We start from the raw sequence: 162979 nt of genomic DNA, 5'->3' as shown, positions 1-162979 counted from the left end.
ATCAATAATGTTTCGAGATTCACTGGCGGACGCTGCGCAGCGCCCGCCACGCGCACGGACACGTCGAGCGGTGACGCCGGTACCTGGAACGAGAGGGGTCCGTCCGGCGTGCAACCGTCGATGTCGATCCGTTCGCCGCCCTCGAGATAGCGGTCGAACGCGAACTCGGGAGCGGCGCACTGCAGGAAGCGGTGATCGAAATCCGCAGGCAGATAGGGTGCGCGCGTGCGCTGCCAGTTCTGATCGTAGGTACCGGCGAACGAACGGCGCGGCAGCCAGGACGCAGAGGTCGGCGCCAGGCAGGTCGGAGTCGCCAGCTGGCCAAGTTTTTTCAAAGGAGCCGCCGGATCCTCCAGGTTGGGAACAGGCTGCTGTTTCATTTCGCCGCTGCTGCGCTCGCCGACGAAGCCGCAGCCGACGGGATTGCGCTCTTCGGCCAGCGTGCGATCGGCGGTGCGATGAAAGCCACCGAAGGCGCGTTCCCAGACCAGCGGCATGGCTTCGAAGGGTTGCGGAGCGCTGGGTGTGCCATCGAATTGCCAGGTCCGATCGCCGCTGACCAGGATCTGCTTGCGGCGATCGCCGACCGACATCGACACATGCATGCGCTGCACGCGTGTTCCGGCCGGCGCATGCGCATGGCCGACCAGCAGCACGTCGGTGCCGGGCTTGCCGATGTGCATTTCAGAGCAGCTGCGCAGGCTGGAAAGCGCCGGCTCGCCGTAGTACTCGTCCGCCATCGTCACCGGGACCTGCTCCGGCGCGAGCGACAGATTCGGTCGCAATGTGAGGGTCGCCTTGATGACGACGTACAGCGTATCGATGCCGTCCTTGTTCGGCAGCACCGCGATGCTGGCTTTGAAGGGCGTCTGATTGTCGAGCTGCAGCATGCTCAGCGTGCTCCCGCAGCCAGCGCGCTGCGGCCGCGTGCCATCATGATCCGCTGGCGCGCAGCGAACGCACGCGTCTCGACATCGTAGGCGCCCCGCGTACGGGCAGCGAGATTCAGCACCAGATCGGGACGTCGCAGCATGGGGCCTGCTTCGATGGCGTTGAGCAGTGTTTCCGCATTCACGGCGCGGCCGCGAACGTAACGCACATCGGGCTGGAACGCTCCCTGATGGGCTTCCCAGTGTCGACGCACGGCGTCCGCGTCGGGCAGCGGCCACAGCGACTCCGGCGTCGGCACCAGGTCCGCTTCGAGATCGTCCTCTTCGAACGATGGGGCGTCCTGAGGCGAGTCCGCCGCGGCCAGATGATCGCGTGCGAGATCGGCGCCGGTGATGTGGCAGTAAGCTTCGCTGGCACTGCGTGCCAGCGTCTCGTGGTTCATTCCCTGCAAACACACTTCGATGGCCTGGCGCGTTCCGACATGACCCAGCGCCCACAGCGCCTGAGCCTGAAACTGCGGCACGCGTAGCGAAGAGTAAATCAGCGAGTGCTGCTCGGCGTCGCCGAGCAGGGCGATCAATCGCAGCACCGGGGCGAGCACGGGGTTGGCGCTGCCGACGGCATCGATCGCCGCTGTCCATGCACTCGGCGCGTTGCGGGTGATGCCCGTTTCGATGGCGGCCAGACGCGCCTGCGGATGCGCGCTGCGCAATCCGGCAGTGAGCCAGTCATCGAGGTATTCATCGGCGATGTAGCGGGCGGCGCGCAGCGCGGCGACTTGCAGGTCGGGTTCGCCTGATTCAAAGGCGGCTGCCATTTCAGGCCCCGGCCTGGCGCTGCGCGCAGTCTTGATGCGACACAGTGTCGCCTTGTGCGCAGTCGACAGATTGATCAGCACACCGGCCGTCGAACCCAGGACCGATGCGGATCCCGTGACTTCCAGCCCGCGCGCCAGCGCTGCGAGCGTTGCGCCTTCCGCCCGGGAGAGTGCATCACTCAGCAGGTCGATGACGTCCGTCGAGTTGCGTGAGGCGAGCAGGGCGCTCGCAACGGTCACGCGGCGCGGATCGTCGCAGGCCAGATGAGGCCGACAGAACTCGATCAGGCCGTCGCCCGTCACCTGGACGCCGGCGAGTGCGCCGTGCAGGCGATCCTCGGTCCAGCTCCATACTTCATCGAGATTGCGGGTGAGGCTGGCGAGTTCCGTTTCCCATCGATGCCATAGGAACGTGGCCTCCTCGAAACTTTCTTCGATGAGGTCGGGCAGAGGGGAACGGGCGGGTGACGCCGGTGACATGAGGATCGAGGACTCGTGTCAGGTCAGTTGATCTGAACCTGGCCGCCCTTGATGCGGTTCGTTCCTTCGGAGTGCGTTTCGACGTAGGTGCCGCGGATGACGATCCGGCCGTTGCGTCGCAGGGTGACAGAGGCCTGACCGCACTGAAGCACGATCTCGTCCTGCCCGACCACTCGCACGCGTTTGCCGTCGACGTCGGCTTCGACAATGGTTGCCTGGCTGGACTCCTGCAATGGCGCCTGGACGAGTCCGATGACGATGGGCAGCAGCGGATCGCCGTTCTCGAACACCAGCACGGCGGGCTGCTGCCGGGATACTGCAGCGTCGACTTCGTTTGCAGTGAGCGTGATTGCCAGCCGTGCCGGTCGAGCGCCATGAGGGGATCCGGCGTAATCGATCAGCACGGTGGTGCGGTCTTGCCCTTCACCGTGGGCGGCAACGATCCGCCCGAGGGTCGTCGGCATCGCAGCGGCGGGGAGCGGAACAGGCGCCGCACCGGGAACGACGCTCCTTTCGCGGCGACGCTCCGGAAACAGTGATGCCACTTTCATCCCTCTTTTACGCATTGTTGTCCCCAGTCGAGTTCTCGTTCGATTCAATACTACGGTTGCGTGAACGGTCAAGGCACCGTTTGGCCGATCGGTGCATCGTCCACACATGCGGACCACATCGCACTCGCAGAGTCCTCGAAGTGTGACCTGGCGCGCGCCACGCAGCCCCGCAGGTCGCAAGTCTGGTCTATCATCCCGCCCTTGTCCCATCGACCGTTGCGACCAAAGCAAGCAGGGCGTTACAGTCCTCCACCTGGTCTGCAGGTGATTGTTTTCCTACGACAAACCAACCGATGCTCCTGACACTCGAAGTCATCAGTCCGAACGGCGATCTGCTGGGCAGCAGCCGTCGCAAGACCGTGGGGCCGGAAGGTGCACAGATCGGGCGCTCGAAAGAGAGCGATTGGGTCATCAACGACCAGTACATCTCGCGCATACATGCCCGGGTTCGCTGCGTGAATGGCGCTTTTTACGTTGAAGGACTGGGACGCAATCCGCTCGCGATCAACGATCCCGAGCAGACCATCCCCAACAACGAGCCGCACCTGCTGCGCAACGGCGATCGTTTCTTCCTCGATCAGTACGAGATCAGGGCGACGCTGTCGGGCGCCGCCGCGGTGACCTCGCCGACGATTCCCGATGATCCCTTTGCGCCGGTCGGCGGCGCACCGTCGCGTGCCGCCGTCCCGCAGAGCTGGGGCAACGACGGCCTGGAACTGCGCATTGCCGACGGCATGCAGGAGGAGGCGTCGAATCTCGATCCGCTGGCGGCGCTGGGCGGACCCGCGAAAACACAGGCGCCGCTGATTCCGGTCAATCTGAATCAGCGCTCAGTGCTCGAAGACAGCTTCACCGCACCGACGCCCGTCGCACAGACACCGTTCGTACAGACGCCTTCCACGCCACCGCCCGCCGTCCGTCCTGGCGGCAGCAAGATTCCCGACAGCTGGGAGATCTCTTCCGGCTTCACGCAGATGGGGCAGCAGCCACCCGCAGCGGCTGCGCCGCCGGTGCGCCGTCCAGTGCCGCCTGCACCACCCGCACAGCGCCCGGTCACTCCGTCGCCGGCGGAATCGCTGCGGACGAAAGCGCTGCGAGACGATTCCATTCCCGATACGTGGGAGAAGTCGCGTACCCGCATGGAGTCGCCACCGGCAGCGAAACCGTCCGCACCGGGCGCATTCGCGTTGGGCGATCTCGTGCAGGACGCCGAGGCCCCGCAGACGGTGCAGTCGGACTCGCAGATAGACACGGTGCCGCAGGCGCCGCGCACGATTCGTCGTCCGGCGGAAACGCCAGCCGTCATGCCCGCTGCGGCTACGGTTGCGCACGCGCCTCGTCCTCCTGTCGAAGCGCCGCGGCCGCACGCGCAATCGCCCGGACAGGGCAGTCTGGAACTCGAAGAGATCCTGCGTGCCGCCGGCGTGTCCGCGGCGCAGATGTCGCCGGAAATGGCGCGTGAGCTGGGCCAGGTCCTGCGCATCGTCGTGCAGGGGCTGATGGAAGTTCTGCAATCGCGCGCCGAGATCAAGTCGCAGCTGCGCATGTCGATGACGCGCATGCAGCCGACCGAAAACAATCCGCTCAAGTTCTCGCCGAATGTGGAAGCGGCGCTGCACACGCTGCTGGTCGAACGCAATCGCGGCTACCTGCCGACGGTCCGCGCCTTCCAGGAGGCACTGACCGACGTCCGCAATCACCAGATCGCAGTACTGCAGGGGATTCGCACGGCCTTCAATTCGATGCTCGAGCAGTTCGATCCGGAAAAGATCGAAGCCGAACTGGACAGGCCCGGCAAGCGCGGCCTGCTCAACATCGGCGGCAAGGGTGGCAAGTTCCGCGAGCAGTACGTCGAGCAATACGAGAACATGACACGCGATCCGGATGAAGCCTTCAAACGCCTGTTCGGCGAGTTCTTCGCCCAGGCCTACGAAGAGCAGATGGATCGTCTGAAGATGACCGGCCGCACGGTCGGCGACGGTCAGTAGGCCGGTTCGACAACACAGCCAAGAACGCGGAGAGCGCCATGAGATTGCGATGGGTGTCCTGGAGTCTGATCGTCATTGCCGCACTGGCCGGTGCGGGCTGCGGCTCCGCACCGGCGAAACCGGCCGTGGCCAAGGCGCAGATCGCAGCATCAGCCGATGTGAATCCGAACCAGGACGGTCGCGCGTCGCCGGTGCATGTGCGCATCTTCCAGCTCAAGGAAGACGGCGCCTTCATGGGTTCGGACTTCTGGGCACTGGTCGACAAGGAGCAGGAAACACTGGCTGCCAGTCTCGTGCAACGCCTGGAGTTCGATCTATCGCCAGGCGAGTCCAGGGAATTCGAACTGAAGGTCGATCCCGACGCCCGGGTGCTCGCGGTGATGGCCGAATACGCGGACTATCGCAACGCGCAATGGCGCGTGGTGGCACAGACCCCGAACAAGTCATTGCTCGATCTCGTGAAGAAGGACCGCGTGTCCTTCGGCATCGAGAAGAGCAAGGTGAGCATCACGGTCGGCGATTGATCCGCACGCTTCGCGACTCCTTTTCACGCCAATCCTCGACGCGCATCCGACATGTCCAACAATAAAGTCGTCTGGTCCGAAGGCCTGTTCCTCAGGCCGCAGCACTTCCAGCAACATGATCGCTATGTGGAGCGACTGGTCGAGGGGCGCACTGCAGCGCTGCGCGGCAACTCCTGGGGACTGACTGAAATCCAGATCGAGCGCGACCTGCTGGCCATCGGCAAGCTCGGGCTGAAAAGGGCGAGCGGCGTGTTTCCGGACGGCACTCCTTTCTCGATGCCGGACGATGAACCGCTGCCATCGCCCATCGAACTGACTCCCCAGATTCGTGACAAGGGCGTCTCGCTCGCGATCCCCGTTCGCAAGGCGGGAGCGCGCGAATCCGATCGGCGCGATGTCGTCGACGGCGTGATGCGCTATCACGCGCGCGATGTCGAAGTGAAGGACGTCGCGGGCGATTCGACTGCCCAGCACTCGCTGGAAGTCGCGGTTCTGCGCTCCAGGTTGTTGCTGTCCGACGAACCGCACGAGGACTACGCGACCATCCCGGTGACACACATCATCGAATGTCGCGCCGACCGCATGGTGGTGCTGGAAGAACGCTTCATTCCGACGGTACTGAATGCCAGGCACGCGTCCATCCTCGCCACGTTCATGACCGAAGCGCAGGGCTTGCTGCATCAGCGTGGCGAAGCGCTGGCAGCGCGCGCGGTGGCGAGCGGTCGCAGCGGCTCGGCGGAAATCGCCGACTTCCTGATGCTGCAGGCGATCAACCGCTATGAACCGCTGGTCACGCACTGCGCGCAGAGCGGACTCACGCATCCCGAAGATTTTTTTCGGCTCTGTCTCGAAATCATCGGCGATCTGTCCACGCTGACCACGGAGTCGCGTCGCCCGCCGAAGCTGCCGCACTACGAACACACGAACCTGCGCGCCTGCTACGAACCCGTGATGGCGGCATTCCGCGCCTGCTTCGCGGTCGTGTTGAAGCAGAACGCCGTGCAGATCCCGCTGGAGAAGAAGCGGTTCAACATCTCGGTGGGCGTGGTTGCCGACCGCAGCCTGTTCGAAGACGCAGCGTTCATTCTCGCTGCGCGCGCCGACGTCGCTGCTGAATCGATCCGCCGCGATTTTCCGGCGCAGGTCACGCTCGCGTCGGTCGAGAAGATCGCCAAGCTCGTGAACGAACACATTCCGGGCATCCCGCTGCAGCCGCTGTCAGTGGCGCCGCGCCAGATTCCGTTCCACGCCGGCTTCACCTACTTCGAACTCGATCGCGGCAGCGCGCTGTTCCGCGAGTTGAAGTCGGGTGGCGGCATCGCGTTGCACATTCCGGACTCGTTCCCGGGGCTCGGGCTGGAGATGTGGGCCATCCGCGGCAGCTAGCTAGCACAAGAATTTCACACGGAGTTCACGGAGACCACGGAGATTCTGGAGAATCAGACGCTCGCTCCGTGTGCTGCGTGAACTCCGTGTGATGTCTCGATCCAACCAGGCGAGCAGAGAGGGCCTGTGGCAAACGATTTCGATGATCCCTTCGCACCGGCCGATGGCACGGTCATGCGTCCGCGTCCGGGTGGTCCGCGCCGTCCGGCGCCGGAAGCACAGAATCAGGCGCGTCCAGCGCCGCCCAGGGGCGGGCAGGAATACGGGCCGGCGCCCACGCCTGGCAATCTGGCGGTCCAGGATTTCATTTCCGGCGGACGCAACCCGATCCTGCAGGCGGCCGGTCCGCTGCTCTCGGTCGCGTCGCGCTTGCAGTCGACCGTCGCCAATGCCGACATCACGGCGTTGCGCACGCAGGCCATGCAGGACGTGCGGCAGTTCGACGAGCGTCTGCGTACGGCGGGCGTCGCGCCGGAAGACGCACTGGTCGCGCGCTACGTCATCTGCACCTTCTTCGACTCGGCCGTGCTCAACACGCCCTGGGGCGCGCAGAGCGACTGGTCGGGTCAGTCGCTGCTGATCATGTTCCACAAGGAGAAGTCGGGCGGCGAGAAGTTCTTCCAGATTCTCGATCGTCTGTGCGCGCAGCCGGCGCGCTACATCGATCTCATCGAACTGCAGTACGTCTGTCTCGCGCTCGGCTATGAGGGCATGTATCGCATCGACGAACGCGGCGCGGTGCGTCTGGCGGATCTGCAGCACAAGCTGTCCGTGCAGATACGCGATGCGCGACAGATCAAGGACGAAGAACTCTCGGTGCACTGGCGCGGCGTCGAGGACAAGCGCAATCCGATCTTCCGTTACATCCCGTGGTGGATCATCGCCTGCATCGGGCTGGCGATTCTGGTCATCGCTTTCGTCATCTATGTCGCGCGACTCAACAGCGCGGCGGCACCGGTGATGGCGGCCCTGGCGCAGCCAAGCGTGCAGGTGGAGTACACGGCGCCGGTCAGCCGGGCGAATCGTCTCAAGCAGCTGCTGGCTCCACAGGAGGCGGCCGGGCAACTCACGGTCGAGGACTTCGGCGACAAGACGGTGGTGACACTGATCTCGAGCAACCTGTTCCGCTCCGGCAGCGCGCAGCTGAATACGCAGTATCACGAAACGATCGCCGCCATTGCGAACGGGCTCAATCAGGTGCCGGGCAAAGTCGTGATCGTCGGCCACACGGACGACCAGCCGGTACGTTCGCTGCAGTTCGCCGACAACTTCGAGCTGTCGCGCGAACGGGCGGTGGCCGTCGCCAACCTGCTCAAGCAGTCGATCAACAACTTCGGTCGCGTGGAATGGGTGGGCGTCGGCTCCACGCAGCCGCGCTACCAGCCAGTCAATACGGCAGAGAATCGCGCGCGCAATCGCCGTGTCGAGATCGTCAGTGTCGATGAAGGTGCCGCGCAATGAAGGCGATTCTCGGATTGTTCACCAGGCGCTGGTTCCTGATGACCCTGGTGATTCTGTTCCTGTCGCTGGTCATCTGGTTCGGCGGTCCGTACCTCGCGTTCGGCAGCAACCATCCGCTGGATTCGGTCACGGAGCGCCTGGTCGGCATCGGCATCCTGGTGCTGATCTGCGTGCTGTGGACCGTCATCGGCAAGTTCAAGGCGCAGCGCTCCGCGAATCAGATCGCCAAGGACATGAGCGCGGGCTCCGACAAGCAGCCGCGCGGCGCGCAGGATGCTGCGCAATTGCGCGCTCGCTTCGATGAGGCGCTCGGAGCGCTGCGCGAATCGAAGGGCAAGTCGGTCAATCTGTACGAACTGCCCTGGTACATCATCATCGGTCCGCCCGGCGCCGGCAAAACCACGGTCATTGCCAATTCGGGACTCAACTTTCCGTTGTCGAAGAAGTTCGGCAAGGAAGCACTGCGCGGCGTCGGCGGTACACGCAATTGCGACTGGTGGTTCACGGACGAAGCCATCCTGCTCGATACCGCAGGTCGCTACACCACGCAGGATTCGGACAGCGAGGCCGATCAGGCAGGCTGGATCGAGTTCCTCACGCAGCTGCGCAAGCATCGCGGCCGCCGGCCGATCAATGGCGTCATCGTCGCCATCAGCGCACCCGATCTGCTGGCGCTCAATGACGGCGAGCGACGGCGGCATGTCGAGGCCGTGCGCCGGCGCGTCGAGGAGTTGAATCGCGAGCTGAAGATCAGCCTGCCGCTGTACTTCTTCCTGACCAAGCTCGACCTGATCGCAGGCTTCACGGAGTTCTTCGACGACCTGAATCAGGAGGGCCGCGCCCAGGTCTGGGGCATGACGTTCCCGATCGAGGATTCGCGTTCCGGCGAGGCGGCATCGAAGATCCTCAGCGAGTTCGATCTGCTGACCGATCGGTTGAACTCGCGCCTCATGCTGCGCCTGGAAAGCGAGCGTGACGTGCGACGCCGCTCGCTCATCTTCACGTTCCCACGCCAGTTCGCGGCGTTGCGCCGCGCGCTCAACGACTTTACGACGGAGGCATTCGGTTCGGGCAACCAGCAGAAGGCACAACTGCGCGGCGTCTACTTCACGAGCGGCACGCAGGAAGGCACGCCCGTGGATCGCATGCTGGGCGCATTGGCGCGGCAGTTCGGGCTCAACGTGCGTGGCGCGGTGGTGCAATCCGGTCAGGGACGCGCGTATTTCATCCAGAGGTTGCTGAAGGAAATCCTGTTCAAGGAAACGGGACTCGCCGGCGTCAACAAGTCGATGGAAGTCCGGCAGGCGCTGGTCAACGGTGCGATCTACATCGGCGTCGTGCTCGCGATCGTGATCGGCATCGTCATCTTCTCGGTCAGCTACCAGCGCAATCGCGCGTACCTGGAAGAGGTCGCGAAGGCGACGGAGGAGCTGAAATCCGTGCCGGCGCCGGCGCCGATGAGTCCGTTCACGGCGAGCCTCGATCGCCTGGATGCGCTCGACCGTGTCGTCTCCGTGGCCGATCAGTATCAGAAGGATGTGCCGCTCAGCATGCGCTGGGGGCTGTACCAGGGCAGGTCGGTAGCCAATGCCGCGCACGATGCATACACCCGCGAGCTCAACTCCGGATTGCTGCCGGGCGTGGCGGATCATTTCCGCAACCGTCTGGCGAGCTTCGCGGGCGAACCCGACAAGCTCTACGAGTATCTCAAGGCCTACCTGATGCTCGGCATGCCGCAGCATCTGGATTCGACGCAACTCGGCTTCATCAGTCGCTACGAATGGCAGCGCGAATTCGCCAACGATCCGCTGACGCTGGAGCGCGTGACCAGGCACTTCAACGCATTGATCGCGGACGAGGATCGTCTGCAGCCGGTCAAGCTCGATGACGGTATCGTCGACCGCGCCCGCAATTCGCTGAAGCAGGCGTCGCTGCCGGTGCTCATGTACAGCCGCCTGAAGCTGAGCTATGCGGATGACACCGAGAATGCCATCGACATCGCACGCGAGATCGGCCTCGGTGGCGACGACGTGTTCGTGCGCAAAAGCGGCCGCGATCTGTCCGAGCCCGTGCCGGGTCTGTTCACCAAAGCAATGTTCAAGCAGATAAGCACGTCGGGTCAGCTGGAACTGGTGAAAGGCTTCGTGACGGACGGCTGGGTGTTCGGCGGCGATATCGCCGATGCTGCACGTTCGCCGCAGCTCATGTCGCAGTTCATGAGTCTCTACGAAGACGACTACATCCGCACCTGGGATGCCCTGGTGGCCGACATGACGCTGCGTCCCACGACGAGTACGCAGGATGCTGCGCAGCTCTGGGGCCTGCTCGGTGCGCCGACATCGCCGCTGAAACGACTGCTCGAAGTCGTCGCGACCAATACGACGCTGATCGAGCCGCAACAGCAGCCGGGCGCTGCCGACAAGGCGAAGTCGGCGCTCAATAGCACACTGGGGACCCTCGGCAAGGTGTTCGGCAATGCGCAGCCCACTGGTGCTGCTGCGCCTCCCGGAACACGCACGACCAAGCATTTCGAATCGCTGCACAACCTCGTTGCCGGTTCGCCGGCGCCGATCGACATGACGTTGCAGAAGTTCGCAGCCCTGCAGGGCATCCTCGCGGAGATCAACTCGCTGGGTGGCCCGCCGCCACTCGAAACCGCAACGCGTCTGTCGATGGCGGTGAGGGATCTGGAGACGCACGCTAAGACGTTGCCGGGTCCGATGGATGGCGTCGTGGCTCGCGCCACCAGCCGGGGCGCGTCGGTCGCGACGAGCAGCATCGGCAGCGATTTTTCGGCGCGCTATCGTCAACAGGTCGTTGCCGAGTGCCAGGAACTCGCGGCAGGCAAGTATCCGCTGGTCTCGACCAGTACGACGGATCTGCCGCTGGCGGACTTCGGGCGCATCTTTGCGCCGAGCGGTACTTTCGATGGGTTCTTCAAGAGCACCATGCTGCCGTTCGTCGATACCAATCGACCCGCCTGGCGCTGGAAGCCGGAAGCGACGTCGCTCGGCGGCGGCGCCATGGTGCCGGCGCAGTTCCAGCGTGCTCAGCGGATCGGGCTCACGTACTTCCCCGCAGGCACGGCCATGCCGGAGGTACGCTTCACGGTGACGCCGGATTCGCTGGATGCCGGGGCGACCCGCATGACGTTCGAAGTCGATGGTCAGACCCTCGAATATCGTCATGGTCCGCAACGCGCGGTCGCGATGGTGTGGCCGGGGCCGTCGCCGGGTCAGGCGTCGATCACGATGGAAGAAAAGGACGGTGGCCGGCAGAACCTCGTCGAGCAGGGGCCGTGGGCGCTTTACCGGATTCTCGGCAAGGCGGAGTTCCAGGCGCAAACGGAAACACGCTTCCTTGCGACCTACACGCTCAACGGCAAGACCATCCGGCTGATCGTGCAGGCGAACTCGTCGCGCAATCCGTTTGCGCGCGATGTGCTGCACGGATTCAACTGCCAGGGCTGACGCATGTCCGGATCGCGCATCGGCTGGTTCGGCAAGCTGCCCAGTCACGGTGACTTCCTGCAGCGGCGCGCGCCGCAGGCGTTCGTCAACGCCTGGGACCCCTGGCTGCAGGAATGCATCGCGCAGAGCCGTGAGCAACTGGGCCACGGCTGGCTCGATGTGTATCTGACGAGCCCGGTGTGGCGGTTCTTTCTGTCGGGTGGCGTGGTCAGCGCCTCGAGTTACGCGGGCATCCTGCTGCCGAGCGTCGATCGCGTCGGTCGCTATTTTCCGCTGACGATCTTCGCTGAGCTGCCCGCCGATCTGCCGCCGATGGCCGTCGCGATCCACGGTCGCGAATGGCTCAAGACCATCGAGGGGCTGGCGCTGCACGCGCTGCAGTCCGAGGACTTCGATGTCGAGCAGTTCGACGAGGCCGTGCAGGCCAGCAGCGAATCGCTGTCGAACGTCGAGCAGTACTACGGCGTCAACCTGGGCGATGGGTTTCCCAATGCATCGACCCACTGGCGCGTCCCGATGATCGCGGTCGATCGTGTCGCGGCGGCGCTGATCGATCCGCTGATGGAGCTGGCGGGGCGGCATCTGCAGCCGCTCACACTGTGGTGGACGGAAGGGTCGGAGGATGTAGGCGCGAGCTGCCTGGTGGTGAAGGCGCTGCCGGAACCGCAGCGTTTCTCGTCGATGCTGGACGGCAACTGGGCGGCGGGTGGCTGGGCGGGCGACGATGGTGATCTGGTCCTGCAGCCCAAAGCACAGTTCAACTACGCGATCGCGTCCGGCGGCGTGACCGACACCGGGCCGGTTCGCAAGATGAATCAGGATCGCTTCCTCGCGCGCGCCGAAGATGGTTTGTGGGCCGTTGCGGATGGCATGGGCGGACACAGTCGCGGCGAGTACGCGAGTCAGCTCGCGGTTGATTCGCTGGCCTCCATCGAACCTGCGGCCACTGTCAGCGCGGCGCTGCAGTCCGCGCGTACTGCGCTCGGTCGAGCCAATGATGATCTCGTCCGTTCCGCGCTCAGCACCTCGGCCTCGGATCGCAGCGGCAGCACCGTGGTCGTGCTGTGTATTCGTCAACAGGAATGGGGCGTACTGTGGGCGGGCGACAGCCGCGTCTACCTGCTGCGCGATGGCGCTTTGCGGGGCCTGACGCGCGATCACGCCGTCGGCGTCAATGTCCACGATTTCGACGAATTGAATCCTGGTCTGAGCGGGGGCGAGCTGACGCGAGCGCTCGGCGGGCACGAGACACTGCTGCTCGATCACCGCACGGGTCACATCCATCCCGGCGATCGCTTCCTGTTGTGCAGCGATGGCCTGCATGGCGTCGTCGACCATCAACGGCTCACTCAGGTCCTGTCGTCGAACAGCGATCCGGACGCTGTCGTGAAGGCGCTGCTCGACGCCGCGATCGCTGCCGGCTCGCGCGACAACATCACGGCAGTCGTCATCGACGTCATCGCCGCGTAGATCATCGCGCGGGGCGACCAAGCCGTGCTTCGTGAGGTTTCTTCAGGGTCCGCCCTTTTGTACGGTTGATCCGCCCGACAGGCGGGTATGAAGTCGGGCAGGCTCGGCGAAGGGGTCTGTTCCAGCAGATCAGCGCAAGAGTGGCGCCGGTGACAGATCGTGGGGAGGGACAAAAAAATGACAGCGTATGCGCGAGTGGCTGCGGCCGTTGCGGCGACCTGCGTCGCAGGTATTCCCGCTGCGGCATGGAGTCAAACGGCCCCCGGCGGCAGCCTGGTCGACATTGCGGAGGCAGCGGACTTCAATGCGCTCGAACGTGCGGCCGCTCGCGCCAACCAGGCAACCTATAACCAACTGGTTGGCGTTTGCGGTAACGGCATCGGCGCGGGATGCAGCGAGGGCGACCTGATCGTCTTCCAGAACACGCGCGAGCTCGTCGAAACGGCGAACGAGTTGCTCGGCAGCGGTTCGACCCGCTTCAGTCTCGGGCTGGATGCGGAGGGACTGGGATTCGCGCTGCGCTGGACCGCGGCGGAAGAAATGGCAGGGCAGGGCTCCGCCACGACACGATTCGCGGCGAGCCAGCTGTCGGCGCTCGCAACCCGGTTGTCCGTGTTGCGCTGGGGCGTATCGGGGCTGCGCACGGTTCAGAACAGCGGTGACGAACGCGATATCCGGCTGGCCGGCGTTGCGCGGGCGCTGGGCGCGGGGGCAGGCGCCGATGTTCCCGACGACTTCAACCGGTGGGGTTCGTTCATCGATGCGAGTTATGGCTACGGCTCGAAGGACCCGACCGATCTGGAAGATGCGTTCGATTTCGACGGTGAGGAAGTCACTGTCGGTATCGACTATCGCTTCACGCCCGCCATCGTCGCGGGCGCGATCTTCGGCTACTCCGCCAAGGAGATCGATTTCGATTCGTCGCTCAGCATCGTCGATGGCGGTATCGAATCCGACGGCGTCAGCGGCCTGGTGTACGGGTTGTGGGAGGGCGCCAACCTCTATGCATCGGTGTCGGCCGGATACCAGGTGCTGACGCACGATACGACCCGGCGCATCACGTACCCGTCGCAAAACCCATCGGTGGGCGCGGTCGATAGCACCGCGCGCAGCAAGGCGGACAGCGGCACCGTGATGGCTACGGCCAACGCGGGCTACTCGTGGCGCATGGGCGCCTTCTCGATCGATCCCACCGTCGATGTCGTCTACTCCGATACGACCATCGACTCGTTCACGGAGACCTCGATCGACAATATCTCGGGCTCCGGCACCGATCCGTTCAATCTGCGCATCGGCAAACAGTCCATCGAGTCGCTGGACGTGGCGCCGTCGATCAAGTTCCAGTACGTCTTTACGCCGTCGTTCGGCGTCATCATTCCGTACGTGGTGGGGCGCTATCACTTCGAACTCTCGGACGACGCTCGCACGATCTCGGCGCGCTATGCCGATGCGCTGGGACAGTTGTTCGGATCCGCCACTGACTTCGCCGTCAGCACCGACGTTCCCGATGACGAGTACTACACCGTCGCCGGCGGGTTCACCGTCGTGCTGCCGCATGGCCTCAACGGCTTCGTGCAATACCTCGAGGTATTCGATTTCGACGCCTACACCGATTCAGTGATCACGGCCGGATTCCGCTTCGAATTCTGACCAGTCAGCCACCGCTGCAAACGGGCGCAGAACCATGAAAATCACCATCCCGGGCGCTTTGATTGGGTTCCTTTGCGCGTGCGGCTTCTCCGCCTGTGGCGGGCTGAGCGATGTCGGGGACCAGGAAAGAGCCGATACCCCGCCCGATGCAGTGGTCACGGTCATCGGGCAGCCATCGACGCTGAGTGGTCAGACGATCACCGTGAAGGCGCGAGCGGGAAGCGAGCTGCTGTTGAGCGGCAAGGACAGCAAGGAGACGATTCTTCCGATCGTCACGTTCGACTGGCAGCCTCGCAACGCAGCGGCCGAGCGCCTGCCCATCATCAAGCGCAACAACAGCACGATCGCGTTCCAGGTTCCTGCGGATGCAGCGGCGATCGAGCTGCGGCTGGTCGTCAAGGACTCGGACGGCCGCAGCGATCAGCAGGATGTCACCATCCAGGTCGACTCCGTTCCGGATCCAGACCAGTTTCTGACCTACTTCGACGCACCTTCGACGTTCACTGTGGTGGCCGCGACGGCCGTCGACTATCCGCCCTGCACGACCTCCACGCAGACGGGTTGTCTGCGGACCGATGCGCCGTTCACGATCGATGTCGAAGCGCGCGCCAACTACTGGGACATCGCGGGTCGACGCAACGAGGGTACGACCGGCGTGGTCGTTTATTCGCGGTCCTTTACCGGGTCGTGGCTGGGCAATCTCGGCAGCAGCCGCGATTGCAATGCCATCGCCAATCCCGCCTTCCCGGTGCCGATGCCTCCCTTCGATGCGGACCAGGTGGCGGCGCTGGTGCAGAAAGCCGATCCGGATCGAATCGTCGATGCCTCACGCATCGACGAGGCGCTCGTCGCGGTATCCATCCGGATTTCCCAGCCCTCTGCCGGCCAGTTGGCTGCAGATGAACCGCAGGTGTGCGTCCGGGAGTTCGGTGCTACACCCGTTGCCTTCGCGGGCGCTGCCAGAGTGCTGAAGGTCACACCGCGCGGACACCAGGCCCCGGCTGAGCCTGCTCCCGCGCTCGATTTCACGACCCGCGAGCTGGCCGCGGCAATGGCTGCGGCAGCAGCCGAGCCCGACGTAGCGCTGACCCACGACACGTTCGATACCGCGACGGCGTACTACGCGACGATCGATCCGGCAGGCGCCAGGGCCACTTTCCTTGGCTGGCTCAAGGCGAACGGGTTTTTGCCAGCGTCAGCGACGGCGATCGATTGGGCGGCCGTCGCCAGCGGCTCCGATGCGCATGCGATCTACGTCAACAACTTCGATCTCGGTTTCGGACGCGACATGTACGCACGCAAGCGCTGCGGCAATGCGTCGAATCCGCAGCCCGGCGACTGCGATGTCGCCTCGGTGGTCGTGAACTACGGCAGCCTCGAAGCGGCGGCGAAGAAGCTCGGGCCGCAGCTTGCGGTAGCGATGGAGTACAGCCGCAACGGCGATGCCGGCGCCCGCTTCGTGAAGTTCTACACATTTGCGCCGGATGCACGCTGCAATCCAGCCAACCCGCCGAGTGGCGGATGCACGCAGTTCAAACGGGTTCTGAGCGCGAATCTGGACGGACGCGGCGAGAAGTTCATGCCTGGCGGATGCACGGTCTGTCACGGCGGCACACCGCTCGGGCCCGATCCCCAGGATCGTTCGCTCTATGCTGCCGGTGGCGATGTCAACGCGACCTTCCTGCCGTGGGACAGCAAATCCCTGCTGTTCTCGGACGATCCCGAGGCCGGTTTCATCGATGATCCGGCCAACGCCACGCATCACCGGCTGTGGCAGGAGACGCGCGAAGCCAGTCAGTCAGCGCAGATCCAGGCGCTCAACAGGCTGGCCTACCTGACGTATGTCGACCCGGAGGGGCAGGCCAACCGCTTCGAACTCTCGCGCCAACTGGTGGACGGTTGGTACTCGGGGCCGGGCGGCGCACATACACCGGACTTCGTGCCCCCGCAATGGAGCGTCGACGCGCGACATGTCTCGCTGTATCGCGACGTCTTTGCGCAGAACTGCCGTATGTGCCACGTCGCCCAGGTGCCAAATCCGGCGGCTGCGGGCGTGTCTGGTCTCGATCCATTCGACAAGTGCGGGCCGGAGAGCGCGGCGTTGCCGTATACGGGCCGCAACCACCAGATCGCCTTCGGCTGCTACGAGCAATTCGTGAACGCCGGTAACCTCGCGACCCGCGTAGCTGCGGGTCAGATGCCGGATGCGCGGCTCACGATGGACAGATTCTGGGTCGGCGCCGGGAAACCTGCGGCGGAGATACTGGCGGAGCATCTCAACGCGCCCATCGGCAATCTGCGACCGGCCATCCGTCCTTCGATCGTCGATGCCGAAGTGCTGCTCGCCGGTGCGACGATCGGCACTCAGCAAGCCTTCGATGCGACGGGTCAGCTGCGTGTCGCGCGTCGGCACTCGCTGGTGCGGCTGCGTGGAGCGATTTCAGGCGGGCAGGGCGACTTCAGCTGGAATGTGCAGACCCCATCGGGCGAGGCGGCGAAACTGTCATCGCCAACGGGTCTGCTGCCATCGTTGAGCCTCGACACGGCGGGCCGCTATGAGGCGACATTGAGCGTCGGTGGCTCGACAGCGACTCGCAGCATTCTCGTACCCGATTGGTCGCCGCTGGGCACGGCGCAATCCGCAACCATCGCACCGGGTACACCGAGCATGGATCTGGATGTCATCAGCGACGCTACCGTCATTCCAGATGGTGACACATCGGTACCGTTGCCCATGCGCGCCACCACGGTCGGCGAAAACGGCGACGGACCGCATGTGCTCACCATCTGCGCCAGTGACGCCGCGGCGGAGTCCTGCACGTCGACGTCACTGCAGACTTCACTCGGCGGGCAGGTGGCGGTCGTGGCGGACGTGTCGTTGGGCCGCAACGTCGTGCGCTACGTGCCGGGTTCACCGGGTACTGACACCTTCAGATACCGGCTCGCCGATGTCGATGGCGACGGCAACACAGCCACCTACGTGGCGTCGATGCGTGTCGTTCCCGAGCTGACGGCGACCAGTCAGTGCAACGACTCCACGCCGGCCCTCGGACAGTCCGGTGTCATTGCGCTGAATGTCAGCGGCGGCCTGGCGCCTTTGCAGACGACATTCGCTGACCCGACGGGTCTTGCGCAGAGTGGCGGCAGTTCATTGAGCTGGATCTTCACCGCTCCGGCCGAGCGGACCACGGGCAGCCCGAAGATCGTGACCGGTCGACTCTGCAAGCCCTATACGGTCAGTGATGCCACTTCGCCCGTTGCGCAGAATGCGCAGGCGGTGCTCACGCTACTGATCAGGCCGCGCGAATTCTGGATCGACGATGCGCAGTCGGATGGCATCAGCGACCTGCTGGCGGTCAATCCCCGCTGCATCGGCTGCCACCACGTTGATCAGGGTCCTCCGGTCGTACCGGCGGCCGGCAATCTGGATCTGGTAGGGACTCCTGAGGAGATCTGGCAGCGATTGAGTTCGCGGGTCGACACATCGAATCCGTTGTCGAGCAGCCTGCTGCAGTGTCCGGGCGGCGCGGGGGGGTGCAACAGTCACCTGGACTTCTTTGCCGATACGCCGTCCGATGACGATGATGTCTTCAGCCGGGTTCTGCGCTGGATCAAGGAAGGTGCGCAGAACAACAATGCCGCGAGCATGACTTGCGCCGTCGCGACACAATGCCCTCAACCGTAACGATTACTCGCGGTTGCGTTACGCATGGCACCGCAATGGTGAGATAGGCATGCAGCGTCGCTTGTCATATGCTCGCGGCATCACGATGTGGCCGACCTTGCCGCATTCATGTGACACACGTAACAGCACGAGCAGGCTGCGTCCGTTACAAAGCCTGTCTGTCAGCACGACAGCGCACGAGCGCCCACAAGAGCATCAAGACGCATGGCAGTCCTCGATATCGAAACCCTGCTGAAGCCCATTTCCGACGACGCACCTTGCGGTCGCGACATGGAGTACGACGCACCGTTCCTGTCACTGCAGGAGTTGGCGCGCGGCAAGCCTGAGCAGGTAATCGGCGACAAAGTTCGCCCGGCGCAGGATCCGCCGTGGCCGAAGGTGCGCGAGGCTGCGGAAGAGCTCTTCGGTTCGACCAAGGATCTGCGCGTTGCCGGCACCCTCTATCTGTCGTTGCTCAAGACGTCCGGGATCGCCGGGTGCGAAAGTGGTCTCGGAATTCTGCGAGCGCTGCTCGAACGCTATTGGGACAACGTGTTCCCGATGCTCGATGCCGATGACAACAACGATCCGACCTTCCGCGTGAACACGCTGGTCGCGGCTCTCGTGAGCGATGACGCTCTGGCGACATTGCGCCTGGCGCCGCTCGTGGAGTCCCGCCAGTTCGGCAGACACTCGCTGCGAGCCCATCGCTTCGCAACGGGTACGCTCAATGTCGAGGTGCCTGAAGGCACCGACCTGGCGCAGGAACTGGCCAAGATCGAAGGTGCGTTCGGCGATGTGGCGATCGAGGCACTTACAGCGACCGCTGCGGTGATCAGCGCCGCCAGCGATCACCTCAACGCCATTCAGCATGTCCTGCTGGACAAGGCGGACGGCATTCCTGACGACCTGAAGTCGTTGTCGAACGATCTGCGCGAGATGAAGGGACTGTTCGAAGCCCAGCTTGCCCGGCGCGGCGTTGGCGATGCAACGGCCGACGATGCCGGAGCAGAAGAAATCGGCGGCAGCGACGCAGGCAGCACCCAGGGCAGTCAACCGATCAGCGGCACGATCCGCAATAGGTCCGATGTCATGACGACCATCGACAAGATCTGCGATTACTATGCCAAGGCCGAGCCCTCCAGCCCGGTCCCACTTTTGCTGCAGCGGGCGAAGCGGCTGGTGGACAAGGACTTCATGGAAATCCTCCGCGACCTCACAACGAGTGGCGCGTCAGAGGCGGAAGTCGTTGTTGGTCTTGAGAAAAGGGATTAGTGCGGCGTAGAGTACCCGCCGACTCGGTCGGCGGTCTGGGCGTTCGCGTCATGCAATGGTCATGATGCAACTTCCCGCAACAAATTTATTGCACCATTGGGATTATCCGGGAGATTCGCGTGGCTAAAGAAAGCGGTCAGAAATTCATTGCGCGCAACCGCGCGCCGCGAGTGCAGATCGAGTACGACCTCGAAACCAACGGAGCGATGCAGAAGAAGCAGATCCCGTTCGTCATGGGCGTGCTGGCGGATCTGTCGGGCAAGTCCGCCGAGGAACTCCCCGAGATCGAACAGCGCAAGGCGCTCGAGATCGACATGGACAACTTCGACAGCCGTCTGAAGGCAATGAAGCCGCGTGTCACTTTCGCCGTGCCAAACAAGCTCACGGGCGAGGGCCAGCTGGCCGTCGACGTGACGTTCGAAAGCATGGACGATTTCTCGCCGGCCGCCATCGCGAAGAAAGTCGAACCGCTGGCAAAGCTTCTGGAAGCACGCACGCAGCTGTCCAACCTCGTCACGTACATGGACGGCAAGGCTGGCGCCGAGAAGCTGATCACCAAGGCGCTGCAGGATCCCGCGCTGCTGCAGTCGCTGGCTTCGGCACCGAAGCCCGCTGAATAACGGCCACGATCCCGATCCATTTTTCAGGAGTTTTTACGATGGCCGAAGCCAAAAGCGCCGGACAACAGCAAACCGGCACCGTCGAACTGGGTGACTTCCAGTCGCTGCTGACCAAAGAGTTCCGCCCCAAGAGCGATCGTGCGAAAGAGCAGGTCGAGTCTGCCGTCAAGACGCTCGCCGAGCACGTCCTGCAGGACAAGGACCTGATTGCCGACGATGCAGTCAATTCGATCAACGCGATCATCGCGGAGATCGACAAGAAGCTGTCCGATCAGATCAATGCAATCATGCATCACGCCGACTTCCAGCAGATGGAAGGCACCTGGCGCGGCCTGAAGCACCTGGTGTTCAACACCGAGTCGAGCGAGACGCTCAAGATCAAGATCTTCAACGTCGGCAAGAAGGAACTGGGCAAGACGCTCAAGCGCTACCCGGGCACGTCCTGGGATCAGAGCCCGATCTTCAAGAAGATCTACGAAGAAGAGTACGGCACCATCGGCGGCGATCCGTTCGGCTGCCTCGTCGGCGACTACTACTTCGATCATTCGCCGCAGGACGTCGAGTTGCTGCGCGGTATGGGCCAGATCGCAGGCGCTGCGCATGCACCGTTCATCACTGCTGCCGCTCCGTCGTTGATGGGCTTCGATTCGTGGCAGGAACTGTCGAATCCACGCGACCTGACCAAGATCTTCTCGACAGGCGACTACGCGGCCTGGCGTTCGCTGCGGGATTCCGACGATTCGCGCTACATCGGCCTGACGATGCCTCGCTTCCTGTCGCGTCTGCCTTATGGCGAAAAGACTGATCCGGTCGAAGAGTTTGCCTTCGAGGAAGACACGGCGTCGGCTGACTCTTCGAAGTACACCTGGTCGAACGCCGCTTATGCGATGGCGACCAACATCAACAAGTCGTTCTCGAATTACGGCTGGTGCACGCGTATCCGCGGCGTCGAGTCGGGCGGCACGGTTGCCGGTCTGCCGACGCACACGTTCCCGTCGGATGACGGTGGCGTGGACATGAAGTGTCCGACGGAAATTTCCATCACCGACCGCCGCGAGTCGGAGCTGGCCAAGAACGGCATGATGCCGCTGCTGCACCGGAAGAACTCCGATGAGGCCGTGTTCATCGGCGCGCAGTCCCTGCAGAAGCCGGCGGAATTCGAATCGGCGGAAGCAACGGCGAACGCCGCGCTGGCCGCACGTCTGCCATACATGTTTGCCTGCTCGCGCTTTGCTCACTATCTGAAGTGCATCGTGCGCGACAAGATCGGCTCGTTCAAAGAGCGCGCCGACATGGAAAAATGGCTGTCCGACTGGATTCTCAACTACGTGGATGGCGATCCGCAGAACTCTTCCGAAGAGATCAAGTCGCGCAAGCCACTGGCTGGCGCCGAAGTCGAAGTGAAGGAAATCGAGGGCAAGCCGGGTTACTACTCGGCGGTATTCCGCCTGCGTCCGCACTATCAGCTGGAAGGTCTCACGGTGTCGCTGCGTCTGGTGTCCCGTCTCTCCGGTGGAAAGTAAATCGACACCGGAAAAGAGGGATTCACTTCACAACGACGATAGGGTTGCTCGACTAACCTGCATCCGCGCTTTGAAGGAAGCGGGTCAGGTTGGTCAACGATTCAACGCTTTTAGCCGACAAATGGAGCATAACAATGGCAATTGATTCATTTCTGAAACTGGGCGCGCTCAAGGGCGAGTCCCAGGTCAAGGGTTACGAGGATCAGATTCAGGTTCTCGCCTGGAGCTGGGGCATGTCGCAGAGCGGCACTACGCACACCGGCTCTGGCGGCGGCGCAGGCAAGGTCAACATTCAGGACCTGAGCTTCACTCACTACCTCGATTCTTCGTCTCCTTCCCTGATGCTGGCCTGCTGCAAGGGCTCGCACTACCCGGATGCGACGTTGACGATGCGCAAGGCCGGTGGCGATCCGCTGCCGTACCTCGTCATCAAGCTGAAGGACATCATCGTCACGTCCGTGTCGGGCGGTGGCAGCGGCGGTGAAGATCAGCAGACGGAGAACGTGACGCTCAACTTCGCGTCGTTCGAAGTCAGCTACCAGCCGCAGGACAACAAGGGCGCCAAGAAGGGCGGCGCTATCGAAATCAAGTACGACATCGCCAAGAACGCCTGATCGTTCCTGTCGATTTTTCCTCTGCCCCAGGCGCCCTTCAGTGTTCGCATTGAGGGGCGCCGTACTGAATGGATCCCGATATGTCGCCTGAAGAAAGCGTCCGCGCCGGTAACCTTTCGCAGGCCTTGCAGGACCTGCAGCAGCGGGTCCGCGGCAATCCGGGCGATGCCAAAGCCAGGATTTTTCTCTACCAGTTGCTGGCCGTTCTCGGTCAATGGGAACGTGCTGCGACCCAGCTCAAAGTCGCCTCCGATCTCGATTCCAGCGCGCTGATCCTGGCGCAGATCGGGCGTCAGGCACTGCAGGCCGAACAGCTGCGGGCCCGCGTATTTGCAGGTGGCACGACCCCGTTGCTGATGGGCGAACCCGCGGACTGGGTGGCTGCGTTGCTCGAAGCCCTGCGTCTGTCCGCCGAAGGTCACTACGCGAAGGCTGCGGAACTGCGTGCGCAGGCGCTCGAGGGAGCACCGGCAGTCTCCGGTACGATCAACGGCGAAAAATTCGAGTGGATCGCAGATGCGGATTCACGCATCGGACCGTGCCTCGAACTGATCGTTGACGGCAAGTACTTCTGGGTGCCGTTCGATCGAATCAAGTCATTGAAGATGGAAGCACCGGCCGATCTGCAGGACACCGTCTGGCTGCAGACGGTCGTGACCTGGAGCAACGAAGGCCAGGTGCCCGCCCTCATCCCCACACGCTATGCGTCGACCGAGAGCAGCGAGGATGATCTGCTCAAGTTGTCGCGCCGCACGGATTGGGTTTCACATCCGGCCGACACATATTTCGGTGTCGGCCAGCGGATGCTGACCACCGACGGCGGCGACTATCCATTGCTGGAAGTCAGGGAGATCCTGTTCGACGTGCCGGCGGTCTGAGTCCGCACGGTGCCGAACCGGGTTGCAAACTGACGACCGATGGCTGAACTCACTTCACAGGAACGACTGCAGCCATCGCTGTTGGATCGTCTGACTGACGATGCTCCCGAGGCCAAGGAAGAAGGCCGCGACAAGCGCGTGCTCGGCCTGTCACAGTTGCGGCAGAGCGTGCTGCGCGACGTCGCGTGGTTGCTCAATACCGTCCATCTCCAGGCGAGCCAGAATCTGGAAGAGTGGGCCGAGGTCGCGAGTTCGACCGTCAACTACGGCATTCCCGATCTCGCCGGCACGTCAGTGGTGGGCCGGAACACGCAGGCGCTCGAACGAGCCGTGCGGCAGGCCGTGCTCAATTTCGAACCACGCATCCTTCCCGACACGGTGAAGGTGAGCGTGCGTATCGACCCGGAGCAGATGACCCGACATGCCATGTCGTTCATCATCGAAGGGCATCTGTGGGCACAGCCGGTGCCGCTGAGTCTGTATCTCAAGACCGAACTGGATCTGGAAACCGGCTCGGTCACCGTTGCGGAGTCCTCTCGCTAGTCATGGATCCGAAGATTCTCCGCTACTACAACCGCGAGCTGCTCCATGTCCGGGAGATGGGGGCCGAGTTCGCGCGCGAACACCCCAAGATTGCAGGTCGCCTCGGGCTGGAAGGCTTCGAGTGCGCGGACCCGTATGTCGAACGCCTGCTCGAAGGCTTTGCGTACATGGCTGCGCGAGTGCAGTTGAAGGTCGACGCGGAATTTCCGACCTTCACGCAGCACCTGCTGCAGATGATCTATCCGCACTACCTTGCACCGACGCCCTCGATGGCGATTGCTCAGTTTCAACCCGATCTGAAGGAAGCCGGTCTCGCGCTCGGCTACAAGGTTCCAGCGGGCACTGCCATGCGCTCCGTGATCGGCAAGGACGATCGCACTCCCTGCGACTACCGCACGGCGCATGAGATGCAGTTGTGGCCGCTGGAGATCAAGGAAGCGAAGTATTTCGGGTCGCCCGCTGGATTGGCGGCAATCGGCGTAACTCCCGGCGACGGGGTGCGTGCCGGCCTCAGGATCACGTTCCGTGCGACGGCGGGTGTGCCGCTCGCCGAAATGAAGCTGGAGGACCTGGTTGTCCATCTGAGTGGCGCCGATGCGCTGCCGGGTGCGCTGTACGAGGCGATCTTCGCCAACACGACCGGCTTCCAGGTACGGACGCCGGGCGCGAAGGGCGGTCAGGTGCACGTGCGTGGCCGCAGTGCAGTGGGGCGCTGCGGATTCGAGGATTCCGAAGCGCTCATTCCTTACTCGCGCCGCTCCTTTCAGGGATATCGGCTGCTGCATGAGTACTTTGCATTTCCCGAACGCTTCCTGTTCTTCCGGTTGCTGGAGCTCGGCCCGGCCATCCGGGCGCTGAACGGCAGCGAATTCGAGGTGGTGCTGTTGCTGAATCGCGCGGTGCCCTGGCTCGAAGGCTCGGTCTCCGGCGACAACTTCCGGCTGTTCTGCACGCCGATCATCAACCTGTCTGAGAAGCGCGCCGATCGCATCCATCTCGATGTGACCCAGCACGAATACCATGTGATTGCCGACCGCACGCGACCTCAGGACTTCGAGATCTATGAAATCCTGCGCACTGAAGGCTACGGCTCGGGGACCGAACCCGAAGTCTTCTTCGAGCCGTTCTATGCGAGCTCCGAGGCGACCTGGCACGGCAGGCAGAAGGCATTCTTCACGACGCGTCGCGAACCCCGTACGTTGTCGAGCAAGCAGCGTTCGCAGGGCCCGCGGTCGAGTTACATCGGCAGCGAGGTGTTCGTTTCCCTGGTCGATGCCGATCAGGCGCCCTATGCGAGCGAACTGCGTCAGCTCGGATTGCAGGTTCTCTGTACCAATCGCGATCTGCCGCTGCACATGCCGATCGGCAAGGGGCAGACGGATTTCACTGTCGACATCGGGGCGCCACTGACGGCGATTCGCTGTGTCGCAGGGCCGACGAAGCCGCGTGAGTCGATGGTGCAGGGCGAATACGCATGGCGCATGCTCAGCCACTTGTCGTTGAACTATCTGTCGCTGCTGGAATCATCGGCGAAGGAAGGAGCGACGGCGTTGCGCGAAGTGCTGCTGCTGTACAGCGATCCACATGATGCGGCCATCCAGCGGCAGATCGATGGCGTCCGTGACATTGTGGCGCGTCCGACGACGGGTCGATTGCCCGCGACCGGGCAGGTGTCCTACGTACGCGGGCTCGACATCCAGCTGACGTTCGAAGACGCGGCGTTTCAGGGACAGGGACCCTTCGTGCTGGGCGCGGTGCTCGAGGAGTTTTTCCGGCGCCACGTCGCCTTGAACAGCTTCACGCGCCTGACCTTGAAAACTCTCAACCGTGGCGAGGTAATGCGATGGCCAGCGAGACAGGGCCAGCGACAGATCCTCTGACGCAGCTCGCTGCGCTACTGGAACGGCCGCGCGAATTCGATTACTTCGAAGCGATGCGCCGTGTCGAATGCGCGTGGCGGGATCTGCCGCGCCTGGGTACGGCATCGCGTCCGGCGGACGAGCCAGTGCGGCTCGGTCAGTTAGCCTCGCTGAATTTTCCGGCGTCGATGCTCGCCAGTGTCGAGCCCATCGATGGCAAGCGTCTGAAGATTCTCGGCTACTTCTTCGGCCTGTACGGTCCGCACGGTCCGTTGCCGCTGCACCTGACCGAGTACATTCACGATCGCATCACCAATGCCCGCGACAACACGCTGGCCGAATTTTCGGACCTGTTTCATCACCGCATGCTCGAACTGTTCTATCGGGCCTGGGCAAACGTGCGCCCGACCGTGCACTTCGATCGTCCGGAACAGGATCAATTCGCGGGCTATGTCGCGGCGTTGGCGGGCTTCGGCAGCCCGGCATTGCGCGGCGCCGATGCCTGGCCCGATCGCGCCAAGTTGTATTTCGCCGGGCGACTCGCGGCAGGCGCGCGGACACGCGAGGGTCTCGAATCGATGATCGGGGAGTATCTGAATCTCCCGGTTCGCGTCGAAGAGTGCGTCGGCGAGTGGCTCACCGTCGTGCAATCTGAGCGCATGCGTCTCGGTGATCCCGATACCGGCCGGTTGGGGCAAAGCGTCCTGGGTGCACAGGTGTGGAGTGCGCAGCACAAGGTCCGGCTGGTCATCGGGCCGGTGGAGATCAGCAGCCTGCTGCAGTATCTGCCCGGCAGTCCCAGCCTGGAACGGTTGCGGGCAGCAGTGATGAACTACCTTGGATTCGAGTACGCGTGGGACATCCAGTTCATCGTGCGTCGAACGCGTGTACCCGGTGCGAAGCTCGGGCAGTTTGGTCATCTGGGGTGGACGAGCTGGATGGCACCAGAAAAATCGGCCGGCTATGTCGACGACGTCATCATCGACGTCTCGGAGCAGCCGATCGCGGCATGAGTCAATGATCGTGAGGCGGCCGTGCGTGCCGCATTCGCTCGACAAGAATTCGAATCGATTAGGAGAAGAGCATGACGAATTTCACCGCGGCTTCGCTGTTCGGCAAGCTGAACAAGCTGGCATATCGCTCGATTGAAAGCGCGACGAACTACTGCAAACTGCGCGGCAATCCAGAGGTCGAGCTGGTTCACTGGATTCATCAGATCCTGCAGCTGCAGGATTCGGATCTTCTGCGAATCCTCAAACAGTATGCATGTGACCCGGCACGCGTTGCGGACGGCATGACGAAGGCACTGGATGAGTTGCCACGCGGTGCGCGCACAGTCGACTTCGCGCAGGATCTCGGCGATGCAACTCGTGAAGGATGGATGCATGCGACGCTCAGTTTCGGTGAACCCCAGGTTCGCACCGGATACCTGATCATCGGGATACTGAACGAACGTCATCTTAAGAATGTGTTCCTGCGGATCTCGAAAGAATTCGAGAAGATCGAAATCGATTCTCTGGTACGCAATTTTGCAAAGATCGTCGAGGGCTCGCCGGAGGATGGGCAGGTCTCGAGCGACAACTTCAAGCTCGGATCAGCGGGTGCACCCGGCGAAATGAGTGGTGCCATCGCACCGGCGCAGCTGGGCAAGCAGGAGGCGCTCAAGCAGTTCACGATCGATCTCACCGAACAGGCCCGTAGCGGCAAGCTCGACCCGATCGTCGGTCGCGACAATGAAATCCGCCAGGTCGTCGACATTCTGATGCGTCGCCGGCAGAACAATCCGATCCTCACCGGCGAAGCAGGTGTTGGCAAAACCGCCGTGGTGGAAGGTTTTGCGCAGCGCATCGTGCAGGGCGACGTGCCGCCCAGTCTCAAGGACGTCACGCTACGTACCCTCGATGTTGGCCTGTTGCAGGCTGGCGCGAGCATGAAGGGTGAGTTCGAGAATCGCCTGCGGCAGGTCATCGAAGAAGTGCAGTCCTCGCCGAAGCCGATCATCCTGTTCATCGACGAAGCGCACACGCTGGTCGGCGCAGGTGGCGCCGCCGGTACCGGCGATGCAGCCAACCTGCTGAAGCCCGCGCTCGCTCGCGGCAATCTGCGCACCATCGGCGCGACCACCTGGGCCGAGTACAAGAAGCACATCGAAAAGGATCCGGCGCTGACCCGGCGTTTCCAGGTCGTGCAGGTCGATGAACCGAGCGAGGAGAAGGCCATTCTCATGATGCGCGGCGTCGCCTCGACCATGGAAAAGCACCATCGTGTGCAGGTGATGGACGAAGCGCTCGAAGCGGCCGTGAAGCTGTCGCATCGCTACATTCCGGCGCGCCAGTTGCCCGACAAGTCGGTGAGCCTGCTCGACACGGCGTGTGCCCGCGTGGCGGTCAGCCAGCATGCCGTGCCCGCCGAAGTCGATGACAGCCGCAAACGCATCAGCGCGCTGGAAACCGAACTCGGCATCATCGGCCGCGAGAAGAATGTCGGCGTGAACATCGGCACGCGCGAGAAGGATGCCAGTGAGAAACTAGCTGCCGAGAAGACGAATCTCGAAACACTCGAAGCCGCGTGGAAGAAAGAGAAAGACCTGGTCGACCAGATTCTCGAGATCCGCTCCAGGTTGCGGGGCGACGTCTCGAAAGTCGAAGGCACGGGCAGCAAACTCGAAGCAGCGGCAGAAGCAGCCGCCGCAGCTGCGTTGCCGGAGGCAGAGCGCACCGCTGCGATGTCGAAGCTCCATGAACTGCAGCAGCAGCTGGCCGAGATCCAGGGCGAGCGTCCGTTGATTCTGCCGAGCGTCGACTATCAGGCCGTGGCATCCGTCGTTGCCGACTGGACCGGCATTCCGGTCGGACGCATGGCCCGCAACGAGATCGACACGGTCATGCGCCTGGGTGAAATCATCAGCCAGCGCGTCATTGGTCAGCGTCACGCGCACGACATGATCGCCAAACGCATCCAGACCTCACGCGCAGGACTCGACAATCCGAACAAGCCGATCGGTGTGTTCATGCTGGCCGGCACCTCCGGCGTCGGCAAGACCGAGACGGCGCTGGCGCTGGCGGAGGCGCTCTACGGCGGTGAGCAGAACGTCGTCACCATCAACATGAGCGAGTTCCAGGAGGCGCATTCGGTGTCGACGCTGAAGGGCGCGCCTCCGGGCTATGTGGGCTATGGCGAAGGCGGCGTGCTGACTGAAGCCGTACGGCGCAAGCCTTATAGCGTCGTGTTGCTGGACGAAGTCGAGAAGGCGCATCCCGACGTGCACGAGATTTTCTTCCAGGTGTTCGACAAGGGCGTCATGGAGGACGGCGAAGGCCGTGTCATCGACTTCAAGAACACGCTGATCCTGCTGACGACCAACGTCGGTTCGGAACTCATCATGAACATGTGCAAGGACCCGGAGCTGATTCCGGAACCCGATGCGATCGCGAAGGCATTGCGTCCGGACCTGCTCAAGGTGTTCCCGGCGGCGCTGCTCGGCCGCATCGTCACGATTCCGTTCTTTCCGCTGTCCGACACGATGCTGCACGAGATCATTCGTCTGCAGCTCGGCCGCATCAAGAAGCGCATCACGCAGAATCACAAGATTCCGTTCACGTACTCGGACGAGGTGCTGAAACTGGTGGCGAGCCGTTGCACGGAACTGGAAAGCGGCGGCCGCATGATCGATGCGATCCTGACCAACACCATGCTGCCGCAGATCAGCCAGGAGATCCTGACGCGCCTGATGGAAGGCAAGTCGCCGAGCAAGGTCGCCATCGATGTGGCGGACGGCGATTTCACCTATCAGTTCGAATGACCGCGGCGCGCTCCCGGTGCAATGACCGGGAGCGCGGCTTCGGCGAATGACAATCGTCAGTAGCTTGTGGATCGGCAGCAGCCTCTCGCCGCTGGCGCGCGCCTGCATCCGCTCGTTCCTCATAAGGGGCCACGCGTTCCGTCTGTATTGCTATCGTCCGCCGGACAACGTGCCGGCGGGCTGCGAACCTGCGGATGCAGCGAGCATCCTGCCCGAAAGCCAGGTCATTCATTACTCGCGCGGTCCAGGCAAGGGCAGCGTCGCGCTGTTCTCGAATATGTTCCGCTACAGGCTGTTGCACGAGGTCGGCGGTTGGTGGGTGGACACGGACATGTTCTGCCTGACATCGACGCTCCCCGACACCGGCATTGTCCTGGCGCAGGAAGATCGGCAGGGATTGAACTGCGCGATCATGAGATTCCCGCCGGCACATGCGGCGCTGCGCGAAGGCTATGAGGAATGCGTTCGCCGGGGCGACGACGTCGAGTGGGGAGACACAGGCCCACGACTGCTCACGCAGTTGGCGCAGAAGCACATGCTGGCGGACTGCGTATTTCCATCAGGTGTTTTCTATCCGATCCACTATCGCCAGTTCTGGGTCATCTTCGATCCGCGCCGCGCGACAGCCGCAGGCGAGGCAATTGGCAACGCGGCCGGCGTGCACCTGTGGAACAACATGATCAGCCGCGCCAACCTCGATCTCGGCGTTCTTCCGCCGCGCGGCAGTCTGTTGGCCTCGATGTACGAGCAGACCATTGGCTACGACGGCTTCGATAGCGAATACGTGCTGGCCGACGGTTGCGCTGCGGACAGACTCGATCTGCGCATCGTCTCGCGCCACTGATCGATGGCCACCATCAGCGGGTTGTGGATCGGAGCGCGCCTGTCGCCGCTCGAGCGCTCATGCATTGCCTCGTTCCTCGGGCGCGGGCATCAGTTCGATCTTTACGTGTATGAACCGGTGGCCGACGTGCCTGATGGCTGTCGACTCGCGGATGCCGCGACGACCCTGCCGGCGCGACGTGTGTTCGCTCATTCCCAGGGAGAAGGGCGGGGCAGCGTCGCTGCCTTCTCCGATCTGTTTCGCTACGAGCTGTTGATGCGGCGTGGCGGATGGTGGGCCGACCTCGATGTCTTCTGTCTTGGCGATCGGCTGCCGGACGAGGACACAGTGATCGGGCGACAGGGTCAGACTGTCGTGAACGGGGCGGTGCTGCGGTTTCCGCCTGCTCACCCCCTGATCGCGGCTGCTCGGGAGGCGTGCGAGACGGCTGCAGCAGATTGTGCCTGGGGTGAGATCGGCCCGGACCTGTTGACACGCCTGGTGCGCGAACACGACTTGCAGTCGCGAGTGCAGCCGCCTGCCGTGTTCTATCCCGTCGACTGGCAACACTACTGGGCGGTGCTCGATCCGCGCCGGTCGGCAGATGTGCTGCGGCGGATGCAGGGGGCTGTGTGTATCCATCTGTGGAACGAGATGCTGAGGCGCATCCGGTTCGACAAGTTCGTTCTGCCGCCGCCAGGCAGCGTACTACGAATGCTCTACGAGGCGACTCTCGCCGTCGGCGCCTTCGATCGTGAATATGTACTGGCGGAGCAGTCGCCCCCCGAGGCGCTGCACCTCGAAGTTCGCGCGCGGCAATGAAGTCCGGGCCAGCGCCCGGACTTCCACTGCCATCGTCTCAGTACAGGTACACGGCACCCGAGTCAGTGACGCAGTTGGTGTCGCCTGCGCCGCAATCATCGACCTGAGTGCCGTTGAAGCCGGTGGCGCCGCTATCCTCGTAGGGGCTGCCGACAGCCACCGCGCTGCCATCGCCACTGACGGCGACCGAAGCGCCGAACAGGTCGTTCATCCTGGGCCCGGAGGCTTTGAGGTACGTCCGTTGCGACCACGTGGTCCCCGAACGCGTGAATACGTAGGCCGCACCCGCACTGGGTAGGGAATCATCGACCGTCGGGTCGACGCCCGCCCCGCTGCCGTCTTCGCCCGTGGCACCCACCACGAGTGTTTCGCCGTCGCCGCTCAATGCCAGTGACTGGCTGAAGCCCCCGTAGAGACCGGGGTTGGTTGCGATCAGCCGTGCAGTCTGCGTCGCGCCGGACGCAGACAGGTCGAACAGATACGCCGCACCGGCGGAATAGTACGTCGGGTCGCCCGCGCTGGCGGGTAGCAGGTCTTCGTCCTGCGCGCCAATCGCTACACGCGAACCGTCATGGGCGATCGACATCGAGCTGCCAAAACGGCTGTACTGGACGGGAACGCTTGGAACGAGCGTACGAGCGTACGTCCAGTTGCCGCCAGCCCGGGTGTAAACGAACGCCGATCCTGCGCCTTGCAGCGCGCTAACCTCTTGCTGAGGGGCTCCGACCACCAACGTCGTGCCCTGGTCGCTCAGGGCGATGGAGGATCCGAAGTAGGAGAAGGCTGCGGGTGTTGGCGCTGTGATCGGACCGGTCCGGGTCCAGGTGCCGCCCGACAGAGCGAACGTGTAGATGACACCGGCATAGTTGACCGGACCGGCAGTGATGGACCGGTACGGCACCCCTGCGGCAACGACACTGCCATCGGGACTGATGGCGACCGAAGCGCCGAAATTCTCGTACGTCGATGGCGTTTCCGCAGATTTCAGATACGCGGCCTGCGTCCAGGTGCCACCTGCAGCGCGTGTGAATATGTAGGCAGCGCCGGCGCCAGCGACCGAGTTGTCCGTGGGTGTGCCGTTGCCGCTGGCTTCGTAAGGAGCGCCGACGACCAGCGTGTTGCCGTCGCTGCTGAGCGCCAACGCAGAACCGAAGTAATCGTAGTCGTCCGCATTGCTGGCTTGCAACGTCACCGGCCCGGCCCAGTCGTTGCCAGACCGCGTATAGACGTGGACAAAGCCGGAAGAGGGCGTTGCTGGATCCGTAGTTTCATCGACGCTGACGGCCAGCGTACTTCCGTCAGCGCTCAGTGCGAGCGCGGAGCCGAAGGAGCTGTAGCTGATGGTCTCTGGCGCCTTCAGATATCCGATCAGCGGTACGCTCAATCCGGCTGCTGTCACGGACGGCGACTGCGTGCAGCCGGCAGAGTTACAGGCGGCGATGGCGTAGCGCACGTTGAGCCAGTCTTCCTGGTGCACGATCACGTTGACTTCGGTCGAGCGGGCGGATGCGGGGAGATCCGTGCCTACCTGGGCGAAGGTGCCGCTACCCGTGGCGTCCTTCATCACGCGATAGCTGGTTGCGCCGGTCGCTGCGGTCCAGTCGATCTTCAGCTGCTTGTATGCCGAGCTCAGGGCGGTTTTGGGTGCGGCCGGGGCCGCGATGTCATCGTCTGTGATCGTGATCAACGCCTGGTAGGGCGATCCCAATGTCGCGCTGCCTGTCGGCGCTGACAGCGTGATGGTGAAGGTTTCACCAAGCTCCGCGGCAGTGTCGTTGACGATCGGAATGTTCACCGTCTTGGCCGCGGCATCTCCGGCGGCGAACGTGACGGTGGTACTTACCGCGGTGTAGTCCTGCGGCTGTGTGGCCGAACCGTTGCTCGTGGTGACCGTGACGCTGACTGCACCGGCAGTGCCTTCAGTGCGAGTCACGGAGACGGTCGCATTGCCGGCGTTTTCCGCCACGGTGATGGAAGGCGCGCTGAACTGCAGCCGTCCGGCATTGCCTGTCGGGGTGCCACCGCCGTTGCCGCCGCCGGTTCCCGTGCTCGTGTCGACGCCCGTGCTGTCGGTGGTCTCGCCATCGCTGCCGCAGCCGGCAACGACCGCGCACAGAATCAGCACGCCGAGTGTTTTGATTGTTGTGTAGTTCATGTCGTGTCTCGCTGGGCCAGCTTCAACGGAACGTGTGTTGAATGCGCAGGCCGAAGGTGAAGTCCTGGTAGTCGACCGAGTCGAAGGCTTCCAGTCTCTGATATTCGAAATAGCCCGAGATGTCGTACGGGAACTGCGCCGAGAAGCCGGCTGCCAGGCGGAAGTACGAATCGTCGGGTTCTTCGGTGACGACGATGATCGGCGGCGACGGGTCGGCGGAGGACGCGAACGGATCGCTTGCGAAGCGCACGCTGAAGACCTCGGTCGCGTCTTCGAATTCGCGCACGTAGGTACCGCGGAAGTGAGGAACCACCACGCCCCAGCCTGTTTTCCATGCGTACGAGATACGCAGGCCGGCGTTGCCGGTGGCGGATTCGTAGTTCTGTTCGTTGTAGGCGAGGTTCAATCCGCCGGCACCCGCCTCGGTGAAGGGATCGATCGCCGTGTCGACTGCGAAATAACCGAGCGTCGGCGAAATCGTGAAGCCGCCTGCGACGAAGTCGTAGCCGACGGAAATGCCGCCGCTGAACGATTCGCCGCTGGTGGCGCCGCGGGCGGTACGATCGATCTCGCTGCCGCTTTCCGTGTAGATGATGTGGCGTTGCGAGTCGTAGTCGGCGTCGGCGTAGTTGAAGACACCGTCGAAGTAGAAGTTGCCGAGATAGGCCGAGCCGTAGATCGAGCCCGACAGCGATTTGGTCGCGAGGTTGCCCTGGCCGATCGGTTTGAAGTCCAGGTCGGATTTGCCGTAGCCGATCGAGAGGCCTGCAACGGTCGACATGCCGAAGCGATAGTCGACGCCGCCGGTGAATCCCCACTGATCGGATTCGAAGCCGTCGTCGGCGGTCGTGGCGTCTTTCTCGCCGACGCCATAGTTGCCGCGCAGCCAGAAGCCCAGCCGGTTGTCGAGCAGGCCGCCGGGTTCATCCGCGCTGGCGCCGCCGCCGAAGGCGCGCCGCAGACTGTCCGCGACCTGCTCGGCAGAGATGAATCTGTCGCCGATGCGGATGTTCAATCCGGCGACGGACGTGCCGCGTTCGCCGGCACGCAACGCCAGCAAGCGATCCATCACGCCTTGATGCTGGGTCCGCGAGAAGACCAGGGCCTGTGTGCGCATTGCGTTGATGTCCTGCGCGCCCAGTTCTTCCAGCGCCGTCTGCTGCTCGGCAGTGCTTTCGTCATTGATGATGCCGAAGCAGCGATTGAGCAGATCCTGCTGATCGGCCGTGAGTTGCGTGCCGCCTTCACCCTGATTGAGGCTGAGTTCCTCGAGACGCGGGCACAGACTGTCGAGGCTCTTCGCCACTTCGCGCTGATTGGGCTTGAGATCGAGATCGACGAGGGCCGGCTCGTCCGGTGGCGGTGCTGCGCCGACGGTGATGACCGCGGTGTCGGTCGCGGTGTTGCCGACGTTGTCGGTCACGATGAGCGTGATCTGATTGGCGCCGTCAGGCAGCGCTACGCTCAGCGTCGGCCCGGTGCCGAGCGGTGTGTTGCCGTCGCGGAACCACTGGTGCGTGATCGTGCCGTCGGGATCGCTCGATGCCGTACCGTCGAGCGTGACGACCTCGCCCGGCTGATTGTCGGAGTCCCCGATCGTGCGGTCGGGACCCGCGTTTGCAGTGGGCCCTTGAGTGGGCTGGATCGTGATCGTGACGAGATCGGTCGCGGTCAGCGTGCTCGAAGACGACGACGAACTGCCGTCGTCTTCGGTGATGATCAGGCGGATCTGATTGACGCCGTCGGGCAATCGCACCGACGGATTCGCGCCCGACGCGATCTGCACACCCTGCGCATTGGTCCAGACATACGAGGAAATCTGGGTCTGGCCGGGAACGGAGGACTGCGAAGCCGTGCCGTCCAGCGTCACCGGCTCGCCTGGCAAGCCATCGGAGTCGACCACGGTCTGGTCCGGGCCGGCTTCCGCGGTCTGCGCCTGCACGTTCGTAGAAATGAAGTACATCGGAGCCAGTGCGGCCGACGCCATGAGTGCGCGACGGACAGCACGACTGATCTCCGCACCTTTCGTGTGCTTCTCCACTGTGACTGCTCTCCCGTTTTGTTAGTTGAATTCTTGCGGTTGCGACGTGCGTATGGCTTACGACGGCGCGTTGTTTCGTTGATAGACCGAGCGCCCCACGTGCTTCAGCCTGATGCGCGTGTCGACATACACGGCCAGGCCGGCTCGCGCGGCAAGCTCGCAAAAATAGTAGTCCTCGGACAGAAATTCGCCGTCCAGAAGTCCAGTTGGAAAAAAATGCCCGATTCGATTTTCGTTCAGCGCGTAGTCGCCGATTTCCCCATGAGCCTGCATTTTCTCGAGCGCGGTGCGATCGATGCGCAGAAAGCCGGTGCCCACGCGCCGCACGCGTCGATAGTCGGCATAGCCGGGGATGGGCTGAAGGTCTTCAGGCTGCGGGACACAGACCCATTTCAGTGAAGCACTTTTGCGCGGATAGAGGCCACCTGTTATGGAAAATGGCGAGGCCAGCAGGCGGCTCATGTCATCCCGGGTGAAACCGACATCCCCGTCGATGAAGATCATCGTGGTGCAATCCGATGCCAGGAACTGGGCGGTCAGCAGGTCACGTGCGCGGGAAATGTTGGCCTGGCCTTCCAGGCACGTCCAACCGGCATAGAGGCCGTGGGCCTCCAGCAAGCCGGAAATGAACTCCCTCTCTGCGGTCCCCGTGTGTAGCGGCGTGGCCAGCAATGCCTTCATTGTTCGTATTGCAGGCCAGTCTGGCCCCCGACGGAAAAACGGAGCCTACACCATCTCGCTGCTGCATACATGCGTTCGGACGGGCCAGCAGCTCGTCGGATCCACAGCCGTGTGATGTACCTAAGCGCTGAACGATCGTACTCGCCGCGCGGTCACAGCTGATGACATGTCGACGCTTCCGTCCGCTTCCATCAACGACAATACGGAGGAACTGCCATGGCGATGGGTACAAGTGCGATCGGTGACGGCGAGCCGATCACCGAGATGAATACGACCCCATTGATCGATGTCCTGCTGGTGCTGCTCATCATGTTCATCATCACGCTGCCGCTCATGACGCACTCGACCTCGCTGCAGGTCGCCCGACAGGGCGGCGCACAGATTCCGCAGGTGGTCTATGTGGATATCGACTTCGATGGCGTCATGCTCTGGAATGGCGCATTGGTGCGCGACTTCGCGCAGCTCGAGAGCTTTCTGCGCCAGGAGGCGGGGAAGGTGAATCAGGCGGATCTGGAAGTACGACCCGATGGCAGCGCCGCGTATGACACGGTCGCCCGCGTGCTGGCGCTCGCACAGCGAAGCGGCATGAAACGCATCGGGTTGGCCAGCGCGACGGATTGACAGCGCTTGACCGGTTCGCGCACAGCAGCCAGAGTTCCGTGACTTCAGTCCCCTGCCGAGGTCGCCGGATGTACCAGGCCGATCCGCAACGTTACCGGAAGACTCCTTACGCCCGCTGCGGCCGCAGCGGGCTGCAACTGCCGAGGATCTCACTGGGCCTGTGGCAGAACTTCGGCGGCCCGGTCGTGCTCGACCATGCCAGGGAAATGGTCCTGCGGGCCTTCGACAACGGCATCACCCATTTCGACCTGGCCAACAATTACGGCCCGCCGCCGGGATCGGCCGAAGAAAATTTCGGACGCATCCTGAAGACCGATCTCGCCGGCCATCGCGACGAACTGATCATCTCGACCAAGGCCGGTTACCGGATGTGGGACGGACCCTATGGCGAATGGGGTTCGCGCAAATACCTGCTGGCGAGCCTCGACCAGAGCCTGCGCCGCCTGGGGCTGGAATACGTCGACATTTTCTACTCGCACCGTGTCGACCCCGATACGCCACTGGAGGAAACCATGGGCGCGCTGGATAGTGCGGTGCGCAGTGGCAAGGCGCTTTACGTGGGCATTTCGTCCTACGGGCCCCGGAAGACGCGCGAGGCTGCAGCATTGCTGCGCGACATGAAGACGCCGTTCGTCATCCACCAGCCCTCCTACTCATTACTGAATCGCTGGGTGGAGAAGGGGCTGCTCGATGTACTCGATCAGGAGGGGCTTGGCTGCATCGCATTCTCGCCACTGGCGCAGGGCCTGCTCAGTGAGCGTTATCTGACGGGCGTGCCGACTGCCTCGCGCGCCGCGCTGAACGACACATTCAGCGCGCAGCTGCTGAATGAGCGGAATCTTTCCAGTGTGCAGGCTTTGAGCGCGATCGCGCGGCGCCGCGGCCAGAGCCTGGCGCAGATGGCAGTTGCGTGGGTGTTGCGGCGTCCGACCATCACCAGCGCCCTGCTTGGCGCCAGCCGCTGGTCGCAGATCGCCGAATGCCTCGGAGCGCTTGAAAATACGTACTTCGATGCCGGAGAGCTGGTGGACATCGACCGGTACGCGCTCGACGGCAGCCTCAATCTGTGGGGCGCGTCCAGCCGGGAATGAGCCTTGGATCAGCCCGGAACCGCCCCCAGATAGCCCACACGACCTGTAACGAGCCGAAGTCGGGTAGCATACGCCCCGGCGCCGCACCCGCGCCTCCCGGTTAGTCCTTGAAATTCCCTCCGCGACGGTGGCGTCGCGGTATCGCTGTTTGGCCTAGGAAAATGCTCTCTACTTCCAATGTATCGATCCAGTTTGGCGCCAAGCCCCTGTTCGAAGGCGTCACGGTCAAGTTCGGCGACGGCAATCGCTATGGGCTGATCGGCGCCAACGGCAGCGGCAAATCGACGTTCATGAAAATCCTGAGCGGCGAAGTCGAGCAGTCGAGCGGCGAGGTCATGCTGCAGTCGGGACTGCGCATGGGCAAGCTCAACCAGAACCAGTTCGCCTACGAGGACGAACGCGTCATCGACGTCGTGCTGCAGGGCCACCAGGAGATGTGGCACGCGATGAAGGAACGCGACCTCATCTACGCCGACGCCCATGCGACCGACGATGACTACATGAAGGCCGCGGAGCTGGAAGCGAAGTTTGCCGAGTACGGCGGCTACGATGCCGAAGCGCGCGCTGCCTCGATCCTGGTCTCCGCCGGTATCGACGAGCAGTACCACACCGGACCGATGCGCGAGGTCGCCCCGGGCTGGAAGCTGCGTGTGTTGCTGGCGCAGGCGCTGTTCTCGAAGCCCGACGTGCTGTTGCTCGACGAACCGACCAACAACCTCGACATCAATTCGATCCGCTGGCTCGAAGGCGTGCTCAACGAGTACGACACGACCATGATCATCATCAGCCACGATCGGCACTTCCTGAACCAGGTGTGCACGCACATGGCCGATCTCGATTTCGGCCAGATCAAGATCTGGCCGGGCAACTACGACGACTTCATGCTGGCATCGACGCAGGCGCGTGCCCGCGTCGAAGCGTCGAATGCCAAGGCCAAGGACCGCATCTCCGATCTGCAGGAATTCGTGCGACGCTTCTCGGCCAACGCATCGAAGGCGCGTCAGGCCACCTCACGCGCGCGTCAGATCGAGAAGATCAAGATCGAAGAGATCAAGCCGTCATCGCGACAGAATCCGTACATCCGTTTCGATCAGGGAAAGAAGCTGTATCGCAACGCCGTGAATGTCGAGCACGTCGGATTCACCTATCCGGATTCCGACAGGCCGATCGTCACCGGCTTCAACCTGACGGTCGAAGCCGGCGAGCGCATCGCCATCGTCGGTGCGAACGGTATCGGCAAGACGACACTGATGCGTTTGCTGGCGGGCGAACTGCAGCCGTCGCAGGGAACCATCGGCTGGGTCGAGAACGCGCAGATTGGCTACATGCCGCAGGATCCGCAGGCGGAGTTCGCGAAGAAAACCGATCTGTTCTCATGGATGAGCGAATGGCGCACCAAGAGCGACGACGATCAGATCGTCCGCGCCACGCTGGGCCGGCTGCTGTTTTCGGGCGATGAGACCCGCAAGTCCGTGCAGGTGCTGTCGGGCGGCGAGAAGGGTCGCATGATCTACGGCAAGCTGATGATGACGAAGCCGAACGTCATGCTGCTGGACGAGCCGACCAACCACATGGACATGGAAACGATCGAGTCACTGCAGATCGGCCTGGAGAAATATCCGGGCACGATGATCTTCGTGTCGCACGATCGCGAGTTCGTCGGCGGCCTGGCCACACGCATCATCGAGCTGCGTGAAGGCGGCACGGTCGTCGACTTCAAGGGCACCTACGATGAATACCTGCAATCGCAGGGCGTCAGCGCCTGACCCCGGATCTTCAACGAAGGTCTGATTGATTCCAGATCAGTCATTCCCGCTCAGGCGGGAATCGACATCGTGGCGTTCACCCTGCGACCGTGGCCCTGGATGGGCGGGGAGATCATGAGCGCTGGCCGAATCGAAGGATATTCGGTCCTGGGATTCCGATCCGCAGAAAGAGAAGGTCGATCAGCGAAGCCGGTGAGCCGCGAGTACGTGGTAGTGAGGCAGTGCAGCGTCAGCAATCCGGCGCAGATCGTCCGGTAGATCGGGCTGCGAGACAGCTGGAGGCGGACCGAATCCGGTGGATTCTTCAACAGCGTTGTACCAGGCAGGCGCCCATACACCATCGGTAGGTCGTCGGCCGGGCGCCCAGCTCAGCATGTCGTCGGTATAGGGAATATCCAGCGCATTGCAGAGCCGGGTCAGGTAGTGCGCCGGGTTGGCCAGCACGTCGGAGCCTTCGATGACGGGAGGGGCCGCACCCAACCGGTCGGCTTCACGCTCGAACAACTCGCGCTGTTGGATCACGCCGATATCGGCCAGCGTGACGTCATCGCGCTTGCGCACATAGGACGCGAGCACGGCGCGCGGATCGCGGATCAGGAAGGCGTTGCGCATCCGAGCGATCCAATCGCGACCGAACTCATCGAGCATGTGATGGGTCATGTGCTTCTGGTACCAGACCGGTTTGTCCTCAGGCGACGGTCCGAGGAGTGCCGCGACCACAGCGCGCCAGTCCTGTGACTGCGAGGCGAGCACTTCGTGACGCATGGGGTGATCGAGGCCGGTGGCCGCAAGATAGGCCGCGTACAAAGGCTCGTCACTGACGGCCGTGTCTATGCGGGACCCGAACGAACGCATCATCGCGGTCGAGATATTGCGCGGTCCCGACCACATGGCGATGCGAACGGGCTCAGTCATGGGCTTGCGAGTCCTTGAGCGACTCGTACAGTGCACGCAGTCGCTGCGTCACGGGGCCGGGAAGCGTTGCAGGCAATTGATGGCCATCGATCTCGCGCACCGGTGTCAGGCCGCCGAACGTGCCGGTGACGAAGGCTTCCTGCGCCGAGTACGTCTCCTCGAGACTGAAGTTCTCGAGGCGGATCGGAATGTCGTGATCGCGGCACAGCTGGATCACATTGGCTCGCGTCACCCCGTTGAAACAGTACTCGCCGGTCGACGTGCAAACGACGCCGTCGCGCACGAAGAAGAAATTCGTGGCATTGCAACTCGATACATGGCCGTGCGGGTCGAGCATCAATGCTTCATCGGCGCCGGCCGCAATGGCCTCCAGGAGTGCGCCGATCAGATTCAGGCGGCTATGGGAATTGAGCCGCATATCGAACATGTAGGCGGGCGTGCAGCGGATCGTGGAGGTAAAGAGACTGAGTCCGCGCGTCAGGATCGCGGGACTCAGCAGCTTGTACTCGGCGACGATGACGATGGTGGGTCCGCCGATGGCATTGCGCGGATCCTGGTTGGGCGCGGATTTCTCGCCGCGCGTCACCATCAGGCGGATGTGCACGCCGTCGCGCATGTTGTTGGCATCGAGGGTTCGCCAGATCTCGTCGATCAATGCGAGCCGGTCGAAGCCAATATCGAGTCCGATCTTGCCTGCGCCCCAATAGAGACGCTCGAGGTGCTGATCCAGGAACAGCAGCGCCCCCTTGTGCAGGCGCAGTCCTTCCCAGACGCCATCGCCGACGACGAAGCCACCGTCGAAGATGGATACCTTTGCCTGGTCGCGCGGTACCAGTGCACCGTTGAGATATATCCGTGCGGCGGCGTTGCGTGGATCGACCGCGAAATCCTGACTTCCAGCCATCGATGCAAAGTCCTGCCAGGGTGGGGAGCGAATGCAAAAGCAGCGATGTGCCAAGCATAATGGGTCACGACGAGGAGAAGCGCATGTCTTTTGTCTGGACGCTCATTGCCGCCCTGGTATCGATCTGGGCCGTCATCGCCTACAACCGGTTGGTGCGACTACGCAACCAGGTACGTACGGCCTGGGCCGATATCGACGTGCAGCTCACGCGTCGCCACGATCTGGTGCCGCAGCTCGTGGAAGCGGTGAAAGGCTACGCGTCGCACGAGCGATCGGTCCTGGAGGCCGTGGCGAGTCTGCGATCACAGGCCGTCAATCTGCGCAGTCCCTCGCAGCTTGCCGAAGTGGAATCGGCGCTCGAACAGGCACTGAGCCGCGTATTCGCCTTGAAGGAGGCCTACCCCGACCTCAAGGCCAGTGACAACTTCGCGCAGTTGCAGCGCGATCTGGTCGACGTGGAGGAACACCTGCAGTACGCACGACGCTTCTACAACGGCGCCGTACGCGACTTCAACGACACGGTGCAACGCATTCCCGATGTGGCCGTTGCACGCATGGGTTCATTCTGGCCCGCCGAGTTCTACCAGGCGCGCGACGAGGAACGTGGTGCGGTGCGAGTGGAGGTGGCCTCGTGAGGCGCCTGCTTGGTCTGGTATTCCTGCTCGCCAGTACGCTTTGCGTTCGCGCGGAGGAACAGATCCTCCGCTACGACATCGACATCGACATCCGCACGGACGGTGCGCTCGATGTCACCGAACACATCACGGTCAATGTCGAAGGCAACCAGATCCGCCGGGGCATCTTCCGCGATTTTCCGACGCGCTACCGTGACCGTCATGGCAACCGGGTGGTCGTGGATCTGCAGGTGCTCGATGTGGAGCGCGACGGCACTCGTGAACCGTGGTTTACCGAGAACATCGGCAATGGCGTGCGCATCAATACCGGCGACGACAGTTTCCTGTCCGCGCCCGCACAGCACACGTTTACCTTGCGCTATCGCACCACCCGTCAGTTGGGTTTCTTCGAGAACCACGACGAGCTGTACTGGAATGCCATCGGCACCGGCTGGATATTCCCGATTCTGAGCGGCACGGTCGAAGCGCGCCTGCCGGCGCCGGTGCCGATCGAACAGATGAGCGCCGAGGGATACACGGGCGTTCAAGGCGGACAAGGTCAGGCGTACACCGCAGAGTTACCGGATGCGGGTCGGGTGCAATGGCGCCTGACGCAGCCGCTTGGACCCAATGAGGGCTTCACCGTGGTGATGACGTTCCCCAAAGGCGTCATTGCCGCGCCGTCGACTGCGCAGCGCGTGGGCTGGTTTCTGCGTGACAACGGCGGGGTGCTCGTCGCGGCCATCGGCTGGCTGCTGGTGCTGATCTTCTGCGTCTACGAATGGCGTCGCGTGGGACGCGATCCGCGCAAGGGCATCGTGATCGCGCGGTACGAACCGCCCGAAGGTCACGGACCGTCGGCTCTGCGGTATCTGCAGCGGATGCGTTACGACACACGCTGCTTCTCGGCGTCGGTGCTGCACCTCGCAGTGGGCGGATTCCTGCGCATCGACCGGGAGCCAAAACTGATCCGCAAGGACACGTGGCGGCTGGAGCAAGTGGGCACAGCTGCGAAGCCTGAGCCCCCGAGCGATGCCAGCCTGCTCGAGTCACTTTTTTCGCAAGGTGCGCCGTCAGTACTGGAACTGACCAACAAGAATGCGAGCCTGTTATCCAGGGCGAAACTCCTGCATGGCGCTGCACTGCGGAGCGTGATGCAGCCACGCTATTTCCGCCTGAACGGCTGGAGCGTGGTCAAGGCGCTGGTGATCGCCATCGTTACATTCTTGATCGCGCTGATGGTAGCGGGCGGTGCGGGAATCATCGCCATCATCGGGATCGGTGTGCTCTGCGTCATCACGCTGGTCGTATTCAGCTTCCTCGTGCGCGCCCCGACGGTCGAGGGCCGCAGACTCATGGATGAAGTAGAGGGACTCAAGCTGTATCTGAGCGTCGCTGAACGGGACGAACTGGCGCGTGTCAGCGGTCCCGGCGAAGCGCCGCAACTGGACGCGAAGCGCTACGAGATGCTGCTGCCGTATGCGGTGGCCCTGGACGTCGAAGAGGCGTGGACCAGAAAATTCACGCTCGCTGTCGGCGCCGCCGCCGCCGCTGCAGCCGCCAATAACATCGGCTGGTATCGCGGTGGCGGCGTGAACGACCTGGGAAGCTTCGCGAACGCCATCGGCAGCAGTCTCAGTTCGCAGATTGCGTCTTCCTCCACGCCGCCCGGCAGTTCGTCCGGGTCGGGCGGCGGCGGTTCATCCGGAGGAGGTGGTGGCGGCGGCGGCGGCGGCGGCCGATAGGCGACATCAGTTGACCGTTACAGGTCTGGCGTCAGAATGCAGTGTGAATAGTCGATCCAATCGCTGAGGTTTCCATGACCACTCCAGTCGCAGACGTCGGCCTGATCGGACTCGCCGTAATGGGCGAGAACCTGGCGCTCAACATGGAGAGTCGCGGCTTTCATGTCGCTGTGTTCAATCGCACGACATCGCGGGTCGACGACTTCATTGCCGGCCGCGCGCAAGGCAAGAACTTCACCGGGACGCACAGTCCGGCGGAACTCGTTGCCGCACTGAAGGCGCCGCGCAAGATCCTCATGCTGGTCAAAGCCGGCAAACCGGTCGATGAACTGATCGAGCAACTCCTGCCATTGCTGTCGCCTGGCGACATTCTCATCGACGGCGGCAACAGTCTGTTCACCGACACCATCCGCCGCACCGCCCGGGTCGAGCAGGCGGGCATGTTGTATGTCGGCACCGGCGTCTCGGGAGGCGAGGAGGGTGCATTGAACGGACCGTCGCTGATGCCCGGGGGCAGCCCGGCGGCCTGGCCCCACATCAAGCCGATTTTTCAAGCCATCTGCGCGCGCACACCCGAAGGCGATCCGTGCTGCGACTGGATGGGCGAGAACGGCGCCGGTCACTTCGTGAAGATGGTTCACAACGGCATCGAGTACGGCGACATGCAGCTCATCGGTGAAACCTACGACGTCATGAAGCGCGTGCTCGGCATGAGCAATGCGGAAATGCAGGAAGTGTTCGCCGACTGGAATCGGCGCGAACTGGATAGTTACCTCGTCGAGATCACGCGCGACATCCTCGCGTACAAGGACGACTCGGGCGTCGCCACGCTCGACGTGATTCTGGATGCGGCGGGTCAGAAGGGAACCGGCAAATGGACGGCGGTCGAGGCACTCGACCAGGGTATCCCGCTGACGTTGATCGTCGAAGCCGTATTCGCGCGTGCGCTCTCGGCGGCACACGATGAGCGGGTTTCCGCGGAGAAAAAGATTCGCGCCGACGTCACGCCGTTCAGCGGCGAGAAGGCGCGTCTCATCGACGACCTGCGTCAGGCGTTGTACGCAGCAAAAATCATCAGCTATGCGCAGGGCTATCAGTTGCTGCGCAACGCCGCGAAGACCTATCAATGGAATCTGAACTACGGCGGCATCGCGCTGGTCTGGCGCGGCGGCTGCATCATCCGCTCGGCCTTCCTGGGCGACATCAAGAAGGCCTTCGACCGCGATCACGATCTGGTGAACCTGCTGCTCGATGCCTTTTTCAACGAAGCCGTCACCAGTCGGCAGGCCGCCTGGCGTCGCGTCGTAGTCGCCGCCGTACAAAGCGGCATCCCGGTTCCTTGCATGAGTTCGGCGCTGGCTTACTTCGACGGTTATCGTTCAGGCCGCCTGCCCGCCAACCTGCTGCAAGCACAGCGCGACTACTTCGGCGCGCACACCTATGAACGGATCGATCGGCCTCGCGGCCAGTTCTTCCATACCGATTGGACGGGGCACGGCGGTGCGACGACATCGCGGTCGTATAGCGCGTAGGCAGGCAAAAAGCACTTCCACGGGGTACGCGGGGAAGCACGGGTCAGGGAGAAATGCAGCGTGCGCAGCCTTTGATCCATTTCCCCGAGTTGCCCGTGCTCTCCCGTGGAGACTCTTTCGTTCCTGCTTCACCCACACGTTTCTGCGATCCGACATAAACCAGACGCAGACGCCCTTCCGTACCATTCCCGCCGCGAACGGGCTGCTCGACGATGATGCAAATTCCGCCTGCGGACGTGCGTCATGCCTGTCGCCGACAGCCCGCTCTTCACGCCCGTCACCATCGGCAAACTCACGCTGTCGGGACGGCTGATCAAAACGGCAACCGCTGAAACCCGCGCGACTCATGACGGCTTCGTGACGCCGGAGTTGCTGCAGTTCTACATCCCGATAGCGAAGGGCGGCACGCCGCTGATCATCACGGGAAATATCTATGTCGGCCTCGACGGCAAGTCGGCGCCGCGACAGGTGGGTGCTGACGACGACGACAAGATTCCCGGGCTCCGGCAGCTCGCCGACGCCGTGCATGCGCACGGTTCGAAAATCTTCGCGCAGCTCAACCACTGCGGACGTCAGGTCGTGCCGCAATTCGCCGGAGTGTCGGAAGCGGTCTCTGCCTCGGCGGTGAAGGAACTGGTGACGGGGACGCTGCCGCGCGAACTATCGCTGCGCGAGATTCAGGCGATCATCGCCAACTTCGGAGCGGCCGCTGCGCGCTGCAAGCAGGCAGGCTTCGATGGCGTGCAGATCCATGCGGCCAACGGTTATCTGATGAGTCAGTTTCTGACACCGCATACCAATCGGCGCACCGATCGTTACGGCGGCTCGTTCGATCATCGGATCAACATGCTGCGCGATGTGTTCCGTGAGATCCGATCGCGGGTGGGCGCGGATTTTCCGGTCATCATCAAGATGAACGGATCGGACAAGCTGCCGTTGCGCCACGGGCTCAATACCGACGAACTGGTGCGTGTTGCGATGGTCCTGCAGAAGGACGGTGCCGATGCGATCGAGGTTTCCGTCGGACACTATGAATCGGGCATGCCCATGGTTCATGGCACGTTCGCCCGCTGCCTGCGCAACATGGTAGGCGGCGCGATGCGGTATCTGCCGTGGGTGCGGCGCTGGGGATTCCGTCTGTTCTGGCCGCTGTTCGCGTTGCTGTTCGATGTGTTGTGGCCGCGTCGCGAGGGATTCAACCTGCGCTACGCGCAGGCCTTCGCGCGCGAGCTGTCGATACCCGTCATTTGCGTGGGCGGCTTTCTGACGCGGGCCGCCATGGAAGCGGCGCTCGCGCGGGGCAGTTGCGACCTCGTCTCCGCCGGTCGGGCGTTCATCGCCGATCCGTTGCTGTACCGGCATATCCAGCATGACGAACCGGGTCCGCGCTGCGTCGACTGCAATGCGTGCATCGGGCATCTCGGCGTCCAGCCAGTCGACTGTTATCACCCGGCCGTGCGTGCTCAGAAGGATGCAATGCTGGCGCGTCTGACCTGACCGGCGAGCTGCTTCCCAAGGCCTGACGTAGGCCGCCTTCAGCGATCGCCGTACAGAGTTGGCGGGGCGACTTAGGTATGCTCGGGCGCCGCCTGAGCGTGCGCATCGAGTCGCAATTCTTGGAAACCACTATCAACGGCCGGGCTGCCCGGTTCACCCGATCACTCCTTGCCCTGTTCGTGCTGTCCGCCCTGGGGTTCGCCGCGCAGTCCGCGACGGCTGACGAGACCGGTCGCGACAATGTTCGCCTGAACTGGGGCAAAGCATCCGAGACGGATCTGACGACCGCGATCTGGGGCGACTATGACGCTTCCCCCGAATCTGAATACATCATCGCCGGCAGCTGGGGCCGTCGCATCAGTCCGACCATGTTCGGTCTGCCGATCGAACTGACTGGCAACGTCGGTCTGCAATGGGTCAATTCCCGCGGCCTCCAGGACGATGGCTACGGCATCAATGCATACATCAAGGCTCACTACTCCTTGCGCCTGCCGTGGACCCAGAAGGACGTTCGATTCGGCCTCGGCGAAGGAGTGAGCTACCTGAGCGAGATTCCGCTCGCCGAACAGCGCGACTTCGCCAAGAAGGGTCCCGACATCACGTCCGAAAAGCTGATGAACTACGTCGAGTGGACCGTCGACGTGCCGATGCGCCAGTTCGCGACGATGGACCGGTTGATCAGCAAGGACATCGACGATGTCTACGTCGGGTTCTTCGTCTTCCACCGCTCGAGCGTGTTCGGTCTGTTCGCCGAAACCAAGGGCGGGATCAATTTCATGGGCTTCGGAATCGAAGCAAGATACTGAAGAGAAGGCACCAGGCTCTAGGTGCTAGTCAGAGTCCCGTTCCGACCAGGGCCTAGTTACTAGCGCCTGGTTCCTGGTTCCGACCGGCGCCCTTCGGCTTGTCTGGTGAGCCGTCTTCCCTGACGCTGCGATAGCGGATCACGCCGAACACCATCTCGTCCCAGATCTGCTCGCCCCAGGTAACGGTGCGGTTCGGGTCCGAGTTGGCCACCGTCAAGGACCCCACGGCGTCCGCGACGGCGTCCACCGCGAGCTGCCGTTGCGAAATCCGACGCGAATATTTACGAGTACGCCTGCCACGAAGGAAACTACTCGCTGCCGGGCATTCTTGCCGCCGGACGCGAGAAGGAGAAAGCCGAGGCTGCGGCAGGCAGTCCGGTCAGTAAGCGATGAAGTCACGCTGGCCTGTATCGGGTGCTGCAATGATTGCGGCGCTCCTGTGCGTCGTTTGCACGGACGCTCATGCAAGCACGGTCACGACACGCGAATTCGATTCGGCGGCCCTGCAGCGCCGATGGTCCTACGTGGCGTATCTGCCCACGGGTTACGACCAGTCGCAACGACGCTACCCCGTCCTCTACCTGCTGCACGGCAACGCGCAGAAGGCTTATGACTGGGTCTCCTCCGGCCACATACAGCAGACTGCCGATCGACTGATCGCCAGCGGCGCCATGCCGCCAGCCATCATCGTGATCCCGGAAGCGGGCACGACCTGGTATGTCGATCGCAAGGAACGCATGGAAACCGCCGTCATGCAGGATCTGCTGCCGCAGATTCAGCGGCAGTTCCGTGCTCTCGACCGACGCGAGGGCAGGGTGATTGCCGGCCTGTCGATGGGAGGTTTCGGCGCAGCACGTTTCGCTCTCAAGTATCCCGAGATGTTCGCGGCAGCTGGTCTGCTGTCGCCGGCTATCTACGCGAATGAGCCGCCGGAAGATTCATCTGCACGTCTCGTCGGCGTGTTCGGCGCCCAACAGTTCGATCCGCAGATCTGGCGCGAACTCAACTACACCGCGCTGTGGCCCGCTTATCTGAGCCGGAAAACGCCTGTACCGATGTACATCAACTCCGGCGACGACGACCGCTTCTACATCGAAGGCGCGGCCGTGGAGTTCTACACGCTGCTGCGACGGAGCGGGCAACCGGCCGAATTGCGTATCGTCGAGGGCGGGCACGAATGGGAGGTGTGGGAGAGCACGATCGGCGATGCGATGACCTACCTGTTCCGGTTCGTCACCCCCGCAGGATCGTAGCCGGCGGCCATCGCAGGTACTATCCGACCCGCATTCAACGGGAGGACAGGGTTTGAGTCTGACGCTCTACGGCATCAAGAACTGCGACACCATGAAAAAGGCCCGTGTGTGGCTGGATCAGCATGGCGTCGTCTATTCGTTTCACGACTACAAGGCCTCCGGGATCGACCACGCGTCGCTGATGCGCTGGTGCAAGGCGCGCGGCTGGGAAACCGTTCTCAATCGCGCCGGCACTACCTTTCGCAAGCTGCCCGAGTCGGCCCGTGCCGATCTGGACCAGGCGAAGGCCATCGAACTCATGCTGGCCCAACCCTCCATGATCAAGCGACCGGTCCTCGAAGGCGACGGCCACTTGCTCATCGGCTTCCGACCGGACGAATATCAAGGCGCGAGACTGACCCGATAAATCACTCGAGCTAAGGGGGATGCTCATGGTGCCGAACATCATGACGCCGGTGCTGGCGTTGATCGTGTGGACGTTCGTGATCTGGTTCTGGCTGTACGCCACGAGACTTCCCGCGATGCGTGCCGCACGCATCGATGCCCGCAAGGTCAAGCGCAAGAGCGACCTCGATCCATTGCCCGTGCCGGTCCAGCAGATCGCGGACAACTACAATCATCTGCACGAACAGCCCACGCTGTTCTATGCGCTGGCCATCTACTGCTACACGGTCGGCGTCGCCGACGGCCTCAACGTCACGCTGGCCTGGGTCTACGTGGGACTGCGCATCGCGCACTCACTGATCCAGTGCACATCGAACTACGTCCCCGTCCGATTCCTGGTGTTCGCGCTGGCATCGCTGGTGCTGATGATCATCGCGGCACGCAATGTCATTGCACTGCTGGTGACGTGAAGCGCCAATCAACGACTTGCTGGCCCTTTCGCAGCACGTCTTGACCGCGTGCGCCTGTCGGCCGGCGACTGGTAAGGACAGGGCGAGAGTCTTGGCGGGACCTCCCGTTGTCTCACCCCAGCGTTGAAGAGGTCGCCGCAACATCGGGCCCGTGCCGATGTTGTGTGCTGATTCGCTGTCGCGCACCGCGTCGGCCTCACACCATTCTGACCTGAGAGTGCCCACCTGCGTTGTTCTTCCCGGCACGAACCGGGTCCGCCAAGCCTCTCGCCCTATTCTCACCAGTCGCAAGAAGCGCGCTGCCGGAGGGTTCCGGGCGAATGTTCTTGCGTCGTTCCCTCCGCATCGGATGGTTGGCATCGAAAGGGCCACCGCGGCAGCGCGCTCTTTGCGACTGGAAGGATAAGGGGAGGGGCTTGGCGGACCCGGTTGCGGATGGGAAAGGCAACGCAGGTGGGCACTCCCAAGTCAGGATGGCACGGAGCGCAAGCGGTGCGCGACAGCGAATCGGTCGTTCCGCCGGCACGAACCAAATGCTGCGGCGACCTCTTCGACGCCGCGATGAACCCACGGAAGGTCGCGCCAAGACACTCCCCTTGTCCTCACCGGTCGCACGGCCGAGAGGCGCGCGCGGTCCAAAACGTCCCGCGCCAGAGTTCAATGGCGATCCATCCCTGTCAGCAGTGCGTGACCAATCCGGGATGACTAGCGTCCCCGCGTGATCGGCATCTCCACAGCTTCCTGCGACTGCTGCAGATGCTGCGCCAGTTCCAGTTTCGCGATGGCATTGCGATGCACTTCATCGGGACCGTCAGCCAGGCGCAACGTGCGTTGACCGGCCCAGAGCTTCGCGAGCGGGAATTCATCGCTCACGCCACCGCCACCATGGGCCTGGATTGCCCAGTCGAGCACTTTCAGCGTCATGTTCGGCACGATCACCTTGATCATCGCGATCTCCTTGCGCGCGATCTTGTTGCCGACCGTGTCCATCATGTAGGCGGCCTTCAGCACCAGAAGACGCGCCTGATCGATCAGGCAGCGGGATTCGGCAATCCGCTCGTGCCACACCGATTGCGACGAGATCGGCTTGCCGAATGCGATGCGCGCGTTGAGGCGCTTGCACATCAGTTCCAGCGCCCGTTCGGCGACACCGATGGAGCGCATGCAGTGATGGATGCGCCCCGGGCCCAGGCGTCCCTGCGCGATTTCGAAGCCGCGGCCTTCGCCCAGCAGGAGACTGTCCGCGGGTACCCGCACGTTCTCGAGATCGACTTCGGCATGACCATGCGGAGCATCGTCATAGCCGAACACGGGAAGGTGGCGCATGACGGTGACGCCTGGCGCGTCCGAGGGCACCAGGATCATCGACTGCTGCTCATGCTTGCCGGCGTCGGGATTGGTCTTGCCCATCAGGATGTAGACCTTGCAGCGCGGATCGTTGGCGCCGCTCGACCACCATTTGCGGCCGTTGATCACGTACCCGTTGCCCTCGCGCCGGATGCTGCATTCGATATTGGTGGCGTCCGATGAGGCGACTGCAGGCTCTGTCATCAGAAAAGCGGAGCGGATCTGCCCGGCGAGCAACGGCTCCAGCCATTGGTCTTTCTGCGCCTCGCTGCCGTAGCGCTCGATGGTCTCCATGTTGCCGGTGTCGGGCGCGGAGCAGTTGAACACTTCGGCCGACCAGGGGATGCGGCCCATGATTTCGCACAAGGGCGCGTATTCGAGATTCGACAGGCCCTGCGGTGCGCGAGGCGAGCGCGGCAGAAACAGGTTCCAGAGACCGGCGGCACGCGCCTTGGGCTTCAGGTCTTCGATGATCTGCACCGGCACCCAGGGATTGCCGTTGCGGCGATGAGCGGCGATCTGCTGCTCATAGGTCGACTCGTTGGGAACGATGTGCTCATCGAGGAAACGCAGCAGCCGGGACTGCAGTTCGCGAACGTGGGGACTGAAATCGAATTCCATGGGGCACCTGCTTGTCGGGACAGGGCGGGCCACCCTGCAGTACGATTCTCACCGCTACCTTGCAGCCCTCCTGCGCCTCACGCCAATGCTATGTCTGCATGCCGGCCGATGCGCGTAGCGAATAGCTGCGGAGATGGACCATGCACCTGTCCCGGATCGATCTCAATCTGTTCACCGTATTCGATGCCATCTATCGGGAGGGTGGCATTACGTCTGCGAGCAAGCGGCTGCACCTCTCGCAGCCCGCCGTCAGTCATGCGCTGGCCCGGCTGCGCGAGCTCCTGGACGACCCATTGTTCGAGCGCCATGGCAATGCCATGACACCGACGCCGAAGGCGCGGGCGCTGGCTGCGACGATCAGCCGCTCGCTCGGTGCGCTCGAGAACGTCATGCAGCACGCGGGACAGTTCGATCCTGCGACGAGCGACCGGACCTTCACGATGGCGGTACGCGAGGCGCAGGAGTATTCGTTCCTGCCGGCTGTCCTGCGACGCGTGCGGGAAACCGCGCCGAACGTCGACGTTGCCTCCGTCCGCATCGACCGGCGCGACCTCGAAGAGGATCTGCAAAGCGGCGAACTGGATGTCGGGATCGATGTGGCGTTGCCACTCTCCCTCGACGTGCGGCGCGAACGGGTCAGTGCCGAACCGCTGGTGGTGCTGGTGCGGCAGGATCATCCGGCGATCGATGGCTCGCTGGATCTCGAGACTTACCTCGCCCAGGATCATGTCCTCGTGACCGGTCGGCGACGTGGCGCCAGCGGTTACGAAGATGTCACGCTCAGTCGCGCCGGTTTCACCCGCCGCATCCGCAGCCGCTGCCAGCAACACGTTGCGGCCTGCGAGATCGTGAGTCAGTCGGACCTCTTGACCACGATGACCCGCAACCAGGCGGACCTCGCCAATCGCCACATCGGCAACCAGGTGCTGCCGTTTCCGCTGGACTCGCCGCCGCTCGAAACATTCGTGTACTGGCACGGCAATGTGCAAGACGACGCAGCAAATGCCTGGTTCAGAGAACTCGTCCGCGAATCCCTGCTGGCCTCACGTGCGGTCGGCGAACTGTAGATAGAAGAATGCCCACACAGAAATTTTTTCCGACCCAGATCCATACCGCAAGCCTGCAGGGCGCGGGCTGGCGAAAGTTCAACAATCGGCTGTTGCAGGAATGCCTGCAGCTGAGCGTGGACGACACCGCCGGGCAGCGCTGGTCGCAGCAGAATTATCCCGGTGGCTATACGTCGTACAGTTCGGTGCCGCGCATGCACACGCTGTCGCCGACGTTCGAGTCGCTGCAGAAGCAGTTGAACCGCCATGTGCGTTCGTTCGTCCGCAAGCTCGAACTCGATACCGACGATCGTCCCCTGGTGATGACTGATTGCTGGGTGAACATCATGCCGCGGCACGTCGTGCACGGGCTGCATCTGCATCCGCTGTCCACGATCAGTGGTACCTACTACGTGCAGACGCCGAAGGGCTCTCCGGGCATCAAGTTCGAGGACCCGCGGCTGGATCGGTTCATGGCCGCGCCGCCGCGCCGGCCAGATGCTCGCAGAGAGAACAAACCCTGGGTGATCCTGCCGGCACAGGCCGGTAGCCTGGTGTTGTTCGAGAGCTGGCTGCGGCATGAAGTGGCGCCGAATCCCATCGAGTCCGAGCGCATCAGCATCAGTTTCAACTACGGATGGTTCTGAAGATCGTGACATGACGGCTACCGCATGACGGTCTGCCGACATGGAGGCCTGTCGGCAGGGGAGAACTGCAGGATTTTTCTTCCCTGCTGATGAAGTCGGCCCTTCGTGACGTAGTCCATCCTGCCGAAGGTCCCCCCTGACTGAAAGGAAATCCCGCGGGACCGACGCAGTCGGCCGAAAACATGGCGGTCTTCGGCAGGGAAGGGCGGAGCGATCCCTATTGATTCAGTAGCGGCCCCAGGTCGCGCGCTCCATGCAGAATGCGTTCGATACGCACGCCCTGATCATCTACGGTAAAGAAGATTACGTATGTGCCATGCGCGCAGGATCGCAATCCTTCTCGGAAGTTCACGCCTCTCTGGGTACCCGAGAGGCGAGAGCGAAATTTTTGGCACTTTCTCGAGTAACTTATCTTCAAACCGATCGGAGGGGTCGAAGGGCTCGGTAAACGAAGGCCTTCCCGCCCACGCAGTCGGCCTGCGTTTCGGTCCGCACATGCGATCAGCCGTGTGATCGAATCGACGGGCGCAGTCGCAAATGTGTGACCATATGAACTCGATTTTCTATTTCGTGAGGAACGCTCCATGACACGTTGGTGGTTCGGTGTCGTTGCCTGCCTGATGACGCATTGCCTGCTGGCGGCCGACGACACAGGGTGGCTCGAGGAGAGCAATCGCAATGCGCGGATCCTGCTCGAGATCGGCGCGCGCTATTTTCCGGAAGGTGCAACCTCGAACGGCGTCGAGGGCTACGACAAGGACGTGGTCGACCTCAAACCGGGAATCGCGGAGCGTCAGATCGCGGACCTGACGGCCGCCGTTGCACAACTGCAATCGCTCAAAGCCGGGGCGAGCGATGCCCGGGTCCTGCAGGATCTCGACATCCTCATCACGGCGGCGCAATCGCAGATCACGACCCTGGAGCTGAACCGGAAATACCGGCTGACGTTCTTCGATCTGCCGCAGACCATCTTCAGTGGTTTCCAGGATCTGCTCGACTCGCGCGTCGCCAGGGAACGGCAGAAAGATGCTCTCGTGCGACTGCGACGCTATGCAGGAAGGGAGAAGGGATACCGGCCGCTCACGCAACTGGCGCGCGAGCGCTACGAGGAAGAGGCAGCCGCGAACCCGGCACTGATCGGTCCCTGGATCGTGGAGGCGCAGCAGTACCTGGACAACCAGGGCCGCTATCTCGATGGCATCGAGGCACTGCTCAAGGAAAGCGGCCTGAAGGGTTGGCAGAAGGATCTTCGTACGCTGCGTCGGCAGGTCGATGAATACGGCGCCTGGGTGCGTACGACGGTGCTGCCGCATGCGCGCAAGTCCAGCCAGCTGCCTGCCGAACTCTATGCCGACAATCTGAAGCAGTTCGGCGTCGAGATGGATCCGCGCGAGCTGATGGATCGCGCGATGGCCAACTACGGCCAGACGCGCAGCGAGATCGAAACAGTGGCCCGGATCATCGCGGCCCAGCGTGGCTGGGAGACCTCGGACTATCGCCAGGTGATCCGCGCGCTGAAGAAGGAACAGATTCCCAATGACAAACTGCTCGATCTCTACTACGGCCGGCTGGAGCAGATCGAAGCCATCGTCCGGCGCGAAAAGATCGTCACGCTGCCGACGCGCAAGGCCGTCATTCGTCTCGGGACGGAAGCCGAGTCTGCAGCCAGTCCGGCGCCGCACATCGATCCGCCGCGACTCGTGGGCAACACGGGCGAGCCCGCCGAGTTCGTGCTCCCGACCAGCAATCCGAACGCGAAAGCCGGCGCGCCGATGGATGACTTCAACTACGACGCCATCGCGTGGACGCTGACGGCGCACGAAGCCCGGCCCGGCCACGAGTTGCAGTTTGCGGCCATGCTCGAGCGCGGCGTGTCCACAGCGCGCGTCGTCTACGCATTCAACAGCGCCAACGTCGAAGGCTGGGCACTCTATGCCGAAGCGCTGATGAAGCAGTACCTGCCGCCGGAGGGGCAGCTCGGTGCGTTGCAGATGCGCATGATGCGCGAGGCACGGGCGTTCCTCGATCCGATGCTGAATCTCGGCATGATGGAGCCGGCGGCGGCACAGAGCTTTCTCATGAACGAAGTCCTGTTATCCGAACCGATGGCGAAACAGGAGGTCGATCGCTACACGTTCAATGCCCCAGGCCAGGCAACTTCGTACTACTACGGCTACTCGAAGCTGGATGCCCTGCGCACGAAGGTGGAGATCGTGCTGCGCGACAGGTTCAGCGAGCAGCCATACCACGACTTCCTGATCGGACAGGGATTGCTGCCGTTCGATCTGCTGGAAAAGGCCGTGATGGAGGAGTTCGTACCGGCGCAGATGAAGTGATTGGAGCGGTGCGGGGGGACGTGCGGCTGCCTCACTTCCCCGTGTCGCCCTTGCGAACGAAGTTCGTCAGGTTCGATACGTGGCCGAGGAGCGCGGAGATACCAGCCAGCGATGTCAGCACGATCTGCATGGTGCCGCCGGCAAAGGCCATGAGTCCGATGGCAATCATGAGGCCGCCGGACAGCAGCGGAATGCGGATGCGATGCCACGTGCTGCCGGCTTGTGCACTGTCCCAGTCGAGCTGGTCCTGATGAAACTCCTCATGGTCCGGCGCGCTTCGTGCAAATTCGGCGAGGCCGGGATCGGTGATGACGGGCCAGGGACGCAGGCGCACGAAGCCCCGGTGCAGCAGCCGCTCCACCACGACGACATTTTCCGGATTCGCGAAATACCCGCGCGCCAGTTGATGCAGCAGATGCCGTTCCTCGCCGGTCAGCGAACGCCAGACCTCGCGGTAGATAGGGCCGCTTTCGATGCGCCGGATATCGATCGCATCCTTGCCGGTGAACGCCGGCCCGAATTCGGCACGCGCCTGATCGATGCGCTGTTCGGTGGCCAGTAAAGCGCCGAACGGCAGGGGCCTGTCGGGTGGGTCGACGAAGCGGGCGGCGAAGGGGATGCGAATGCCGAAGAGCCGTCGCGTGGCAACCGCGACGAGCCACGCGAGCGTCAGGATCAGACCCATGCCCAGCAGCATTGCGGTATTGAGCGACGAGCGTCGATCGCGGTGCTGTACGTCGGCGCTTTCGCTCAGGCAAGGTCGACCGTCCGTCACGTCGGAGCAATTACCCCGTCTGGCCAACAGCAGTTCTTCAGGGAGTCGTCCGCGAGCTTCCATGACTGCGAGTCGCCGTCGCAGCGTGATATTGCTGCCGGTCGGCGCACCAGGGGCGTCAGAAACGACGTTCCGTGGGGTAGCGCTCGACGTGCGGCGCTGCGGGTTGCCGAACGTCACATTGCGCCAGATCAGGCGACGAAACGAGCCAGCTTCGCCGGGACCGCCGACATCGATCCAGGGCAGCCAGTCGAAAGTGAGCACCTCCCAGCAGTACGGATGTTCGGCGGGCCGGGTCGGCGCATCGCATCGTTCGGTCTCCTCGTCGTAGCGAACGGTGCGAAAGCCCGGGACGGGCAGGGCAGCGGCAAGCGTGTGCGCCGTCGGATACTTGCGATGCCGGTCCCGGTCGATCGGTACCCATCGCAGCAGATCCCGCTGCATCAGCAGTTCACGACGTTCGATGTCTTTCGCCGCGAGCGATAGCTGGGCGCGGACATAGTCGCCCGTAGCCATGTCCTGGTAACCGATCGCCAGCACCAGGGTGGGGAGCACTACGATCACGCACAGGATGGCGACCGCAGCCCAGGCATAGAACAGGCGATACATGCCGATGCCTGGATTGCGCACGAGGCGCCACTGAGAGCGGCAGATCACCCAGCCGCCTCCTGCTGCCGCCAGCGCGATGACGGCGAGCGCCATCGGCCACGCATTGAAGCGCACGGCACAGATCAGCGCGGCCAGGGCGATCAGCCAGAAAGCCGTCAACGCCAGTGCGACCCTTGGATAGTGCGTCCGCCAGTCCCACTGCGGCCAGATCGCAGCGAGCAGGTAGCGATCCACCCGTCTGTTCCAGAGAAACGCGATGACGACGATGGCGAGGACCAGGACTGTAACGATGCTGATGCAGTGAGTCAGCGTGGCGATCGCGGCATCGAAGGAGACGTCCCGCAAGGATTCGGTCGGGTAGAGCACGACGATTCCCCACGGCACGCTTTGAATCGGCCGGTAGTAGAAGCGGTGCGGCTCACCAAGGTACTTGCCGTCGAAGTGGTCGATCAGGTCGATCGTGCGGCGCCCCCCGCCGCGCGACTGCAGTGCCTGCTGCAGCCTGACATTGCGCTCGGTCTCGACCAGCAGGTTCTCCGTCAGGCTGCGTTCGTCGTTGCTGTGAAACAGAACTTCGCCGCTGCTCGTGTCGACGACGGCGAACCGCAGCAGCGGCGGTTTCACGGTGGCGCTCAGCGCATACAACCGCGTATCGCCCGTGATGATACCTTTCCAGTGATCGGTCCATTCCCGCGACACGGCGACCTGCAGTACGCGCGCTGCGTCGGCGCGATTGAATAGACGCTGTGCAACGAATTCCGGCGTGTCGGGCGAAGCCCAGCGCGGTTTCCATGCCTGGCCGGCACGCAGCGCCTGGAAGTACTTGCGGTCGGCCAGATTGATGGCCGTCTTCACCGGCACGTCGCCGAACGCCGAAAAGCGGGGTGGGGCGCTGTCACCTTCCGCCCGGAGGATGAGCGCCGTACGCAGGGGTGACCAGTTGCGCAGCTGCGTTCGGGCCGGATCGGTCGGACCGTCGAGAAACATCTTGCAGGTGGGATTGAGCGGTACGCAGTCGCTGCGATTGATCTTCGCCTGCACCGGCAAGCCGTCGGGACTGCGACGCAGGTAAGCGGATTGCGCCCGTCGGGGGTCGCGAGCGAGCTGAGAGTAGGAATTCAACAGCCACGCGGCCTCATCGAGTTCGCTGCGCACCGTCTGTTCGATCTGCAGCGCATAGGTTTCAGAGCCACGATCTGCCCATGCCTGCAGACGAATCTGAGTCCAGATCCACACGGCCGAGGACGTCAGGACGATGGGCAGCAGCACCAGCGCGACCACGACGCCGAATGCCTGGAATCCGGCAATGGCGCTTTCGGGCGGGGACAGACGCAGGCTCAGGAATGGCCACAGGAGCACGCCGAGCAGCACGACGATCGTCGCGGCGAAAGCACCGCCAGAGCCCAGCGTGTCGCTCGCCTGCTGCGCCAGGTTCTCCCGTTTCAGGCCCAGCAGATACAGCGTGGGGGCGGCTCTGGCGCCACCCGGATCGGTCGAGTTGTCGTCCACGTAGACGCCATTGGGCGGGACCAATGGCAGGACGGAAACTTCGTAGCTGCGTTCGCCGAGTGTCCGTGTGAAAGCGACCGCGTGCTCCGGAACTGAACCCTTGGCTGCCGCAGGTGCGGTCGGCTCGGTTCCGAAGTGGAATTTTCCCTGGCCTGCAACAGCGCTGGCGTGTTCGAGCAGGGTGCTGGCACTGGCGACCACGATGGGATCGGCGGTGTCTTCCTGCAGCGGCACCTGCAGTGGATACGCATCGCGATTGCCGATGGTTGCGAGCACGGTCCCATCCGGCAGCGCCAGCATCACTTCATCGAAGTATCGTTGCCCCGTGAAGGCAGGCAGGTGCTTCTGCAGATTGCCGCGCAGTTGCATCGCACAGCCGCTGCCGTCGTTGCCGACCGCGACGACACCGGGACCGACCGTGAACGGGCGTCGTGGATCGTCGATATAGATCGTCAACCGGCTCGCGGCGCTCGTGATGGTGGCAGGCGCGTGCTCCTTCGTTTGCGGGTTGGGGAGGGACTCCAGCTTCAGATCGCGCAGATCGAGTTTGCCCAGATACAGATGAACCTTCCGTGGGTCTGGCTCGCAGTCTGCGTCGAAGACGGACTCGGGGATCAGCGTCAACAGACTCGACATGCCGCCTTGCATGTTGTCGAACTGTTGAGCGATTTCGCCGAGCACGCGAAACGCGCGTCCCTCCTGGAAAGTGCTGCTGCGCAGGTACTGCAGTCCAAAGTAGCCGAGGAGCGTCACGGTGGAGACGACCATTACGGTCAGCACCATGGGAATCCATGAGGTGCGAAGCTTCGGCATGAACCGACGCTCCGTCGCCGAATCCTGCTTGGAACTCACGCGGCTCTTCCTTCTGCGACGCCGGCATCATTCGCCGCGCATTCCTGCGTCGCAACTGAACGAATGACGGATAGACCATTGATCGGTCAGCAATGCACGATATGCCGGGTCGGTCGATCGTCGCCACCGTCACCGAGTGAAGCTTCGGGGAGTGCAGCGCATGCAGTCAGCAACGGGGAGCAACGACAGTCACGCGCGAGGCACGGCGCTCGCAGGCATGGTGAGTCTCGTCGGACGCAACACGCGCAAGCGGGAGCGATTGCTGCAGTGGCTGCAGCAGACCGTCGCTTACGGTGCGCACCTCCACGACATTCATGTTCAAGCCGAAGCGGCCAGAGCCCTCTTCGGCGCCAGCGCCAGGGAACTCACGCTGGACCTGGTCAGTGGCGAGCTCACGCGAGCGCAGGCTCGCAGGGAACTCGCCGATGAAGTGGTGGCATGCGCGGCCCGGGTGTTGATCGAAATGCAGGAAGGCGAACAGGGTGTCGAAGAGATTCACAGAGAGTTGAGTGCGGAACTGGCCGGGTTGGGACCTCTGGGAGACGTACCGGCCAAGGCTGCGCAGAGTGAACAGAGTCGTCTCAGGCCACCCACGGGTTTTACCGCACCCGAATGGTCGCTGCTGCAGGAAGCACCCCTGTTCGCCGTATTGCACGTATCGGCGGCGGCAACCAATGGTCCCCGTGAGCTGCTCAGGGAATTCCGGGAGGCGGACCGGACGATCCTGTGCCGTTCACTCGAGCACACGAGGGATCCGATCGTGGGCTCTGCATTTCACGCCGGCATGTGTCGTCACCGACTGCGGCAACTCGCCGACAACTATCCTTCGCGGCGCGCATTGTTGAATGGAATGCAGAACTGCGTGGCGATCGCGGAGAAAATCGGCACCGCCGCGCGCGCCGAGTATGCCCACGTCATCAATGAAGCGGCGGCAGCAGCCGTCCAGGCTGCCTGCGAACGTGTGTTGTTCAGCCGGCGGGCGGCGCTGGAAACGGAACGACGAGCGCTCAACGAAATCGATCGGTTGACTCATTGACGCCGCGTCGAGGCGCGACGGCTGATGCAGCGTCAGCGGCTGCGCTTCCAGAGCACTTCCTGGCCATTCTCGTGACGGGCCAGTACACGCGCCACGACGAACAGCAGATCGGACAGCCGGTTGAGGTACTGCGGCACTTCATGGGCCACGGACTCCGAGTCCATCAATCGCCACACTTCACGCTCGGCGCGGCGAGTGATCGTCCGTGCCAGGTGGCACGCCGCCGCCGCGGGACCGCCACCGGGCAGGATGAATTCCTTGAGCATCGGGAGATTTTCGTTGAGCCGGTCGAGCGCCTGTTCGAGCGCGTCGATCTTCGGCTGCTCGATCGCGCGATAGCCGGGGACGGCGAGTTCGCCGCCGAGATCGAACAGATCGTGCTGGATCTCCGTCAGCAGTGTCACCACGTCATCGGGCAATCCCTGCACGGCGAGCGTCATGCCGATGGCGCTGTTCGCTTCGTCGACGGCGCCATACGCTTCGATGCGTCCGTGAGTCTTGGGCACGCGCGTGCCATCGCCAAGACCGGTGGTGCCCTGATCGCCGGTGCGGGTGTAGATCTTGCTGAGTCGGTGGCCCATGAGTGTCGATCCGAGTGTCGAAAGTGAAAAGGTAACGGAGCCGAGGGAAGGGATAGGGACTAGGGACTAGCTTGAGGAGACGAGAGCCCTTTCCCCAATTCTGACCTGGAGCCTGGAGCCTAGCGCCTGCCTTTTATGCCCGCGCTATCTCGGCTGCAGCCCCAGGTCAAACAGGTCCAGATAGCGCGCTGCGATCTGCGCGGCCGAGAGCGGTTCATCGTCCCGATACCAGTGCGCGATCCAGTTGATTGCGCCAGCGATCGCGAATGCCGTCATCTTTTCGTCGCATTTGCGCAGCGAGCCGTCGCGCGCACCTTCGCGGATCAGGCGACGCAGTCCCTGGTCGATCTCCGATTTGAGTTCCTTCACTTTCCGGCTCATCGCCGGACTCAGGTCCTGATTCTCCGCCTGGACCATGCACCAGCCGAAATCGGAAGTAATCGCCTCGGCGTAACGCGAGATGACGATGCTCAGGCGTTCGCGTGCCGATTTCGTCGAGTCGCCCACCTCGTCGAATCCCGCCATGATCAGCGCAAGACCTGCGCGGAAGCACTCGAACAGGAGCTGTTCCTTGTTTTCGACGTAGTGATACACCGTCGGCTTCGTGACATTCAGGATGCCGGCGATGTCGTCGAGCGACGTGTTGTGATAGCCGCGGGCCCGGAAAGCGCGGGCTGCAGTCTGGATGACGGCCTCGCGTTTGCGTTCGCGATCGCGCACGCGCGATGCGGCAGGGGACCACAGTGCGGTCGTTGCGGCATCCGCAGCGGATTTCTTGGCTGTCGGTCGACTGGCCACTCGCACTCCTGACGGGTCGTGGATTGCCGAATCATACGCGCCGTATTGACGCGTTGCGTCATGGTTCACCGGCGTTGACCCGTTGCGGCAACCCTAAATATACTCACGAGTATATTATATACGGCAAAGTACCTTTGCCACCTTGTCGTTGCCTCAGGGGGCCGCCGAATGAGTAGTGTTGTCGATTTCTCGCGCACCGTTTCCTCCGGCACGGAGTCCGTTGCCGACGCCGGCAAACCGTTGCGCTTCGTGACCGCGGCCTCATTGTTCGACGGACACGATGCGGCCATCAACATGATCCGCCGGCTGCTGCAGGCACACGGCGCCGAAGTGATTCACCTCGGTCACAACCGCAGCGTCGCCGAGATCGTGCGTGCGGCCATCCAGGAGGACGCCGACGCCATCGCGGTCTCCTCGTACCAGGGCGGCCACAACGAATACTTCGCCTACATGGTCGACATGCTGCGCGAGAAAGGTGTCGATCACATTCGCGTGATCGTCGGCGGCGGCGGCACGATTGCTCCGCACGAGGTCGAGGCGCTCGAGCGTCATGGGGTCGAGCGGATCTATACGCCCGAGGACGGACGCCGGATGGGACTCGACGGCATGATCGATGATGTGTTCAAGCGCGTGCGCGCCGCGAAGAAGCCGGCATTTGCATTTGCGCCGCTCAATCCGCGCGAGCATGAGCAGATCGCGCGGACGATCTCCGCGCTGGAAGACGCGGATCCGGCGGAGCAGGACGATCCGATCCGGCGCGCCATCGCGAAGTTGAAATCTCATGCGCCGGTGATCGGTCTCACCGGCACTGGCGGCGCCGGCAAATCCAGTCTGACCGACGAGCTGTTGCAGCGCTTCGCGCGCCATTACCCGGAGCGCAACATTGCGGTCATCGCCATGGATCCGACCCGCCGTCGCTCCGGCGGCGCATTGCTCGGCGATCGCATTCGCATGAACTCGCTGTCCGCGGGCAATATTTTCATGCGGTCGCTCGCGACCCGGCGGCAGCATCTCGCCACCAGCGCCATTCTCAAGGACGCCATCGGCCTGCTGCGGCTCGCGGGTTTCGACCTGATCGTCGTCGAGACGGCCGGTATCGGTCAGTCGGATACCGAGATCGCCGATCTCGTCGATGTCTCCGGCTATGTCATGACCAGCGAGTACGGTGCAGCGAGCCAGCTGGAAAAGATCGACATGCTGGATTTCGCCGATGTCATCGTGCTGAACAAGTTCGAGAAGCGCGGCGCCGAGGATGCGCTGCGCGACGTGCGCAAGCAGTGGCGTCGCAACCATCGCGACGGCGCGCATCTGCCCGATGCCGACGTGCCGGTGTTCCCGACGATTGCCAGCCGCTTCAACGATCCGGGCGTGAATCGTCTCTTCGGCGAACTCTGCCGGTTGGTCGATGCGAAGGTGCCGACTGCCGGACGCAGCTGGACCGTCGACGACGTGGGCCCGACGCAGTTCGTGTCGCGCGATCCGTTGATTCCGGCGTCGCGCTCGCGCTATCTCGCGGAGATCGCCGGCAATGGTCGCCGCAGCAAGGCATCCATCGAGACGGCAGCAGAAGCAGCGCGCCGCGCAGGCGGACTTTATGAGTCGCTCCGTTCGCTGCACGACGTGAAGTTGCCCGGACCGCTCGATCGCTTTCCGGAAGACGCACTGACCGAATCGGGCGCTGATCGCAGCTTGTTGCAGCTGCGGGCCGCGTACAACGAGGCGCTCGATGCGATCGGCCAGGAGGGCATCGCCGAGTTGAAGCGCTGGCCACAGCGTGTGCGCGGCGTCAGCGATGCGCAGTATTCGTACAAGGTGCGCGACAAGAACGTCGTGGGCGAGAACTACACGACCTCGCTCAGCGGCAACCCGATGCCGAAGATTGCCGCGCCAACGTTCCGCGACTGGGGCGAAACGCTGAAGTTCATCCTCAGCGAAAACCTGCCCGGCAGCTATCCGTACACGGCCGGTGTTTATCCCTACCGCCGCGAGGAAGAGGATCCGATCCGCATGTTTGCGGGCGAGGGCGGACCCGAGCGCACCAATCGTCGCTTCCACTACCTGGCGGGCGGGCATGGCGCGACACGCCTGTCGACGGCCTTCGACTCCACCACGTTGTATGGCGAAGATCCCGATACGCGTCCCGATATCTACGGGCGCACGGGCAACTCAGGCGTGTCGATCGCCACGCTCGATGACATGAAGAAGCTCTATTCGGGTTTCGATCTGTGTTCGCCGACGACGTCAGTGTCCATGACCATCAATGGCCCGGCGCCGATGTTGCTGGCCATGTTCATGAACACGGCGATCGATCAGCGCGTCGAACGTTTCCTGCGTGCCGAAGGCCGCTGGACCGCAGCGGAGCAGCGGGTCGCGCAGTTGCGCAGTGCCGTCTCCGCCGCAGCACCGTTCTACAACGGCGATCTGCCGGAAGGACACGATGGCTCCGGGATTGCGCTGCTGGGCATTACGAGCGATCAACTGGTTGCGCCGGGTGTGCTGAGCGCCGAGGAATACGCGAAGCTGCGCGCCGAGGCGCTCTCGCTGGTGCGCGGCACGGTGCAGGCGGACATCCTCAAGGAAGACCAGGCGCAGAACACCTGCATTTTCTCGACCGAGTTTGCGCTGCGCATGATGGGCGACGTGCAGCAGTATTTCATCGATCACAAGGTTCGCAACTTCTATTCCGTGTCGATCTCCGGCTATCACATCGCCGAAGCGGGCGCGAACCCCATCAGCCAGCTCGCCTTCACGCTGTCGAATGGGTTCACCATCGCCGAGTACTACCTGGCGCGCGGCATGAAGGTCGATGACTTCGCGCCGAACTTGTCGTTCTTCTTTTCCAATGGCATGGATCCGGAATACGCGGTGATCGGTCGTGTGGCGCGCCGCATCTGGGCGCGTGCGATGCGTGATCTTTACGGCGCCGGGCCGCGCAGCCAGATGTTGAAGTACCACATCCAGACCTCCGGCCGGTCGCTGCACGCGCAGGAGATCCAGTTCAACGACATCCGTACGACCCTGCAGGCGATGTACGCGCTGTTCGACAACTGCAACTCGCTGCACACCAATGCCTATGACGAGGCATTGACGACCCCGACCGAGGAAAGCGTGCGTCGTGCGGTGGCGATCCAGCTCATCATCAATCGCGAACTGGGGCTCAACAAGAACCAGAATCCCTGGCAGGGCTCGTTCTTCATGGAATACCTGACCGACCTGGTCGAAGAAGCGGTTTATAAGGAGTTCGAATCGCTCTCCGAGCGCGGCGGCGTCCTCGGCGCCATGGAGACCATGTACCAGCGCAGCCGCATCCAGGAAGAGAGCATGTACTACGAAAAGCTCAAGCACGACGGCACGCTGCCGCTGATCGGCGTGAATACGTTCCTGAGCGAGCAGCCGGACGGCGAAAAGTCGAAATCGGTCGCCCTGATCCGTTCGACGGACGCCGAGAAGGATTTCCAGGTAGCCGCCGTGCGTAATTTCCAGCAGCGCAATGCGGGTGAAAGCACGGCAGTCCTGGCGCGCCTGCAGTCAGTCGCCACATCGGGCGGCAATGTCTTCGAGGAACTCATGAATGCCGTGAGGGTGTGTTCGCTCGGGCAGATCTCCCGTGCCCTTTACGATGTCGGCGGACAGTATCGCCGCAGCATGTAACCGGGCTTCCGTTATCATTGGTTCTGGTTTCATTTCTCATCTGTTTGCACCATGTACAAAGCCCCGCTCAAAGAATTGCGTTTCGTCCTGCACCAGCTCGTCGGCGATGCACGCCTCGCAGAACTGCCCGGCCTGGAAGACTATTCGACCGATCTCGCCGACTCCGTGCTCGAGGAAGCCGGCACATTTGCCGAAGAAGTCCTGGCTCCCATCAATCGCACCGGTGATCTGGTCGGCGCGAAGTGGACGCCGGATGGCGTAGTCATGCCTCCGGAGTTCAAGGCCGCTTACACGCAGTTTGCCGACGGCGGCTGGACGCAGCTGCGCGCACCGCAGGAGCATGGCGGGCAGGGCGCACCGACGATCCTCGGCACCGCGGTCGAGGAGCTGTGGGCGTCCGCCAACCTCGCATTCAAGCTTTGCCCGATGCTGTCGCAGGGCGCGGTCGAAGCCATCGAGCAATGCGGCACGCCGGCGCAGAAGCACCAGTACCTGCCGAAGATCATCAGTGGCGAATGGACCGGCACGATGGTGCTGACGGAACCGCAGGCCGGCTCGGATCTGGCAGCGATCCGCACGCGCGCCGTGCCGGACGGCGATGCCTATCGCCTGTACGGGCAGAAGATCTTCATCACCTACGGCGATCACGACTTCACGCCGAATACGATCCACCTGGTGCTGGGCCGCATCGAGGGCGCACCGGCCGGAACGAAGGGAATTTCCCTGTTCATCGTGCCGAAAGTGATGGTCAACGACGATGGCAGCCTCGGCGAGCGCAATGACGTGCGTTGCGTATCGATCGAACACAAGATCGGCATCCACTCGAGTCCGACCTGCGTCCTGTCGTTCGGCGATCGCAGCGGAGCTGTCGGCTACCTGGTCGGCGAAGCCAACCGCGGCCTCGAATACATGTTCATCATGATGAACGCTGCGCGACTGTCGGTCGGCCTGGAAGGCTATGCGATCGCGGAGCGCGCCTATCAGCATGCGCTCGAGTACTCGCGCAACCGTGTCCAGGGTCGTCCCGGCGGCAAGCGTGGTCCCAGCGAAGGCAAGCCGCTGCCGATCGCGTATCACCCCGATGTAAAACGCATGCTGCTGACGATGAAGGCGCATGCGGATGCGGCGCGGGCGATCGCGCTCTATACCGCGGCCCAGCTCGATATCGGCCGTCGTCACACTGATGCAGCCGTGCGCGGCGCAGCGCAGGCGCGCGGCGATCTGCTGATCCCGGTCGTGAAGGGATGGTCGACCGAGACCGGCGTTGCGATGGCGTCGCTCGGCGTCCAGGTCTTCGGCGGCATGGGCTTCGTCGAGGAAACCGGTGCGGCGCAGTTCTATCGGGATGTGCGCATCACGACGATCTATGAAGGCACCACCGGCATTCAGGCCGCCGATCTCGTGGGCCGCAAGGTCGCGCGGGATGCTGCCGATGCGATGAGCAAACTCATCGCCGACATGGTCGAAGATCTCGAGCCGCTGACGGCGAGCCAGCCATCCGCTGCTGCGGCGCTTGCGGCGGTTGGAGCACTCCGCGACGCCACGACGAATCTGTTGCAGTCATGGAAGCAGGACCCGGAACGTGCGCTCGCAGTCTCGGTGCCTTACCTCACGCTCAGCGGCCTCGCCATCGGCGGCTGGTTGCTGGCCAGGTCGTACGATCTCGCGGCAGCCAGCATGAACGACGACCGGGAGTTCTATCAGGGCAAGCAGCAGATCGTGCGCGCCTACATGGAACAGGTCCTGCCGCAGGCGCATGCATTGGCGGTGATCGTCAAGTCGGGCGCCGGCAGCATCGTTGACGCGGATCCCGCGTTGTTCTGACCACCCGGGAGCGGGAGGCAGGTACGCAAAGGAGCACAAGGACGAGCACATAGGAACACAAAGCGGAATTTCGTCTTCGAGCCCATTCCTTTGTGCTCTTTTGTGTTCTTCCTTGTGCCCCTTTGTGTACCTGCTTTCCTCTCCGAGTATCGACAGTTCACGCATGACCTCCGACTACCCCAGCCGCATCGTCTGTCTGACCGAAGAAACGACCGAAACGCTCTACCTGCTCGGTGAGGACTGGCGGATCGTCGGCATCTCCGGGTTCACAGTACGGCCAGCACGCGCGCGCAAGGAAAAGCCGAAGGTGTCGGCGTTCACCAGCGCGAAGATCGATCGCATCTGCGAGCTGCAGCCGGACCTGGTGCTGGGGTTCTCGGATCTGCAGGCCGATATCGCCGCGGATCTGGTGCGTCGCGGCGTGAACGTGCACGTGTTCAATCATCGCAACGTGGCCGGCATCCTGAGCATGGTCCGTATGCTCGGCGGGATGGTCGGCTGTCAGGCACGTGCCGAGGCCTTGGCGGCGGATCTGGCGGCTGGACTCGAGCGTCTGCGAGTGAGTGCTGCGCGCTGGCCGGTACGTCCGCGCGTGTACTTCGAGGAATGGGACGAGCCGCTGATCGCCGGCAGCACCTGGGTCTCCGAACTCGTGGAGATTGCCGGAGGACAGGAGTGTTTCCCGCAGTACGCCCGGCATTCGCTCGGCAAGGACCGCATCATCGCGGATCCGGCCGAGGTCCTGGCGGCGGCTCCGGACCTGATCTTCGGATCGTGGTGCGGCAAGAAATTCCGGCCGGAAATCGTTCGGGGACGGGTGGGTTGGTATGCGATTCCAGCCGTAGCGTCCGGTGAGCTGCACGAAGTGAAATCGCCGCTCATCCTGCAGCCCGGACCCGCGGCCCTGACCGATGGCGTGCAGGTCATTCACCGGGTCATCGAGCGCTGGCATGAGCGCCGAGAGCATGCGGCCGCCAGTCAGTGAGTCGTGTCTCTCAGATCGACAACGGCTCCGTGGCATAATCCCGCGCCGCCAGGTTCCGCCCGGAGTTGACCCGTCTCGTGTTCATTCATGCTTCCGCCGATTACGTTCCCACCCGCGTCGTCGACAACGAATATTTCAGTAGCCTGACCGGCCGTCCGACGGACTGGTTCGAGAAGCTCACCGGAATTCGCCAACGCCGCCGCGCCGCACAGGGCGAGAATGCCAACACGATGGCCATTGCTGCCGTGGAAAATCTGGTGCGCACGTCGCCGCAGATTCTCGACGGAGTCGACCTCATCATCGGTGCCTCGTACACGCCCTGGGACACGATCGGCACGATCGCCCATGTCGTGCAGAAACATTTCTCCATTCGCGATGCCCGTGCGTTGTATGTGTCCACCGCGTGCTCGTCATTCATCGACGCGCTGGAAATGACCTGGGCCTACTTCCAGGCGGGACGCGCCTCGCGTGCGCTGGTCATCGCGGTCGAGCACAACAGTCTCTATTCGCGCGACAGCGATGAAAAGTCCGGTCACCTGTGGGGCGACGGCGCCGCCGCGCTGCTGGTGTCGAAGGAACCCGGCGGTCAGGGCGTGCAGATCATCGATGTCCGAGCCGTCGGTCGGGGCGATCTGGGTCGCGGTCCGGAAGGCATCCAGATGGTGCCGCACCAGGACGGCCTGGTGATGCTGCACGGTAAAGACATCTTCATGCACGCATGCCGCGAGATGGTGGCTGCGGCGCACAGCATTCTCGATCGGCACGGCGTATCGCTCGACGATGTGCGACTCATGATTCCGCACCAGGCGAATCAACGCATCATCAATTGCGTGATCGAACATCTGAAGATGCCGGCAGAGCGCGCTGCGCTCACCATTCAGGAACTCGGCAACACCGGCTGCGCGAGCGTGGCCATCACCTATCACCGGCACTGGCAGCGACTGAACGCCGGCGACATCGGTCTCATCGTGGCGTTCGGCGGCGGCTACTCGGCCGGCGCTGCGCTGCTGCGCCGGCTTCCGGGCTGAAGAAGCGAAGTGAAGTAACCGCAAAGAACGCATAGAGCGCAAAGACGGAAAGCTCCCGACAAGGCGCAAAGGCCGGGTCGGTGTCCGATCTTCACTTTCGTTTTTTGCGGCTACTCATGCGTTCTATGCGTTCTATGCGGTTACTCCACTCCTAAATCCTCGACAGAGGCAACGCAGTCGTCTCCTTGATCGCCGACAGCGCGATCGACGAGTTCACCACCTGCACGCCCGGAAACCGCGACAGGTGATCGCGGAAGAACGCTTCATACGCCTTGAGATCGCGCGCAATGATGCGCAGCAGGAAGTCGGTTTCGCCGAGCATGGTGTAACACTCCAGGATCTCGGGGTGCTTGCGGACCGCCTGCTCGAACTTCACGACCGCATCGCCCCCCTGACTCGAGAGCCGCACGTGCGCGAAGACCGTCACGTGCAATCCGACGGCTTCGCGATCCAGCAGCGTCACGCGCTGCTTGATGACACCGTCCTTTTCCAGGCGTGAGATGCGGCGCCAGGCCGTCGTTGCCGTCAGACCGACCTTCTCGGCGATCTCTGCTGCCGACAGATTGCCCTGCTGCTGCATTACGTCGAGAATTTTCAGGTCGGTCCGGTCGAGCGGGCGTTTCGTCATATCTGCATTGCTCATTGCACGAAAGTCAGGTTATTGAAACGAGTCTTTCAGAAAGACCCGAGGCCATGCAAGTTTTGGCAATGAGCGTCACAGGGGTTTGGCGTACGCTGTGGCGCTGATCAGGGTCGTTTCTTGAATGCAATAACGAGGAGAACACTCCGCCATGCCATCTGCATCGCGCCTTTATGTTCCCCATCCGCCGGCCAGGCCCGGCGAGTCGGCGAATTTCCGCTATCTGAAGCTGTCGCCCGCGGGCTCGGTGGCGCGGCCTGAAACCAAGGCTCCCACCAACACCATCGCTGACCTCGCTACCGCGCTCGTGCGTGTGCTCGACGACGACCATCGTGCCGTCGGTCCCTGGGATCCGCATCTGGAAGCGTCGGAGCTGCAGGTCGGGTTGCGCCACATGCTGACGACCCGTGTGTACGACGATCGCATGCAGCGTGCACAACGACAGGGAAAGATCTCCTTCTACATCCGCTCGATGGGCGAGGAAGCCGTGTCGGTCGCGCCGGCCATGGCGCTGCGTCCTGGCGACATGCTGTTTCCTTCCTATCGCCAGCAGGGATTGCACGTCGCGCGTGGTCGCACGCTGGTCGATCTCATGTGCCAGTGTCTGTCGAACTCGCACGACATGTGCAAAGGCCGCCAGATGCCGATCATGTATCACTGGACCGGCGGCAATATTTTCTCGGTGTCCGGCAACCTGACGACGCAGGTGCCGCAGGCGGTGGGTTGGGCGATGGCCGCAGCCATCAAGGGTGAGGATCACATCGCAGCGACCTGGACCGGCGAGGGCGCCACAGCCGAGGCGGACTTTCATCACGCGCTGACGTTCGCCGCGGTGTATCGCGCGCCGGTGCTGATCAATGTCGTCAACAATCAGTGGGCGATATCGACCTTCCAGGGATTTGCCGGTGGTGAGCAGCAGACATTCGCAGCTCGTGGTCCCGGCTATGGCATTCCAGGTCTGCGCGTCGACGGCAACGACTTCCTCGCCGTTTATGCAGTGACGCAATGGGCGGCGGAGCGCGCGCGCACCGGCGCCGGCGCCACATTGATCGAGCACGTGACGTATCGCGCCGGCCCGCATTCGACCAGCGACGATCCGTCGCGCTACCGGCCGAAGGATGAGGGCAAGGAGTTTCCGCTCGGCGATCCGATCGAACGCCTCAAGCAGCACCTCATTGCGACCGGCAACTGGTCCGACGAACAGCACCAGCGACTGGAACAGGAAATCAGCGAACTCGTCGCCGATAACTGGAAGGAGTCCGTGTCGTACGGGACGATGACCGACGGACCATCGCTCGATCCCGATTCGCTGTTCGACGATGTGTTCAAGGAAGTCCCCGAGAATCTGCGTCGCCAGCGCGAAGAGCTGCGCAAGCTGCGGCAGGAGCGTTGAACATGGCGCAAATGAATATGGTCCAGGCGCTCAATTCGGCGATGGACGTCATGCTCGATAAGGATCGGACCGTCGTCGTCATGGGGCAGGACGTCGGCTACTTCGGCGGGGTGTTCCGCTGTACCGACGGCTTGCAGCGCAAGTACGGCGAGCATCGCGTGCTCGACATGCCCATTGCCGAAGGCGGCATCATTGCGACGGCCATCGGTATGGGAGTCAATGGATTGCGGCCCGTGGCCGAGATCCAGTTCGCCGATTACATCTATCCGGGCTTCGACCAGATCACGAGCGAGCTGGCACGGCTGCGCTACCGCACGGCCGGCGACATGTTCGCACCGGTGACTGTGCGTGTTCCCGCCGGTGGCGGCATTCGCGGCGGCCAGACGCACTCGCAGAGCCCCGAAGCCCTGTTCGCGCATATCTGCGGCGTGAAGGTGCTGATGCCGTCCAATCCTTATGACGCCAAGGGTCTGCTGATTGCGGCCATCGAAGACGACGATCCGGTGATCTTCTTCGAACCGAAGCGGCTCTATAACGGCCCGTTCGATGGCGACCCCAACAAACCCGCCACGCCGTGGAGTGTCCATCCGAAAGGCGAGGTGCCCGAAGGGCATTACACCGTGCCCATCGGCCGCGCCGAGATCGTGCGGCCGGGCAATGACGTCACCGTGATCACGTACGGCACGCTCGTGCACGTGGCAGAGGCCGCAGCGAAGGCGAGCGGCACGGATTGCGAAATCATCGACCTGCGTTCCATCGTACCGCTCGATGTCGATACGATCGCGACGTCGGTGAAGAAGACCGGCCGCTGTGTCATCGTGCACGAGGCAACGCGCTTCGCCGGCTTCGGTGCCGAGCTTGCGGCAACCATCCAGGAAGAATGCTTCTGGAATCTGGAGGCGCCGATCGAACGTGTCACCGGCTGGGACACGCCGTATCCGCATGCATTCGAGTGGGAATATTTTCCGGGGCAGGAGCGCATCATCGCTGCCTTGAAGAAAGTTAAGGCGGTCAAATGAGTCGCTATGTTTTCAAGATGCCGGACCTGGGCGAGGGCACAGTGGCGGCCGAGATCGTCGCCTGCCACATCAAGCCCGGCGACGTGGTGACTGAAGAACAGATCATTCTCGACGTCATGACGGAGAAGGCGACCGTCGAAGTGCCGTCGCCCGTCAGCGGTCGTGTCGTGTCGATCGCCGGCAAGCCGGGAGACAGCATACCCGTCGGCGCTGAGGTGATCGTGTTCGAAACAGACACGGCCACGGCAAGCGAGCCGCAGCCAGCCGCGGCGGTCGCACCGGTCACACCGGTCACAGTAGTTACGCCGCAGAAGGAAGCGAAACCCGCGGCTGTATCGGCGCCTGCAGCAACCTCCCCGGCGGCCACCGGTGGCAGGATCATGGCGTCGCCTGCGACCCGCCGTCGTGCGCGCGAAGCAGGTATCGAACTGTCGCAGGTGCCGGGCAGCGGCCCCGGCGGACGCATATCGCGCGAGGACTTCAGCAACTTCGTCGAGCAGCGCTCTGTCGCGAAAGCACCGGTAGCCCGGGCGGTGACAGGCCCGGAAGTCGAAGAGATGCCGGTCATCGGCCTGCGCCGCCTGATTGCACAACGCATGCTGCATACGGTGCAGACGATCCCGCACTTCTCGTATGTCGAAGAAGTCGACGTGACCGAGCTCGAGTCCCTGCGTCAGTATGCGAACTCGAAGCTGCCCAAGGGCGCGGCGTCGTACACCTATCTGCCGTTCATTGCGCTGGCGCTGGTGCGCATCCTGCCGCGATTCCCTCAGTGCAACGTTCGCTATGACACGGAGCGCAACGTGCTGATGCGCTATCGCCCGCTGCACCTGGGCATCGCCACGCAGACGCCCGACGGACTGAAGGTGCCGGTCGTGCGCAACGTCGAGGCACGTTCCCTGAGCGACGTGTCGGCGGAGATTCGCCGCGTCACCGAAGCGGCGCGCACCAACAAGGCGACGCGCGATGAGTTGTCAGGATCGACGATGACGCTGACCAGTCTCGGCAAGCTGGGCGGCATCGCGTCCACCCCGATCATCAACGCACCGGAAGTCTCCATCATCGGCATCAACAACGCGGTGGAACGACCGGTCGTCGTTCGCGGCGCGATTACCGTGCGGCGCATGATGAACATCTCCAGTTCGTTCGATCACCGGTTCGTCGACGGTCACGACGCGGCGTCGCTGATCCAGGCCCTGAAGGAATGCCTGGAGCATCCGACGATCATTTTCGCGTCGCTCGACTCTGTCTGAGGAGCCGAGATTCCACGGGGAACGCGGGGAAACACGGGGTCGAAGAAATGTATTTCTTTATCCGTAGGCTCAGGAGCGCTGCTGACTCACCGTCTCGTGGACGAAGCGCAGCTTGTCCACGGCGGGGCCTGGCAGAACGAATGGATACGCGTCGGTCAGGCCCAGTCCGCGATTCAGGTTGTTGAGCAGATAGGTCAGCGACATCCAGTCGCGCATCAGCCGGGCGAAATCGCTGTGCGTCAGTAACGGCGGCGATTTCATCGCTGGTTCTTCGGGATGCGCCGGTTTCAGGCTCAATCCGCACGCCGCCGCGGTATCGAGCGTATCCGTCAGGTGCATGTAATGGGCCCAGGTTTCGGCCCAGTCTTCCCACGGATGCGTGCTGGCATAGGCGCTGACGAAACGCTGCTGCCAGTCGGCGGGCGGTCCCTCTTCATAGTGCCGCTTGAGCGCCGCAGCGTAGTCCTGCTGTTCGTCGCCGAACAGCTCGCGGAAGCCGGCGAGCCGTCCGCTCGCGGCGATCAGTCTGTCCCAGTAGTAGTGCCCGATCTCGTGGCGGAAATGTCCGAGCACGGTGCGATAGGGTTCGTGCAACTGTTGCCGGCGTGTTTCGCGCTCCACATCGTCGGCTTCCAGTGCATTGATCGTAATGACGCCATTGGCATGGCCGGTGAGCACCGGTTTGGCGTCGGGTGTCGGATCCGGCACTTTGAACTCGAAAGCGAGACCCCGTGCGGGATCTTCCGCGCGCGGCGTCAGTGGCAGCGACAGTTCGAGCAGGCTGTACACGAGCCGGCGTTTGGCGGCCTCGAGCTTGAACCAGTTGCTCTGGTGCTCGGCGTTTGCCGCATCGGGACTGACCGTGGTCAGTCGGCAGGAAGCACACAAGGCGTGCGCGTCGTCCATCGGGACCGCCCAATTGCACATCTGCCGTTCGACGAAGTTGCTGCACAGACGATACCGATGCCGCGTGTCCTGCGGCTCGTGCCACGCGCCGTCCGCGTCCTGGGTCAACGCGGTCACGATGCGTCGATCCGGCAGGAAGGCCAGCGTGTGTCCGCAGTTGAGGCAGGTGGAATTCTCGAAAAACACCAGCGCATTGCAGTTGCCGCAATGGAATACTTTCATGAACTCGATCCGTGTAGCGGCCGGCCGCTGTTCAATGCGCGACGGCACTCGCAAGTTTCGGTCATTGACTGCATGTGATGATTCCTTGGGCGGTCAAGGAGCATTGACCGCGGATCGGCGACTTCAGTCGCATTCTGTTCCGCTTCGGACGCCGACGCGGCGGGAACTTTAGCGGCGCGCATGCGGTTAGCCACTAACTGACAGACCGCAGCTGCAGGAAACGCCATGGCATCACGATCATCTGGCCGGCCAACAGCGGCGCGAGGCGCGGCGCGCAGGCACCGGAGCATTCAACGACAGGTCGCGCGTTCCGATCGAAAGTCCGAACCGCCGAAGCCGCACGCCATGCAGGCGGGTGCACGCACGTACCCGGAACCGCCGCTGCCCGCGCAACATCACGCCAAGCCGGGGCAGGAGTCAGCGATCGACCCGCGCCCCATGTATGACGCGCCGTTCTATCGGGGGTCGGGCAAGCTGCACGATCGCGTCGCGCTCATTACCGGGGGTGATTCAGGCATCGGGCGCGCTGTTGCGGTGCTGTTCGCGCGGGAAGGCGCCGATGTGGCCATTGCGTACCTCGATGAGCATGCGGATGCTGCAGTCACGAAGCAAGCCGTGCAGAGTGAAGGACGGCGCTGCATTGCGATCAGCGGCGATGTGTCCAGTCGCCGCTTCTGCGAGTCCCTCGTCAAGCGCACGGTGCGCGAACTGGGTCGACTCGACATACTGGTGAACAACGCTGCGTTCCAGCTCCACGCAGACGACATCGTGGATCTCACCGACAAGCACTTCGACACGACACTGAAGACCAACCTGTACGGCTACTTCTATCTCTGTCGCGCTGCCATTCCGCATCTGCGCCGCGGCAGTGCCATCATCAATACCGGTTCGGTCACCGGTATCGACGGCAGCAAGCATCTGCTCGACTACTCGATGACGAAGGGCGGCATTCATGCCTTCACGCGATCGCTGGCGGGTCACCTGATCGGTCGCGGGATCAGGGTCAACGCCGTGGCGCCCGGTCCCGTATGGACGCCGCTGAATCCTGCGGACAAGCAGGCCGGGGATGTCAGTCAGTTCGGCGCGGCGACGCCCATGGGTCGCCCGGCGCAGCCGGAGGAGATCGCGCCGGCGTACGTATTTCTCGCCTCGCCCCAATGTTCGAGTTACATCACGGGTGAAATACTCCCGATCATCGGCGGCTACTGAGTCCGCGGCGCATCAAAATGGAGGAGGAACTTTGGCGCCGGTGCATCACTTGTAATCGATGCTCATCGACGAAGGAGGAAGCTCATGCCTGCACGCAATCGCTCAACGAACAAATCCACGTCTGCAACCGGTCGTCGCCTCAACGGCGGCGTCAGCGAGAACAAAACTGACACAGGCGACGAGTCCATCGAGCCGGTACCGGAGTTGCGACTCCTCGGTGAGATGCGATCGGTCACCTCCCGCGAGGAGCGGATCGCGATGTCCGCTTACTGGCGTGCCGCTTCGCGACAATTTGCCCCCGGACATGAATTGGACGATTGGCTGGCAGCGGAATCCGAAGTCGATGCCAAAGACCGCGGTAGCGCAGCGTCGGAGAAATAGGCCGTCGTACCATCCCAGGAGCGGAACATTCACGTGTCTCACTGGTTATGCAATGTGGCTCAGGGGAATTTCTCAAGGCCAGACGATTCCGATCGATAAAAAATGCGGCACGTCTGGGCATCCGACGATGGAGTATCAATTCATGACAGGCCCAGGTCGACCCAGACGCATGGAATCCGATATCAGTGCCACGAGTGCACCGCGCCATTGGCCCGACCGGTTCAGTGCCGACCTCATCGATGCTGAACTCGACCTGGCCAATGTTCTGATGGATGTTGCGGAGCACCAGGAACGGACGACGACGAACAGCGGCTATCGCCGTGCCCGACAGATACACGAAGGTCTCGTGAACGCGCTCGGCGAAACGATAGGCTCGTGGCCGGGAAATGCAGAAGGGCGGATCGCGCTGCTGCATCAGCGGCTGGAACGTTTCATCGCCGAGATCGTGACGACCCCCTGAGATTGTAGATTCGAATGGCGAGAGCGGCGCTGGGGGACTACTCCGGCGAGCGTTCGCTTACCCTTGCAGTTCAGACGGTGCGGTCTGCGCGGAGAAACGGGACGGAGCGACCACTCCATCCCGTCATCGCCTCGCTCAGCGCCAGTTGGCGCTGAGCGAGAGCTTGAACGTGCGTGTCGGCTGCAGATAGGTGGTCGGATTCAGGAAGTTCGGATTCGGCGCACCGAAATTCCCTGAGAACTCGTCACGGCCGTCGGGATTCTCCCAATTGAACGCGTTCAGCAGGTCGAAGCGGATGCGCAGATTGAAATCTTCCATGACCGTGAACGTCTTCTGTGCCGCCAGATCGAACTGCTTGTAGCCGAGTGTCGTATCCGGCTTCTTCGCATCCCAGAAGCAGTGATCCGGGTCGGTGGCCTCGACGCAGTTGACGGTCGAGTAGAACATCGGCGTGGCCAGGTTCAACTTCGCGGACAGGCCAATTCCCCGGGGCGCATCCAGGATGCCGGTCATGACGAGACGGTGCTCGGGTACGCCCGTCGATGTATTCCAGCCGAAGTCATTGATGCTCGGATAGTCGAAGATGTAGGTGTCGTCGTCCTTTGCCGTATTGATGCGATTCTCTTCGGCGTCGGTAAATGTGTAGGCGAGGGTCACGCCCCAGCCCGAGTCCGACGAATACGGTTTCTGGATCGACAGCAGCACCTGCTTCGCCTTGGTCTCGACGCCGTTGGTACCGAGCAGGATGTTGCCAAGGTTCTGTCCCTGATAGGCCGGGTGCTCGCCCCATGGCGCGTTGTTCCAGGTCGTGCCGGGCGGACGGAAGGAGCCGTCCGGATAGCGCTGACCGAGCAGGAAGATAAGGCCATCCTTGTACTCGTTATAGACGAACGTCAGCTGCGTCTGCCAATCGTGGTTCCAGACCACGAAGCGGTCGCGAATCCCCAAGCTGAACTGGTCGGAGTAGGGCGTCTTGATGTCGTTGTTGAGCATGAAGACTTCCGCGCCCTGCAGTGGCCGCGCGGTGGCCAGCGCATCGAGCTGGGCGCGATCGAAGTAGATCGGGTCGAATGGCCCGAGACAGGTCGTGCCGCGCGATTGGCACTGGTTCGCCGGATCGGTCGGTGAGTCGAACCAGTACTCGTAGGTGGGGAAGCTGCCCTTCGTGGTTTCACGGGCCAGGTACTCGAACACGTTGCGATCGTACGAGCGGCCAGCGCCGCCGAAGATCACATGACGTTCGTCTTCGGTGAGGTCGTATGAGAATCCGAGGCGCGGCGCGATCGCGTCCTTGAAGGCGTCGCGATTGTTGCCCGTGCTGATGTAGTCCTCGATGTTGATGCCGCCGAGGCGCAATGCTTCGGCGTACGGAGCGCCGCCGGCTGCGGGGTTCGGGTTGGGTGAATTGAACGCGTCGATTACGACCTGCGGCGTGACGTAGTCGAGGTAGGCCGGTGCCTCTTCGTAGTCGTAGCGAACGCCCAGATTCAACTGCAGCCGGTCAGTGACATCCCAATCGTCCTGGAGATAGATGCCGTACTGCTTGTTGTCCGACGCGGCGCTCGTCTGTCCGAACTGGGAAACGCCGCCGAACTTGACCCGGAAGGGTGTCTGGGTCGGGTCGTTCAGGTCGACGGCAAAAAGCGGATTGAAGGGCGTCTGCGACGCCACGGTCAGATCGACGCTCTTGTATTTGATGCCGGTCTTGATCGTGTGGTACCCGCCTGCGAACTCCAGCGCATTGAATGTGAGGTCGTTCTGGAACCCCCAGCCCTTCTGGCCGCGGTCGTCGAAGATGTTGCCGCCGCCATAGTTGAACGTGAAGTTGTTGTTGTCGAAGCCGCCATTGAAGAGCGAGAAACCGTTCTCGCTCAGGAACGGCCGCGGGCTGAAGCTCGAGTCCTCGTAGGTGATGTGCGCGTCATTGATGAAGGACTCACCGGTGTACTGATAGCGCAGATCCCAGCGGCTGTCCTCGTTGGCATTCACCGTGCCGTAGCTGGGCGACTCGTTGTCGCCGAAGGAGTAGTCCGATTCGTCGCGGTACTTCCACGACAACTCGAACAGATTCGCATCGCCCAGCGTCAGGTCGACCTTGGCGAATATCAGGTCTTCATCGAACTCCTCGTTGAACGTGCCGGCGAAGTCCGTGTAAGGAGGCGGCAGCGGGCCGATCCAGTTGGTTGGAAATACCGTCGCCGGCGATTCGATCTCCTTCTTCTCGTAAGTGGCGAAGAAGTGCATCCGATCACGGATGATCGGACCGCCGATGCCGATGCCATACTGATTCTGCTCCGAAGGTGCCTTGACGCCGTTTGCCTCTTCCCGTGGGTCCTTGGCGCGCCAGTCTTCGTTGGTGGTGTCGTAGAACGCGTCGACCTGGAACTCATTCGTGCCGGACTTGGTCACAGCCACGATGGCGGCGCTGCTGACCTGATCGAACTCCGCCTTGTAGTTCGACGTGATGACCTTGTATTCGCCGATTGCGAGCTGCGGGAATGGATTGCCGCGAGTGCCTCTGTTGCTGGCGGAACTGTCCGAGAGTTTTCCCTGACCCCCGACACCGCCACGCGTCACGTAGTTCTTCTGACCGACGCCGTCGATGTAGACGTTGACGCCATTGGCCGATTGCGCGCCGCTGCGCAGTTCCGTCTGGCCATTGGCGCTCTGGATGAACTGCATGCCCGGTACGGTTTCGGCGAACTGCAGGAAGTTGCGCGAGTTCTGCGGCAGCAACTCGATCTCCTTGAGGGAAATATAGCTCGCAACTTCCGAGGTCTTGGCTTCGACCAGGCGTTCGGCCGAAACGACCACCGAGTCGAGCTCGCGAGCCTGCGTCGCGCCGACATTGAGATCGAGCGTTGCCGTCTGACCTACCTGCAGGACGACGGTCTGGGACGACTTCTTGCCGCCGGCATCGACATCGACGCGATACGCCCCCGGTGGCAGACCGGCGAGCGTGTAGTTGCCGGTATCGTTGGCCTGCACCGCGCGAGTCAACCCGGTGTTGACGTTGGTGGCGATGACGCTCGCGCCGTTCGCGGGCACGGCATCGAGGGTGACATTGCCGCGCAATGTGGCACTGACGGATTGTCCCAGCGCATACGGCGTTGCGATGAGCAGGGCGCCGGCGATGGCGGCTTTCAGCGCGTGACGCGCGCGCTGCCGATGGGTGGTAATCATCCGAAGGTCCCCCTGATTGACGGATTGCATATCAAAATAATTGCGGAGAGGTTGGCATGACGGGCCAGTGCAGCACGAGGCTCGGCGGCTGATGCGCACGCCGTGCGTTGGAGAATTGCAACGCAGTCGCGCTTCGCGAGATTTCCAAACGCTCATGCCGCCGCAGTCGCGTACCTGTCGGCGTCATCGCCGGTGAGTCATTCATTTGACGCAGCATCGTGGGCAAAAACTCTGCGTCCGATAAAGAGTTCCGTTGGCCTGGAACAATTGCCAACGCACAACGTAATGACGATCATTGCGTAGAAGCCACATCGAAGAGCAGTTGAACAGGCAACTGGATGTTGGCTGAATCGCGCAACCGGTATTGAAACTGCGACAGGAAAATTACCGACAGCAGCGGAGGTTCGGTGCCGTCATTTTCTTTGCTCTGCAGCCTGCCGTGGCTGACAGTCCTTGCTGCCGTGTTTTCCGGATTCGTTGCAAACGCTCAAACGCCAGGCGCAAAGTCACTGCCATCACGATCGCAATGGACTGCGAGTGCATCGGCGCTCGACAACCCCGCACTCGCGCCGACATTCGCCATCGATGGCGATCTCAAGACGCGTTGGGGCGGTCCGTTCTCACCCGGACACTGGCTGCAGATCGACGTCGGTCGCAGCGCCAGCATCGGTGGCGTGATCATTCGCTGGGACAGCGGCTTCACCGAGACATACCTGATCCAGGCGTCCGAGGATGCGCAACGCTGGACGACGGTGGCGGACATCGATGACGGTGCGGGTAATGTCGAGTACGTACTGTTTCCTACGGTGACCGCACGCTATCTGCGTCTGGCCAGCAAGCCGAAGACGGCGGATTGGGGCGTGTCGGTACTGGAGTTCGAACCGATCGCGGCGCAAGCCGCGCCGCAGATCGCGGGCCCCGCGGGGAATCAGGCACTGTGGGCCGGCGGCGCGCGCTCCCTGCCTGCAAATGGCACGCTCGACATCCGCCTGCCACAACCGATGGACGTCTCTGGCCTGCAAGTGTTCTGGGATGGACCGCGAGAAAGTGCACGCCTCGAAGGCCGCTTGGGCACTGGTGTCTGGCGCGTGCTCGCGGAAGATCCTGATGCCTCCGGCGACATGTCCTATCTCAGTGCCCCCAAGTCAGAGAACGTCAGCGCGCTGCGCTTGGTCGTGACCACGTCCGGCGCACCCGCGACGATTCGCCGCCTGCGCCTGCTGAGTCCGTCGCAGGTCATGACGCCTTTGAAGCGCTACGAGATCAAGGCATCACGCACCAATCGCGACCTGTATCCGGACACGCTGCATCGGCAGCAAGTGTACTGGACGGTGGTCGGCATTCCTGCCGGTCGACAGAAGTCGGTGTTCGACGAATACGGCAATCTTGAAATGTTCAAGGGAGCGCCGCTCGTGCAACCTCTCTGGCGCGACGATACAGGTCACACCGTCGCCGCCAGCACGGCGCAACGTACGCAGGAGTTGCGTGAGGGTTGGATGCCCATGCCGACGGTCCGCTGGTCGCCGCAGCCGGGTGTCACATTGCAAACGGACGCGTTCGCAGTTGCACAGAACGGCGCGCCGGTCACGCTGACGCGCTATCGCGTGCGCAATACGGGCACCGCACCCGTACAGGGGCAACTGGCGCTGATCGTCCGGCCGCTGCAGGTCAATCCACCGTGGCAGCACGGCGGTATCGCGCCTATCCGCACGGTGCGGATCCAGGGGGAACCGGCGGAGACGTCGATCAGTATCAATGGCCGCACGTTCGTGCACTCGCTGTCGTCCGTCGATCAGCGCGCGGCTGCCGGCTTCGGCAAGTTTGGTGAGGGCGAGATCACGAATGCCGTGGTCTCCGGCAGGTGGCCTGCAGCACTCGACGCCAGAGATGACGACGGGCTCGCCGCGGCGCTCCTGGGCTATCGCGTCCAGTTGGCGCCGGGTGAGCAGCGCGATGTCGTTCTCGCGTTTCCATTGGGCAACGAGCACATCGATTTCACGACGGAGTCATTGCCGGCCGCACCCGCGTTCGATCGTGCCGCGCTGCTTACGAACATCGCCGATGCGGGCAAGGCATTCGATGTCATCTCCTCGCAGGTCGCGCAACAGTGGCAGGACAGTGTGGGTCGCATCCAGCTGTCGCTTCCCGACCAGTCGCTCGTCGACATGATGCGGGCGCAGACCGCATACATGCTGCTGAACCAGACCGGACCGGCGCTGCAGCCTGGACCACGCAACTACAACCGTTCCTTCCTGCGCGATGGTTCGGCGACGGCGTCGGTGCTGGCCCGCATGGGTCTGGTCAAAGCCGCGCGCGACTATCTGCGGTGGTACGCAGATCATGCCGTGCATCCGAACGGCCTGGTGTCGCCAATTCTCAACGAAGACGGTTCCGTGAATCGCGGCTTCGGCTCCGATCTCGAACATGACAGCCAGGGGCAGTTCATCTGGCTGGTCGCCGAGATCGCGCGGGTCGATGGCGGTCCGTCCAGCGTGCGGGAGTTCGAACCGCAGGTGACACTGGTGCTCGAGTACTTGCAGGAGTTGCGTCAGCGCACGCTGGCGCCGGGCTATTTCGCCGAGCGTGAATCGCCACAGCGCTTTCACGGCATTCTCGCGCCGTCGATCAGTCACGAGGGCTACTCGGTACCGACACACAGTTACTGGGACGACTATTGGGGGCTGAAGGGCTGGCACGACGCGATCTGGCTGGCGGAGCGCTGGGGCAATGCGGAACTCGCCGCCTGGAGCCGCGAACAATACGAAGCGCTGCGTGCATCGGTTCGACAGTCCATCGAAGCAACGATTGCCTGGAAGAAGATCGACTACGTACCAGCGTCAGCCGACCTGGGAGATTGGGATCCAACCAGCGTATCCATCGGCATCGATCCGGCGAATCAGATGGACCTCATGCCGCAGGCGGCGTTGCAGCGCACGTTCGATCGTTACCTCGAAGAAGTACGACGACGCGATGAACCCGACGCGTTGTATGCCTACACGCCTTACGAACTGCGCAATGTGTTGACCTACGTGCATCTCGATCGTCCGCAGGTGGCCGACGAACTATTGACCAACTTCATGCGCCATCGCCGGCCGGCGGGATGGCACGTCTTCGCGGAAGTCGTTCATTCGCTGGAACGGCGCGATCGCTACATGGGCGACATGCCGCACACCTGGATCGGAGCGGAGTACGTGCGCATGATTTTCGGCATGCTCATGCATGAAGACGACAAGCGTCTGCGTTTATTGCCCGGAGTGCCGCAGAGCTGGGTAGCGGGCGAGGGCATCCGCATCGGCGAACTGCCGATCACGTATGGATCGCTCACGATGACAGCGCGGCAGAAGAACGACACGCTGCGCGTGACGCTCGGACCTGGCTTGCGGCCAGAGACGCAGCTGGCCGTGGTCTGGCCCACGCGACGCAAACCATCGCGTGTGACTGTCGATGGACGGGTCGCCGAAAGTTACGACGAACAGGGCATCGAACTGAACGCGTCGTTCCGTGAACTGGTGGCGCAGTGGTGAACTTGTGTGACGATTCCGAACCAAGGATAAGAAGCTCCACGGGGAACACGGGGTGACACGGGGCATGAAAAGGCGATAAGAATGCAATTCTTCCACCCCGTGTACCCCGTGGAGATCTTCAATGCTTCCTCGGTGGGCTCTGTCAGAATCCCCGCTCGAGACCGAACTGCGCCGGCTTGCCCTGTGCCGCCGACGGTGCGATCCATACATCGAATGAGCCGGGTTCGGCGATCCATGCGTTGTCCGGTCCGACGAATTCCAGGTCGCGGCGCGAGAGCTGGAACGACACCTCTGTGCTGGCGCCTGGCTGCAGCAGCGTTTTGCGGATGCCCTTCAGTTCGCGGACCGGTCGCGTCACGCTGGCGACCTTGTCGTGGATGTAGAGCTGGGCGACTTCCTCGCCGGCGCGCGGTCCGGCGTTGGTGATGCGTGCGCTCACCGTGATGCTGCCATTCCATGGCAGCTTGGCAGCGCTGACCTTCACGTCGCCGTAGGTGAACTTCGAGTAGCCGAGGCCGTGACCGAACGGGTAGAGCGCTTCGTTCTTCGTCTCGCGGTATTGAGCCTTGTACGACGGTGAATCATCGGGTGTCACCGGCCGGCCGGTCGCGCGATGGTTGTAGAAGTAGGGCTGTTGACCGGATTCATGCGGGAAGCTGATCGGCAGGCGTGCCGACGGGTTGTAGTCGCCGACGAGAACATCGGTGAGCGCATTGCCCGATTCCGAGCCGAGGAACCAGTTGACCAGGATGGCGTCCGCGTCGCGAATCGCGCCCTGCAGCGCGAGCGCACGGCCGGTGCTCAGCAGCACGACGATGGGTTTGCCGGTTGCGGCGACAGCTTCGGCAAGGTTCTGCTGGGGTTCCGGAACGACGATCGACGTGCGCGATTGCGCCTCGCCGCTCATTTTTTCGCCTTCGCCCACGGCGAGCAGGACGATGTCGGCCGATTTCGCGGCAGCCACTGCCGCTTCGATGCCGCCGTCGATCGGTGCTTCGATGTCGGAGCCCTTGATGACGGTCACTGACGCGATTCCCGCATTGGCCAGACCCTGCCTGAGAGTGATGGATTCGCGCTCGTCGCCAAAGAGTGTCCACGGTCCGAAGAGATTCCGGCGGTCGTCGCCGAGCGGACCGATCAGCGCGATGCGTGCGGACTTCTGCAGCGGCAGCACACTGCCGGCGTTCTTGAGCAGCACGACCGATCGTCGTGCCGCGTCGCGCGCCAGGGCACGATGCTCGGCTTTACCGATATCCGTCTTCTCGCGTGCCGCGTCCAGCGACCGGTACGGATTGTCGAACAGGCCAATGGCCTTCTTGACACGCAGCACGCGGCGCACGGCTTCATCGACGACGGCGACCGGCAGTTCGCCACTGGCCACGAGTTTGGGAAGCTGCGTGTTGTAGATGCCGCTCTGCATGCTCATGTCGACGCCCGCACTCAGCGCCAGGCGTGCAGCATCGCGCTCGCCCGCAGCAACGCCGTGCTTGATCAGCTCGAGATCGGCGGTGTAGTCGGAGACGACGAAGCCGGGAAATTTCCATTCCTCGCGCAGCAGCTGCGTCATGAGCCAGCGATTGGCCGTCGCCGGCACGCCATTGATGTCGTTGAACGAGCTCATGGTCGTCAATGCACCTGCGTCGAAGGCGGCCTTGAAGGGCGGCAGATGAATCTCGCGCAGTGTCTGCTGCGATATATCGACGGTGTTGTATTCCATGCCGCCGGCCACGGCACCGTATGCAGCAAAGTGCTTCGGCGTTGCGAGCATGGAGTCGGCTGCCAGCAGCGAAGGTCCCTGGAAGCCGCGCACGCGGGCCGCCGCGAACAGACTGCCCAGGTAAGTATCTTCGCCAGCTCCTTCAGCGACACGTCCCCAGCGCTGATCGCGCGCGACGTCGACCATGGGTGCAAAGGTCCAATGCAGCCCGGCTGCAGAAGCTTCGATGGCGGTCACACGCGCGGTGCGTTCTGCCAGTGCCGGCTCGAAACTCGCGGTCTCACCGAGAGGAATCGGAAAAACCGTGCGGAAGCCGTGAATCACGTCGGCAGCGAGCAGCAAGGGAATCTTGAGGCGCGATTCCTCGACCGCGACGCGCTGTGTCTCCCGGCCGGCAGCGACCCCGTAGCCGTTGAAGAGCGAGCCCACGCGACCGGCGCGAACATCGGCGCGCAAGGCGCTGGACTTTTTGCTCGCAAACTCCGGGTTCGCGTTGGCGGCGAAATTGCGCGTGGCGTCGGCGAGTATCGTCAGCTGGCCGGCCTTTTCCTCGATCGTCATTTGCGCGATGAGCGCCTCGATCTGCGGATCGCGGTCCTGCGCCTGCAGCGAAGGCGCGGCCAGGGCAACGGTGAGGCTGACATACGCCGCGATTCGCGGCAGCATCGATCGTTCGGACATGAATCATCCCCCTGAGTCTGGCGCGATTGTACTGATGCAAGCATCGCCACGGGGCGGAGTTCCCCGACGAGTCGCGGTACGTACTGCGCATGGCCCACAGAGCGGCGAGGACAAGGCAAAACTTCTCTCACGTCAGGCCCGGCTGGATCGACAGCCACCATCGAGGTTCCGATGATTCAACGCATGACCTTGTCTGCCCTGGTGTTCATGTGCGCCGGCTGCACCTCAGGAGGCGGGGCGACTCCCCCGCAGGCCAGCCTGTCCGGCACCGCCATCTACCGCGAGCGAATCGCCCTGCCGCCGGATGCCGTGTTCGAGGTCACGCTCGAGGATGTCTCGCGAGCTGATGCACCGTCCGAGGTGATCGGCAGCTCGCGCATCGAATCGCCCGGCAACCCACCGATCAGATTTTCGATCGCCTACGATCCGCGCCGCCTCGTTGCGCAGCATCGCTATGTCGTGCGGGCCTGGATCGCGCACGCCGATGCGCTGATGTTCACGACCGATACTGCCTATCCCGTACTGGTGCCGGGCACGCCGGATAGTCCGGAGTTGTTGTTGAAACGGCAGGCAGCGAGTGCAACGCCTGCTGGCGTCGAAGACATGGAATGGCAGCTCGTGCGTCTCGGCACCACACCGGCTGTCATCGACAGCCCGCAGAGCGCGCCGCGACTGACTTTGCAGGCGAGCGATAAGCGAGTGACAGGTTCCGGCGGCTGCAACCGCTTCACCGGGAGTTACACCCTGGAAGGGCAGCGGCTCAAATTCGGACCGATTGCCGTGACCATGATGGCCTGTGTGAAGGGCATGGAGCAGGAGCGCGCATTCCATCAAGCACTGAACCAGGTAACTGCTTGGCGCATGAACGGCGAGATGCTGGAACTGCTGAATGCAGGCAACGTGCCGGTGCTGACGCTGGAGCAGAAGCGCTAGCAGTGTCGCACTGCTGAACCTTCGCAAGCTCATGACGTTGTGTCCGTCGGTCGCTGGTCGAGTGACAAGTGCTGTCCGGGATAATCACGGCTGTGTTCGGTCTGCAGCAGGCTTTGACCGCGCGCCTATCGGCCAGCGACTGGAAGGACGGCGGAAGTGTCTCGGCGAGACCTTCCGTTGGCTCATCTCAGCGTTGAAGCGCTCGCCGCAGCATATGTGCAGTCGCAGCTTCCCCTGTCGATTCGCTGTCGCGCACCGCGTGGCGCATGCCATCCTGATTCAAGAGTACCCATCTGCGTTGCCCTTCCCAACGTCGGCCGGGTCCGCCGAACCCCTTCCGCCATCCGTCCAGTCGCCAGAAGCGCGCTGCCAAGGTGGCTGCTTCGGAGCCTGTTCATCAAGACTGCGGACGTGCTTGCGCGGTTCGATGCTTTCGGCGCCGTACGTGTTTTCGTCTCCTTGCTGCACGCTACCGATGGTCGCGCACCAGCGTGATTCTGCGCACGGCCGTCACCTCCGCCGTGGCGTTTTTCTGGCCATCGGAAAATTCCCCAATACGACGGTCGAAATTAGTGATTTTTCCCCGATCTGCAGTCAGGCCTTTTTGTAACGCCTGGCGACGTCGCGAGTGACATCGCGGTCTCATTCGCGAGTTTCCGGGTTAAATGCAGGTAACGGACCGCTTCGACAGCTCACATTTCCTTGCCGCAGGGGCTACCTGTTACCTGAAGGCATTTAAAGAGAACAAAAGAGTATTTCCGCAATGCAGGAGGCGCTGGCTGACTACCGCGCTTTCGAGCGTCCACACAGGGTTAATTTTCTGATGATCAAGTCGTCTTCGCTGGCCGCAGCGGTTTCCGCGGTCCTGGCTACGGCATCGTTTGCTTCTCTCGCACAGGCCCAGTCCACCGCAGCGAATGCGGCTGCATCCGGGGACAGTGCGCCGCTCGCGACGGTAGTGGTCACGGGGTCCAACATCCGACGCACCGAGGCCGAGGGCCCGAGCCCCGTGCAGGTCATCGGCCGTGAGGAACTCGAAAAATCGAGCAAGATGACCGTGGCCGATGTGCTGCGTTCGATTTCAGCCAATACCGGCAACGCCACCAATGAAACCAGCAACAGCGGTTGGGCCGCGGGTTCTGCAGGCATTGGTCTGCGTGGCCTGTCGCAGAAGAACACGCTGGTGCTCCTCAACGGCCGTCGTCTCGCCAACTATGGTTTCCCTTCCGGCGGCTTGTCGGACACGTTCGTCAATCTGAACGCCTTGCCGATGGTCGCGGTGGAGCGCATCGAAGTGCTGAAAGACGGCGCCTCGGCGGTGTATGGCTCGGATGCCGTGGCTGGCGTGGTGAACATCATCACGCGGCCGAATTTCGAAGGTCTGGAACTGGGCGGCAGTGCAGGTGTGTCCGATGAAGGCGGCCTGGAGACCCAGCGTGGCCGCGTCGTGGCCGGTTTCGGCGATTTGCACAGCGATGGCTGGAATGTCCTGGCGAGCTTCGAGGCTTACAAGCGCGATCGGCTGGACCAGGACGAGCGCGCTCTGACCCGCTCGGGAATCTATTCCGATCAACCCGGCGGCACCTGGAATGGCTGGTCGCCCAAGGGTGCGCGCTTCCTGATCAATGGCGCTTCGGTGCCGATGCTCGATGACAATGGCAACTGCCCCGCAGGCATGGTGCTGACCGCCAGCGCGCCGATCGACGGTCGTGCCGGTGACACCTGCGCGATCAACCTCGTGCCGTTCACTACGTTGATTCCGTCCACCGAGCGCTACCAGGGCTACCTCAACGGCACTGTGCGTCTGGGCGAAAACCTGGAAGGGTTCGGCGAAGTGATCTACAGCCGCATCCGCGGTTCTGCGATCTTCGGTTCCAGTCCTTACTTCACCCTGGAGAGCGGACGGTTCGCATTGAACGCGGATACCGGTCTGGCCGAGGGCGTGCCGGCGATCCTGCCGGCGGGCAATCCCTACAATCCCTATGGCCGGGATGTGTCCCTCGAATACACCTTCTTCGACCTCGGACAGACGGTGAAGACCAATCGCTCGGAAGCCTATCGCGTGCTAGGCGGCCTGCGTGGCCAGCTCTCCGACTGGGACTGGGAAGTCTCGGCCTTCTCGGCGCGCAGCAAGGAGACAGAGATCGTCGAAGGTGGTTTTGCGAATCGCTGGACACTGTTCGATGCGCTCGCGGACGGCACCTACGATCTGCATAACCCGTCGGCCACGCCGCAGTCGGTGATCGATTCGATTGCACTGCGTACGTTGCGTCCGGCCGATTCGCGCCTGCATGGCGCGGATGCAAAAATTTCCGGAGAGCTGTTCGATCTGCCGGCGGGCAGCGTGGGCTTTGCTGCGGGCGTGGAGTGGCGCAAAGAATCGCTGGTGTCGCGCAATCCGTGGCAGATCGATGCCGGTCTGCAGATCCGTCCCGCCATTGCCGCCGTGGATGGCGAGCGTGACGTGTGGGCGACGTATGCCGAAGTGAACGTGCCGCTGGTTGAGGGCCTGGAACTGCAGCTCGCCGGTCGCGGCGACCATTACAGCGACTTCGGTGATGCGTTCTCGCCGAAGGCCAGCCTGCGCTGGCAGCCGCTGGATTCGCTGCTGTTCCGCGCCGCCGTGTCGCGCGGCTTCCGTGCGCCGTCGCTGTCGGAAAACTCGGCCAGCACCAACATCAGCTACGGCAGCGTGCTGGATCCGTACGATCCGGATCTGCCGAACTCGCGTCAGTCGCCGACGAACTTCACGGTGGGCAATCCCAGCCTGGAGCCGGAGCGTATCCGCAGCTACAACGCGGGCATCGTGTTCTCGCCCTCGCGTGAGACCAGCGTGAGCGTGGACTGGTATCAGATCAAGCTCGACAATCTGATCGGTACCAACAACACGACCGCGATCGTGAACCGCAACGATCCGGCGGATGTCATCCGCGACTCGCGCGGCAAACTGCTGGCGATCTACAACCGCTTCCAGAACCTCACGGAACTGGAAACGTCGGGCCTCGACTTCGAACTGCGTCAGGTGTGGCGTACCGATGTGGCGGGTGACTTCACGCTGAGCGGCGTGCTGACACACGTGCTGGAATACAGTCGCCCGCAGACCGTGGGCGGTCCAATGGTCGACTACGCGGGCAATAATCGCGGTCCATCGTTGCCGAAGAACAAGGCCACCACCTCGCTCAACTGGCAGTACGGCGACTTCAATACCGGCGTGACCTGGTTCCACACTGCCGGCTACGACCAGCTGGCGAATACGACCGCTGCGGCCGTGCAGTCGCGCGTGGATGGCTACGAGCAGTTCGATTTCAACGTTGCATGGTCTGGCTTTGAAGGACTGACCCTGTACACGAAGATCGAAAACGTGTTCGACGAAATGCCGCCGTACGATGCGTCCTTCCCGGGCGTCCGGGCGCCGTACGACTTCTCGCAGTACGACTCGCGCGGTCGTTACTACCAGGTCGGCGCCGAGTATCGCTTCTGAGTCAGCCGCATCGGGTGCGAACCTGATGTGATCGATACTGCCGCCGCGGCATCCGGGAGGGTGCCGCGGCGTTGTCATTCCGGGGGCAGCGAATTGAACCGGGGTGATCGATGACACTGCGGCTCACGCAACTCACCGCTGAACTTTCGAGCAGCCCGCGCGTTCCGGTCGCAACCACACCGATCAGGATCCAAGCTCGCAATGGACTGGGTGAACTTGCTGCAATGGCCCGCGATGCTCGTGACGTTGGTCGCCGCGTGGGCCGTAGGATCGACGCGCAGCGGACGCCGCCAATGGGGCTTCTGGCTGTTCATCGCCAGCAACCTCCTGTGGATCGTCTGGGGGTACAGCGAAGGCGCCTGGGCATTGATCGTGTTGCAGGTGGGGTTGTTCGCGTTGAACCTGCGCGGGGCAAAGAAGAACGCGGAGGGGTCGTGACGAAGGCAGGAAGACATCGCCGTCGATCTGCCGGTGTCAACCTCCGCGGGCGCAACTGCGTCACTGGTCGCAATAATCCATTGTCAGGCTGCGAACGATCTTCAGGGCGTGAATGATGCCGCGCCTGTTGGCCCTGGAGGTTCGATGCACGCTGAAGTTCTTCGCTGGTTCCTGTCGCCGCTGCGTCTGTGGCGCACGATTTTCCTGATATTCGGCGTCGGCTTTGCCGTAGCCAGCATCACCCGCGATCCCCTGGCCGTTCTCTGTGCGGCCAGCGCCTGTGCGTACGTGTTCAGTGGATCCGAGCAGCGTGAATGGATCGTGAGGCCGGCTCATGTGCGGGCAGGCGATACGCTGGCGCGCATTTCTCTCGTATTCATTGCCACATTCACTCTTTGATGCAGCGCCGGAGGTCGACCGGGTGCGGGTAGAATAGGGGCTACCACTTCCCGGCTGAGGATCGATTGATGTCGTTGTTCTCGCGCTTGCGCAAGGCACTGTCTTCCTCGGCCCCGGCGCAGCAGCCAGAGACAGTAGTCACGAGTGTGCCTGTGCCCGCTGCCCCGGACAGTGCCTTGCTGGCCGAGCAGGAGGAGAAAGTCCTGCGGGCCGCGATTGCGGCGGGAGATTTCCGTGCAGTGGCCCCCTCGGTGATCGATGGCTCCTCGACCCGTACCAGACAGCTGGCGGCGGAGGCGATCGACGATCCCGAGCAGATCCGCGAGCTCATCCGGAAAGTCCGCGGCGGCAATGACAAGAACGTCTACAGAATTCTGACGCGCAAGCGCGACGCTGCACTGGCGATCGAACGCCAGCTCGAGCAGCAGCAGGCGGAGATCAGCACCCTGACGGCCGACATCGAACGGCACAGTCGCCGGCCCTTCGATCCACTGTTCACGCCCACCCTCGAGCAGCTCGAGAACCGCTGGAATGCGGTCGCAGCGCATGCGGCGCCCGACGTCGCACAGGCAGCGCAGGTGGCAATAGACCGCGCACGCGAGGTCATTGCACAGCATCTGCGGCACGTGGCCGCACAAGCCGCGCGCGAACTGGCTGCCGCCAATGAGGCCGCCGCCGCGCGAAGCCGACGCGAGGAGGAAGAGCGGGCCGCCGCCGCCGCCGCCGCAGAACGGACGAGTCTCCAGGAAGAGGCGCGCAGGGCCGAGGCAGAGAACCGTGAAACGGAAGCACGTGCGCTGAGCCAGATCGGCGGATTGCTGCGCAAGGCGCTGGGTGCTCTGGCTGCAGGCAACAGCAAAGTGGCCGCAGGCATGCGTCGCACTGTCGAAGAGAAACTCACTACGGCTCCGCCGCTGCCGGCTCATCTTGCCAATCAGCTGAAGCAACTCGACGCGAAGCTGGAGGAACTGAAGGACTGGAAGAGCTTCTCGGTCGTTCCCAAACGCGCCGAGCTCATCGAGCAGATGGAGTCGCTCATCGGCGCGACGCTGCACCCGCCCGTGCTCGCCGGTCAGATCAAGGATCTGCAGGAGCAATGGCGCACGTTGAGCAAGGGTGCCGGTGAAGACGTCGAGACGGAGTGGCAGCGTTTTCACGAGGCTGCGCAAAAGGCGTTTCAGCCCTGTCGCGAGTATTTCGAATCGCAGGACCAGGTCAGGAAGGAGAATCTCGAGCAGCGCGGCCTTTTGTTCGAGCGCCTCCGTGCCTTCGAGGCGAACCACAACTGGGAGGAGCCCGAGTGGCGCACCGTGATTACCGCGGTGCGTGAGGCGAAACAGCTGTGGCGCCAGCATTCACCGGTAGATGCTGCGGAAAGCGCGCCGCTGCAGGGGAAGTTCGATGAGCTGACAGCGACGCTCCAGAGTCGTATCGATGCGGAGTACGCGCGCAATGTAAAGGCAAGGAAGGCGCTCATCGATCGTGCGGGCGGGCTATTGGCGTCAGCGGATGGCAGGAATGCCGCCGAGGAAGTGAAGGAACTGCAGGAGCAATGGCAATCGACGGGTATCGTGCCGCGTCACGAGGATCGCAAACTGTGGGAAGAGTTTCGTCAGCATTGCGATGCAGTGTTTCAGAAGCGGCAGCAGGAATTCGCCAGCCGCGCCGCAGCCCTGGACACGAACAGGACCCAGGCCGCCGATATTTGCGAAGAGTTGGAGCGAATTGCCGGTCTGACTGATCAGGAGTTGCTCGAGAACGTAAAGAAGCTTCCCGAGCTGCGGCTGGCTTTCGATTCCATCGAGGAATTGCCGAGGGCGAATGCGCGTCAGCTGCAGGACCGGTTCGAACGCGCCTTCGAGCGCTGCAAGCGGGCAGTCTCCGGGCAGCAAGCGCGTGATATCGAACATGCGTGGATGGGGCTGCTCGATGCAGCGAACCCTGTCCGGGCATACCGACTCGCGCGGGCCCGGCAGTCCGCAGCGTCGGAACTCGATGCATTGCGCCAGTCGGCCGACGATCACATCGCCAGCATTGCCCAATCGCCGAAGGGCGGCATCGATGCTCTGAAACGCGCGCTGGCGGATTCAGGAGGCGACGATCTGGCCGCGAATGAGCGGGCGCTGAGAACGCTATGCATCCGTGCCGAACTACTCACGGACGCACCGACGCCAGCTGAGGACCAGCCATTGCGCCGCGAATACCAGCTGCAACGATTGATGCAAAGCATGGGGCAGGGTGATACGCGCGGTGGAGAGCAGCTCGATGCCCTGGCATTCGAATGGCTGGGCGCAGGCCCCGTCGACGAAGCAACGTACGTGCGATTGCTCGATCGTTTCAAGGAATGCCGCAAGCGAGCTCTCAAGTTCAGCAGCCGGTAGGTCAGAACGGCGGGAGCGGTCAGCGCTGCAACTGGCGTTACACTGAGGGCGCATCGCGAGTCCACAGGAGAGTCTCTTGGCAGGTCCGCTCACCGGGGTGCGAATCATCGAAATGGCAGGCATCGGTCCCGGACCGTTTGCCGCCATGATGCTCGCCGATCACGGGGCCGAGGTGGTGCGGGTGTATCGCCCGGCCGCCACGCCGGGTGTCATCGATCCGATGCGCGACGTGCTGGCACGATCGCGTCAATGGATCTGTGTGGATCTGAAGGATGCCGCGGGCATCGAGGTCGTTCGCGATCTGGCGAAGACGGCCGACGGATTGATCGAAGGTTATCGACCGGGCGTGATGGAACGCCTCGGACTCGGACCCGACGTGCTGCTCGCCGACAATCCACGCCTGGTGTATGGACGAATGACCGGCTGGGGACAGACCGGCCCCTACGCGCAGGCCGCAGGCCACGACATCAACTACATCGCACTCGCTGGTGCATTGCATGCGTTCGGTCGTGCGGGCGACAAGCCCACGCCACCCATCAATGTCGTCGGCGATTTCGGTGGCGGCGGCATGATGCTGGCGTTCGGCATGGTGTCTGCCATCCTGCATGCCCGCGGGACCGGGCAGGGCCAGGTGATCGACTGTGCCATGACCGATGGTTCGGCGGTGCTCATGAGCATGGTGTGGGCGCTGCAGGCGCAGGGCCTGTGGCAAGACGAGCGCGGCGTCAATCTTCTCGATACCGGTGCACACTTCTACGACACGTATGCCACGGCCGATGGCAAATACATCTCGATCGGCGCCATCGAGCCGCAGTTCTACGCCGAACTGCGCCGGCGGCTGGGGCTGGAGTCTGACAAGGATTTCGATCCACAGATGGATGCCCGACAGTGGTCCCACCTGAAACAGAAACTCACTGCGCTATTCGCGACACGCACGCAAGCGCAATGGTGCGAACTACTGGAGGGAACCGATGCCTGCTTCGCACCAGTGCTGTCACTGCGCGACGCGCCAAAGCATCCGCACAATCGGCAGCGCAGGACGTTCATCGAGATCGATGGAATCGAACAGCCCGCACCTGCGCCGCGCTACTCGGTGACGACCAGCGATCCGCCGAGCATGCAATCGAAAGAGAGTGCCGCAGATGCGCTGCTGGGGAAGTTGGGATACGACGAGGCGCGCATTGCGCGGCTTCGGGAGCGGAAAGTGATCGGCTGATCGCTGCGGCTGCATGCATCCTTCGGTAATGCGGCGGGGCGTGTTATCGCTTGACGCGGCAACGGCTTTCGGCAAAGAATCCAATGGTTGATATGACGAACTAATGGCTCCGGGGGGCAGCGCATCCTGTGAGCTGCGGGTGGGAGCCATGAGACGCGACGATCGGGACGTATGGCTCTATGCGGTGGGCGATGTGGGCCCGAGCCGACCCGATCCCGACACCTTGTTCGATCGTGTGCGCGACCGCTTCCGCGAAGCGGACGTTGCTTTCATGCAGCTCGAACTGCCCATATCGAGCCGGGGCTTTCGTTTGCCGCAGGTGCGGCACACCGATCGAACCATCCCGGCCTCGGCGGGGGCCTTCCGTCGCGCCGGCTTCGACGTGGTCTCGTTTGCCGGCAATCACTGCATGGATTGGGGGCCGGACGCATTGCACGACACCATCGACGCGCTGCGCAACAGTGGACTGCAGGTCGTCGGGGTCGGTAATGACATCCTCGAGGCGCGCCGTCCTGTGTTCGTCGAAGCGAAAGGTCAGCGCATCGCGTTCCTGGCCTACAGCTCCATCCTGCCCATGGGGTACTGGGCAACGGAAACGAGGGCCGGATGCGCGCCGATGCGCGCGTGGACGCATTACGAGCAGGTGGAGCATGACCAGCCAGGCACGCCGTGTCGTATCCACACCTTCGCGAACCGCGAAGATCTCCAGGCATTGGTTGCCGACATCGACGCGGTGCGCGCCCAGGCGGACTATGTAGCGGTATCGATCCATTGGGGAATCCACTTCGTGCCGGGCGTGATCGCCGACTATCAGCGCGAGGTCGGACGTGCCGCCATCGACGCTGGCGCCGACGTCATCCTCGGGCACCATGCGCATATCCTGAAAGGCGTCGATATCTATCGCGGAAAACCCATCATCTACAGCCTGTGCAACTTCGCGATGGACCTTCCCATGGACGAGAAGCACGCGCAGAGCAAGGGTTTTCGCGAGATCCAGAAGCTGCATCCCGACTGGCAGCCGAATTTCGAGATTACTTACAATTTTCCGCCCGATTCACGCTACACGGTGGTTGCCAAGTGCGTATTGAGTGCTGGTAATCCTGCGCGTGTAAGTCTGTTACCAGCGTTCATCGGTCCGATGTCGCAGCCGCAGATCCTGGCTGCCGATGACCCGCGCTTCGCTGAAGTGCAGAACTACCTTGAGAAAGTCACCGCGAGCCAGGATCTCAATGCGAGCTATGCGCGCATTGGCAACGAGTTGACGCTCGAAGCGCGGGATGCGTGAGGGCGGCCATATCAATCCGACTTATGCCGGCAGACAGATTGGGTGTTACCTGCAGGACAGTGCACGTTCCTAGAATTCAGCGCCCGCGTTGTTTCGGCAGCCTGGGTCAATGAACGATCAATGGGGGACTTTGGAATGAATACTCGAACCAGCTCGATGACGCGGCGGCGCGTGGCAGCAGTCGCATCGGCCGTGGCTGCTGCGCTCGCGCAGGGCGCTCATGCACAGAATACCGAGACCCGGATGGTGCTCGAGGAAGTGATCGTTTCCGCGGAGCGCCGCCAGCTCAACCTGCAGGACGTGCCGATCTCCGCCACCGTGCTGACAGGCGGTGCGCTGGAAGCGCAGGGCATCGACAACATCATCGAGATTCAGCAGGTGGCGCCGGGCGTCGCCATCAATACCTACAACCGATCGACGTTCATCAATATCCGCGGCGTCGGCATTGCGCAGTCCGCGCCGACATCGAATCCCGGTGTGGCGTATTACATCGATGGCGTGTTCATTCCGCATGAGCAGTTCATCGCGCAATCGTTCTTCGATATCGAATCTCTGGAAGTGCTGCGCGGCCCGCAGGGCACGCTCACGGGTCAGAACTCGACCGGCGGCGCTGTGTACGTCCGCACACCGGCTCCCCAGTTCGACAAAGTGTCCGGTTATCTCGATCAGACGATCGCCGACTACGACTGGTACCGCACTGTCGGTGCGATCAACGTACCGATCTCCGACACGCTGGCGATGCGTATCTCCGGTGTTTACGACGAGCGTGGCAGCTTCACCGAGAACATTGGCCCAAGCCCGAGCGAACCGGGTCGCGGTCAGGACACGGCGGTGCGTGCAGCATTGCGCTGGCAGCCATCGGAAGGCGCGACCGTCGACCTGCGCTACGAGTACTTCGATCGCCAGACCGACTACAACGCGGTGAAGAATCGCGACGATGCGGTCACCAGCGATCCCTTCACGATCGAAGAGGATGCGCGCTCCTTCCTCGATCAGGATGGCTATCGCGCGTCGATCGAAGGCCGTTTCGATCTGACATCGACATTGCAGCTGCGCGCGCTGACGTCGTACTTCGATGCGAAGAACGAGGACCAGGCGGATGGCGACAGGACGGCGACCGATCCGCCGGTCGCACCGAATCTGCCGACCAACGGCGCGAATACCGCGCGGTTCCCGGGCCGTGTAGGCCTGACGCGCCAGGGTCTTGAAACGTGGGTCAGTGAGATCAACCTGCTCTCCACCGGCGATTCGCCGCTGCAGTGGGTGGTCGGCGCGTTCTACATGAACGAGGAGAGCCCTGTCGAAGTGCTGCGCGACAACCGCAACACCACCGACTTCGTGCAGTCGAATTCCACGATCGATGCGAAGGCCGAGAACACGTCGGCGTCAGTGTTCGGGCAGGTCGATTACCGGCTGTCGGACAGATGGGCAGTGGACGTGGGCGTTCGCTACTCGGACGACAAGCAGGAATACACGCGCTACCTGCTGCCGGGCGCGCCACCGCCAGGATGTTTCCCTTGCACGAACGTTGCAGAGTCCACTGAAGCCACGGGCCGCGTCGGCATGAAGTTCTTCATGACGGACGCGACGATGATGTACGCCACGGCGTCGAAGGGCTACAAGGCGGGTGGCGTCAATCTGGATCCGCGTCTCGATTCGTACGGTCCGGAAACCAACACGGTAGGCGAACTGGGCATCAAGACGACAGTGGCGGACGGCCGCCTGCGCATCAACGGCAATGTGTTCTATTCGGATTACAAGGACATTCAGTTGTCGGCTCTCACGCCGGTGGGCACGCCTCCGGCGCTGCTGCCGAATACACTGAACGCCGCACCAGCAGAGATTTACGGTGCAGAACTCGAGATCACGGCACAGTTCGGCGGGTTGGGCCTGAATGCCGGCATCAGTGCGCTGCACGGTGAATTCACCGAGGATGCGATCCTCACCAATCCCATCACCAATACCAATATGCTCGTTCCCGACGGATCGACCATTCCGTTCGCGCCGGATGTCACCGCCAGTGCAGGTATTCAGTACGAGTTCGCCCTGGGCAGTACGACCCTGACACCACGAGTGCAGGTGTCCTACATCGACGAGCAGCTTTCGACGCCGTTCGTGTACGAGGCAACGACGGTGCCATCGCGAACCGTCACTGACGTGCGTGTGACCTGGATGCCACTGGAGAACCTGCGGCTGGAAGCATTCGCAACGAACGTGTTCGACAAGGAATACATCGCCGTGCAGATGCAGGATGCGTCGAGCGCCAAGGGCGGAATGATCTACGGTGCGCCGCTGCAATACGGGCTGCGGGCGAAGTACGAGTTCTGAGAGGACAGGCGCGGTAAGGGCAAAAGGTCCGGCTAAAGCCGGACCCACAGAAATCCCGAGCCCACAGGAATCAGTTCCGCTGTGGGTTCGACTTTAGTCGAACCATCATTGCCGTCGAGGGTGAACGCTACAACGTTGAGACTGGCCTCAAACCGGCGCCGTGTGCAGGCGCCGCAGCAGGTTCACGAGCTGCTTGCGCTCGGAGTCTGAATAGAGCGCCGCAAATTTCTGCTCATGATCGAGCATCTCGCGCTTGAGCGTCTTGTACGTTTTTTCGCCGGCCGGGGTCAAGGTGAGGCCCTGGCGCCGGCGGTCTTCCAGGGAACGGGTGCGCACGATCCATCCGGCATCTTCCAGCCGGTCGATCAGGCTCACCATGCTGGCCTTGTCGATGGATAGTTCGGCGGCAAGCTCGACCTGCGCGATGCCGGGATTGGCCCGGACCAGCGCGATGGCGCTGAACATGCCGGGTCGGATTTCACCGTCGGCGACCGTTCGCGCGAAATCGCGCCACAGCACGATCTGGGCGCGGCGGATGTTGTAACCGATCAGGGTCGGCAGGATGTCGGCGTCGATGGTGTCGATCCGCACGGCAGCTTTGCGTATCTGGCCTTTTTTGGGCGCGCTTTTGCGTTTCATGACGCAAATTTGTCTGTTTGCCCGGCAGTAGTCAATCGGACGGTGGTGAGGCGCGGTCCCCTGCATTCACCCAGAAGCTAAATAGTTTGTACATCGAACTAAAATGTCTAGAATGCCGGGCAGGCGCGAAACGCGGGGGGGGGCGTGCGCCACAAGACGCTATAACAAGCCGATCCGACGAGGCAAACAATGCCGACATCCGACGATACGCCCGACCACATCACCCGGCGCGCGCCGTTCCGCGCGCTCGAACGGCTGGCGTTTATCGTCGGCTCCGTCGGCCTGCTCACGGCCATGTGTGCCGATGCGCTGGCGGTGCTGGGACGACATGTAGGCCTGCCATTGCTGGGCTCGATCGAGGTCGTCCAGGCCAGCGTCGTGCTGCTGGCATCGGCAGCCATGCTGGGTACGACGCTGCGCGACAAGCATGCACGCGCTCACTTGCTGACGGATCGACTCAGCGAACGCGGCCAGCGGCTGCTGTTGGGATGTTCCGATGCGATCAGCGCGGTGCTGTTTCTATGGTTCGCAGCCGGATCGATCTGGATTGCGTTCGAGCTGCGGCACGGGCATGAACACTCGGAGCTGCTGCACATTCCCTGGGGCGGGTTGCGGCTCGTCTGGATCGCCAGCGCATTGCTGATCGCCATCGTGTTCGCGGCGCGCGTGCTCCAGCGCAACGGTGCGCGGTCATGAGCGTGGAACTGATCGGCCTGCTGGGTATCGTCCTGCTGCTGCTGTTGCTGGCCTTCGGCTTGCCCATCGGTGTATCGCTGGCGTTGGTCGGCGTCGGCGGCATGGCGCTGCTGATCAGTCCCGAGGCCGCGCTCATCAAGGCCGGCGTCGTGACCTTCGAGACGATCAGTCGTTACGAGCTCGGTGTGTTGCCGCTGTTCCTGCTCATGGCGCATTTCTGTTTTCAGGCAGGGGCCAGCCAGGATTTCTTCGAAGTCGCCGCGCGCTTCGTCGGTCATCGTCGGGGCGGACTCGCGCTCGCATCCATCGCCGGTTGCGCAGGCTTTGGAGCAGTGAGCGGCTCGAGTCTGGCGACCGTCGCGACGATCAGTTCGGTGGCGTTGCCAGAGATGCGTAAACACGGTTATGCGCCGGGCTTTGCAACCGGCGCGCTGGCGGCAGGTGGCACGCTGGGTGTGCTGATTCCGCCGAGCGGTGCGCTGATCGTGTTCGGGATCATTGCGGAGCAATCCATCGGCAAGCTCTTTGCCGCCGCCGTGATTCCCGGCCTCACGCAGGCGCTGTTCTATATGGGCACGATCTTCGTAGTCTGTCGCATCAATCCGGCCTTGGGTCCCGCGATCGCGCGAACTCCCTGGCGTGAACGCTGGCCTGCGGTACGGCGGGTCGCAGACATCGTGGTGCTGATCGTCTTCGTAGTGGGCGGCCTGATGATCGGGTGGTTCACCCCGACGGAGGCAGCGGCCGTGGGCTGCGTCGGTTCGCTGGGATTGTGCGCATGGCGCAAGCGCGTAAGCCGCGCGATGCTGGCCGAGTCGTTGCGCACCACGTTGCTGACGACCGGCATGATCTACGTGGTGATCATCGGCGCGCTGCTCTTCAGCGTTTTCATCAGCATCACCGGGCTGGCGCAGCAGATGTCAGCGACGATTCAGGTGATGGAGGCGGGGCCGCTGACCGCCATCATCGTCATGGCAATTGCGTTGCTGCTGTTGGGGTCGGTGCTCGACGGTCTGGCGCTGATGTTGCTGATGACGCCGATCTTTCTGCCGATCGTCGACGACCTGGGCTTGAGTCCCATCTGGTTCGGCATCTTCCTGGTGAGGACCATGGAGATCGGCTTCGTGCATCCGCCGCTCGGTCTCAACGTGTACGTGCTGCATGAGATGGCGCGCGACATTCCGCTCGGCACCATGTTTCGCGGCATCGTGCCGTTCCTGATCACGGATTTCCTGCACCTGGCCCTGTTGATCGCAGTGCCGGCGCTGGCGTTGTGGCTGCCGGGAGTGCTCGGATCATGACCATGCTGTTGCGAACGTTCTGTGTCGTGCTGGTGCTGGCGGCAATGGGTTGCTCGGCGGAGAAGCCCACGGCGCAGTACGTGCTGACGTACGCCAGCCCGTATCCACCCGCACATCCCTTCAGCCGCGCCGATCAGCGCTGGATGGCGTTCGTCGAAGAGCGTTCGGCGGGTCGGCTGCATATCAAACCGTACTGGAGCGGTGCCGTGCTGTCGTCGGATCAGAGCGCGATCGAGATCCGCCATGGCGTGGCGGACATCGGACTGATCACTCCCATCTACATGAGAGGCGGCATGCATGCCTCGCGCGCCCAGGCCGGGTTCTATGGCGGAGTCCAGAGCATGCAGGACCAGATCGATGTCCTGAAGTGCCTGACCCGCGACTTTCCGGTTTTCAATGCAGAGATGAGTGGCTTGCACGTGCTGGCGCTGCAAGCGGGCAATTTCCCTGGAATCCTCACGCGTGAGAAACCTGTGCGCACGCTGGCGGATCTGCGGGGACTGCGCCTGCGCAGCCAGAGCGAATCCATCGATGTGCTGCGCCGGCTCGGCGCCGATCCGGTCGACATGCCCATGGGCGAGGTGTACTCCGCCATGGCGAAGGGCGTCATCGACGGTGTGGTCGCGCCTCCGGATGCGCTGCGCGGTATGCATCTCGGTGAAGTGGGTTCTTACTTTACGGAACTGAAGTTCAGTCGCGGTTCCTATCCGGCGCGTGCCATGTCGCAGCGCGCCTGGGAACGGCTGCCGCCGGATCTGCAACAGATATTGCGGGAGGGTCAGTCGGTCTGGGAATCTGCGCTCATCGATGAAATCAACGGCGGCACGCGACTGGGTTATGACTTCGCCCGACAGCAGGGCGTCGAGTTCATTGAAGTCAGCGCGGCCGATCAGAACCGCTTCGATGCAGCAGCGGCTGAGAGTGCCGCGGCCCGTGCGCGGCAGCTGAACGACTACGGTATCGATGGTGAGGCGATCATAGAGCGTGCGCGCGCGCTGATCCGGGAACGTGCCGAAGGTCGTGAGCTGGACTGTGCAGGTGCGCCGCCGGTGGAGTCAGCGTCGTGAACGCGCCGCTGCACGGAGTGAAGATCGCAGATTTCAGCTGGGTCGGCGCAGGTCCGCGCGCAACCAAGGATCTCGCCGACTACGGTGCGACGGTCATCAAGATCGAGTCACGGCAGCGGCTGGACCTGGGTCGCCTCAGTCCGCCGTTCAAGAATGGCGTCCGTCATCCGGACGGATCCGCGTTCTTCGCCATTGCCAATACCAGCAAGCGCAGCGTCACGATCAATCTGTCCGATCCCCGCGGCATCGAAGTAGCCAAACGTCTGGTGCAATGGGCCGACGTGGTCGTGGAGAATTTCGGTCAGGGCTACATGGAGCGGATCGGCCTGTCGTGGCCTGTGCTCAATGCGTTGCGGCCCGACATCATCCTGGTCAGCGTGAGCGTTGCGGGTCGTACGGGTCCGAATGCGGGTCTGCGTGGCTACGGCAACTCAGCGGCAGCATTGTCCGGCCTCGCGGCGCTCTCGGGCTGGCCCGACCGGCCGCCGCACATGCCGCCCTTTGCCTACGGCGACGTGGTCGCACCCATCTTCGCAACCATCGGAGTTCTGGCAGCGCTGGAACATCGACGACTCACGGGGCGCGGCCAGCATGTCGACGTATCGCAGGTGGAACCGCTGGTCCACGCCCTGGCCGATCGCTTCGTCGAGCATCAGCTGCGCGGCCCGCAGCCCAAGCCAGGCAATCGCGTCGCGAACCGCGCCCCCCACGGCGTGTACCCCTGCAAGGGAGACGATCAATGGTGCGCCATCGCAGTCCGCGACGATGAAGAATGGCAGCGCCTGTGTGAAGCCATTGCGCCTGCATTGTTGCGGGAGGAGCGCTTCGCCACGATGAGTGCGCGCAAGCAGCATGAGAATGAGCTCGATGAGCTGTTGTCTGGTTGCACTGCGCATCACGAGAAGCACGCGCTGGCGAATCGGCTCTCGCTGCTCGGTGTTGCCGCGGAAGCGGTGCAGGACGGTCGGGAAGTGTTCGAGGACCCGGAACTCGCGGTGGCGGGACATTACGTCCACACGGCGCATGCTGTTCTCGGCGATTGCCTGATGCCGGGTCCACCGCTGAAGTTTTCGCGCAGCGATGTGCATGTGGGGCCGGCGCCGCTGCTCGGTGAACACAATCGCGAAGTGTTCGTCGACATGCTGGGAATGAGTGACGCCGAGGTGGCCGAACTGGTCGCAGCGGGAGCGCTGCAGTGAGCTCGATGATGTTGTCACACCTGCGCGTCATCGACCTGACGCAGGACCTGGGGCGCTACACAGGCAAGCTGCTCGCGGATCTCGGTGCCGACGTGCTGCGAATCGAGTCGGGAGCATCGACGGACGTTGCATCGCTGGCGTGGGATTCGGGCAAACGCCTCATTGCACTGGATCCGGCAAACTCCAGTGATCGGCAGGCGCTGCGTGATCTGATCCGGAGCGCGGATGTGCTGGTCCGCAACTGCGTCGCCGAACCTTTCACACACGAAGAACTGGCGACTGCGCATCCACGCTTGATCGACATAGTCATCGGTGCGTTCGCAGCGTCGAGCGAGCGGCCGGCGACCGATCTGACGCTGATGGCGCGTTCCGGTCTGATGGCCATCGTGGGCGATCCGGATCGTGCACCGATGACGTTGCCCGGCGAGCAGGCGTTCGCACTTGCGGGCGCACAGGGCGCGGTCGCTGCTTTGACGGCAGTTCATGCCCGTCATGTCGATGGCAAGGGCCAACTCGTCACGGTGTCGGCGCTGCAGTCGGCCGTGCTCGCCAACTACCGCGAACCGCTGATGTGGCAGTTTGCCGGTCGCGTCGGTCGCCGCACTGGCAATCTGCTGGTCCGCGGCAAATCCGGGGTGCGGCAGATCTGGTCGTGCCGCGACGGCCATGTCACCTGGTCGCTGGTGGACAACCCCGGAATGATGCGTGCGATGGTCAAGGTGATGCGCGAGCGCGGCATGGCCGCGGATCTCACTGCAATCGACTGGGAGTCGACGCTGATTGCGGACACGCCGCGCGAGACGCTGGCCGCCTGGGAAAGCCATGTGGAGGCATTTTTTCTCGCGCATACACGCGCAGAACTCACGCAATGGTCGGTGGCGCATGGCCTGGGCCTGTCGCAGATCGATGGCGTCGAGGACGTGCTCGCGAGCGAGCAGCTCAGATCGCGCGACATGTGGCGAGAGATCGCTCGGCCCGGTGCCGCATCAGTGGCAGTACCTGGACCGCTCTTTGTCACCTCGGAGTTCGACGCCTCGAATCAGGGAGACGTCCCATGAGCGCGTTGGCGGATGTCCGGGTACTCGACTTCTCCAAGTTTCTTCCAGGACCGTACTGCAGCTGGATGCTTGCCGATCTCGGCGCTACGGTCGTGCGCATCGAGAATCCGCGCGAAGCCGCCAAACAGGCGAAGGTCTTCGGCTGGGATCGGCTGAGCGTCGAACAACGCGCGCGGCTGCGCGCCAACGACGTGTTCGCACGCAACAAGCACAGTCTGCTTATCGATCCCGGCGCGGCCGCGTCGCGTGAAGTCATCCTCGAATTCGTGCGACGCGCCGATATCCTGCTGGAGGACTACCGGCCTGGCGTGCTTGCCAGCATGGGCTTCGGCTATGCGGACATGGCGGCCATCAACCCCCGGCTGATCTATTGCTCGGTCACGCTGTGCGGGCAGACCGGGCCTTACCGCGACAAGCCCGGTCACGATCCGATCGCCCTCGCACTCTCCGGCGCTCTGTCGCGTATGGGCGATCGCACGGAGCGGCCGAGCTTCGCGGGCGTACCGACCGCCGATCTGTTGACCGGCTCGAATGCGGTCATCGGTATTCTCGCGGCGCTGTATGCGCGCGAGCGCAGCGGGCGAGGGCAGCAGATCGACATCGCCATGTCCGACTCGGCCATGACGTTGATCGCCTCGACCATGGCACGGAATCCCGATCTATCGCGCGTGCGTCCGCGCGGCGAGGGACGCATCGATTGTGGCTTGTGGCGGACGGCCGACGGCCGCTATCTCTGCACGACGGACATGGAGCCGCGTTACTGGGAGCGGTTCTGTCGCGCCATGGGGCGGGAGGAATTCATTCCTCTGCAGCTCGACGCGTCGCGACACGAGGAAATGACCGCCACCTTCGCTGCGATCTTTGCGACGCGCACGCAGGCGGAATGGCTGACGCTTCTCGGCGAGGCCGATACACAGTTCGCGCCGGTCTACGAAATCGCCGAGGCGCTGGCGGACGCGCACAACCTTGCACGCCACATGATTCGCGATGTGCCGTTGCCCGGTGGCAGCACGGTGAGGCAGCTCGGCTCGCCGATCAAACTGTCGTCGACTCCGGTCGTGGAACCACGAGCCGCAGCGCTGCCGGACAGCGACGTGATCACCGCATTGCAGTCCTTCGGCTGCGATCCGCGGACCCTCGATACCCTGAAAGGAACAGCAGGTGATGAATGAGTAATGCAGGCGCGCCGCGTCCGCTCGAAGGACTGCGGGTGATCGATCTGACGCGGGCACTGGCGGGGCCATACGCCACGTTGTTGCTCGCCGGGCTCGGTGCGGAAGTCATCAAGGTCGAAGACCCGGGCGGCGGTGACCTCGCGCGCGAGAACAGTCCCTATGTGGGACGCGATGGCCTGAGCGTGGGACGCCGGCATGCCGATGATCTTTCCGTGTCACATCTGACACGCGCACGCGGCAAGCGCGGCATCACGCTCAATCTGAAGCATCCGGAGGCGCGCAACGTGTTCGCCGACCTGGTACGCAAGAGCGACATCGTCGTCGAAAATTTCACCAGCGGCACTGCGGAGCGACTCGGCGTCGGCTACGACTTCGCGCGCGCCGCGAACCCATCGATCATCTACTGTTCCCTGAGCGGCTTCGGCGCCACGATCAAGGGTCAGGAGGGCAGTCGCGCCATGGACGTGCTGATCCAGGCGTTGAGCGGTGCGATGTACGCGAGCGGCGCTGACGATGAGCCGCCATTGCGCATCGGCCTGCCCATCGCCGACGTGCTGACGCCGATCTTCGGCGTGGTGGGCATTCTGGCCGCCGTGCATCAGCGTGCGAAGACCGGCGAAGGACAGCATGTGGACGTGTCGATGCTCGGAGCGCTGACATCGCTGGTCGCGGTGGAAAACTGGGCGGCGATGCAGGCGGTGGGAATGCTGACGCGCACCGGCGCGACATTGCAAAGGCTGTGTCCCTTCGGCTTGTTTCAATGCACAGACGGCTACATTGCGCTCGTCGCCGTGCAGGACACGCTGTCCCATGCCCTGTATCGGGCCATGCAGCAACCGGCGTTGAGCACCGATCCGCGCTTTGCGACTCGCAATGCGCGAGTGGCGAATGCCACGCTGCTGGAGCAGATCATCGGTGAGTGGACCAGCAACCGGACCACGGCCGACGTCATTGCCGCACTGGAGTCGGAGAACGTTCCCGTGGCGCTGGTGCGGCATCCGGAGGAGGCACTCGCGGACCCTCGTGTCGTCGAGCGTGGTGAAACGATGGTGGCGCGCCATCCCGGCTATCCGGAAAGTGCCGAATTGCAGACGACGGGTGTGCCGATCATGTTTTCAGCGGCGCGCACCGGATTCGATCCTGTGCTGCCCGCGACGATCGGCGAGCACAATGCCGAAATATTTCCGTCGCTGCTCGGCTACTCCAATGCCGAGATCGAACGGCTGGCGAGTGCGGGCGTCATCTGAGCGATGGACGATCCCAGCGCCATTCTCGGTGGGTTCCGCGATGCGTTCGACGACGCCGCATCGGTCGCCGATCGATTGCGTCGGCAGGGACGCTCCGTTGCACGCGTCATCGGTTCCGACATCCCTCGTGAACTGCTGCTGGCAGCCGGGATTGCGCCAGTGCGACTGGCGCAGCTGCGCGATCTGCCGACGCCGCTCGCCGATCGCGCCATCGGATCCGCTTCGTGGTCGACACGCACTCTCAGTCTGCTCGAGCAGTTGCTGACGCTGCGTCCCGACGAACGCGTGGTGATCTCGCATGCGGAGGCCGAGCTGCCGCAGTTGTTCGCCGTGCTGCGCGAGCTGGTTGCCGCAGGGGAGCTGCAACTGGGCGCGGTGCATCTTATCGACCTGAAGCACCTGCCGCGGGAGTCGACGCGCAACTACAACGCGTCCCGTCTGCGCCAATTGCAGCAGGCGCTGGGGGTAGTGAGCTTCGCCAGTTCCGAAGCCACGCTTGCCCGTGTCATCGCTGCGGGCAACGAGCAACGCCGACTGCTGCGACAGGTCATGAAACTGCGGCTCGGGGCTCAGGTGCGGCTTTCGGGAGTGGACGCGCTCAAGATCATCGGCAGCGCGGCCATTCTTCCTGTGGATGAGCACGTCGCGCTGCTGCGTTCACTGTCGGAAGCCGCGGCAGTGCTGCCGATCCTGAGGGGCACGCGTGCGTTCCTTACCGGGAGCGTGCACGAGCATGCGGGCTGGTACGCGCTGCTCGAATCCTGCGGAGTGCTCGTCATGGGTGAGGATCATGACTGGGGCGAGCCATCGTGTGCGTACGAGATTGCTCCAGGTCCCGATCCTCTCCGTGCGCTGGCCGAGCCGGCGTTGCGTGCGACCGCTGTCAGCAGATCGATCGAGCAGCATGGAGCGTCGCTGCGAGCCACTCTGGAGCGGTGCCGTCCCGATGTTGTCATCGAGCTGTGCCTCCCCGGTGACGAAGCATCGCCGTGGCATTCGCAGCGGACGTGGCGCCTTTGCGCAGATCTGGGGTTGCCGCTGCTGTCGCTGGGCGGCGTGGCTGCGACCGATCGCGAATGGGTGAGTGAATCGGTGCGCGCCTTCGTCACGTCGAGACGAACGAGTATCGCGTTGCCCTCGCAGCCGATCGCGGCAGCTACCGCAGGGGGCGGACGCGCTGGCACGCGCAGTCGCAAGTCGTTGCGATCCCTGGCTGCGATCGGCGACTACCAGCGGCAATGGTTCGACGAGCTGCGACAGCGCGCCCTGGCGGGCGAGGCGATCGCCGTAGTGAATGCCAACGCGCCACAGGAGATCCTGCGGGCGCTGGATATTCCGTTCGTCGTCAATCAATGGTGGTCGTCCATCGTCGCCGCCAAACAGCAGAGCTCGCGCTATCTCGAACTCCTCGAAGCGCGCGGCTATCCGACCGCCGTCGATGCCTACAGCGCGCAAGGCCTGGCTGCGGCCTTCGACGACGATCCGGAGAAGGCACCCTGGGGCGGATTGCCGCGGCCGCAGTTCCTGCAGGCATTGAACAGTACGGATAGCGCAGCCACGCTATTCGAGGCCTGGTCGGCCGCAACCGGCGCCGATCTGTATATTTTCGAACGCACCGTCGACCCGCGCTGGAATCTGTTCAGCGACTGGTGGCAGAGGCTGCCGGACCACTGGGACGAAGCGCTCGAACCGGAGCGGCTCGACCTGCTGGTCACCGAAATGCGCGAACTGATTGCGAGACTGGAGCAGGGCACCGGGCGCGAGTTCTCGCTGAGTCGATTCGCTGACGTGATGAACCTGGTGAATGAGCAGGAAGATCTCTACCGCCGCACGCGGGATCTCATCGCCCGAACGATTCCTGCACCGGTATCGGTGGTGGATACGATGCCGGCGACCATGACGCCGCAATGGCAACGCGGCACCGTGTGGGCGCGGGATGCGGCTCGTGCATTCCACGACGAAGTGGTCGAACGCGTCGCCGCACGCGAAGCCGCGTGCCCGAACGAACGTATTCGCCTGATGTGGGTGGGACGCGGCATGTGGAGCGACATGGGCTTCTACCAGCGCTGGGAAGCCACACACGGCGCGGTCTTCGTCTGGTCGATGTACCTGGCGCTCGCGGCCGACGGCTATATCCGCCGCTTCGATGGCGGTCGCGATCCACTACGCGCGCTGGCCGCGCGCGTCGTTACGATGGGCGATGAGTTACGCATGCCAACGTGGGCGGCGGCCTGGCATGTCCATGAAGCACAAACGCACAGTGTCGATGGCGCAGTGGCGCTGTCGGATGCGGATCCGTTCGTGTTGCGAGCTCTGGAGCGTGCCGGCATTCCGGTCGTGTCGTTGCCGCTCGACAACTTCAATCAGGAAGGCGTCGACCGCGACGCCATCGTGCGCTCGGTGACCGAGTTCATCGAAGGTCCGGCCGCTTCGTATGCTGCCCGGCGGCGGTGAAGAGAAGAGGGGTACACAAAGGAGCACAAGGAAGAACGCAAAAGAGCACAAAAAAATTCATGTCTCGGAGATAGCTCCGGGGCAACAAATCTCGTTTGTGCTCCTTTGGGTACCTTCTCGGTCTACGGAGTCATCCGCAGCGGCACACAGATCGGGCCGAGTTCCGGCATGCCGCTCATGCGCACCTCGCCGCTGACCTCGAAGTGGCTCGTCTGGCGCAGCAGTTCTTCCAGAGCGATCGCGAGTTGCTGGCGGGCGAGCGGGATGCCGGCACACATGTGCGGTCCGCGGCCGAACGCGAGATGCTGCTTGATGTTCGGCCGGTTCAACTGGAATTCGCCCGGCTTGGGGAAAATCGATTCGTCGCGATTGGCCGAGGCGTAGATGAGTGCAATGGCCTCACCCGGCTGAATGCGACGTCCGTGCAGGTCGACCTCGTGCCGTGCGGAGCGCGCGAAGCCGCGATAGGGCGTGTACAGACGCAGAAACTCTTCGATGGCGTCCGGGATCTGCTGCGGGTTCTCACGCAGTTGTTGCTGCAGCGCCTGGTCGCGCGACAGATGCACGGCAATGCTGCCCATGACGATGGGCGGTGCGACCAGACCGACCACCAGCACCTGTCGCACGCACCCGGCCAGCAACACATCGGGAAACGGCTCGCCGTTGTCGTCGCGTTCGGCCAGCAGTGAACTGGTCGGATCCATCAGGGGATCACGCGGCTCGCGGCGCCGTTCCTGAATCACCTCCGCAGCCATCCTTGCAAGGCCTTCTGCAGCCGCGGCGACGCTCGACTTGTCGAAGGCTTCCCAGGCTTTCACGTAAGCCTTCGACGTCGCCCACAGGACATCGATCTGCGCCGGCGAGAGTCCCATCCATTCGCCGAACACCTGGGCGGGTAAGGGACTGGCGAAATGCTCGATGAAGTCTGCCTCGCCGCGCGCGACCAGATCGCGCATCAGGGAGGCGGCGAAACGGCGCGTTGCCGGTTCGATCATGGCCACGCGTCGACCGCCCAGGGCGCGGTCGATGGCGCGTCGATAGGGCGTGTGATCGGGCGGATTGAGGTGCAGTGGCGGACGGCGTCCCGTCGTCGAGGAGCCGGGGACGACGTTGCGTACGGACGTGATGTAGGTCCCCGGGTCCATCAGGATGCCCATGATGTCGTCGTAGCGCGTGATGGCCCAGAAGCCGTCGAATGCCGTGCTGTGTGCCACGGGGCAGCGTGCACGCAGCTCATCGAACTTCGCGTACTCGCTCTCGAACGTCTCCGGCAGCGTCGGATCGTACTCGTTGAGGTCGTTATGAACGGGCGGCTGCGGCATGGATGCTCCGGTCACGCCGTCAACCCGGCGCGCTGCCGGCAGAATCATAGGCCGCGCTGCCCGGCGCGGGTAACAGCGGTTCCATCTGCCAGCGATAAGAGCGCGTGATGCCCGCGCGCTCAGTGCAGCAGCGTCATAAGATCGTCCACGCGTTCCAGCTGCTCCAGGTTGAGCAGGGTATCCACGAAGCGCCGGGCCGACGCCGCATCCAGCGGGCGGGCTGCATGGCCGGCGCATTCGATGAACTTCTCGATCAGATCCTCGTCGGACAGCGGATTCCCCGGCCCGCCTCGCGGCCTGTCGACTTCGATGCGGGTCGTCGTGCTGTCGTGCAGATGCAGCTCCAGTACGGCGCCAATGGCCGTCGGGTGTGGCGCATCGCTACGGACCTCGATGCGTGCTGCGAGGCGCAGGACCTCCGCATCGGTCAGTGCACCCGGCAGGAAGCTCTGCAAACCGACCCGTCCATGCACCAGAGCGGTGGCTACCGTGAATGGCAGGCTGAACTTTGCATCGATGGCGGTCGAGGGTCGCCGCTTGCTGTCGATCGGTTCGGCCAGCATGCTCAGCATGCGGCCGCCATGAATGACGACGCGGTCGATCTGCTGCGGCCTGATCCTGTGCAATCGGACGCCATGGAGAGCGGCTTCGATCGCCGCGTGCGTGCCACGACAGGATGGCCACGGCTTGAAGCTGATGTTCTCGATCTCGAAGCGTCGCCCGAGTTCGGCGGTGAGAGCCTGAGGGTCGTACTGGTTGCGTGCGTAGCAGGCGAAGAAGCCGGCGCGGCCTTCCAGCGGTGCGTCGAATCCGGTGACGCCGCGATGGGCGAGCAGGGCGGATGTGACGCCCGCGCGTGCTGCGAAGGCATCGCGAACCGCCCGCACGAGCGAGTGTGGGCTGTGAATGATCTCGCCGCTGCAGGTCGACTGACATTGCAGCAGCGACAGGGCATCGACGGTCTGCCGCGTATCGAGGTGTAGCAGCCTGGCTGCCGCTGCCGTCGCGCCGAACGCTGCAAGAATCGGCGGCGGATACCAACCGAACTCCGCGAGTGAAACGCGCAGCGACAGCGCCATGCGCACGCCTACGTCGCAGCCGATGGCCACCGCCGTGATCAGATCCCGACCGCTGACGGGGGCGAAGGCCTCTGCAATCGCCAGCGCGGCGGGGACGACCGGCGCATTGGGATGGATCAATGCGCCGTCGTGCGAGTCCTCGTAGTCGAGTGCGTGTGCGAGTGCGCCGTTGGCAAAGGCGGCGGCTTCGGGTGGCGCCTGGCGTTGCTCGCCGAGGATCGCGCATTGCGCTCGTCCACCCTGTTCTAGCGCCAGATCGATGAACGCCCGGCAGCCTTCGCCCAGACCGCTCGCGCCCAGCGACACGCCGATCGCGTCGAGCAGGCAGCGCTTCGTCATATCGACTGCGGCGGGCGACAGGTCTTCGTAGCGGGTGCGTGCGATGAAGTCGCCGACGGATTGCGAAAGAGCGCTCATCGGGACGAGGCACGCACTCCTTCGGTCAATCCTGCAGCGCCGGCCGCGTCTTGACGTTCGATCCGCGCCCGCAGCCACAGCAGCACGACTCCGCCGAGGCACAACACGGCAGCAATCGAATAGACGGGCAGGTCGAACGAACCCGTCCGTGCTCGTATCCAGCCCACCGCCACAGGGACGATGAGGCCCGCAAGATTGCCGCACATGTTGATGATGCCGAGGCCGGCTGCGAGCGCGAACGGACTCAGGAACGTGGGCGGAATGGTCCAGAAGGTTCCCTGCGCAGCGCCAAGAAAGAAGCCGGCGATAATCAGCGCGACCAATGCCATGGCATCGCCCGATAGCGTCGTGAGCGCAAACAGTACGCCCGCGAACAGGGTGGCGAGCGCAACGTGCAGGTAGCGCTCCTGCGTCTTGTCGGAATGCCAGGCGTTGACGAGCATGCCGACGCCGATCGAGAACCACGGCAGCGCACTCAAGATGCCGACGTCGAGGTCGCTGCTGCTGGCTGACAGGTGGCGGATCGCCTGCGGCAACCAGTACAGCAGACCCTGCGCACCCGCCATCAACGCGAACCAGCAGAGGGTTGCCGCCCACAGCCGGACGTTGCCGAGCAGGGACCAGACGGAGGAGCGCTCCTGAGGTGCTGTCTGCTCAGAGGCGAGCTGTGTCTCGATCCAGCGCTTTTCGCCTTCATTCAACCAATGCGCATCCCGCGGCCGGTCGGCGAACAACCACAGGACGGCAGTGCCAACTACCAGAGTGGGCAGACCTTCGATCAGGAACATCCAGCGCCAGCCCGGCATGTCGAGCGGGTTGTCGATGCTCATCAACCAGCCCGACAGCGGTCCGCCGACCACGACGGAAATGGGCACGGCCAGCATCACGTTCGAGATCGCGCCGGCCCGGTGACTTCTTGGAATCCACTGTGCGAGGTAGAGCATGAGCCCCGGCGCGTAACCACCCTCCGCGATACCCAGAATGACGCGCAGCGTGTAGAAGGCCTCACGCGACTGCACGAAGGCCATCCCCGTGGCGGCCAGTCCCCAGACCAGCGCAATCAGGAACAGCCAGCGGCGCATGCCAATCCGCTGCAGCAACCACAGGCTCGGCAGCTGAATGATGATGTAGCCGACGAAAAACAGGCTCACGCCGAAGCCGTAGGTCTCCGCAGTGAGGCCCAGGGCCTCGTTCATCTGCAGCGCGGCGAAGCTCACGTTGGCGCGATCGATGGTGCTGAGGAACAGCAGCAGCAAGAGCGGCGTCACGAGCCGCCAGCGGATTTTGCGAATGACCTTATCTGCTTCGATTGCCAAGCGTCCCCCGCAGGCGTCGTGGTTGTTTCAACGGATAGTAGACACGCGGGACGCGTTGCAGGAAACAACTTCTGTGGCTCCCAGCATAAGCCCGGCTTATGATCGAGCGCTTCTTCATACGAACGGGGTGTGGGATGGATAGTCGCCGACTGCGATACTTCGTCCAGATCGTCGACAGCGGCAGCATTACGCGTGCTGCTGCAGCCACTGGCGTAGCGCAGCCGGCGCTCAGTCAGCAGCTCGCCGTTCTGGAGAACGAACTGAAGGTGAAATTGCTCGAGCGCTCCGTCTCCGGTGTGACGCCCACGCGGGCTGGCAGCATCCTGTATGCACGGGCGCAGACGATCCTGCGCCAGTTCGAGGAGTTGCGGGATGCCGTGCATCGCGAGGTGCAGCCACTATCCGGCGCCGTATCGCTGGGAATCTCCCCGACGATGGTGCCGCGCTTCGCCCTGCCGCTGATCGAGAAAGTCTGCACTCAGCATCCGGAGATGCATCTGCAGATTCGCGAGGAGGGCAGCGCCGTCCTCAACGACCTGCTGGTCAAGGGACGCATCGAACTCTCCATTTCTCCGACACGGCCCGACGGCGAGGCCATCGTCGGTGAAGAAATACTGTGCGAGCAGCTCATCCTCATGTATCCGAGCAGTTGGGATATTCCGGAGAACGCCTCGCTCGCTGAACTCGCGGCGTTACCGTGGGTGGTGCCGCGTCAACCCAATTCGATCCGCACCATCGTCGATGCCGTGTTCGCTGCGGAGAGCCTGACACCGCGCGTGGCGGTGGAACTGGACTCGCTGCAGAACGTCATGGAAACGGTGCGACGCGGCCTGGGTGTCGGTGTCATGGTCACGGGTGTCATTAAGGACGACCTGGCAGCGGGTACGCTCAAAGCGCGCTCGTTGGGCGATCGGGCCACGCTGCGTCCCATGTTCCTGTCGCATCGTCGCAGTCCGGCGCTGACGCCACCGGCGCAGTTCGTGTACGACATCCTGAGCGAGATTGGCGCGGAGCTCAGGATAGTTGAGAGTTGATAGGTAAAGCAGAGCGCCGGTGGGTCCGGCGTCAGCCGGACCTCATTGATAGTCCGCCGGCGCTATCCACTATCAACTATCAACTTCTTGAACGGTTCGTACAACGAACTATTGTTGTTTGCAAACAGCTGCGGCTCCACTATGCTTCCCGGCGCTCTCAGGGGCCGGGGGATACCAGATGCGTTTGACGCGCCTGCCGATAGAGATTACGACGCTGTTCTATCTGGCGATGTACGTCCCGTACATCCTGATCACCCGCTATCTGACGACCACGCCAAACGAAGCACTGGGTCGGCCTTTCACGGGGCTGGAGATTCTGCCGGCGACCCTGATCATCGGCCTCGTCATGCTCGTTGCGTTCGTCTGGCTGTCGGGCTGGTGGCGTTCAGCGAATCGGGTGCGGGTCGGTCCCTGGCGGATTCCGGCGCCCACGCGCTGGACATTTCTGGCCGGTATCGGCACCAGCCTGCTGCTCTTCACCGTGCCGTTGTCGCTCACGTTCGAGGGTGTGAGCATTCCGTTCATTCAGCTGCTGATGCGCGGCGATGTGCTGATCATCGCGCCGCTGGTCGATCTGGTGGCAGGGCGCCGGGTGCGCTGGTATTCATGGGTGGCGTTGGTGCTGGTCAGCATCGCACTGGCGTTGACGCTCTGGGAGCGCGGCGGTCTGCACATGCCGCCGCTCGCCATCGCTGCGGTGGTGTTGTACACGATCGGCTATTTCATCCGCCTGTCGGTAATGACGCGCGTTGCCAAGAACGGCAACGAGGATTCGCTGCGCGGCTACTTCGTCGAGGAAAAGATCGTCGGCATGCCGCTCGCCATCGTCGGTCTGGCGATCGTGACGTTGTCACCGCTCGCGAATCAGGGCTCGGAACTCAATTGGGGATTCATTCAGGTCTGGAACAGCGACGCGATCTGGCCGCTGATCTGGCTGTCCGTGATGTTCACGGGCATTGCGGTGTTTGCGGCGCTGATCCTGCTGGACCCCAGAGAGAACACGTTCTGCGTACCGTTCGAGCGCGCGGCCAGCATCCTGGCAGGTACAGCCGCTGCCTATCTGCTGGCCCTGTTCTTCGGACAGGCGTTTCCGACGCGGATGGAACTCATTGGCATGATCCTGCTGATTGCGGCGATCGTCCTGTTGTCGCTGGCGCCGCGCTGGGAGGCGCGGGCGGCATCGGGTGCGAAGCTCGGGGCAGCGAGGGCGTAGATCGTTCCGTCCTTGCTCCTGTGCGGGACTGGAAAGCCAGGTACACAAAAGCCAGGAACACAAAGGAGCACAAAGCGAGTCCGTAATTCAGTGCCGTTTTTGTGCTCTTTTGTGTTCCCGTATGCGCTCCTTTGTGTACCTCCGCCTAAAGCTCGATCGCAATGACGGCACGTCGCCGCGACAACTCCGGCAGAGGGCCGCTCGAATAGTTTGCCGGCGCCTCCTGCCATTTGAGCTCCATCTGACTGCGTGGAATGCCGAGCCGGTTCAACGCTTCCGCAATCGTGCGGGCTCGCGCTTCAGCGACGGCGAGCGTCTCCGCAATGCGTTGCCCCGAAACTTCGATCGGGCGAGTTACCGCGTAGCCGGTGATGGTGATGCGTCGCGGCTTGCTGGCCTTTGCGTAGAGCGAGGCCTGTTCGATGATGAGCTCGGAGTACTGGTACAGCAGGAAGTCGCTGTTGAGCTCGAACTGAATGATGTACTCGCGTGGTTCGTACGGCGGCGCAGGTAGCACTCGCGGCACATTCGTCGGCTGCATCACGACGGCGGGCAGTCCGAAGCGGCGACCCGGGTGTCCCTCGGCGGGAATCACGAAGCCCTTGCACGTTTGCGGCAGCACCGACACGTCGACGGGATCCAGCACGATGGCGCCGCAGAGTTCACGACTCTTGTCAGTCACCACGCCTTCGACCAGGATCTGCTGTCCCAGGATCGGCTTGATACGCGCGTCAGTGACTTCGTACTGAAGGCCGTCCTGCAGATCCGTCACCAGCCAGCATCCGGATTTCCGACCGGCATCGGTGTCGCGATAGACCGGACAGCCGATGAAGCGCTTGATCGTCGCGGCGGGCGCGGTTGCCGCCTCGTCACTGCTGGCACTCGACACGCAGGCGAGTGCCGCAAGAACACCCATGGCAACGGGACGCATGGCATTCATCACAGCACACTCATCAGATTGACCAGATCCTGCTTTTCCTGCTCGCTGTAGCCGATGCTGTAGCGTCGATCGTAGAAGTCGACGATCTCGCGGATCGACTTCGCCGAGCCATTGGAGAAGTACGGGGCGCGGGCGGCGAGTGCGCGCATCTGCTGGATCGTGATCTTGCCGATGTCGGTGCAGCGTCCGGTCGTGAGCGCATAACCGGGATCCTGCGTGTAGACGACGCGGCCCAGGTGCGGATGGGGCCGGGAGCCTTCCTTGCAGGTGAGTTTGAACAGCGGCAGTTCCGGCGCCGGATTGGCGAACGGTTCATTGGTCGTGCCGAGATCGACCTGACCCGGCGCGACATCGAGGCCAGTGCGCTGCATGTTGTGGCAGAAGGCGCAGGTATTGCGCACGGGATTGCCGAAGCCCATGGATGTAATGCCTGCCGCATCCCAGATCAGGAACGTCTTCGTGGCGAAGCTGTTTGCACCGCGTGCCACCGATTCGCGAAACGCTCGCTGCTCGGCATTCTCGCCCGCCTTGGGTGCGGGCAGCGTACGCCACGGCTGAAACTCCTTCCAGATCGGCTGCGGGCCACCCTGCAATTCGCCCGCAGCGAACTGCGAGAGTCTGTCTGGCCCACCGTCGGCGCCAGCTTCGGTCAGTTCGCCACCCCAGCGATCGTGACTCTGCGCGCTGTACAGCGTGTTCTCGAATTCGACGATGGTGCGGACGTCGGCCTCGTCCGCCGCGGTCGCCTGCAGATGGGTGAGCATCGCTTCGCGCGCCTGGATCTTCAGTGTGCCATTGCGTCCATCGGCCATCAGGTTGCCGCTCATCGGCAATCCGGATTCCGTATCCAGCGGCAATGGCAGTCCGTTCTTTGGCTCGAACGGAAAGCCCACTGCCGTCAGGAATTTCACATTGGCCACCGGCCGCGGTCGCCGATATACGGAAATCGTCGGCTCGCTGCTATTGAGGCCATACAGCGGATGCGTGTTGCAGCCCGTGGGGTCACGCACGACCTCGATGGAGAACTGCGGCTCGATCGTCGACCCGTCCGCGGCGCGTGGCGGCCAGGGGCGGAAAATCCGGAACAGTCCGCGTTGCAGAAGCAACGAATGCGACGCGGCGTCGCCCTGCGGCAGATGCGGACAATTGGAACCGTCCACCGGTGCGAAGAGCGGATCCTTGCCCTGTGTCGCGTCCCACTGCCGGCGAATCGTCTCCACGGACACGCTCATGCCATCGGACGGTTGATGACAGGTCACGCAGGCGCGGCCGTTGGTGCCGAGTGGCGTGAAGAAGGGATGACCGAGGGCGGCGACCGGTCCGCCGATGCTCAAGGTGGTGAGTGCACCGCTCGAATTGTCGTACGTCGTGCGCGCGGGCAGGGGCTGCGCATCACCTGGTCGCCGCCAGGACGAGGTGTCGTAGTCCGCGCTGGCCGTTGCGGGTGTCGGAGCCTTGTCGGCGTGACGACGCTCGGGATCGATGTGGCCGGCGCCGGGCGTCGCCGCGGACGCGATTCCCCAGAGCGCGATCGCCGAGAATGCGAGGCCAGAAAACGCCGCAACGCTGCGGACCATCGTGGAACGAAACATCGTTGGGTAGTAAATCATGTCTGTTTACGAATAGTTTGCATCATCATCTATTGATCAGTCGACAGGCAAGTTTTACCGCTCCGCAGCCATCATTTCTCATTATGCCGGCAGACGCAGACTCTGTTACCGGTATCGCAGTATCTCCCCTAAAGTTCACGTTGCGAGTGCTGAATGCACCGCTGATGCGTGAGAAACAATACGACTCGCGGGACGACAAAGGCCAGCGGGCAATTCAGGGGAATGACATGAAGTCGCAATGCAGTAAGGTCGGCACACGATCCATTCGCACCGATGGGCTGGCGTGGTCGAGAGTGATGATGGGCGCGCTGCTGGCGAGCCAGGTGGTGAACGTGCAGTCGGCGGAGACTGAACCCGACACGAACACTCTGATGGAAGTCGTGGTCACGGGCAGCCGCATTCGCGGCATCGCACCGGTCGGCTCGAACGTCGTTGCGGTCGGTCGCGACGAGATCGACATGGCGGCCGTGGTCAATACGACGCAGCTGATCCAGGAAGTGCCGCAGGTCTTCAATCTCGGCATCTCCGAGACCTCGCGCGGGCAGTCGGGCGGCAACAGCAACATCACGCTGGGGTCCGCGATCAATCTGCGCGGGCTCGGGCCGTTTGCGACTCTCACTCTGGTGGATGGGCATCGCGCAGTGCCGCAAGGCACCAGCGGTTTTGCCGTCGATCCCTCGTCGATCCCGATGCTGGCGCTGGAGCGCGTCGAAATCGTTGCTGATGGTGCCTCTGCCATTTACGGATCAGATGCCATCGCTGGCGTCGCCAACCTGGTTCTGCGGCGCAACTTCGACGGACTCGAAGTGCGTGGCCGGTATGGATTCGCCAACGACGCCGATGAGAATCAGATCGGCCTGATCTACGGCCACACCTGGGAGAGCGGCCAGATCACCATCGCTGCCGAGCACCAGTTTCGCTCGGCACTGAATGGCGAGGATCGGGACTACTTCCGCGCGGACTTGCGGGATGAAGGCGGTCGTGACTACAGCTCACGCCTGTGTCAGCCGGGCAACATCGTTGTCGGGTCAGGTGCCGGCGCGACGAGCTATGCCATTCCTGCAGGCGGTGTCACGCCGGGCAATGCCGCGGCGCTGCTGCCTGGGACGTTCAATCTCTGCGATCCCAACAAATCGCAGGACCTGTTGCCCCAACAGGAGCGCAATGGCTTCTCGCTGACGTTCGATCAGGAAATCACCGGGAGCTGGAGCGTGCATGCCAATGCGTTCGGCACAAAACGGGAATTCGAGAACGACGTGGCCTATCAGACGGCGACGTTGAGCGTTCCGACCACCAATGCGTTTTTCGTCGCGCCGCCGGGCGCCACGCTCGGAGCGTGTCCGGCAAGCGCGGGAGTGCCGGCGGGAACGCTATGCGAGACGGTGCAGTACTCGTTCCGCAATGACTCGCCACTGCGACGGAACACTGGCTTTTCCGAGGCGGCCCAGGTCAGCGCGGGCACCACGGTCAAGTTGCCGGCGGAGTGGCAACTCGATATCGACTACACGTATGGTCACAACGAGGATGAAGCCTTCAATCCCTTGATCGCGCAGCCGCGCCTCGCTGCCGCTGTCCGCAGCAACAATGCGCAGACCGCGCTCAATCCGTTCGGTGGACCGAACGATCCCGCGGTGATCGCCGATATCTTCTCGGGCGTGCAACTGGCTCAGGGCACGACCAACATGCACGTGATGGAGGCGGCAGTCGGTGGCAAGCTGTTCGAATTACCGGGTGGCGCCGTGCGCGTTGCACTCGGCTACGAAGGTCAGCGGTACAACTACGCCACTGGCGTGAACTCTGTCTTCCGGCACTTCGAGCGCGATGTCGACTCCGGCTATCTCGAAGTGCTGTTGCCGATCGTCGGCAGCGGCAACGCGGTCACGGGCATTCGCGCGCTGATGCTGAATGTCGCAGGCCGTTACGACAAGTACAGCGACGTCGGCGATACGACCAACCCGAAGTACGGTCTGGACTGGAAGCCGATCGATTCGCTGACATTCCGCGCGAGCTACGGCGAATCCTTCCGTGCGCCGGGAATTGCGCAGATCTACGGCAACACCAATCGCCTGTTCGTGCAGAACTACGCGGACCCGACCCTGGGCGGCGCGCTGCGCATCGGCGCCACGCTGTCGGGCGGCAACCTGGATCTGAAACCGGAGACATCGGAGACGACGACGTTCGGCATCGAGTTCGAGCCGGATGCGCTGCCGGGGTTCAAGGCCAACCTGACCTACTTCGACATCGACTACGACGGCCAGGTGACGCAGTTCCTGTCGGACCTGACGATCCTCAACCGTGAGGCCGAGTTCGCCGGCACGGGCATCATCGTGCGTAACCCGGATCCAGCCTTCATCGCCAACCTGGCGACGCTGGGAGTGAATGGCGTGCTGCCCCCGGTCGTGACGCTGTTCGTCGATGGCCGTTCGTTCAACCTGGGCTCGTCGACCATGCAGGGGTTCGACGCGCAGTTCAGCTACTTGTGGGACACGAACTCGGCCGGGCAATTCCGCGCCACACTGAACGGCAGCTATCTCACGACGTATGAATACGCGATCACGCCGAGCGCGCCGATGCGCGATTCGCTCGATCTCATCTACAACCCGCTGCGCCTGAAGGTGCGTGGCGGACTGAGCTGGAATCTCGGCGGCCTGTCCGCGAATGCGACCGTCAACTACATCGGCGATTACATCAACAACCTGTCGCCGGTCGTTCGCGACGTCGACAGCTTCACGTCGCTGGAACTCTACCTCGGCTACAGCTTCGCCGATCGCTTCAGCGACACGTGGCTCGAGGATCTGACCGTCGCACTGGATGTGACCAACGCGTTCGATGAGGAGCCACCGTTCGTCGATATCGCCCAGAGTGGCAACGGCGGCGGCGGGTTCGATCCGACGCTGGTCAATCCACTGGGGCGGGTGATCGGCTTCTCGGTCAGCGCGCGTTTCTAGCGCGCTGTCAGTTCTCGCGAGAGAAGAAGCTCAGCGCGAAGACGGCAATGCAGGCGACGGCGGCGACGGGGGCCATGTACTGAACCACGTGCGTCGCCGTCGCGCCGGCGCCGAGCAGCGCCCCGGCTAACAGCGGACCGCAGATGGACCCAACGCGACCGACGGCAATGCTTGCGCCCGACCCGGTACCGCGCATGTTGGTCGGGTAGTAGGAAGCGGCCACCCCATACAGCGCATAGTTCGCGCCCAGCAACAGAAAGCCTGCAGCACCGCTCAACAGGAGCACCGGTGTGAGATGTCGGGCGGAACCTAGTGCCACGATGACGACGATCAGCAATGCGTACGCAGCGACGAGCGGCCAGCGCGCCCCGTAACGATCGACCATCCATCCCACGGCGAGCGCACCGACGACGCTGGCGAAGTTGAAGGCCAGAGATGCCTGAGGCGCAATCGAGCGATCCAGGCCGTTGGCCATGACCAGGGTGGGAAGCCAGTTCAGAAAGAGATACAGGATCACGAGCGTCGGCAGGAAGGTCAGCCAGAGCAGCAGGGTCGGCATGGCGCGCCGGTCTCCGAACAGCGTCTGGCCCACGGCAACGCGCGCTTCTTTCGAGCGGGCCGACGCCACGAGCGTCTCTGACATCCATAGCTTCAGCGCAACGGCCACCACCAGAGGCAGGATGCCGCCGACGATGAAGATCGTGCGCCAGTCGAAATCCGGCGGCAGAACCTGCGTCAGCAGCGCCGACAGGCCGCCGCCGAGCGGCATGCCGCAGAACATCGCCGATGCTGTTATGGACCGGCGTTGCGGCGTACTGATTTCTGCGGCTACCGCCATCATGTTCGGCAGCGCTGCGCCAAAGCCGAGACCGGCAAGAAGCCGGGATGCAAACAGCACGCCGAATGATCCGGAGAACGCAGTCAGGAGCGTGAAGCTGCCGAAGGCGAGAACGGAGCCGATGAAGACGGGTTTGCGTCCAAAACGATCGGCGGCCCGACCGCCCAGACTTGCACCGATGACGAGACCGATATTGCTGATCGCGAAAACCCAGCCGAGCTGGCTGGGTGTGAGGCCGAACTCAGGCGCGAGCTTGGGTGCGGCGACACCCATGGCCTGGATGTCGAAGCCCTCGATCACGGCGACCATGAAGCACAGGCCGATCGTCAGGGCGGCACCGGAGCCGCGAGTCGATTCATTCATTCTTATATCCCCCAAAGCTGCAGTGTGCAGTTCGCGTTCGTTCTAACGGATGCGGATGACGGTCGTGTGCGTCTCTGGCTCGTACATGGCTGCCACCTGATCCCCTCGGCGTTGCAGCAACGCCCGCTGATTGACCGATCCCTTATCAGTGATTTCGCCATGATCGATCGACAGCGGCGACCGCACGAGTATGGCACGACGAATGTTCATCGAACTTGCAGGGAACCGCGACGCATGCGCTTCGAGGCGTTGGCGCAGCAACTCCAGCAGCGTCTCACTGTCCGCAAGTTGTGCATGCGAAGGTTCATCGGTCAGCCCGAGCGCCTCCGCGCATGCAGCCACGTCCGGGATCAGGACGGCCGTCAGGAATTCGCGATCCAGACCGGCGATGCCGACGTCCTGAATCAGAGGCGACAGCGCGCCGATCAATAGTGCCCGCAATGGACCCACGCTGACCCAGGTGCCGCTCGCCAGCTTGAAGTCCTCGGCGATGCGTCCGTCGAAGATGAGACCGCGGGTCGGGTGTGCCGGATCGATCAGGCGGACGGCATCGCCCAGGCGATAGAAACCTTCCTCGTCGAAACAGGCGGTGGTCAGGTCGGGACGGCGCCAGTATCCCGGTGTCACGCTCGGACTGCGTACGCGCAGCTCCAGCTTGCCCTCGAGTGGTGTCAGCTTCACGAGATTGCCTGCTGCTGGCAGGCCGATGATGGAGGTGTGTTCCGCGGCTGGTGTCGTGAAGGTCACCGACGGCCCGGTCTCGGTCGCACCAATGCCGGAGATCATCGGCACCCGGAAGCCGCGTTCCGTGATGGAAAGGCGATCCAGCGTATCGCGGGTATGTTGTGGCAACGAAGCGCCGGCGAAGAAATAGGCCTGCAAGCGGCGGTAGAAAACGTGGCGCAACTGCGCGTCGTCCTGCAGCGCGTGTGCGAGCGCATCGAATCCCTTCGGAACGTTGAAGTACACCGTCGGCGAAATGTCGCGCAGATTCCGTAGCGTGGTGGCGAAGCCGGCGGGTGTCGGTTTGCCATCGTCGATATACAGCGAGCCGCCATTGAAGAGCACCAGGCCGACGTTGTGGCTGCCACCGAACGTGTGATTCCACGGCAGCCAGTCGACGAGCACTGGCGGTTCGTCGATCAGGAAGGGCAGGGCCTGACGCAGCATCGTCGCGTTGCTGCACAGCATCCGTTCGGTGGTGATGACTGCCTTGGGATCGCCTGTCGAGCCGGAGGTGAGCAGGAATTTGACGATGCTGTCGGCGTTCGTGTGGGCATGCGCCTCGACGAGTCGTGCTGACGGCGTGCGCTCGATCTGCGCGAGTGTGCTGGTCGGGCGACTGTGGACGAAGTCTGCATTGGTGACCAGTTCGACCGAGGCATCGGCCACCTCAGTGAGCGCGCGCGCAAACGGCGCAGTGCCGAACGCTGCGATCAATCCAGGGGTCAGCAGGTTCAGCACGTACCGCAGTTTGTTCAGCTCGCCGGCCGACAACGAATACGCCGGTGAGACCGGGCAGTACGGAATGCCTGCCCAGGTTGCGGCGAACGCCAGTGACAGATGCTCGATACTGTTGCCGGAGAGGATGGCTATCGGACGCTCCGGCGACAGATCACGATCCAGCAGTCCTTCCGCGATGCGCTGCACGCGAGCCAGCACTTGCGCGTAAGTCAGCTCCTGCCATTGGCCGTCGCTACCGCGTCTTGCGATAAAGACACGATCGGGTGTGGTCCGCGCCCAGTGTTCGAGCGCATCCATCGTGCGAACCGGATAGTCATCCAGGGACTTGAGCGGACGCAGCAGGATGGATCCGTCGCTGCGCTGCTCGGCATCCGTCGTGAACGGATCGGGTGTCCAGGCGGACGGCGACCCGGTCATTGGCGGGACGCCTCCCAATCAGCCAGGCTGCGACCCTCATTGACCAGTCTCTCGAGCAGCGGTGCCGGCTGCCAATGCATCGGGCCGAACGTGCGCTGATACTTCAGCATGCCATCCCGCAGCGTCTTCAGGCCGATGGTCTGTGCGTAGAACATCGGACCGCCGCGGTAACGTGGAAAGCCATAGCCGGCGAGCCAGACCACGTCGATGTCGGAGGCGCGCAACGCAACGCCTTCCTCGAGGATGCGAATGCCTTCGTTGAGCAGTGGATAGAGACAGCGCTCGAGAATTTCCTGCTTCGAGTGTTCGCGTTGCTCGATGCCGAGCTTCGCAGCGCGTGCTCGCAGGATCGCCAGCGCCTCCGGATCGTCGAGGCGCGCGCGGTTGCCCGGTTCGTATCGATAGTAGCCCTTGCCGTTCTTCTGTCCGAAACGGCCTGCCTCGTGCAGCGCGAAATCGGCCTGGTAGTAGCTTGGATCCGGCGGGTATTGGTCGGCGTTGGCGGTGTGCACGTTCACACCGACATCGATGCCCGCCATGTCGAAGACAGCGAGGATACCCATGGCCATGCCCCATTCTTCGAGTGCCGAGTCGACCTGCCGCGGCGTGGCGCCTTCCAGCACGACGCGCTCGGCCTCACGCGCGTAGCCCTCCATCATGCGGTTGCCGATGAAGCCGTAGCAGACGCGCGCCAGCACCGGGGTCTTGCGCAAAGGCTTGGCGAGATCCATGACCGTGCGAATCGTGGTGGGCGAGGTCTTCTGCGTGCGCACCACTTCCAGCAGCGGCATGATGTTGGCGGGCGAGAAGAAGTGCATGCCTATGACGTCCTGCGGCCGGGACGTTGCATTGGCAATCGCTTCGATATCCAGGGTCGAGGTATTCGTCGCAAGCACGGCGCCCGGCTTCGCCACCTGGTCGAGCTGGGCGAAAATCTTTTTCTTCAGGTCCATGTTCTCGAAGACGGCTTCGATGATGACGTCCGCGGACTGCAGGTCGTTGTAATCAAGCGACCCAACGATCAGCGCGAGGCGCTGGTCTTTTTCCGCAGCTGTGAGCCGGCCGCGCTCCACCAGCGATGTGTAAGTGCGGTCGAGACCGGCAAGGCCGCGATCCAGTGCTTCGCGGGTCGAGTCGATGAGTGTGACCGGAATGCCGGCGTTGGCGAAACAGATGGCGATGCCCGTGCCCATCGTGCCGGCGCCGATGATACCGGCCGACCTGATCGGCTGGGCTTTGACGTCTGCCGGTATTCCGGGGATGCGTCGCGTTTCGCGATCCGCGAAGAAGGCATGAACCGCACCTCTGGATTCATCGGTCAGCTTGCATTCGTTGACCAGGCGCGTCTCCAGTTCGAGTCCTTCCTGCAAGGGCAGGCGGGCGGCGGCGCTGACGGCTTCGACGGCTACCAGGCCGGCGCCGCGGTTCGGATACTGCTTGCGCGCCAGTGCCCGCATGCGCTCGATGACTTCAGGCGTTGCCGTGGCCGGATCGACCGACAGCTCGCCGGTCCGGCGCACACCATGTCCAGCGGCCAGCAGGGAACGAACGTAGCTGAGGGTGCCTTCGAGCAGATCGCCTTCGATCACTGCATCCAGGAACTTGAGTTCGATCGCCTTGGCGGTGTCGACGGGTCGCGCCGACAGGATGAAGTCGAGCGCTTTCTCCACGCCGATCAGACGCGGCATGCGCTGTGTACCGCCGGCGCCGGGAATGATCCCGAGCGTCACTTCCGGCATGCCGAAGCGCGTGCCGGGTGCGGCGACGCGGTAGTGGCAGGCGAGGGCGATCTCCAGACCGCCGCCCATCACTGTGCCATGCATGGCTGCAACGACCGGAATGGTGAGGCCTTCCCAGCCATTGAACAGCTGTCGGTACTCCTCCTCGCGCGGCGGGCCGGAGAACTCGCCAATATCGGCGCCGGAAAAGAACGTCGAGCCTTCGCAGCGCAGGATGACTGCCTGCAGATCGCGAGCGCCACGCACTTCGTCCAGCGCGCGTGCGAGATCGGTCCGCACCGTCGCAGTGATCGTGTTGACAGGTGGATTGTTGACGGTGACGACGGCTACCTCGCCGTGTCGCTGTACGTTCACAACGCTGGGATTGCTCAACTCGCTACTCCTCAACTCGGCAATACTCGGCAATTGAATTCAGATTCCCGACAGCAGGTCGGCGGCGGCCGCCTCGGCCAGTCGGCTCGCCTGCACCGTGGTGATTCCCAGGGCTCGCAGGAGTCCGGCAGCCATGCTGGCCGCAACTGCGCGGCGCGGCGTGACCAGGCGCTCCTCGAGCACGTGGCGCAACACGATCACGATGATGCCCATGACCAGCAGCACACCGTCCTCGAGTTCGACATGGCGGAAGCGCTCGGCACGAATACCTTGCTGTACGACATCGCTCAGGCCGCGGTTGATGGGCGCATCCACCATCGTCGCGCCGGAGTTGAGCTTCCACAGCACGCGGGCACTGTCGGGATACTCGAGTGCGAAGCGAACGAATACACATAGCGCGCGGGCAATGTGTTCAGCAGCATCCTCGATGCCTTCATTCGCCTTCAGCACTGCCTGCTCGACCTGTCGACGCACCGCGGCCGCGATTTCTCGCGCAAATACGTCTTTGTCGGCAAAGTGGTTGTAGAAGCTGCCCTTGGCGACTTCGGCGGCGGCAACGATCTCATCGACGCTCACCGAATCGACATCCCGCGACGCGAACAGCGAGCGACCAGCGCTGAGCAGGGCCTCCCGCGTGCGTTCACGGCGGCGATCAGGAGGTCGGTGGCTGTGCTCTTTGGATCGGGTCACGTTGCGGTTCCAACGGCGGTGAGTGAATTGACTATATCGTACAATAATGACTAAATGGTCATAAATATTGAGTGCACCGGGAACAGCCCATGAATCGCTTTGACAATGTCGAGATTCCCTACGGCGCGTACTGGTCGACGCCATTCGCAAAATGGCAGGGCAGCCTGCAGCACCTGCACAGCGTGAAGCTGGCGGCGCATGTGGCGAAGTCAGAGATGGCGAAGCGCGATCTCACGCCGGATCAGTTCGACTTCGGCGTGCTGGGAATCACGCAGGTGCAGTATCAGTCGTTCCAGGGAGCGATCTGGCCGCTGTACGAGATCGGCATGAAGCATGTGGTCGGTCCGCAGATGTCGCAGGTCTGCTCGACGGGGCCGCGAATCATTCTGGCGGCGGCGGCAGAAGTCCAGCTGGGCATGGCGACCACGGGTCTGGTGCTGGGTGCCGATCGCACGTCGAATGGCGCGCACATCTACTATCCCGCGCCGGCCGGTTTCGGAGGCATGGGGCAATCGGAAGACCAGGTCACGTACAACTTCTCGCATGACGTCAACGGCGGTCACCCGATGCTGCAGACGGCCGAGAACGTGGCGAAGAAGCATGGCGTCACGACACAGCAACAGCACGATGTCGTCTTGCAGCGGTACGAGCAGTACCACGACGCGTTGAAGGACGATCAGGCATTCCAGAAACGCTACATGACACTGCCCTTTGCAGTGCCGAAGCACAATTTCAAAGGCGAATCCGGTGTGATGACCGGTGACGAAGGCGTCTTCGCGACTTCCGCCGAGGGTCTGGCCCGTCTGAAGCCGGCGATGCCCGGCGGTACCGTGACGTTCGGCGGTCAGACGCATCCGGCGGACGGCAACTGCGGGCTCGTGGTCGCAACACCGGACAAGGCGCGCGAGCTGAGCCGCAATCCCGCGATCCGCATTCGTCTGCTGGGCTTCGGTCAGGCCCGCTGCGATCTGGCGCACATGCCCGAAGCACCTGTTCCCGCCACCAAGCGCGCCCTCGAGCATGCCGGTGTGTCGATCAAGGACATCAAGGCGGTGAAGTCCCACAATCCGTTCGCCGTGAACGACATCGTGTTCGCTCGCGAAACGGGATTCCCGCTGGAGAAGATGAACAACTACGGTTGCTCGCTCATCTGGGGCCACCCCCACGCAGCGACGGGTCTGCGTGCGATCATCGAACTGATCGAGGAGCTGACGCTGACCGGCGGCGGCATCGGTCTGTTTCAGGGATGCGCCGCAGGCGATTCGGCAATGGCGGTGGTGATTTCTGTGGAGGACGCGTCACGCTGATGCTCATCGCGGGATGATCGGCAGCGACAATACCGAGGCGTGCTCCGCACCGGTGAAAACGGTTACGCGCGGCGCCGGAACGATACGTGGAGTCGCGCGTTCGTCAGCGAAGTTGATCGTCAGTCGAATCCGCTGACCCGCCTTGAACAGATATGAAATGGGATACAGATCCAATTCCATCCTGACGGGCTCACCCGGAGTCAGCGGGGATACTGAGGCGGCCGTGTATGGATGCCAGGGCAGGCCGAGATTGTCGTACGGCGGCTTCTCGATCTTTCTGAGTGACGCACGCAGCTTGCCTTCAACGTTGTAGTACTTCGCGCTGCCGTCCGGGGACACATCGTCCATTCGCACCACGATATCGGCGTCCGTCATACTGGACGCCAGCCACAGTGTGAGTGTTGGGTGTCCCGTGACTTCTACGTCCGTAGCCAACGGTTCAGTGACGAACTGAAGTCCTTTCTCCCAGAAGTTGTTTGCTGTTACGCCATAGTCGACGACGCGCTCCTGTTTCGCAGCCGCAGCGGGCTTCTGGCTCAGCGCATCTGGCTGCAGATAGAAGTCGGTCCGTCGCTCATTGCGCAGCGGCCAGCTGCCGGATGTCTTCCACTGCCTTTCCGGCGCTTCGTTGTATGTGTAATAGGTCACGGCAGCCTCGCGCATGACGCCGTTGTCGATGCCCTTCAGCCAGTGATCGAAGAAACGCCGCTCTTCGACGACGATGTCGAAGCCGGTCTCCTTCTTGACGGTGGTCCAGTCGCAATGCGTGGCCGGTCCGAAAATCAGCTTGCGTGGATTGGTCACGTTGTTGAACGTGAAGGGTGCGCCGTACTTGGTCGTGCCTTCGTCCCAGTTGGCGGTCACGTACAGGGCGATGCCCGATCGATTGATCGTCTCGAGGTACGTGTGAGGACTGCTTTTCAGCCACCACTGATTGTCGAAGTATTCGGCGCGGCTGTCGCGGAACGGCGTGTAGCCGGCTGTTTCGAGATTGTTGGCGTGTTCAGCGATGGCTGCATCCAGTAGTGCGCGGTTGTCGTCGCCATCCACGGGTACCGCAGACTTGTCGCGCTCGACCCGGGAGCCGCCGCGCATGATCTGTGTCGGAACGCCGGAAGGCGGCGACATGCCACCGGCGGAGGCGAACGGATACACGTCCCATTCGCAGCTCATCGGGAAGATGGCCCTGAGGCTCGGCGGCGCGGTGGTCAGCGCCTGCATCTGACTGCCGCCAGTGGCCGAACAACCCCACATGCCGATCTTGCCGCTGCTCCAGGGCTGCGCGGCCAGCCACTCCGTGATGTCATAGGCATCCATCTTCGCCGCGTCCTGCCATTCGCCGCGATTGAACCCTGCGTTGTGACCGAAGGAGGCATAGAGGCCGCGGAAGTCGACGACGGCGACTATGTAGCCATAGGGAAGCAGTTCGAGCGCCTTGCCGGGGTAGTTTGCGGCCGTCAATCCGTCACGGGTGGTGCGACGTTCGTATGGCGTGTGCATCCAGAGCACGGGCAGCTTGTCCGTCGCCACCACGCCGTTTGCGGTCGGTCGAAAGATATCGACGGCGAGTCGCGTGCCGTCACGAACGGCGACGTATTGTGAGGTCAGGTGATGGCCATCGTAACGAGCGGCGGAATAGCCTTCGTACTGGCCTGGGCTTGAAAGGCGAGGCGGGGAGGCGGAGTAGGCAGCCGAATTCGCCATGCTGGCTGCAAGTGCAAGAATTGCGAGCGCGCAGGACACAGGCCGGTTGGCAATCATGTCATCCCCCGATCTTCTGATAGGGGCATTATGGTTCGCTGGACGAACTATATCCAGCGTCAACCATGACGTCAGTGCTCCTGCAGGGTGGGAGGCGAAGGACCGTCCCTGGTCCTGATCGATGGCGATGATGTTGCCGGCATGAAACTGGACAGCTTGTCGGTATCCAGTCGGAACGTTGGTAGCCGGCGGCCGATAGGCGATCGCGAGCTGCCGGACCCGCAGGGGGCATGTTCCAGCTCGTGCCTCTGCGCCGTTCAGTCCGGGGGGCAGGACAGCGCTGGCGATACGGGCGGATCGCCTCCATCCGACGCAACACTGCCACGCTATCTACTGGCATCCACGGTCCCGACACAGTGGATTCCGTTGCTCCCCGTGCAACTGCAGGAGCCCGATGCCGTGGTGCAACGGCTGCGTCGCGGCGCCGTGTTGCAGCCCGATGGTTCCGAGTGTGGCTCATCCCGCACGCGGCCGGATTCTCAAACAAGGATCCGCGCTTGCTGATGTTCGACGAAGAGGTTCCGCGCGAAAGCGTCCACGTTTCCTGTCACTACCAGCTGGCCCGCTGGATCGACGGATCGACCTGCACCTGGCTGTCGCTACACAAGGAGATTGGCAGGGGCGAGGGCTCGAGCGGCCTGACGTTCGACAGCGTCAGTTGAGCTGTACGGTCACACTCGGGAAGGCAACAACGCCCGAATCGCACGCGCCACTTGCGAACGAAAGGCGGGTGCATGGAGCGCGGCGCCGCCCGCCAGGCCGACGAGGCTGCCTATCACGATGTCCAGTACGCGCGCCTGCATTGTGGCCAGCGGCGATTGCTGCCCCAGTTGCCCGGCTTCGGCGAGGAAGATCGTCAACGGAGTTATGAAGATCACGGCCAGGCCGTAGTGACGCACGACCAACGTTTCGATCACGAAGGAGAGGGTGATCATCACCGCCACGACGCCCCACGTGTTGAGTGGCAACTCGAGCAGCAACCAGGCGAGTCCCAGTCCCGCCACGGTGCCCAGCACGCGCTGTGCGTGGCGGTTCCACACCATGCGCAGGCTGGCGCCCTGGATGATGGCCAGACAACTCACCGGAACCCAATAGGGGCGCTGCAGTTGCAGCAGTTGGGCGAGCAGCAGCGACAGGCCAATGCAGCTGCCGATGATCACCGAGTCGACCACGACATAATCGAAGTCCATGCCAGGCTCGGGCACGGCAGACGCTGGCGGCACGCGACGTACGCGATGGAGGCTGTAGGCGAACGCCACAATGCATGCGAACACGGCGCCGAGTGTAATCAGGCCTATGCGTAGCGGGATGTCGAGCAGGGTGGCGGGCGTGTACGCCGCGATGGAGGCGGCCATCACCAGGAACAGGATGCCGGGCGGCCCGAGCCGGTAGTAGCGCGCAGTCATGCTCGCCACGACGGAGATGAGCGTCAGCGTAGCGATCATCGCGGGTGGAAAGAAGTGCGTCAGCGCTCCCAGCGCGTAGCAGACGATCATGCCGAACGCGACGGCCATCGTCAGCATCATCCGGTGTTGCATCCGTGTGTCGGGCAGGCTGAGGAAGGCAAGGCCGCCAAGGGTGGCGACCAGTCCGAAATCCATGCGTCCGATACTGGCGCCTGCCAGCAGCGGCACGCCTGTGGCTACCGCAGCGGCGAGCGGCATTTCCCAGGGCCGGTTGCTCGAATGGATATGGGTGAGCTGCTGCAGCTCGGTACGCAATGCGCTCGATACCCGTGTCCATCGCCCATTGCCCATGCTCACGCCGCCTCCGTTCCTGTTACCGGTCGGTCGCTGGTTCGACGAGGGCTGAGTGTCACGCGGGAATGGCCGCGGGGCCAGCGGGATGGCAAAACGCCATCCGCAGAGCCCCGGTGGTCGGATTCTGCGCATTTCGCGGCAGATCGATCACCGCCTTGAACTACACTGGTGGAGAGGAGCGAGCGGTGAACAAGAAAAATTCTGCACAGGACCAGTTTCTGGAAGCGCTCCGCAGGGAACGCACACCGGTTTGCATCTACCTCGTGAACGGAGTCCGGCTCCAGGGCGAGATCGGTTCGTTTGACAGCTTCGTTGTGTTGTTGAAGGAACGCGTGGACCATGTGGTGTACAAGCACGCGATAGGCAGCATCGTTCCTGGTGACGCCGCCGCGCACCCGGGTTCGCATTTCAGCAGGGGCCGCCGGTAACCGATCCCGGAAAAGATGTCGATGACGACCCGCGTCGCACGACCCCAAACGAGGCTCAGACATGACAACACGCGAATCGATCTTTCCAGCGGGCCGACAGGAGCTGTACACCACCAACGGTTACTCGGCAGCGATCCGCTCCGGCGACCTGCTCTTCGTGTCAGGTCAGGTCGGCAGCCGCGAGGACGGCACGCCCGAGCCAGACTTCGGCAAGCAGGTCCAGCTTGCCTTCGACAACCTCGCGAGCGTGCTGCAGGCCGCCGGTTGCACGTTCGACGACATCATCGACGTGAGCAGTTTCCACACCGATCCCGAAAATCAGTTCGCCACCATCATGGCGGTCAAGAACCGGGTCTTCAGCAAGCCGCCTTACCCGAACTGGACTGCCGTCGGCGTGACGTGGCTGTCGGGCTTTGCATTCGAGATCAACGTCATCGCGCGTATCCCGGCGTCGACCGACGTACCGGTCTGACTGCTTTCAAATCGTTTGCGCGCGGGACATTGCTTCCCTGCGGCCCACGCGAGTTCGGGGTGCGCATTCGCTGTCCTATACTTCGCGTTGCAGGAATGGAATCCAACGCTTGCCAGAGTCGGATTGACGCCCGGTTCGATCGCGCGGCGCACACTTCATGTCACACGATCTGGGGCGCGTTCGTCGTTTCGTTGACTGTCTGTCGTATCGGTTATGCGTTCGTCTTCGCGATGCGATCGCGAGCGCTGCAGGAGTTACCGATGGAACGTTGGATTGGCTACGCGATGGTGTCGATGGTGTTCGCCGGTGCAACCGCAGTGGTGGCAAAACTGGGCCTGAATGGAATTTCGTCAGAACTCGGTCTGGCGGTGCGTACGAGCGTCGTGTTCCTGATCGTGATCGCGACTGCGGCCGTGCTCGTACCCAGGGCGGAATTGCAATCGCTGACAGCAGCCAATGTCGGTTGGCTGGCCCTGTCGGGCGTGCTGGCCGCGGTCTCCTGGATCTTCTATTACAAGGCAGTGCAACTGGGCGAGGTATCGACGGTCGCGCTCATTGACAAGGGTAGCGTCGTCATTGCGCTGCTACTCGCGGTCGTCGTGCTGGGTGAGCAGTTGAATGTCGCGAAGGTCGCCGGCGGGATATTGATCGTTGCCGGTCTTGTCGTTATCGCGCGCGGTTGATCGAACAGATCATTACGCAAGTATGCGTCGTGACGTATTGAACGAGCTGCGCAAGAGCGGAGTTGCAGTATGACCCTGACCGTCCGGGACCTTCGTGTGTTCGGTTGCACCGTCTTGTTGATCGGCGGTGTGGCTCATGCAGCCGGTGAAAGCAGCAGCGCCTCGGCGGCGCAACGCTGCACTGCGCTGGCCCGGCAGGCCGGTGCCACGCTCGGCGAACCCACGGCACGCATCGTGACGGCGAAACTCAATGCGCCTTCCGCCCCGACCATCGATCCGAAAGCGCCGCCCTGGGCCGCGACCATTCCGGCAATGCCGGAACATTGTGAAGTCGAGGGCCTCCTGCGCGAGCGTGTGGGCAAGGACGGCCAGCACTACGCAGTGAGGTATCGCATGCGGCTGCCGACCGGCTGGAATGGCAGGTTCCTTTTTCAGGGTGGCGGTGGCACGAATGGCCTGGTCGGTACCGCCATCGGCACATTGCAGCCCGGCATGCCGACCGCGCTCGATCAGGGGTACGCCGTGGTGAGCACGGATACAGGTCACGACAACGCGACCAACAGCAATCCGGCGAAGCAGGGCAGCGTGGCGTTCGGTCACGACTACCAAGCGCGCCTGGAGTACTCGGAGAAAGCGCTCGACAGCGTCGCCACGACTGCGAAACGTATCGTCCAGGCCTTCTACGGTCGTGCGGCCGATCGCAGCTACTTCGCAGGATGTTCCAACGGCGGACGCGAAGGCATGGTGTTCGCCCAGCGCTTCCCGACGCAGTTCGATGGCATCGTCGCTGCCGCACCGGCTTTCGCCGTTCCGAAGGCGGCACTCGCCGAGGCGTGGGACACGCAAACGTTCGCAGCACTGGCGGCGCAGGAAGGGTTTACCCGCCAGGACGGCTTGCCGGACATGACGCGGGCGTTCACGGATGCCGATCTCGACATCGTTGCCGATACGGTGGCGAAAGTTTGCGATGCCGACGACGGTGTGGTCGACGGCATGGTGCAGGACGTACTGAGCTGCACGACCGCGCGCATGCGTCCGGCTCTTGAAGCACGCATCTGTGCAGACGGGAAGGACGCGACGTGCCTGGGTCGCGGCCAGGTCGAAGCGCTGGTGCGCTCCTTCTCCGGCCCGCGCAACTCGAAAGGCGAAGCCCTGTATGCCGGCTGGCCGTGGGATCTCGGTGTCGGCGACATGGGCTGGCGCGTGTGGAAACTCGGCATGCCTGGCGCCATGGATGCCATCAACGTCACGCTGGGGTCACCGGCGCTCTCGGGGCTGTTCGTTACGCCGCCCGCGCCGGTCGCTGCAACTGCCGATGCCAGTCTGCGCTATCAGATCGAATTCGACTTCGACCGGGATGCGCAGAAGATCTTCGGCACGAGCGCGGAATTCCCGCGTTCCGGCTGGGACCTCGTGGGTGCACAGTCGACTGACCTCGATGCATTCCGCCAGCACGGCGGCAGGCTCCTCGTGCCTCATGGCGGCTCCGACCCCATCTTCTCGATCAACGACACCGTCGACTGGTGGCGCAAGGTCGATGTGACGAACCGGGGCAAGGCGGCGGACGTCGTGCGTGTGTTCGCGGTGCCTGGCATGACTCATTGCGCTGGCGGACCTGCCACCGATCAGTACGATGCTCTCGCTGCTGTGGTGGCCTGGGTGGAGAATGACCGGGCGCCCGAGCGCATCGAAGCGAAGGCGGGCGCGACTTCGCCATGGCCGGGGCGAACCCGCCCGTTGTGTGCGTATCCGATGGTGGCGCGCTACACGTCCGGCGATGTGAATCGAGCGGAGAGTTTTGTCTGCGCCGCACCGAGCCGCTGATGCGGCACGGCCAGTCATGAATGTGCTGATCAAGGACAACACCATGAAATCCCGATCCTCACTGCTCCTCGCGATGGCGGGCATGTACGTCATCGCCATCGCCGCTGAATCTGCAGCACCGGCACCCGATCCCGCTGTGATGCGTGCTGAACTCGCGGCGTACCAGCAATTACCGGATACGACGGGAAGCGGCCGGTATCCGGCCGTCAAGGAGGCGACGGATTCGCTGCCCGATCACGTCATCTACCGGCCAGCCGACCTGTCGAAACTCGGCAAGGACAGACTGGGCGTTCTCGCGTTCGGCAATGGCGGTTGCAGTGCGGACGGCGCCAGTGCGCGATTTCATCTATCTGAAATCGCATCCCACGGTTACCTGGCCATCGCCAGCGGCAGGATCCTGAGCGGCCCTGGCGCGCCTGCCGCTGCCATGCCCGCTCCGCCGGCACCGCCTCAGCCAGGCGTGCCGCGTACGTTGCCGGCGCCGGCGACCAATGCGGAGCAGCTGCGTGAAGCGATCGATTGGGCGCTTGCCGAGAATGCGCGACCGGATAGCGCGTACTACGGTCGTATCAATCCCGAGTGGATTGCCGTGTCCGGCTGGAGCTGCGGCGGACTGCAGGCATTGCAGATAGCGGCCGACCCGCGCGTCGCCACGACGGTCATTCACAACAGTGGCATCTGGGGCTCGGCGACGCTACCCGACGGCGGACGCCTGCCGAAGTCGATGGACATCGGCAAGGATGTGCTGAAAAAACTGCACTCGCCGGTGATCTACATCCTGGGCGGTCCGACCGACATCGCGTATGCGAATGGCATGGACGATTTCACGAAGATCGAGGGCGTGCCGGCGATGGTGGCGAATCTCGATGTCGGTCACGGAGGTACTTTTACCCAACCGAACGGTGGCCTTGTCGCATCGCTTGCGGTGAAGTGGCTCGACTGGCAGCTCAAGGGGGATGCACGAGCCGCAAAGTACTTTACGGGCAATGGCTGTGGCATCTGCAAAGACCCAGCCTGGCAGGTAGAGAGCAAACGCCTCTGACTGCTTTCAGGGGCCCGTCAGTGGTTGTGTCGCGGCGTCTTGCGAGCGACGCCGCGATACTTCAGCGCCATTTCCATGACACCGCCACGGTCGAGTTGACTCACGGTTGCGCGGTAGAGCTCCTGCCAGGGCGTTGCACTTTCGGGAACGGCGGGAATGCCATCCGCCTTGCGCCGCTCGATTTCCTCCGGCGCGACGAGCATGTCGCAACGTGACTCGTTCAGGTCGATGCGAATCACATCGCCCGTACGCAGCCATGCGAGCCCGCCGCCCGCGGCGCTTTCCGGTGACGCGTTGAGGATCGACGGACTGTCGGATGTGCCTGACTGCCTGCCATCGCCGATGGTTGGAAGGCTTGCGATTCCGCGTTTCAGCAGCGCATCGGGTGGTGTCATGTTCACGACTTCAGCGGAGCCGGGCCAACCCAACGGACCTGCGCCGCGAATGACGAGAATGCTGCGCTCGTCGATGTCGGATGCGGGATCGTTGATGCGCGCCCGATAGTCATCGGAGCCATCGAAGACGATCGCGCGACCTTCGAATACGTTGTCGTGTCCTGCGGAGCACAGATAGCGACGACGGAAGTCTGCGTTGATCACGCTCGCCTTCAGGATCGCGAAATCGAACAGGTTGCCGCTCAGCACGATGAAACCGGCCTTCTCGCGCAGCGGCTGCGCATACGTCGTGATCATTTCGCGATCGCGACTGTGGCGCCCGCTGACGTTCTCGCGCAGGGTGCGGCCAGTGATCGTGCGCGCGTCGCCATGCAGTTTGTTGGCGTCGAGCAGCTCACAAAGCACGGCAGGCACGCCACCGGCGCGATGGAAGCGCTCGCCCAGATAGCGTCCTGCAGGCTGCATGTTCACGAGCAAGGGGATGTCGTGGCCGTACTCCATCCAATCCTGCGGATGCAGTTCGAGACCTGCGTGCCGCGCCATCGCAACGAGATGCGGCTGTGCGTTGGTCGAGCCGCCAATGGCTGCAATCGCCGTGATCGCGTTGAGGAACGATTCACGCGAAAGAATCTGCGAAGGTCGAAGATCTTCATAGGCCATTTCGACGATGCGACGTCCTGTCGCGTATGCCATCTGCCCGCGCTCGCGATATGGAGCGGGAATCGCTGCGCAGCCTGGCAATGACAAACCGAGAACTTCGGCCACTGCATTCATCGTCGATGCCGTGCCCATGCTGTTGCAGTGACCAGGCGATGGCGCAGAGGCTGCGGCAGCTTCGAGAAACTCTGCCTCAGTGATCTGACCCGCACCCAGGCGGCGACGGCTCTTCCAGATGACGGTACCTGAACCGACGAGTTCATCTTCGAACCAGCCGTCGAGCATCGGGCCGCCGGAGAGCACGATGGCCGGAATGTCGACGGTACTGGCAGCCATGATGCCCGCAGGCGTCGTCTTGTCGCAGCCGGTCGTAAGCACGACGGCGTCGAGCGGATAGCCATGCAGAATCTCGACGAGCCCGAGATACGCAAGATTACGATCGAGCGCGGCCGTCGGCCGGCGGCAGTTCTCGAAGATCGGATGCGTGGGAAATTCGATGGGTATACCGCCGGCATCGCGTATGCCGTCCCTGACCCGATCGGCGAGCTGAACGTGGATACGGTTGCACGGCGTCAGATCACTGCCACTTTGCGCGATTCCGATGATGGGCTTGCCGCTCATCAGCTCGGCCGGCGTAGTACCGTAGTTCATGAAGCGCTCGAGATACAGCGCCATCAGGTCGATGTGATCGCGATCGCCAAACCAATCCTGAGAACGAAAGCGACGCTTGCTGCTCATAACCGGATCTCGAAAACTCTGCCGATACTCGGAGCGAATGACACGGATCCGCCGCCGCGCTCAATGCGAATCACATCGGATCAGGCCCCACAGAGATGGGAACTCGAGCGCGTTGCGCGTGATCAGCGCCAGCCAGCATCCACGAAGTATTCGTGGCCCGTGCACATTCGCGCGTCGTCCGAGGCGAGGAACATGACGAGCGAGGCGACATGGTGCGGTTCCACGCGCGCCTTGAGGCACTGCTGTGCGAGCATCTTTGCCTCTTCATCGGGTGTGTGCCACAACGCAATCTGGCGCGGCGTGCGAACGCCACCAGGTACGACGCATGTCACTCTGATCCCGTGCTGGCCAAGGTCCCGGGCGAGGCCGCGTGTCATACCTTCGATGCCCGCCTTGGCGGTTTGATAAATCGTCAAGTCCGGCAATCCCAGGTGCCACGATACTGAACCGAGATTGATGATCGCGCCTGCGCGCGCTGACTTCATATCGCCGACGACAGCCTGCGCGCAGAAAAAGTAGTGGCGCAGATTGACGGCGATCCGATCGTCCCAGTAGGCCGGGCTGGTTTCCTCGAGCGTGTGTCGATCATCGTTTGCCGCATTGTTCACCAGCACATTGATCGGCCCGAGGTGCTGTCGGATGCTGGCGAACGTCTGCTGCACCGAGGCCAGGTTAGTCAGGTCGCATGAAAAGTATCGAGGTGGATGCGCACTCGAGCGCAGTCGCGACTCGAGTTCCCGGGAGTCGCGTTCTGCAATGTCGATGAATGCAACGCGCGCGCCCTGATTGGCGAACGATTCCACGATCGACGCACCGATGCTGGAGCCTCCCCCAGTCACGACGACATTCTTGTTCTGTAAAGATGGATAGATGTTCTGCATGGTTACGCCCAGGTGGAGGCGGTCTCGCGCTGCTGATCGACTTCTACGGCATGTAGATCGGAGCACACGAAGAAGACCGTCATCATCGATGCTTCAATTCTCACGACAGCAGTCCGCGCGCAGCGAGATTGCGCATCAGGTCGTTGATGCCGAAATTCCAGGGCGGCGCCTGATCGCAAGTGGTGACCCTGTTGTCAAGACAGCCGAGCGCCGCTGTCGAGACGCGGACCCGATCGTTAATTTTGTGCGTGAAACCCCGCCCGCGTGCATCACCACGTGTGTCGCGGTCTTCGGTCGGCGCGAACATCGTGCCGAGAAACAATGCGAAACCATCCGGGTAGTGATGCTGACTCATTGTTTGCCGGACGAGTTCGAGAGGATCGCGACTGATGTGCTCCATCGAGCTGCTGCCGGACAGCCGATATCCATCGGCGCCTTCGATCTCCAGACTGACCACGGCGCGCCTCACGTCATCGAGCGTGAAATGCTCATCGAACATGCGAATGAACGGACCCATTGCGCAGGACGCATTGTTGTCCTTCGCCTTGCCGAGCAGCAGCGCGCTACGGCCCTCGATATCACGCAGGTTGACGTCGTTGCCGAGCGTTGCACCGAGCGTGCGTCCTGCCGCATCGCACGCGAGCACGATCTCGGGTTCCGGGTTGTTCCACTGCGACTCGCTGCGCACGCCGATCCACGCGCCCCAACCGACGGACGACAGCACCGGCGCTTTCGTGAATACCTCGGCATCGGGTCCGATCGCCACTTCGAGATACTGCGACCACAAACCATCGCTGATCAGCGCTTCTTTGAGACGCACGGCAGTTGCAGATCCCGGCTTCACCGAGCGAATGTCGGCCCCGACGCGTGCGCCAAGCGCTTCACGAATGCGTTGAGCCTGGGCGAAATCACCTCGCGCTCGCTCCTCGATCACGCGCTCGACCGCGGAAACCGCAAAGGTCACGCCGCAGGCTTTGATGCATTGCAGATCGAAAGGTGAGAGCAGTGATGCTTCTGCGGCCCCCTCGTATGCAGCTGCAGAGGGAAGCTGATCTGCCGGTCCGAGATCCTCGCCCTTGGCTGCAACACCGGACCACTCATTGAGAAGTTGCGATACCGTCGCGGCAACCCGGGACACATCGAACACGCGTCCCTCGCGGATGACGATAGGGGAAGGACCTTGTGGCCGCTGCATGCGGCCCACGAGTGTCGCGCGTTGCCAGTCCGTCGGTAGATGCACTTGCAGTGTCATACGGTCTCAGTCTCAAGGAATCACGGTGGTCGATGGCACCGGCGCGGCGGGCAGCTCGCCGCTTCGATCGCGGGGAGTCCACAGGCTCTGGATGTCCTCCAGGCGATGACCTTTCGTCTCCGGTACATAGCGCCACACGAATGCAGCGGCGAGAATGCTCATCACGCCGTAGATCCAGTACGCGAAGCCATGATTGAACAGCGCATTCAGCGCCGAATTACCGTCGAGAATCTTGAATGACCAGGATACGAACAGATTCGCAATCCATTGCATCGCCACCGCAATCGCCATGGCCTTGCCCTTGATGGCATTCGGGAAAATCTCGGAAAGCAGCACCCACACCACAGGACCCCAGGAAAGTGCGAAGCCCGCGATGTATGCGACGACTGCGACGACTGCGAACGTTCCAACGTTGCCCGTGTGGAACAGGAAGCCCAGCGTGATCATCGACAGCGCCATGACGATGCCGCCGAAGATCAGCAATGGCTTGCGACCGACACGATCGACAGTGACCAGGGCGATCAACGTGAAGATGATGTTGGCGATGCCGACGATGATGGTCTGCAGGAGAGCGCTGTCGGTCGACGCCCCCATGTTCGAAAACATCAACGGCGCGTAGTAGAGAACGGCGTTGATGCCGATGAACTGCTGGAAGATCGACAGCATGAGTCCAACGACGATCACGAGCGGACCGAAGGACAGAAGACGACCGCTCGATGCGACGAGCGACTCGTTGATTTCGCGCAGGACGATTTTTGCTTCGTCGCGATCAGTGGCGAGCCGATCGAGCACTCGTGCCGCTTCCTCCTGTCGGCCCTTCATCACCAGCCAGCGCGGGGTTTCTGGTGCGAACAAGAGCAGTCCCAGGAACAGCACCGCGGGTATTGCCTCGGACAGCAGCATGTAGCGCCATCCCGTGTTGAGCACCCAGCTGTCGTCGCCCTGCGCTGCGATCGCCCAGTTCACGAAGTACACGACCGTCATGCCGACGACAATCGCGATCTGTTGATAAGTGACCAGGCGGCCGCGGCGTGACGGCGGTGAAATCTCAGCGATGTACAGCGGCGAGAGCATCGAGGCGATGCCCACGCCGACACCGCCGATGATGCGATAGATGTTGAACGGCGTAAGCGCATCGGGGCCCATGCCGCCGATCGGGCCGAGCCCGAACTCGGGATAAGCAGACCCGACCGATCCGATCAGGAATAACACTGCTGCGAAGACGAGTCCGCCACGTCGTCCCCAGGAGTTCGAGAGCGGGCCAGCCGCTGCTGCGCCGATGACGCAGCCGAGCAATGCAGAAGAAATCGTCCAGCCCGACAAGCTTCCCGCAGCGGTTTCTGACAGGCCAAGCGGGTCGATGAAGTTGTGGTCGATAGCGCCGACGGCGCCCGAAATTACTGCCGTGTCGTAGCCAAACAACAGGCCGCCCAACGCAGCGATCAGTGTCAACCCACGAACCAGAGCGTTCTCGGTTCCGCCGGATGCAGAGCTTCCTTGGAACGAGCGCGAAATCCCCTCTGACATATCGTTCGTCTCCGCGACAGTCGGTCGGAACTTCAATTGGTTCTGTACCGCTGTTCAGAGAGCCTAATGATAGCGCTATCAAAACACAAGCAGGCAGATCGAATGCGATAACAGGTGCTTACTATTGAGCTGCCGGGGGGGCGACCGAGTCGCGTTTGATCAACGTGTGCGGAATGACGTGATCGAGAACGACGCGTGAACTGCCTTCCTTTCTGCCTCGGACACCGCGCTGCAGTAGCTCGATCGATGTGGCGGCCATGGCGGCGATCGGTTGGCGAATCGTTGTCAATTCGGGCCAGACGGTCGTGGCAGAAGCAGTGTCGTCGAAACCCACAACTGAAATATCGCGCGGTACATCGAGGCCTTTTCGATGTGCTACCGAAACAACAGCTGCAGCCATGTCGTCATTGCTGGCGAACACTGCGGTCGGCGCCTTCTTGCGATCGAGCAGCTTCTCCGCGGCTTCGAGCCCCGAGCGATAGGTGAAGAAGCCCTGATGAACGAGCAATGGGTCCACGGTCAAACCGGCATTCGTCATCGCTGCCACGAAGCCTTCATACCGCAGGACACTGGCCGTTTGATTCGGATGTCCCTTGATGAAGCCGATACGTGTGTGTCCGAAGCTGATCAGGTGTTCTGTCATATCGTGCGCTGCGCGAAAGTCGTCGATGCGGACGCTCGAAATCTCGGCGCGAAAGCGCCCCGCAGCGATTGCAATGACCGGCACATCCGCTGCAATGAGCTCCGCGCACACGGCTTTCGACTCGCATAGCGGCGGTGGAAGGATGACGCCTCCCACGGTTTGGGCGAGCCTGCGCGCCGCGCCGCGTTCTGCCGATTGCTTGACGTGATCCCAGCTTTCGATCACGAGCTGCGCCGCCGTGCGCTCTGCGCCGTCCAGCGCTCCGACGAGCAATTCGCTCAGATATGAGGAGCTCGGATTGGTGTAGATAAGGGCGATGCGGGTGCCTTGTGCAGCTGCCAGCGATCGTGCAGCGACATTCGGCGTGTAGTTCAGTTCGCGAACAGCCCGAAGCACCAGCTCACGCTTCTCATCGCGGACATTGCTGTTGCTGTTGATGACCCTCGATACGGTCATCGGCGATACGCCTGCTCGCTTGGCTACCTCATGAATGGTGGCTGCATCTCCACGACGTCGCACCGACTTGGAGTTCTTTGCAGCTTTTGTCGACGGTGTGATCACGAGGTGCGTATCAGAAGCGGTGAAGTCCGCGCGGGGATTATTGCAGCAGCTGGCCCATGGTTGGAAGCTGATAAGCGCCCATGGTACCGTTATCAGAATGCAGGCGATAGAGTGGGGGGACGGTCGGTGCTCACGATCCGCTGTCGTTGCGGCTTCAGGTTTGCGCAGCTCCTGCTTGCGTTGAGCCTGTTGGCGTCGATCCCGACAGCGCTTGCAGAAGACGGTTACGAGCTGTGGCAGCGATATCGCCCGCTCGGCGGCGGTGCCATCGAGCAGTATCGCCGGTCTGTGCAACGAATCATCGTCAAGGGCGACTCGCCAACGTTGCGGGCCGTAGCGCAGGAATTGAATGCGGCGATCGCCAGGCTCCTGCCGGGCGACAGCAGCCGCGAAGCCAGCGACAGCGCCGCCGCGCTCATCGCCGGAACTGCGCAGTCAGACTCCTCGATCGCGGCTCTTCGACTCGATCTCGGATCGCTGCCGGCAGGCGGCTTCGTCATTCGCACGCTTCGTCTGGAAGGGCGCAACGCAATCGTCATTGCCGGACGCGATGAGGTCGGTGTGCTCTACGGAGCGTTTCATTTCCTGCGCCTGCTACAGACGCTGCAGCCCATCGATGCCCTGGACATTCGCGAGGCGCCGCGAATCAAGCTGCGGATGCTCGATCATTGGGACAACCTCGATCGCTCCGTCGAGCGTGGCTACGCAGGTCAATCGTTGTGGGACTGGCACAAACTGCCGGACTATATCGATCCCCGATACGTCGACTATGCGCGTGCCAACGCATCGATTGGCATCAACGGCACGGTGCTGACGAACGTCAACGCGAATGCAACGAGCCTGACACCGCAGTATCTGGAAAAAAGTGCGGCGCTCGCCCGCGTGTTTCGTCCGTATGGCATTCGTGTGTTCCTTTCAGCGCGATTCAGTGCGCCCATCGAAATCGGCGGCTTGAAGACCGCAGATCCCCTCGATCCAGGTGTTCGCGCGTGGTGGCAGGCGAAAGTTGCCGAGATCTATCGCTATATCCCCGACTTCGGCGGCTTTCTCGTCAAGGCGAACTCGGAAGGGCAGCCCGGGCCACAGGACTACGGTCGCTCGCACGCCGACGGCGCGAACATGCTGGGTGAGGCGCTTGCGCCGCACGGAGGCGTTGTGATCTGGCGTGCGTTCGTCTATTCGAACGAGCAACCCGATGATCGCGCCAAGCAGGCATACACGGAGTTCGTACCGCTCGATGGCAAATTCCGGGACAACGTGCTGGTGCAGGTGAAGAACGGAGCGATCGACTTCCAGCCACGCGAGCCGCTGCATCCGCTCTTCGGTGCAATGCCGAGAACGCCGCTGATGATGGAATTCCAGATCACCAAGGAATACCTGGGGTTCGCTACGCATCTCGTTTATCTGGGGCCTTTGTACGAAGAGGTGTTGAGGGCGGACACCTATCGGCCGCGCCAGGGAACGACTGTGGCGAGCGTGATCGACGGCTCTGCGCACTCGTATCGGCTCACGGGAATTGGCGGCGTCGCAAACACGGGCAGCGATCGCAACTGGAGCGGATCGCATTTCGATCAGGCGAATTGGTACGTGTTCGGACGGCTTGCGTGGAATCCCTCGCTGTCATCCAGATCGATTGCCGAAGAATGGGTGCGACTGACCTTCGGGAATGAACCCCAAATCGTGCAGCCGGTCGTCGCAATGATGATGTCGTCCCACCAGGCCGCGGTCGACTACATGACACCGCTTGGCCTGCATCACCTGATGGATCGTGGCCACCATTACGGCCCGGGTCCGTGGATCGAAGGTGGGCCGCGTGCAGATTGGACGTCCGTCTATTTTCATCGAGCAGATGCACGCGGCATCGGCTTCGATCGCACGAGCGCTGGCAGCAATGCCGTAAGTCAATACGCGCCGCCACTTGCACATATCTTTGGCGACGTGCGACGCGTGCCGGAGGATTTCCTGCTGTGGTTTCATCACGTGCCGTGGGACTACCGTACGCAATCCGGTCGCATTCTCTGGGATGAACTCGTTCACCGCTATTCGCGCGGCGCCGAGCATGTCACAGAGATGCGAAAGACGTGGCAAACGTTGCAGCCGTACGTGGATGCCGAGCGTTACGCCCAGATCGATGCCTTCCTGGCGATTCAGGCAAAGGAGGCAAGGTGGTGGCGTGATGCCTGCATCGCCTACTTCCGAACGTTCTCCAACCGTCCATTGCCCGCGGGTTATGCCGAACCTGGGCACTCGCTCGCGTACTACGAGTCGTTGAAGTTTCCGTTCGCACCGGGGCACGAATGATGGGACCGCTAACTCCACGTTTCATGTCTGCGCTCGTGTGCGGCGTTTTATCTCTCAATTCTGCGCTTGCAGCGAGCCTGCTGAGCCCGTTGTTCACCGATCACGCCGTGCTCCAGCGGGATCAACCGATCGCGGTATGGGGTCACGCCAAAGCGGGCGAACGTGTCGTCGTTTCGATCGCTGGCTCGCGAGCCGAGAGCGCTGCGGATAGGGAGGGTCGGTGGAGTGTCAGCTTGCCTGCAATGAGTGCCGGCGGGCCCTACACGCTCAATGCTACAGCCGACTCCGGCGACACACGACGCATCAACGACGTTCTCATCGGTGACGTGTGGTTGTGCTCGGGCCAGTCCAACATGGCGTTGCCGGTCAATCGTGCGCTCGACGCACGCTCTGAAATTGCAAACGCAAAGAATGGTTCGATACGTCTGCTGAGCGTTCCCCTGGCGAGCAGCGCACGACCGCAGACAGAGTTCGCGTCGCCTGTCGGGTGGCAACCCGTCACGTCGAGCACGATTCCCGAGTTCTCTGCGGCGTGCTGGTACTTCGCGCGAGAGCTGCAAAAGACGGTCGATGTGCCGATGGGTCTGATTGCCGCGGCCTGGGGTGGCTCCAAGATCGAGCCGTGGATCAGCACGGCGTCATTGCGTGCGCACGGCGGCTACGACGAGGTGCTCGATATCCTGGCTGCGTCAGTGAACGATCCCTGGCGCGCGTCGGCACGTTGGGGCTCGGTATGGGAAAACTGGTGGCGCAAACAGTCGAGGACGGCAAGCGAGCCATGGTCTGCGAGAGCGGGCGGCGATTGGCGTAAAGCTCCCGCTGAGCTCGGTCCGTGGGAGGAGTGGGGCGATGAGCGACTCGCTTCTTACAACGGCATGGTGTGGTATCGCACCACCGTGTCTCTCACACCCGCCCAGGCGGCGCAGTCCAGTGTGCTGTCGCTTGGCCAGGTCGATGAGGTCGACCAGACCTGGGTGAACGAACGCCCGATCGGTGCAAAGGCCAGTCCAACGTTGTCCCGGGAGAAACGAGCAGTGCCCATGATCGGCACGCAATCCGATCGTACCTATCGATTGCCGCCCGGCACACTCGTCCCGGGCGAGAACCTCATCGTCGTCAATGTGCTCGACACGTACGCGACCGGGGGTCTGCGCGGACCCGCAAGCTCACGCTGGTTGAAGCTCGCAGACGGCACGACCATCCCTTTGGATCGGGACTGGCTATATCAGGTGCCGCCTGCAATCGATGGCGCCCCACCACGTGCACCTTGGGAAAATGTGGCAGGTCTGAGCGTCATCTTCAACGGCATGATCGCGCCGTTGACGCAGTTCAGTATTCGCGGTGTTGCCTGGTATCAGGGCGAAGCGAATACCGAGGCAGCGGCGGCATACGGTCCACTACTGGAGCGATTCATGGCGGACTGGCGTACTCAGTTCCGCGCACCGTTGCCATTCCTGATCGTGCAACTCGCAAATTACGGCGCGCCGCCGACGCAGCCGACGCAGAGTGGCTGGGCAGACCTGCGTGAGCAACAACGACGCGTCGTCGCTCGAGACACGAACGCCGGCCTGGTCATTGCGGTGGACATCGGTGAGCGCACCGATATCCACCCGGCAAACAAACAGGAAGTCGGTCGGCGGCTCGCGCGCGCAGCTCGCCACGTCGCATTCGGCGAAAGTGTGCCGCCTTCAGGGCCACGGGTCCTCGATGCTCGCAGGCAAGGCGGTCGTATCGTCGTCTCCTTCGCTGATGTCACCGGGAAACTGGTTGCGTACAGCGCGCTTCGTCCCGTTGGTTTCGAACTCTGCGGCACTGAGAAAGCGTCCTGTCGATTCGTTGATGCGGTCCTTGCGGGCGAACGAGTTGCGCTCGATTCGTCGACGGTTCCGGACGCAACTCGGGTGCGCTACTGCTGGGCAGACAGTCCGGTATGCACGTTGTTCGACGAAGCTCCGCTGCCTGCGGGACCTTTCGAGATCGAGGTGCAACCATGAGCGACGGAACGCCGCAAATGCAGGTCGAGGGCTCGGCGCGCGATCGACAGATCGTATCCGCCAGGGTGATCGTGACCTGCCCGGGGCGCAACTTTGTCACGCTGAGGATCGAGACACGCTCGGGAATCGTCGGGTTGGGTGATGCGACGTTGAATGGTCGGGAACTCGCTGTCGCCTCCTATCTGCAGGATCACGTCGTACCGAATCTGATCGGCCGTGACGCGGGGCGCATCGAAGACCTCTGGCAGTTCCTGTATCGCGGTGCCTACTGGCGGCGCGGTCCCGTCACGATGTCGGCGATCGCAGCGGTGGACGTGGCGCTGTGGGACATCGTCGCGAAGCTGGCGAAGCTGCCGCTGTATCAGATGCTCGGCGGTCGTTCCCGCGAAGGCGCGCTCGTGTACGGACATGCGAACGGCCGGGACATCGCCGAGACGAGCGATGAAGTGCGCCGCTACATCGAGAAAGGATTCCTCGCCGTGCGCGCGCAGTGCGCGGTTCCGGGATTGCCGAAAACGTACGGCATCGCGGTGGGAGCGAAGGCGTACGAGCCCGCCGAGAGCGAGCTGCCGTTGGAAACGGCGTGGTCAACCTCGAAGTATCTGCAGATCGTGCCGAAGCTGTTCGAGCAACTGCGTGTCGACCACGGCAACGACATCGAGTTGCTGCATGACGGCCATCATCGCATGACACCCATCGAGGCTGCGCGACTCGCGCGCGATCTCGAGCCGTATCGACTCTTCTGGCTCGAGGATGCAACACCCGCGGAGAATCAACGAAGCTTCGAGATCATTCGCAGGCATTCAGTGACACCTCTGGCCGTGGGCGAGGTTTTCAATTCGATCTGGGACTGCAAGCACCTGATCAGCGAACAGCTGATCGACTACATCCGTACAACGATCGTTCACGCCGGCGGTATCACGCACGTGCGCCGGCTCGCTGATTTCGCAGGTTTGCATCAGGTGCGTACGGGCTTTCATGGCGCCACGGATCTATCGCCGGTGACCATGGGTGCGGCGCTGCACTTCGACTCCTGGGTGCCGAACTTCGGCATTCAGGAGTGGATGTTCCATTCGCAGGAAACCGAGGACGTGTTTCCACATGACTATTTCTTCCGTGACGGCCGTTTGTTTTGCGGCGAAAGCCCCGGCCACGGTGTCTCGATCGACGAGAAGCTCGCGGCTCGCTATCCATATTCCCCCAGGCAGTTACCCGTTGCGAGACTCCCGGACGGGTCGATGTGGGATTGGTGATGACATCTCGCGCGCACGCCTGGCTGACGCAAGTGATCGTCGCGATGACAGCGGCCACCGCTGCTGTGGTCCATGCAGACGCACGCGGCGAGACGATCTCATTCGACTGGTTCGAGTACACCGGGCGCGATGCGGTATTCGAACAGCCTTTGCCTTCGGGCCACTACCGCAACCCCATTCTCGCGGGCTTCTATCCCGATCCCAGCATCACGCGGGCGGCAGACAGGTTCTATCTCGTCAATTCGACCTTCGCATTCTTTCCCGGCATTCCAGTGTTCGAGAGCAGGGACCTGGTGCACTGGACGCAAATCGGCAACGCCATCGATCGCCCATCGCAGTTGAACTTCGCAGGGCTCGGCGTGTCACGCGGTGTATTCGCCCCGACAATCGAGCATCACGACGGCGTGTTCTACATCTTCAACACGCATGTGGACGCGGGTGGCAACTACGTGATCACGGCACGCGATCCTGCTGGCCCATGGTCCGATCCGACATGGCTGCCTGATCTCGAGGGTGGCATCGATCCGTCGATGTTCGTGGACGAGGACGGCCGTGCGTACGTGCTCAACAATGGACCTCCGGAAGGACCGCCGAAGTACGCAGGTCACCGCGCGATCTGGATCCAGGAGTTCGATCGTGCGGCGCTCAAGACGAAAGGGCCTCGCAAAGTTCTCGTCGACGGCGGGATCGACTTGAGTCGAAAGCCGATCTGGATCGAAGGTCCGCATCTCCTCATGCGCGAAGGCTGGTACTACCTGAGCTGCGCAGAGGGTGGCACGGGCCCGCAACATTCTCAGGTGATCCTGCGCTCGCGCTCGCCATGGGGGCCGTTCACACCCGGCGAGATCAATCCGATCCTCACGCAACGTGACCTGCCCGTGGAACGCGCGAATCCAGTCACAAACGCCGGGCATGCGGACCTTGTGCAAGCGCCCGACGGCTCATGGTGGGCAACGTTTCTCGCATCACGAACTTATGGCGATGGGCACTACAACACTGGACGAGAAACCTTTCTGCTGCCTGTGACATGGCGTGATGGTTGGCCGCTCGTACTCGAGCGCGGCAAGTCGATTCCCGCGGTCGTAAAGGGTCCGGACTTCATGGACAGCGGCGCACAGTCGCCTCTGTCCGGCAACTTTACCTGGCGCGATGATTTCGGGAAGCCGGATCTTGATCTCGCCTGGCTGCGGCTGCGAACCGCTGAGCGACCCTGGTTCGACCTGAAGCGAACCCCCGGTGTGCTCGTGATCGAATCGCGGGATGCGCTCGATCGGAAGGCCACTCCGGCGTTTCTTGCTCGCCGACAGCAGCACCTCAGTTTCGATGCGAGCTTGTCAATGCGAACACCCACGAGTTCGAACGTTGCAGCAGGACTGCTGCTGTTTCAGGACGAAATGCATTGGCTGCTGATCGGCGTACGCCGCAAGGGCGGCGCCTTGCAGGTCTTCGTGGAGAAGCAGCGTGGCGAACACACTGAGGTCGTCGCGAGCGAATCCATTGCATCGCTCGAATCTCTCGAACTGAAAGTCACGGGCGAGCATCGCAACTACTCGTTCCTGTTTCGACCGAATGATCGGGATGCATGGCGACTACTGAAAGCGAATGAAGACGGCTCGACATTGAGCAGTGACGTGGCAGGGGGCTTCGTAGGGGCCGTCATGGGTCCGTACGTGCGCAACGAATAGCAACAAGGAAACACGATGTTCAACTACCGAAGGCACACGCAAGTCTGGCTGATCGGCATCACGCTGCTGAGCGGTTCGCTTGCGTACGCGGCAGAACCGGCATTCAGGAACCTCGACCTGCCATTCGAGGAACGCGCCAGGGATCTCGTCTCCCGCATGACACTCGAGGAGAAGGTCGCGCATCTCGGGAATGCGAATCCGGGCATACCTCGTCTGGGTGTGCCTGCTTACGACTGGTGGAATGAGTCGTTGCACGGTGTGGCGCGCGCAGGCGCAGCCACTGTGTTTCCACAGGCGATCGGACTGGCAGCCACCTTCGATCCTGCCTTGATGCATGAAGTCGCAACGGTCATCAGCGATGAAGGTCGGGCGAAGCATCACGAGTTCGCGCGCCGTGGAATGCATGGTCGTTATCAGGGACTGAACTTCTGGTCGCCGAACATCAACATCTTCCGCGATCCTCGTTGGGGAAGAGGGCAGGAGACGTACGGAGAGGATCCGTGGCTCATGGCGCGCATGGGCGTCGCATTCGTCACCGGTCTGCAGGGCGATGACCCGAAATATCGGAAAGTCGATGCCACCGCAAAGCACTTCGCCGTTCACAGCGGGCCCGAGGCGGATCGACATCACTTCGATGTGCATCCGAGCGAGCGCGATCTCTACGAGACCTACCTGCCCGCGTTTCAGGCGCTCGTGCAGGAGGGCAAGGTTGCATCGGTGATGGGTGCGTACAACCGCGTGTTCGGCGAATCTGCCTCAGCCAGCACGTTGTTGCTGCAGAAGATCTTGCGGCAGGACTGGGGTTTCCACGGCTATGTCGTTTCGGACTGTGATTCGATCGAAGACATTTACAAGTACCACAAGATCGTCGCGACGCCCGAGGAGGCGGCGGCGCTGGGTGTGAAGACGGGCTGCGATCTCGACTGCGGGGAAACGTACAACGCATTGATCCCTGCCGTACGCAAAGGGCTGGTCAAGGAAGCCGACATCGACCTGGCGGTCCGCCGTCTGATGGAAGCCCGATTCCGTTTAGGCATGTTCGATCCTGTCGAACGCGTGCGATGGGCACAAATCCCATACTCGGTGAATCAGGCCCCGGCGCACGATGCGCTTGCACGACGTGCTGCGCAGTCATCGCTCGTGCTGTTGAAGAACGACGGCATGCTCCCGCTGTCGCGTGACATCAAGAAGATCGCAGTGATTGGACCAACGGCAGACGAAGTCATGTCGCTGCTCGGCAACTACTACGGCACGCCCGCAGCGCCGGTCACGATACTGCAAGGCATTCGCGAAGCGGCGGGTTCACGCACCCAGATCGTCTATTCGCGAGGCGCCGATCTCGTCGAAGGTCGCGAGGAGCCGCGCGCAGCGCCGATCATCGAGGCGGAGTTCCTTCGTCCTGAAGCAGGCTCGACCGAACGGGGGCTGAAAGCCGAATACTTTCGCGGCAAGGAGTTGAGCGGAACGCCCGTGTTGAGGCGAATCGACAGTCGCGTGGCATTTCGTTGGGATCGCGGTGCGCCGACCGATGACCTGGCTGCACGAGGCGAACTGCCCGAAGCGCAAGCTCTGTCAGGCGATGACTTCAGCGCGCGTTGGACCGGACAGTTGCTGCCACCGGTCACCGGCCGCTACGAAATCGTCGTCGGAGCGAATGACGGTTTTCGCCTGTTCATCGATGGCCGTGAACTCGTGGACGGCTGGAAATCGAATGAACGCGTACGCAGCGTCAGTACCCCGATCGAACTGCAGGCAGGCAGGGCGTATGACCTGCGGCTCGAGTTCTTCGAAGAAATCCGTGACGCGGAGATTCGCCTCGGCTGGCGTCGTCCGGGCGCCACGCCGCCTGCTGAAGAAGCGCTCGAAGCAGCGCGTGCATCCGATGTGATCGTCTTCGTCGGCGGGTTGACAGGTGATGTCGAAGGTGAAGAGATGAAGGTCCAACTTCCGGGATTTGCCGGCGGCGACCGTACCGATCTGCGTCTGCCGGGCAGTCAGCGAAAATTGCTTGAAAGCCTCCATGCGACCGGCAAGCCGATCGTGCTCGTGCTGACGGGTGGTTCGGCGCTCGCGGTCGATTGGGCGCAGCAAAATACGTCGGCGATTTTGCTGGCGTGGTATCCGGGACAGCGCGGTGGCAATGCAGTAGCCGATGTCCTGTTCGGCGATGTGAGTCCTTCGGGCCGCTTGCCGGTGACGTTCTACAAGGAAACAGAGAAGCTGCCCGCATTCGATGATTACTCGATGGAGGGACGCACGTATCGCTACTTCAAGGGCGAGCCGCTGTATCCGTTCGGCCACGGCCTGTCCTACTCCACGTTCGAGTACTCGAACCTGACGCTCGACCGCCCGTCACTCGATGCGAAGGGAACCTTGCAGGTAACGGTCACCGTGAAGAATACCGGCAAGCGCACGGCGGATGAGATTGTGCAGCTCTACGTACGTCCCCTGGGATCAACCATTCCGCGGGCACAACAGGACTTGCGCGGAATACAGCGGGTGACACTCGCGCCTGGCGAGTCGCGGCAAGTGAGCCTCCCGGTGCGACCTGAGGAGGATCTGCGGCGTTACGATCCGGAGGCGAAGAAATACGTCGTCGATGCGGGCACGTATGAAGTGCAGATCGGAAGTTCGAGCCGTGACATCAGGCAGGCGCAGAAATTCACGATCGCTCAGGCGAGGTAAGCATCATGACGACCACTTCTCGACGCTGCTTTGTCGTAGGCGCGGGCGGCGCTTTGTCTCTGATGATGGTTGCAGGCTCCCGCGCGGCAGGACCGCAGAAGCCGCTTGGTGTGGCGCTCTGTGGTCTTGGCAGCCTGAGTACGAACCAGATAGCGCCGGCGCTGCAGAAGACCCGGTTGTGCAAGCTGACGGGGATCGTTACCGGTACGCCAGAGAAAGCCAGACGTTGGCAGGCGCAGTACGGCATTCCGGCGAAGAACGTCTACGACTATCACACGTTCGATCGCATGATCGACAATCCGGACATCGATGTCGTCTACGTCGTGACGCCCAACGCCTTGCACGCCGAACACACGATCAAGGCTGCGCGTGCGGGCAAGCATGTATTTTGCGAAAAGCCGATGGAGATTTCTGTCGAGCGTTGCCAGCAGATGATCGATGAGTGCAAAAAGGCAGGTCGCAAGCTCGGCGTTGGCTATCGATGTCAATTCGAGCCGCATCACCTGGAGATGATGCGACTTGCTCGCGAGCGTGAATTCGGCGATGTGAAAGTCATCGAAGCCTCATTCGGTTTCACCGCTGGCGATCCGAAACAATGGCGCTTGCGACGCGAGTTGTCCGGCGGCGGTGCCTTGATGGATGTCGGTGTCTACGCGCTACAGGCATCCCGCTATATCAGCGGCGAGGAGCCGATCGAAATTTCTGCCATCGAGACGAAGACCGATCCGGTGATGTTTCGTGAGGTGGACGAATCGATCGTGTGGCAGATGCGTTTCCCGAGCGGTCGCCTCGCCACCTGCAGCACGACGTACAATGCCAATGGAATGGGCCGAATCCGCGCGCACGCACAGCGTGGTTGGTTTGCCCTCGATCCTGCGTTCAACTACACCGGCATTCGCGGCGAGCGCAGCGACGGTAAGGCAATTGCATTTCCTGCAACAGATCACTTCGCCGTCGAGCTGGATGCGTTCGCGCGCAGCATCATCGATGATCAGCCGTTTCTGGCGCCGGGTGAGGAAGGTCTGCGCGACGTCAGCATCATGATGAGCATCTATGAAGCGGCGCGCACAGGCAGAGTGGTCAAACGCGGCTGAGAAAAACAGTACTGCCGTGCCGCGTCATTTTGGCTCAGCCGCTGGAAGGGCTGGTTCTCCTGGCGCGACGTGCGCGATCCCTTCATGGGCGTGCCGTCGCACGCACATCACCAGCGCACCGCTCAGGAATGCGGCGCCCGCGAGGATACGCAGTCCTGCCTCGTACGTGCCGGTCACGTCCTTGAGCCAGCCCATGACGTACGGCCCCGCAAACCCACCGAGGTTACCGATCGAATTGATCAATGCGATGGCACCTGCGGCGGCCGTGCCGCGGAGAAAGGCGGTCGAGAGCCCCCAGAACGGTGCGATAGAGCTCCAGCGACCCGACACGGCGATCGCCATGGCGATCACTGCGACGAGCGGCGGCACCGGCAGGCTGGCCAGAATGAGTCCTGCACCGGCCCACCACACTGCCCACGCGTAGTGCCAACGTCGCTCGCCATGTCTGTCCGACGAGCGGCCGTATAGCACCATCACCACCAACGCAAACAAGGGCGGCAACGCTGCGAGCCAGCCGATAGTAAGCGGTGCAGCATCGGGAAAGGCCTGCTGCAGCAGCGTAGGCATGAAGAAGTCGAGGCCGTAGGCGGAGACCACCATCAGGAAGTACACCAGGGACAACAGCAGAACGCGCGGGTCGGTGAGCGCCCGCAGCAAGGGTACCTGGGGCGCAACGCCTTGTTGCGCGAGGTCGTCGTCGAAGCGTTCCCGCAACCACGCACGCTCCGCATCGTTCAACCAACGTGCCTGACCGGGCCCATTGGGCAGGTAGAGGAACACGATGACGCCGAGAATAATCGAGGGGAAGGCTTCGATCAGAAACAACCACTGATAGCCCTGCATTCCGAGCATTCCATCCATCTGCAACAGCAGTCCCGAGAGCGGTCCGCCGACGATGCCCGAGAGCACTGCTGCGCTCATGAACACGGCAATCGTGCGGGACCGGTACGCTGCGGGAAACCACTGCGTGATATAGAAGATCACGCCGGGGAAAAATCCTGCTTCCGCGGCGCCCAGCAGAAACCGCAGAACGTAGAACGACGTTGCGGACTGCACGAACATCATGCAGGCAGATACGATGCCCCAGACGATCATGATGCGGGCGATCCAGATGCGTGCGCCGACGCGCTCCAGGATCAGGTTCGAAGGGACTTCGAACAGGAAGTAGCCGATGAAGAACAGGCCAGCGCCCAAACCGTACACGGCGTTGCTCATGCCAAGCTCGGCGACGAGTTCCTCGCGCGCAAAGCCGACATTCACGCGGTCGAGGAATGCAGCCATGAAGCACAGACACAACAATGGAAGCAGCTTCCAGGTGATCTTGTGCATCAACGCTTCTTCGAACTGGGAAGGTTGAGGGACGGATGAGGTCACGGCTGGAAGGCTCCTGAGTAGGCAAGCGACTTTCGCATGCCGGTTATCGCGATCCGCTGAGTCGGCAATCGGTGTGACCGATGCCGATCAGGCGATGCGCGCCGGTTCGAGTCGAGGCACGAGCAGATGAACGATGAACAGCGCCAGCAGGTACGCCGCGCCGGCCATGATGAACACCGGTACGTAACTGCCGGTGGTTTCGAGCAAAAGGCCAGTGAAGGTCGCGATGCACATGCCGCCGACTGCACCACCGAACCCGCCGATCCCCACGACCGATGCAACGGTGCGTCGGGGAAACATATCCGATGGCAACGTAAAGACATTTGCGGACCAGCCCTGATGACCCGCTGCTGCCAGGCCCACCAGGCCAACGGCGAGCCATAGGCTGGTTACGTTGGCGGCGAAGACGACGGGTACGACCGCGAGACCGCAGATCAGCATTGCGGTCTTGCGCGCCCGATTCACGCTCCAGCCCCGTTTGATGAATCGGCCGGCAATCCAGCCGCCGGCGATGCTGCCCGCATCGGCCATGACGTAGATTGCAACCAGCGGTGCTCCCAGTCCCAGCAACGAAAGACCATGTTCACTGTGAAAGAACTTGGGCAACCAGAACAGAAAAAACCACCAGATCGGATCAGTCAGAAGCTTCGCCATCAGGAAAGCCCATGTCTGTCGATGACGGAGCAAGTGGCTCCAACGCACGCGCACAGCAGACTCGGCGGGGTCGCTGCGAATCAATGCGAGTTCACGTGGCGATACGCCGGGATGGTCATCAGCAGACCGATAGACGCTCAGCCACACGACGATCCAGGTAACGCTCAGGACGCCGGTAATGAGAAAGGCCGCCTGCCAGCCGAACGTCACGGCCACGATGGGCACGGTCAGTGGTGCAACGATGGCACCGATATTCGAACCGGAATTGAAAATGCCCGTCGCCAATGCACGCTCACGCCTCGGGAACCATTCGGCGACGGTCTTGAGTGCGGCAGGAAAATTGCCCGCTTCGCCGAGACCCAGCGCGAAGCGTGCGATGGCGAAGCCTGCAACACTGCCGGCCAGCGCATGGCTCATCGCGGCCAGACTCCAGACGGCGACTGCCAATGCGTATCCGATTCGCGTGCCGAGCCGATCGATGATCGCGCCCGCGCTGACCAGACCGATCGCATAGGCAGCTTGAAACGCAGTGACGATGTATCCGTATTGCGATTCGCTCCACGCGAAGGTCCGCTGCAGTTCGGGCGCCAGTACTCCCAAGACCTGACGGTCGATGTAGTTGATCGTCGTGGCCGCGAGCAGCAGCGCGCATATTCGCCAACGATAGCGGGTGCCCTGTTCGGTGCCATTCGCGGCCACACCGTCGGAGGGGATCTGATCCTGGACGATCATTTCGTGGGTCTGCCATCAACTCGAACTCGAACTCGAACTCGGCGCGGCGGCGATCTCGAGCGTCGTCGACTTCAGATTTTCCGAGTCAGACCCGCTCATGATCTGGAATTCACCCGGCTCCACGACGTATTTCATCTCCTCGTTCCAGAACGCGAACGCTTTCTTGTCCAGGGTGAACTCGACGCTCGTTGCCGCGCCCGGTTCGAGCGTGACGCGACGAAATGCCTTGAGCTCCTTCACCGGACGGGTCACCGAGCTTGCGACATCACGCACATAGATCTGAACGACTTCATCGCCACGCACCTTGCCCGTATTGCGAACGTCGACGGATACCTTTACCGAGTCGTCCTGGCCAATGCGACTCGCAGACAAGCGGGGCGCGCTGACGTCAAAGGTCGTGTACGAAAGGCCGAAGCCGAAAGGGAAGAGCGGTGCCGCCGATTCGGCCACGTAACCACGGCGAGCACTGGGTTTGTAGTTGTAGAAGGCTGGCAAATGCCCGACTGAACGCGCAATCGTGATCGGCAGCTTGCCGCCCGGATTGGTGTCCCCGAACAGGACATCGGCCATCGCAGTGCCGCCTTCCTGGCCGAGGTACCAGCCTTCGACGATGGCATTGGCCTTCGCGGCGACTTCCGGAATCGACAACGGCTGGCCGTTGATCAATACGACGACCACCGGCTTGCCGAGTGCGAACATGGCTGCAGCGAGTTCGCCCTGTTCGCCGAACAGCCCGAGGTCAGGCCGATCGCCGAGGTGATTCCTGGCCCACGCTTCCCGAAAGATCACACTGCTGCCGCCGATCACCAGAACGATCGCATCGGCACTCTGCGCGACGCTCACGGCTTCCTTGATACGCACACGATTCTGTGCGGGATCGGCGAACACGACCTCGTCTTCATGCCAATCGCCTTTCTCCGTCAGGCGAACGCCTTCGGAGGTGACGATCTCGATGTTCTGGCCAACCTTGGACCGAATTCCGTCCAGAACGCTGATCGCCCGGGTCGGCACGTTCGAGTAGCCGCCCATGTCGGCATGTGCCGCGTTCGGCCCGATCACCGCGAGCTTGCGCAGCGACTGACGTCGCAATGGCAACGTGCCATCGTTCTTGAGCAGCACGACGGACTTTTGCGCGGCCTCGAGGGCGAGCGCCCGGGCTTCCGCATTGTCTGTGATCTGCTCGGCGTACTTCGCATCAGCGAACGGTTGCTCGAACAAACCGGCGTTGAACTTGAGGCGCAACATGCGGCGAACGGGCTCGTCGATCTCCTCTTGCGAGATCAGGCCTTTCGCCAATGCTCCCGCCAGGAGCGGGTAGGACTCGCCATTCGGCAGATCCGCATCGACCCCCGCCTTGAGGGCGCGCACGGCCGCGGTCGTCGGGTCCGTCGTCGTCTGATGCACGTCGATCAGTTCCTTGATCGCGAAGTAGTCGCTCGTGACCAGCCCTGTGAATCCCATCTCGCCGCGAAGCACATCGTGCAGCAGCCAGCGGTTGGCGTGCGAGGGAAGGCCATCGATTTCGTTGTATGAGGGCATGACGGCTTGCGCATTGCCGCGCTCGATCGCGGCCTGGAATGGTGGGAAGAACACTTCGCGCAGGATCCGCTCGGAGATGTTGGCGGGTCCGATGTTCGTGCCGCTCTCCGGCTGCCCGTGGCCAGTCATGTGCTTCAGGGTCGCGAACACGCGGTCCTTCGCCAACGGCATCGTCGTGCCCTGGAAGCCGCGGACGGCGGCGACCCCCAATTCGCCGACCAAGTAAGGATCCTCGCCATACGTCTCCTCCGTGCGCCCCCAGCGCGGATCGCGCACGACGTCAACGACCGGGGCCAGCACCAGGTGCACGCCGCGGGCGCGAATCTCCCGCGCCGCAACAGTAAACACGCGTTCGAGCAGGGTGGGGTCCCATGAGCTCGCAAGTGCGATCGCCTGCGGAAAGTGCGTGGCACCGCGCGCGGCGTACCCATGCAATCCTTCTTCATGGAACAGCACCGGAATGCCCAGTCGCGTATTCCGGGTTGCGTCGCGCTGAATGGCATTCACCAGCTCCACGGTTTCGCGCTCGTCACGAAATGCGGTCTTGTAAGGGCTGCCCACTTCCTGTCGATCCTGCGGCCGTGCGAAATGTCCGATGCCTGCCGGGTACAGGCGGCGCGCCGCACCGGGATCGAATTGACCGTTGCGATCGAGCAACTGATTTTTCTGCCCCCAAACGGTGGTGATCTGAGCGAGCTTCTCTTCGAGCGTCATTCGACCAAGGAGGTCTTCGATGCGCTCCTCGACCGGGATAGAAGCATTCTTGTAGACCGGCTTGCTGCTCTGCGCGTGAGCTGAGCCGGCCATCAGAAGTACGGCACCCATCGTGCAGGCGATCGTGCTTCGCAGTCCGCTGTTCACAAAAGGATTCATTCTCATCCCCCCTTGACGCAATGACTTGTCATATTTGTGCATGCCGCCGAGCTGGGTAAAGGCTGCATGGTATCGCTATCATTAGCTTGATCCGGGAAAGCGGTCAAATGGTTACAGTGACGCAGCTATCGAAGGGTTCTGACGGGGAGTGCCGATCGAGAACGGAGAAGGCGGTTTTTTGCTGCGCATGCGACAGGACCCGCGGTTTCTTTGGCGGCGCAACAGAGGGCGTTTTCGCGCAACCGATGTAAGATCAACGATAGCGATTGCGTTTCTGGATTTGGGAGCGCTATCATGAATCCCGTCGATGGGCTCGGCTTGACCGAGCGATAGCAAAAAACAACAGCCGAGAGCTATGGGGGAGAGAACGATGCGCAAGCCTCGACTCTTTGTTTCATTCGAGCTGCGCCCGGCGTACAGCCCGAATGTGTCGATCGCCTCGACACGTCGCCGTCCTCCAGCAATCTTCGCGCGCCTGCCAATCGCGGCACAGGCGTGCAGCACCTATTCGGCGAGCAAAGAGGCTCGTGCTCATGCGTTCGCTTTTCAGAATGCGGCGGGCTCATTGCGAGCCTTCTCGCCAAGATCTCACGTCCGTTGAGCATAAATTATCGCGTTCATTCGTATATTCCAGACCAGCTCTTTACTAGAACGTCAGGGGAACAGAGATGATCAGACACAACAAGTTATCGGTGGCAATCGCAGCTATTCTGGCGGCTGGACCCGTCGCACATGTCTACGCACAGGAGAAAACCTCACCTAGTTCCGGCGCCCTCGAAGAGGTGATCGTGACCGGTTTGCGGGGCAGCCTTGAAGCGTCGATGGACATCAAGCGCGACGCCATCGGCGTCGTTGATGCGATCAGCGCCGAGGACATCGGCAAGTTCCCGGATACCAACCTTGCAGAGTCGCTGCAGCGAATCACGGGCGTGTCCATTGACCGCCGTAACGGCGAGGGCGCAGTCGTCACGGCGCGCGGATTCGGTCCAGAGTTCAACCTCGTGACGTTGAACGGTCGACAGATGCCAACGGCCGACGCCTATGCGAACGGTGCGGTCCTTGCTGGCGGCGTCGGTGCGGGCAATCGTTCGTTCAACTTCGCTAACTTGTCCGCGGATGGCATCAGCGGTCTCGAGGTCTACAAGACCGGCAAAGCCGATATGGCGACGGGCGGCATCGGTGCGACCGTCAACGTGAAGACGTTCAGGCCGTTCGATAATGACGGCATGCTGCTCAATCTCGGTGCAAAAGGTATCTACGACACGAACGTCGATGCGGGCGATGAGATCACCCCGGAGCTGTCCGGTATTTTCAGCTATGCGAATGACGACCAAACGTGGGGTGTCAGTCTCAATGCGAGCTATCAGAAGCGTGACAGCAGCGCCGCGGGTTCGTCGGTGAACGATTGGCATATCCAGCCCTGGCGCACGAACCTCGCTGACAACAGGAGCTCGGCGCCGTTGTTCGTCAATAACAACGGCACCGTCTACGGTTCGACTGCGGGGGCTGACGATTTCGTGCAAGCGACGATCGTCAATGCGCCGAAAGAGGGGCAGCTGTACGGCATTCCGAACGACATCCGCTATCACTATTCCGATCGCGAGAGCGAACGCAGCAATGGGCAGCTGACCGTCCAGTTTGCGCCTTCGGATTCGATGACGTTGACCGCCGACTATACTTATGCGCTCCAGGAGCTCAAGGAGGATCGCGGCGATCAGACGACCTGGCTGCAGCGCAACGGCTTCTACTATATGGAATTCGATACGGATGAAGCGGTCGCAACGCCGGTGCTTCTCAAAGAACACACGGGCTCCGCAAAGGACTTCGGTTACGAGCAGCAGCACCGCGAGCAGAAGAACGATCTGAGCTCCTTCGGCTTCAATATGAATTGGGCGGTGAGCGATCGCATCAGCGTGGACATCGATTTCCACGATTCCAAAGCACGCAGCCTGCCGAACGATCCGATCACTGGCGGCGGTGAAACCACGTTCAGTGTCGCGGGCAAGACCCGGGGCAACTGCCTCGCGTTCTATCCGGGTGCTGCTGATTTCGACGCAACGCCTATCTGCCAGAACTCGGAGAATGCATGGGACCAGGTGTTCGCCTTCAACAATGGCCTGCCGATTGCGGGACGCACGTTGTTTGCAGATACCAATGCCATGTTGGCGGGCACCGGCGGCAACGATAACGTCGCATTCAACGATCAGTCGATGGGGACGCAGGTGTTGCGCGTCAACTACCAGGGACAGGAGACCACGATCCAGCAGTTCCGTGCCGGTAGCACGCTGGACTTCGACGAGGGTCGTTTCCAGTTCGGCCTGGAAACTCGCGATATGGAGATGCATTCGCGATCCTCGGGAGGCTACATGGCTCTCGGTGACTGGGGCGTGGGCGATGCAGGCACCGTTCCGGACATGGTGGCCCTGATGAGGCAGTACAGTCTCACGGGCGGATTTGACGACTACTCGACCGCGGGCGCTCCGTCCGGCGGCTGGAAAGGCAACGCGAATGAGCTTGCTCAGTGGGCGTTCGCAAACGGCTATGGGGACTGGAGCGAAGAAGCCGCCCCAGATGGTCAGCTGCGGTACAACCCGGGCTTTGGAACGAATGACATCGTTGAGGAGAAGACCACTGCGTTCTACGCCCAGTTGGCTTTCCATGCCGACGTAGGCACGCGTGCAGCAAACCTTCTGGTGGGCGCACGCTACGAGGCGACTGATGTCACGGCGACCTCGCGCATGTTGCCGACAAAGTACCTCACCTGGATGGACGACAACGACTTCCAGCAGACACAGTCGGGTTCTGTTGCGGACACCGTGACGCGTACCGAAACTGCAAACTACACCAACGTGCTGCCGAATCTGGATTTCGACATCGAAGTGTTCGATTCGCTGAAAGCTCGCGTGTCGTACAGCAAGACCATTGCGCGCGCGAACTACGGCCAACTGACCGCGGCGGTCGACGCGAATACACCGGGCGGTTCTTCCCTGAACGGGTTCCAGGCGACGGGTACCGCCAACAACCCTGGATTGCTGCCGCTGGAGTCGACGAATCTCGACTTCTCTCTGGAGTGGTACTTCTCTGATAACGGCTACGTGTCCGTGGGTTGGTTCGACAAGGACATCGTGAACTTCATCGGCCAGGGCGTGTTCAATGAGCCGCTCGTCGGTCTGGGCGGGGGGAACATCAAGGACCAGACCGGAGGTCCGCGCGCGCAGGCTGCACTTGCTGCGCTCGGCGGAGCGGCAGACGACTCGGCGCTGTTTACGATGATGGCCATGATGGAGCATCCCGATGGCTTCACCGACGGTGACGGTGTGTTCTGGGCGGGCGGTTCAGGCAGTTACAACGGCACGAACGAACAGCACGTGGCCTGGGCAACTGAGTTCGATCTGGTCACACGCGCCGACGATCCGGACTACATCTTTGCGGTCCAGAAGCCGATCAACAACAAGGAAGCGAACATCCACGGTTGGGAGTTCGGCGGCCAGTACTTCTTCGGGGGGTCCGGCTTCGGTGTTCTGGCGAACTACACGATCGTCAAGGGCGATGTGGGTTTCGACAATGCTGGCGATCCGAACGTGAACCAATTCGCGCTGCTCGGTCTTTCCGACTCCGCGAACGCGGTGCTCATGTACGAGAAGTACGGCATTTCGGCTCGTATCGCGTACAACTGGCGCGATGAGTTCCTGACGCAAGCCAACCAGGGCCAGTGGCGAAATCCGTTCTACGTCGACGAGTACTACCAGATCGATGCGAGCGTGGGATATACCCTCAACGAGCATCTCTCATTTGTGCTGGAAGGCGTCAACCTCACTGGCGAGGATGTGCGCTTGCACGGCCGCTCGTCGAAGCAGTTGGTGAGACTCGAGGATCAGAGTGCGCGCTATGCCATCGGCGCTCGTTACAAGTTCTGATCTTCCCGTCTAAGTGCAGGGTTTCGGCCCCTGATAAAGGGAGGGGGACGGAAGAGGCCGCTGCGAAGC

116 protein-coding genes are annotated in these 162979 nt (G+C 62.7%); 78 read left to right on the top strand and 38 right to left on the bottom strand.

From position 1 onward, the window contains the following. The 3 genes from VIZ63_RS12075 to VIZ63_RS12065 form a co-directional block, all read right to left on the bottom strand. The coding region (locus tag VIZ63_RS12075) for a DUF2169 domain-containing protein (RefSeq protein ID WP_331609876.1) at positions 1 to 890 on the bottom strand (890 nt) is incomplete at its 3' end. Between the two features lie 2 nt (positions 891 to 892). Further along, positions 893 to 2188, bottom strand: a complete 1296-nt coding sequence (locus VIZ63_RS12070; protein WP_331609875.1) for a TIGR02270 family protein — start codon at positions 2186 to 2188, stop codon at positions 893 to 895. 23 nt (positions 2189 to 2211) lie between these two features. Further along, entirely contained in the window at positions 2212 to 2754 is a 543-nt protein-coding gene (locus VIZ63_RS12065) for a DUF6484 domain-containing protein (RefSeq protein WP_331609874.1), read from the bottom strand. A gap of 278 nt (positions 2755 to 3032) precedes the next feature. Here VIZ63_RS12065 and tagH point away from each other — a divergent pair, with 278 nt between their 5' ends. The 19 genes from tagH (at position 3033) to VIZ63_RS11970 (ending at position 31111) form a co-directional block, all read left to right on the top strand. Continuing rightward, entirely contained in the window at positions 3033 to 4727 is a 1695-nt protein-coding gene (tagH, locus tag VIZ63_RS12060) for a type VI secretion system-associated FHA domain protein TagH (RefSeq protein WP_331609873.1), read from the top strand. 38 nt (positions 4728 to 4765) lie between these two features. Continuing rightward, a complete protein-coding gene (tssJ, locus tag VIZ63_RS12055; protein ID WP_331609872.1) occupies positions 4766 to 5251 on the top strand; it encodes a type VI secretion system lipoprotein TssJ in 486 nt (161 codons plus the stop codon). Between the two features lie 51 nt (positions 5252 to 5302). Next, complete coding sequence (gene tssK, locus VIZ63_RS12050) at positions 5303 to 6637, top strand: type VI secretion system baseplate subunit TssK (RefSeq protein ID WP_331609871.1); 1335 nt, start codon at positions 5303 to 5305, stop codon at positions 6635 to 6637. 126 nt (positions 6638 to 6763) lie between these two features. Next, complete coding sequence (icmH, locus tag VIZ63_RS12045) at positions 6764 to 8098, top strand: type IVB secretion system protein IcmH/DotU (RefSeq protein WP_331609870.1); 1335 nt, start codon at positions 6764 to 6766, stop codon at positions 8096 to 8098. Next, positions 8095 to 11568 carry a type VI secretion system membrane subunit TssM gene (gene tssM / locus VIZ63_RS12040; RefSeq protein WP_331609869.1) on the top strand — a complete coding sequence of 1158 codons (3474 nt, stop codon included), beginning with the start codon at positions 8095 to 8097 and terminating at the stop codon, positions 11566 to 11568. The genes icmH and tssM overlap by 4 nt, the downstream gene beginning before the upstream one ends. 3 nt (positions 11569 to 11571) lie before the next feature. Further along, positions 11572 to 13038: a type VI secretion system-associated protein TagF gene (tagF, locus tag VIZ63_RS12035; RefSeq protein WP_331609868.1), complete on the top strand. Its 1467-nt coding sequence runs from the start codon at positions 11572 to 11574 to the stop codon at positions 13036 to 13038. 177 nt (positions 13039 to 13215) lie between these two features. Beyond that, entirely contained in the window at positions 13216 to 14688 is a 1473-nt protein-coding gene (locus tag VIZ63_RS12030) for an autotransporter outer membrane beta-barrel domain-containing protein (RefSeq protein ID WP_331609867.1), read from the top strand. 34 nt (positions 14689 to 14722) lie between these two features. After that, the gene (locus VIZ63_RS12025; RefSeq protein ID WP_331609866.1) at positions 14723 to 18373 is read left to right on the top strand and encodes a hypothetical protein; all 3651 of its coding nucleotides are present in this window, start codon (positions 14723 to 14725) and stop codon (positions 18371 to 18373) included. A gap of 204 nt (positions 18374 to 18577) precedes the next feature. Continuing rightward, on the top strand, positions 18578 to 19627 hold the full coding sequence (gene tssA / locus VIZ63_RS12020; RefSeq protein WP_331609865.1) for a type VI secretion system protein TssA: 1050 nt from the start codon (positions 18578 to 18580) through the stop codon (positions 19625 to 19627). A 119-nt stretch (positions 19628 to 19746) separates the two neighbouring features. Then, positions 19747 to 20247 carry a type VI secretion system contractile sheath small subunit gene (tssB, locus tag VIZ63_RS12015; RefSeq protein ID WP_184329728.1) on the top strand — a complete coding sequence of 167 codons (501 nt, stop codon included), beginning with the start codon at positions 19747 to 19749 and terminating at the stop codon, positions 20245 to 20247. A 38-nt stretch (positions 20248 to 20285) separates the two neighbouring features. Beyond that, positions 20286 to 21770, top strand: coding sequence for a type VI secretion system contractile sheath large subunit (tssC, locus tag VIZ63_RS12010; RefSeq protein WP_331609864.1), 1485 nt, complete (start codon positions 20286 to 20288; stop codon positions 21768 to 21770). Positions 21771 to 21904: 134 nt separating this feature from the next. Next, positions 21905 to 22384: a type VI secretion system tube protein Hcp gene (locus VIZ63_RS12005; protein WP_331609862.1), complete on the top strand. Its 480-nt coding sequence runs from the start codon at positions 21905 to 21907 to the stop codon at positions 22382 to 22384. An 80-nt stretch (positions 22385 to 22464) separates the two neighbouring features. Then, positions 22465 to 23262 (top strand): type VI secretion system accessory protein TagJ, encoded by a 798-nt coding sequence (locus tag VIZ63_RS12000; protein WP_331609861.1) that lies wholly within the window; start codon positions 22465 to 22467, stop codon positions 23260 to 23262. Positions 23263 to 23301: 39 nt separating this feature from the next. Next, positions 23302 to 23805 carry a type VI secretion system baseplate subunit TssE gene (gene tssE / locus VIZ63_RS11995; protein ID WP_331609860.1) on the top strand — a complete coding sequence of 168 codons (504 nt, stop codon included), beginning with the start codon at positions 23302 to 23304 and terminating at the stop codon, positions 23803 to 23805. Positions 23806 to 23807: 2 nt separating this feature from the next. Beyond that, on the top strand, positions 23808 to 25685 hold the full coding sequence (gene tssF, locus VIZ63_RS11990; protein ID WP_331609859.1) for a type VI secretion system baseplate subunit TssF: 1878 nt from the start codon (positions 23808 to 23810) through the stop codon (positions 25683 to 25685). Further along, positions 25649 to 26677: a type VI secretion system baseplate subunit TssG gene (tssG, locus tag VIZ63_RS11985; RefSeq protein WP_331609858.1), complete on the top strand. Its 1029-nt coding sequence runs from the start codon at positions 25649 to 25651 to the stop codon at positions 26675 to 26677. Before tssF ends, tssG begins: the two co-directional genes overlap by 37 nt. A gap of 71 nt (positions 26678 to 26748) precedes the next feature. Continuing rightward, complete coding sequence (gene tssH, locus VIZ63_RS11980; protein WP_331609857.1) at positions 26749 to 29466, top strand: type VI secretion system ATPase TssH; 2718 nt, start codon at positions 26749 to 26751, stop codon at positions 29464 to 29466. A 46-nt stretch (positions 29467 to 29512) separates the two neighbouring features. After that, the gene (locus tag VIZ63_RS11975; protein WP_331609856.1) at positions 29513 to 30310 is read left to right on the top strand and encodes a hypothetical protein; all 798 of its coding nucleotides are present in this window, start codon (positions 29513 to 29515) and stop codon (positions 30308 to 30310) included. Between the two features lie 3 nt (positions 30311 to 30313). Next, positions 30314 to 31111 carry a hypothetical protein gene (locus tag VIZ63_RS11970; protein WP_331609854.1) on the top strand — a complete coding sequence of 266 codons (798 nt, stop codon included), beginning with the start codon at positions 30314 to 30316 and terminating at the stop codon, positions 31109 to 31111. Between the two features lie 37 nt (positions 31112 to 31148). On the opposite strand, the gene VIZ63_RS11965 is transcribed toward VIZ63_RS11970, so the two are convergent. The 3 genes from VIZ63_RS11965 to VIZ63_RS11955 are packed head-to-tail and all read right to left on the bottom strand — an operon-like array spanning position 31149 to position 35988. After that, positions 31149 to 33266, bottom strand: coding sequence for a Calx-beta domain-containing protein (locus VIZ63_RS11965; RefSeq protein WP_331609852.1), 2118 nt, complete (start codon positions 33264 to 33266; stop codon positions 31149 to 31151). A gap of 22 nt (positions 33267 to 33288) precedes the next feature. Next, the gene (locus tag VIZ63_RS11960; RefSeq protein ID WP_331609851.1) at positions 33289 to 35307 is read right to left on the bottom strand and encodes an autotransporter domain-containing protein; all 2019 of its coding nucleotides are present in this window, start codon (positions 35305 to 35307) and stop codon (positions 33289 to 33291) included. A 57-nt stretch (positions 35308 to 35364) separates the two neighbouring features. Then, a complete protein-coding gene (locus VIZ63_RS11955; RefSeq protein WP_331609850.1) occupies positions 35365 to 35988 on the bottom strand; it encodes a hypothetical protein in 624 nt (207 codons plus the stop codon). 216 nt (positions 35989 to 36204) lie between these two features. Here VIZ63_RS11955 and VIZ63_RS11950 point away from each other — a divergent pair, with 216 nt between their 5' ends. From VIZ63_RS11950 to VIZ63_RS11940, 3 genes are all read left to right on the top strand, one after another. Further along, positions 36205 to 36609, top strand: coding sequence for an ExbD/TolR family protein (locus VIZ63_RS11950; protein ID WP_331609849.1), 405 nt, complete (start codon positions 36205 to 36207; stop codon positions 36607 to 36609). A 68-nt stretch (positions 36610 to 36677) separates the two neighbouring features. Beyond that, the gene (mgrA, locus tag VIZ63_RS11945) at positions 36678 to 37700 is read left to right on the top strand and encodes an L-glyceraldehyde 3-phosphate reductase (protein WP_331609848.1); all 1023 of its coding nucleotides are present in this window, start codon (positions 36678 to 36680) and stop codon (positions 37698 to 37700) included. A 161-nt stretch (positions 37701 to 37861) separates the two neighbouring features. After that, on the top strand, positions 37862 to 39466 hold the full coding sequence (locus VIZ63_RS11940; protein ID WP_331609846.1) for an ABC-F family ATPase: 1605 nt from the start codon (positions 37862 to 37864) through the stop codon (positions 39464 to 39466). Between the two features lie 180 nt (positions 39467 to 39646). On the opposite strand, the gene VIZ63_RS11935 is transcribed toward VIZ63_RS11940, so the two are convergent. Next, positions 39647 to 40381: a hypothetical protein gene (locus VIZ63_RS11935; RefSeq protein ID WP_331609845.1), complete on the bottom strand. Its 735-nt coding sequence runs from the start codon at positions 40379 to 40381 to the stop codon at positions 39647 to 39649. Beyond that, positions 40374 to 41285, bottom strand: a complete 912-nt coding sequence (locus tag VIZ63_RS11930) for an aminotransferase class IV (protein WP_331609844.1) — start codon at positions 41283 to 41285, stop codon at positions 40374 to 40376. The genes VIZ63_RS11935 and VIZ63_RS11930 overlap by 8 nt, the downstream gene beginning before the upstream one ends. A gap of 83 nt (positions 41286 to 41368) precedes the next feature. Between VIZ63_RS11930 and VIZ63_RS11925 the strand changes: the two genes are divergently transcribed. From VIZ63_RS11925 to VIZ63_RS11905, 5 genes are all read left to right on the top strand, one after another. Further along, positions 41369 to 41920, top strand: coding sequence for a LemA family protein (locus tag VIZ63_RS11925; RefSeq protein ID WP_331609843.1), 552 nt, complete (start codon positions 41369 to 41371; stop codon positions 41918 to 41920). After that, a complete protein-coding gene (locus VIZ63_RS11920; protein WP_331609842.1) occupies positions 41917 to 43644 on the top strand; it encodes a DUF2207 domain-containing protein in 1728 nt (575 codons plus the stop codon). Before VIZ63_RS11925 ends, VIZ63_RS11920 begins: the two co-directional genes overlap by 4 nt. 74 nt (positions 43645 to 43718) lie before the next feature. Continuing rightward, positions 43719 to 45176 (top strand): decarboxylating NADP(+)-dependent phosphogluconate dehydrogenase, encoded by a 1458-nt coding sequence (gene gnd / locus VIZ63_RS11915; protein WP_331609841.1) that lies wholly within the window; start codon positions 43719 to 43721, stop codon positions 45174 to 45176. Positions 45177 to 45419: 243 nt separating this feature from the next. After that, positions 45420 to 46673, top strand: coding sequence for an NADH:flavin oxidoreductase (locus VIZ63_RS11910; RefSeq protein ID WP_331609840.1), 1254 nt, complete (start codon positions 45420 to 45422; stop codon positions 46671 to 46673). A 119-nt stretch (positions 46674 to 46792) separates the two neighbouring features. Beyond that, positions 46793 to 47479 carry a hypothetical protein gene (locus tag VIZ63_RS11905; protein WP_331609839.1) on the top strand — a complete coding sequence of 229 codons (687 nt, stop codon included), beginning with the start codon at positions 46793 to 46795 and terminating at the stop codon, positions 47477 to 47479. A gap of 52 nt (positions 47480 to 47531) precedes the next feature. Here VIZ63_RS11905 and VIZ63_RS11900 read toward each other — a convergent pair whose 3' ends face one another. Further along, positions 47532 to 47690: a hypothetical protein gene (locus VIZ63_RS11900; RefSeq protein WP_331609838.1), complete on the bottom strand. Its 159-nt coding sequence runs from the start codon at positions 47688 to 47690 to the stop codon at positions 47532 to 47534. Between the two features lie 178 nt (positions 47691 to 47868). Here VIZ63_RS11900 and VIZ63_RS11895 point away from each other — a divergent pair, with 178 nt between their 5' ends. The 3 genes from VIZ63_RS11895 to VIZ63_RS11885 are packed head-to-tail and all read left to right on the top strand — an operon-like array spanning position 47869 to position 49586. After that, entirely contained in the window at positions 47869 to 48732 is an 864-nt protein-coding gene (locus VIZ63_RS11895; protein ID WP_331609837.1) for an alpha/beta hydrolase family protein, read from the top strand. A 52-nt stretch (positions 48733 to 48784) separates the two neighbouring features. Next, on the top strand, positions 48785 to 49138 hold the full coding sequence (locus VIZ63_RS11890; RefSeq protein ID WP_331609836.1) for an ArsC family reductase: 354 nt from the start codon (positions 48785 to 48787) through the stop codon (positions 49136 to 49138). Positions 49139 to 49163: 25 nt separating this feature from the next. Then, entirely contained in the window at positions 49164 to 49586 is a 423-nt protein-coding gene (locus VIZ63_RS11885; RefSeq protein ID WP_331609835.1) for an MAPEG family protein, read from the top strand. Positions 49587 to 50291: 705 nt separating this feature from the next. Here VIZ63_RS11885 and VIZ63_RS11880 read toward each other — a convergent pair. Continuing rightward, positions 50292 to 51554: an acyl-CoA dehydrogenase family protein gene (locus VIZ63_RS11880; protein ID WP_331609834.1), complete on the bottom strand. Its 1263-nt coding sequence runs from the start codon at positions 51552 to 51554 to the stop codon at positions 50292 to 50294. 140 nt (positions 51555 to 51694) lie between these two features. Here VIZ63_RS11880 and VIZ63_RS11875 point away from each other — a divergent pair, with 140 nt between their 5' ends. Next, the gene (locus tag VIZ63_RS11875) at positions 51695 to 52621 is read left to right on the top strand and encodes a LysR family transcriptional regulator (RefSeq protein ID WP_331609833.1); all 927 of its coding nucleotides are present in this window, start codon (positions 51695 to 51697) and stop codon (positions 52619 to 52621) included. Positions 52622 to 52629: 8 nt separating this feature from the next. Beyond that, positions 52630 to 53247 (top strand): TIGR02466 family protein, encoded by a 618-nt coding sequence (locus VIZ63_RS11870; RefSeq protein WP_331609832.1) that lies wholly within the window; start codon positions 52630 to 52632, stop codon positions 53245 to 53247. 217 nt (positions 53248 to 53464) lie between these two features. Here the strand turns inward: VIZ63_RS11870 and VIZ63_RS25400 are convergent, their stop codons facing one another. Beyond that, the gene (locus tag VIZ63_RS25400; RefSeq protein WP_349261175.1) at positions 53465 to 53833 is read right to left on the bottom strand and encodes a type II toxin-antitoxin system RelE/ParE family toxin; all 369 of its coding nucleotides are present in this window, start codon (positions 53831 to 53833) and stop codon (positions 53465 to 53467) included. Between VIZ63_RS25400 and VIZ63_RS11865 the strand changes: the two genes are divergently transcribed. Next, positions 53832 to 55583: a DUF885 domain-containing protein gene (locus VIZ63_RS11865; RefSeq protein ID WP_331609831.1), complete on the top strand. Its 1752-nt coding sequence runs from the start codon at positions 53832 to 53834 to the stop codon at positions 55581 to 55583. The two genes, VIZ63_RS25400 and VIZ63_RS11865, sit on opposite strands and share 2 nt — an antisense overlap. 31 nt (positions 55584 to 55614) lie before the next feature. Here the strand turns inward: VIZ63_RS11865 and VIZ63_RS11860 are convergent, their stop codons facing one another. Then, entirely contained in the window at positions 55615 to 59289 is a 3675-nt protein-coding gene (locus VIZ63_RS11860; protein ID WP_331609830.1) for a hypothetical protein, read from the bottom strand. 199 nt (positions 59290 to 59488) lie between these two features. On the opposite strand from VIZ63_RS11860, the gene VIZ63_RS11855 reads away from it, so the two are divergent. Beyond that, positions 59489 to 60364, top strand: coding sequence for a hypothetical protein (locus tag VIZ63_RS11855; protein ID WP_331609829.1), 876 nt, complete (start codon positions 59489 to 59491; stop codon positions 60362 to 60364). A 32-nt stretch (positions 60365 to 60396) separates the two neighbouring features. Here VIZ63_RS11855 and VIZ63_RS11850 read toward each other — a convergent pair whose 3' ends face one another. Next, a complete protein-coding gene (locus VIZ63_RS11850; protein WP_331609827.1) occupies positions 60397 to 60945 on the bottom strand; it encodes a cob(I)yrinic acid a,c-diamide adenosyltransferase in 549 nt (182 codons plus the stop codon). A 144-nt stretch (positions 60946 to 61089) separates the two neighbouring features. Next, the gene (locus VIZ63_RS11845; RefSeq protein ID WP_331609826.1) at positions 61090 to 61743 is read right to left on the bottom strand and encodes a TetR/AcrR family transcriptional regulator; all 654 of its coding nucleotides are present in this window, start codon (positions 61741 to 61743) and stop codon (positions 61090 to 61092) included. A gap of 168 nt (positions 61744 to 61911) precedes the next feature. Here VIZ63_RS11845 and VIZ63_RS11840 point away from each other — a divergent pair, with 168 nt between their 5' ends. From VIZ63_RS11840 to VIZ63_RS11825, 4 genes are all read left to right on the top strand, one after another. Next, a complete protein-coding gene (locus VIZ63_RS11840; protein WP_331609824.1) occupies positions 61912 to 65394 on the top strand; it encodes a methylmalonyl-CoA mutase family protein in 3483 nt (1160 codons plus the stop codon). A gap of 51 nt (positions 65395 to 65445) precedes the next feature. Next, positions 65446 to 67218, top strand: coding sequence for an acyl-CoA dehydrogenase (locus tag VIZ63_RS11835; protein ID WP_331609823.1), 1773 nt, complete (start codon positions 65446 to 65448; stop codon positions 67216 to 67218). Between the two features lie 163 nt (positions 67219 to 67381). Beyond that, on the top strand, positions 67382 to 68203 hold the full coding sequence (locus VIZ63_RS11830; protein ID WP_331609822.1) for an ABC transporter substrate-binding protein: 822 nt from the start codon (positions 67382 to 67384) through the stop codon (positions 68201 to 68203). A gap of 77 nt (positions 68204 to 68280) precedes the next feature. Beyond that, complete coding sequence (locus VIZ63_RS11825; protein WP_331609821.1) at positions 68281 to 69231, top strand: ketoacyl-ACP synthase III; 951 nt, start codon at positions 68281 to 68283, stop codon at positions 69229 to 69231. 151 nt (positions 69232 to 69382) lie between these two features. Here the strand turns inward: VIZ63_RS11825 and VIZ63_RS11820 are convergent, their stop codons facing one another. Beyond that, positions 69383 to 69874, bottom strand: coding sequence for an Lrp/AsnC family transcriptional regulator (locus VIZ63_RS11820; RefSeq protein WP_331609820.1), 492 nt, complete (start codon positions 69872 to 69874; stop codon positions 69383 to 69385). A 148-nt stretch (positions 69875 to 70022) separates the two neighbouring features. Between VIZ63_RS11820 and VIZ63_RS11815 the strand changes: the two genes are divergently transcribed. The 3 genes from VIZ63_RS11815 to VIZ63_RS11805 are packed head-to-tail and all read left to right on the top strand — an operon-like array spanning position 70023 to position 73536. After that, the gene (locus tag VIZ63_RS11815; RefSeq protein ID WP_331609819.1) at positions 70023 to 71264 is read left to right on the top strand and encodes a thiamine pyrophosphate-dependent dehydrogenase E1 component subunit alpha; all 1242 of its coding nucleotides are present in this window, start codon (positions 70023 to 70025) and stop codon (positions 71262 to 71264) included. Between the two features lie 2 nt (positions 71265 to 71266). Then, positions 71267 to 72283, top strand: a complete 1017-nt coding sequence (locus VIZ63_RS11810; protein WP_331609818.1) for an alpha-ketoacid dehydrogenase subunit beta — start codon at positions 71267 to 71269, stop codon at positions 72281 to 72283. Next, positions 72280 to 73536 carry a dihydrolipoamide acetyltransferase family protein gene (locus VIZ63_RS11805; RefSeq protein WP_331609817.1) on the top strand — a complete coding sequence of 419 codons (1257 nt, stop codon included), beginning with the start codon at positions 72280 to 72282 and terminating at the stop codon, positions 73534 to 73536. Before VIZ63_RS11810 ends, VIZ63_RS11805 begins: the two co-directional genes overlap by 4 nt. A gap of 69 nt (positions 73537 to 73605) precedes the next feature. On the opposite strand, the gene VIZ63_RS11800 is transcribed toward VIZ63_RS11805, so the two are convergent. Next, positions 73606 to 74664: a putative zinc-binding peptidase gene (locus VIZ63_RS11800; protein WP_331609816.1), complete on the bottom strand. Its 1059-nt coding sequence runs from the start codon at positions 74662 to 74664 to the stop codon at positions 73606 to 73608. A 225-nt stretch (positions 74665 to 74889) separates the two neighbouring features. On the opposite strand from VIZ63_RS11800, the gene VIZ63_RS11795 reads away from it, so the two are divergent. From VIZ63_RS11795 to VIZ63_RS11785, 3 genes are all read left to right on the top strand, one after another. Then, complete coding sequence (locus tag VIZ63_RS11795) at positions 74890 to 75873, top strand: SDR family oxidoreductase (RefSeq protein WP_331609815.1); 984 nt, start codon at positions 74890 to 74892, stop codon at positions 75871 to 75873. Positions 75874 to 75957: 84 nt separating this feature from the next. Continuing rightward, positions 75958 to 76254 carry a DUF2934 domain-containing protein gene (locus tag VIZ63_RS11790; RefSeq protein WP_331609814.1) on the top strand — a complete coding sequence of 99 codons (297 nt, stop codon included), beginning with the start codon at positions 75958 to 75960 and terminating at the stop codon, positions 76252 to 76254. Between the two features lie 169 nt (positions 76255 to 76423). Beyond that, positions 76424 to 76714: a hypothetical protein gene (locus VIZ63_RS11785; RefSeq protein WP_331609813.1), complete on the top strand. Its 291-nt coding sequence runs from the start codon at positions 76424 to 76426 to the stop codon at positions 76712 to 76714. 135 nt (positions 76715 to 76849) lie between these two features. Here VIZ63_RS11785 and VIZ63_RS11780 read toward each other — a convergent pair whose 3' ends face one another. After that, on the bottom strand, positions 76850 to 79897 hold the full coding sequence (locus tag VIZ63_RS11780; RefSeq protein WP_331609812.1) for a TonB-dependent receptor: 3048 nt from the start codon (positions 79895 to 79897) through the stop codon (positions 76850 to 76852). A 407-nt stretch (positions 79898 to 80304) separates the two neighbouring features. On the opposite strand from VIZ63_RS11780, the gene VIZ63_RS11775 reads away from it, so the two are divergent. Further along, positions 80305 to 83421 carry a discoidin domain-containing protein gene (locus VIZ63_RS11775; protein ID WP_331609811.1) on the top strand — a complete coding sequence of 1039 codons (3117 nt, stop codon included), beginning with the start codon at positions 80305 to 80307 and terminating at the stop codon, positions 83419 to 83421. 142 nt (positions 83422 to 83563) lie between these two features. On the opposite strand, the gene VIZ63_RS11770 is transcribed toward VIZ63_RS11775, so the two are convergent. After that, the gene (locus tag VIZ63_RS11770; protein WP_349261178.1) at positions 83564 to 85699 is read right to left on the bottom strand and encodes a glycoside hydrolase family 3 N-terminal domain-containing protein; all 2136 of its coding nucleotides are present in this window, start codon (positions 85697 to 85699) and stop codon (positions 83564 to 83566) included. Between the two features lie 303 nt (positions 85700 to 86002). Here VIZ63_RS11770 and VIZ63_RS11765 point away from each other — a divergent pair, with 303 nt between their 5' ends. From VIZ63_RS11765 to VIZ63_RS11730, 8 genes are all read left to right on the top strand, one after another. Beyond that, a complete protein-coding gene (locus VIZ63_RS11765) occupies positions 86003 to 86752 on the top strand; it encodes a YbaY family lipoprotein (protein ID WP_331609809.1) in 750 nt (249 codons plus the stop codon). Between the two features lie 823 nt (positions 86753 to 87575). Beyond that, complete coding sequence (locus tag VIZ63_RS11760) at positions 87576 to 90233, top strand: TonB-dependent receptor (protein ID WP_331609808.1); 2658 nt, start codon at positions 87576 to 87578, stop codon at positions 90231 to 90233. Between the two features lie 201 nt (positions 90234 to 90434). After that, a complete protein-coding gene (locus VIZ63_RS11755; protein WP_331609807.1) occupies positions 90435 to 90671 on the top strand; it encodes a hypothetical protein in 237 nt (78 codons plus the stop codon). Positions 90672 to 90815: 144 nt separating this feature from the next. Continuing rightward, on the top strand, positions 90816 to 91070 hold the full coding sequence (locus tag VIZ63_RS11750) for a hypothetical protein (protein ID WP_331609806.1): 255 nt from the start codon (positions 90816 to 90818) through the stop codon (positions 91068 to 91070). 68 nt (positions 91071 to 91138) lie between these two features. After that, complete coding sequence (locus VIZ63_RS11745; protein ID WP_331609805.1) at positions 91139 to 93451, top strand: DUF349 domain-containing protein; 2313 nt, start codon at positions 91139 to 91141, stop codon at positions 93449 to 93451. Between the two features lie 76 nt (positions 93452 to 93527). Further along, positions 93528 to 94667 carry a CaiB/BaiF CoA-transferase family protein gene (locus tag VIZ63_RS11740; protein ID WP_331609804.1) on the top strand — a complete coding sequence of 380 codons (1140 nt, stop codon included), beginning with the start codon at positions 93528 to 93530 and terminating at the stop codon, positions 94665 to 94667. A 148-nt stretch (positions 94668 to 94815) separates the two neighbouring features. Beyond that, the gene (locus tag VIZ63_RS11735) at positions 94816 to 95952 is read left to right on the top strand and encodes a CapA family protein (RefSeq protein WP_331609803.1); all 1137 of its coding nucleotides are present in this window, start codon (positions 94816 to 94818) and stop codon (positions 95950 to 95952) included. Positions 95953 to 96087: 135 nt separating this feature from the next. Beyond that, complete coding sequence (locus VIZ63_RS11730) at positions 96088 to 98280, top strand: TonB-dependent receptor (protein WP_331609802.1); 2193 nt, start codon at positions 96088 to 96090, stop codon at positions 98278 to 98280. A gap of 147 nt (positions 98281 to 98427) precedes the next feature. On the opposite strand, the gene VIZ63_RS11725 is transcribed toward VIZ63_RS11730, so the two are convergent. Next, positions 98428 to 98919: a MarR family winged helix-turn-helix transcriptional regulator gene (locus tag VIZ63_RS11725; RefSeq protein ID WP_331609801.1), complete on the bottom strand. Its 492-nt coding sequence runs from the start codon at positions 98917 to 98919 to the stop codon at positions 98428 to 98430. A gap of 189 nt (positions 98920 to 99108) precedes the next feature. Between VIZ63_RS11725 and VIZ63_RS11720 the strand changes: the two genes are divergently transcribed. The 8 genes from VIZ63_RS11720 to VIZ63_RS11685 are packed head-to-tail and all read left to right on the top strand — an operon-like array spanning position 99109 to position 109116. Beyond that, the gene (locus tag VIZ63_RS11720; RefSeq protein WP_331609800.1) at positions 99109 to 99615 is read left to right on the top strand and encodes a TRAP transporter small permease subunit; all 507 of its coding nucleotides are present in this window, start codon (positions 99109 to 99111) and stop codon (positions 99613 to 99615) included. Then, the gene (locus tag VIZ63_RS11715) at positions 99612 to 100916 is read left to right on the top strand and encodes a TRAP transporter large permease (protein WP_331609799.1); all 1305 of its coding nucleotides are present in this window, start codon (positions 99612 to 99614) and stop codon (positions 100914 to 100916) included. The genes VIZ63_RS11720 and VIZ63_RS11715 overlap by 4 nt, the downstream gene beginning before the upstream one ends. Before the next feature lie 2 nt (positions 100917 to 100918). Beyond that, positions 100919 to 101983 (top strand): TRAP transporter substrate-binding protein DctP, encoded by a 1065-nt coding sequence (dctP, locus tag VIZ63_RS11710; RefSeq protein ID WP_331609798.1) that lies wholly within the window; start codon positions 100919 to 100921, stop codon positions 101981 to 101983. Further along, positions 101980 to 103182, top strand: a complete 1203-nt coding sequence (locus VIZ63_RS11705; protein ID WP_331609797.1) for a CoA transferase — start codon at positions 101980 to 101982, stop codon at positions 103180 to 103182. The genes dctP and VIZ63_RS11705 overlap by 4 nt, the downstream gene beginning before the upstream one ends. 5 nt (positions 103183 to 103187) lie before the next feature. Next, a complete protein-coding gene (locus VIZ63_RS11700; RefSeq protein ID WP_331609796.1) occupies positions 103188 to 104240 on the top strand; it encodes a CoA transferase in 1053 nt (350 codons plus the stop codon). Next, entirely contained in the window at positions 104237 to 105412 is a 1176-nt protein-coding gene (locus VIZ63_RS11695; RefSeq protein WP_331609795.1) for a CoA transferase, read from the top strand. The genes VIZ63_RS11700 and VIZ63_RS11695 overlap by 4 nt, the downstream gene beginning before the upstream one ends. Beyond that, the gene (locus VIZ63_RS11690) at positions 105409 to 106662 is read left to right on the top strand and encodes a CaiB/BaiF CoA-transferase family protein (RefSeq protein WP_331609794.1); all 1254 of its coding nucleotides are present in this window, start codon (positions 105409 to 105411) and stop codon (positions 106660 to 106662) included. The genes VIZ63_RS11695 and VIZ63_RS11690 overlap by 4 nt, the downstream gene beginning before the upstream one ends. A gap of 3 nt (positions 106663 to 106665) precedes the next feature. After that, complete coding sequence (locus VIZ63_RS11685) at positions 106666 to 109116, top strand: 2-hydroxyacyl-CoA dehydratase family protein (protein WP_331609793.1); 2451 nt, start codon at positions 106666 to 106668, stop codon at positions 109114 to 109116. A 122-nt stretch (positions 109117 to 109238) separates the two neighbouring features. Here the strand turns inward: VIZ63_RS11685 and VIZ63_RS11680 are convergent, their stop codons facing one another. The 3 genes from VIZ63_RS11680 to VIZ63_RS11670 form a co-directional block, all read right to left on the bottom strand. Beyond that, positions 109239 to 110438, bottom strand: coding sequence for a cytochrome P450 (locus VIZ63_RS11680; protein WP_331609792.1), 1200 nt, complete (start codon positions 110436 to 110438; stop codon positions 109239 to 109241). A 119-nt stretch (positions 110439 to 110557) separates the two neighbouring features. Further along, positions 110558 to 111934: an MmgE/PrpD family protein gene (locus VIZ63_RS11675; protein WP_331609791.1), complete on the bottom strand. Its 1377-nt coding sequence runs from the start codon at positions 111932 to 111934 to the stop codon at positions 110558 to 110560. Beyond that, positions 111931 to 113250 carry an MFS transporter gene (locus VIZ63_RS11670; RefSeq protein WP_331609790.1) on the bottom strand — a complete coding sequence of 440 codons (1320 nt, stop codon included), beginning with the start codon at positions 113248 to 113250 and terminating at the stop codon, positions 111931 to 111933. The genes VIZ63_RS11675 and VIZ63_RS11670 overlap by 4 nt, the downstream gene beginning before the upstream one ends. A gap of 134 nt (positions 113251 to 113384) precedes the next feature. Between VIZ63_RS11670 and VIZ63_RS11665 the strand changes: the two genes are divergently transcribed. Both VIZ63_RS11665 and VIZ63_RS11660 read left to right on the top strand, forming a co-directional pair. Next, complete coding sequence (locus tag VIZ63_RS11665; protein WP_331609789.1) at positions 113385 to 114284, top strand: LysR substrate-binding domain-containing protein; 900 nt, start codon at positions 113385 to 113387, stop codon at positions 114282 to 114284. A 178-nt stretch (positions 114285 to 114462) separates the two neighbouring features. Then, a complete protein-coding gene (locus VIZ63_RS11660) occupies positions 114463 to 115497 on the top strand; it encodes a hypothetical protein (RefSeq protein ID WP_331609788.1) in 1035 nt (344 codons plus the stop codon). 145 nt (positions 115498 to 115642) lie between these two features. On the opposite strand, the gene VIZ63_RS11655 is transcribed toward VIZ63_RS11660, so the two are convergent. Both VIZ63_RS11655 and VIZ63_RS11650 read right to left on the bottom strand, forming a co-directional pair. Continuing rightward, complete coding sequence (locus tag VIZ63_RS11655; RefSeq protein WP_331609787.1) at positions 115643 to 116437, bottom strand: hypothetical protein; 795 nt, start codon at positions 116435 to 116437, stop codon at positions 115643 to 115645. Then, on the bottom strand, positions 116437 to 118029 hold the full coding sequence (locus tag VIZ63_RS11650) for a hypothetical protein (RefSeq protein WP_331609785.1): 1593 nt from the start codon (positions 118027 to 118029) through the stop codon (positions 116437 to 116439). The genes VIZ63_RS11655 and VIZ63_RS11650 overlap by 1 nt, the downstream gene beginning before the upstream one ends. A gap of 245 nt (positions 118030 to 118274) precedes the next feature. Between VIZ63_RS11650 and VIZ63_RS11645 the strand changes: the two genes are divergently transcribed. After that, positions 118275 to 120995, top strand: coding sequence for a TonB-dependent receptor (locus VIZ63_RS11645; protein WP_331609784.1), 2721 nt, complete (start codon positions 118275 to 118277; stop codon positions 120993 to 120995). Positions 120996 to 121002: 7 nt separating this feature from the next. On the opposite strand, the gene VIZ63_RS11640 is transcribed toward VIZ63_RS11645, so the two are convergent. The 4 genes from VIZ63_RS11640 to VIZ63_RS11625 are packed head-to-tail and all read right to left on the bottom strand — an operon-like array spanning position 121003 to position 126878. Further along, positions 121003 to 122196, bottom strand: coding sequence for an MFS transporter (locus VIZ63_RS11640; RefSeq protein ID WP_331609783.1), 1194 nt, complete (start codon positions 122194 to 122196; stop codon positions 121003 to 121005). Between the two features lie 42 nt (positions 122197 to 122238). Next, positions 122239 to 124077 (bottom strand): feruloyl-CoA synthase, encoded by a 1839-nt coding sequence (locus VIZ63_RS11635; protein ID WP_331609782.1) that lies wholly within the window; start codon positions 124075 to 124077, stop codon positions 122239 to 122241. Next, positions 124074 to 126188 (bottom strand): 3-hydroxyacyl-CoA dehydrogenase NAD-binding domain-containing protein, encoded by a 2115-nt coding sequence (locus tag VIZ63_RS11630; RefSeq protein WP_331609781.1) that lies wholly within the window; start codon positions 126186 to 126188, stop codon positions 124074 to 124076. The genes VIZ63_RS11635 and VIZ63_RS11630 overlap by 4 nt, the downstream gene beginning before the upstream one ends. A gap of 39 nt (positions 126189 to 126227) precedes the next feature. Further along, positions 126228 to 126878, bottom strand: a complete 651-nt coding sequence (locus VIZ63_RS11625; RefSeq protein ID WP_331609780.1) for a TetR/AcrR family transcriptional regulator — start codon at positions 126876 to 126878, stop codon at positions 126228 to 126230. An 89-nt stretch (positions 126879 to 126967) separates the two neighbouring features. Between VIZ63_RS11625 and VIZ63_RS11620 the strand changes: the two genes are divergently transcribed. Beyond that, complete coding sequence (locus VIZ63_RS11620) at positions 126968 to 128185, top strand: thiolase family protein (protein WP_331609779.1); 1218 nt, start codon at positions 126968 to 126970, stop codon at positions 128183 to 128185. 3 nt (positions 128186 to 128188) lie between these two features. Here the strand turns inward: VIZ63_RS11620 and VIZ63_RS11615 are convergent, their stop codons facing one another. Then, on the bottom strand, positions 128189 to 129889 hold the full coding sequence (locus VIZ63_RS11615; RefSeq protein ID WP_331609778.1) for a CocE/NonD family hydrolase: 1701 nt from the start codon (positions 129887 to 129889) through the stop codon (positions 128189 to 128191). A 554-nt stretch (positions 129890 to 130443) separates the two neighbouring features. On the opposite strand from VIZ63_RS11615, the gene VIZ63_RS11610 reads away from it, so the two are divergent. Then, positions 130444 to 130608, top strand: a complete 165-nt coding sequence (locus tag VIZ63_RS11610; protein ID WP_331609777.1) for a hypothetical protein — start codon at positions 130444 to 130446, stop codon at positions 130606 to 130608. A gap of 9 nt (positions 130609 to 130617) precedes the next feature. On the opposite strand, the gene VIZ63_RS11605 is transcribed toward VIZ63_RS11610, so the two are convergent. Continuing rightward, on the bottom strand, positions 130618 to 131703 hold the full coding sequence (locus VIZ63_RS11605; RefSeq protein ID WP_331609880.1) for an FUSC family protein: 1086 nt from the start codon (positions 131701 to 131703) through the stop codon (positions 130618 to 130620). 188 nt (positions 131704 to 131891) lie between these two features. On the opposite strand from VIZ63_RS11605, the gene hfq reads away from it, so the two are divergent. The 5 genes from hfq to VIZ63_RS11580 all read left to right on the top strand — a co-directional run bounded on the left by hfq (position 131892) and on the right by VIZ63_RS11580 (position 136155). Then, positions 131892 to 132134 (top strand): RNA chaperone Hfq, encoded by a 243-nt coding sequence (hfq, locus tag VIZ63_RS11600; protein WP_331609879.1) that lies wholly within the window; start codon positions 131892 to 131894, stop codon positions 132132 to 132134. Positions 132135 to 132195: 61 nt separating this feature from the next. Next, positions 132196 to 132606 carry a RidA family protein gene (locus VIZ63_RS11595; RefSeq protein WP_331609776.1) on the top strand — a complete coding sequence of 137 codons (411 nt, stop codon included), beginning with the start codon at positions 132196 to 132198 and terminating at the stop codon, positions 132604 to 132606. A 260-nt stretch (positions 132607 to 132866) separates the two neighbouring features. Continuing rightward, positions 132867 to 133289, top strand: a complete 423-nt coding sequence (locus VIZ63_RS11590) for an EamA family transporter (protein WP_331609775.1) — start codon at positions 132867 to 132869, stop codon at positions 133287 to 133289. Between the two features lie 69 nt (positions 133290 to 133358). After that, a complete protein-coding gene (locus VIZ63_RS11585) occupies positions 133359 to 135113 on the top strand; it encodes a tannase/feruloyl esterase family alpha/beta hydrolase (RefSeq protein WP_331609774.1) in 1755 nt (584 codons plus the stop codon). 43 nt (positions 135114 to 135156) lie between these two features. Next, positions 135157 to 136155, top strand: coding sequence for a hypothetical protein (locus VIZ63_RS11580; RefSeq protein ID WP_331609773.1), 999 nt, complete (start codon positions 135157 to 135159; stop codon positions 136153 to 136155). A 17-nt stretch (positions 136156 to 136172) separates the two neighbouring features. On the opposite strand, the gene VIZ63_RS11575 is transcribed toward VIZ63_RS11580, so the two are convergent. The 5 genes from VIZ63_RS11575 to VIZ63_RS11555 all read right to left on the bottom strand — a co-directional run bounded on the left by VIZ63_RS11575 (position 136173) and on the right by VIZ63_RS11555 (position 142809). Then, positions 136173 to 137945, bottom strand: a complete 1773-nt coding sequence (locus VIZ63_RS11575; protein ID WP_331609771.1) for an IlvD/Edd family dehydratase — start codon at positions 137943 to 137945, stop codon at positions 136173 to 136175. A gap of 122 nt (positions 137946 to 138067) precedes the next feature. Continuing rightward, the gene (locus tag VIZ63_RS11570) at positions 138068 to 138826 is read right to left on the bottom strand and encodes an SDR family oxidoreductase (RefSeq protein WP_331609770.1); all 759 of its coding nucleotides are present in this window, start codon (positions 138824 to 138826) and stop codon (positions 138068 to 138070) included. Positions 138827 to 138926: 100 nt separating this feature from the next. Further along, a complete protein-coding gene (locus VIZ63_RS11565) occupies positions 138927 to 140078 on the bottom strand; it encodes a fumarylacetoacetate hydrolase family protein (protein WP_331609769.1) in 1152 nt (383 codons plus the stop codon). Between the two features lie 12 nt (positions 140079 to 140090). Next, positions 140091 to 141605, bottom strand: coding sequence for a D-xylose transporter XylE (xylE, locus tag VIZ63_RS11560; protein WP_331609768.1), 1515 nt, complete (start codon positions 141603 to 141605; stop codon positions 140091 to 140093). A 121-nt stretch (positions 141606 to 141726) separates the two neighbouring features. Further along, the gene (locus VIZ63_RS11555; RefSeq protein WP_349261174.1) at positions 141727 to 142809 is read right to left on the bottom strand and encodes a LacI family DNA-binding transcriptional regulator; all 1083 of its coding nucleotides are present in this window, start codon (positions 142807 to 142809) and stop codon (positions 141727 to 141729) included. Between the two features lie 126 nt (positions 142810 to 142935). Between VIZ63_RS11555 and VIZ63_RS11550 the strand changes: the two genes are divergently transcribed. From VIZ63_RS11550 to VIZ63_RS11525, 6 genes are read left to right on the top strand one after another with little or no spacing between them, the layout of a single operon-like run. Then, positions 142936 to 145110 (top strand): alpha-glucuronidase family glycosyl hydrolase, encoded by a 2175-nt coding sequence (locus VIZ63_RS11550; protein WP_331609767.1) that lies wholly within the window; start codon positions 142936 to 142938, stop codon positions 145108 to 145110. 23 nt (positions 145111 to 145133) lie between these two features. Further along, positions 145134 to 147104 carry a sialate O-acetylesterase gene (locus VIZ63_RS11545; RefSeq protein WP_331609766.1) on the top strand — a complete coding sequence of 657 codons (1971 nt, stop codon included), beginning with the start codon at positions 145134 to 145136 and terminating at the stop codon, positions 147102 to 147104. Beyond that, positions 147101 to 148357 (top strand): D-mannonate dehydratase ManD, encoded by a 1257-nt coding sequence (gene manD / locus VIZ63_RS11540; RefSeq protein ID WP_331609765.1) that lies wholly within the window; start codon positions 147101 to 147103, stop codon positions 148355 to 148357. The genes VIZ63_RS11545 and manD overlap by 4 nt, the downstream gene beginning before the upstream one ends. After that, positions 148357 to 150042, top strand: a complete 1686-nt coding sequence (locus VIZ63_RS11535; protein ID WP_331609764.1) for a glycoside hydrolase family 43 protein — start codon at positions 148357 to 148359, stop codon at positions 150040 to 150042. Before manD ends, VIZ63_RS11535 begins: the two co-directional genes overlap by 1 nt. A 15-nt stretch (positions 150043 to 150057) precedes the next feature. Beyond that, positions 150058 to 152727: a glycoside hydrolase family 3 C-terminal domain-containing protein gene (locus tag VIZ63_RS11530; RefSeq protein ID WP_331609763.1), complete on the top strand. Its 2670-nt coding sequence runs from the start codon at positions 150058 to 150060 to the stop codon at positions 152725 to 152727. A gap of 5 nt (positions 152728 to 152732) precedes the next feature. Next, entirely contained in the window at positions 152733 to 153821 is a 1089-nt protein-coding gene (locus VIZ63_RS11525) for a Gfo/Idh/MocA family oxidoreductase (RefSeq protein ID WP_331609762.1), read from the top strand. Between the two features lie 24 nt (positions 153822 to 153845). Here VIZ63_RS11525 and VIZ63_RS11520 read toward each other — a convergent pair whose 3' ends face one another. From VIZ63_RS11520 to VIZ63_RS11510, 3 genes are all read right to left on the bottom strand, one after another. Then, the gene (locus tag VIZ63_RS11520; protein ID WP_331609761.1) at positions 153846 to 155195 is read right to left on the bottom strand and encodes an MFS transporter; all 1350 of its coding nucleotides are present in this window, start codon (positions 155193 to 155195) and stop codon (positions 153846 to 153848) included. A gap of 87 nt (positions 155196 to 155282) precedes the next feature. Beyond that, positions 155283 to 156581, bottom strand: a complete 1299-nt coding sequence (locus VIZ63_RS11515) for an MFS transporter (RefSeq protein WP_331609759.1) — start codon at positions 156579 to 156581, stop codon at positions 155283 to 155285. 15 nt (positions 156582 to 156596) lie between these two features. Further along, a complete protein-coding gene (locus VIZ63_RS11510) occupies positions 156597 to 158999 on the bottom strand; it encodes a glycoside hydrolase family 3 N-terminal domain-containing protein (protein WP_414703794.1) in 2403 nt (800 codons plus the stop codon). Positions 159000 to 159685: 686 nt separating this feature from the next. On the opposite strand from VIZ63_RS11510, the gene VIZ63_RS11505 reads away from it, so the two are divergent. Further along, on the top strand, positions 159686 to 162910 hold the full coding sequence (locus VIZ63_RS11505; RefSeq protein WP_331609757.1) for a TonB-dependent receptor: 3225 nt from the start codon (positions 159686 to 159688) through the stop codon (positions 162908 to 162910). The last annotated feature ends 69 nt before the right edge of the window (positions 162911 to 162979 follow it).

This window comes from Povalibacter sp. (assembly GCF_036520495.1).
GTDB lineage: Bacteria > Pseudomonadota > Gammaproteobacteria > Steroidobacterales > Steroidobacteraceae > Steroidobacter.
This window is presented reverse-complemented; position numbering and strand designations above follow the sequence as displayed.

Excerpts from the sequence above, each read along its gene's own strand:
- VIZ63_RS11950 (WP_331609849.1), top strand. The coding sequence starts at position 36,205 with ATGGCGATGGGTACAAGTGCGATCGGTGACGGCGAGCCGATCACCGAG.
- VIZ63_RS11640 (WP_331609783.1), bottom strand. The coding sequence starts at position 122,196 with ATGAATGAATCGACTCGCGGCTCCGGTGCCGCCCTGACGATCGGCCTG.
- VIZ63_RS11735 (WP_331609803.1), top strand. The coding sequence starts at position 94,816 with ATGAGACGCGACGATCGGGACGTATGGCTCTATGCGGTGGGCGATGTG.
- VIZ63_RS11895 (WP_331609837.1), top strand. The coding sequence starts at position 47,869 with ATGAAGTCACGCTGGCCTGTATCGGGTGCTGCAATGATTGCGGCGCTC.
- tssK (WP_331609871.1), top strand. The coding sequence starts at position 5,303 with ATGTCCAACAATAAAGTCGTCTGGTCCGAAGGCCTGTTCCTCAGGCCG.
- VIZ63_RS11805 (WP_331609817.1), top strand. The coding sequence starts at position 72,280 with ATGAGTCGCTATGTTTTCAAGATGCCGGACCTGGGCGAGGGCACAGTG.
- mgrA (WP_331609848.1), top strand. The coding sequence starts at position 36,678 with ATGTACCAGGCCGATCCGCAACGTTACCGGAAGACTCCTTACGCCCGC.
- VIZ63_RS11675 (WP_331609791.1), bottom strand. The coding sequence starts at position 111,934 with ATGAGCGCTCTTTCGCAATCCGTCGGCGACTTCATCGCACGCACCCGC.
- VIZ63_RS11815 (WP_331609819.1), top strand. The coding sequence starts at position 70,023 with ATGCCATCTGCATCGCGCCTTTATGTTCCCCATCCGCCGGCCAGGCCC.
- VIZ63_RS11850 (WP_331609827.1), bottom strand. The coding sequence starts at position 60,945 with ATGGGCCACCGACTCAGCAAGATCTACACCCGCACCGGCGATCAGGGC.
- VIZ63_RS11840 (WP_331609824.1), top strand. The coding sequence starts at position 61,912 with ATGAGTAGTGTTGTCGATTTCTCGCGCACCGTTTCCTCCGGCACGGAG.
- VIZ63_RS11880 (WP_331609834.1), bottom strand. The coding sequence starts at position 51,554 with ATGGAATTCGATTTCAGTCCCCACGTTCGCGAACTGCAGTCCCGGCTG.
- VIZ63_RS11865 (WP_331609831.1), top strand. The coding sequence starts at position 53,832 with ATGACACGTTGGTGGTTCGGTGTCGTTGCCTGCCTGATGACGCATTGC.
- VIZ63_RS11545 (WP_331609766.1), top strand. The coding sequence starts at position 145,134 with ATGTCTGCGCTCGTGTGCGGCGTTTTATCTCTCAATTCTGCGCTTGCA.
- VIZ63_RS11700 (WP_331609796.1), top strand. The coding sequence starts at position 103,188 with ATGATGTTGTCACACCTGCGCGTCATCGACCTGACGCAGGACCTGGGG.
- VIZ63_RS11635 (WP_331609782.1), bottom strand. The coding sequence starts at position 124,077 with ATGACCGGGTCGCCGTCCGCCTGGACACCCGATCCGTTCACGACGGAT.
- VIZ63_RS11910 (WP_331609840.1), top strand. The coding sequence starts at position 45,420 with ATGCCTGTCGCCGACAGCCCGCTCTTCACGCCCGTCACCATCGGCAAA.
- VIZ63_RS11835 (WP_331609823.1), top strand. The coding sequence starts at position 65,446 with ATGTACAAAGCCCCGCTCAAAGAATTGCGTTTCGTCCTGCACCAGCTC.
- VIZ63_RS11690 (WP_331609794.1), top strand. The coding sequence starts at position 105,409 with ATGAGTAATGCAGGCGCGCCGCGTCCGCTCGAAGGACTGCGGGTGATC.
- dctP (WP_331609798.1), top strand. The coding sequence starts at position 100,919 with ATGCTGTTGCGAACGTTCTGTGTCGTGCTGGTGCTGGCGGCAATGGGT.
- VIZ63_RS12000 (WP_331609861.1), top strand. The coding sequence starts at position 22,465 with ATGTCGCCTGAAGAAAGCGTCCGCGCCGGTAACCTTTCGCAGGCCTTG.
- VIZ63_RS11510 (WP_414703794.1), bottom strand. The coding sequence starts at position 158,999 with ATGAGAATGAATCCTTTTGTGAACAGCGGACTGCGAAGCACGATCGCC.
- VIZ63_RS11590 (WP_331609775.1), top strand. The coding sequence starts at position 132,867 with ATGGAACGTTGGATTGGCTACGCGATGGTGTCGATGGTGTTCGCCGGT.
- VIZ63_RS11680 (WP_331609792.1), bottom strand. The coding sequence starts at position 110,438 with ATGCCGCAGCCGCCCGTTCATAACGACCTCAACGAGTACGATCCGACG.
- xylE (WP_331609768.1), bottom strand. The coding sequence starts at position 141,605 with ATGTCAGAGGGGATTTCGCGCTCGTTCCAAGGAAGCTCTGCATCCGGC.
- VIZ63_RS11730 (WP_331609802.1), top strand. The coding sequence starts at position 96,088 with ATGAATACTCGAACCAGCTCGATGACGCGGCGGCGCGTGGCAGCAGTC.
- VIZ63_RS11685 (WP_331609793.1), top strand. The coding sequence starts at position 106,666 with ATGGACGATCCCAGCGCCATTCTCGGTGGGTTCCGCGATGCGTTCGAC.
- VIZ63_RS11745 (WP_331609805.1), top strand. The coding sequence starts at position 91,139 with ATGTCGTTGTTCTCGCGCTTGCGCAAGGCACTGTCTTCCTCGGCCCCG.
- VIZ63_RS11695 (WP_331609795.1), top strand. The coding sequence starts at position 104,237 with ATGAGCGCGTTGGCGGATGTCCGGGTACTCGACTTCTCCAAGTTTCTT.
- VIZ63_RS11530 (WP_331609763.1), top strand. The coding sequence starts at position 150,058 with ATGTTCAACTACCGAAGGCACACGCAAGTCTGGCTGATCGGCATCACG.
- VIZ63_RS11565 (WP_331609769.1), bottom strand. The coding sequence starts at position 140,078 with ATGACACTGCAAGTGCATCTACCGACGGACTGGCAACGCGCGACACTC.
- VIZ63_RS11535 (WP_331609764.1), top strand. The coding sequence starts at position 148,357 with ATGACATCTCGCGCGCACGCCTGGCTGACGCAAGTGATCGTCGCGATG.
- VIZ63_RS11570 (WP_331609770.1), bottom strand. The coding sequence starts at position 138,826 with ATGCAGAACATCTATCCATCTTTACAGAACAAGAATGTCGTCGTGACT.
- tssM (WP_331609869.1), top strand. The coding sequence starts at position 8,095 with ATGAAGGCGATTCTCGGATTGTTCACCAGGCGCTGGTTCCTGATGACC.
- VIZ63_RS11975 (WP_331609856.1), top strand. The coding sequence starts at position 29,513 with ATGACAATCGTCAGTAGCTTGTGGATCGGCAGCAGCCTCTCGCCGCTG.
- VIZ63_RS11580 (WP_331609773.1), top strand. The coding sequence starts at position 135,157 with ATGAAATCCCGATCCTCACTGCTCCTCGCGATGGCGGGCATGTACGTC.
- tssC (WP_331609864.1), top strand. The coding sequence starts at position 20,286 with ATGGCCGAAGCCAAAAGCGCCGGACAACAGCAAACCGGCACCGTCGAA.
- VIZ63_RS11925 (WP_331609843.1), top strand. The coding sequence starts at position 41,369 with ATGTCTTTTGTCTGGACGCTCATTGCCGCCCTGGTATCGATCTGGGCC.
- tssH (WP_331609857.1), top strand. The coding sequence starts at position 26,749 with ATGACGAATTTCACCGCGGCTTCGCTGTTCGGCAAGCTGAACAAGCTG.
- VIZ63_RS11885 (WP_331609835.1), top strand. The coding sequence starts at position 49,164 with ATGGTGCCGAACATCATGACGCCGGTGCTGGCGTTGATCGTGTGGACG.
- VIZ63_RS11620 (WP_331609779.1), top strand. The coding sequence starts at position 126,968 with ATGAATCGCTTTGACAATGTCGAGATTCCCTACGGCGCGTACTGGTCG.
- VIZ63_RS12025 (WP_331609866.1), top strand. The coding sequence starts at position 14,723 with ATGAAAATCACCATCCCGGGCGCTTTGATTGGGTTCCTTTGCGCGTGC.
- VIZ63_RS11655 (WP_331609787.1), bottom strand. The coding sequence starts at position 116,437 with ATGAATGCCATGCGTCCCGTTGCCATGGGTGTTCTTGCGGCACTCGCC.
- VIZ63_RS11645 (WP_331609784.1), top strand. The coding sequence starts at position 118,275 with ATGAAGTCGCAATGCAGTAAGGTCGGCACACGATCCATTCGCACCGAT.
- VIZ63_RS11810 (WP_331609818.1), top strand. The coding sequence starts at position 71,267 with ATGGCGCAAATGAATATGGTCCAGGCGCTCAATTCGGCGATGGACGTC.
- VIZ63_RS11585 (WP_331609774.1), top strand. The coding sequence starts at position 133,359 with ATGACCCTGACCGTCCGGGACCTTCGTGTGTTCGGTTGCACCGTCTTG.
- VIZ63_RS11965 (WP_331609852.1), bottom strand. The coding sequence starts at position 33,266 with ATGAACTACACAACAATCAAAACACTCGGCGTGCTGATTCTGTGCGCG.
- VIZ63_RS11525 (WP_331609762.1), top strand. The coding sequence starts at position 152,733 with ATGACGACCACTTCTCGACGCTGCTTTGTCGTAGGCGCGGGCGGCGCT.
- VIZ63_RS12005 (WP_331609862.1), top strand. The coding sequence starts at position 21,905 with ATGGCAATTGATTCATTTCTGAAACTGGGCGCGCTCAAGGGCGAGTCC.
- VIZ63_RS11770 (WP_349261178.1), bottom strand. The coding sequence starts at position 85,699 with ATGACGATCGAGGAAAAGGCCGGCCAGCTGACGATACTCGCCGACGCC.
- tssE (WP_331609860.1), top strand. The coding sequence starts at position 23,302 with ATGGCTGAACTCACTTCACAGGAACGACTGCAGCCATCGCTGTTGGAT.
- VIZ63_RS11855 (WP_331609829.1), top strand. The coding sequence starts at position 59,489 with ATGCAGTCAGCAACGGGGAGCAACGACAGTCACGCGCGAGGCACGGCG.
- VIZ63_RS11515 (WP_331609759.1), bottom strand. The coding sequence starts at position 156,581 with ATGATCGTCCAGGATCAGATCCCCTCCGACGGTGTGGCCGCGAATGGC.
- VIZ63_RS11940 (WP_331609846.1), top strand. The coding sequence starts at position 37,862 with ATGCTCTCTACTTCCAATGTATCGATCCAGTTTGGCGCCAAGCCCCTG.
- gnd (WP_331609841.1), top strand. The coding sequence starts at position 43,719 with ATGACCACTCCAGTCGCAGACGTCGGCCTGATCGGACTCGCCGTAATG.
- VIZ63_RS11725 (WP_331609801.1), bottom strand. The coding sequence starts at position 98,919 with ATGAAACGCAAAAGCGCGCCCAAAAAAGGCCAGATACGCAAAGCTGCC.
- VIZ63_RS11720 (WP_331609800.1), top strand. The coding sequence starts at position 99,109 with ATGCCGACATCCGACGATACGCCCGACCACATCACCCGGCGCGCGCCG.
- VIZ63_RS11715 (WP_331609799.1), top strand. The coding sequence starts at position 99,612 with ATGAGCGTGGAACTGATCGGCCTGCTGGGTATCGTCCTGCTGCTGCTG.
- VIZ63_RS12030 (WP_331609867.1), top strand. The coding sequence starts at position 13,216 with ATGACAGCGTATGCGCGAGTGGCTGCGGCCGTTGCGGCGACCTGCGTC.
- tssF (WP_331609859.1), top strand. The coding sequence starts at position 23,808 with ATGGATCCGAAGATTCTCCGCTACTACAACCGCGAGCTGCTCCATGTC.
- VIZ63_RS11595 (WP_331609776.1), top strand. The coding sequence starts at position 132,196 with ATGACAACACGCGAATCGATCTTTCCAGCGGGCCGACAGGAGCTGTAC.
- VIZ63_RS11790 (WP_331609814.1), top strand. The coding sequence starts at position 75,958 with ATGCCTGCACGCAATCGCTCAACGAACAAATCCACGTCTGCAACCGGT.
- VIZ63_RS11795 (WP_331609815.1), top strand. The coding sequence starts at position 74,890 with ATGGCATCACGATCATCTGGCCGGCCAACAGCGGCGCGAGGCGCGGCG.
- VIZ63_RS11650 (WP_331609785.1), bottom strand. The coding sequence starts at position 118,029 with ATGTTTCGTTCCACGATGGTCCGCAGCGTTGCGGCGTTTTCTGGCCTC.
- tssA (WP_331609865.1), top strand. The coding sequence starts at position 18,578 with ATGGCAGTCCTCGATATCGAAACCCTGCTGAAGCCCATTTCCGACGAC.
- tagF (WP_331609868.1), top strand. The coding sequence starts at position 11,572 with ATGTCCGGATCGCGCATCGGCTGGTTCGGCAAGCTGCCCAGTCACGGT.
- VIZ63_RS11765 (WP_331609809.1), top strand. The coding sequence starts at position 86,003 with ATGACCTTGTCTGCCCTGGTGTTCATGTGCGCCGGCTGCACCTCAGGA.
- VIZ63_RS25400 (WP_349261175.1), bottom strand. The coding sequence starts at position 53,833 with ATGGAGCGTTCCTCACGAAATAGAAAATCGAGTTCATATGGTCACACA.
- VIZ63_RS11665 (WP_331609789.1), top strand. The coding sequence starts at position 113,385 with ATGGATAGTCGCCGACTGCGATACTTCGTCCAGATCGTCGACAGCGGC.
- manD (WP_331609765.1), top strand. The coding sequence starts at position 147,101 with ATGAGCGACGGAACGCCGCAAATGCAGGTCGAGGGCTCGGCGCGCGAT.
- VIZ63_RS11955 (WP_331609850.1), bottom strand. The coding sequence starts at position 35,988 with ATGAAGGCATTGCTGGCCACGCCGCTACACACGGGGACCGCAGAGAGG.
- VIZ63_RS11820 (WP_331609820.1), bottom strand. The coding sequence starts at position 69,874 with ATGAGCAATGCAGATATGACGAAACGCCCGCTCGACCGGACCGACCTG.
- VIZ63_RS11660 (WP_331609788.1), top strand. The coding sequence starts at position 114,463 with ATGCGTTTGACGCGCCTGCCGATAGAGATTACGACGCTGTTCTATCTG.
- VIZ63_RS12070 (WP_331609875.1), bottom strand. The coding sequence starts at position 2,188 with ATGTCACCGGCGTCACCCGCCCGTTCCCCTCTGCCCGACCTCATCGAA.
- tssG (WP_331609858.1), top strand. The coding sequence starts at position 25,649 with ATGGCCAGCGAGACAGGGCCAGCGACAGATCCTCTGACGCAGCTCGCT.
- VIZ63_RS11755 (WP_331609807.1), top strand. The coding sequence starts at position 90,435 with ATGGACTGGGTGAACTTGCTGCAATGGCCCGCGATGCTCGTGACGTTG.
- VIZ63_RS11605 (WP_331609880.1), bottom strand. The coding sequence starts at position 131,703 with ATGGGCAATGGGCGATGGACACGGGTATCGAGCGCATTGCGTACCGAG.
- VIZ63_RS11860 (WP_331609830.1), bottom strand. The coding sequence starts at position 59,289 with ATGCCGAAGCTTCGCACCTCATGGATTCCCATGGTGCTGACCGTAATG.
- VIZ63_RS11935 (WP_331609845.1), bottom strand. The coding sequence starts at position 40,381 with ATGACTGAGCCCGTTCGCATCGCCATGTGGTCGGGACCGCGCAATATC.
- tssJ (WP_331609872.1), top strand. The coding sequence starts at position 4,766 with ATGAGATTGCGATGGGTGTCCTGGAGTCTGATCGTCATTGCCGCACTG.
- VIZ63_RS11575 (WP_331609771.1), bottom strand. The coding sequence starts at position 137,945 with ATGAGCAGCAAGCGTCGCTTTCGTTCTCAGGATTGGTTTGGCGATCGC.
- VIZ63_RS11870 (WP_331609832.1), top strand. The coding sequence starts at position 52,630 with ATGCCCACACAGAAATTTTTTCCGACCCAGATCCATACCGCAAGCCTG.
- tagH (WP_331609873.1), top strand. The coding sequence starts at position 3,033 with ATGCTCCTGACACTCGAAGTCATCAGTCCGAACGGCGATCTGCTGGGC.
- VIZ63_RS11780 (WP_331609812.1), bottom strand. The coding sequence starts at position 79,897 with ATGATTACCACCCATCGGCAGCGCGCGCGTCACGCGCTGAAAGCCGCC.
- VIZ63_RS11750 (WP_331609806.1), top strand. The coding sequence starts at position 90,816 with ATGCACGCTGAAGTTCTTCGCTGGTTCCTGTCGCCGCTGCGTCTGTGG.
- VIZ63_RS11830 (WP_331609822.1), top strand. The coding sequence starts at position 67,382 with ATGACCTCCGACTACCCCAGCCGCATCGTCTGTCTGACCGAAGAAACG.
- VIZ63_RS11875 (WP_331609833.1), top strand. The coding sequence starts at position 51,695 with ATGCACCTGTCCCGGATCGATCTCAATCTGTTCACCGTATTCGATGCC.
- VIZ63_RS12065 (WP_331609874.1), bottom strand. The coding sequence starts at position 2,754 with ATGCGTAAAAGAGGGATGAAAGTGGCATCACTGTTTCCGGAGCGTCGC.
- VIZ63_RS11930 (WP_331609844.1), bottom strand. The coding sequence starts at position 41,285 with ATGGCTGGAAGTCAGGATTTCGCGGTCGATCCACGCAACGCCGCCGCA.
- VIZ63_RS11800 (WP_331609816.1), bottom strand. The coding sequence starts at position 74,664 with ATGAAAGTATTCCATTGCGGCAACTGCAATGCGCTGGTGTTTTTCGAG.
- VIZ63_RS11785 (WP_331609813.1), top strand. The coding sequence starts at position 76,424 with ATGGAATCCGATATCAGTGCCACGAGTGCACCGCGCCATTGGCCCGAC.
- VIZ63_RS11615 (WP_331609778.1), bottom strand. The coding sequence starts at position 129,889 with ATGGCGAATTCGGCTGCCTACTCCGCCTCCCCGCCTCGCCTTTCAAGC.
- VIZ63_RS11970 (WP_331609854.1), top strand. The coding sequence starts at position 30,314 with ATGGCCACCATCAGCGGGTTGTGGATCGGAGCGCGCCTGTCGCCGCTC.
- VIZ63_RS11760 (WP_331609808.1), top strand. The coding sequence starts at position 87,576 with ATGATCAAGTCGTCTTCGCTGGCCGCAGCGGTTTCCGCGGTCCTGGCT.